We start from the raw sequence: 217669 nt of genomic DNA, 5'->3' as shown, positions 1-217669 counted from the left end.
GTCGGCCGAGGCGCCCGGCTCGGGATGCGGGTCGGCGCCGGGTGCGGCCAGTCCATCGGTACGGGATTGGAGCTTAGAGCCGGGCCCCCCCGGCCGCGCCCGCGATCACCACTCAATCGCCGTAGCAGCGACCGACGTCAGGACTTGGGGATCTCCTGGTCCGGAACGACCTTGCCGCCGACGACCTTGAAGGCCCAGACCTTCACCTGCGCCGGGTCGAGCTCGCCGCCCTCGACGAACTTGTAGCTCGCCGCGACGCCCTCGCCGCTGTAGCCCTTCACGAACTCCAGCAGGCCCTCACGGGTGGTCTTGCCCGCCTTGATGCCGGCGAGCAGGATGTTCGCCGCGTCGTAGGCGGTGTCGCTGTAGGTGCCCGGGTCGGCGCCGTTGAGCGCCTTGTACTCCTGGACGAAGGTGCCGCGCGCCTCGGCGGCCGGCTGGCACGGGCAGGTGAGGATGGTGCCCTCGGCCGCCGCCGCGCCCGCGGAGGTGATGTACGCGGCGTCGTTCACGCCGTCACCGGCGATCAGCGGGGCGGTGATCCCGGCAGCGGTGAGCTGCTTGCGGATCAGGCCGGCCTCCTGGTAGTAGCCACCGTAGAAGATCGCCTTGACGTTGGCGGCCTTGACCTTGGTGACCACGGCCGAGAACTCGACCTGCTTGCCCTCGCCCTGGACCTTGTCGGAGCCGACGACCGCCGGGCCGAGCAGCTTCTTGACCTCGTCGGCCAGGCCGGCGCCGTACGCGGACTGGTCGTCGATGACGTAGACCTTGTCGGCCTTCAGCACGTTCTTGATGTAGTTGCCGGCCGCCGGGCCCTGGCTGAAGTCGTTGCCGACCGCGCGGAAGAACGTCTTCCAGCCCTGCTCCGCCAGGCTCGGGCGGGTCGCGGAGGGGGTGATGGTGACAAGACCGGCCTCGTTGAAGAGCGGACCGGCGGCCTCCGACTCACCCGAGTAGGCCGGGCCGACGATGCCGAGGATCTTGGTGTCGTCGATGGCCTTCTGGGCCAGCTGCGGCGCCTGGTCCGGGCTGCCCTGCGAGTCCAGGGGAACCAGCTCGACCTTGCAGTCGGCGTTCTCCTTGTTGTACTTGTCGACCGCCAGCTTGACGCCGTTGTTCTCGTTGATGCCGAGCGCCGCCGAGCTGCCGGTCAGCGCGCCGAAGAACGCGATCTTGTTGCCACAGGCGTCGCCACCGGACGCCGTGTCGTCGCTACCGCTGGAGCATGCGGTGCCGCCGGCGACGAGCGCCAGCATGGCGACCCCACCGATAACGCGCGCGAGCTTCTGCCTCAAGGCCCGAACCCTCCTCCATCCAATGGTCCGAACCACCCGCTGCCGATTGGCCCTTGCGGGGGCGGACGAACCAGACCGTCGTCGCCGGTCTGGGGCCGGACGCTATCCCACCTTTGAGCTGTGACGAAAGCCCCAGGGGAGCGGGTTGACCGAACCGTTACACGGCGTGGCGGATTCGAAACGATCGCTGTAAGAACCGTCGGCCGCGAAAGCCCCTCACCTTCGTTTCATCGGTAACGGACCGAACCTCGTCCACCCCCTACCGATCGATGGTCGGCAAACCGACTGACCAGGCACGGGACGCCTCCCCGTCGTCGGACACCAACACCAGTCGATCACCCTGCGACGCGACCGCCACGGCCGTGTTCCCGCCGTCGGGCACCGGGGCCGGCATAGCCATCAGTCGCCACGAATCCCCCGCATCGGCGGAAAGCCACAGTCCGTGACCATCGCCGTCCCCCGTCACCGCGACCAGCTCCCGCCCGGCCGGCACCAGGGCGTCGACCGAGGACACCCCCGGACCGGCCGCGCCGAACCCGCCGGCCCGCCGCCACTCGTCGCCCGCCAGCCGCCAGGCGGCGAAGCCGTCGCGCACCGGACCGAGGGCCACCACCGCACCGTCGACCGACGCCACCCGCTGCGCCTGCCCACGCCCGTCCGGCACCGGCAGCGCCACCCGTCGCCAGGCCCGGCCGTCGGCCGAACTCCAGGCCAGGGGCGCCAGCGCCGTCGCGCCGGGCGGCAGCACCGCGCCCACCACCCACCAACCCGACGGCACGGCCACCACGTCGTACGCGACCGTCCGGCCCCGCCCGTCAGCGGCGAGCTCCGCCACGCCCTCCCGGATCGTGAACCGCTCGCCGTCCGGCGACGTCCAGACCGCCGCCCCGTCGACCCGCGCCCCCGCGATCAGCCAACCGGCCGGCCCCGCCGCGAGCCGCGCCACGCTCACCGCGCGCGGGCCGGCGTACAGCTCGAAGGGCGCCGCCGCCTCCCGCAGCCGCCCGTCCGGCGACTGCGACCAGGTGCCCGTGCGCGGGTTGCCGTGCGCGCCGCCGTTCTTCGCCCCGAGCGCCGCCAGCCGGCCGTCGCGGCACGCGGCCGCGTAGAGCACGTGCTGGCGGCCGTAGTGGCTCGACGGGGACACCGGCAGCGCCGTCCACGACACGCCGTCGGCGCTGCGCCAGGCGGCCGGCCGGGTCTCCCCCGCCGCGTCGGCCAGCCCGCCGACCGCGTACCACGTGCCGGCGCAGGCCACGGCGTCGCGCAGCAGCGGCCGGCCGGGGGCGCCCGGCGGCGCCGGCAGGGTCAGCGGCTGCCACCGCGGGCGCAGCGGCTCGTCGACGGGCTCCGCGGGAGCCCGGCCGCAGCCGGCCCCCAGCACCGCGAGGAGACCGAGCACCGCCACCAGCCGCCGGGTCCGCATGGATCAGATGTTATCGATCAACGGGTCCCGCGAGGAGCCCCCGGAGCCGTCTCCGGCGTGTCGCGTCGCCCGGCGGCGCGTCAGGAGGCGGGCTGGGCGACCTCACCGCCGGCGGTCTCGGCGAGGATCCGCTCGGCGACCTCCTTCATGGTCATCCGGTGGTCCATCGCCGTGCGCTGGATCCACTTGAACGCCTGCGGCTCGGTCATCCCGTACGTCGTCATCAGCGCGCCCTTGGCGCGCTCGACCGTCTTGCGGATCTCCAGCCGGTCGGTCAGCCCCGCGACCTCCGCCTCCAGGGCGGCGATCTCCGAGTAGCGCGACAGCGCGATCTCCACCGCCGGCACCAGGTCGCTCTTCTGGAAGGGCTTCACGAGGTACGCCATCGCGCCGGCCGCCCGCGCCCGCTCCACCAGGTCACGCTGGCTGAACGCGGTCAGGATGATCACCGGGGCGATCCGGGCGCCCGCGATCCGCTCGGCGGCGGCCAGCCCGTCCATGATCGGCATCTTGATGTCGAGGATGACCAGATCCGGCTTCAGCTCCTCGGCGAGCCGGACGGCGGTCTCCCCGTCACCGGCCTCGCCGACGACCTCGTACCCCTCCTCGACGAGCATCTCGGCGAGGTCCAGCCGGATCAGCGCCTCGTCCTCGGCGATCAGAACGCGCCTGCGCTCGACGTCCGTCTGCGTCTCGGCCACGAGCCACTCCCACCATCGTTCCCGGCACGGCTACCACCCATGCTCCCGCATGAGCCTAGTCGGGTACAGTGGGCCGGACCCCGCGCAGGGGTTAAGCCGGGATGGAGGAATCGGCAGACTCGGATGCCTCAAAAGCATCTGCCCGAGAGGGCGTGCGGGTTCAAGTCCCGCTCCCGGCACTTCTGTCATACACCTGTTCGACAATTTCCGGGTGCACCCACCTGAGATGCGTGCCCGAGCCCGAGCACTTCGCGCCCGTGGCAACAACATCCGGTCAGTCGCCCGAGCCATGTCCCTGCCCTACAGCACCGTCTGGCACTGGTGCGTCGACCGGCCCGAGCCGGTCGTCGTCGGCACCGCCGCCCGCTGTTTCCGCTGCTCCCCTGATGTCGGCGATCCGACCGATCCTGCGGCCTACTCCTATCTGCTCGGTCTCTACCTCGGGGACGGTCATCTGGTCACCACCGACCGCGTTCCTGTCCTACGCGTCTACTGCGCCAACGCGTGGCCCGACCTCATCGACGCCTGCGACGTCGCGATGAAGGCGGTGCTCGCGAACAGGGTCCAGCGGATCCAGAAGCAGGGCTGCGTGGCGGTGCAGAGCACCGGGAGACACTGGCCCTGTCTGATCCCACAGCACGGGCCCGGCAAGAAGCACGACCGGCCGATCGTCCTCGCCGACTGGCAGGAGCAGATCGTCAGCAGGTTCCCGGGCGACTTCGTGCGCGGCCTGTTCCACTCCGACGGGTGCCGCTTCGCCAACCGGGTCACCGTCCGGGGCAAGGAGTACGTCTACCCGCGCTACATGTTCGTCAACGAGTCGGCCGACATCATGGTCCTCTGCCAGTGGGCGTTGGACCTACTCGGCGTCGCGTGGCGGATGACCCGCCGCAACTGCCTCTCGGTGGCACGGCGGGAGGCGGTCGCCGCCCTCGACCGCCACGTCGGCCCGAAGTCCTGACCCGTCAGACCCGGTAACCCGCTCCCGCCGCGTCGCGCCACCGCCACGTGCCGCGCCACCGCCACCTGATGTGCCCCGCCCGGACGAGTGCCGCCGTGCCGGCCGGTCGGGTCACGAGTGGAACCTCACGGGTGTCACACGACCTCTTTGGCGACCGCGCTGTTCCACCCGTGCGGCACGTCGCCGCACGGCGGCTCGCGGCAGCGGAGGGGCCCGCCGAGCCACCCGTGCGGCACGTCGTCGCCGCACGGCGGCTCGCGGCACCGGGGGCGGCCGACGTCGGCCCGGGTCAGCCGAGTGCGGCGAGTGCCTGGGCCAGGTCGGCGCGCAGGTCCTCCGCGTCCTCCAGGCCCACCGAGATGCGGAGCAGGCCCCCGCACGGCTTGGCCTCCCCCTCGACGGGCCGGTGGGTCAGCGAGGCCGGGTGCTGGATGAGGGTGTCGACGCCGCCCAGGGACACCGCGTGGGTGATCAGCCGGCAGGCGTTCGCGACGGCGGACGCGGCGGGCGCGCCGCCGCGTACCTCGAAGGCGAGGAGGCTGCCGGGGCCGCTCATCTGCCGTCCGACGAGCCCGGCGGGGTCGTGCAGCGACGGGTGGTGCACGCGCGCGACGGCGGGGTGGGCGGCGAGCCAGGCGGCGAGCTTCTCGGCGCCGGCCTGCTGGGCGCGCACCCGCACCGGCAGGGTCTGCAGGCCGCGGTGCAGCAGGTACGCGCCGAGGGGGTGCAGGATCGCGCCGGTGAGCGCGCGGACCTGGCGCAGCCGGGCGGCCCAGTCGGCGTCGCAGGCGACCACGCCGGCGAGGACGTCGCCGTGCCCGCCGATGCTCTTGGTGGCGCTGTGCAGCACGAGCGTGGCGCCGTGCCGGGTGGGCTGCTGGAGCACGGGGGTGGCGACGGTGTTGTCGACGAGCAGCGGCACGTCGCCTGCGGCGCGGGCGAGGGCGGCGATGTCGACCAGGTCGAGGGTGGGGTTGGCCGGGGTCTCGGCGATCACCAGGGCGGTGTCGGGGCGCACGGCGGCGGCGACCTCACCCGCGCGGGCCCAGGTGACGGTGGTGCCGAGCAGGCCGGTGGCGAGCACGTGGTCGGTGCCGCCGTAGAGGGGCCGGACGGCGACGAGGTGCCGCTTCCCGTCCCGGGTGGCGGCGAGCAGGGTGGCGGTGAGGGCGGCCATGCCGCTGGCGAAGGCGACGGAGTCGGTGGTGCCCTCGAGGTCGGCGAGGGCGGTCTCGAAGCGGGCCACGGTGGGGTTCCACAGGCGCTGGTAGACGGCGCTGCCCCCGGCGGGGAGGGTGCCTCCGGTGGCGAGGGCCTCGTACGCGTCGCCGCCGGCGTCGACCGACGGCAGCGGGTTGGTGGTGGAGAAGTCGATCGGCGGCACGTGGACGCCGAGGGCGGCGAGGTCGTCGCGGCCGGCGTGCACGGCTCTGGTGTCCACGGTCGTCATGCCGGAAGGATCGAACATAGCGCCAACCGACGGCAATAGTTCCGAACATGATTCGGTAATTACGCTTGGAAGCGCGGGCATGTTCGATGGATGATGCCTACATGCCCCTTGCGACGAATGATGTGCGGCGCTTCGCCGACCTGGACGACACCGACCGGGCGATCCTGTCGGAGCTGGCCGCCGACGGCCGGCTGCCGAACAACGCCCTCGCCGAACGGGTCGGGGTGGCCCCCTCGACGTGCCTGACCCGCACCCGAGCACTGCGCGAGCGCGGGGCGATCCGCGGGTTCCACGCCGAGGTGGATCCGGCGGCGGTGGGGCTGCCGTTGCAGGCGCTGGTGTCGGTGCGGTTGACCGCGCACGAGCGGGCGGCGGTGGACGCGTTCCGGGCCCGGTCGGTGCGGCTGCCGGGGGTCGTGGCGGTGTTCCACGTGGCGGGCGCGGAGGACTACGTGCTGCACGTGCGGGCGGCCTCGGCGGACGCGCTGCGGGACTTCGTACTGGACCACCTGGCCGTGGACCCGGCGGTGCTGCACACCCAGACGAGTCTGATCTTCGAGCAGGCGCGCGGCATGGGGTGAGACCCGACGGTCGGGGGCGGCGGGCACCGTGAGCCTGGTCGCTCCGGGGAACAATCCCGAGGTGGGCGGGGTTGGCCAAACGTGTGATCAACGTACCGCTGTCTGTTCTCGATCTTGCCCCTGTCGCGGCCGGCGCCACCGCGGGCGCGGCGCTGCGGCACACCACCGAGCTGGCCCGGCGCACGGAGGAACTCGGGTACCGCCGGTTCTGGGTGGCCGAGCACCACAACATGCCGGCCATCGCGAGTTCCGCCCCGGCGGTGCTGCTCGCGCACCTGGCGGCGCACACGTCGACGATCCGGCTGGGCTCGGGCGGGGTGATGCTGCCCAACCACGCGCCGCTGGTGGTGGCCGAGCAGTTCGGCACGCTGGAGGCGCTGCACCCGGGCCGCATCGACCTGGGCATCGGCCGCGCCCCCGGCACCGACCAGGTGACCGCGCTGGCGTTGCGCCGGACGATGGAGGGGCTGTCGGCGGAGGGCTTCCCCCGGGAGCTGGCGGACCTGATGAACTACTTCAGCGGCGAGCGGCCGGGGCCGATCACGGCCACCCCCGGCCTCGGCGAGCAGCCGGCCGTCTGGCTGCTCGGCTCCAGCGGGTTCAGCGCCCAGCTGGCCGGGCTGCTGGGCCTGCCGTTCTCCTTCGCGCACCACTTCAGCGCGCAGAACACGGTGCCCGCGCTGGCGCTGTACCGGCAGCACTTCCGGCCGTCGAAGTGGCTGGAGCAGCCGTACGCGATGGTGGCCGTCAACGCGGTCTGCGCGGACACCGACGAGCGGGCGGAGTGGCTGGCGGGGCCGGCGGCGCTGTCGTTCCTGCGGCTGCGCTCGGGGCGGCCCGAGCCCCTGGCGACGCCGGACGAGGCGGCGGCGTACCCGTACACGGAGGCCGAGCGCGAGTTCGTGCGCCAGCGCCGGGACGGGCAGGCGACGGGCTCCCCGGAGACGGTACGGCGGCAGCTCGGCGAGCTGCTGGCGCGCACGGGCGCGGACGAGCTGATGCTGACCACGCTGGTGTACGACGTGGCCGACCGGGTGCGCTCGTACGAGCTGATCGCCGAGCACGTGGCCGGTGGCCTGCTCCGGAAGGGCTGAAACACGATCTTCACGTCGGCGTCACCGGGGCGACGCGTGGCGCGCCTAGTTTTGTCCTCGGTGGTGGTACGGCATTCCCGGTCGGGACGGGTCGGGGATGCCGCGGTGTGGGGCACCGGGCCGGAGCTGTGCGGATTCCGCGGCTGCGGCCCGGTGCCTGTTTCACCCCCGTGGCCGGCCGGCGGAGCGCCACGAGGCGCCGTCGCCGGCCGGGCGACTGTCAGCGCAGGTGGATGTCGGGCGTGGGCGGGGCGGCCATGCCGTCGCCGAGGAAGAAGCCCGGGTGCGGGGGCTGGTTGTAGGCGGTGTTCTGCCAGGCGACCGCGACCCGGTACTGCGGGTCGTGCATGAGCGTGTGGATCCGGGTGCCGGTGGGCGTGGGCGTGCTGTAGATCCGCAGGGCGCGGCTGTCGCTGGTGCGCCAGACGACCTCCTCCCGCCAGTCGCCGAACAGGTCGGCGGAGAGCGCCGGGTTGGACTTGGTGCCGTTGTTCGCCGCCACGCCGCTGGCGGTGAGCAGGCGGGTGTCGCCGCCCGTGCCGTACTTGTCGATGCGGGTGGCGTCGAGCAGTTCCCGGACGGGGTCGCCGTCCCACCAGACGAGGAAGTTCGCCGAGGACGGCCTGCGCCCGACGACGGCTCCGGTGGCGCCGTAGAGGTCCGTCATGTGGGTGCCGGCGCCCCAGAACTCGGCGCCGGGGCTGCCGGCGTGGACGTCGGCGGCGACGCCCCGGCCGGGGCCCTCGGCTCCCCCGTTGTTCGGCCGCTGCCAGACGACCTGGCCGGTACGGGCGTCGTGCAGGTCGGCCGCCGGCTGGTTGCCGGACTCGTGGATCGTGAAGACCTCCAGGCCGGCGCGGCCGGGGACGAGGTCGCCGACGTGCAGGGCGTCGCCGTGGCCGAACCCGGTGGCGTACATCAGGCGGCCGTCGTCGTTGATGGTGGCCGATCCGTACACGATCTCCTGTCGCCCGTCGGCGTCGACGTCGGCGACGGAGAGGTTGTGGTTGCCCTGGCCGAAGGCGGCGCCGTTGCCCGAGGCGTTGGAGTCGAAGGTCCACCGCTTGCGCAGGGTGCCGTCGCGGAAGTCCCAGGCCGCCACGACCGCCCGGGTGTAGTAGCCGCGGGCCATCACCAGCGAGGGGCGCTGCCCGTCGAGGTAGGCGGTGGCGGCGAGGAAGCGGTCGACGCGGTTGCCGTAGCTGTCGCCCCAGGAGGAGACCGTGCCCCGGGGCGGGTCGTAGGCGACGGTGGAGAGGACCGCGCCGGTGCGGCCGTCGAACATGGTCAGGTACTCGGGGCCGGCGAGGACGTATCCGCTGGAGTTGCGGTGGTCGGCGGTGGCGGAGCCGATCACCTGGCCGGTGCCGGAGCGGGTGCCGTCGGCGGTCTTCATGGCCACCTCGGCGCGGCCGTCGCCGTCGTAGTCGTACACCTGGAACTGGGTGTAGTGGGCCCCGGCGCGGATGTTGCGGCCCAGGTCGACGCGCCACAGCCGGGTGCCGGTGAGGGTGTACGCGTCGACGTACACGTTGCCGGTGTAGCCGGACTGGGAGTTGTCCTTGGCGTTGGACGGCTCCCACTTGACCACGAACTCGTAGTCGCCGTCGCCGTCGAGGTCGCCGACCGAGGCGTCGTTGGCCGAGTACGTGTAGCTCTCGCCGCTCGGCGTGCTCGCGCCCGGCGGCACCTGCAACGGCACGTCGAGGTGACCGGCGGGGAACTGGAGCGCGGCCGGGGAGGCGGCCTGCTCGGCGCCGCCGACCACGGCGCGCACGGTGTAGGTCGCGTCGGCCGCCGCGCCGCTGTCGAGGTAGTTGGTGGCTCCGGTGATCGGGCTGCCGTTGACCCTGGTCGCGCCGCGGTAGAGGTTGAAGGCCACCCCGGCGGTCTCGGTGCCGAGCAGCCGCCAGGAGATCAGGTTGCCGGTGCCGGAGCGGACGCTGACCAACCCCCGGTCGAGGTCCTCCATCTGCACCGCCCCGGCCGGGGGCGGAGTGGTGGGCGGCGGGGTGGTCGGCGGCGGGGTCGTGGGCGGTGGGCTGCTCGGCGGTGGCGTGGTCGGGCCGCCGGTGGGCGCGGCGCCGGTGCAGACGGTGCCATTGAGGGCGAAGCCGGTCGGCGGCGGGTTGCTCCCCTCCCACGAGCCGTTGAAGCCGAAGGTGGTGCCGGCACCGGTGGCGATCACCGCGTTGTGGTCGACGTTGCGGGCGGTCACCTGGGCGCCGGACTGGTCGACGAGGGCGTTCCACGCCTGGGTGACCCGCTGGCCGGCGGCGTACGACCAGGTGAGGGTCCAGCCGTTCACCGGATCACCCAGGTTGGTGACGGTGACGTCGGCGCCGAAGCCGCCCGGCCACTGGTTGGTGATCCGGTGATCGACGCGGCAGCCGGCGGCGGCAGCCGCGGCGGTGAGGGTCGGAAGCGTACCGGCGGCGAGTGCGGCCGCGGCGGCCGCGGCGAGCAGCGCGACGCGGCGGTGGGTGACGGGCATGGGGGTGTCCTCCGGAGAGGTCGGGCGCGCGGGAACCGTCGCCGTCGGCCTGCCCGGGCCGGCGGGAGGACACGCCGCGCTGGCGGCGGTGGTCCGACGCCGCCGATCCGGCGTCGGTGTCGACGCCGCAGGTCCGGTGTCGGCACCCCGACGCCGTCACTGCGGCGTGGGTGTCCCGGCCAGGCGACGTCGAGGGGTGGCTCCGCGCACCTGCGATGCTAGGGCAAGCGCCTTCTACGGACAATCCGCTCATCCCCCCGTCCCGGCCTCCCTCTCCCGGCGTCCTCCGCGTCGGGGACCCTCGGCGCTTCCCTTGCCCCGGGCCCGGATTCTTGATCGACTCAGGGCGTGGCTGAGCACATGACCCCGGACGAGTTCCGCCGCGCCGGGCACGCCGTGGTGGACTGGATCGCCGACTACTGGGCGACGCTGGAGCGGCGCCCGGTGACCTCGCAGGACCCGCCCGGGACGGTGGCCGCCCGGCTGCCGGCCGGCCCGCCGGAGCACGGCGAGCCGGTGGAGGCGGTCCTGGCCGACCTGGACGCCCTGGTCACGCCGGGTCTGACGCACTGGCAGCACCCCGGCTTCTTCGGCTACTTCCCGGCCAACACCTCCGGGCCGAGCGTGCTGGGCGACCTGGTCAGCGCCGGGCTGGGCGTGCAGGGGATGCTCTGGGCGACCGGGCCGGCGTGCACCGAGCTGGAGACGGTGCTGCTGGACTGGCTCGCCGACCTGCTGGACCTGCCGAAGCGGTTCCGCTCCGGCTCCGGGGGCGGCGGGGTGATCCAGGACTCGGCGTCCTCGGCGACGCTGGTGGCCACCCTGGTCGCGCTGCACCGCGCCAGCGGCGGCCGGTGGCGCGAGGTCGGCGTCGACCGCCGCTACCGCGCCTACGCCTCGACCCAGGGCCACTCGTCCATCGAGAAGGCCGCGCGGATCGCCGGGCTGGGCGCCGACGGCGTACGACCGGTCGAGGTCGACCCGGAGACGCAGGCGATGTCCCCGGCGGCGCTGCGCGCGGCCATCGAGGCGGACGTGGCGGCCGGCGTCGTCCCGGCGATCGTGGTGGCCACCGTCGGCACCACCTCCACGACCGCGATCGACCCGCTGCCGGAGATCGGCGCGATCTGCGCCGAGTACGGCGTCTTCCTGCACGTCGACGCCGCGTACGCGGGAGCGGCGGCGGTCTGCCCGGAGCTGCGGTTCGGGCACGTCGGCCTGGAGTACGCCGACTCGTACTGCTTCGACCCGCACAAGTGGCTGCTCACCGGCTTCGACTGCGACGCGTTCTGGGTGGCCGACACGGCGGAGCTGATCGAGGCGCTGAGTGTGCTGCCGGAGTACCTGCGCAACGCCGCCACCGAGTCTGGCGCGGTGATCGACTACCGGGACTGGCAGGTGCCGCTGGGCCGCCGGTTCCGGGCGTTGAAGCTCTGGTTCGTGCTGCGCTGGTACGGCGCCGAGGGGCTGCGCGCGCACATCCGCTCCGGCGTGGCGCTCGCCGCCCGGTTCGCCGACCGGGTCCGCGCCGACGACCGGTTCGCGCTGGTGGGGGCGCACCCGTACTCGCTGGTGTGCTTCCGGCTGGCGGCGGACGACAAGGTCAACGCGGAGCTGCTGGCCCGGGTCAACGCCACCGGCCGGGTGCACCTGACGCACACCCGGGTCAACGGCCGCTACACGCTGCGCCTGGCCGTCGGCTCCCCGCAGACCACCGAGGTCCACGTCGACGAGGCGTGGACCCTCCTCGCCGACGCCGCGACCGCCCTCCTCCCCCACTGACGACCCGACCCACCGACGGTCACGCCGAGAAGCGAGTGTCCGGCAGCACGCCGCCACCCGCCCCAGGACAACCGCCCACGGCGCGCTCGCCACACACGGCGGAGACGCCGCACACGGCGGAGACGCACGCGCGGCGGAGCGCCGCGCACGGCGGAGGCCCCCGGAGATCTTGGTGGGAAACGGCCCCTCCGGGGGCACTTCCCTACCAAGATCTCCGCCGGGAGGTGGGTCAGCGGTGGTCGGGGGCGCCGGCCGTCGCCGGCTGAGGGGTGATCGCGGGTTCCGGGGAGCGCGGCAACGACTCGGCCGCGCCAGGGACCGCGGGCCGGTCGGCCGGCGCGGCGGTCGCCACCGACGGGGCGTCGGTCAGGGTGTCGGCCGCGAGGGCGGCTGCGGCGACGGCCCGCTGACGGCGGGTGCGCAGCAGCGCCCGGACGGCCAGTGCGAGGGCGGTGGCCCAGGCGACGGCCAGCAGGACGTAGACGGCGGGCCGGGCCGGGCCGCCGAGGTCGGCCGAGCGCATCAGCGTGCGGGCGTTGGTCAGCACGATCACGCCGCCGATCGCCGCGCCGAGCAGCTGGGCGGGGACGATGCGCACCAGCCAGGCCGCGATCGGCGCGGCGATCAGGCCGCCCACGAGCAGCGCGGCCACCATGGGCAGCAGGAAGCCCTCGGAGCCGAGGCCGATCAGGAAACCGAGGCTGGCGGCGCCGGCGACCACGAACTCGGACGTGTCCACCGAACCGATCACCTTGCGCGGCTCCATCCGCCCGCTGACCAGCAGGGCCGGCGTGGCCACCGGGCCCCATCCGCCGCCGCCGGTGGCGTCGACGAAGCCGGCGACCAGGCCGAGGGGGCCGAGGAAGCGGCTCCGCAGCCGGCCGCCGCGCCGATCGGTCCGCAGGGGCCGGGAGAAGCGCACCAGCAGGTACGCGCCGAGGGTGAACAGGATGCCGGCCATCCAGGGGGCGGCCGACTCGGTGGAGATCGAACTGAGGAAGGTCGCCCCGGCGAACGCGCCCACGGCGCCGGGGAGGGCGATCCGGCCGACCACCCGCCAGTCGACGTTGCCGAACCGCCAGTGCGACACCCCGGCGGCGAGCGTGGTGCCGATCTCGGCCAGGTGCACCGACGCCGACGCGGCGGCCGGCGCCACCCCGACGAGCAGCAGCAACGTGGAGGAGGTCAGCCCGTACGCCATGCCGAGCGCGCCGTCGACGAGTTGCGCGGCGAGCCCGACCAGCGCGAGGACCAGCAGCTTGCGCACGAGCGCCCCCTGACTTTTCGGCATCTCCTATCGACTTGGTCGACAATGCGGCACGGGGCGTGCCCCGGTCAAGCCTCCAACCGGTCAGTGAGACGACAGCCGCCGACCGGCCGCCGCCACCCGGGCCGGGCGGGGCGGCGACGGGCGCGTGCCCGAGCGGAGAACGAGGGCGACGGGACCGGACACGGACACGGGACCAGGTGCGGCGACCAGCGCGTGCCGAAGCGGGGAACGAGGGCGACGGCAACGGCCCGGACACGGGACCAGGTCAGGTCCCGGGGCCACACCGGGACTGCCGTCCGGTGAGGCGGCGGACCAGACGGGGAGCGGGTCCGGGGCCACAGCCGGGGGCTGCGGGTCAGGTCCAGGCGCGGGGGTCGGCGGCCAGCTCGACGACCCGGCCCGGCAGGGTGCCGCCGGCCACGTCGGCGACGGTGACCAGTTCCAGGATCTCGCGCTCGCTGGCCCGCAGGGCGATCCAGACCTCCTGGAGGGCCCGGGCCGCGCCGTGGTAGCCGAGCTCCTCGGGCCGCTGCCCGCGTACGTGCGCGAGCGGGCCGTCGATCACCCGGATCACCTCGGCCAGCGAGATCTCCCCCGCCGGCCGGGCCAGCCAGTAGCCGCCCTCCGGGCCGCGCTGGGCCTGCACGATGCCGCCCCGGCGCAGTTGCAGCAGGATGCTCTCCAGGAACTTCGGCGGGATCTCCTGGGCGCGGGCGATCTGGTCGGCGGTCACGGGCCGGCTTCGCCCGGGCCCGGCGTCGCCGGTCACCGAGGCGAGCTCGGCGACCGCGCGGAGGGCGTAGTCGACCCGGGCGGAGAGGCGCATGCGGCAAGGTTAGTCGCCTGGCCGCCCCGCCCGGACGATCACCCCTCAGCCGATCGGCCGGTGGCGATGTGTCGCCGAGGTCAGTCGCCGACGCGACGCAGCAGCCCTTCCTGCACGACGCTGGCGATGTGCCGCCCGTCCGTGGTGAACATGCGGCCGGTGGCGAGCCCCCGCGCGCCGGAGGCCGACGGGCTCCAGCAGTCGTAGAGGAACCAGTCGTCGGCGCGGAACGGCCGGTGGAACCAGAGCGCGTGGTCGAGGCTGGCACCGACCACGCCGCCCGGGCCCCAGACCTCGCCGTGGACCGAGAGCACCGAGTCCAGCAGCGTCAGGTCGGAGGCGTAGGCCAGCGCGCAGGCGTGCAGCAGCGGGTCGTCGGGCAGCCTGCCGTCGATCCGCATCCAGACCCGCTGGTGGGGGTCGGGGGGCCGGTCGCCGGGGCGTACCCAGCCGGGCTCGCCGACGTAGCGGACGTCGATCGGGCGCGGGATCTGCGCCCAGATGCCGAGCCGCTCCGGATAGCGGGCGAGCCGGTCGGTCATCGTCGGGACCTCGTCCGGGCCCGGCACGTCGGGCGGGGTGGGGGCCTGGTGGTCCAGGCCCTCCTCCGTCCGCTGGAACGACGCCGACATGAAGAAGATCGGCTTGTCGTGCTGGAGCGCCACCGAGCGGCGCACCGAGAAGGAGCGGCCGTCGCGGACGTTCTCCACCTCGTACACGATCGGCTCGGCCGGGTCGCCCGGGCGGACGAAGTAGCCGTGCAGGGAGTGCACGAAGCGGGCCGGGTCGACGGTGCGTCCGGCGGCGACCAGCGCCTGGCCGGCGACCTGGCCGCCGTACACCCGCTGGGGACCGACCGGGGGGCTCATCCCCCGGAAGGTCATCCCGCCGGTGTGCTCCAGGTCGAGCACCTCCAGGAGCTGGTCGACCGCGGCCTGCCCGACCGCGACGTCCGCGTCGCTCACTGCAAGGCCCGCGCCGACGCCGCGTCGACCAGCGACCCGAGCTGGTGTACGCGCAGCGTGTTGGTCGAGCCGGGAGTGCCGGGCGGGCTGCCGGCGACGATCACCACGTAGTCGCCGGGGTTGGCCCGGTCGAGCCCGAGCAGCGCCTGGTCGACCTGCCGGAACATGTCGTCGGTGTGCTCGACGAACGGCATCAGGAACGTCTCCACGCCCCAGGAGAGGGCGAGCTGGTTGCGCACCTCGGGCACCGGAGTGAAGGCGAGCAGCGGCAGGTCGCAGTGCAGCCGGGACAACCGCCGCACGGTGTCGCCGGTCTGCGAGAAGGCGACCAGGGCCTTGGCGCCGATGGCCCGGGCGATCGAGGAGGCGGCGACGGTGAGCGCGCCACCGTGCGTACGGGGGTCGTGCTGCAGGCGCGGCACGCCGATCGAGCCGGACTCGGTGGTGGTGACGATCTTCGCCATGGTGCTGACGGTGAGCACCGGGTACTTGCCGACGCTGGTCTCGCCGGAGAGCATCACCGCGTCCGCGCCGTCGAGCACGGCGTTGGCCACGTCGGAGGCCTCGGCGCGGGTCGGCCGGGAGTTCTCGATCATGGAGTCGAGCATCTGGGTGGCCACGATGACCGGCTTGGCGTTCTCCCGGCAGAGCTGTACGGCACGCTTCTGCACCAGCGGCACCTGGTCGAGCGGCAGCTCGACGCCGAGGTCGCCGCGGGCGACCATGACGCCGTCGAAGGCCAGCACGATCTGCTCCAGGCAGTCGACCGCCTCGGGCTTCTCCACCTTGGCCAGCACGGGGCGGTGCACACCCTCCTCGGCCATGATGCCGTGCACCAGCTTGATGTCGTCCGCCGACCGGACGAAGGAGAGCGCGATCAGGTCGACGCCCAGCCCGAGGGCGAACCGGAGGTCCTCGGCGTCCTTCTCGGACATCGCCGGCACGCTGACCGCCACGTTCGGCAGCGAGACGCCCTTGTTGTTGGAGACCGGGCCGCCCTCGGTGACCAGGCAGCGGATGTCGTTGCCGGTGACGTCGGTGACCTCGACGGCGACCCGGCCGTCGTCGATCAGCAGCCGGTCGCCGGGCTTCACCTCCTGCGGAAGCTTGCGGTAGGTGCAGGAGACCCGCTCCTTGGTGCCGAGCACGTCGTCACCGGTGATGACGACCGAGTCGCCGGTGCGCCACTCGTGCGGGCCGTCGGCGAACCGGCCGAGCCGGATCTTCGGGCCCTGTAGGTCGGCGAGCACGGCCACCGGCCGGCCGGCGGCTTCCGCGGCCTCGCGGACCAGCCGGTACACCGCCTCGTGATCCTCGTGGCTGCCGTGGCTGAAGTTGAGTCTCGCCACGTTCATGCCGGCCTCGACGAGGCCCCGGATGCGCTCCGGCGACGAGGTGGCAGGGCCAAGAGTGCAGACGATCTTCGCGCGGCGTGTCACGCCCATCAGGCTAGTCTCTCCTCCGGGTCGGGCCGAGGGCCGACCCTCTTGCGGACTGCGGAACATTGTCCAACGACGCGCGTCACGCGCGCAGCCGGCGGGCGGAACCCACGCCGGAACGTTGAGGCGGCGGGCATCGGCGACCGCGCGCCCGGAATCGTACGCCCCCGGCGCGAACGGACAACCGGGTGCTCCCCGGCGCGCGGGCCGACTCCACCGGAAGCGCGGGTCGACGCTGAGGCGGGGTGACGCAGGGCCGCCCGGCCCGCTGCGGATGCGGCCGGCGTCGTTTCCAAGCCGGACGGCGACCGCCTCCGCACGGGGCGTCGTCGCCGTGGCCGGTGGGCGGCTCAGCTCTGCGTCTTGACCAGCGGGAAGTCCAGGGAGCCCTCCGGGCAGAGGAAGGTCAGCACGTCGACCCGGTAGAGCCCCGCCTGGACGGCCGGGTCGGCCTCCATCACGCTGCGCACGTCGTCCACCGAGCCGGTGCGGGCCAGGCCGAAGCCGATCGGCGGGTCGGGCTCGCGGGCCGGGCCGTCCACCGAGCCGGCGACCAGGATGATCCCCCGCCGTTGCAGGGCCTGCATGTGCGCCAGGTGCTCGGCCTGCAACCGCTGCACCGTCTCCGCCGGCAGCGCCCGTCCGGCCGCGCCGGGATACAGCACGATGCACTCGTACGTGTCGAGCGCGAAGTCGACCTGCGGCACTCCCGTCATGGCGCCCCCTCCCGCGTCGCGCCGCACGCGGCGACCCGTGGTCGACGCCGAGCCGGCACGGCCCAGCGTCGCACGGGCGGGCGGCCGGCACGGGCGCTCCGGTCAACTTCGTCCGCGACCCGGCCCGGTTGCGGCCCGGGCGCGTCGTTTTCCCGGCGATGCCGTGGAGGGGCCCGGAGCGCGAGAGCCGGACGCTGTCCCACCCCCGCCCTACGCTGCCGGCGTGGGAACGAGCTACCAGACGATCCTGGCCGTGGGCGGCCTGGCGGAGATCCGCAGGGTGCTGACGGACGTCGGCACCGAGGCGTACGTGACGCAGGTCGGCGAGGGCCGGTGGGCGGTCGTCCCGCGCGAGGAGGAGGAGAGCGGCTACGCCGAGGTCGACGACCTGGCGCAGCTGATCACCCTGCTCACGCGCGAGCCGGCGGTCGCCTTCGACGTCTTCGACTCCAGCGTCATGCGGGCCAGCGTGCACGCCGGCGGTCGGGAGGCACACCGTTACCTCTCCGACCAGGGCTGGGTGACGGAGTACTGGGACGACGACGACAACGAGGTGCTCGCCGGCTTCGACGGCACGATCTACCCGGTCGACGCCCCACCGCCGCCCGGCCCGAGCGGCGACGACCCGGGCGTCTTCGCCCCGCTGGGCGTCGGCGCGGTCGACGTCGGCGCACTCGGCGCGGCGCTGCGCGGGGAGGTCCCGCTCGACGGTGAGCCCCGCCTGTTCGCCGAGTGCCAACATCGGACCATCCTCGAAGCCCTGCGGCTCGACCCGTGCCCGCTGACCCGGCCCTTCCGGGACACCCACCTCGACCACGTGCCGGCCCCGGTGCACGTACGGCCCGACGGCGGGTGATCCCGGTCTCGATCCGCCCCGGCGGTGGTGCGGGCGACGATCGGCGGGAAAGCCCCACCGATGGTGGCTAGATTGGCCGCTGGAGACGAAGAGAGACAGGATGGGGAATCCACGCATGGCGAACGACGCTGGTAAGCAGCCCGCGAAGGCCTCCGGGACGTACCGGATCGGGGGCGACCTCCAGGTCGACCGGCTCGGCTACGGGGCCATGCAGCTCACCGGCCCCGGCGTGTGGGGCGACCCGAAGGACCCGGCCGAGGCCGTGCGGGTGCTGCGCCGGGCGTACGAGCTGGGCGTCACGTTCATCGACACGGCCGACTCCTACGGCCCCTTCGTCAGCGAGATGCTGATCCGCGAGGCCCTGCACCCGTACGCCGACGACCTGGTCATCGCGACCAAGGCCGGCCTGACCCGTTCCGGCCCTGGCGACTGGCGGCCGGTGGGGCGCCCGGAGTACCTGCGCCAGCAGTGCGAGCTGAGCCTGCGGCACCTCGGCCTGGAGGCCATCGGGCTCTACCAGCTGCACCGGATCGACCCGCAGGTGCCGCTCGCCGACCAGCTCGGGGAGCTGGCGCTGCTCAAGCAGGAGGGCAAGATCCGGCACATCGGCCTGTCCGAGGTGACCGTCGAGCAGATCGAGGCGGCCCGCGCCATCACCCCGATCGTCTCGGTGCAGAACCTCTACAACCTGGCGGACCGCAGCGCGGAGTCCGTCCTGGAGCACTGCGAGCGCAACGACCTCGCGTTCATCCCCTGGTTCCCGATCGCCACCGGCAACCTGGCCCGGCCCGGCGGCCCGCTGGACGCGATCAGCACCGGGCACGGCGCGACGCCCGCCCAGCTCGCCCTCGCCTGGCTGCTGCGCCGGTCGCCGGTGATGCTGCCGATCCCGGGCACGTCGTCGGTGGCGCACCTGGAGGAGAACGTGGCCGCCGCCGAGGTGCGGCTGACCGACGACGAGTACGAGGCCCTCGCCAAGGCCGCCTGACGACGCGCGGAGGGCGGGCGGCGCACGGCCGCCCGCCTCCCGCGTGAGCGCTACAGGGCGAGGCAGTTGGGGCGGATCGCCTCCCCGCGCAGCGCCTGCCGGATCACCGTGTACGTGGTGCCGTCGAGCACCAGGCCGAGGTGCCCGACGACCCGCAGGGGGCACGCCGACTGGATCAGCACGTTGGTCGCCCCGTCGGCCAGTGTGGCGTTGTCGACGGGGCGCACCAGCTCGTCCTGGAGGGTGCGCACCGCCGTCCAGCGGACCGCGCCGGGGGTGTCGTCGCCCGCGTTGAGGCCGGCGAGGAACGACGAGCCGATCGACATCTGCTGGCAGGCGACGATGCCGGCGCAGCTGCCCAGGCCGAGGAACTTCACGATGTTGGCCACGTACGTGCCGTACTGCGGGGTGCCGAGGCTGACGTAGCGGTCGATGCTGCTGGCCCCGCCCAGGCTCTTGATGAAGTACCGGGACACCAGGCCGCCCTCGGAGTGGGCGACGACGTCGACCTTCGCCGCGCCGGTCGATGCGCGAACCTGCCCGACGAAGCTGCTGAACGCGCGGGCCGAGGTGGGGATGTCGCCGAGCCCGAGGTTGGGCAGCTGGTAGACCCAGACCCGGTACCCGTCGACGCGCAGCCGGGAGGCCAGCGGCCCGTATGCGGAGGCGATGCCGCTGAGGCCACCGACGACGATGACGGGGTTACCTGCCGCGGCGGCGGCGATCTCGGCGGCGGTGCTGGTGACGCTGTCCCCGGAGGCGGAGGCGGCCGGGTCGGCGGCGCTCCGGTCGGTGCTGGCCGAGGGCCGGTCGGGGGCCGCGACAGCGGCCGTGGCGGGGGCGGCGAGCACGGCGGCGACCATGACGGCGAGGGCGGGGACGATCTTTCGGAGCAGCAAAGCTGCACCTCCCATGGAGGAACCCGGTGCAACCGGGCGGGGCGGGGGTGGGGGCGGTTCCGATCGATCGTGGAGACGATGATGATGGTCCTAATCCACAAACGTCAATCACAAGTTACGGCCCGGTAACCCCTTGTCGCGCCGGAAGCACAAACCGGCAATCCCGGCGGAGTCCGTCCACGGCGGACGGTGCCCCGCGCCGGCCCGGGTGCGGTGGCATGCTGTGACCCGTGCGTCCGACACCGCCCCGCGAAGAGCCGCTGCGGGTGATGCCGTGGTGGCTGGTGGTCGTCGGGCTGCTTCTCGCCGCGCTGCTCGGCTGGCTGGTGCTCGACTGGCTGCTCGGCGAGGCCGACCGCGCCGCCCAGCCGGACACCCGCGCCACACTGCGCATCGACGCCATCCGCACCGGGCTGACCGTGGTCGCCGGCACCGGCGGCGGGCTCGCGCTGCTGCTCGCCGCCCGGCGCCAGTGGATCAGCGAGCGGGCCCAGCGGCACCAGGAGGCCGTCGCCGCACAGGACCAGGCGCACCGGGAACGGGTGCAGGCGCACGCGGAGGCGGCCCGCTTCGCGGACATGGCCCTGTTCCGGTGGACCGAGTTCGGCGACCAGACCTGGTTCGAGGGGGCCCGGTTCGAGGGGGCGGCGAACTTCGGCCGGGCCCGCTTCCTCGGCCCGGTCACCTTCGACGGGGCGACGTTCGCCCGGCGTCCGCTGGTGGACCAGGCGCGGGCGACGGCCGCCGGCCCGCACGTGTGGCCCGAAGGGACCGCCGTCGCCCCGCTCGACGACGACTGGCTGCTGCTCACCGACCCCTGACCATCCCCGGCGCGGGCCTCGCCGTCACGGTGCCACCGCTAGGCTGTGTCGATGGGGGAAACCATTCAGGACAGCCCGGTCGAGTGGGTGGCCAGTCACGTGCGCCGCTACGTGGAGACCGACGGCGCCGACGGCGGGAAGTACCACGGCTACGACGCCCTGCTGGTCACCACCCGGGGGCGCCGGTCGGGCACGCTGCGGCGGACCGCGCTCATCTACGGCCGCGACGGCGACCGCTACCTGCTGGTGGCGTCCAACGGCGGGGCGGCGCGGCACCCGAACTGGTACCTCAACCTCTGCGCCGACCCACAGGTGGAGGTGCAGGTCGGGGCCGAGAAGTTCCGGGGCACGGCGCGCACCGCCACCGCCGAGGAGCGGCCCCGGCTGTGGGAGGCGATGACCGAGGTCTTCCCCACCTACGCCCGCTACCAGAAGGAGACCGACCGGGAGATCCCGGTCGTCATCGTCGAGCGCGCCTGATCGCCTGGCTGGCAGCTACGGCGGAGGCCCGGTTCGGAGATCCGAACCGGGCCTCCGCGTCACGCTCGGAGCTGGACCGACCCGGTCAGGCGCAGACCCACCGGACCGGGGTCGAGGAGACGTTGCCGTACGCGATGTCGTCGTCGGTCAGCGCGGCGACGTCGGTGATCGAATAGGGCGACGACCCGGACGGCAGCGCCCGGTCGACGCCGTCCCGCCGGAGCCACTGCTTGTTCTCGTACGTCTGCTCGTAGGCGACCGAGCCGCGCGCGTTGACCGCGTGCGTCACCGCCCCCTCGGCGAGCAGGGTCGGGGCCGCACCGGGCGCCCACGTCAGAGCCAGCGACGTGTTCCCGGTGTGTTCCTGGCCCACCACCACACCGGCGCTGATCCCGGCCAGCTCCCAGAACGCGTCCGGGTCGCCCGCGTAGCCGGGCAGCTGCTCCGGCTGGGCGTCGGGCGCCCACCGCACCGGCTTGCCGGCCACGAAACCGATGACGGTGCCGTCGGCGTCGACGTCGATCGCCCGGCTGTCGCCGGCACCCGGCAGCGCCCGTACGGTGTCGTCCGGGGCCCAGGTCACCGCCGTCGCTCGCCCGTCGGCGGACCGCACCCACCCGACCACGGTGCCGTCCCCGGCGATGGCGCTCGCGATGGTCTGCACACTGTCGGGCAGGCCCGGCAGCGTGGTCACCTGACCGGCCGAGTATCGCCACGCGGTGCTGCGGTAGAGCCCGTCCTCGGAGTAGCTGTTGCCGACGAAGTCGCCCTGCGCGTTGATCTCCCCGAGCGATCCGGGCGGCGTGCCGAGGTTGGCCGGCACGCCGTTGTCCCACCGGACGACGTGCTCGCGCCAGGAGGTGTCGGTCCCGTACGCGAGCTGGAACCGGCCGCTGGGGTCGGCGTGGACGACGTCGATCCGCTGCCACGACCCGGCGGGCAGCGTCAGGTTCTCCCGCACGCACGGTGGGCCCACGTCGGCCGCCGTCGCGGCCACCTCCGCCGCCGACGCGGCCGACGGCAGGCCGGTCCCGCCGGCCACCACCGACGCCACGGCCACCAGTCCGGCTATTCCTCGTCGAATTCCCATCGAAACCCCCGTGGTCAACGGACATAAACCGCCGTCGATCATACGGGGTGTCCGGTCGACGCATCGTCCACGTACGGCGTCCGGGGTGCTGCCACGCTCTCCACGCGACGGCTCGGGTGGCAGCGGCGCGTCCGCGTCGTCAGGCGACAGCCGCCCGCCTCGGTCAGCCGAGCGTCAGGCGCGGTCGGCGAGCCGGGCGACGAAGGCCCGCCAGGCCGTCGGGGTGAAGACCAGCGCGGGACCGGCCGGGTCCTTCGAATCCCGTACGCCGACGACGCCGGGCAGGTTGTCGGCCACCTCGACGCACACGCCGCCGTTGGTCGACGAGCGGGACGACTTGCGCCAGCGCGCACCGGTCAGCTTGTCCATGTCTTCGCCGCCTCCTTGAGCACGTCGAGGGATTGCCTCAGCGGGAGGGCTTCGCCTCGCACAGCGTCCCACGCCAGCCCTAGGCGGGCAATCGCGTCCGGCTGCCCGGTGGTCTGGGACTCCAACTGATGGTCCACACAGCCCGCACGCGAGCCGTCAGGCAGGTCGGCCAGGATGAACGTTCCGGCCAGTCCTGGGTAGACGCCAGCGGACAGCGGCACGACCTGCACCTGGATATGCGGCTGCTCGGCGCAGGTCAGCAGGTGTTCGAGCTGCTCGGCCATCACGCCGGGACCGCCGAACTCCCGCCGGACGACCATCTCGTCGAGCACCACGAAGAGCTGAGGGCTCGGCAGCCGGGCGAGCACCGCATGCCGCTCCATCCGCGCGGCGACCCGCTGGTCCAACTCGGCGACCGGCGTCCGCGCCGCCCGGAAGGTCGCTCGGGCATACGCCTCGGTCTGGAGAAGTCCCGGCACGAACGCGTGCTCGTACCAGCGCAGCGCGGTCGCCTCGCGTTCGATTTGTATCCACTCGCGCAGCCAGATTGGCGCGGCGTCGCCCTTGACCAGCTCGTTCCAGAGCGTCGCGAAGTATCCGCCGGTGTCCAGCGCCCTGTCGACGGCGGCCAGGTAGGGCGCGGTCGGCGGCTTCGTACCGGTCTCGATCGCGCTCACCTGGGAGTCCGAGCAGAAGACCAGCTCACCGAGCTGCGCCTGGGTCAACCCGGCGGCCGCCCGGCGCCGCCGCAGCTCACGAAGAAGGTACTCCGACGGCGAGATTCCCACGACCTCCACGCCCTTCCACGACTCTCCGCACCGTTCCCCGCCAGCCCCGGACCACCTACTACGTTCCGCGATCGGGCGGTGACTGTTCCGAGCCTAGGGGGCGTTCGTCCAGGGTGGAAGGAGGGCGTCGCGCCCGGCGGAATCGGTCCCCCCGACCTCGCGGGCGCGCACGTCACGGGGGTCGCTGCTGGCGAGCATCCGCAGCGACCCCCGTTCCAACTCACCGACGGAAGGAGGCGTCCGTGCCCGTGCCGAGGCCCGCGAATGCCGTACCGGCGTCGCACTGGGCGACGCGCCCCGCCGCCGCGACGGCCGGCACCCGCGAGGACGGCACGCCCCGGGTGAGCCCCGGCGTGTACCTGCTGACGCGCGAGGCGTCGCCGCAGTTCGCCACGCCGATCACGGTACGGGTGATCCGCGAGCGGACCGACCTGGTCACCTACCACGGCTGGACGTGGATCGAGGCGTACCAGCTCGACGCGCGCGGCCAGGCGACCGACCGCCGCGAGTTGTACGTGCGGCCCGACGGGATGCGTCCCACGCAGACGCCCTCGGCCGCGCGCCGCACTCCGGCCCGGCGAAACGCGAGGACCAGCCGGTGAGCACGTCGCTCCGCGACCACGTGCCGTCCCGCCCGACGTGGCGCTGCCGGGCCTGCGGGATCGCCTGGCCCTGCTCCCCGGCGAAGCTGCTTCTCCTCGCGAGGTACCGGGGCGACATGCCAGGGCTCATGGTGCACCTCGTGACGCTGCGGGAGGAAGCCGCCGAGCAGCTCGCCCAGCAGATCCCCGGCGCGCAGTCGACGGACCTGCACAGGCGCTTCACGGACTGGGTGCCCATCCGATCCCACTGACAGCCGCCGGGCACCCCCACGAACACGTCAGCGGCACGGCGACCTCGCGCACGACACCGGCTGGCGGCGGCCACCGGTGTCCGGCGCGAGGGCGAGCCAGCGGTCGGTGGAACACCATGGTTGCCTCCCGACCCCGGTGACACCCCTGGTGTTCCACCGGTGACATCCCGCGAGCGTCGCGGGCCCGTACTGGAAGGTGGTCTCGTGGGCGGGGCAGCTCGACAGGCCCGGCTGCCCATTACCAGGAGACACCGGTGGCGGTGGCGGGATCTCCGACGCGTCGATGGGCCGGTGTGGAGCCTGCTCAGCGTAGGACGCGGAACAGCAGCAGGAACGCCACGTAGGCGACCGGCACGGCCGCGAAGCAGATCAGGAAGCCCAGGTGCACGTAGCGGGGCGGGGTGCCGGCGACCATGGCCGGTCGCCCCCAGCGGCCGAGCACCAGGTAGCCGGCGAAGAAGGAGAGCGCCGGCAGCCCCGCGCAGATCCACGCGCCGAGGGTGAAGCCGTCGACCAGCCCGACGCCGGAGGCGAACACCATGATCATCATGAGGATCGCGCCGACGGCCGCGCAGCCCGCGTAGACGGCGACCGCCCGGGCCACCGGCGACCAGTCCGGCAGCAGCGCCGGCCGCTGCGCGAGCAGCTCGGTCTGCTGCCCGTGCCGGTCGGACTCGTCGGCGTAGCGTCGGGCCAGCTCCAGCTCGACGGTCGGGTCGACTTCCGCCGGGCGCGGGGCCGGCACCCCGCCCGCCGCCGGGCTCACCGCCGTCGGCAACGCCAGCCTCGTCTCCCCCACCCCCACCTGGGGGTACGCCCCGACGCCCGGCCGCCCCGGCGCGCCGGCTGCGCTGGCGGACTCCCCCTCCCCCGGTCCGGCGCCGGCGAACGGGGCCCCACCGCGACCTCCGTCGCCGCCCGACGCGGCGGGCGCCCCGGAGCCGGGGACGATGGGCGCCTGCGGCGCGCTGCCGTGCGGCCCGACGGACGGCTCGCCGCCGTGTGGCGCGGTCGCGTGCTGGCCGGTTCCGTGCGGCCCCGCCTGCGGTGCGGGTGCGGTCCCCGGCGCGGCGGGCGGCGCGGGGGCGGGGCCGGTGGGGACGCTGGACGCCGGGATGCCGATGGCCTGGCCGAGCTGGTCGAGGCGCTGCCCCTGGGCCGTGAGCCGGTGCTGGAGGTAGTCCGCGGCGGCATGCAGGTTGCGGCGCCGGTCGGCGTCGGCGGCGGCACCGCGCTCGCCGGCCCGCCGCCGCTCGGCGAGTTGCCGGGCCAGCGCCGCGTACTCGTCGAAGGTGGACACGCCTCAGTCCTCCCCGTCCGGGCCGTGCCCGTCGCGGGCGAACGGCACGATGAGTCGGGTGCGCTGGTCGTGCCGGTCGACCAGGAGCGCCCGGTCGGGCCGGGGCGCGTACGCGAGGTCGTGCACGCCGAGGTGCAGCCCCAGCTCGGCGCCGGGCACGTTCAGGGCGACCAGGCAGGCGACGTCGTCGCGGTTGTGGGCGCCGCCGAGGTCGTCGGCGAGGCGGCGCAGCCCGCGCCACCAGCCCAGCAGGTGCGTCCCCTGCCCCGGCCCCTGGCGCAGCACGGCTCGCAGGTCGTCGTGGCCGGAGCGGAACGTGTCCGGGTCGGTGGCGGCGAGCACCCCGCTGGCGGCGTCGACGCCGAAGACGACGAGATAGGTGCGGCCGGCCACCGGGGCGCTGCCGTCCGCCGCGGGGCCGCCCGGCTCGTCGGGAGCGGACGGTGCGGCGGCGAGGGTGCCGAGGTGGCGGCGCAGCCCGGTCGCGTCGAGGCGGTCGACCGGGTGGCCGGCGGCGGCCAGGGTCGCGGCGGTGTCGTCGGCGGCGGGCTCGGCGGCGGTCACCAGCGCGGCGAGCAGGAAACGGGCGTCGCCCGGAGCGTGCTGCCGGGCGAGGCTCAGGGTGGCCGCGCGCAGCACCTCCGCGCCGGTGGCCGAGGTGCCGACCACGGCCAGGTGCCGGCCGGGGGTCGCGTCCATCATGAACAGCGCTGAGGTGCCCTCGACGTCGACCGTACGCCCGACCAGGGCCAGCGGCCGGCGCCCGCCCGGACGCAGCCCGGCGAACGTCGGGTCGTCCTCGACGTGGGCGGCCTCGTAGCCCTTGAAGACCGACGGGGGACGCCCGCCCGCCGGTCGGGCCTGCCACAGCTCGTGGCGCAGCCCGGCCAGCTCCCCGGCGGCGGCGTGCGCGTCGGGGAAGCGGACGACGGTGTCGGCGCCGACCGCGCCGGCCGCGGTGTTGAGCACGGCCGAGCCGACCGGCAGGGTCTGGGCGGCCTCGTTCAGCGGGTCGAGCACCCCGCCGCCACCGGGCAGCGCCACCCGCAGCGCGAACTGGCCGAAGATCGCCTCGGCCCGGCCGTAGAGCGCCTCGACGCCGGTCATGCTCTGGCTGGCCAGCACGAGGTGCACGCCGTACGAGCGGCCCTTGCGGGCCAGCTCCTCCAGCAGGTCGACCGACTCGCGGGCCAGCGCGTCGTTGCCGGCGAGGAGCACGTGGAACTCGTCGATCACCGCCACGATGCGGGGCAGCGGGGTGTCGCGGGGCAGGTCGGCGAGCTTCGTGACGCCGTGCCGCTTGAGGGTGGTGGCCCGCCGCGACAGCTCGCGGCGCAGCTCGCGCAGCACGGCGACGCCGTACTCCCGGTCGGACTCGATGCCGACCGCCCGCGCGTGCGGCAGCCAGGACGGGTCGCGGGGGGTGGGGACGAACTCGGTGAAGCTCACCCCCTCCTTGAAGTCGAGCAGGTAGAGCTGGAGCTCGGCCGGCGAGTAGCGGGCGGCCAGCCCGTAGAGGACGTCGAGCAGGAAGACGGTCTTGCCGGCGCCGGTGCGCCCGCCGACGAGCCAGTGCGGGGTGGCGTCGTCGAAGGCGACGGTGACCCGGTCGCGGCCGGCGCGGCCGACGACGGTGCGCAGCCCGTTGCCAGCCGACTCGACCCAGCGCCGCTCGGGCAGCAGCTCGGCGAAGCCGACGGCGTCGCTGCGTCGGGCGGCGTCGCCGAGGTGCGCGGCGAGGGCGGCCACCGACGCGGCCGGCGGGTCGCCGTCGAGCAGCACGGGGGCGGCCAGGCCGGTGCCGTCGTGGCTGAACGGGGCCCCGGGCGGGTCGCCGACGTGGGCGTACCGCTCGGTTAGCCGGATCGTGGTGGTGGCGCCGAGCTGCGGTGCCGGCTCCGCCGACGCGGCGGTGGGCCGGCCCGCGACCAGCACGCAGACCGCAGCGGCCGGCCCGGCGTGGGTGAGCGCGGCGAGTCGGGCCGCCTCGCGTGGCGGCGGCGCCGACGCGGCGACGACCAGCAGCAGCTCCTGGTCGGGACGGTCGGCGTGCCGGGCGGTGCGGGCGTGCCGCTCGGCGGCGTCGAGCAGGGCGGCCACCTCGGCCTCGCCCGTGGCCGGCGGGTCGAGCACGCCGGCGTCGATGAGCGGGCGCAGCGGCCCGAATGTGGCGCCGAGCGCGGCGGTGTCGATGCCGGCGACCCGCACGCCGCCGGTCGGCGCGGTCGCGAGCAACCGCAGCACGAGCGCCCGCAGCAGGCCGGCCACCCGGGGGTCGCGGGCGTCCGCGTCGACGGCGAGGTGGTGGCCGCCGCCCAGCGGCACGAGGACGGGAAAAGCGCCGTCCGGTGTGGACGCATCGCCGACACGGACGGGCACGGGGGCGGCGGTCACGGGGGTGGCCCCGGGGGTCGGGGTGGCGAGCGCGCCGCCGAGCGCCGCGAGCCGGGTGACCAGTTCGGACGCGCCGGCCGGGGCGGCCTGGGGCGGCTGCCCGGCGAGCGCCCGGCGGGCGGTGTCGAGGTGCGCCCGGGCCGCCCGGTGCGCCGCGACCGCCTGCCCGTACGCCGACGCGAGCCTGCCCACTTTCTGCTCCCGTCGCCGTCGCCCCGCCTGGTCCCCAAGGACCCTAACGGACAGCGGCGACACCCGGACAGTGGCGAGGCGGGCGCGTCGGCGGGCGGACGGTCCACGATGGCGCGCGGACGGGCCCCCTCACTGGTCGGCGACCTGTGGGAAGGGGCCCGTCCGCGGGTGCGGGGTGGGTCGGGGTCGCCGGCGCGGGCCGGTACCCGGCGCGGCGGGTCGTCACCCCGCCCGGCGGTGCGGTCAGCCGGTGACGGCGTTGAGGGCGGGCAGGTAGCCGAGGCGGTAGCCGTCGGCGTCGGGGTGGTACGCCTCGATGACGCCGCTGACGTCGCGGATCCACGGGTCGGCCGCGCAGACGCCGTGCCCGGCGAAGTACGGCCGGGTGTCGGCGAACGTGGCGCCGGCCGCGGCGGCCCGGCCGGAGATGACGGTGGCGAGCACGTCGGCGGCCTCGTTGAGGATGGTCCGCTTGTAGGTGCTCATCGCCAGCAGCCCGCAGGAGCCGGTCTCGAACAGCCGGGGGTAGCCGAGCACGATCAGCCGCGCGTTGGGCGCCCGGTCGCGGATGGCGGCGTACGTGGCGTCCAGCCGGCCCGGCAGCGTCGTGGTGGCGAACGCCTTGGCCTCGTTCACGGCGTTCGTGCAGGTGGACGTGCTGCCGAAGCGGCAACTGGTGATCACGTCGGCGAAGCCGGCGTCGTTGCCGCCGATGGTGATGGTGACCAGGGTGGTGCTGGTGCTCAGCGAGCCGACCTGCTCGTTGATGACGTCGGAGGTGACGGCGCCGCCGCAGGCGGGGAACGTGAAGCTGGTGACCGCGTTGGCGGCGGCCCACAGCGGGGCGTACGACTTCTGGCTGCGCAGGCAGGTGGAGAGGTCGTACGGGCCGGCGCCGACGCCGGAGGAGTAGGAGTCGCCGAGGGCCACGTAGTTGACGGCGGCGGCGGCCTGGGCGGTGCCGGGGGCGAGCACCGCGCCGAGGGCGGCGGTGGCCAGGGCGACCAGCGCGGCGAGGGCGCGGGCCAGCGGACGGTGGGGCATGCGGGACCTCCACGGGGCAGGGGACGGTGGGGCCGGTGACCGCGCGCGTGGCCAGGGACGGGTGCTTGTTACCAGGCGGTAATGCTATCGAAACATTCGAATCAATGGAATGGGTCGGATCGGGCGGCGGGACCAACAAGGTTCACGATCGTCGATTAGGTTGGCCGGTGCGTACACCCCGACGGAGGGAGTCCACCCCGTGCGACGCGCTCTCACGGCGGCCATCGCCGCCCTGACCGTCACCACCGCCGGCGGCCTGGTCGCCGGCGCCCCCGGCCACGCCGCCCCACCGGCCCCGGGCCGGCCCGTCCCCGCCGCCGCACCGCAACCCGGCGGCCCGGGACTTGGCGACAGCTACTTCCCCGACTACGGCAACGGCGGCTACGACGTCGCGCACTACGACGTCCGGCTGCGCTACGACCCGGCCACCGACCTGCTCACCGGCACCACCACGATCCTGGCCCGGGCCACCCGCGACCTGTCCCGGTTCAACCTGGACTTCCTGCTCGACGTCGAGTCGGTACGGGTCAACGGCTGGCAGGCCACGGCCGCCCGGGAGGGCGTGCACGAACTGGCGGTCACCCCGCGCCGCGCGGTCACGGCCGGCCAGCAGCTCACCATCGTGGTGCGCTACTCGGGCGTGCCGTCGGAGACGCTGGTCGGCGGCTACACCGGCTGGACCCGCACCGCCGACGGGGCGATGGTGGTGAACGAGCCGGAGTCGGCCTGGTGGTGGTTCCCCAGCAACGACCACCCGCTGGACAAGGCCACCTTCGACGTCTCCGTCTCGGTGCCGACCGGAGTCGAGGTGATCAGCAACGGCGTCCAGCCGCGCCCGCCGCTGGCCGAGGCGGGCAACCGCACCCGGTGGAGCTGGCGGACCACCTCACCGACCGCCACCTATCTGTCCTTCCTCGCCATCGGCCAGTACGACATCGTCACCGACACGGCGCCGAACGGGCAGCCGGTGGTCAACGCCTACAGCGCCGGCCTCGGCGAGCTGGGTCCGGCCGCGCGGGCCAGCATCGAGCGCACCGCCGAGGTCGTCGAGTGGTGCAGCGGGCTCTTCGGGCCGTACCCGTTCGAGGCGCAGGGCGGCGTGGCCGGGCCCGTCGACGGCATCGGCTTCGCACTGGAGACGCAGACCCGCCCGGTGTACGGGCCGGGCTTCTGGCGCCGGGGCGCCAACACCTACGTGGTGGTGCACGAGCAGGCGCACCAGTGGTTCGGCAACTCGGTCTCGCTGGCCGACTGGAGCGACATCTGGCTGAACGAGGGCTTCGCCTCGTACGCGGAGTGGCTCTGGTCGGAGGAGCAGGGCGAGGGCACCGCGCAGGAGCTGTTCGACTTCACGTACGCCAGCTACCCGGCCGACGACGAGTTCTGGCAGGTGCCGCCGGGCGCGCCCGGACCGGGCAGGATCTTCGACGCGGCGGTCTACGACCGGGGCGCGATGACGGTGCACCAGCTGCGGCTGGCCATCGGCGACGAGGCGTTCTTCGCGCTCCTGCCGGCCTGGACGGCCGCGCACCGGCACGGCAACGCCACCACCGCCCAGTTCCAGGCCCTGGCCGAACGGATCTCCGGCCTGGACCTGGACGACTTCTTCACCACCTGGCTGCTCACCCCCGGTCGTCCGGAGGTGGCCGGCGCGGCCCGCAAGGCCGGCCCGCCGGCCGAACCGAAGTCCTGGGTCAAGCTCCGCGAGTCACACCGGCTCCTGACCCGCTGAGCGGGTGCGGGTGCCCGCCCGGCTCACGGGCGGGCACCCGCACCCGGTGCGCCAGGGGCGGACCGCGCACGCGCCGGACGGGATGCCTGCGTCGACGCTGTCGAGGTGATGTCGTAGACGATTCACCCGCCGTCCTCGTGACGGACGCCGGCCAACCCCGAGCTGCGCCCACCCAGGGTGTGCACGGCGTAGCCGATGCCTGATCCGTCTACGACATCAGCTCGACAGCGCGGACACCGAACAACCGGCAGGGCGTCGAGCGCCAGCAAGGCCGGCGACATGCCCGCCCGGGGCGGGCCCGCCCGGGACAGGCCCGCCCGAGACAGGCCCGCCCGAGACAGGCCCGCCCGAGACAGGCCCGCCCGAGACAGGCCGCTGGAACAGGTCTCTCCGGGACAGGCCCGCCCGGGACAAGCCGGGATCGCCGGTCAGCGCGCGGCCAGGGGTTGGCGGGCCGGGTCCACCGGGGCGGGCAGGGCGCCCGTCCCACCCAGGTGGGCGTGGATGGCGGCGGCAGCGGCGCGGCCCTCGGCGATCGCCCAGACGATCAGCGAGGCGCCCCGGTGCATGTCGCCGGCCACGAAGACGCCGTCGACGCCGGTCTGCCAGTCGGGCCGGGCGTCGATCGCGCCGCGCGCGTTGCGGCCGACCCCGAACTGGTCGAGCAGCGGCTGCTCCTCGGTGCCCTCGAAGCCGATCGCCAGCAGCACCAGGTCGGCCGGCAGCTCCCGCTCCGAGCCGGGCAGCGGGGTGACGATGCGCCGCCCGTCGCGCTTCTCCACCGTGACCTCGGCGATCCGCACCGCCCGCACCTGGCCGGTGCCGTCGTCGACGAACTCCTGCACCGCGACGGCGAAGACCCGCTCGCCGCCCTCCTCGTGCGCCGGGTAGCTGCGCAGCAGCCACGGCCAGGTCGGCCACGGGTCCCGGGCCTCGTCCCGGGCCTGCGGCGGCTGCGGGTAGAGGTCCAACTGGTGTACGCCGGCCGCGCCCTGGCGGTGCGCCACGCCCAGGCAGTCCGCCGCCGTGTCGCCGCCACCGATGATCACGATGTGCTTCCCGGCCGCGTCGATCGGTTTGCCGTCGGGCAGCACCGCCGTGTCGGGCCGGCCGCCCGCCGCCGCGGCGACCACCCGGTTGGCCGCGACGAGGTGGTCCATCGCCTGGTGCACGCCGCGCAGCCCGCGACCCGGGGTCTCCGGGGTGTCCCGGCCCTGGAGCGCGCCGCAGGCGAGCAGCACGGCGTCGTGCTCGGCGCGCAACTGCTCGGCGGTGACGTCGACGCCGACGTTCACCCCGGTACGGAAGCGCACGCCCTCGGCGGAGAGCTGGGCCACGCGCCGGTCGATGTGGACCTTCTCCAGCTTGAAGTCGGGGATGCCGTACCGCAGGAGGCCGCCGATAGCGTCGTCGCGCTCGTACACCGTGACGGCGTGACCGGCGCGGGCGAGCTGCTGCGCGGCGGCGAGGCCGGCGGGCCCCGAGCCGACCACGGCGACCGACCGGCCGGTCGGCGTGGACGCCGGGCGCGGCGACAGCCCGCCGCGCGCGACGGCCGCGTCGGCGATTTCCACCTCGACCTGCTTGATGGTGACCGGCGCGCCGCCGCCGATGCCGAGCACGCAGGCCGCCTCGCAGGGCGCCGGGCAGAGCCGGCCGGTGAACTCGGGGAAGTTGTTGGTGGCGTGCAGCGAGTCCACCGCGGCGTCCCAGCTGCCGGTGCGGACCAGGTCGTTCCAGTCGGGGATGCGGTTGCCCAGCGGGCAGCCGTCGTGGCAGAACGGGATGCCGCAGTCCATGCAGCGCGTCGCCTGCTCGCGGATCAGCTCCTCGCCGGCCGGCGGGTACACCTCGCGCCAGTCGCTGATCCGCACCGGCACCGGGCGGCGCGCGGGCAGCCGCCGGTCGTAGCGCAGGAAACCGTTCGGGTCAGGCACGAGCCACCTCCTGGACCGTCACCCGCGGGGCGGGCATGGTCGGCACGGACTTCGCGGCGGGCGCGGAGAGCGCGCTCATCACCGCGTCGTCGATGTCGCGGCCGGCGGCTTCGGCGGCCCGCATGATCTCCACCACCCGGCGGTAGTCCCGGGGCACCACGGCGGTGAACTCCGCCACCGCTTCCGGCCAGCGCTTGAGCAGCCCCTCGGCGACCGCCGAGTCGGTCTCGGCGAAGTGCCGCTGCACCAGCTCGTGCAGCACCGCCTGCTCCTCCTCGGACAGCGTCGCCAGGTCGACCAGCTCCGTGTTGACCCGGCGGCGGTCCAGCTTGTGCACGAAGGCCGTGCCGCCGGACATGCCGGCGGCGAAGTTGCGGCCGGTCGGGCCCAGCACCACCACGGTCCCGCCGGTCATGTACTCGCAGCCGTGGTCACCGACGCCCTCGACGACGGCCACCGCGCCCGAGTTGCGTACGGCGAACCGCTCCCCCACCCGGCCGCGCAGGAACAGCTCGCCCGCGGTGGCCCCGTAGAGGATGGTGTTGCCGGCGATGGTCTGGTCCTCGGCCCGCTGCCCCGGCGGGGCGTCGCCGTCGAGGAAGGGGGCGGCGGCGTCCGGCCGCACGATGAGCCGACCGCCGGAGAGGCCCTTGCCCACGTAGTCGTTGGCGTCGCCGTGCAGCCGGAGGGTGACCCCGCCCGGAAGGAACGCGCCGAACGACTGGCCGGCGGTGCCGCGCAGCGTGAACTCGATCGTGTCGGCGGGCAGGCCGGCCCCGCCGAAGCGGCGGGTCACCTCGCCGCCGAGCATCGCGCCGACGCTGCGGTGCTCGTTGCGCACCGCCACCGCCACCCGCACCGGCGTACGGTCGCGCAGCGCCGGCCCGGCCAGGGCGATCAGCTCGTTGTCCAGCGCCAGCTCCAGCCCGTGGTCCTGGGCCCGTACGCCCCGGCGCGCGGCCCCGGCCGGCAGCTCCGGCAGGTGCAGTACGGGGGTGAGGTCGAGCCCGCCGGCCTTCCAGTGCGCGATCGCCGGGGCGACGTCGAGCAGCTCGGCCTGCCCGATGGCCTCCTCGATCGACCGCAGGCCCAGCTCGGCCAGGTAGCCGCGGACCTCCTCGGCGAGGAACAGGAAGAAGTTCTCCACGAACTCCGGCCGGCCGGTGAAGCGTTCCCGCAGCACCGGGTTCTGGGTGGCGATGCCGACCGGGCAGGTGTCGAGGTGGCAGACGCGCATCATGACGCAGCCCTCGACGATCAGCGGCGCGGTGGCGAAGCCGAACTCCTCGGCGCCGAGCAGCGCCGCGACCAGCACGTCCCGGCCGGTCTTGAGCTGCCCGTCGACCTGCACGGTGACCCGGTCGCGCAGCTTGTTGAGCAGCAGCGTCTGCTGCGCCTCGGCCAGCCCCAGCTCCCACGGGGTGCCGGCGTGCTTGAGCGAGTTCAGCGGCGACGCGCCGGTGCCGCCGTCGTGGCCGGAGATCAGGATGACGTCGGCCTTGAGCTTCGCCACGCCCGCCGCCACGGTGCCGACGCCGACCTCGCTGACGAGCTTGACGTGCACCCGCGCGGACGGGTTGACGCACTTCAGGTCGTGCACGAGCTGCGCGAGGTCCTCGATGGAGTAGATGTCGTGGTGCGGCGGCGGGGAGATCAGGCCGACGCCCGGGGTGGCGTGCCGGGTACGGGCGATCCACGGCCAGACCTTGTTGCCGGGCAGCTGCCCGCCCTCGCCGGGCTTGGCGCCCTGCGCCATCTTGATCTGGAGGTCGTCGGCGTTGACCAGGTATTCGCTGGTCACCCCGAACCGGCCGCTGGCGATCTGCTTCACGGCGGAACGGCGGGTCGGGTCGTGCAGCCGCTCGACGTCCTCGCCGCCCTCGCCGGTGTTGGACTTGCCGCCGAGCCGGTTCATCGCGATCGCCAGGGTCTCGTGCGCCTCCGCCGAGATCGACCCGTACGACATGGCGCCGGTGGCGAACCGCTTGACGATCTCGGTGGCCGGCTCGACCTCGTCGATCGGCACCGGGGGCCGCACGCCGGTACGCAGGGTGAACAGCCCGCGCAGCGAGCCGGCCTTCGCGGCCAGCTCGTCGACCTTGGCCGTGTACTGGCGGAAGACGTCGTACTGGCGGCTGCGGGTGGCGTGCTGGAGCAGGAAGACCGTCTCCGGGTTGAACAGGTGCAGCTCGCCCTCGCGGCGCCACTGGTACTCGCCACCCACCTCCAGCCGGCCGGTGGCCTCGGCGCCCGGCGGCGGCCAGGCCACGGCGTGCCGGGCGGCGACCTCGGCGTGGATGCCGTCCAGCCCGATCCCACCGATCTTGCTCGGGGTGCCCCGGAAGTAGCGCTGCACCAGCTTGGCGTCCAGCCCGACGGCCTCGAAGACCTGCGCCCCGCAGTACGACGACACCGTCGAGATGCCCATCTTGGACATGATCTTCAGGACGCCCTTGCCGAGGCCCTTGACGTAGTTGCGCACCGCCTTCGCCGGGTCCGTGCCGACGAGCGCTCCGGTGGAGATCATGTCCTCCACCGACTCGAACGCCAGGTACGGGTTCACCGCCGCCGCGCCGTAGCCGATCAGGACCGCCGCGTGGTGCACCTCGCGGCAGTCGCCGGACTCGACGATCAGCGCCACCTGGGTGCGGGTCTGCTCGCGCACGAGGTGCTGGTGCACGGCGGCGGTGAGCAGCAGCGACGGGATGGGGGCGAGGTCGGCGTTGGAGTCGCGGTCCGACAGCACCAGGATGCGTACGCCGTCCTCGATGGCCTCGGAGACGTGCCGGCAGATCTCCGTGAGCCGGGCCTTGATCCCGGCGCCGCCCTCGCGGATCCGGTAGAGCCCGGAGACCCGGACCGCCTTGAACCCGGGCAGGTCGCCGTCCTCGTCGATGGAGAGGATCTTGGCCAGCTCGTCGTTGTCGATCACCGGGTACGGCAGCACGATCTGCCGGCAGCTCGCCGGGCCCGGGTCGAGCAGGTTGCCCTCCGGCCCGATGGTCGACGCCAGGCTGGTCACCAGCTCCTCGCGGATGGCGTCCAGCGGCGGGTTGGTGACCTGCGCGAAGAGCTGGTGGAAGTAGTCGTAGAGCAGCCGCGGCCGGGTGGACAGGGGGGCGATCGGGGTGTCGGTGCCCATCGAGCCGAGCGGCTCGGCGCCCGTGCGCGCCATCGGCGCGAGCAGGATCTTCAGCTCCTCCTCGGTGTAGCCGAAGGTCTGCTGGCGGCGGCGTACCGAGTCGTGGGTGTAGACGGTGTGCTCGCGCGGGGGCAGGTCGGTCAGCTCGATCAGGCCGGCGTGCAGCCAGTCGGCGTACGGCTGCTCGGCCGCCAGCTCCGCCTTGATCTCCTCGTCGTGCACGATCCGGCCGGCGACGGTGTCGACCAGGAACATCTTGCCCGGCTGGAGGCGGCCCTTGGCGACCACCCGGGCCGGGTCGAGGTCGAGCACGCCCGCCTCGCTGCCGAGCACCACGAGCCCGTCGTCCGTACGCCACCAGCGGCCGGGACGCAGCCCGTTGCGGTCCAGCACGGCGCCGACGACGTCGCCGTCGGTGAAGGCGACCGAGGCCGGCCCGTCCCACGGCTCCATCAGGCTCGCGTGGAAGCGGTAGAAGGCGCGCTTGTCGGCGGCCATGTCGGGGTCGTTCTCCCACGCTTCGGGGATCATCATCAGCACCGCGTGGGGCAGGCTCCGCCCGGCCAGGTGCAACAGCTCCAGGACCTCGTCGAAGTTCGCCGAGTCGGAGGCGGCGGGCGTGCAGACGGGGAAGACCCGGCGGATGTTGCCCGGCAGGTTCGGGGTACGCAGCAGCGCCTCGCGCGCCTGCATCCAGTTCCGGTTGCCGCGGATCGTGTTGATCTCGCCGTTGTGCGCGATCAGCCGGTACGGGTGCGCCAGCGGCCAGGACGGGAACGTGTTGGTGGAGAACCGGGAGTGCACCAGCGCGATCGCGCTCTGCACCCGCTCGTCGGCCAGCTCCGGGTAGAACGCCGGGAGCTGGTCGGGGGTGAGCATGCCCTTGAACACCATGGTCCGCGCGGACAGCGACGGGAAGTATGCCGGCACGCCGCGCTCGGCGCTCTCCCGCTCGGCCTGCTTACGCACGCAGAACGCGACCCGCTCCAGCTCGACGCCGCCCAGCGGCGACCCGGCCGGCCCGGCCGCCGAGTCGGTGAGCCGGTGCGCGGCGAGGAAGAGCTGCCGCACCCGGGGCATCGCCGCCAGGGCGGTCTCGCCGAGGCCGCCCGGGTCGACCGGCACGTCCCGCCAGCCGAGCACGTCGGCCCCCTCGACCAGCGCGTACTTCTCCACCACGCGGCGGGCGCGGGCCTCGGCGGCGTCGTCGTCGGGTAGGAAGACCAGGCCGGTGGCGTACTCGCCGGCGGGCGGCAGCGGGAAGTCCACCACCGCGCGCAGGAACGCGTCCGGGATCTGGATCATGATGCCCGCGCCGTCGCCGGTGTTGGGTTCCGCGCCTCGGGCTCCCCGGTGGTCCAGCCGGCAGAGCGCGTCGAGGCCGTTGACCACGACCGCGTGCGAGCGCCGCCCGTGCAGGTCCGCCACGAAGGCCACACCGCAGGCGTCGTGCTCCTGCGCGGGGTCGTAGAGCCCGGCCGCGGGCGCTCCCGGGCCGAGGTGCGGGGCCTGCTTCGGGCTGCTGTGAGGGTACGGAAAGGCCACCGGGCCTCCTGTCGTCGCTCAGGGTGGATCTCGATCGGGACGACGTCGGCCCTCAAGGGTCTATTGAGTCTACGTTAGGGTCCGGAGCGCAAGGCCAGTGCAGATTGATCACACCTTCCAGACTCTGGGACGTGTAGTCTCGCGCGGTGGATTTTCTTGACAGGGACCTGTTCGGTCGGCTGGAGCGCTTCTACGACGCGGTGCCCCGGGACGCGGCCCGTACGGAGGAGCACGGCGCCCTCGTCCTCTTCGTCCGCGAGGGCGCCGGTTGGCCGTTCTACGCCCGGCCCCGGCTCGACGCCGCCGGGGCGCCGTCGCTGGCGGACGTCACGGCGGTACGCGAGCGGCAGCGCGAACTCGGCCTGCCCGAAGCCCTCGAATGGGTGCACGAGACCACTCCCGACCTGCTGGCCGTGGCCCGCTCGGCGGGGCTGTCGGTGCTGGAGGCGCCGCTGATGGTGCTCGACCCGGCCGCCCTGCCCGACCCGGGGACCCTCACGGACGTACCGCTGCGGATGCTCGACGCGGCGGAGCCCGGCTTCGCGGCGGACGTGGCGGCGCGGCGGGCGGTCGCCGCCGTCGGGTTCTCCGCGGCCGGCACCGCACCCGGCGAGGCCGGCGCCGCGCAGCGGGACGCCGCGATGGCTGAACTGGACGAGGCGGCGCTCGACGAGGAGCGGGCCCGCGTCGCCGACGGCCGGCGGCTGTCGGTGCTGGCGGAGACGCCCGTCGAGGGCGCGCTGGCCAGCGGGATGGCGATGCGGGTCGGCGACGTGGCCGAGATCGCCGGGGTGGCCACCCTGCCGGCCGCCCGCCGCCGTGGCCTGGGCGCGGCGGTCACCGCCACGCTGGCCCGCGAGCTGCTGGCCGCCGGCACCGACCTGGTCTTCCTCTCGGCGGGCAGCGAGGACATCGCCCGCGTCTACCTGCGCGTCGGCTTCCGCCGCGTCGGCACCGCCTGCATCGCCGAACCCACCCCCGTCAACCCCTGACCAAGCGCCCACCCCGCCCTCCGGCCGCGTCGATCATGCAGCTGTGGTGCCCGGTTCGACGGGATTTGCGGATCTTGTCCCCCACCACAACTGCATGATCGGCGGCAGCGGGGGTGAGCCCCCGGGAGGCCGGTGGGTCAGGTCGGGGGGCGCCACTGGGCGGCCGTGGTGGCGGCCGTCGAGAGCAGGCGGGGACTCAGGGCGCCCAGGGCGACGTCGCGGGCGCGCAACGCCAGCGGGCCCCGGGCCTTCAGCACCGCCGACATCCGTCGGGTCTGCCGGACCACCGTCGCCGCCCGGGGCCGGCGCACCCGGTCGTACGCCGTCACCGCGTCGGGCAGCCGGGACTCGCGCAGCAGCGAGGCGAGGGTGGCGGCGTCCTCGAAGGCGAGGCAGGCGCCCTGGCCGAGGTGCGGCGGCATGGCGTGCGCGGCGTCGCCGAGCAGCACCACCCCGCCCGGGCCGGTCGGGAAGCCGTACGACCTCGGCAGCGGCCGCAGCTCGCGGATCTCCTGCTGCACCAGGTCGGTCGGGTCGGTGGCGTCGAGCAGCTCGGCGATCGGCGCGGGCCAGCCCGCGTACCAGCGGCGGAGCAGGGCGAGCTGGGTCTCCGGCGGTTCCGGGCGGGGCGCGCCGACGGCGGTGGCCACCCAGTAGATGCCACCCCGGCTGGAGCCGCCGGAGGAGCCGCGCTCGCCCAGCGAGGCGGACACGAAGCGGTAGCCGGCACCGAGCACCTCGCCGCCGACGGGCCGGTCGGCGGGCAGCTTCGGGGCCCGGTACCAGGGGATCACCGCCCGCCAGGCGGCGCAGCCGGAGCTGACCACGCCGGACTCGGGGGCGAGCTGCCGGCGGACCGCGCTGTCGGTGCCGTCGGCGGCGACGACCAGGTCGGCCTCGATGGTGTGCCGGCCGTCGCCGACCGAGGGACGCTCCCCGGGCACGGCGCGGACCGTCCGCACGGTCACCCCGGTACGCAGCTCGACCTCGTCGCCCAGGCCGGCGATCAGCGCGTCGTGCAGGTCCTCCCGGTGCACCACCACCGGCATCCGGTCGGCCGGCGTGGGGCGGGGCTGCACCAGCCAGTGTCCGTCCGGGCGGCGCACCCCGCCGTCGGGGAGCCCCGTGGCGATCGCCTCCAGGCCGGCGCCGAGACCCAGGGCGCGCAGCGCGCGTACGCCGTTGGGCCAGAGCGCCACGGCGGTCGGCTCGGGGCGGACGCGGTCGGCCCGCTCCAGCAGGGTGACCCGCCAGCCGGAGCGGGCCAGCGCGCCGGCGACCGCGAGGCCGCCGATCCCGGCGCCGACCACGACCGCGCTACGCATCAGGTGCTCCTTCTCAGCTGTCGCGCTCGGCGGGCCGGGTGCCCGTGGCCCCGGCCCGGTCCTGCGGGGTCTCCGCACCGGACCCGGGGGCGGCGTCCGCACCGGCCGACCCGTCCGACGGCGCGTCGGCCGACCCGTCCGGCTCGGCCGGCGCCTCGCCGGTCTCCCGCCAGTGCCGGTACTGCTCCTCGCTGACCACGCGGTAGCCCTCCGGGGCGGCCGGCCGGGCGCCGGCCTCCCGCGCGGACAGGTCGACCTGCGAGACGTCGGAGTCGACGACCGGTTCCGGCGTCGCGGCGGCGCCGACCGGGACGACGTACTCCCGGGGGCCGCGCACCCGCACGAAGTAGGCCAGGGCGCCGAGGAAGACCAGGCCTGCGGTCCAGACGTTCAGGCGTACGCCGAGGATGGTGTTCGCCTCGTCGGTGCGCATCAGCTCGATCCAGAACCGCCCGGCCGTGTAGCCCATCACGTAGAGGGCGAACGCCCGTCCCCGGCCGAGACGCAGCTTGCGGTCGAGGACGAGGACGAGCGCGGCCACGCCGAGGTTCCACAGCAGCTCGTAGGCGAACGTCGGGTGGTAGAGGCCCGGTTCGAGGATCGGCTGGCCGGAGTCGTCGCGCAGCGCGTGCCCCGGGTTGTCCGGGTCCATCCGGTGGATCTCCAGCCCCCACGGCAGGCTGGTCCGGCCGCCGTAGAGCTCGTTGTTGAACCAGTTGCCGAGGCGGCCGACCGCCTGCGCCAGCGGCAGGCCGGGCGCCAGCGCGTCGGCGACCACCGCGAACGGGATGCCGAGCTGCCGGGCCGCGAGCCACGCGCCGACGGCCCCGCCGGCCACCGCGCCCCAGATGCCGAGACCGCCCTCCCAGATGGCGAACGCCTTCATCGGGTCGCCGCCGGTGCCGAAGTACTTCTCCGGCGAGGTGATCACGTGGTAGATGCGGGCGCCGATGATGCCGGCCGGCACCGCCCAGACCGCGATGTCGAGCACCGCGCCGGGGGCGACGCCGCGCTGGCGCAGCCGCCGCTCGGTGACCCAGCAGGCCACCACGATGCCGAGGATGATGCACAGCGCGTACGCCCGGATCGGCACCGGTCCGAGCTGCCAGACGGCGGTGCTGGGGCTGGGCAGGGCCGCCTGGGGGGTCAGCGAGGCGAGAGTCACGGATGCACACGCTACCGCCGCGCACCCCTGCGGTGGCACCCCGGTCCACCGTCCGCCGGTACCGGTGACTTCTGGTTTGCGCCGCCGTAGGCTCTTTGTCCATGAGCGCGCTCACCTGGGCGGTCGCCGCGGTCGTCACCGACGACGCCGGCCGGGTGCTGCTGTGCCGGCAGGGGCGGGGCGAGCGCCACGGGCTGCCCGGTGGGCGGCTGCGCCCGGCCGAGAGCCCCGTGCGCGCGGCCACGCGCGACATCCGGATCGAGACCGGGTGGGAGGTCGAGGTCGTCGACCTGGTCGGCCTCTACCACCTCACCGGGCGGCGCGGACCGTCGCCGGCGGCGCACGCGGCTTCGGCGGCCGGGCGGGCCGGGCCGCTGCCCGACGTCCTGGTGCACGTCTTCCGGGCGCGTACGCGGGGGGCGGGGCCGGTCGGCGACCCGGCGGGCGGCTGCCGGCTGTCCTGGCACCACCCCTCAGCCCTGCCCGAGACGCTCACCCCGACAACCCGGGCGGCGCTCACCGACGCCCTGGCGGGCCGCTCCGGCGTGCTGCGTGACGCCGCCCCGGGCGATCCGGCGCCGGCGGCGGGCCACCCACCGGGGCAGCGGAGCACTCCGCCGGCCGACCGGACACCCCAGCACTGACCCCGGGCGGGACCGGAGGGCGCGGTCGGCTCAGCGGGTGGGGTTGCGGACGCCCTCGGCGAGTTCCGCGCTCAGCGCGCGCAGGGCCGCCAGCCCGGACGCCTCGTCCGGCGCGTCGAGCAGGCAGCGGATCAGGGCGCTGCCGACGATGACGCCGTCGGCGTACCCGGCGACGGTGCCGGCCTGCGCACCCGTGCCGACGCCCAGCCCGACGCCGACCGGCAGGTCGGTGGCCTCCCGCACCCGCGACACCAGGACGGGCGCCGCGTCGGACGTCTGCGCCCGGGCGCCCGTCACCCCCATGATCGCGGTGGCGTAGACGAAGCCCCGGCAGTGCCCGACGGTCATCGCCAGCCGCGCGTCGGTCGAGGAGGGCGAGACCAGGAAGGTGCGGTCCAGCCCGTGCGCGTCCGAGGCGGCGAGCCACTCGCCGGCCTCCTCGGGGATCAGGTCGGGGGTGACCAGCCCGGTGCCCCCGGCCGAGGCGAGGTCCCGGGCGAAGGCGTCGACGCCGTAGCGCTCGACGGGGTTCCAGTAGGTCATCGTGACCACGGGCGCCCCGGTGGCCGCGACCGCCTCGATGACGCGCAGCGTGTCCCTGGTGCGTACGCCGCCGGCGAGGGCGATGTCGCTGGCCTTCTGGATCACCGGCCCGTCCATCACCGGGTCGGAGTACGGGATCTCCACCTCGATGACGTCGACGCCGGCCTCGACCATGGCGGTCATCGCGGCGATGCTGCCCTCGACGGTGGGGAACCCGGCCGGCATGCAGCCGACCAGGACGGCCCGCCCGTCGGCGCGGGCCTTGTCGAAGGCCACCCCGATCCGGCTCACGTTCTCACTGCTCCTTGTCGAGGATGCCGAAGTAGTCGCCGGCGGTGTGCACGTCCTTGTCGCCCCGGCCGGAGAGGTTGACCACGATGGTGGGCTCCCGGCCCAGCTCCGCGGCGAGCTTCGGGGCGATCTTGAGGGTGCCGGCGAGCGCGTGGGCGCTCTCGATCGCCGGGATGATGCCCTCGGTGCGGCAGAGCAGCTCGAACGCGGCCATCGCCTCGTCGTCGGTGACCGGCAGGTACGTCGCGCGGCCGCTGTCGTGCAGCCAGGCGTGCTCCGGCCCGACGCCCGGGTAGTCCAGCCCGGCGGAGATCGAGTGCGACTCGCACGTCTGCCCGTCGGCGTCCTGGAGCACGTACGTCCGGGTGCCGTGCAGCACCCCGGCGGAGCCGCCGGTGATGCTGGCGGCGTGCCGGCCGGTCTCCACCCCGTCGCCGCCGGCCTCGAAGCCGTACAGGCGCACGTCGGGGTCGCCGACGAAGGCGTGGAAGATGCCCAGCGCGTTGGAGCCGCCGCCGACGCAGGCGGTGACGGCGTCCGGCAGCGCGCCGGTCAGGTCCAGGCACTGCTGGCGCGCCTCGTCGCCGATGCCCCGGACGAAGTCGCGGACCATCGCCGGGAACGGGTGCGGCCCGGCGGCGGTGCCGATCAGGTAGTGGGTGTCGTCGACGTTGGCGACCCAGTCGCGCATCGCCTCGTTCATCGCGTCCTTGAGGGTGCGCGAGCCGTTGGTGACGGGGACGACGGTGGCGCCGAGCATCCGCATCCGGGCCACGTTGAGCGCCTGCCGCTCGGTGTCGACCTCGCCCATGTAGACCACGCAGTCGAGGTCGAACAGGGCGGCGGCGGTGGCGGTGGCGACGCCGTGCTGGCCGGCGCCGGTCTCCGCGATCACCCGGCGCTTGCCCATCCGCCTGGTCAGCAGGGCCTGACCGAGCACGTTGCGCACCTTGTGCGCCCCGGTGTGGTTGAGGTCCTCGCGCTTGAGCAGCACCCGCGCGCCCACCCTGGCGGAGAACCGCTGCGCCGCGTAGAGCAGCGAGGGGGTGCCGGCGTAGTCGCGCAGCAGGGCGCCGAACTCGGCCCGGAACGACTCGTCGGCCATCGCCGCGCGGTGCGCCGCGTCCAGCTCGTCGAGCGCCGCGACCAGCGCCTCCGGTACGAACCGGCCGCCGAAGCGGCCGAAGTGGCCGGCGGGGTCGGGCAGCGGACCGGCCGGTGCGGCCAACGCGTCGGCGCTCATGAGATGGTCCTCTCGGTGCTGACGAACCGGCGCGGGATCAGCGCACCGGGCGGGGCGTTGCCGGGTGGTTGCCGGCGTTGACCAGCTCGGCCACCGCCTCGCGGGGGCTCTTCTGGGTGACCAGGCCCTCGCCGACCAGGACCGCGTCGGCGCCCGCCGAGGCGTACCGGATGAGGTCGTGCGGGCCGCGCACCCCCGACTCCGCGATCTTGACGACGCTGCTGGGCAGGCCGGGCGCGATCCGCTCGAACACCGAGCGGTCGACCTCCAGGGTACGCAGGTTGCGGGCGTTGACCCCGATCACCTGGGCACCGGCCTCCAGGGCGCGGTCGGCCTCCTCCTCGTCGTGGACCTCGACCAGCGCGGTCATGCCCAGCGACTCGATCCGCTCCAGCAGGCCGACGAGGGCGTTCTGCTCCAGCGCGGCGACGATCAGCAGCACCAGGTCGGCGCCGTGCGCGCGGGCCTCGTGCACCTGGTAGCTGGAGACGACGAAGTCCTTGCGCAGCACCGGGATGCTGACGGCGGCGCGGACGGCGGCCAGGTCGTCGAGCGAGCCGCCGAACCAGCGCCCCTCGGTGAGCACGCTGATCGCCCGCGCTCCCCCGGCGGCGTAGTCGCCGGCCAGGTCGGCCGGGTCGGCGATCTCGGCCAGCCGCCCCTTGGACGGCGACGAGCGCTTCACCTCGGCGATCACGGCGACGCCCGGCTTGCGCAGGGCCGCGTACGCGTCCAGCGGCGGTGGCGCGGCGGCGGCCAGGTCGCGGATCCGCTCCAGCGGAACCTGCTCCTGTCGCCGGGCGACGTCCTCACGCACGCCGGCCAGGATCTCGTCGAGCACGCCTACGGACGCCGCCGGACCGGCCTCGTCCCCCTCCGCGTGCGCATGCTCAGCAGTCACCAACGGACTCCCCTCTCCGGGTGTCATGGGCCGATGCTAGGGGGCGCCACCTGGCGACGGGCGCCGGGGGTATGGCGTGCCTCACGAGATGGGCTGGGGCATAATGGCCGACCTCCGGTGAACGGGATGTCACGCAGGGCGACCACGCCCCACGACGAACGCCACCCGACCATCCCCGCCTCCGCCCCCCAGGTCATCGACGTGATCCTATCTGGTGGCGCGGTCGGCCGCCCGGTCCGGCACCCGCCGCCGACGCCCGTCGATGGTGTGACCTACCTCAAGGTCGAACGGCCCTTTGCCTGGTGGCGGGCCTGCGAGCAGTGTTGACGTGTCGGTCACCACGGCGAAACGTGAACCGGCCAGCATCGTCCTCGGGCAGACTCGATGACGCGCCTGCCCCACCGTCACCAACGATCCTCCGCGGGGTGATCATGAGCACTGTTGAGCCGCACCAGCCCATCGGACTGACGACCGTCTCCCGTACCGTCGCGTCGCTCGCCGTCGGCGTGGTCCACACCCTGGAGCGCGCCGTGGTGGGCGAGGCACGGATGCGTACCGCGCGGGGCAACGCCTGGGAGGCGGTCTGCGCCGACCGGGCCCGGGCGGAGCAGCGGGCCGAGCTCGACCGCCTGGTGGCGGAGCTGGCTGCGGCCCGGGCCGCCGCCCGCGAGCGCCAGCCGGTCAGCTGACCGTCGGGTCCTCGCCCCGGTCCAGCGCGTCCCACGCCTCGGTGGTCTGCCGGCCGGTGACCCGGTCGCCCTCGCCCCGGCCGTTCCCGCCCCGGGCGGCCGGCGCGGCGTCCCCCGCGGGCCGCCGCTCGTAGCGGGCGCCCATCGCCGGCCAGTGGCGCCCCCGCAGCGCCGTCAGCAGGCCGCCCGCCGTGGCGAGCACCCCGCCGAGCAGGCAGAGCGCCGGCCAGTGCCGGGCGACCTCGCCGTCGAACGCGGCGACCAGGCCGTAGCCGCCGCCGGCCGTCACGGCCGCGCCGAGCACGCACAGCAGCCCACCCAGCAGCCGCCGCGCCCGCCCCCGGGTGGCGAGCACCGCCCCGCCGCCGGCCAGCCCGACCAGGGCCAGCGCCGGCAGCCAGGGCAGCAGGCCGGCGCCCGTGCGGGCGTCTCGTACCGGCGGCAGCGGGGTCGGCCGGGCGGTCAACTCGACCGCCCAGGTGCGGGTCGACGCCCACAGCGCCAGGCCCGCGCCGGCCACGCAGAGCAGCACGGCGTACGTCAGTTCGCGCCGCTGCGTGCCCGGCCGCGCGCCCCGGCCCGCGTCGCCCGCCGGAGCGGTCCCCGGCTCGGCGGCCGTCACCGGGCGGGCCGGAGGGTCTCGGCGGCGGCGATGGCGGCGAGCACGGCGGCGGCCTTGTTCCGGGTCTCCTGGTCCTCGGCGGCCGGGTCGGAGTCGGCCACCACCCCCGCCCCGGCCTGCACGTACGCCCTGCCGTCGCGCATCAGCGCGGTGCGGATCGCGATCGCCATGTCCAGGTCGCCGCCGAAACCGAAGTAGCCCACGGTGCCGCCATAGATGCCGCGCCGCACCGGCTCCAGCTCCTCGATGATCTCCATGGCCCGCACCTTGGGCGCGCCGGAGAGGGTGCCGGCGGGGAAGGTCGCGGCCAGCGCGTCGAAGGCCGTGCGGTCCTCGCGCAGCGTGCCGACCACGGTCGAGACGATGTGCATGACGTGGCTGTAGCGCTCGATGGTGGCGAACTCCGGCACCTCGACCGTGCCCGGGCGGCAGACCCGGCCCAGGTCGTTGCGGCCCAGGTCGACCAGCATCACGTGCTCGGCGCGTTCCTTCGGGTCGGCGAGCAGCTCCGCGGCGAGGCGGGCGTCGGCCCCGGGGGTGCCGCCGCGCGGCCGGGTGCCGGCGATCGGGTGCAGCAACGCCCGCCGCCGCCCCTCGGCGTCGCTGGTCACCTTCAGGTGCGCCTCCGGCGAGGACCCGACGATGTCGAAGCCGTCGAAGCGCAGCAGGTACATGTACGGGCTGGGGTTCGTCGTGCGCAGCACGCGGTAGACGTCCAGCGGGTCGGCGTGCGTGTCCCGCTCGAACCGCTGGGCCAGCACGATCTGGAAGCACTCGCCGGCCCGGATCGCCTCCTTGGCCGCCTCGACGGCCTTCGGGTAGCCGCCCTCGGGCGTACGGCTGCGCACCTCGCCCGCCGGGGGTCGCCCGACGGTCGAGACCATCGGCGGGATCGGCCGGGACAGCGCGGTGGTCATCGCGTCGAGCCGTCCGACGGCGTGGTGGTAGGCCGCCGTGACCTCGGCGTCGCGGTCCGGCTCGGACAGCGGCGGCAGGATCGCGTTGGCGACGAGGATCGCCGAGCCGTCGTAGTGGTCCAGCACCACCAGGTCGGTGGCGAGCATCATGCCCAGCTCGGGCACGCCCAGGTCGTCCTCGGTCAGCTCGGGCAGCCGCTCGAACCGCCGGACCAGCTCGTAACCCAGGTAGCCGACCATGCCGCCGGTCAGCGGGGGCATGCCGCTGGCCGCGTCCCACGCCGGGCCGGCGAGCGCCTCGACGGTCTCGCGCAGCACCCGGACCGGGTCGCCGGAGGTGGGCAGGCCGGCCGGTGGGCGCCCCGTCCACACCGCGGCGCCGTCGCGCTCGGTCAGCGTGGCGCTGCTGCGTACGCCGATGAACGAGTAGCGCGACCAGGCCAGGCCGGCCGAGCCGACGCCCTGCTCGGCGGACTCCAGCAGGAACGTCCCCGGGCCGCCGGCGAGCTTGCGGTAGACCCCGACGGGGGTCTCCGCGTCGGCGAGCAGCCGGCGGGTGACCGGCACGACCCGCCAGCGGGCGGCCAGCTCGGTGAAGGTGGCCGGGTCGGGGCTGACCGCGCCGTCGGTGCGGGACCGCCCGCCGTTCGCGGCGGCGGGACCGGACGCGCTCACCGGGCACCCGCCCCGTCCCCGCCGACCGGCAGCTCGGTGAAGAAGCAGGTGCGGTGCCCCGTGTGGCAGGCCGCGCCCACCTGGTCGACGTCGACCAGCAGCGCGTCGCCGTCGCAGTCCAGCGCCACGGCGCGGACGTACTGGTGGTGCCCGGAGGTGGCGCCCTTGACCCAGTACTCCCGGCGGCTGCGCGACCAGTAGGTGGCCCGGCCGGTGGTCAGGGTGCGGTGCAGCGCCTCGTCGTCCATCCAGGCGACCATCAGCACCTCGCCGGAGTCGTGCTGGCGGACCACGGCGGCCACCAGGCCGTCGGGGGTGCGGCGCAGCCGGGCGGCGATGGCCGGGTCGAGCCGGGACGGACGGACCGCGCCGTCGGCCGCGGGCTCCTGCGGACTGGGGTGGGCGCCGGTCACGGGCGCGTCAGGTACGGGCACAGTGACCCATTGTCCCGGACGCGGGGCGGGCACGGTTGACGGCTCCCGCCGGGGCCGCGGCGGCCGGTGGGCGGGCCGGGCCAGCTGGTCGACGTAGCGGTCCAGCCGGCCGTCGGTCAGGGCGTCGGCCAGGTCCGCGCCGGCGGCCCGCGCGACCTCGGCGGCGTACGGGCGGATCAGCGGCAGGACGCCGCCGACCAGGCGGGCCGCGGCGGCGCAGAGCTGGCCGACGGAGCCGGGCCGCAGGCCGAGGCAGAGCAGCAGGTCCTCCCGGTAGTTCGGGGGCGCCACCGGCAGGTCGAGGGCGGCGGCGAAGGCCGCCCGCCGGGACGTCACCCGGACCGTGGGGTTGGCCAACCGCAGCACGGACGGGCAGAGCCGGGCCAGGTCGGCGGCGGCCAGCCGGACGCCGAGGTGGTCGTCGGCGTCCCGCGCGCCGGCCACCTTACCGAGCGTCGCGATCAGCTCCTCCAACTGCGGCTCGCCGGCGGGATGGCAGAGCACCGGCAGGTCGATCCGGGGGCGCCAGTGCGGGTCCGCCCACAGCAGCCGGACCGGCGCCGTCACCGGCAGCCCGAACGCCCATTCGGCGGGCTCGCCGAGGCGGCTCAGCCAGGAGCGGACGTCGCGGGCGGCCACCGAGACGTGGGTCAGCCGGCCCCCGTGCTCGGCCAGGAACGCCCGGCGGGCGGCGTACGGGGCGCCGGCGAGCAGCACGTCGACGTCGACGTCGCTGTGCGCGGTGGCGGCCCGCCGGGCGTGGCTGCCGCGCAGCATGATGCCGACCACGGGCTGCTCGGCGCCGGCCCGCAACCGGGCCGCCCATTCGCCGAGGAACCTCTCGTCCGGTGACGCAGCGTGACCCACGGCGCCATCGTGCCGTACGTCCGATCAGGGCGCAATGCCCTATGCCGCGCCTGATGCCCGTTGGCGGACCCGCTGTCCGGTCCGAAGGCTAATGCCCGACCAATCGCATGGCCGCCTCGGGGTACCGGTCCCCGGCGACCGCACCCGGCGGCACCGCTCCGCCCAACCGGGCCCGCTGCTCGGGCGTGAGTCGGATGTCGGCCGCCGCCGCGTTCTCCTCCAGCCGGTGCACCCGCCGCGTGCCGGGGATCGGGAAGACGTCCTCGCCCTGGGCGAGCAGCCAGGCCAGGGCCGCCTGGGCCGGGGTGCAGCCGATCTCCCCGGCCACCGCGCGGACCTCGTCGACCAGCTTCAGGTTGGCGTCGAGGTTGCCCTCGGCGAAGCGCGGCGCCCGGGCACGCCAGTCGTCGGCGGCGAGCTGTTCCCGGCCCGTGATCGCCCCGGTCAACAGCCCGCGCCCCACCGGCGAGTACGCGACCAGCGCCACGCCCAGTTCCCGGCAGGTGGCCAGCATCTCGCCCTCGACGTCGCGGCTGAACAGCGAGTACTCCATCTGCACCGCGGTCACCGGGTACACCGCGTGCGCCGACCGCAGCGTCGCCGGGCTGACCTCGGACAGGCCGATCAGCCGCACCTTGCCGGCGGCGACCTGCTCGGCCATCGCGCCGACGGTCTCCTCGATCGGCGTGGCCGGGTCGCGCCGGTGCAGGTACCACAGGTCGATGACGTCCACCCCGAGCCGGCGCAGGGAGGCGTCGCACGCCTCGCGCGCCCAGGCGGCGCTGCTGTCCACATACAGGCCGGGGCTGCCGGTGCCGCCAGTCGCGTCGCCGCGCACCCGGTTGCCGAACTTCGTGGCCAGGAAGACCTCGTCGCGGCGGGCCCGCACCACCGGGGAGAGCAGCTCCTCGTTGCGGCCGTGGCCGTACAGGTCGGCGGTGTCCAGGTGGTTCACCCCCAGGTCGAGCGCGCGGTGCAGCGTGCGGGTCGAGGCGGCGTCGTCGCTGGCGCCGTAGGCGAAGCTCATCCCCATGCAGCCCAGCCCGAGCGCGGAGACCTCGGGCCCGGACGCGCCGAGCGGTCGGCGGATCATCTGCGCCCCTCCGCCCGGCGGTAGTTGTCGATCTTGTAGTTGAGCACCTTCAGATCCTCCTCCAGCTCGGCCATCCGGCTCAGCACCCGGGCCCGGTGCGTCTCGAAGAGCGCCCGCCGGGCGCCCAGGGTGGCGTCGCCCTGCCGGGCCAGCTCCGCGTAGCGGCGCATGTCCCGCACCGGCATGCCCGTGCGGCGCAGTCGGGTGAGCAGGAACAGCCAGTCGACGTCGCGTTCGGTGTAGCGACGGCGCCCGGCCGAGTCGCGCCCGACCGGGGCGACCAGACCCTCCTGCTCGTACCAACGCAGCGTGTAGGTGGTCAGGCCGACCCGCCCGGCCGCCTCGCCGACGGTCAGGGTCGCCTCCCGGATGCTGATGTCCACGCCGTCCAGGCTTCCAGTTCGAGTGCACTCGAAGTCAACCGTTGCCGCCCGGCCGACATCTCCGTTAGCGTGGAGTTCAACGGATGATGAGTTTCCCCGGAGGCGCCGGTGGACGAGGCGATCGCCGTACGCGACCTGGTCGTCGAGCGGGGCGGGCGGCGGGTGCTGCACGGCGTCAGCGCGCGAGTGCCGCGCGGTTCGGTCACCGGGCTGCTCGGCCCGAGCGGCAGCGGCAAGACCACGCTGCTGCGGGCGGTGGTCGGCGTGCAGGTGGTCGGCGCCGGCACGGTGACCGTGCTGGGGCGTCCCGCCGGATCGCCGGAGCTGCGCCGCCGCGTCGGCTACCTCACCCAGGCGCCCAGCGTCTACGCCGACCTGACGGTGCGGGAGAACGCGCGCTACTTCGCCGCCCTGCACGGCCGGGGGCGGGCCGAAGCCGACCGGGCGGTCGCCGAGGTCGGGCTCGGGTCGGCCGCCGGCCAGCAGGTCGGCACCCTCTCCGGCGGGCAGCGCAGCCGGGCGTCGCTGGCCTGCGCCCTGGTGGGGGAACCGGAACTGCTCGTCCTCGACGAACCCACCGTCGGTCAGGACCCGGTGCTGCGGGCCGACCTGTGGGCCCGGTTCCACGCCATGGCCGCCGCCGGCACCACCCTGCTGGTCTCCAGCCACGTCATGGACGAGGCGGCCCGCTGCGACCGGCTGCTGCTGATCCGCGAGGGGCGGCTGATCGCCGACGACACCCCCGACGCGGTCCGCGCCGCCGCCGGCACCGACGACCTGGACGAGGCGTTCCTGCGGTTGATCAGGGCGGGCGCCGCCGGACGGGAGACGTCGTGAACCCCCGGATCCTGGCCGCCACCACCGCCCGCATCCTGCGCCAGCTGCGGCACGACCGGCGCACCGTGGCGTTGCTGCTGGTGGTCCCGTCGGCGCTGCTCGCCCTGGTCCACTCCATGTACGTCGACCAGCCGTCGACGTTCGACCGGGTCGCCCTGGTGATGCTCGGCTTCTTCCCCTTCGTGGTCATGTTCCTGGTGACCAGCATCGCGATGCTGCGCGAGCGCACCACGGGCACGCTGGAGCGGCTGCTCACCACCCCGCTGGGCAAGCTCGACCTGCTCTTCGGCTACGGCATCGCGTTCGGGCTGGCCGCGGTGGTGCAGGCGGTCGTCGCCTCCGTGGTCGCGTACGGGGTCCTCGGGCTGGACACCGCCGGCCACAGCGGGCTGGTGGTCCTGGTCGCCGCGCTGAACGCCGTGCTCGCGGTCGCGCTCGGGCTGTTCTGCAGCGCGTTCGCCCGCACCGAGTTCCAGGCCGTGCAGTTCATGCCGGTCGTGGTGGTGCCCCAGTTGCTGCTCTGCGGGCTCTTCGTGCCCCGGGGCGAGATGGCGGGCTGGTTGCAGGCGGTCAGCGACGCGCTGCCCCTGTCGTACGCCGTCGAGGCGCTCCAGGAGGTCGGCGCCCACGCCGAGCCGACCGGCACCATGTGGCGGGACGTGGCGGTGGTCGCCGGCGCGGCGGCGCTGGCGCTGGTGCTCGCCGCGGCCACCCTCCGGCGGCGCAGCGGCTGAGCGGAGGGCGACGATGGCGCGGCGGACCGGACGACGACCCGGCAACCCGGACACCCGGCAGGCCATCCTCGACGCGGCCCGCGCCGCCTTCGCCGAGCGGGGCTTCGACCGGGCCTCGATCCGGGCCGTCGCCGCCGCCGCGCGGGTGGACCCGGCGCTGGTGCACCACTACTTCGGCAGCAAGGACCGGCTCTTCCTGGCCGCCATGCACGCGCCGGCCGACCCGGCAGAGCTGCTGCCGAGGGTGCTCGCGGGCGACCGCGCGGGGCTCGGGGAGCGGCTGGTGCGCGCCTTCCTCGGCGTCTGGGACTCCCCGGCCGGCACCGCCGGCGTGGCCCTGCTGCGCTCGGCGGTGAGCAACGAGTGGACCGCCCGGCTGCTGCGGGAGTTCCTGGTCACCCAGGTGCTGCGCAGGGTCCTCGACCAGCTCGACGTCGACCCGGCCGAGCTGCCGCTGCGCGGCTCGCTGGTGGCCAGCCAGCTGATCGGGCTGGCCATGATGCGGCACGTGGTCCGGCTGGAACCGGTCGCCTCGGCCGCCCCGGAGACGCTCGTCGCGGCGGTCGGCCCCACCGTGCAGCGCTACCTGACCGGCGACCTCGCCGAGGTCTTCGCCGGCTGACCGGACGGCCGGGCGGCACCCGGTCAGGCGTGGTCGGCGTGCCGGGACGACGAGGCGTGGCGGCAGACCAGCGGATGCAGGAGCCGGGTCAGCTCCGCCTGGCAGTCCAGCGGACGCGGGAACGCCAGCCGCACGCGCCGGCGGGCACCGGGTCGGCCGTGGGCGACCAGCAGGCCGTACCGGTCGATCCGGACCACCCGGGGCGCGGTGTCGGGGGCGCCGTCGGCGAGGCCGAGCTGGCGGCGCAGGTATCCGGCCACCTCGGCGGCGTGGTGGTCGGCGAGGTCGGCCAGGAGTTCGGCCTCGACGGCGTGCAGCGGGTCGGGCTCCGCCTCGGCGTACGCCTCGGGGTCGATGCGGCTGACGGTGTCGCCACGTTCCCAGCGGGCCTCGACCACCTCGAAGCGGTGCAGCCGGAACCGGGTGCCGACGTCGAGCAGGTCGCCGGCCGGCTCCACGGCCGCGAAGTCCAGCGCGGCGCGGCGCTCCTCCTCCCCTTCGAGCCGGGCCGCCCAGCCGGAGACCCAGGCCCGGCCGAGGCTCGGCGCGCCGGCGGCGGGTGGCAGGTCCAGCACGTCCAGCACCAGCGCCACCTCGCAATCGCCGTCGGCGGGGCGCAGCGCGGCGGCGAGGTCGCTGACGACCGGCACCAGCAGCAGCACCCGGCCGTCCGGGTCGGTCACGTGCCGGACCTGGTGCGGGCCGGGCCGGTGCGCGACGTGGGCGATGCCGGGCAGCCGGCCCGCGACGAGGGTGCGGACGATCTCCGCCGGGCTGGGCCGCATGGACAACTCCTTCGTAGGTTAGCCTTACCTAACTCGGAGACTAGAGCACCGGATCGGAGACGTCCAGCGTGAACCAACCCAGGCCCAAGGCCCGCCTCTCCCGCGCCCTCGGCATCCCCCTGACTCGCAAGTGCGTGCGGTACTTCGAGCGGCGCCCCTTCCCGCCCGGAGTGCACGGCCGGCAGCGCCGCAAGACCTCGGACTACCAGGTGCGGCTGTTGGAGAAGCAGCGCCTGCGCCACCAGTACAACGTCAGCGAGACCCAGCTCCGGCGCGTCTTCGACGAGGCTGCCCGGAGCTCCGGCAAGACGGGCGAGAGCCTGGTCGCGCTGCTGGAGCGACGGCTCGACGCGGTGGTGCACCGGGCCGGCCTGGCCCGCAGCATCTACCAGGCCCGGCAGCTCGTCGCGCACGGCCACTTCACCGTCGACGGACGCAAGGTCGACCGGCCGTCGTACCGGCTGCGTCCGGGCCAGGTGATGGCCGTCCGCGAACGCAGCCGCGCGTCCGTGCCGTTCCAGCTCGCCGCCGCGGGCGCCAACGCCACCGAGGGACCCGGCCAGCCGTACCTGTCGGTGGAGCTGGGCGAGCTGCGGACGACGTTGCTGCGCGAGCCCGCCCGGCACGAGGTGCCGGTGATCTGCGACGAGCAACTGGTGGTGGAGTTCTACTCCCGCTGACCGCCGCGCGGCCCGGCGCGCAGCCGGGCCGCGCGCCGGACCGGGCCGGCGGAGACGGCCCGCCGCGCACGCACGGCGGGCCGGGTCAGCGGGTCTGCTCCAGCCAGGAGGCGTAGAGCAGGCCGTAGACCGACTCCGGGTCGCGGACCAGCTCGTCGTGCGGACCGCGCTGCACGATCCGGCCCTTGTCCACCACGATCACCTCGTCGGCGGCCTGCGCCGTGGAGAGCCGGTGCGCGATCGCGAGGGTGGTGCGCCCCCGGGTGACCGCGTCCAGGGTGCGTTGCAGCCGCACCTCCGTGGCCGGGTCAACCGCGCTCGTCGCCTCGTCCAGCACCAGCAGGTCCGGGTCGGCCACGTACGCGCGGGCCAGCGCGACCAGCTGCCGCTCCCCCACGCTCAGCGCCTCGCCGCGCTCCCCCACCGGCGTGTGCAGCCCCGACGGGAGCCCGTCCAGCCAGTCCGCCAGCCCCAGCTCGGTGAAGGCCGCCCCGAGCTGCTCGTCGCTCAGCTCCGGGCGGGCGAAGCGGACGTTCTCCGCCACCGTGGCGTCGAAGAGGAAGCCGTCCTGCGGGACCATCACCACCCGCGAGCGCAGCGAGGCGAACCGGACCCGGTCCAGCGGCACGCCGGAGAGCAGCACCTGGCCGGCGGTCGGGTCCATCAGGCGGGTGAGCAGCTTGGCGAAGGTGGTCTTGCCGCTGCCGGTCTCCCCGACCACCGCCACCCGGCTCTTCGCCGGAATCTCCAGGCTGACGTCGTGCAGCACGGGCGGGCCCTCCGGGTACGCGAAGCGCACCCCCGCGAAGCGGATGTCCAGCGGGCCGGACGGCAGCTCGCGTCCCTGCTCGCCCGGGTCGGCGACGTCCGGCTCGACGTCCAGCACGTCCAGCACCCGGCGCCAGCCCGCGATGGCGTTCTGCGCCTCGTTGAGCACCTCGGTGGCGATCTGCACCGGCTGGATGAAGAGCGTGACCAGGAAGAGGAAGGCGGTCACCTCGCCGATGCTCAGGGTGCGGTCGGCGCCGAGGGTCACCCCGAGCACCACCACACCGGCCAGCGCCAGGCCGGCCGCCAACTCCCCGACCGAGCTGCCCATGATGCTGATCCTGATCGCCCGCTGCTGGGCCCGGCGCTGCCCGTCGATCGCCTCGTCGAGCCGGCGGGCCGTCCGGCCGGCGATCCCGTAGGCCCGGATCACCGGCGCGCCGACCACGCTCTCCCCGATCGCGCCGAGCAGCGTCCCCGTGCGCTGCCGGACCACCCCGTACGCCCCGGCGAGGCGGCGCTGGAGCTGCCGGATCACGAACACGGCGGGCAGGAAGGCGGCGAACACCACCAGGGTCAGCTGCCAGGAGTACGCGAACATGACAAGCGTGGTGACCGCCAGCTGGCCGAGGTTGATCACCAGGATCACGCCGCCCCACTGGAGGAACTGGGTGATCTGGTCGACGTCGCTGGTCACCCGGGAGACCAGCGAACCGCGCCGCTCCGACTGCTGGTGCAGCATCGACAGGTCGTGCACGTGCCGGAACGCCCGGATCCGCACGTTGGCCAGCGCGGTCTCGCTGACCGTGAAGAGCCGGCGCATCATCAGGTAGCCGCAGAGCGTGGTCACCACCAGCACCGCGGCGGTGGCGGCGACCACCTTCCAGATCACGTCCAGGTCCAGGCCGCCCACGATGCCGTTGTCGATGCCCTGCTGCACCGCCACCGGGACGGCCGCCCGGCCGACCATGTAGACCAGGGCCAGGCCGAGCGTGCCGGCCAGGCCGACCCGCAGCTCCGGGGAGAGCGCCAGACCCCGGCGCAGCGTCTGCCACGTCGTCTCGGGCGCCTCGGGCGTCTCAGACGCCTCGGCGGTCCCGGTCTTCCGCGCCGTGTCCGTGGTGGTGGTGGTCACCGGTTCCTTCTTTCGTTCGCGACTGCGGGGCTCCGCTGCGCTGCACTCCTCGCGCTCACCGGACCCGCCTTCCGTTCGCGACTGCGGGGCTCCGCTGCGCTGCACTCCTCGCACTCACCGGTCCACCTCGATCTCCAGGCCCGACGGCAGCGGGGCGACCTCGTCGTACGTCTCGTCCTTGGCGTGGTCGACCTCGGCCTGCTCGTAGGCGGTGACCAGGTCGGCGTAGCCCGGCACCGTGGCCAGCAGCTCGGCGTGCGGGCCGCGGGCGAGCACCCGGCCCTGTTCCAGGTAGACCACCTCGTCGGCCAACGCGATGGTGGCCCGCCGGTAGGCGACCACCAGGATCGACGCGGCCGGCACCCCGGCCTGCCCCGCCGAGGAGCGCAGCCCGGCCAGGATGGCCGCCTCCACCCGCGGGTCGACGGCGCTGGTCGCGTCGTCGAGCACCAGCAGGCGTGGCCGGCCGGCGAGCGCGCGGGCCAGGGTGAGCCGCTGCCGCTGACCGCCGGAGAGCGAGGTGCCCCGCTCGCCGACCCTCGTGTCGAGACCGTCGGGCAGGGCCGCGACGAAGCCGTCCGCCTCGGCCAGCCGCAGCGCGGCCCAGACGTCGTCGTCGCCGATGCCCGGCCGGTCCAGCGTGATGTTGGCGCGCACCGTGTCGTCGAAGACGAACGGCACCTGGGCGACCAGCGCGGCGGTGCCCGCCAGCGAGGCGGCGGTGAGCCGGCGGACGTCCACCCCGTCCACGCACACCGTGCCGGCCAGCGGGTCGACCAGCCGCACGGCCAGCGCGGCGATCGTCGACTTGCCGGAGCCGGTCGGCCCGACCAGGGCCACGGTCTTCCCGGCGGGCACGGTGAAGGAGACGTCGCCGAGCACCTCCGTGCCGGGCAGGTGCGCCTCGGCCGGCTCGTAGCCGAACCGCACGCCGTCGAACGCGAGGGTGGCGGGGCGGGGGTCCGTCACGTCGAGCGTCGTGTCGCCGTACGCCATCTCGCCGGTCGCGTCGAGCACCCGGCGGACCCGGTCCCAGCCGGCGACGCTGCGCGGCAGCTCGGCCAGCACCCAGCCGATGGCCCGTACGGGAAACGCCAGCACCGTGAAGAGGAAGGCGACGCTGATCAGCTCGGCGACGCTGATCGCGCCCTGCCGCAGCCGGATCGCGCCGACCACCAGCACGGCGAGGGTGCCGAGGCTGGGCAGGGTCTCCAGCATCGGATCGAAGACGCCGCGCAGCCGCCCGACCGCCACCAGCGAGTCGCGCAGCTCGCCCGCGCGGGCGGCGAACCGGTCGGTCTCCTGCGCCTCCCGGCCCATCGTCTTGACGACCAGGGCGCCGTCGAAGCTCTCGTGCGCGATGCCGCTGACCTCGGCGCGCAGCCGCTGGGCCCGGGCCTGGCGGGGAGCCATCCGGCGGGAGTAGGCGACGTTGAGCGCGAAGAGCGCCGGGAAGACCGCGACGCCGACCAGGGCCAGCGCCCAGTCGGTGACGAAGAGCGACCCCACCGCGCCGACCAGCATCACCAGGGTGCCGACCGCGAACGGCAGCGGGGCGATCGGATACCAGGCGGCCTCGACGTCGGAGTTGGCGTTGGACAGCAGCGTGCCGGTGGCGTTGCGGTGGTGCCAGGCCAGCGGCAGCTCCAGGTAGCGGCGGGTGACCCGGCGCCGGTAGGCGGCCTGGAGGCGGTACTGCATGTAGCCCGCGCCGAGCCGGCGGCCGAAGATGCCTGCCACCCGCAGCACGCTGATGCCGAACAGCGCGACGGCCGCCAGGGCCAGCCCGCCGACCCCGACCGCGCCGCGCTCGATCGCCGGCACCACCACGTCGCCGACCACGGCGCCAACCACGTACGCGCTGGCCACCGTCATGGCGCCGAAGAGCACGCTGCCGCTCACCGCGACCGCGAAGATGCGCGGCTCCTCCCGGATCGCCCGCCCGAGGACGGCCAGCCCCCGCACCAGCACGTCCCGACTTGTCCTGCTCGCCACGCTCTCCCCCGCCGTAAGCCGCACTTATCTTCCTCATCCTTACCGGTCCGGGCCAGCTCCGCCGCCCCGGTCCGCTATGTCCACCGTCACGGCCGCCGGCCCACTCGACGCGCCGAGTGGGCCGCACGCGCCTACGATCGGTGCATGCCGCGGTACGCCCGATCGGAGCGCGAGGCGCTCGCCGACCTGATGCAGACGCTGGGACCGGACGCGCCGACGGTCAACGAGGGGTGGAGCACCCGCGACCTCGCCGCCCACCTGGTGCTGCGCGAACGCCGGCCCGACGCCGCCGGCGGCATCCTGCTCCCGCCGCTGCGCGGCTACTCCGAACGGGTGCGCCTCCGCGTCGCCGCGCGCCCCTGGTCACGCCTTCTCGATCAGGTGCGCCGGCCGCCGGTGTGGAGTCCGGTCAGCAACCCGGTCACCGACGAGCTGGCCAACACGCTGGAGTTCTTCATCCACCACGAGGACGTGCGCCGCGTCCGCCCGGGCTGGCTCCCCCGCGATCTCGCTGCGGGGCTCAACGCGGCGCTCTGGAAGCGGTGCGCCGGGCTGGCCCGGCTGGCGCTGCGCCGGTTCCCGGCGGACGTCTTCGTCCAGGCGCCCGGCTACGGGGAGCTCTCCGTCGGCCGGGGCGGCGAACCCGTGCGGGTGGTGGGCGCGCCGGGCGAGCTGGCCCTGTTCCTCAGCGGCCGGCAGCGGGTATCCCGGGTGCAGATCGACGGGTCGGCGGCACCGGCCGAGCGGCTCCGGGGCGCCAACCTGGGCATGTGACGCGCTGTACGCAATCGGTCACAGCGCAATGCGGAAAATCGGCCACCCAACGACCGCGACCGATTCCTGCTCCCGTACGCTGTCCCGCGCCGTCCCGCCGTGGGGCGGCGCGACAGGGGGCACCATGCGGACCTTCGCGGTCTCGGCGCTACGGGAACCCCCCTTTCCCGCGCGCCAGCACGACGCCACCGCACGGGTGGCACGGGAGAGCACCGAGTGGGCGCTCGGCCACGGGCTGATCGCTAACGGGCACCGGCTGCGCCGGCTGCGCCGGGCCGACGCCGCCGGTCTGGCCGGGCGCGCCTGCCCGGAGGGCCCGGTGGACGGGCTGCGGCTGCTCACCGACCTGATCTCCTGGCTGTTCGTGATGGACGACGCCTGCGACGAGGACGGCCTCGGCGACTCCCCCACCCGGCTGGCGCCGACCGTCGCCGCCCTGCTGGACGTCCTGGACGGCCACGGGGAACGGACCGACGCGCGGGCGACCGCGGCCGGGCCGCTCGGGGAGGCGCTGGGCGACCTGTGCCGGCGGGCCCACGCCGCCGGCGGGCCCGTGACGCTGCTGCGCTTCGTCGGCGAGGTGCGGGAGTACCTGCTGGCGCTGCTCTGGGAGGCGGCGAACCGGGAGCACGGGCGGGCGCCGGGGCTGGCCGAGTACGTCCAGATGCGCCGGCACACCGGAGGGGTCCACCCCAGCTTCACCCTCACCGAGCTGGCCGCCGGGGCGCTGCCGGGGGCGACCCACCGCACCGAGCCGTCGCTGGTCGCCCTCGACCTGCTCGCCGCCGACCTGATCTGCTGGTGCAACGACGTCTTCTCGTACGGCAAGGAGCACCTCGGCCAGCCGGACGTGCACAACCTGGTCGCGGTGATCGCCGCGGGGCGGGCGGACGGCGACGAGTCGTCGGCCCTGCGGGCGGCGGCCGACCGGTTCAACGAGGGCCTGACGGCGTACCTGGCGACGGAGGCGGCGCTGCTCGCCACCGGCGACGACGGCCTGCGGCCGGCCCTCACCGCGCGGCGCAACTGGGTCCGGGCCACCTACGACTGGTCGCTGGGGGCGGCCCGGTACGCCTGAACCGGGTTCCATCCTCCGAGACGTGGCCCAGCCGTGATCCACAGGGCTAGCCGATGCCCGGGCGCAGGCAATACCCTTCGGTAACGAACGCCGACGTGACCACGGTCACGTCTCCACCCCCGAAGGCGGCTACAGCGATGGCTCTCGATGTACCGTACCGTTCCATCCCCGACATGTTCCTCAAGCGCGTGGCGGCGTCCCCCGACCGCGACGCCTTCGCCCATCCGGCCCCCGACGACTCCGGGCCGGTCTGGCTGAGCTGGGAGCAGATGGCCCGTCGCGCCAAGGCGGTCGCCGCCGGGCTGCACGGCCTCGGTGTCGGCCTGGAGGATCCGGTCGCGATCCTGGCGAACACCCGGCTCGACTGGGTGGTCGCCGACCTCGGCATCATGTGCGCCGGCGGCGCTACCACCACCGTCTACCCCACGACGGAGCCCGACGACGCGACCTACATCATCGCCGACTCCGGCTCCCGGGTGCTGTTCGCCGAGAACCCGGCCCAGGCCGCCAAGATCGCGGGCGCCGACCTGCCGGCGCTGACCCACGTCGTGCTCTTCGACGGCGCCGCCGACCCGGCCGCCGCCGTCCCCCAGCTCACCCTCGCCGAGCTGGAGGAGCAGGGCGCCCGCGCGCTGGCCGCCGAGCCCGACCTGATCGACATGCTGGTCGCCGGGATCGGTCCCGAGCACCTGGCCACGCTGATCTACACCTCCGGCACCACCGGGCGCCCGAAGGGCGTCGAGCTGCTGCACGGCGGCTGGTGCTGGGAGGGCGTGGCCCAGGCCGAGCTGGGGCTGCTCCGCGAGAACGACCTGCAGTACCTCTGGCTGCCGCTGTCGCACTCGTTCGGCAAGACCCTGCTCTGCGGGGCGATCCACGTGGGCCTGCCGACGTACGTCGACGGCCGGGTGGACAAGCTGGTCGAGCTGCTCTCGGTGATCCGGCCGACGCTGATGTGCGGCGCGCCCCGGGTGTTCGAGAAGGTCTACAACAAGGCGGTGACCACCGCGCAGGACAGCGGCGGCGCGAAGGCGAAGATCTTCGCCTGGGGCGTCCGGGTCGGCAAGGAGAAGGTCGCCATGGAGCAGGCCGGCAGGCCCCTCCCGACGGGGCTGAAGCTGAAGTACGCGGTGGCCGAGAAGCTGGTGTTCAGCAAGCTCCAGGCCCGCCTCGGCGGCCGGATCCGGGTCCTCGTCTCCGGCGCCGCCCCGCTCAGCCCGGAGATCGCCACCTTCTTCGCCGCGGCGAACCTGCCGATCTCCGAGGGCTACGGCCTCACCGAGACCAGCGCCGGCAACTTCGTCAACCCGCCGAACGGGCTGCGGATCGGCACCGTCGGCAAGGCGATGGGCGACCTGGAGTGCCGGATCGACACCGACGGCGAGATCCTGGTGCGCGGCCGGCCGGTGATGCGCGGCTACCACAACCTGCCCGAGGAGACCGCGGCCTCGTTCACCGAGGACGGCTTCTTCCGCACCGGCGACATCGGCACCCTGGACGCCGACGGCTACCTCAAGATCACCGACCGGAAGAAGGACCTGGTCAAGACCTCGGGCGGCAAGTACATCGCGCCCTCGCACATCGAGGGGATGTTCAAGGCCACCTGCCCGTACACCTCGCAGGCGGTGGTCATCGGCCAGGCCCGCAACTACTGCACGATGCTGGTCACGCTGGACCCGGACGCGATCAAGGGCTGGGCCGCCGGCACCCCGCTGGAGGGCCGCGACTACGCCGACATCGTCGCCTCCCCGGAGGCGAAGGCCATGGTCGAGGGATACGTGGCCGAGCTCAACGCCAAGCTCAACCGCTGGGAGACGATCAAGAAGGTCGCCATCCTGCCGCGCGACCTGACCATCGAGGACGGCGAGATCACCCCGTCGCTCAAGATCAAGCGCCGCGGCGTGGAGAGCAACTTCGCCGGCGAGATCGAGAAGATGTACGCGGGCACGCTGGCCGAGCTCTGAGCACGCGACGTCGGCGGCCCGCGCTGCGGTGCGGGACCGCCGACGTCGGCCCGCGCCTCGTGCTCCGCCTCGGGCCGGGGGCCCGCTCCGCAGGCGGGCCGCCCCGCATCGGGGTCAGAGGTGGTGGCCCCGCCACCGCGTCTGCTCGGCCTCGGAGGCGAGCTGCTCATCCAGCGCCACCTGCCGCACGCGCCGCCGTCGCGGGGCGTCGACGACCGTCTGCACCGCGACGGTCAGCACGGCGGCCACCGCCAGCATGGCCACGGCCACCAGCTCCGGCAGTTGCCCGGCCACCGGGGTCAGCGCGACGATCAGCACCACCCCGCCGATCGACGGCCAGCGCGCCGCACCCAGCATCCGGCTGCCGAGCAGGATCAACGTGAGCAGGTAGAGCGCGACCCCGCCGAAGAGGGCCAGCATGTCGAAGCCGGGCAGCGGCACCCCCCACTGCGGAGTCGCCGGGTCGGCGCCCTCGTAGATCAGCCCCTTGAGGCCCAGGGCGAACAGGATCACGCCCGTGATCAACGGCAGGTGCAGGTACGTGTACACGTCCCGGGCCAGCCCGGCGCGGGTACGCCGCTCCCGGGTGCGGTGCAGCACCTGCTCCATGGCCAGGGCGAGGGTGTCGAAGTACGCCCACCACAGCGCCGCGACCACCGCGATGCCGAGCAACGCCGCGACGATCACGGGCCAGGTCAGCGGCAGGGCGGCGGTGGGGCCGGGCCCGAGCCCCAACGCGATGATCGACTCGCCGAGCGCCACCATGATGATCAGCGCGTGCCGTTCCGCCCAGTGCCCCGCCGAGAGCACCGTCCAGCCCGCGCGGTGCTGGGCCAGGCCGGAGCCGTACTCGACGCCGAGCGCGGCGAGCCACAACACCAGCCGCAGCATCATCTCGGCGCGGCCGTCGAGAAGTCGCTGCGGCACCAGCGCGGCGGTCATGATGAAGCCCGTCGCCAGCAGGAACGGCAGGGCCAGCACGGGCATCCGCCGGCGCACCTCCCGGTCGGAGCGTACGGCCCAGAGGAAGACCGTCACCTGGGTCGCGCGGACCAGGAAGTAGCAGACGGCGAAGACCACCGGGCCGGGCAGCCCACCGGGACGGTCGACGAACGCCTTCGGCAGGCTCAGCGCGAGCACGAAGACGGCGGCGGAGACGGCGAACCCGACCAGCGGCGCGATCCCCTGGTCGGTGCGGACCACGTTGCCCAGCGCGGCGAAGCCGCTCCAGCACCACCAGAGCAGGGCGAGCACCACCAGGAGCTGGACCAGCCCGCGCGGGGTCGGGTTGCTGGCCGTCGCCGTGGTCACGTTGAGGAAGGCGAAGACGAAGACGAGGTCGTAGAAGAGTTCGAGCCGGGTGGTGCGGGAGCCCGGTGCGCTCGGCAGGATCCCGCGCGGCCACCGCACCCCCCGAACGTCCTCCACCTGCGCAGTCTCGCAGCCGCGGCGCCGGGCGCAGACCTGATTGACCGACCCGGCCGGGAACCTCCCGCCCCGGGCCGGCCGGCCGGTGTCAGGCGATGACCGCCGGTTCCCGCCACTGCGACCGGCCGCCCCGGTCCAGGTCGTAGCGCACGGCGGCGATGCGACCGACCGCCTCGACCAGGTCGGCGGCCGGCAGGGTGAACGGCAGCCGCAGGAAGCGCTCCAGCGTGCCGTCCAGGCCGAAGCGGGGACCGGGCGCCAGGCGTACGCCGACCTCCTCGGCGGCCCGGGCCAGCGCGCTGGAGATCGGCCCGTCGAGTTCGGCCCAGAGGGTCACCCCGCCGTGCGGGACGGTGACCCGCCACTCGGGCAGGCGCTGCGCGAGCGCGGCGAGCAGCGCGTCGCGCTGGACGGTCAGCTGGGCCTGCCGGGCGGCGACGATGCCCGGCGCGTCGGCGAGCAGGTGGACCGCGACCAGCTGGTCCAGGACCGGGCTGGCCATGTCGACGCCGACGCGGGCGGCTGCCAGCCGCTGCACCTGCGGGGCGGAGGCGCGGACCCAGCCGATGCGCAGGCCGCCCCAGAAGGGCTTGCTCATCCCGCCGATGGTGATCACCCGGGAGTGCCGGTCGAAGCTGGCGGTGGGCGGGGGCAGCACCGTCCCGTCCAGCGGCAGGTCCACGAACGACTCGTCGACGACCAGGTCGGTGCCGACGGCGTGCGCGGTGGCCACCACCCGCTCGCGCAGCGCGGCCGGCATCAGGTGCCCGGTCGGGTTCTGGAAGTCCGGGATCAGGTACGCCAGCTTGGGCCGGGCCTGCCGGAGGCCGCCGAGCAGCAGGTCGGCGTCCCAACCGGGCTCCTCGACGGCCAGGCCGTGCGTGGTGATCCGGGCCCGGCGGGCGGCCAGCGCGGCCAGCGCGTTCGGATAGCTGGGCGCCTCGACCAGCACGTTGCCGCCGGGGGCGAGGGCCAGCCGGAGCACCAGGTCGAGGGCGTGCTGGGTGCCGTTGGTGACCATGATCTGGTCGGGCGAGGTGGGCAGGCCCCGGTCGGTGTAGGCGCGAGCCACCGCCTCGCGCAGCTCGATGATGCCGGTCGGGTGGTAGCCGGCGCCGCCCAGGTAGCGGGGCAGGTCCTCGGCCGCCGCGCGCGCGGCCGGCAGCAGCTCGGGCGGCGCGGCGAGCGCGGCGACCCCGAGATCGATCATGTCGCGGTCGTCGAGCGGGGTCCAGAGTCCGGTGCTCGCCACCCGGTGGGTGCCCGGGAGCATCGTCCAGCTGCCGGCCCCCCGCCGGCTGGCGAGGTGGCCGCTCTCCCGCAGCTCCCGGTACGCGGCCGTGACCGTGGTCCGGCTGATCTTCAAAGCCTCGGCCAACTCCCGCTCGGCGGGCAGCCGCACGCCCAGCGGCAGCCGGCCGTCGGCGAGCAGGCCGCGTACGGCACCGGCCAGGGCCGCGTAGTCGGGGCTGCGACGGCGGCCGGGCAGCGCATGCCACTGACCGAGGAGCCGGGCCAATTGGACACCCCGAACCTGACTCGTCATGGCCACTCCTCCCGGATTGGCTCTTACGCTGCGCCGATTGGCCTTTAGCGTGGCATGGGTGGCACCGATTGGCAATCTCCGGCATCGCCCCGCGCGGCGGCTCGTCCAGCTCTTCGCGGGCCTCGTCCTCTACGGCGTCAGCATGGCCCTGATGATCAACTCTGGGCTGGGCCTGGACCCGTGGGACGTGTTCCACCAGGGCCTGTCCGAGCTGACCGGCCTCTCCTTCGGCACCGTCACCATCGCGGTGGGCGTGCTGGTGCTGCTGCTCTGGATACCCCTGCGCCAGCGCCCCGGCCTCGGCACGGTCAGCAACGTCCTGGTCGTCGGGCTGGTGGTCGACGCGACGCTCGCGCTGCTGCCGGCCGGCGGGTCGCTGGGCGTACGGGCCGGGATGCTGCTCGCCGGCGTCGTGGCCAACGGGGCGGCGACGGGTCTCTACCTCGGCGCCCGCCTCGGGCCCGGCCCCCGCGACGGCCTGATGACCGGCTACGTCGCCCGCCGGCCCGGCCGCTCGGTCCGGCTCGTCCGCACCGTCATCGAGGTCACGGTGCTGGCGCTGGGCTGGCTGCTCGGCGGGACCGTGGGCGTCGGCACGGTCGTCTACGCGCTGGCCATCGGCCCGCTGACCCAGGTCTTCCTGCCGCTGTTCACGGTCCCCGGGCCGCAGGACCCCGCCCCGGGCCCGGTCGCGCCGCTCCCCGCCGCGTGACGCGACCCGGACGTCGGTGTTCCCTTCGGACGCCACGCCCGGCAGAATCCTCGCATGGGGGAGAACGGATGGCGCTGGAGCGATGCCTGGATCTTCGTCTCGGTGGTGATCGCCAGCGGTGCGGGACGGCACCGCCGCGCGGCGTCCAGCCGCCGCCCCGAGGGCGTACGCCTCGCCGACGTGCTCTCCACCGCCGACCACCTCAACCAGGCGATCCCCGAACGACACGAGGTGGAGGCGGCGGTCCGTCGCCTCGTCGGGGCCGGGCTGGTCAGCGTCACCGACGGCTGGTTCCGGATCACCGCCGACGGTGAGCGTCTCTGGCGCACCAGGCCGAGCGCCGGGCTGGCCACCACGGTGGACACCGTGCAGGGCGTGCTGGTCCGGCGACACGCCCCGGTCAGTGCCGACTGGCACCTGGACGAGGCCGACCACGCCGCCGCCGTGCAGGAGTACGTGGTGCGGTCGATCCCGGCGCCCCGGCGCTCCCCCGAGAACCGGTCCCGCCGCGACTGAGCGGGCGCAGCCGGACCGCGCGGGCGGTCAGCGGACGGGGTGCCCGGCCCCACGCAGCGCGTCCTTGACCTCGGCGACGGTCAGCTCCCCGAAGTGGAAGACGCTGGCGGCGAGCACCGCGTCCGCGCCGGCGCCGATCGCCGGCGCGAAGTGCGCCACCTCGCCCGCGCCGCCGCTGGCCACCACCGGCACGTCCACCACCCGGCGCACCGCGCCGATGAGTTCGAGATCGAAGCCGGCCTTCGTGCCGTCGGCGTCCATCGAGTTCAGCAGGATCTCCCCCGCGCCCAGCTCGGCGCCGCGGCGGGCCCACTCGACCGCGTCCAGCCCGGTGCCGCGCCGACCGCCGTGGGTGGTCACCTCGAAGCCGCTGGGCGTGCCGCCGCCGGGTGCGCGCCGCACGTCGAGCGAGAGCACCAGCACCTGCCGGCCGAACCGGTCGGCGATCTCGGCGATCAGCTCGGGGCGGGCGATCGCGGCGGTGTTCACCCCGACCTTGTCCGCACCGGCGCGCAGCAGCGTGTCGACGTCGGCGACCTGCCGGACGCCACCGCCGACGGTCAGCGGGATGAAGACCGACTCCGCCGTGCGGCGGACCACGTCGAGCATGGTGCCCCGGTCGCTGGAGGAGGCGGTGACGTCGAGGAAGGTCAGCTCGTCCGCGCCGGCCCGGTCGTACGCCGCCGCCAGCTCCACCGGGTCGCCGGCGTCGCGCAGGTCGAGGAAGTTGACCCCCTTGACCACCCGACCGGCGTCCACGTCGAGACACGGGATGACCCGCACCGCCACCGTCATGCCGCGAGCCTATCCTTCCCGGCGCCCGCGGTGACCGGCCGGTGAGGCCGGCCACCGCGTCGAGGGGCCTTGGCGCCCTCGGTCACACCCGGACGAGCATCTTGCCCAGGTTCTCGCCGCGCAGCAGGCCGAGGAACGCCTCCGGGGCGTTCTCGATGCCGTCGACGACCGTCTCGTCGTACGAGACCTTGCCGTCGCGCAGCCAGCCGGCCATCTCGCGCACGAACTCGTCGCGCAGGTGGTTGTGGTCGCCGACCAGGAAGCCGCGCAGGGTGAGCCGCTTGCCGATGAGCAGCGCCAGGTTACGCGGCGCGGCCGGCGGCTCGGTGTCGTTGTACTGCGCGATCATCCCGCAGATCGCGGCCCGGCCGTGCACCTTCATCGCGGAGATCGCCGCCTCCAGGTGGTCGCCGCCGACGTTGTCGAAGTAGACGTCGACGCCGTCGGGGGCGGCGGCCTTCAGCGAGTCGCGCACCGGCCCCTCGTGGTAGTCGAACGCGGCGTCGAAGCCGAGCGCGCGCAGCCGCTCGACCTTGGCCGCCGAGCCCGCGCTGCCGACCACGTGCGCCGCGCCCCGGAGCTTGGCGATCTGGCCGACCAGGCTGCCCACCGCGCCGGCGGCGGCGGAGACGAAGACCGTCTCCCCCGGCTTCATCCCGGCGACCTCCAGCAGCCCGGCGTACGCGGTCAGGCCGGTCATGCCGAGCACGCTCAGGTAGGCGGTGACCGGGGCGAGGTCGGGGTCGACCTTGCGGGCGGCCCGCGCGTCGAGCAGCGCGTACTCGCGCCAGCCGAGGCCGTGCAGGACGGTGTCGCCGGGCTGGACGCCCTCGGCCTCGCTGGCCACGACCTCGCCGACCGCCCCGCCGTCCAGCGGCGCGTCGAGCGCGAACGGCGGCATGTACGACTTGACGTCGTTCATCCGCCCCCGCATGTACGGGTCGACCGACACGTACCGGTTGCGGACCACGATCTGCCCCGGCCCGGGGGTGGGCACGTCGGTCTCGACGAGCCGGAAGTTGTCCGCGGTGGGCCAGCCCTGCGGCCGGGAGGCGAGGTGGATCTCCCGGTTGCGGGTGCTCACAGCGCCTCGCGCACGGTGAGGGTGACCTCGACGTTGCCGCGCGTGGCGTTCGAGTAGGGGCAGACCTGGTGGGCCTGCTCGACGACCTGCTCGGCGGCGGCCCGCTCGACGGCCGGAAGGTCGACCAGGAGGGTGACGGTCAGCCCGAAGCCGCCGCTGCCGTTGGCGCCGATGCCGACCTCGGCCTCGACGACCGAGCCCGAGACGTCGACCTTCGCCTTGCGGGCGACCAGGCGCAGCGCCGAGTGGAAGCAGGCGGCGTAGCCGGCCGCGAAGAGCTGCTCGGGGTTGGCGGCACCGCCGGCGCCACCCATCTCCTTCGGCACGGCCAGGCCCAGGTCGACGGTGCCGTCGGAGGTGCGGACGTGGCCGTCCCGACCGTCCCCGGTGGCCCGGGCGGACGCGGTGTAGAGCACCTGCATGGTGGTCACTGCTCCTTCTGTCGGTGGATCGTCTCGGTGACCCGGGTGAGGGTGTCGCGCAGCTCGACCAGCTCCGCCTCGGTGAGGCCCGTGGCGTGGGCGACCCGCAGCGGCACCTCCTCCATCCGCTGCCGCAGGGCCCGCCCGTCGCCGGTCAGGCCCACCTCCACCCGCCGCTCGTCGCGCGCCGAGCGCGTCCGGACGACCAGCCCCGCCCCCTCCAGCCGCTTGAGCAGCGGGGAGAGCGTGCCGGAGTCCAGCCGCAGGGCGGCGCCCAGCTCGGAGACCGTGGGGGCGTCGTCGCGCTCCCAGAGCACCAGCAGCACCAGGTACTGCGGGTAGGTCAGGCCGAACTCGTCGAGGACGGGCCGGTAGACGTCGGTGAGGGCGCGCGACGCGGCGTAGAGCGCGAAGCACACCTGCCGGCGCAGCACCAGATGGTCGGTCACCCGGAAACGGTAGCGTGCAATTAGATTGTGCGCAACCGATCAGGCCACGGCGCGATCCGCTTGCGGACCGCCTTGATCCAGAGAACGAGCAATTCGGCAGATGACCCGGGTGGCCACCCTGAAACTTGACCACCGGTCAAGGAGCGCTACAGACGGCGCACCTGACCGCGGTGGTCTCCCTGTCGGGACGGCCGGATGCGAACCGACGCCCCCTTGGCCCCCAGTGGGCTAGCCGGCGTACCGGCGCCTGCCAGACTGGACCGGCTCGTGCGGCCACCGACCAGGGCAGGAGAAGGCGGAGGGCGTCCAGCGATCCGGCTACGACGACCCGGCCGCTGGATGCCCTCCGTCTGTCGGCTCCCGTCGACGCCATCGGTGAAGGACGGCGCCGGAGGCGTGGAGGCACGGCGCTCGCTCAACGCACTCGACCACAGCAGCGCGTCACTCAGCCCCGTCCTGCGCGATCCATGCGGCGATGTCGACGTCACGTGGGTGTACGGGTTCGGAGAGCACGATGCCGGTGGTGGTGTCGCCCAGCTGCGCGAGGCGCTCGATGACCTGCTCCAGGTGCTTCGCGTCCCGCACGGCGACGGTCAACTCGTAGCAGTTGTGCCCGGTGACATGGACGCAGGAGAGCACGTGCCCCATGGTGAGCAACTGCTCACGCACGCCCTGGGAGTTGCGGACGGAACGGTGCCGGGGGCGCAGGGACACATGGGCGCGCAGGCCCAGCCCGAGCCGGGCGAGGTCGAGGTCGGCCCCGTAGCCCTTGATGACGCCGGAGTCCTCGAGGCGCCGCATCCGCTCGGCGACCGCCGGGCGGCTCAGCGACACCCGGCGGCCCAGCTCGGCGACGCTGATCCGGCCGTCACGGGAAAGCTCGCGGATGATCGCGAGATCAGCGGCATCCCACGATGACGATCTGACGGTTGTCATGAGGAATCAACTCCTTATCGACGGCCGCCGCCCGCAGATCCCGTCGAAAGGGCATGGGCGAAGGACCTGCCGCAGCCTACTGTCATCCACCATGAAGGCGACGGTGCTGCACGGGACTGGTTGGGTGGACGTCATCGACGTCCCCGACCCGATGATCGAGCAGCGTGGTGACGCGGTGGTGAGAGTGTCCCTCGCGGCCGTGTGCGGTTCCGATCTCTGGCCCTATCGGGGCCAGGAGTCGTTCACTCCCGGTGATCGCATGGGGCACGAGTGGGTCGGGATCGTCGAGGAGGTCGGCGCGGATGTCGCTCGTGTCCGGCCGGGCGATCTCGTCCTGGCCCCGTTCGCCTTCGCCGACGGAACCTGCCCCGCATGCCGCGACGGCTGGTTCACCTCCTGCCCGGCCGGCGGCTTCTGGGGAGGCGGCAACGGCGGTGGTCAGGCTGAGGCGGTCCGCGTGCCGTTCGCCGACGCGACGCTCGTCCCGGTCCCTGCGGACGCCGACGCGGAGCTGCTGCGCCGACTACTGCCGCTGACCGACGTGATGGCGACCGGCACCCACGCCGTCGCGCTGGCCGGAGTCCGGCCGGGCGCGACCGCCGTCGTCCTGGGCGACGGTGCCGTCGGGCTCTGCGCGACGCTCGCCGCGCGCCGCGCGGGAGCAGCACGGATCATCCTCGTCGGCCGTCACCCCGACCGGGGCGCTCTCGCCACACGTATGGGGGCGACTGATGTCCTTCCTGCGGGCGATCCCGCGACCGTCGGCCTCATCCAGGAGGCGACCGAGGGTGGCGTGCCGGGTGTCGCAGAATGCGCGGGAACCCAGTCCGCCCTCGACCTCGCGATCGACCTCGTCCGGCCCGGCGGCACGATCGGCTCCGTCGGCGTGCCCAACGGCGTGGACCGGGTCGACCTCTACCGGCTGTTCCGCCACAACATCACCCTGAGGGCGGGGGTCGCCCCCGCCCGCCGTCACATGGAGCTCCTCCTTGCCGACGTCCTCGCCGAGCGGCTGGACCCGTCACCCGTCTTCTCGGCCGAGGTCCCCCTCGATGCCGTCGCCACCGCCTACCAAGCCATGGACACACGCCAGGCAGTCAAGGTCGCGATCCGGCCTTGACCAGCACGACCAGAGGAGTCCCATGACGCACCAGACCCTTCGGCCCGACTACCCGATCCTGACGCCACGGCTGGCGCTACGGCCGCACCGCGCTGACGACCTCGACGACCTGCTCGAGTTCCACAGCGATCCCGAGGTCGTACGATTCCTTCCGTGGCCCGTCCGCGACCGGGAGGCGACGAACGCCGCGCTCACCGCGAAGCTGGACCAGGCGACCCTCACCGAACCGGGTCGATGGCTGGTGCTCGCCGTCGAGTTGCGCGAGACGAAGACCGTGATCGGAGAGGTCCTCCTGAAGTGGGCCAGCGCCGAGCACAGGCAGGGGGAGCTCGGCTTCGCCTTCGGGCGGGCCCATCAGGGCAGGGGGTACGCCGCCGAAGCCGCCGCCGAGATGCTGCGCCTCGGCATCGAGGACCTGGGCCTCCACCGCATCACCGCGGTGTGCGTCGAGGACAACGGTCCCTCGGCCCGGCTCCTGCGACGCCTCGGATTCACCCAGGAAGCGCGGCTGGTCGACGACATCTGGTTCAAGGGCGGCTGGGCCACCCGGCTTCTCTTCGCGTTGACCGAGGACGCCTGGCGCACGCCGGCGACGCCCCGCAGCGACGAGGAGGAGATCCGCTCCCTCATCCGCTGCTACTTCGACGCCTTCACCTCCGGATCCGGAGTCGACGAACGAATGGCGGCACTGCGCGACGCGATGCTGCCCGGAGCCATCATCGTCCGAACGTGCGGGATGGATCCCGCAGTGTACGACGTCGACGCCTTCATCGAGCCACGGCGAGCCATGCTCGTCGACGGCACGCTCACCGACTTCCAGGAAGAAGCCCGGTCGGGCCGGCTGGACCTGTTCGGCGACATCGCCCAGTGGTTCGGGAGGTACGCCAAGGCGGGCCGCATGAACGGTGCCCCCCACAGCGGTGGCGGGATGAAGTCGATCCAGTTCGTGCGTACCGGGGCCGGCTGGCGCATCAGCGCGGCGACATGGGACGACGACCGCCCGCAGCGATAGGAGGAGTCATGTTCGACAGCAGCGATTCCGGGCCCCGGAACGCGCCGGAGCCGACCCCGCGCGAGTCCCGGAACTGGTCCATCGTGGTTACCTCCGGCTGCCCGGAGTGCGGCTTCCAGGCAGGCAGCATCGCTCCTGACGAAGCAGCGCGACGCCTCCGCACCGCGATGCTCGGCTGGGAAACAGTGCTCGCCGGCCCTGCGGCCTGCCAACGGCCGGCACCGGGGACCTGGTCACCGACGGAGTACGCCTGCCACGTCCGCGACCTCTGCCGGCTGTTGCCGGCACGACTGGCCGTGATGGTCTCGTTCGAGGATCCGCAGTTCGAGAACTGGGACCAGGACGAGGCGGCGGTACGCCACGCGTACTGGGCAGTTCGGGCCGCAGAGGCGGCTGCCGACCTGAGGCGATGGGTCGCCGCCGCGGCGAGCACGCTCGAAGCGGTAGTCGTTGAGCAGATGTCCAGGACCGGCCGCCGAAGCGACGGCACGCGCATGACCATCGGCGAGCTGTGCGCCAACTTCGTCCACGAGGTCGAGCACCACCTCCAGGACGCCGGCGGACCTCGCCCGGGCCAGCACGCAGCCGGGGGCTGATGGCGGCGCCGAGGGGATGACCGGGATTCCGGTCGAGCTGGCGACCGCCGCCATGGTCACGCCGTTCCCGGCCCGCCACCTGCCGCTTCCTGTGGGGCGTGACTACGTGGACAAGACCGTCTCACCCTCGCGGCCCTGCTGGACCTACCGCAGGCTCGCTCGCCGGATCCCAGCCGCGCCTACGTCTCCTGCGCCCCGCTCTGCGGCGGCGCGGGCACCACAGTGCCGGGGCATGTCATCGGAGGCCCAGCCGCGCAGCAGCACGAGATCGCCGTTGTCTCCCCCGGCGCGCTTCCACTCGTGGGCAAAGTTGTGGCGCCATCGGTGCGCGCGCACGTCCGGCACTCCGGCCGCCTCGCGCGCCCCGGGGCAGGTCCGCGCGCGGGACCGCGCGGCCCGGACCGTCCGTCGGGCTCAGCGGTCGCCGAGGTACGCCTCCAACTCCACCTCGACCAGATGGTCCGGGTCGAGCAGACCGGCCACCACCACCATGGTGGCCGCCGGCCGGACCGCGCCGAAGACCACGTTGTGCGCCCGGCCCACCTCGTCGGCGTACGTGCGGTCCGTCACGTACATCCGGGTCCGCACCACGTCCCCGGGCTCCGCGCCCACCTCGGCGAGCGCGTCCAGCCCGATCCGCAGGGCCTGCGCGGTCTGCGCCGCCGCGTCCCCGACGTGGGTGACCATGCCGTCCACCGTCGAGGTGCACCCGGCCGTCCAGGCCAGGTCGCCGGCCCGGACGACCCGGCAGTAGCCGTACACCGGCTCCCACGGGCCGCCCGAGCCGAGCCGCGTGACGGTCACGCCGCCGCCAGGGTTTCCAGCGCCTGCGCCACCGTGAAGGCGCCCGCGTACAGGGCCTTGCCGGCGATCACGCCCTCCACGCCGATCGGCTCCAGGGTGGCCAGCGCCCGCAGGTCGTCCAGGGTGGAGACGCCGCCGGAGGCGATCACCGGGGCGTCGGTGCGGGCGCAGACCTCGCGCAGCAGGTCCAGGTTCGGCCCGCGCATGGTGCCGTCCTTGGTGATGTCGGTGACGACGTAGCGCGCCGCGCCCGCCTTGTCCAGCCGCTCCAGCACCTCGAAGAGGTCGCCGCCGTCGCGCGTCCAGCCCCGGGCGGAGAGGGTACGGCCCCGCACGTCCAGCCCGATCGCCACCCGGTCGCCGTACTCCCCGCACACCCGGTCGCACCAGAGGGGATCCTCCAGGGCGGCGGTGCCGATGTTCACCCGGGCGGCGCCGGTGCCGAGCGCGGCGTGCAACGACTCGTCGTCGCGGATGCCGCCGGACAGCTCCACCTTCACGTCGAGCTGCCGCACCACCTCGGCCAGCAGGTGCGCGTTGGAGCCGCGGCCGAACGCGGCGTCGAGGTCGACCAGGTGGATCCACTCGGCGCCGTCCCGCTGCCAGGCGAGCGCGGCCTCCAACGGGTCGCCGTACGTCGTCTCGCTGCCGGCGGCGCCCTGCACGAGGCGGACGGCCTGGCCGTCGGCGACGTCCACGGCGGGCAACAGGGTGAGGCTCACGGTATTTCTCCTCGAAGTCAGGTGCGACGGTCCAGGGCGATCACCACGATCGCCGGCAGTACGAGCAGCAACAGCACGACCAGCGCGATCCGCAGCGCCAGATCGTCGACGAACGACCAGATCAGGACCATCGCCACCAGGGTCAGCAGCACGATGGCGGCCCGCTCGCCGCGGCTGTGCCGGGGCAGCCGGCCCGTCCGCCCCCGGCGCAGCGACGGCGTCATCCGGCGGACCAGCGCCCGCCGCCGCGACCGCCGGGCCGCCCGCCGCTCGCGGACGACCCTCGCCCGGGCGGCCTCGGCCTCCCGGGCCGCCCGGCGCCGGGCCCGCTCCTTGCTCACGTCGTGCCCCGCCGGCGGCGCGGCCGTCCGGGCGACCGGGGGCGGGTGGGGGCGGTCCGGAGCGGGCCCGCCGCACCGGGCAGGCGCTCAGTCACCGGTGGGAAGCGTGGCGAGCCAGTTGCGCAGCAGCGCGGCACCGGTGTCGGCGGACTTCTCGGGGTGGAACTGGGCGGCGCAGAGCGGACCCCGCTCCACGGCCGCCACGAAGTCCGTCCCGTGGTGGGCGGTGACGACCGTGGCTCCGGCTTCCACCAGCGCGGCCGGGTCCCCGACCGCGTACGAGTGCACGAAGTAGAAGCGGCTGTCGGCGGGCAGGCCGGCGAAGAGCACCGACCCCGCCGGCGCCGCGACGGTGTTCCAGCCCATGTGCGGCAGCCGGGGGGCGGCCAGCCTGGTCACCCCGCCGGGAAGCAGCCCGAGCCCCTTGGTCACCACCCCGTGCTCGTCGCCGTGCTCGAAGAGCACCTGCATGCCCACGCAGATGCCGAGCACGGGACGGCCGGCGGCGACGCGTTCGGCGATCACCGGGCCGGCGCCGAGGTCCTCGATCCCGGCCATGCAGGCGGCGTACGCGCCCACCCCCGGCACCACCAGGCCGTCCGCCTCGGCGGCGGCGGTCAGGTCGTCGGTCACCGTCACGTCCGCGCCGGCGCGGGCCAGGGCCCGCTCGGCCGAGCGCAGGTTGCCCGACCCGTAGTCGAGCACCACCACACGGCTCACGCCGTCACCACCCTCCGGTCGGCGGCACCGCGACGTCGTCGCCCACTTTGCCCGCTCATGCGCCCTCCCCCGGCAGCAGCCAGAGCACGCCGCCGGCCGTGGCCAGGACGGCGAGCAGCGCGGTGACGACCACCGCGCCGCGCGGGGCACCCTGCCGGTGCAGCGACCACGCCCCGCCGACCAGCACACCGGCCAGGATCAGCAGCAACGACGGCAGCACCCCACCCATCAGAGCCGCCCTCCGATCGCGACTGCGGGACTCCGCTGCGCTGCGTTCCTCGCGCTCACGCTCACAGGGCTCCCTTCGTGCTCGGGATGGCGCCCGCCGCGCGCGGGTCGATCGCCGTGGCCTCGCGCAGCGCGCGGGAGACCGCCTTGAACTGGGCCTCCACCACGTGGTGGGCGTCCGGGTGACCGCCGGGGCGGGCCGCCCGCAGCACGTCCACGTGCAGGGTGATCCGGGCCGCCTGGCCGAAGGACTCCCAGATGTGCCGGGTCATGCTGGTCGGGTAGACCGGCCCGATGTACGGCGCCAGCACCGGCTCGTCGTGCACCACGTACGGGCGGCCGGAGAGGTCGACCGCGGCCCGGACGAGTACCTCGTCCATCGGGACGGTGGCCGAGCCGTACCGCCGGATGCCGGCCTTGTCCCCCAGCGCCTGGTCGAACGCGGCGCCCAGGGCGAGCGCGGTGTCCTCCATCGTGTGGTGGGCGTCGATCTCCAGGTCGCCCACGGTGCGCACGGTGAGATCGAAGCCGCCGTGCCGCGCGATCTGGTGCAGCATGTGGTCGTAGAAGCCGACCCCGGTGCCGATCTCGGCCCGGCCGGTGCCGTCGAGGTCGATCTCGACGAGCACCTTCGTCTCCTTGGTGATCCGCTCCACGCGGGCGGTCCGGCTCATTGCCTGCCTTTCGGTCGCGACTGCGGGGCTCGCGGGGTCACTCGTGCTCCCGTCGGAGCTGCTCCATGGCGGTCAGGAACGCGTCGGTCTCGGCGGGGGTGCCGGCGGTGACCCGCAGCCAGCCCGGCAGGCCGACGTCGCGTACCAGCACACCGGCGTCGAGCAGGGTGCGCCACGCGGCGGCCTGGTCGCCCCCGACCTCGAACAGCACGAAGTTGGCGTCGCTGTCGGCCACCCGCAGCCCCCGCTCGCGCAGCCGCGCCACGATCCGGTCCCGCTGCTCGCAGATCGCGGACACCGTGTCGAGGAGGGCGTCGCGGTGCGCCAGCGCCGCCCGGGCCGCGGCCTGGGTGAGCGCCGAGAGGTGGTACGGCAGCCGGACCAGCTGCACCGCCGCCACCACCGCCGGGTCGGCCGCCAGGTAGCCCAGCCGGCCACCGGCGAACCCGAACGCCTTGCTCATCGTCCGGGTCACCACCAGCCGCGGGTGCCCGGGCAGCACCGCCAGGGCGCTGACCGTGCCGGGGCGGGCGAACTCGGCGTACGCCTCGTCGACGACCACCATGCCGGGCGCGGCGTCCAGCACCGCGGCGACCACCGCCGGGTCGAGGGCCGTGCCGGTGGGGTTGTTCGGCGAGCAGAGGAAGACCACGTCCGGGGCTTGCTCGCGGACCTGGGCGACCGCCTCGTCGGCGGTCAGCCCGAAGTCGACGCCGCGGCGGGCCGGCACCCACCGGGTGCCGGTGCCCAGCGCCAGCAGCGGGTGCATCGAGTACGCGGGGGTGAAGCCGAGGGCGCTGCGGCCCGGCCCGCCGAACGCCTGGAGCAGCTGCTGCTGGACCTCGTTGGAGCCGTTGGCGGCCCACACCTGCTCGACGGTGAGCCCGTGGCCCAGGTAGCCGGCCAGGTCGGCGCGCAGCGCCACGGCGTCGCGGTCCGGGTAGCGGTTGAGGTCGCGCAGCTCCGCCGCGAGGGCCTTGCCGATCGCGTCCACCACCGGCTCGGGCACCGGGTAGGAGTTCTCGTTGGTGTTCAGCCGCACGGGCACGTCGAGCTGCGGCGCCCCGTACGGCGACAGCCCGCGCAGGTCGTCGCGGATCGGCAGGTCGTCGAGCCCGCTCATGCCGCCACCCCGCTCCGCCCGGTGACGACCCCGGGCCGTCGGAATCTGTGCCCGCTCATCCCAGCTCCCCCGGGAAGCGCACCTGGACCGCCCGGCCGTGCGCGGGCAGGTCCTCGACGGTGGCCAGGGTGACCACGTGCGGGGCCACCTCGCGCAGCGCCTGCTCGGAGTAGTCGACCAGGTGGATGCCGCGCAGGAAGGACTGCACCGACAGCCCGGAGGAGTGCCGGGCGCAGCCGCCGGTGGGCAGCACGTGGTTGGAGCCGGCGCAGTAGTCGCCGAGCGACACCGGCGACCAGGCGCCGACGAAGATCGCCCCGGCGTTGCGCACCCGCAGCGCCCACTCGCGGGCGTCCCGGGTCTGGATCTCCAGGTGCTCGGCCGCGTACGCGTCGACCACCCGCAGCCCGGCGTCGAGATCGTCGACCAGCACGACACCGCTCTGCTCGCCGGTCAGCGCGGTGGTGACCCGCTCGGCGTGCTTGGTGGCCGGCACCTGCCGGGCCAGTTCCCGCTCCACGGCCTCGACCAGCTCGACCGAGGGGGTCACCAGCACGCTGGCCGCGAGGGGGTCGTGCTCGGCCTGGCTGACCAGGTCGGCCGCGACGTGCGCCGGGTCGGCGGTGTCGTCGGCCAGGATGGCGATCTCGGTCGGCCCGGCCTCGGCGTCGATGCCGACGACGCCGCGCAGCAGCCGCTTGGCCGCGGTGACCCAGATGTTGCCCGGGCCGGTGATCATGTCGACCGGGTCGCAGTACGCGACGCCCTCGGCGTCGACCGCCGCGCCGTACGCCAGCATCGCCACGGCCTGGGCGCCGCCGACGGCGTAGACCTCGTCGACGCCGAGCAGGGCGCAGGCGGCGAGCACCCGGGCGTCGGGCAGGCCGCCGTTGTCCTTCTGCGGCGGGCTCGCCACCACCAGCGCACGCACCCCGGCCGCCTGGGCCGGCACCACGTTCATCACCACGGTCGACGGGTACATCGCCAGGCCGCCGGGGACGTAGAGGCCGACCCGGTCGACCGGCACCCAGCGCTCGGTCACCGTGCCGCCCGGCACCACCTGGGTGGTGTGGTCGGTGCGGCGCTGATCGGCGTGCACCCTGCGGGCCCGGGCGATCGACTCCAGCAGCGCGGCGCGCACCTCGGGGTCGAGGGCGCCCTCCGCCTCGGCGAGGGCCTCGGCGGGCACCCGCAGCACCTCGGGCGAGACCCCGTCGAAGCGCTCGCTGGCCTCCCGGATCGCCGGGTAGCCATGCTCCCGGACCGCCTCCACGAGGGGGCGGATCCGCTCGACGGCCACGGAGACGTCGAGTTGGGCACGGGGCAGCAGGCGGCGCGGGTCGCGGACGCCGCCGCGCAGGTCGATCCGGTTCAACACCCTTGCGAGTCTAGGCGGCCCGTCCGGACGGCGACCGGCGCCGCCCGTACGCCGGGACGGTGAGCCGGGCCACGCCGCCGCGCCGGGATCGGGCTACGCTCGACGCGTGACTGCGCGGCTGCCGGTGTTTCCGCTCGGAATGGTCCTCTTCCCCGGTCTGGTGCTGCCGCTGCACATATTCGAGGAGCGCTACCGCGCCCTGGTCCGGCACCTGGTCGCGCTGCCCGAGGACGCCCCGCGCGAGTTCGGCGTGGTGGCCATCCGGGCCGGCTGGGAGGTCGCCCCCACCGGGCCGGACGGCCAGCCGCTGCCCGGTGGCGGCGACGTCACCCTGCACGAGGTGGGCTGCACCGCCGAGCTGCGGCAGGTCACCGAGCGCCCCGACGGTGGCTTCGACATCGTCACGGTGGGCAAGCGCAGGTTCCGCGTCGCCGAGGTCGACCGGGACACCGAGCCCTACCTCACCGCCGACGTGGAGTGGCTGCCCGAGCCGGGCGGGCCCGACGAGGTCGCCGACCTGCTCGCCGCCCGGGTGATCTCGGTCTTCCGGCAGTACCTGGGCCTTGTCCGCGCCGATCCCGAGGAGCTGTCCGAGCAGCTGCCGGAGGACCCGACGGTGCTGTCGCACCTGGTGGCCGCGACGGCCGTGCTGACCGTGGCCGACCGGCAGCGGCTGCTCGCCATCGACGACACCGCCGCCCGGCTGCGCGCCGAGCTGCGCCTGCTCAACCGTGAGGCGGCGCTGCTGCGCCAGGTGCGGGCGGTTCCGGTGCCGCTGACGGAGCTGGCGTCCCCGCCGACTCCCAACTGAGCCCGGGCACGCCGGGCTCGCGCTCCGGGCGCAGCGACGGCCAGCGGGACCAGCCGGCCAGCAGGGTGTACGTCACGGCCGCGCCGAACGCGGGCAGCAGCAGGTTGCCGTGCGGCACCGGCAGCACGCCGAGCACCCACTCGATCCCGCCGGCCCGCAGGTCGGCCGGCTTCTCGAAGGCCTGCCCGACGGGCGCACCCTGCAGCAGCCGCTCGTAGTCGGCCAGCCCGGTCCGCCGGCCGACCTGCCAGGCGACCAGCGCCGCGCCGAGGGCGCCGAGCACGGCGGCGAGCAGCCCGACCGGTCCCCGTACCCGGCGCAGCAGGAACCACAGCGCGAGCGCGGCGAGCACCCCGAAGCCCAGCCCCAGCAGGCTGAACCAGCCGTCGGCGGCGATCGGCTGCTCCGGCTGCGGCTCGGCGTAGATCGCCCCGTCGGCGACCTTGAGCACCGGCGTGTCGGGCGCGAGCGCGGCCCAGAGCAGCCCGAGCGGCACCCCGAGCACGCTCGACGCGAGCACCGCCAGCAGGGCGAGCCGCACCGCCCGCCCGCGCGGCAGGTCCGGCTCCGCCGGTGGCGCGAGCGGGTAGCCGGCGGCGTACTCCAGGCCGGTCCCGCCGGGGACGTACTCCACCGTCCCGCCGTGCGGCGGAACTCCGGTCGTGGCGTACGGCGGGACGCCGGTCGTGGCGCGCGGCGGGAGGCCAGCCGTGGCGTGCGGCGAGACGCCGGTCGTGGCGCGCGGCGGGAGGCCGGTCGTGGCGTCGTGCGGCGGGGCGGGCTCCCCGGCGGCGTACGGGTCGGCGGGGCCGACGCGCGACGGCGGGTCGGGTGCCGCCCAGGCGGCCGGTGCCCCCGGCTCGTCGGGCCGGCCACCGGGCCGGTCGGGTTCGGGGGTGTCCGCGCTCACCCGGTGATCCTCTCAGGCCCTCGGGCGGCGTGGGCGGTCGGTGGCGGCACACCCGCTCACCGGGCGAACGGCTCCAGCATCACCGAGGCGGCCTTCAGCCACGCCTGCCGGGTCTCCTGCTGGAGCTGGTGGTACTCGATCGAGGAGCCGGTCTCCAGCGCCGGGTCGTACGGCACCACGGCGACGGCCCGGGTGCGGGTGGCGAAGTGCCGCTCCAGGTCGTCCTGCAACGGCGAGCGGCCCGGGGTGGGGCAGGAGATCAGGGTGACCGCGTTGTCGGCCAGCTCCCCCATCCCGACCTCGTGCAGCAGGTCCAGCATCCAGTCGGCGCTGAACGCGGCGTCCTCCCGGGGCACGGTGGTCACCACGAGCTGGTCCGCCGCCTGCATGATGGTCCGCCAGTTGGCGCTCTCCACGTTGTTGCCCGTGTCCACGCAGACCACGTCGTGGGTGCGCCGCAGCAGCTCCAGCACCCGCCGGACGGTGAACTGGTCGAGCCGCTGGGCGAAGCGCGGGCTCTCCTCGCCGGCCAGCACGTCGTACGAGCCGTCGGAGGCGTGCCGCAGGTAGTCGTCCAGGTGCTCCAGCAGCTCGGGGCCCTCCTTGATCTCGACGTGCGCGAGATCGCTGACCAGGTGCCGGATGGTCCGGGCGTGCCGGGCGCTGCCGGCGCGCAGCCCGAGCGTGCCGCGCAGCTCGTTGTCGTCCCAGGCCAGCACGCCCCGTCCGCGTACGCTGCCGACGGTCGCCGCCGCCAGCACCGTGGCGGTGGTCTTGTGCACGCCGCCCTTCGGGTTGGCGAACGCGAGCACCCGAGGGGTGCCCAGGTCGCGGCGGAGCACCCCGGCGGCCCGCTCCAGCTCGATCTCCGTGCCGCGTGGGCGCCACTCGACGCGCGCCGGGTAGCCCCGATCGGCGGCCACCGGCGCGGCGGGCGGCGGCACCACCGGCGGCGGCGCGGCGGGCGGGGCCGGCGGAGGCGGGGCCGGTGCCTGGTGGGCGCGCTGGGAGCGGTAGCCGTTGTCGAGCACCGCGTACCGGGACTCGACCGGAGGCGGCTCGTGCCGGTAGCCGTTGTCCAGCACCGCGTAGCGCGACTCGGTCGGCCCCGGGCCCCGGCGCGGCTCGGTCTCGATGCGCGGCGGCGAGGGCTGGGCCGGCACGCGGTACGCCGGCTCGACCGGATACTCCGGCTCCGCCCGGTAGGACGGCTCGACCGGATCCGAACGATAGGTCGGTCCGACCGGATCAGACCGGTACGACGGCTCGACCGGATCAGACCGGTACGACGGCTCGACCGGATCAGACCGGTACGACGGCTCGACCGGATCAGACCGGTAGGACGGCTCGATCGGGTATTCCGGCTCCACCCGGTAGGCGGGGTCGAGCGGGTCCGCCCGGTAGGCCGGCTCCACCCGGTAGGTGGCCTCGGCCCGGTAGCCCGCGTCGACCGGGCGACCGTACTCCGCGCCGTACGGCGGTGGGCCGGGCTCCGGCGCGTACGGCTCGGGGGCCCGGCCGATGGCCGGCACCCGCGCGGCATAGCCGTTGCCCGACGAGCGGCGGGGCAGCGGCTCCGGCGGGAGGGGCGGCGGATCGGCGTGCCGGTCGGCCTCGGCCTGCTCAGCCGTGCGGCTGCCGTGCCGGGCCCGGTCGAGCAGCGCCCGCCACCGCGGTGCTGGTTCGGCCGGCCGCCCCCAGCCGGTCTCGCTGCCCTCCACGGCTCGCCCTCCCAGCGCCATCGATGCCCGTCTGACAGGCTACGAACGAAACCCTATTCGGACCACACCCGTCTACGCACCTTCGGTTCTTCCTCCCGTCACGGCACGGGCCCCGGTACGCCGCCGACGCCGGTGTCGGAGGAGGTCGACGGGGCCGCCGGCGGCGACCCGCCGCAGGTCGGTCCGGGCGGCCCCGGTGAGGGTTCCGTCACGCCCGGTGCGGGTTCCGACGTTTCGCCCACCGTCGGTTCCGGGGCACCGGGGCGCATTGGCGGGATCCCCTCGTCGGATCGTCACGGGCGGGACGACGCTCAGTCGCGGAGGATCTCGAGCGCGCGGTCCAGGTCGTCAGGGTAGTCGCTGACGAAGCGCACCTCGTCCCCCGTGCGGGGGTGCAGGAAGCTCAGCGACCGGGCGTGCAGCCACTGTCTGCTCAGGCCGAGCCGGGCGGACAGGGTCGGGTCGGCGCCGTACGTGAGGTCGCCCACGCACGGGTGCCGCAGCGTGGAGAAGTGCACCCGGATCTGGTGGGTGCGCCCGGTCTCCAGCCGGACGTCGACCAGGCTCGCCGCCGGGAACGCCTCCACCGTGTCGTAGTGGGTGATGCTCGGCTTGCCGCCGGAGACCACCGCCCAGCGGTAGTCGTGGGTGGGGTGCCGGTCGATCGGGGCGTCGACGGTGCCGCGCAGCGGGTCGAGGTGCCCCTGCACGACCGCGTGGTAGCGCTTCTCCACCTCGCGGTACTTGAACGCCCGCTTCAACGCGGTGTACGCCTGCTCGCTCTTGGCCACCACCATGATGCCCGTGGTGCCCACGTCGAGCCGGTGCACCACGCCCTGCCGCTCGGCGGCGCCGCTGGTCGAGATGCGGTGCCCGATGGCGGCCAGCGCGCCGATCACCGTCGGGCCGGTCCAGCCGGGGCTCGGGTGGGCCGCGACGCCCACCGGCTTGTCCACCACCACGATGTCGTCGTCGGCGTAGACCACCCGCAGCCCGGGCACCGCCTGCGGCACCACGGTGGGCGGGGCGACCGGCGCGGGCAGGGTCACCTCCAGCCAGGAGCCGGCCTTCACCCGGTGGGAGTTCGGCCGGGCGACCCCGTCGACCAGCGCGTCGCCGGCGTCGACCAGGGCCGCGGCGGCGGTGCGGGACAGCCCGAACAGCCGCGACACGGCCTGGTCGAGCCGCGAGCCGTCGAGGCCGTCGGGGACGGGCAGGGAGCGGTGGTCGCCGCCGGCGGCGAAGGCGGCGGTCATGCCCGCTCCCGCTGCCCGGCGTCGGCCTGGGCCGCCGCCTCGTCGGTGGGCTCGCCGTGGCCGATCCGGCTGCCGTCGCGCTGCCGGCCGGTCAGCTCCAGCAGGAGGGCGAGCAGCACGCCGCAGACCAGGGCGCTGTCGGCCAGGTTGAACACCGGGAACACCCGGCCGTACGGTGCGAAGACGCTGACCATGTCCACCACGTGCCCCACGAACCAGCCCGGGGCGCGGAAGACCCGGTCGGTGAAGTTGCCCAGCGCCCCGCCCAGCACCAGGCCCAGCGAGATCGCCCAGGGCAGCGAGCGCAGGCGCAGCGCCATCCAGACGATCCAACCGACCACCCCGAGGGTGATCAGCGGGAAGACCCAGGTGTGGTCGGCGCCGATGCTCCACGCCGCGCCGCTGTTGCGGGTGAGGCTCAGGTAGACCGCGCCGCCGAGCAGCCTGACCGGCTCGCGGTCCTCCAGGGCGCCCAGGGCGAGGTGCTTGGTCGCCGCGTCGGCGGCGAGCACGGTGAGCGCGATGCCGAACAGGATGCCGGCGGCCCGGCGGTGGGGCGTGCCGGCCCTCGGCTCGGCGCTGTCGGCACCCGGCTCAGCGCTGCCGGGACCGGCGGGCGGTGCTTCGGACATCTGCTCCCCATCGACGCTCGCGGCGGCGCTCGCGCGCCGCCTCCCATGGCCGCCGGGGAGCGGGCCTCAGCGCCGCTCCTCCAGCTGCTTGCACGTCACGCAGAGGGTGGCCGACGGGAAGGCGGCGAGCCGCTCCACCGGAATGGGGTTGCCGCACCGCTCGCACCAGCCGTAGCCACCCTCGTCGAGCCGCTCCAGCGCCCGCTCGACCTGCGTGATCCGTTCCAGGATGCTGTTGGCGAGTGAGATCTCCTGCTCACGCTCGAACGTCTTGGTCCCGGTGTCGGCCTGGTCGTCCCCGGCCGAGTCGGTCAGCCGGTCGCGCTGCAGCTCGGTGATCTCGCTCAGCGTCCGATCGTACTCGGCGCGCAACTCGTCACGCCGCGCCGCCAGGGCCGCCCGGATCTTCTCGGTCTCCGCAGCGCTGCGGGTGGCCTTCGCCACCGGCTTCCGGCCGGCGGTCCTGGTGTCGGCTGGCTTCGCCATCGTCGCTCCCTCGGCCGCGGAACCGCGGCGTTCCGCGGCACCTGGACTGGGGCCGCCGGCATCGGCGCCCCCAGGTACAAAAGGGGCGCGCGGCGACGGGGCCGCGCACTCCGGAGATTCGCAAGAATACGGAACGTACAGGCGCACGACAACGTGCCGCTCCGACGCACCGACGTTCGGCCCCTAGTCATCCCTAACTGGGGCAAAAGGAACGCTAGCAGATCACGCGTCGGGACCCCGGCCGTACTCGCCAAACCAGCGGGCCAGCCGACCCCGCCGGCTGACCGCCCGCAGCCGCCGCTCCGTCTCGTCGCGTACCCCGGCCGTCGCCACGATCAACATGCTGTCGCCGGTCTTGAGCCGGAAGTCCGGCCCGGGCACGACGCCCGCCCCGTCGCGCAGCACCAACGTCACCGAGGCGCCCAGCGGCAGCCGCAACTCGTCGACGTGCACCCCGGCCAGCCGGGAACCCGGCGGCACCTCCAGCTGGAGCAGGTCCGCGCCCATCCGCTCCAGCGGCGCCGTCTCCACCCGGATCTCGGTCGCCTCGGCCGGCGCGGTCACCCGCAGCCGGCGGGCCACCGGCCCCAGCGTCCCGGTCTGCAACAGCGTGAAGATCACCACCAGTACGAAGACCGAGTCGAAGAGCCGGTCGGCGCCCGGCACCCGCTCCGACAGCGGGATGGTGGCGAGCACGATCGGCACCGCCCCGCGCAGCCCCGCCCAGGACAGGAACGCCTGCTCGCGCAGGTCGAACCGGAACGGCAGTGCGGACGCCGCCACCGACAGCGGCCGGGCCAGCAGCACGAGCGCCAGCCCGGCGACCACGGCCGGCAGCACCGCCGAGCCCAGCCGGCCCGGCGAGACGAGCAGCCCGAGCAGCACGAAGAGCCCGATCTGGGCCAGCCACGCGAGGCCGTCGGCGAAGCCGAGGATCGCCTGCCGGTGCGGCAGCCGGGCGTTGCCGAGGATCACCCCCGCCACGTAGACGGCGAGGAAGCCCGAGGCGTGCAGCACCGCGCCGGCGGCGTAGGCGAACACGGTCAGCCCGACCGCCGCGATCGGGTAGAGCCCCGCCGACGGCAGCGCCGCCCGGCGCAGCGCCCACCGCCCGCCGACGCCAGCCGCGAAGCCGACCGCCGCACCGGAGCCCAGCTCGTAGCTGACCAGCGAGATCTCGTACCACCACGGGTGGGTGACCCCCTCCCGGGACAGCAGCACCACCAGCAGCACGACCGGGGCGTCGTTCATCCCCGACTCCGCCTCCAGGGTGGCCACCAGGCGGGGCGGCAGGCGCAGCCGGCGCAGCGTGGCGAAGACCGCCGCCGCGTCCGTGGAGGAGAGCACCGCGCCGTAGAGCAGGGCCAGCCGCCAGTCCAGTCCCAGCAGCAGGTGCACGACGAGGCCGACGACCAGGATGCTGACCACCACGCCGACCGTGGAGAGCAGGGCGGCCAGCCCGAGCACCGGACGCAGGTTGCTCCACCGGGCGGTCAGCCCGCCCTCGGCGATGATCACGATGAGCGCGCAGAAGCCCAGGGTCCGGGTCAGCTCGACGTCGTCGAAGCGGATGCCCAGCCCGGCCTCCCCGATCACCACCCCGAGCGCCAGGTAGGCCAGGAGGCTCGGCACGCCGAGCCGGGTGGAGAGCCGGACCGCGCCGACCGCGACCAGCAGGACACCCGCGCCGAGCAGGAGCGCGAGATCCAGCCCCGGCGTCACCGCCGCCCGGCCCCGGGGTCGGTCACCCGGCGGCCCCGTCACGCAGCCGGCGCAACGCCTCCGTCAGCTCCGGGGCGGGCCCCTCGACCAGGAAGAGCTTGTCGCGGCTGGCCGCGCCGGCCCGCAATGACACCACGGCCGGCCGTACGCCCAGCGCGCCGGCCAGCGCCCGCCGGGCCGCCTCGGTGGCCCGCCCGTCCACGGCCGGGGCGTGCACCGCGATCACCAGGGCCGGCCCGTGCGGCCCGTCGAAGCGCCCGCCGACACGGGCCCGGGCGGAGCCGGGCTTCACCCGGACCGCGACGGTCAGCGTGGCATCCATCGGGAAGCGTCCCGCCGCTCAGATCCGGCCGGCGTCGGCGAGCAGGGCGGTGTCGGGTGCGCAGCGGGCGCACGGGGTGAAGCCGAGGTCGACGGCCTCCGCGACCGGAATCGGCTCGTGCTCCCGCCCCACCAGGTACGCGCAGTCGGCCAGGTGGTAGCGGGGCCGCCCGTCGACCACCCGCACCTCGGCGGCGAGGCGGGCCACCCGGGCGGCCTCGACCGGCGTGACGTCCTGCGCAGGCGGCTCGTCGTCGTACGGCACGGCGGGGCCGGCCCCGGGCGCGGCGGCCGGGACGGCGCCGTCGGTCACCGGCGGCTCGGGCGGTTGCCGCCACCCGGTGCCGTCGGCGTCGACCGTGGAAGGAACGTGCTGGACGGGGATGTCCGGCTCCACCGGCGGCCCGCCGGCGAAGGCCGACCCGGCCGGGCGGGTCGCCCGACGGGGCCGCCACACCGGCCGGCCCGGATCCGCCGCCGCCCGGCCCGCGGCCGCCTGGCGGGCGCCCGCGACCAGCGCGACGGCGGCCAGCAGGCTGGCCGCGATGGAGATGGTCAGGAAAACGCTGGAGCCACCGGCCAGGCCGAGCACCAGCAGCACCACCGCGACGAGGATGAGCAGGAGACTGGCGACTATCACGGCTCACCCCCGCCGCGTCGTGCTGATGAGGCGAGGTCGGCGACCGTCATCGTGACGACGGTCGCCGACCGATGGTTCAGCGACCGGTCTCGAGAGCGCCGGAACGGCCGCCGCCGCCGTAGGAGCCGGCGAGCCCGGCGGTGGCCAGCCCGTTGCCGCCGCCGGCGGCCCGGGTGCCCTCGCCACCACGGGTCATCTCGACCTCCAGGCCCTGGCCGCGGCCGTCGAGGTCACGCAGCTGGCTCTCCAGGTAGGCCTTGAGCCGGGTGCGGTACTCGCGCTCGAACTGCTTGAGCTCCTCGATGTGCTTCTGCAGGGCCGTGCGCTTGGCGTCCAGGCCGCCCATGGCCTCCTGGTGCCGCTGGCGGGCGTCGCGCTCCAGGGCGTCGGCCTTGGCGCGGGCCTCGCGGGTGACCTCCTCGGCCTTGGAACGGGCCTCGGAGAGCAGCTGGTCGGCCTCGCGGCGGGCGTCGGAGACGTGGTCGTCGGCGGTCCGCTGGGCCATCATCAGCACCCGCAGCGCCTGCTGCTCACCGTCGGCGCCGCCGACGGCCGGGCCACCGGCGGAACGGACCTGCTCCAGCTCGGCCTGCATCGCGCGGGCGGCCTGCTCGGCCGCCGCCTTGTCGCGCTGCACCCGGTCGAGCTGGGCCTTGACGTCGTTGAGCTCCGCCGCGAGACGGGCGTCGCCACCGGGGCCGGCGGGGGCGCCACCACGGCCGCCGCGCTCCACCTGGGCGCGCAGCTCGTTGTTCTCCTCGATGAGACGGGCAAGCTCGCGCTCGACCTCGTCCAGGAAAGCGTCGACCTCCTCCTCGTCGTAGCCCCGCTTGCCGATCGGCGGCTTTTTGAAGGCGACGTTGTGGACGTCGGCCGGGGTCAGCGGCATCGAAACTCCTCGGGTCAGTTGCGGCCGCGAAAGCGCGTCGGTCATCAGACGGTGCCGATGATCGACCGCCTCAACACGAACTCCATCAGCACGAACAGGATAACCAGGAGCACAAGTGAGGCCAGGTCGATGCTCACGGTACCAATTCGCAACGGAGGGATCACACGCCTCAACGCGTTGAGAGGGGGATCAGTGACGCTCCACACGATTTCCAGCCCCACCGATGCCCCACGGCCCGGCTGCCAGCGCCGGCCGTACTGCAGGACGGCGCTCAGGACGAACCGGGCCAGCAGGACGAGCAGGAAGAAGTAGAGCACCAGATACAGCACTTGCAGCACGATCGACAACACGGCAGGCGACGTCCCTCGGGTCGGGCGGGGCTAGCTCAGGCTGAAGAAGCCGCCCTCGGCGATCTTGGCCTTGTCCTCCGCGGTGACCTGGACATTGGCCGGTGAGAGCAGGAACACCCGATTGGTCACGCGCTCGATCGTACCCCGCAGCCCGAACGCGAGGCCGGCGGCGAAGTCCACAAGTCGGCGCGCGTCGGCCTCGTCCATCTCGGTGAGGTTGATGATCACCGGAACGTTGTCACGGAAGTGCTCACCGATGGTGCGCGCCTCGCGGTACGTGGTGGGGTGCAGCGTGGTGATCTGGTAGCGCTGCTCCTCCTCGGCGACCACCGCGCGCTCCCGGGGCTGTGCCTGCGGCGCCAGGGCCAGGTTGTCGCGGGTGTGGTAGGTCAGCGCGCCCGAGGTGTCACCGGCCGACGGCCGGGTGATGGAGCGGACGCTGGACCGCTCGGCCCGCTCCGCCCGGTCGCTGTCGCCCCGCTCGGCGTCGGCGGCCCGAGCGGCGGCGCGCTCGGAGAGCCGGCCACGGTCGCTCAGCCGGGACCGGGGCGCCGGCGGCTCCTCGGAGTCGTCCTCGTCATCGTCCGCGAACTCCTCCGAGTACCGGCTCTGCCGGTAACGCGAATCGCGGTAGCCACCCTTGTCGTAGCCACCGTCGTCGTAGGCCCGCTCGTCGTCCTCTTCGACCAGACCGAGCCAGACCCCCGCCTTGCGCAGTGCACCCATCCCGCGCCCTTCCCGTCCGCCGTGCGGCACGCGCCCCCGTACCGTGTCGCTTGTCGCGAGTGGACCACTTCTGCCCACCAGAGCGGATCGGCAATCCCCTGGCACGCGATTCGCGTCGCGTGCCACGACCCCCGACAACGGGACGCCGTTCCCTCAAACAACACAGATGTAATTTGCTTCCCGCGGTCAGGCTACCGCAGCGTGGGACGCATTCCGAGCAACGCGCTGCCGACGCGGACATGTGTCGCGCCGTACCGGATCGCGATTTCCAGGTCGCCGCTCATCCCGGCGGAGAGCGCGGCGGCTCCCGGGTGGACCGTCCGGAACCCGGCGGCCACCTCGGCCAGCCGGGCGAACGCCCGCTCCGGCTCCCAGCCCAGCGGCGCCACCGCCATCAGGCCGGCCAGCCGCAGCGCCTCCGCGCCGGCCACCGCCTCGGCCACCGCGCCGAGCCCGGCGCCCGGGTCGGCCGAGTCCGGCAGCGCCCCGCCCCGGGCCGCGTCACCGTCGATGCTCACCTGGACCAGCACGTCCAGCGGCCGGTCCCGCGCCGCCGCCGACGCCGCGTCCAGCGCCCGCGCCAGCCGGACGCTGTCGACCGAGTGCACGACGTCGGCGTAGCGGACCACCGACCGGGCCTTGTTGCGCTGCAACTGCCCGATGAAGTGCCACCGCGCAGTCACCCCCGCCGCGGCCACCTCGGCCGACTTGGCGGACGCCTCCTGGTCGCGGTTCTCCCCCATGTCGACGACGCCGAGCCCGGCCAGGGCCACCACGTCCCCGGCCGGGTAGGTCTTGGTCACCGCGATCATGGTGACCTCGGAGTCGTCCCGTCCCGCGGCGGCACAGGCGTCCGCGATCCGGGACCGTACGCGGCCCAGGCCGGCCGCGATCTCGGCGCGCCGGTCCGGGCGCACCGTGGCTGGGCTGTCGGTCATCGGCGGTACTCAGGAACCGTTCTTGAGGAAGTCGGGCACGTCGACGTCGTCGAAGAGCACCCGGCGGGGCGACTGCTGCGGCGCCGGCATGGTGGCCGGCGGCGCGACCGGGGTGCTCGGCTGCGTCGGCTGGTTCTGGTTGCTCTTGCGGGGCGGCTCGGCCGCCTTATACGCCGGCGCTCCGCCGTCGAAGCCCGCCGCGATGACGGTGACCCGCACCTCGTCGCCGAGGGCGTCGTCGATGACGGCGCCGAAGATGATGTTGGCATCGGGGTGGGCCGCGTCGGTGACGAGCTGGGCCGCGTCGTTGATCTCGAACAGGCCCAGGTCCGACCCGCCGGCGATGGAGAGCAGCACGCCGCGCGCGCCGTCCATGCTCTGCTCCAGCAGCGGGCTGGAGATGGCCGCCTCGGCCGCCTCGACGGCGCGGTTCTCGCCGCGCGCGCTGCCGATGCCCATGAGCGCGCTGCCCGCGCCGCTCATCACGCTCTTCACGTCGGCGAAGTCCAGGTTGATCAGACCCGGGGTGGTGATCAGGTCGGTGATGCCCTGGACACCGGAGAGCAGCACCTGGTCGGCGGTGCGGAACGCGTCCATCATGCTGATGTTGCGGTCGCCGAGCGCCAGCAGCCGGTCGTTGGGGATGACGATCAGCGTGTCGCACTGGTTGCGCAGCTCGTCTATTCCGGACTCCGCCTGCACCTGACGGCGCTTGCCCTCGAACGAGAACGGCCGGGTGACCACGCCGATCGTCAGCGCGCCGAGCTTGCGGGCGATGTTCGCCACCACGGGCGCCCCGCCGGTGCCGGTGCCGCCGCCCTCGCCGCAGGTCACAAAGACCATGTCGGCGCCCTTGAGCACCTCCTCGATCTCGTCGCGGTGGTCCTCGGCGGCGTTCTTGCCGACGTCGGGGTTGGCCCCGGCGCCGAGCCCACGGGTCAGCTCACGGCCGACGTCGAGCTTCACGTCGGCGTCGCTCATGAGCAGCGCCTGCGCGTCGGTGTTGATCGCGATGAACTCGACGCCCTTGAGCCCAACCTCGATCATCCGGTTGACGGCGTTGACGCCGCCGCCACCGATGCCGACGACCTTGATGACCGCCAGGTAGTTGTGCGGAGGTGTCATCTCCGGTCCTTTCCCTTCGAGATTGGCATGGGCCGACCGGGTAAGGCCTGGCCAGACCAGCGGCCGACGAAAGCTGTCACCAGTGAGGATCAGGATTAAACCCTCACCCTCTACTAGAGGCTTACAGTTATGTCAACCACTGATCCCCTTCGGGGCAACGTAAGCGCCCTCACGCGATGAGCCAAGGACCCGCTCGGCGTGTCGCCGCCGGAGCGGGACGGGTCACGTCGCGGGCGGAGCCACCGGTCACCGCAGGGTCACCACGTCCGGGGCGCTGACGTCGATGGTGTCGGCCTTCCGGTCGAGCAGGGCGCTGGCCACCCGGGCCTTGTCCGCGCCCCGGGTCGCGTCCCCCCAGACCACCACCCGGTCGCCGCGCAGTCGCAGCGTGATCCGGGCCAGCCCCTCGACGGTCACGTCCACCAGCTCGGCGCGCAGCTGCGGGGTGAGCGCGCCGAGCACCTCCAGCGCCGCCCGGGTCGGACCGTCGTCCGGGCCCGGCTCGGCGAGCCGGACCACCGGCAGGCCGTCCGGTGGCCGTGGCACGGTCCGGAAGACCACGCCCGCGCCGTCGATCACCACGAACTGCTCCCCGCGCGGCACCGCCGCCGCGCCGGTGCGCTCGGTCACCCGGACCACCAGCGTGTCCGGCCAGTCCCGGGTCACCACCGCCCGCTGGACCGCCGGCAACCCGCCGACCCGCCGCGCGGTGGCGGCCAGGTCCACCCGGGCCAGCGGGGCGCCGTCGGGCACCGCGGCCGCGTCGCGGACCTGCACCGTCGTGACGAGCGCGGCGCCCTCGACGCGGACCTCGCGCACCCCGAACAGGCCGGTGCCGAGCAGGGTCCACGCGACCAGCCCGGCCACCGCGAGCACGCCCGCGGCGACCGCCCACGGCAGCGCCGCGCGCATCCGACGCTGCCGGGCCCGGGCCATGAACCGGCGGGTCGAGGCGGGGACCGCGTCGCTGCCGGCACGGACCAGCTGCCACCGGCGCACCGGCCCGCGCCGGCCGCCGCCGTCCGCGCCGGTGGTGCGCCCCCGCGCCGGGCCGGGACTCATCCGGCCGCGGGCGCCGCGCCGTCCGGGACCGCGCCGCCGGCACCGCCGACGCCGGGGACGGTGCCGCCGATTGTCGTCGTCCCGCCCGCGTCGCCGCCGGGCGTCGTGCCCGCCGGCGCCGCCGGATCGGCCGTACGCGCCGAGAGCGCGGCCAGCAGTTGGTCCCCCATCAGCGAGATCGGTGGGGCGCCCATGGTCACCACGACGTCGCCGGGACGGGCCCGCCGGGCCACCTCCACCGGCGCGGCCTCCCACGAGTCCACGAAGACCTTCCGCTCCGCCGGCAACGACACCGCCTCGATCAGCGCCGCCGACCCCTCCCCCGGCTCGCGCAGCTCGCCCGGGCCGAAGACCTCCAGCAGCACCAGCTCGTCGGCGATGGCCAGCGACTCGGCGATCTCCGCCTGCAGGTCACGGGTGCGGTAGAGCCGGTAGGGCTGGAAGACCACGATCAGCCGGCCGTCCCCGGCCACCTCGCGCAGCGTCTGCAACGCCAGCGTCATCGAGGTCGGGTGGTAGGCGTACTCGTCGTAGACCAGCACGTCGTCCGCGAGGCCCTTGCGCTCGAAGCGCCGCCGCACGCCGGGGAACGCCGCGAGCGCACCCTCCGCCGCCTCCAGCGGCAGGCCCAGCAGATACGTGGTCAGCACGGCCGAGGCGCTGTTGAGCCCCATGTGCCGCCCGGGCACCGGCAGCCGGAACTCGCCGAGCGACCGCCCGTCGATGCTCGCCAGGTAGCGCACCCCCCGGGCCGACGACACGATGTCGGTCAGCCGCAGGTCGGCGTCGGCCGCCTCGCCGTAGGTGTGCACCCGACGGCCCTCCGCGCGCAGCGTCTCGGCCAGCCGCCGCCCACCCGGGTCGTCGGCGCAGGTGATGATGAAGCCGTCCGGGTCGGTGAGCCGGGCGAACTCGGCGAAGGCCGCCTCCAGCGTGGCGAGGTCACCGTAGGTGTTCAGGTGGTCGGCCTCGACGTTGGTGATGATCGACACGTACGGGCGGTAGATCAGGAAGGAGCGGTCGCTCTCGTCCGCCTCGACCACGAAGTGCTCGCCCGTGCCGTGGTGGGCGCCCGAGCCGACCTCGGAGATCTCCCCGCCGATCACGAAGGACGGGTCCTGCCCGGCCTGCTGGAGCACCATGGTGACCATCGAGGTGGTGGTGGTCTTGCCGTGGGTGCCCGCGACCGCCACCGTCCGGCGGCCCGTCATCGCGGCGGCCAGCGCCTCGGAGCGGTGCAGCACGCGCAGGCCGCGCCGGCGCGCCTCCACCATCTCCAGGTGGTCCTGTGGGATCGCCGAGGAGTAGACGACCGTGTCGACGCCGTCGAGGTTGGACGCCTCGTGGCTCATGTGGATCGTGCCGCCGAGAGCGCGCATGCCGGCCAGGCTGGGCCACTCCCGCAGCTCGCTGCCGGAGACCCGGATGCCCCGGGTGAGGAAGAGCCGGGCCAGCCCGCTCATGCCGACCCCGCCGACCCCGATCAGGTGGATCGTGCCCAGGTCCTCGGCGGTGAGCGTGCCGGCCGGGGTGAACTGTGCGGTGTTCATGCCGAGTACCTTCCCGTCGCGGTGCGCCGAGTCATCGGGCCACCGCCTCGTAGACGAAGTTGAGCAGCGCCTCGTCGCCGTCGCGGCGGCCGTACGCGGCGGCGGCGGCGCCCATCGCGTGCAGCCGGTGCGGGTCGCGGATCAGCGGGATGACCGTCCGCTCGACCCAGTCGGGGGTCAGCTCGGCGTCGTCGACGAGCAGCCCGCCGCCGGCCTCCACCACGGGCAGCGCGTTGCGCTTCTGCTCCTGGTTGCTGTGCGGGTACGGCACGTAGATGGTGGGCAGCCCGATGGCGGCCACCTCCGCGCAGGTCATCGCCCCGCCCCGGCCGAGCATCAGGTCCGCCGCGGCGTAGCCGGCCTCCATCTCGGACAGGTACGGCAGCGTCACGTACGGCACCGGCAGGTCGGTGGGGACCGGCACCGGCTCGTTGCGGGCGCCGATCACGTGCAGCACCTGCACCCCGTTGCGGGCGAGTTCCTTGGCCGCGCCGGCCACGGCGAGGTTGATCGAGCGGGCGCCCTGCGAGCCGCCGGCGACGAAGAGCACCGGCAGGTCGGGGCGGAGTCCGAAGTGGGCCCGGGCCGCGTTGCGCATGGCGAACCGGTCCAGCCCGGCGATGCCCCGGCGCAGCGGCACGCCCACCACCCGGGCGTCGCGCAGGGCCTCGGCCTGGGCGGGCTGGTGCGGGAAGCCGACCGCGACGTGGTTGGTGAACCGCATCCCCAGCCGGTTGGCCACCCCCGGCGGCACGTTCACCTCGTGGATCACGATCGGCAGCTCGCGCCGCCAGGCGGCGAGGTAGGCCGGCACGGAGACGTACCCGCCGAAGCCGACCACCACGTCGGCGCGCACCTCGTCGATGACCTTGCCCGCGGCGCGGGCCGCGGTCCACATCCGGCCGGGGGTCTTGACCAGGTTCATGTTCACCGACCGGGGCAGCTGGTAGGCCGGGATCTGGCGCAGGTCGTAGCCCTGGGGCGGGATCAGTTCGTTCTCCAGGCCCCTCGGTGTGCCCAGGCAGGTGATCCGGACGCCGGGGTCGTGTCGGCGCAGGCAGTCGGCGAAGGCGAGCAACGGGTAGATGTGCCCCCCGGTGCCACCTCCCGCGAGCACCACCGAACGCAGCGGACCCATCAACGTCTCCTCTCATCCGCCGACCCGCGGCGCGTCCGGGCCAGCCGGACGCCGCGCGGTGCGGCCACATCGTCCGGCCGCCGCTCCCGCGACCGGGGTACGGACCCTCGGGCAGCCGGGGGCGCCGCCGGACGGCGGCGCCGCCCGGGAAGCGGCGGCAACGGGGCCCAGAGTAGTCGGACCCATCGGGCCGGCGGACGGGCATGCAGCGCTCTGGCGGCGTCGGGTTCGGCACGGGCGAAGGAGGCGAGCATCCCGATGGCGGCGAGCGTGATGACCAGCGCGCTGCCGCCGTCGGAGATGAACGGCAGCGGCAGGCCGGTGATGGGCAGCAGCCCGACCACCCCGCCGATGTTGATCACAGCCTGGCTGACCAGCCAGGTGGTCGCCGCGGCGGCGGCCAGCCGGCGGAACGGGTCGTCCACCCGGCGGGCGATCCGCAGGCCGGTGTAGGCCAACACGGCGAACAGGCTGAGCACCACCGCGCAGCCGACCACGCCCAACTCCTCGGCGAGGATCGCGAAGATGAAGTCGTTGTGCGCCTCGGGCAACCAGCCGAACTTGAAGCTGCTCTTGCCGAGCCCGACGCCGAACCAGCCGCCGTGCTCGATGGCCAGCCGCCCCTGGTAGATCTGGTAGCAGCCCTCGAGCTTGCAGTCCTGCGGGTCGGGTGGGTTGAAGAACGACGTCAGCCGGGCGAAGCGGTAGTTCTCCTCGCCGCGCGCACCCGAGCCCGCGCCGAGCGAGGCCACGGCGATCAGCAGGCCGACGCCGATCAGCCCGAGCACCGAGAGGGTGCCGAAGACGCGCATCCGCACCCCGGCCGCCCAGAGCAGCCCGACCACCACCGCGAGCAGGCAGAGCATGGTGCCGAGGTCGTTGTAGCCGACCAGGACGAAGAGCAGGCCGACCACCGGGAAGAGCGGGGTGGCCAGCTCGCGCCACCAGCCCAGCGCGGCGCCCTTGCGGGCGATCACGTGGGCGCCCCAGAGCACCAGGGCGAACTTCGCCAACTCGGAGGGCTGCACCTGGATGCCGCCGACGAAGAGCCAGAGCAGCCGGGCCTCGACGGGGCCGATCTGGGCCGAGTCCTGCTTGGTCAGCCGGGCGTACGCGAGCAGCAGGTTGAGCACCAGCAGCAGGCCGACGGCGGTGAACAGCAGGGGCCGGCCCAGGGACCGGTAGGTCGTCGCCGGCAGCCGCTGGCACGCCCAGAACGCGACGATGCCGATCACCGCGAAGATCGCCTGCTTGACCAGGGACGTCGAGGCGTTGCCGTTCTCCGCGTAGTCCCGGACGCTGGTCGCGGAAAAGACCATGGTCAGGCCGATCAGCAGCAGCAGGCCGGCGCTGGACAGCAGCAGGTAGTAGGAGGCCAGCGGCCGGTCCAGCAGCCCGCGCAGCGCGGCCAGCCCGCCCGCCGGGTCCAGCCCGCGCGGCACCTGGGCACCGGGATCGTCCGGCCCCCGCGTCGCGGCGGGCGCGTCGCGCGTACGTCTGCCTCCCGCCGACCGCCCGGACGTGCCCTCCGCCGTGACCTCGATGCCTCGTCCCTCCCCCACCCGACCATCATGGCGGTTCCGCGGGGCCGCCACCGGCGCAACCGCCGGGTCGGCGTGTCGGGCTTGCGCCGGGGCGCGCGGAGCGTCCCGGCCGCCGGACGCGCCGCGGGGCCGAGGCGACACGCGCCCGGGCCCCGCGGCGGGAACGGCCGGCCGGCTCAGGTCATGTTGGCGAGGAACTCGCTGTAGAACAGGCCCAGCGCGATGGCCACGCCGATCCCGGCGATGATCCAGAACCGGACCACGATGTTGACCTCGCTCCACCCGGCCAGCTCGAAGTGGTGCTGCAACGGCGACATGCGGAACACCCGCTTGCCGGTGGTGCGGAACGAGATGATCTGGATCACCACGGACATCGTGATGATCACGAAGAGGCCACCGATGATCGGCAGCAGCAGGATCGTCCGGGTGGACATCGCCATGCCGGCGATCAGGCCGCCGAGGCCCAGCGCGCCGGTGTCGCCCATGAAGATCCGCGCCGGCGAGGTGTTCCACCACAGGAAGCCGACGCAGGCCCCGGCCGCGGCGCCGGCGATCAGCGCGATCTCCAGCGGGTCCCGGACCGAGTAGCAGTAGTCCTGGGTGTAGTTCGGGTCGGCGCACCAGTGCCGGTACTGCCAGAAGGCGATCAGCGCGTACGCGGCGAGGACCATCACCGAGGCGCCGGTGGCCAGGCCGTCGAGGCCGTCGGTGAGGTTGACGCCGTTGGTCGCGGCCATCACCACGAAGATGAAGATGACCACCGCGCCGATCTTGGTGATGTCGAGCGCCGGGATGTCCCGGATGAAGCTGAGCGTCGTGCTGCCCACGGTCTCGGTGTTGGTCTCCGCGCCCGAGGCGTCGGTCATGGTGCTCGGGAAGTAGAGCGCCACCACACCGAAGACCGCGCCGACCAGGATCTGGCCGAGCAGCTTGCCCCGCTTGTTGAGCCCGCCGCTGTGCCGCTTGCGCACCTTGAGGAAGTCGTCGATGAAGCCGACGGCGCCGGAGAAGACCATCAGCCCCAGCAGCACCAGCGCGGTGATCGTCGGCTCGACCTGGGCGATCTGCGCGTCCGGCAGGGTCGTCAGGGCCAGGTGACCGGCCACGTACGCGATGACCGTGGCCAGGATGAACACCACGCCGCCCATCGTCGGCGTGCCCTTCTTGCCCTCGTTGCTCGCGAGCCCGAGGTTCGATCGGATCGGCTGGCCGGCCTTCAGCCGGGCGAACACCTTGATCGCGATCGGGGTGCAGAGCAGCGAGACCAGGAAGGCCACCCCGATGGCGACGATGACCGCCCTCATGCGGTGCCGCCCTCCGTCGCCTGCCCGTTCGCCCCGCCACCGGCGGCCTCCGCGCGCAGCGCGTCGGCCACCTCCCAGGTGCGGTACCGCGAGCCCTTCACCAGGACGACGTCGCCCGGCCGTAACTCGCTCCGCAGCACCTCGACGGCCGCCGCCTGATCGGTGAGCAGCACCGACTCTCCTCCCCAGTCACCTACGGATGTCGCGCCTTCGTGGATCGGCGCGGCCGGCTCGCCCACCACGAGCAGCCGGTCGACGCCCAGTTCGGCCGCGAGCCGGCCGACCTCGGCGTGCCCGTCGCGTTCGAACGGGCCCAGCTCGGCCATGTAGCCGAGCACCGCGACGGTGCGCCGCTCCCGCCCGATGCCGGCCAGCGCGCGCAGCGCGACCGCCATGGAGGCGGGATTGGCGTTGTACGAGTCGTCGATCACGGTCACCCCGTCGGCGCGTTCGAAGACGTCCATCCGACGGGTGGAGACCAGTCCCAGGGCGCCCAGCGCGGTGGCCAGCTCGGCCAGCGGCATGCCCAGTTCGCGGGCCACCGCGGCGGCGGCCAGCGAGTTGGACACCTGGTGCCGGCCGGTCAACCCGAGCCGCACCGGCGCGGTGCCCTCCGGGGTGACGAGGGTGTACGCGGGCCGTCCCCGGTCGTCCAGCGTCACGTCCTCGGCCCGCACGTCGGCGTGCGCCGCCTCGCCGTAGCGGACCACCCGGGCGACCGTACGCGAGGCCATCGCGTCGACCAGCGGGTCGTCGGCGTTCAGCACGGCCAGGCCGTCGGCGGGCAACGCCTCGACCAGCTCGCCCTTCGCCAGCGCGATCGTCTCCACCGAGCCGAACTCGCCGATGTGCGCCACCCCGACGTTGAGCACCACGGAGATCCGGGGCGGCACCACGTCGCAGAGGTAGCGCACATGCCCCACCCCCCGGGCGCCCTTCTCCATCACCAGGTAGCGGGTCTCGGGCCCGGCCTGCAACGCCGTGTACGGGTGCCCCAGCTCGTTGTTGAACGACCCGGGCGGGGCGACGGTCGGGCCGAGCCGCGCGGTGAGCTGCGCGATCAGGTCCTTGGTGGTGGTCTTGCCCGACGAGCCGGTCAACCCGACGACGGTGAGCCCGGGCAGCCGGTCGACCACCGCGCGGGCCAGCCGGCCCATCGCGGCCAGCGCGTCGTCGACCAGCACCATCGGCACGCCGGGCACCGCGCGGGTGCCGAGCACCGCCACCGCGCCGGCCGCCACCGCGCCGGCGGCGTAGTCGTGCCCGTCCACCTTCTCGCCCGGGAAGGCGACGAAGAGCGCCCCCGGGCGCACCTTGCGCGAGTCGAACTCGACCGGACCGGTGACCCGGGCCTGCGGGTCGGCGCCGGCCAGCCGCCCGTCGACCGCCGAGGCGACCTCGGCCAGGCTGAGCGGGATCACCGCTGACCCGCCGGGTCGGCGAAGCGGGCGCGCAGCGCGTCGGCCAGCTCGGTGCGGTCGTCGAACGGGAGCACCTCGCCACCGATCTCCTGCCCGCGTTCGTGGCCCTTGCCGAGCACCGCGACCACGTCGCCCGGCTCGGCCAGCCGGACCGCCGCGTCGATCGCCGTCCGGCGGTCGGCCACCTCCTCGACGCGGGCCGCCGTGCCGGCCCCCCGGGCGCCGGCGAGCACCTCGGCCCGGATCGCCGCCGGATCCTCGGTGCGTGGGTTGTCGTCGGTCACCAGTACCACGTCGGCTCCCTCCGCCGCGGCGGCGCCCATCACCGGCCGCTTGCCCCGGTCCCGGTCCCCGCCGGCACCGATCACGCAGATCAGCCGGCCGGCGCCGTACTCCCGCAACGCCGCCAGCGCGGCGACGATCGCGTCCGCCTTGTGCGCGTAGTCGACCACCCCCCGGACCGGCCCGGGGGCGTCCACCAGCTCCAGCCGGCCCGGGACCCCGCCGCACGCGGCGACCCCGGCGGCGGCGGTCCGCGGGTCCACCCCGGCGGCGACCAGCGCGGCGATGGCCAGCAGGGCGTTGGCCACGTTGTGCCGGCCCGGCAGCGCCACGCCGGCCGGCAGGGTCAGCCCGTCCGGGCCGTGCGCGGTGAACCGCTGCGCGTACCCCTCGCCGCCGATCCCGTCGGCCCACCAGGTGGCCGTCGGGTCACCGGCCGCCGAGTAGGTGACCGTCGCCGGGCCGTACAGCGACTTCAGCGCCGGGTCGTCGTGGTTGAGCACCTCGACCGCGCAGCGCCCGTCGAACAGCTGCGCCTTGGCGGCGAAGTAGTCCGCCGTGTCGGCGTGGAAGTCCAGGTGGTCGGAGCCGAAGTTGGTGTAGCCGCCGACCGTGAACCGGACCCCGCCGACCCGGCCCATCGCCAGGGCGTGGCTGGAGACCTCCATGACCACGGCGGTGACGCCGCGCTCGCGGGCGGCGGCCAGCATGGCGTGCAGGTCGGTGGCCTCGGGGGTGGTGCGCACGCTGTCGATCGCCAGGTCGCCGAGGCGGGTCTCGACGGTGCCGATCAGGCCGGTGGTGTGGCCGGCGGCGCGCAGGCCGGACTCGACCAGGTAGGCCGTCGAGGTCTTGCCGGCCGTGCCGGTCACCCCGATCACCGTCAAGCCCTCGGTCGGGTCGCCGTAGACGGCCGCGGCGAGGGTGCCCAGCGCCGCGCGCGGGTCGGACACCACCAGCGCCGGCAGGCCCGCCTCGGCCACCGCGGCGGCGCCGGCCGGATCGGTCAGCACGGCCACCGCGCCGGCGGCCGCCGCGCCGGCGGCGAACTCCGCCCCGTGGCGGCGGGCGCCCGGCAGGGCCGCGTACAGGTCGCCGGGGCGGACCTCCTGGCTGGCGTGGGTCACCCCGGCCACCACCAGCTCGGCGGCGCCCTCCGGGGGCTCGACGGCGAGCCGGGCGGCGAGGTCGCCGAGCCGGACACCGATCACGGTACGGGGACGAGGATTGCCGGGCACGGCGTCAGACCCTACCCGGTCGTCCGGTTCCGGCCGCACTGCCGCCCCGGTGGTTCGTCCGCACTCACCGATGATGTCGCGGCGTGGCCGCTCAACGCGGATAGACCGTGAACTTCGGGGCCTTCTCCCCACTGGGTGGCACCCCGTAGTGACGCAGAGTGAACTGCATCATGTCCCGGAACGCGGGGGCCGCGATGTCCCCGCCCCCGCCGGAGGGGGTGTGCGCGAAGACCGCGATCACGTAGCGCGGCTTCTCGGCGGGGGCCATCCCGATGAACGAGGCCACCTCGCCGAGCTGCTTGCGCCCGTCGACCAGCCGCCAGCCGGTGCCGGTCTTGCCGGCGACCCGCCACTCGGGGATCGCCGCGGCCCTGCCGGTCGCGTCCTCGACCGTGGTGACCGCCTCCAGGATGTGCCGCAGCGCGGCGGCGTTCTCCGGGCTGAGCACCGACCGGGTGACCGGAGGGTCGGTCGGCGTACGCTTCCCGTCCGGCCCGATCACCTCCTTGACCAGGCGCGGCTGCACGTACGTGCCGTTGTTGGCGATCGTCGCGTAGACGGCGGCCATCTGCAGCGGCGTGGCGTCCACGCTGTGCCCGATCGGCACCGACCCGGCCGACGACCCGCTCCACTCGTCGGCCGGCAGCAGCCGCCCGCTGGCCTCGCCGGGCATGCCCACCCGCGTCGGCTCGCCGAGGCCGAAGCGCTTCTGGTAGTCGATGAGCCGCTCCGGGCCGAGCTTGTCGGCGATCTGGATGGTGCCGACGTTCGACGAGTACGCCATCATGCCGGGCAGGCTCATCCGCTGTCCGTGCGCCTTGTGCGTGTCGGTGAACCAGACGCCGCCCTTCTTGATGCCGTTGGCGACCGGCAGCGTGGTGTCGGGCGTGATCACGCGTTCCTGGAGCGCGGCGCCGAAGGTGATCGCCTTGTGCACCGAGCCGGGGTCGACCACGAAGCTGGTGGCCGCGTCCTCCCGGTCGGTCGGGTCGCTCGGCACGGGCTTCGCCGCGTTGTAGGTGGGGTGGCTGGCCTGGGCCAGCACCTCGCCGGAGGGGATCTCGATCACCACGGCGGCGCCGGTGCTGCCCTTGCTCTGCGCCATGTGCCGGCTCAGCATCCGCTGCACCATGAACTGCAGGTCGCGGTCGATGGTGAGCTGGAGCGAGCTGCCCGGCTTGGCCTTCGTCGTCTCGCTGTAGCCGCCGGGGATCGGGGCGGCCAGGTCGCCGAGGCCGACCTCGTAGACCCGCTTGCCGTCCGTGCCGCGCAGCACGTCGTCGTAGCGGGCCTCCAGCCCCTCCAGCCCGACCATGTCCTGGCTGGTGAAGCCGAGCAGGTTGGCCGCGAGGTCCCCGCCGGGCACCTCGCGCCGCTCGTCGCGGTGGGTGTAGATGCCGGGCAGCTCCAGCGCCGTGATCTGCCGGGCCCGGTCGATGTCCACCCCCCGGGCGAGGTACTCGAACTGCGAGTCGTCGCCGTTGACCCGCTTGCGGGGCTTCATCTTCTCGGCCAGCTCCGACGCCGGCATGCCGAGCAGCGGGGACAGCGCTTTGGCGGTGGCCTGCTGGTCCTCGATCTGGGTGGGGTCGGCGTAGACGTAGCGCGCCTCGACGCTGTGCGCCAGCGGGGCGCCGGACCGGTCGTAGATGGCGCCGCGCGCCGCCGGCAGCGTGACGGTGCGCAGCCGGTCGGCGAGGCCACCGCCTGCGTACGCCGGAGTCTCCACGGCCTGGAGGACGACCAGCCGGATGCCGATGACGGCGAAGAGCGTCAGGGTGAGCACGGTGCCGAGCCGCAGCCGGCGGCGGGGGTCGGCCAGCCGGGGCGGCTTCGGCGGCTTGCGCGACGGCCGCCGGGCGGCGGGACGGTCCGGCCGGCGCGCGGGGCGCGGCGCGGCGCGGCGGCGCGGCGCCGGCGGCTCGTCGTCGTGACGCGGGGTGCGCGGCGTGACGGTGCGGACGACGCCGGAGCGGCCCGCCGCCTCCCGGCGGCCGGTCCGGCCGGCGCCCGCGCGCCCGCCGTCGAGGACCTGGAGGGCGGGGCGGAACGGGTCGCCGGAGCGGGTGCTGCGCGGCGTCCGGCGCTGCTCGGCGGGGCCGGCGTCGGCGTCCCGCTCGGCGCGACCGCCGGCGCGCTGCTCGCGCACGGTGCGCCCGCGCGGGGTGTACGCCCGGGCGTCGGAGATGCCACCGACCCCCGGCTCGCCGGAGCGCGGCTCGCCGCCCCGGCCACCGGCGTTACGCGACGAACCGCGCCGGGAGCCTGTGGCGTCCCGGCGCGGTTCCTCCGATCTCGGCGGCACGGTCGTCAGCCTCCCGCGCCCTGCTGGCTGGTGATCGAGGGCTGGCCCCCGGCCGGCTGCGGCACGCCGATGACCTTGCCGTCGGGCAGCCGGATGTAGGCCGGCTCGCCCGCCTCCACCAGACCCAGCTTGCGGGCCCGGGCCTCCAGGTTGCCCGGGGCCTCCGCGTCGGCGATCTGCTTGTTCAGCTGCTGCTGCTCCACGTCGAGCTTGGCCTGCTGCTCCTGGAGCTTCTCCAGCCGGAAGGCGTTCTCGTTGATCTTCGTGTTGACCAGCAGGATACCGAGCACCCCGCCGACCACCAGCACCAGCACCAGGGCGGCGAAGGGCGCCCGCGGCACCTTCACCGGCGGCGGCGGCGCCACCCGCAGCCGGGGCGTACGCGCCGTGACGGCGACGTCCCGCTCGGCCGGTCGCAGCGCGGCGCTGCCCTGGGTCGGGAACTCGCGCGCCCCCCGGGCGCGAGTCTCCCCCTGCCGGTTCGCGCGGTCCGCCCGCGGCGTGCCGGTCCCGATGCGCGTGGCCCGCTCCGCCGCGGTCCGGCCCCCCGACCGCGGTGCGCGCTGCCCGCCGCCGGCGATGTCCCGGCGGTCGCGCTTGTCAATAGTCATGTCCCTCCCCCTCTTCGTCCGTCCCTGTCCCGTCCCCCGGGGTCCGTCGGATCCGTGTCGGATCCGGGGGACCCCGCCCCTGGTTGGTGCATCGCCTTGACCCGCCGGCGGTACCGTTCGCGGTCGGTACCCCCCTGCTGCGCCGCGTCCGGGTCGAGTCGCTCCGCGGCCCGCAGCCGCACGGACGCGGCCCGCGGGTTCGCGGCGACCTCCGCCTCCCCGGGCAGTTCGGCGCCCCGGCTGAGCAGCCGGAACGTCGGACCGGACCCGGGCAGTTCGACCGGGAGGTCGACCGGGCCCTTGCTGCGGACCCGGTCGCTGAGCGCCGCCTTGGTGAGCCGGTCCTCCAGCGAGTGGTAGGACAGGACCACCATGCGGCCGCCCACGTTGAGCTTGTCGAGCGCGGCCGGCAGCGCCGTCTCCAGCGCTGCCAGCTCCTTGTTTACCTCGATCCGTAAAGCCTGAAACGTTCTCTTGGCCGGGTGTCCCCCGGTTCGTCGGGCCGGTGCCGGGATGGACTCCCTGACCAGTTCGGCCAGCCGCGCCGACGAGGTGATCCGGCTCCGCTCGCGCTCGCGGATGATCGCCGAGGCGATCCGGCCCGCGAACTTCTCCTCGCCGTAGACCCGCAGCACGCGGGCCAGGTCCGGATGGGCGTACGTGTTGACCACCTCCTCGGCGGTCACCCCCCGGGTCTGGTCCATCCGCATGTCCAGCGGGGCGTCCTGCGCGTAGGCGAACCCGCGGTCGGGTGCGTCGAGTTGCAGGGAGGAGACGCCCAGGTCGAACAGGATCCCGTCGATCGCCGGGTAGCCCAGCCGGCCGAGCACCTCCGGCAGCTCGTCGTAGACGGCGTGCTCCAGGTGGACGCGGTCGGCGAAGCGGGCCAGCCGGACGCGCGCGTGGGCGAGCGCCTCGGTGTCCCGGTCCAGCCCGATCAGCACCGTCTCCGGATGCGCCTCGAGCACCGCCTCGGCGTGCCCGGCCAGGCCCAGCGTCGCGTCGACGTGGACCGTCCGCCCGCCCCGGCCCAGCGCGGGGGCCAGCAACTCGAGACACCGCTCGAGCAGCACCGGCACGTGCGTGCCGCGTAGCTCCCCCATGTCGACCCCCACTGGTGTGAAACCTTCGTCCTTCACGCGTCTGTCGTCGGACGACGCCGTGCCGTCGTACCGCCAGATCCCCATCCGCTCCCGCCCGTCGGAGGCCGCGGCCCTCCGATCGGATCGTGCGCCTGGCACCGGGGAAGGGGTGCCAGGAACTCGAAAGCGGGTGGAGATCTCGCAGTACGTCGGGCGCCGTCACGCCCTACAGACCGCCGGGCAGCACCCCCTCCTCGATGTCGGCGAAGTCGTCTTCGCTCTCCGCGAGGTAGGTCTCCCAGGCAGCCTTGTCCCAGATCTCCACCCGGGTGCTCGCGCCGATCACGACCAGATCCCGGTCGAGGGCGGCGTAGGCCCGCAGGTGGGCCGGGATCGTCACCCGGCCCTGCTTGTCGGGCACCTCGTCGTGCGCGCTGGCGAAGAAGACCCGGCTGTAGGCTCGGGCCGCCTTGTTCGTCATCGGTTGCGCGCGCAACTGCTCCGCGATCCGCTGGAACTCGGGCATCGGGAAGGCGTAGAGGCAGCGATCCTGCCCTTTGGTGATCACGACACCCCCCGCCAACTCGTCCCGGAACTTCGCCGGGAGGATCAACCGGCCTTTGTCGTCCAGGCGTGGGGTGTGGGTGCCGAGAAACATCGGCCCAACCCCCTCGCCCTTGAGCGGCGTTCGCGGCGCCGCTGACCCCCCGGGCCGGTGGGCCCTCCCGGCCTCACCACTGCGCCCCACTCTACTCCACTTCCCTCCACCCGCAACCAGAATCGCCCGCGTGGCGCGGCCTTTTGGCGCGCAAAACCGCACGTCAACGGGGGTGGAGCGGAGTGGAGGGCCGCGGGGCCCGCCGGGCCGGTCCGCTTTCCGACATAGATCGACTCCGTCCGGCTGAGCGCGTTCCGACCACCCCGTCGGGTCACCCCGGCCGAACGGTTCGCCGTCGGCGGCGATCTGACGGGGTCGCCGGTCCGGTAACCTCGCTCGGGTGACGGACGCGAAGATGCCCCTGCGGGCAAAGGTGGCCAGCTCGGTGTCGCGGACCGCCGCGGCGCTGTCGCGGGCCGCGGGGCGCGGTGACGGCTCCGTGATCGGCGGCTGGATCGGCCTGAAGATCGACCCGGACCTGCTGGCCCACCTGTCGGCCGGGCGTGCCATCGCCCTGATCTCCGGCACCAACGGCAAGACCACCACCACCCGGCTCACCGCGGCGGCGGTCGGCGTGCTCGGCCGCGTCGCCACCAACTCGTTCGGCGCCAACATGCCGACCGGGCACACCTCGGCGCTCGCCAAGGCCGGCAGCACGCCCTACGCGGTGCTGGAGGTGGACGAGCACTACCTCGCCCAGGTGCTGGACGCCACCGAGCCGCACGTGGTGGCGCTGCTCAACCTCTCCCGCGACCAGCTCGACCGGGCCAAGGAGGTCGCCATGATGGCGCAGCTCTGGCGCGCCGCGCTGGTCCGGCACACCAACGTGCGGGTCGTCGCCAACGCCGACGACCCGATGGTGGTGTGGGCCGCCACCCCGCCGCCCAACCACGACCACCGCATCGCCCCGCCGCACGTCACCTGGTTCAGCGCCGGGCAGCGCTGGCACGACGACTCCTGGGTCTGCCCCGAGTGCGGCTCCACCATCCAGCGCTCCGGCGACCAGTGGTGGTGCAGCGGCTGCCCGCTGCGCCGGCCCGAGCCGCAGTGGACGGTGGAGGACGACGGCGTGCTCGACCCGACGGGCGCCTGGCACAAGGTCAAGCTCCAGCTCCCCGGCAAGGTCAACGTCGGCAACGCCGCGACCGCGCTGGCCGTCGCCGCCGAGTTCGGCGTCCGGCCCGTGGACGCCGTGCTCCAGCTCGGCACCGTCACCTCCGTGGCGGGCCGCTACGCGCAGGTCGACCGGGACGGGCGCAACATCCGGCTGCTGCTGGCGAAGAACCCGGCCAGCTGGCTGGAGGCCTTCGACATGGCCGACGTCGCCCCGACACTGCTCTCCATCAACGCCCGGGACCCCGACGGGCTGGACACCTCGTGGCTCTTCGACGTCGACTTCGCCCCGCTACGGGGCCGGCAGGTGCTGATCACCGGCGACCGCGCGTACGACCTCGCGGTCCGGCTGGAGGTCAACGACGTGCCCTTCCAGCATGTGCGGACATTCGCCGACGCCGTCCGGTCGGTGCCCCCGGGGCGCCTGGAGGTCATCGCGAACTACACCGCGTTCCAGGACATCCGAGCGGAGTTGGACCGTGTCAACTGAGAGCCTGCGCATCGTCTGGATCTACCCCGACCTGCTCTCCACCTACGGCGACCGGGGCAACGCCCTGATCCTCGCCCGCCGGGCGCGGCAGCGCGGCTTCCCGGTCGAGGTGCTGGAGGTGCGCTCCGACCAGCGCCTGCCCTCCACCGCCGACATCTACCTCATCGGCGGCGGCGAGGACGGCCCGCAGGCGCTCGGCGCGCAGCGGCTGCTCGCCGACGGCGGCCTGCACCGGGCGGTCGCCCAGGGCTCGGTCGTGTTCGGGGTCTGCGCCGGCTACCAGCTCCTCGGCACCTCGTTCTTCGCCAAGGGCACCCTCTGCGCCGGGCTGGAGCTGCTCGACCTCTCCTCCGACCGGGGGCCGACCCGCGCCGTCGGCGAGCTGGCCGGCGAGATCGACCCGCGGCTGGGCGTGCCGGCGCTGACCGGGTTCGAGAACCACGGTGGGCGCACCCACCTCGGCCCGGGGGTCTCCCCGCTGGCCCGGGTCACCGCCGGGGTCGGCAACGACGGCGCCACCGAGGGGGCGTGGCGGGGCAAGCTGCTCGGCACGTATTCGCACGGCCCGGCCCTGGCCCGCAATCCCGCCCTCGCGGATTTGCTGCTGCGCTGGGCCACGGGTGCGCACCAGCTCCCGCCGCTGGACGACACCTGGCCGGATCGGCTGCGCACCGAGCGCCGCGCCGCGGTGGCCGCCGCCGCCCGGGCATGATCCCCGCCGTCCGGCGGCTGCTGCGGCAGCCGTCGGCCGTCCGGTTCGCCCTGCTGCTGCTCCTGCTCGTCACCTTCGGAGCGGTGCTGCTCGTCGTCGACCTGCCCGACGCGCAGCAGCTGCCCCGGCTGGCGGACCGGCTGGGCGATCTCGCTCCCGTGGCGGCGGTCCTCGGCGGGGCGCTGCTGCTGGTCGCGCTGGTCCCCCGGACCTTCATCACGCTCGCCTCGGGGGCGATCTTCGGTGCGCTGGAGGGCGCCGCGTACGCGCTGGGCGCCGCGCTGCTCGCCGCGGCGCTGGGCTTCACGGTCGGCCGCCTGCTCGGGCGGGAGTTCGTCGCCGCCCGGGTACGCGGCCGGCTGGCCCGGCTGGACGGCTGGTTCGCCCGGCAGAGCGTCCTCGGCGTGATCACCGTACGGCTGCTGCCGATCGCCGGCTTCGGGCTGGTCAGCTACGGCTACGGCACCACCGGCGCCCGGGTGCTGCCGTTCCTCGCCGGCAGCGTGATCGCCTCCGCGCCCACCGCGTTCGGCTACGCGGCGGTGGGCGCGGCGGTCACCTCCCCGGGCGACGTCAACTGGTTCGGCGCCGCTCCGGCCGCGCTCGGCCTCGTCGCCAGCGTGGTGCTGATCCGCCGCTGGTGGCGCGCCGAGCGGCAGCGCCGGCTCGGGCCGAGCTGAGGCCGGCGTGCGCAGCGGGTCGCCCGGAGCGGGCGAGGGCACCGGGCCGGAACACCAAGGGCGGCAGCCGAGCGGCGCCACCGGCCGCGTCGACCCGACCGTCGCCGAGGAGCGGCTGCGCGGCGGCTTCATCGCCGAGGTGGTCCGGGTCGGCGACACCGTCCGGCGTACGCCGCCGGAGAACGCCGAGTTCGTCGCCGCGCTGCTGCGGCACCTGGAGCGGGTGGGCGCGGACGTCGCGCCCCGCCACCTCGGCACGGACGAGCAGGGTCGGCAGGTGCTCAGCCACGTCGACGGCCGGGTGCCGTGGCGGGACAGGGAGGATCCGGCGTACTTCGCCGACCCGGCGCTGACCCGGCTGGCCGAGCTGGTCCGGCGGCTGCACGACGCCTGCGCGGGCAGCCCGCTGGCCGGGGACGCCGAGACGGTCTGCCACCGCGACCTGTCCCCGAAGAACACGGTGTACCGGGACTCCCCCGCCGGCCCGCTGCCCGTGGCGCTGATCGACTGGGACCTCGCCGCGCCCGGCCGGCGGGTCGAGGACGTCGCCTTCGCCGCCTGGCACTGGGCGGCGCCGGGGCCGGGAGCCGACCCGGTGGAGCTGGGCCGGCGCGCCCGGCTGCTCTGCGACGCCTACGAGGCGGCCGGCACGGGGTCGCTCGCGCTGCCCCGCGCCGAACTGGTCGACGTGATGCTCGCCCAGATCGACGGGACCTGGCGCGGGATCGCGGCCGGCGCGGAGCGGGGCGACCCGGCCATGCGCCAGCTCCGCGAGGCGGGGGTCGCCGACATGGTGCACGGCTGGTACGACTGGCTGGCCGAGCACCGCCGGGTGGTCACGGCCGCGCTGCGCTGACCCGCTCCGCGCCGCGCGGCGGCCACGGCGTGCTGACCGGCTCCGCGCCCGCACGGCGGCCACGCTGCGCTGACCGGCTCCGCGGCGCACCGACCGACGGCCACGCTGCGCTGACCGCCCGGAGCGCGCCCGCCCCACCCGGTCGCGCGCCTCATCCCGCCGGGGAGACCAGCCCCGCCTCGTAGGCGGCGATGACGAGGTGCACCCGGTCGCGGGCGCCCAGCTTGCTGAACAGCCGGGCCACGTGCGCCTTGGCGGTGGCCGCGCTGATCACCAGCTCGGCGGCGATCTCGCCGTTGGACAGGCCCCGGCCGACGAGCGTCAGCACCTCGCGCTCCCGCTCGGTGACGCCGTCGAGGGCCCGGGTCGGGGCGGCGGGGGCCGGCCGGCGGGCGAACTCGGCGATGAGCCGGCGGGTGACCCCGGGGGCGATCAGCGCGTCCCCGGCGGCGACCACCCGGACCGCGCCCAGGATGTCGTCCAGCGCCATGTCCTTGACCAGGAACCCGCTCGCGCCGGCGCGCAGCGCGGCGTGCACGTGTTCGTCGTCGTCGAAGGTGGTGAGCACGAGAACGCGGGTGACGCCGCCGTGCGCGGTGATCGCGCGGGTGGCCTGGATGCCGTCCATGCCGGGCATCCGCAGGTCCATCAGCACCACGTCCGGCACGACCTCGCGGGCCAGCCGCACCGCCTCGGCCCCCGTGCCCGCCTCGCCGACGACGTCGATGTCGGGGGCGTCGGCGATGAGCACCCGCAGGCCGGCGCGGACCAGTGGCTGGTCGTCGACGAGCAGCACCCGGACGCTCACCGCTCCCCCGCCCCGGTCCGCGACCCGGCCGGCTCCACCGCCGCCGGCGGGACCGGTGACACCGCCGTCGACGGTGGCACCGGCAGCGACGCCGCCACCCGGAAGCCGCCCTCCGGGCCCGGTCCGGCGTGGAACCGGCCGCCAGCCAGGGCGACGCGTTCCCGCATACCCACGATGCCGTGCCCCTCGCCGCCGACCGCGCCGCCCCGACCGTCGTCGACGACCTCCACGGCGACCTCGTCGGGGAGGTGCGTGACGGTGACCCGGCACCGGCCGCTGCCCGCGTGTCGTACCACGTTGGTGAGCGCCTCCTGCACGATCCGGAACGCGGCGAGGTCGACCTCGGCCGGGACCGGCCGTCGTTCGCCGTCGCGCCGCAGGTCCACCCGCACCCCGGCGTCGGCCGCGGCGGCGACCAGCCGGTCGAGGTCGTCCAGCCCGGGCGTCGGATCCAGCGACGCCGACTCCGACTGCGGGCGGCGCAGCGCGCCGAGCGTACGCCGCAGGCCGGCCAGGGTGTCGCGGCTGGTCGCCTCGATGGTGGCCAGCGCGGCGCGCGCCTGCGCCGGCTGGGTGTCGATGACCCGGGCCCCCACGCCGGCCTGGATGGCGATCACCCCGATGCTGTGCGCGACCATGTCGTGCAGCTCGCGGGCGATGCGCAGCCGCTCGGCGGTGACCGCCTCGGCGGCGGCGTGCGACCGCAGCGCCTCGGCGTAGCCGCGCCGGGCCCGCACCGAGTTGCCGACCGTCCACGCGGTGACGACCGCAAGCACGGAGATCATGGCGCGGCTCACCGGGTCGGTCGAGGGGTTCACGAAGCTCGCGGTGATCTGCACGGCGAGCACCACGACGGCCACCGGCACCGAGACGCGGCGCGACCTCCTCGCCGCGATCAGCCCCACCACCGTGTCCACCGCCAGGAACTGCGCGTACCAGATGTCGGCCAGGTAGCCGTCCTCCGGGACGTTGACGACCACGGTGACCACGCACGCCGCGACGAGCATCAGCGCCAGGACCAGCACCGGCCGGCGGCGCAGCAGGCCGGCGGGCGGGGCCAGGGCCAGCAGCGGCACCAGGTAACGCTCGGAGAGCCACCAGTCGCCGAACCCCACGCCGTCGCGGCTCGACGCCACGACCGGGGCCATGAGCACGGCGACCGGCAGCACCGCGACGCCGATCCAGGGCAGCACCGCCCGCACCAGCGCCGGGGCGCGGCGCGGCGGCGGTGCGGTCGCATCCATGCCGCACACGGTAGCCAGCCCGCCGCCGCCCGGGCATCGGCCCACGGGCGTACGCCCCGGGGCGGGTCGCCGGCCGCCGGGTGTGGCCGCCGGGGCGACGCCCCGCCGCCCGCCGCCCGGCAGCGTGGGTGGAGTGATCGAACTGAACGCCCTGACGAGACGGTACGGCCGCACGACGGCCGTCGACGACCTCACCCTGACCGTGCGCCCCGGCCACGTGACCGGGTTCCTGGGCCCCAACGGGGCCGGCAAGTCCACCACGCTACGGATGATCATCGGGCTCACCGCGCCGACCAGCGGCACCGTCACCGTGGACGGGATCCGGTTCGCCGACCGGCCGCGCGGGCTGCGCCACGCCGGCGCGCTGCTCGACGCCGGGGACGTGCACGGCGGGCGCAGCGCCGTCGCCCACCTGTCGGCCCTGGCCCGCAGCAACGGCATCGGGCGCGCCCGGGTCGACGAGGTGCTGCGGGAGGTGGGCCTGTCCGCCGTCGCGCGGCGGCGCATCGGCGGCTTCTCGCTCGGCATGCGGCAGCGGCTCGGGATCGCCGCCGCGCTGCTCGGGGACCCGCCCGTCCTGCTCTTCGACGAGCCGTTCAACGGCCTCGACCCGGAGGGGGTGCGGTGGGTACGGGACCTGTTCCGGCGGCTGGCGGCCGAGGGGCGCACGGTCTTCGTCTCCAGCCACCTGATGAGCGAGATGCAGAACTGCGTCGACCGGCTCGTGGTGATCGGCCGGGGCCGGCTGATCGCCGAGCAGAGCCTCGCCGAGTTCGCCGCCGGGAGCACCCGCGCCGCCGTGACCGTCCGTACGCCCGACGGGGCGACGCTGTCCGAGGTGCTCACGGCCGAGGGCGCGCACGTCCGACCGGACGACGCCGGGGCGCTCGTCGTGACCGGCCTGACGGCCGCGCGGATCGGCGACCTCGCGCTCGCCCACGGCGTCGGGCTGCACGAGCTGACCACCCGTACCGCCTCGCTGGAGGAGGCCTTCATGGCACTCACCGCCGACAGCGTCGAGTACCTCGCCGGGGAGGGGACCCGATGACCGCCGTGACCGGGCCGACCCGCCGACCGGCCGTGACCGGGGCGCCGGTCCGCTTCCGCGACCTGCTGGCCGCCGAGTGGATCAAACTCTGGTCGCTGCGCTCGACCCGCTGGACGCTGCCGCTGGTCCACCTGTTCGTGGTCGGGGTCAGCGTCAACGCCAGCCTCGCCGACCACCGGAACTGGCCGGCGTACCCCGAGGGGCGCCGGGAGATGTTCCGCCTGTACGGGCCGGTGCGCGACGCCTTCCCCGAGGCCGGCTACCTGCTGCTGATCCTCGCCTCGGCCACCATCGGCGCGCTGACGATCGTCGGCGAGCAGCAGAGCGGGCTGATCCGGGCCACGTTCGCCGCCGTCCCGGCCCGCCGCGCGGTGGTCGCGGCGAAGGCCGCCGTACTGGCCGGGGTCATGCTCGTGTTCGGCACGGTCACCGCGGCGACCTCGTTCTGGGTGTCCCAGGCGATCCTCGCCGACCGGGGCGCCGGCTGGTCGATCGGCGAACCGGGGGTGCCGCGCGCCGTCGCGGCGAGCGCCGTGCTGGTGCCCGTGTGCGCGCTGGTCGGGATGGGTCTGGGCGCGCTCGCCCGACACGCCGCCGGGGCCGTGGCCGCGGCCACGGCGGTACTCGTGCTGGTGCCGATGGCGGTGGACAGCGACGAGCACCGGTGGATCGCCGAGCTGTACAACGCCCTGCCGCTGACGGCCTGGCTGCGCCTGATCGAGGTGCACCCCGACGTCCTCAACCCGGATCCGTACCCGGCCACCGTCACCGGCTCCTGGCTGACCCTGGCCGCCTGGTCCCTCACGGCCACCCTCACGGCGATCACCCTCACCCACCGCCGCGACCCCTGACACACCCGGCCCCCCGCGCCCCACCCCGCCCCGGCGCGTCGATCATGCAGTTCCGGTGGCCGGTTCATCCCGGCCCGGGGACTTCGTCCCCACCACAACTGCATGATCGACGCGAGGGGTCGGGGCGGGGTCAGGCCACCACGGAGACCATGCGGCCCTTGATGACGATGACCTTGCGGGGTTCCTTGCCGGCCAGGGGACCGGCCACCGCCTCCAGGGCCGCCGCGCGGACGGTCTCCTCGGACGCGTCGGCGGGGACCTCGACACGGCCCCGCACCTTGCCGTTGATCTGCACCGGGTAGGTCACCGTCTCCGCCACCAGCAGCGCCGGGTCGGCCGTCGGGAAGTCCGCGTACGTCAGGGAGGTGTCGTGCCCCAGCCGGCGCCACAGCTCCTCGGCGACGTGCGGGGCGAACGGCGCCAGCATCAGCACCAGCGGCTCGGCCACCTCGCGCGGGGTCTCCGTCAGCCGGGTCAGCCCGTTGGTCAGCTCGATCAGCTTGGCGATCGCGGTGTTGAACCGGATCGCCTCCATGTCGCCGCGGACCCCGTCGACCACCTTGTGCAGCAGCCGCCGGGTCGCCTCGTCCGCGGGCGCGTCGGTGACCCGCAGCGCGCCGGTCTGCTCGTCGACGACCGCCCGCCAGACCCGCTGCAGGAACCGGTACGACCCGACCACCGCCCGGGTCTCCCACGGACGGGACACCTCCAGCGGACCCATCGACATCTCGTAGACGCGGAACGTGTCCGCCCCGTACGCGGCGCACATCTCGTCCGGCGTGACCACGTTCTTCAGGGACTTGCCCATCTTGCCGTACTCGCGGTTGACCTGGGTGTCGCCCAGGTAGAAGCCGCCGTCGCGCTCGGTCACCTCCTCGGCCGGCACGTAGGCGCCCCGGGCGTCGGTGTACGCGTACGCCTGGATGTAGCCCTGGTTGAACAGCTTGCGGAACGGCTCGAACGACGAGACGTGCCCCAGGTCGTACAGCACCTTGTGCCAGAACCGCGCGTACAGCAGGTGCAGCACGGCGTGCTCGGCGCCGCCGACGTACAGGTCGGTGCCACCGCAGTCGCCCTCGCCGCGCGGCCCCATCCAGTACGCCTCGTTCTCCGCGTCGACGAAGCGCTGCGAGTTGGTCGGGTCCAGGTAGCGCAGCTCGTACCAGCACGAGCCGGCCCACTGCGGCATCACGTTGGTCTCGCGGGTGTAGCGCTTCGGGCCGTCGCCCAGGTCCAGCTCCACCTCGACCCAGTCGCGGCGGCGCGACAGCGGGGTCTCCGGGTTGCTGTCGGCGTCCTCCGGGTCGAACGTGCGCGGCGAGAAGTCGTCCACCTCGGGCAGCTCGACCGGCAGCATCTCCTCCGGCAGGGCGATGGCCGCTCCGGTCTCGTCGTACACGATGGGGAACGGCTCGCCCCAGTAACGCTGCCGGGAGAACAGCCAGTCGCGCAGCCGGTAGGTCACCGCGCCGGTGCCGTGCCCGTTGGCCTCCAGCCACTCGATGATCCGGGCCTTCGCCTCGGCCACCCCCAGGCCGTTCAGGTCCAGGCCGCGCTCGGGCGCGGCGCTGTTGATCGCCGGACCGTCCCCGGTGTACGCCTTGCCGTCGAAGCCCTCCGCCGGCTGCACGGTACGCACGATCGGCAGCTCGAAGACCTCGGCGAACGCCCAGTCCCGCTCGTCCTGGCCGGGCACCGCCATGATCGCGCCGGTGCCGTAGCCGGCCAGCACGTAGTCGGCGACGAAGACCGGGATCCGCCCACCGGTGACCGGGTTGGTGGCGTACGCCCCGACGAAGACGCCGGTCTTCTCCTTCGTGTCGGCCTGCCGCTCGACGTCGGTCTTGGCCGCCGCCGCCTTGCGGTACGCCTCCACGGCCGCGCGCGGGTTGGCGTGCCCGCCGGTCCACGCGTCCTTCGTCCCCTCGGGCCAGGCGGCCGGCGTCAGCGCGTCGACCAGCTCGTGCTCGGGGGCCAGCACCATGTAGGTGGCGCCGAAGACGGTGTCCGGCCGGGTCGTGAACACCCGGATCGGCGCGACAGTGGTCGGGAAGTCGACGTGCGCGCCGGTGGAGCGGCCGATCCAGTTGCGCTGCATCAGCTTGATCGGCTCGGGCCAGTCCAGCGTGTCCAGGTCGTCCAGCAGCCGGTCGCCGTACGCGGTGATGCGCATCATCCACTGCTTCAGGTTGCGCTTGAAGACCGGGAAGTTGCCGCGCTCGGAGCGGCCGTCGGCGGTGACCTCCTCGTTGGCCAGCACGGTGCCCAGCCCCGGGCACCAGTTGACGGGCGCCTGCGAGACGTACGCCAGCCGGTGCTCGTCGACGACGGCCCGGCGCTCGGCCACGGACAGCTCCGCCCACGGCCGCCCGTCGGGCGTGGGCCGGTTGCCGCCCTCGAACTCGGCGATCAGCTCGGCGATCGGGCGGGCCCGCTTCGCCCCGGTGTCGTACCAGGAGTTGAAGACCTGCAGGAAGATCCACTGCGTCCAGCGGTAGAAGTCGGTGTCGATGGTGGCCACCGAGCGGCGCTCGTCGTGGGCCAGGCCCAGCCGGCGCAGCTGCGCCTTGTAGCGCTCGATGTTGGCCACGGTCGTGGTCCGCGGGTGGGTGCCGGTCTGCACCGCGTACTGCTCGGCGGGCAGGCCGAACGCGTCGAAGCCCATCGCGTGCAGCACGTTGCGCCCCGCCATCCGCTGGTAGCGGGCGAAACAGTCGGTGCCGATGTAGCCCAGCGGGTGCCCGACGTGCAGGCCGGCGCCCGACGGGTAGGGGAACATGTCCAGGACGTACAGCTTCTCCGCCCCGGCGCGGGGGTGACCGGGGTCGGCCAGCGGGCCGGTCGGGTTCGGGGCGTGGAACGTCCCCTCCCGCGCCCAGGCGTCCTGCCAGCGCTGTTCGATCTCCTCGGCCAGGGCCGCGGTGTACCGGAACGGGGGAATGTCGGCCGGTGCTGCCTCACTCATGGCGTCTCCTCGCTTCGCTCGTCGCCGCCGGCCACGCCGCGGCCGGGCTGGGTGCTGACCTCGCTCGGCGCGGTCATGTCGGTCTGGCTCGGGTCTGTCCGCCGCCGGCGCCGCGCCGCCCGAGGGCCGGCGCCGGTGCCGGGTGCCGACCACCGGGGCGTCCGGCGGAGGGCACAAAAAAGCCCCTCGCGCAGGAGGGGCCGCCGTGCTGTCGCGCGTCAGCGCATCAGCACGGCCCGGTAAGAAGCAGGAAGAATCCGGCCATGACCGGGAGTGTACCCCGCCGCCCGGTCCCGCACGTCGCCCGCCGCCACGGGTCGGGACGGCGACCCCGGACGGACGCGGGCCGCGGCACCCCTTCGTGATCATCACCGGCACCGAGCGCGACGGCCCGATCCCCCGACCCGGCGAATATTCGGTGCGTAACCGACCGTCTACCTGCGGGGGTCGGCGACAGCGACAAACATGGTTAGCCTGAGAGACCAGTGAGATTTCTGCGGCAGACGAGGCTCGACGTCGCGAACCCTACGGCGGGTCCAGCTGCTCTATACAGAGCTGCCGTCCGGCGACGAGGAGGAGGCCCGTGACACAACAGACCTGGGACGAGGTGGGCGGCGCGTTGCCGCACGACGAGTTCCGTGCCGCCAGCGAAGCCATCGTGTCGAACATCGAGCAGGTCATCGAGGGCAAGACAGCCACCGTGCGGCTCGCCCTGGCCGTCCTGCTCGCCGAGGGCCACCTGCTCATCGAGGACGTGCCCGGGGTCGGCAAGACCAAGCTCGCCAAGGCCATGGCCCGGTCGATCGACTGCTCCGTGCGCCGCATCCAGTTCACCCCCGACCTGCTGCCCAGCGACGTCACGGGGGTCAGCGTCTACAACCAGGAGACGCACGACTTCGAGTTCCGCCCGGGTGCGGTCTTCGCCAACCTGGTCGTCGGCGACGAGATCAACCGCGCCTCGCCGAAGACGCAGTCGGCGCTGCTCGAGTGCATGGAGGAGCGCCAGGTCACCGTCGACGGCGTCACCTACCACCTCCAGACGCCGTTCATGGTCATCGCGACCCAGAACCCGATCGAGATGGAGGGCACCTATCCCCTCCCCGAGGCGCAGCGCGACCGGTTCACCGCCCGCATCGCGATGGGCTACCCGGACCCGAGCGCCGAGCTGGCGATGCTCGACGGGCACGGCGCGACGGACCCGCTGGACGAGCTGCGTCCGGTCTCCGACGCCAACACCGTGCGGCAGCTGATCAGCCACGTCCGGCAGGTGCACGTCGCCGACGCCGTCAAGCAGTACGCGATCGACCTGGTGACCGCCACCCGCGAATCCGCCGACCTGCGCCTGGGCGCCTCCCCCCGGGCGACCCTCCAACTCCTGCGCACCGCCCGCGCGGTGGCCGCCCTGGAGGGGCGCGACTACGTCCTCCCCGACGACCTCCAGGTGCTGGCCGTGCCGGTGCTCGCGCACCGGATCATCCCGACCGCCGACGCCCAGCTCGCCCGGCGGACGACCGACGCGATCGTCTCCGAGCTGGTGCACCGGCTGCCGCTGCCGCACGACCGCGGACGCTCCCCGTACGACACCCGCCCCACGGGCGAGGGCAACGGCCGAGCCACGTACGAGCCGCGGAGGCGGTGACGTGCGCGACGGGCTGCGCGGGCTGACCACCCGCGGCCGTTCGTTCCTGGCGGCCGCGGTCGCGGCGGCGGTCTCGGCCGGCATCCTCGGCGAGAAGGACCTGCTCCGGGTGGCCGTGCTGCTGGCCGTCCTGCCGCTGCTCGCCGCCGCCTACGTCGGGCGCAGCCGCTACAAGCTGGCCTGCAACCGGTCGCTGGACCCGCACCGGGTGCCCGTCGGGGCCAGCTCCCGGGTGGTGCTGCGGTTGCAGAACATGTCCCGCCTGCCCACCGGCACCCTGCTGCTGGAGGACCGGCTGCCGTACGCGCTGGGCAGCCGGCCCCGGGTGGTGCTGGAGCGGCTCGGCGCCCACCAGGCCAGCTCGGTGGCCTACACGGTGCGCGCCGACGTGCGTGGCCGCTACGAGGTGGGCCCGCTGGTGGTCCGGATGACCGACCCGTTCGGGTTGTGCGAGCTGAGCCGCGCCTTCCCGAGCACCGATCATCTGACCGTCATCCCGCAGGTCACCCCGCTGCCCTCGGTGCGCCTGCCCGGCGAGTACGCCGGCAGCGGCGACAGCCGGGCGCGCTCGGTGGCGGTGCACGGCGAGGACGATGCCGCCACCCGGGAGTACCGGGTGGGCGACGACCTGCGCCGGGTGCACTGGAAGTCCACCGCGCGCACCGGCGAGCTGATGGTGCGCCGGGAGGAGCAGCCCTGGGAGAGCCGCGCCACCGTCGTGCTGGACACCCGCGCGTACGGCCACCGCGGCGACGGGCCGACGGCCTCCTTCGAGTGGGCGGTCTCCGCCGCCGCCAGCATCGCGGTGCACCTGCGGCAGGCCGGCTACAAGCTGCGTCTGGTCACCGGTTCCGGCGCGGACGTGGACGCGTCCGAGGCGGCCGGCGACGGGGTGCTCCTCGACCACCTCGCCGAGGTCCGGCTCGACAAGAATGGCGAGCTGACCACGCTGGTGCAACGGGTCCGGCAACGGGCGGACGGCGGCCTGATCATCGGCCTGTTCGGCTCCGTGAGCACGGCCGAGGCCGAACTGCTGGCCGGGCTGCGGGGCAACGGCGCCACCTGCGTCGGTTTCCTGCTCGACAGCTCCACCTGGCTCAACCTGCCCACCAGGGCCCGGGCCGAGGCCGACCACGCCCACGGCGCCGCCGCGCTGGCCATGTTGCAGAGCGGCTGGCGGGTCATCGGCGTCGACCACGGCACGCAGTTGCCCGCGCTGTGGCCGCAGGCGGCCCGCGGCTCGCAGGGCTTCGCGCTGCGGGCGGCCATGGCCGAGACGGTGGCCGGCGGCATGCGATGAACGGAAGGGTCCCCTCATGATCGCCCACCGGAACCTGGGCTTCGTGGCCGCCGCGGCGACGCTGCTCGCCGCCGCGCCGCTGTCGGCCATCTTCGAACGCTGGACGTGGCTGATCCAGGCGACGATCGCGGTGGCCGTGGTCGCCGCCGTGGCCGCGCTCGCCCGGCTGGCGCGGGTCCCGCTCTGGGGCCAGGCGCTGGGCATGCTGGCCGGCCTGACGCTGGCCCTGACCTGGCTCTTCCCCGGCGGCACCGAACTGCTGGGCATCGTGCCCACCCCGTCGACCTTCACGCACTTCGGCGAACTGCTCGACGGCTCGCTGGAGGACATGCGCTCGTACGGCGTCAAGGTTCCCGACACCGACCCGCTGCTGTTCGTCACGGTGCTCGGGATCGGCGGGGTGGCCGTGGTGGTCGACGTGCTCGCCGTCGGGCTGCGCCGGCCGGCGCTGGCCGGACTGCCGATGCTGGCCATCTACTCGGTGCCCGTCGCGGTCTACGTGGACAGCGTCCCGGCGGTGCCGTTCGTCGTCGGCGCCGCCGGGTTCCTCTGGCTGCTGGTGACCGACAACGTCGACCGGGTCCGCCGGTTCGGCCGGCGGTTCACCGGCGACGGGCGCGACGTCGACGTCTGGGAGGCCTCGCCGCTGGCCGCCGCCGGCCGGCGGCTGGCGGCGGTGGGCGTGGCACTTGCCGTGGTGCTGCCGCTGGCCGTGCCGGGGATGACGGGCGGGCTGCTGGACACGCTGGGCGGTTCGGGCAACGGCAGCGGCAACGGGCGCCCCGGGCAGGGCGGCACCGGCCGGATCGACCTGTTCGCGGCGTTGAGCGGGCAGCTCAACCAGTCGGAGGTCGCCGACCTGGTCAAGGTCACCACGAACGAGCCCAGCCCGTTCTACCTGCGCTTCGGCGTGGCCGACAAGCTCACGTCGACCGGCTTCCGGGAGGGCATCCCCACGGGCCGCCCCGTCTCGGACCTGCCGGCGCCGTCCGCGAGGGGCGTCGAGCAGCGGACGTACCGGGCCACGGTCGAGGTGACGAAGAACCTCACCATGCCGCTGCTGCCGGTCTACACCGAACCGGTGCGCGCCGAGGACCTCAACGGCAACTGGGCGTACGACCCCAGCCTCCAGGTGGTCTTCTCCCACCGGGACAACTCGCGCGAGAAGCGCTACGCCTTCGACTACGTGCGCTCGACGTACACGCCGGCCGCCCTGCGCCGGTCCGAGCCGCTGCCGGCCGACCACGCCGTACGGCGCCTGCATCCCGCCCCGCCGCCGGTGCCCGAGGTCGAGGAACTGGTCTCCACCCTGGTGCGGGGCAAGGACACTGAGTACGACAAGGTCCGCGCGATCTACGACCACTTCTCCGCGGACAACGGCTTCACCTACTCGCTGAGCACCAAGGGCGGCACCAGCGGGCAGGAGATCGTCGACTTCCTCGACAACAAGGTCGGCTTCTGCCAGCAGTACGCCGCCGCGATGACGTGGCTGGTCCGGGCCGCCGGCGTCCCGGCCCGGGTGGCGTTCGGCTTCGCCAACGGCAGCAACTCCGGCGACGGCACGTACACCCTGACCAACCGGAACCTGCACGCCTGGACGGAGGTCTACTTCAACGAGGTCGGTTGGGTGCCATTCGACCCGACCCCGGCGTACGGCGTGCAGGGCTCGACCCGGTCGGCCTGGGCGCCGGACATCGACGCCCCGGAGGAGGAGACGCCGACTTCCGGCCCGTCGAGCGCCCCCGGTGGCGTCGACCCGTCGGCCGGCCCGACGGGGCCGGAGGGCCCCGAGGAGGACATCGACTCCGGCCTGGCCATCAACGGCGCGGCCCCGACCGACCAGGGCCCGGTCTGGCCCTGGTACGCCGCCGCGGCGGTGCTGGCCCTGCTCGCTCTGCTCGCCCTGCCGGCGCTGCGCCGCACGGCCCTGCGCCGCAAGCGCAGCGGCCCGGCGAAGCCGGCCGCTGCGCTTGCGGCGCGTCCCGGGGCCGCCGGCGACGCGCCCGCGGACGGACGACGCATGGTGGTGGTGGCGGACGCGGAGCAGGCGCGGGCGGACGCGCACGCCGCCTGGGACGAACTGCTGGACACGCTGGTGGACTACCGGGTCCGGGTGGACCGGACGGAGACCCCCCGGGCGACCGCCGACCGGCTGGCCCGGGATTCGCTCACCGCCGACGCGGGGGCGACCACGGCGGTACGCCTGCTCGGCCGCGCCGAGGAACGCGCCCGCTACGCCCGCGATCCGCTGACCGGCGAGCAACTCCTGCCGGCCCTGCGCGCCGTACGCGCCGCGCTCGCCGCACAGACCGACCGGCGTACCCGCCTGGTGGCGGCGGTGCTGCCGCCGTCGGTGCTGCTGCGCTGGCGCACCGGCACGGCCGAGGCGTCGTCCCGGCTGGTGGCGGCGGGCGGTCGGGCCCGGCACCGGTTGCTGCGCTGGAGCCCGCGTCGCCTGATGGCCGGCCGCATGGCCCGCTGACCGACGGACGAAGACCGACAGACGAACGGGCCGGTAGGGGCATCGCCCCCACCGGCCCGTCGTGTTCGCGGGACTGGCGTCGTGGACCCGGACGCCCGGGTGCCGGCCCGTCGGTGCCGACGAGGCCGTCAGCCGACGGGTCGCCGGGGCCGACAACCGTCGGAGCCACCGGGGCCGACCGGCCGACAACCGTCGGGGCCGTCAGGGCCGACCGGGCTCAGGGGGGCGGACGGTGGCCGGACGACGCCGGACATCGGGACATGCGAGGACGCACGCCCGGAGGGCGTGCGGAATCGTCGGTTGCCGCCGGGGCGTCCCGGCGGCCGACTGGTAGTCGCGCGGCCCGCCTCAGGGGCGGGTCGGGCTCAGCGGTGCCCCTCCGGGCGCTGCCGCCACCGGTCCTCCATCCGATCCAGGACCGAGGGCCGACGACCCGACCGACCGCGGGGGCGACGACGACTCGTCGTCCCGCCCACGACGTGCAGGTCCGGTGACTGCGCCCGACGGTGCGACTGCACCGCGAACGCGGCCGAGGCCAGCATGACGACGAAACCCGCCACTGCCAGCGGCGGAAGCTTGATCACCGCGCCGTAGACCAACAGGGCCAGCCCGGCGATCATCAAGCCGGCAGCGACGAGCAGGCGACGCCGCGCGTGGAAGCGCGGATCGCTGGCGCGCACGGCCGAGGCGAATTTGGGGTCCTCGGCAAGCGACCGCTCGATCTGCTCGAACAGCCGCTGCTCGTGCTCCGAGAGCGGCACGGCACTCCTCCCCGGTCACGTTGGTCGGCCCGGTCGGGCCGACAGACCGTGGCAGCCAACCGGCTGCTTACCCGCAAGTCTACGAGGGCCCTCGCGCGTCGGAAAGCGGGACGACCTACGGCCGGGGTGGATTTTCATTTCGTCGCCCCTCGCGGGTCCCGAGCAGACTGGCCGGACCTATGACGGACCGCCCGAAACGGGCAGCCGCGGCGTCGGCTGCGGCCTCCGCCTCCCGCCAGCCCCGCTCGGGCGCGCCGAGGGCGAGCTGTCGCGGGGCCTCCCGCGCGGCGGCGAGCCCCTCGACCCGTACGCCGACCAGACGGACGGGCTCACCCGGGTCGAGCACGGTGTAGAGCGCCCAGACGGTGTCGAAGATCTCCCTGGCGACGTCGGTCGGCACGCCCGCCGTGCGGGAGCGGCTGACGGTGCGGAAGTCGGCCAGTCGCACCTTGAGCGACACGGTGCGCCCGACCTGCCCGGCCCGGCGCAGCCGGATGCCGACCTTCTCGGCGAGGGCGAGCAGCGCCCGGCGGATCTCCAGCGGGTCGGTGACGTCGACGTCGAAGGTCACCTCGGCGCCGATCGACTTCTCCACCTGCTCGGGACTGACCCGGCGCGGGTCGCGCCCCCAGGCCAGCTCGTGCAGGTGGACGGCGGACGCCTCGCCGAGCGCCTTGCGCAGCATGCCGACCGGCGCCTCGGCGAGATCGCCGATCGTGGCCAGGCCCAGCCGCCGCAGCGTCTCGGTGGAACGCTCCCCCACCCCCCACAGCGCCGACACCGGCAGCGGGTGCAGGAAGTCGAGCACCCGGGCGGCCGGGACGACGAGCAGGCCGTCGGGCTTGGCGCGGGTCGAGCCGAGCTTGGCCACGAACTTGCTCGGGGCGACGCCGACCGAACAGGTCAGCCCCTGCTCGGCGGCGACCCGCTCGCGGATGCGGCGGGCGATGGCGGCGGGCGGGCCGAAGAGCCGCCGGGCGCCGGCCACGTCGAGGAACGCCTCGTCCAGGGAGAGCGGCTCGACCAGCGGGGTCACGTCCCGGAAGATCTGCATGACGGCGGTGGAGGCCGCCGAGTACTGCGGGAAGTCGGGCGACAGGTAGACCGCCTGCGGGCAGAGCGCCCGGGCCCGCGCGGTGGGCATCGCGCTGCGCACGCCGTAGCGGCGGGCCTCGTAGCTGGCGGAGCTCACCACCCCGCGCGGGCCGGTCCCGCCGACCACGACGGGCCGACCGCGCAGCTCCGGCCGGCGGCGGACCTCGACCGAGGCGAAGAAGGCGTCCATGTCGACGTGCAGGATCGGGCAGCCGGAGTCGTCGGCGTCCGGCCCGAACCGGGGATCGCCGCCCCCGGGCAACGACTGGCTGCGGCCCATCCCCGCAGGCTAGCCCCGACCTGCGACATCCCGCCCGGACGGGACCCCCCGGACCGGTGACCCGCCACGGTCGGGCCGGCGCGGTCAGCCGCGTACGACCAGCAGCGGGATCGTCATCTCGGCCGCCGTGTCCGCCCCGTGGTACGCCACCAGCCGGGAGACCGCCGGCGGCTCGGAGCGGGAGGCGGTCACCGCGTACGTGCCGTTGCAGATCACCACCACGTCGCCGATGCGCGCCAGGTGTTCCTCCGCCACCGGGCCGAACCAGCCGGCGGCCACCACCTCGTCGCGGGTACGCACCCGGGCCGCGTCTGCGAGCACCGCCGACCAGGCGGCCACGACGTCGTCCAGGGCGCCGGGGGTGACGTGCAGGTAGCGGACCCTGGGTTCCCCGGCGACCACCTCCAGCCCGGCGCGCAGCCGGGGGTCGGTGTCCAGGTCGAAGCGGTGTCCGGCCGGGATGTCGAGCTGGCCGTGGTCGGCGGTGACCAGCAACGCGGCGTCGGGCGGCAGCCCGTCGACGAGCCGGGCCAGCAGCCGGTCCACCTCGGCCGCGGCGATCCGCCAGGGCGCCGAGTCGACACCCGTGAGGTGGCCGTGCCGGTCCAGGTCGGGGTGGTAGCCGGAGACCAGCGTGGGCCCCGACCCGGCGGTCAGGGCGGCGAGCATCCGTTCCGCGAGCGCGTCGACGCCGGCCGCGCCGCGGTAGTCGCCGCCCCGGTTGGCGGCCAGCGTCAACCCGCTGCCGCCGAACTCCGGCCGGCTCACCGCGGTCACCGCGACCCCGGCGGCGCGGGCGCGTTCCAGCTGGGTACGGACCGGCTGCCAGCGCAGCGGCGCCGGGTCGGCCGCCCACTCGATGTGGTTGAGCACCCGGTCGGTCCCCGGTACCCGCACGGTGAAGCCGAGTACGCCGTGCGCGCCGGGCGCGGCGCCGGTGCCCAGGGTCACCAGGCTGGTCGGCGTGGTCGAGGGGAAGCCCGAGGTCAGCGGCCGGCCGGCGGCCGCGGCCAGCCCCGCCAGGGTCGGCGCGTACGGCGCGGCGGTCGGGATCTGGTGCCAGCCGAGGCCGTCGACGAGCAGCACCGCGATCCGGCGCACCCCGGGCAGCGCGGTGACCAGCCCGAGCGGGTCGGTGGCGCCGGGCACGCCGAGCACGGCGAGCGCGCCGGGCAGGATGTCGGCGAGACTGGCGTCGCCGTAGCGCGGCCCGACGATCTCCAGCGGGTCGGTCACGGGCGGCGGGCGAACAGGTGCAGCTGGGCGGCGAGGTCCCGCCAGGGCGCCCGGGCGGCGAGCGCCCGCTCCAACTCGACCAGGGCGGCGGGCTGGCCGTCGGCGACGGCGGCGGGGAGCAGGTCGGCGAGCACGCGTACGCCGTGGATCTCCTCGACCACGAGCCCGGCGGCGGCGAGCAGCGCGGCGGCGCCGTCGGCGTCGTAGCGCCGGCTCAGGGTGTCCCGGGTGCCGGCGGCGCCGGCCGGATCGGCGGCCAGCGCGGCGGCGACGTCCAGGTGCCCGTTGATGGCCCGGCCGAGCACGGCGGCGGCCCGGCCGGCGACCAGCACGCTCGCGGCGCCGCCCGGCCGCAGCGCGGCGGCCAACGCCGCCACCACCGCCGCCGGGTCGTCGACGACCTCCAGCACGGCGTGGCAGAGCACCAGGTCGGCGCTGCCCGGCTCGACCAGGCCGGCGAGCGCGTCGCCGTCGCCCTGCACGGCGCGGACCCGCTCGGCCACGCCGGCCTCGGAGGCCCGGCGGGTCAGTGCGGCGAGCGCGTCGGGACTGGCGTCGACCACGGTGACCCGGTGCCCGGCCTGGGCAAGCGGCACGGCGAAGCCGCCCGTGCCGCCGCCGACGTCGAGCACGGTCAACGCGCTGCCGGCGCGACGCTCCAACTCGGCGCGCAGCACCGACCAGATCACGGCGGTACGGGGGGTCAGCGGCGGCCCGGCGAGCCGGCCTGGGGTCTGCTCCACCCGGTCGAGCCTAGTCACCCGGTCCAGCCCCACCGAGCCGCACCTGTGGCGGCCCGGCCGGCTCCGGGGTGGGAGATCAGGACTCGCCGGAGGCGGCGTCGTCCTCGGCCCGCGACCGCAGGGCGTTGGCCACCGGGCCCTCGACGATCTCGTACTCGCGCGGCTCCGTGTGGTGACTCGGGGTCCAACCGGCGCCGAGCCGGGTCCGCCGGGAGTTCGCCACCCCACCGCTACGCTCGTTGTTTCCCATGATCGTTGTCCCCCTCGTGCTCGCGCGGGCCACTCTGCCCACGCGAGCTGGAGTGTCCCTCCATCGGGCGCGGAAAACCGTAATGTGGATCACTGCCGTCAGCGGAAGTCGCGTGAGGGCGGGCTGACCGGCGGTTCGATGGCGTCCAGCCGGTCGGCGGTGAGGTTGATCACTCCCTCGTGCCGCTGCAGCCGGCCCCGCACCACCAGCGCGGCGCTCGTGCGGGCCACCCGCCGGTAGCGCTGCCACAGGCCCGGGGAGCAGGTGACGTTGAGCATTCCCGTCTCGTCCTCCAGGTTGAGGAAGGTGACCCCGCCGGCGGTCGCGGGCCGCTGCCGGTGGGTGACGATCCCGCCGACCCGGATGCGCCGCCCCGGCTCCACCTGGCCGAGCCGGGCGATCGGCACCGCGCCGAGCGCGTCGAGCCGGGGGCGGATGAAGCGGGCCGGGTGGCTCTCCGGTGACAGCCCGGTCGCCCACACGTCGGCGACCAGCCGCTCCACCGCCTCCATCCCGGGCAGGGTGGGCGCGGTCGCGCCGGTCACGGTGCCCGGCAGCCGGCCCGGCCGGTCCTGGGCCGCCGCGCCGGCGGCCCAGAGGGCCTGCCGCCGGGACAGCCCGAAACAGGCGAAGGCGTCCGCGGTGGCCAGCGCCTCCAGCTGCGCGGCGGTGAGACCCACGCGCCGGGCCAGGTCCGGCATGTCGCGGTACGGCCCGCCCGCCGCCCGCTCCGCCTCGATCCGCTCGGCCACCCCGTCGCCGAGGGTACGCACGCCGGAGAGCCCGAGCCGGACGGCGGGCCCGTTCAGCCCCCAGGCGTGCGGCGGCTCCCCCGGTGCGCTGCCCCACCGGGTCTGCGGGGTGGACTCCAGCACCGCCAGGGCGCCACTGGCGTTGATGTCCGGCCGGCGCACCTCCACCCCGTGCCGGCGGGCGTCGTCGACCAGCGTCTGCGGCGAGTAGAAGCCCATCGGCTGGGCGTTGAGCAGCGCGGCCAGGAACGGGCCCGGGTGGTAGCGCTTGAGCCAGGAGCTGGCGTAGACCAGGTAGGCGAAGCTCATCGCGTGGCTCTCCGGGAAGCCGTAGCTGGCGAACGCGGAGAGCTTGCGGTAGACGTCGTCGGCCAGTTCGCCGGTGATGCCCCGCGCGGCCATCCCCGCGTAGAGCCGGTCGGCGATGCGGGCCATCCGCTCGGCGGAACGCTTCGCGCCCATCGCCCGGCGCAGCTGGTCGGCCCCCGCCGCGTCGAAGCCGGCCAGGTCGATGGCGAGCTGCATCAGCTGCTCCTGGAACAGCGGCACGCCGAGGGTCTTCTCCAGCGCGTTGCGCATCAGCGGGTGCGGGTAGGTCACCGGCTCCTGGCCGTTCTTGCGCCGGATGTACGGGTGCACCGAGCCGCCCTGGATCGGGCCGGGCCGGATCAGCGCCACCTCGACCACCAGGTCGTAGAACTCGCGGGGCTTCAGCCGGGGCAGGGTGGCCATCTGGGCGCGGCTCTCCACCTGGAACACCCCGACCGAGTCGGCCCGGCAGAGCATGTCGTAGACCTCGGGATCGTCCAGCGTCATGTCGCCGAGGTCCAGGCTCATGCCGATCATGTCGTAGCCGTAGTGCAGCGCGGAGAGCATGCCGAGCCCGAGCAGGTCGAACTTGACCAGGCCGACGGCGGCGCAGTCGTCCTTGTCCCACTGGAGCACGCTGCGGCCCGGCATCCGCCCCCACTCCACCGGGCACACCTCGATCACCGGCCGGTCGCAGATCACCATGCCGCCGGAGTGGATGCCCAGGTGCCGGGGGAACGTCTGCAACTCGTTGGCGTACGCGACCACCTGCTCGGGGATGTCCGCCACGTCGACGGACGCCACGGAGCCCCAGCGGTCGATCTGCTTGCTCCAGGCGTCCTGCTGGCCGGGCGAGAACCCGAACGCCTTGGCCACGTCGCGCACCGCCGAGCGGGGCCGGTAGGAGATGACGTTGGCGACCTGCGCGGTGTGCTCCCGGCCGTAGCGGGCGTAGACGTGCTGGATCACCTCCTCGCGGCGGTCGGACTCGATGTCCACGTCGATGTCCGGCGGGCCGTCGCGCTCCGGGGCGAGGAAGCGCTCGAAGAGCAGCCGGTGCCGGACGGCGTCCACGTTGGTGATGCGCAGCGCGTAGCAGACCGCCGAGTTGGCCGCCGAGCCCCGACCCTGGCAGTAGATGTCCTGCTCGCGGCAGAACGTGACGATGTCGTAGACCACCAGGAAGTAGCCGGGGAAGCCCAGCTCCTCGATCATGTTCAGCTCGTGTTCGAGCTGCGCGTACGCCCTCGGGTGCGCCTCGGGCGGGCCGTAGCGCTCGCGGGCGCCGGCGTGGGTCAGGTGGCGCAGCCAGCTCATCTCGGTGTGCCCGGGCGGCACCGGGTACGCCGGCAGCCGCGGCGCGACGAGCTGGAGGTCGAACGCGAGCTCGGCGCCGAACTCGGCGGCCCGCGCCACCGCGCCGGGGTAGGCGGCGAACCGGGCCGCCATCTCGGCGCCGCCGCGCAGGTGGGCGGTGCCGGCCGCGGGCAGCCAGCCGTCGATCTCGTCCAGGCTGCGCCGGGCCCGTACGGCGGCCACGGTGGTGGCCAGCCGACGCCGGCCCGGGGTGGCGTAGTGCACGTTGTTGGTGGCCACCGTGGGCAGCCCGGCCGTCGCCGCCAGCTCGGCGAGCGCGTCGTTGCGGTCGGCGTCCACCGGGTGCCCGTGGTCGGTCAGCTCCACCGCCACCGTCTCCGCGCCGAACAGGGCGGTCAGCCGGTCCAGCTCGCGGGCCGCCGCGTCCACCCCCTCGGTGAGCAGCGCCGACGGCACGTGCCCCTTGCGGCAGCCGGTGAGCACCAGCACGTGGTCCCGCAGTTCGGCGGCGATCTCCTCCAGCCCGCCGTAGACCGGGCGGCCCTTCTCCCCGCCGCGCAGCTGGGCGCGGGCGATGGTCGAGGCCAGCCGGGCGTACCCCTCGTGGCCGTGGGCGAGCAGCAGCAGGTGCCGCCCGAGCGGATCCGGCTCACCGTTCTGCGGGCCGGGCAGGTCCAGGGAGAGCTCCGCGCCGAAGATCGTCGGCAGGTGCAGCGCGCGGGCCGCCTCGGCGAAGCGCACCACCCCGTAGAAGCCGTCGTGGTCGGTGACGGCGAGCGCGGTGAGGCCCAGCCGGGCCGCCTCCTCGGCCAGCTCCTCCGGGTGGCTGGCGCCGTCGAGGAAGCTGAAGTTGGTGTGCGCGTGCAGCTCGGCGTACGGCACCGCGTCGTCGGGGCGGGCCACCTCGGGCGGCTGGTACTGCTCCCGCCTGCGGCTCCAGGCGGGAGAGTCGCCGCCGTCGGCGTCCGCGGCCAACGGGTCGACCACGTGCAGGTGCCGCTCGTCGCGCACCCGGCCGCCCTCCCCGCCGGCCCGCCCCTCCCCCGGCCCGGCCGCACCCGGTCGGCCCCCATCCGGCCGGTCCACGCCCGGCCGCCCCGCCCCCGCGCCCGGTCGGTCCGCGCCCGCACCAGGTCCCGCACCCACGCCCGCACGCGACCGGTCCTCGCCCGGCCGACCCGCGCCCGATCGGCCGGTGCCGGATTCCCGGCCGGAGAGCACGCGCTCCAACTCCGACCAGGGCAGCTTCGGGTTGTGAAAGCTCATCAGAGCCCCTCCGTGCGGGCAGCCGGAGAGATCTTGGAGAGCTTCGGCCCGTGGAGGGGCCGAAACTCCCCAAGATCCGAAAGCCGACGTCCGACGGTCCCGTCAACGGGGCAGCCCGACAGCGTCGGCAGGCAGACCGGCAGGGCTTCACCCCGCGCGAGCCGACCCGCCGGCAGGGCGTCGCGTCGAGCGGGGCGGCGGGGGCGGGGCGGGGGTCGGTCGGTGCCCGTGGGCGGGCGCTCAGTCATAGATCGCCTCCACCAGCCACCGCCCGGCCTCGACGGCGAGCAGCAGGGCCGTACCGTCGGCCAGGCAGACCTGGAACCGGGCCCGGCGACGGGCCTCGGCCGGCGCCCACCAGCGCTCGTCGACCGGCCACGGACCCGCCCAGCCGACGATCTCGGCCGGCCGGGCGGCGCCCACGGTCAGCCGGGCCGGCTCGGCGCTGACCTGGAGTCGCGCGCTGACCTCGACCGGCTCGCCGGCGGCGTCGTGCACGACCGCGGCGAGCGGGTCGGGCAGCACCACGGCCGGCGCGGGTGGCGGCAGCCGGCCCGGCCACGGCGGCGGGACGGGCCGGGCCGGCAGGCGCTCGTCGCCCCACGGCACCAGGCGCACCTGGTCCGCCGGCGAGCGCCCGCCGCCGAGCACCGCGGTGACCACCGCCTCGGGACCGAGGATGCCCTGCACCCGGCTCAACGCCCGGTGCGCCCGCTCCCGCTCCTCGCCGGTCTCCCCCCACAGCCCGGGTTGCAGGCCGGCCTGCGCGACCACCCCGTCCGGGACCAGCCGCAGCCGGATGATGCCCGCCGTCGGGCGGGTCGGGCGGGTGCCGGCCCGGCCGGTGCTGCCGGACAGCCACCCGTCGAGCTGCCAGCGCACCCGGTCGGCGATGGCCGCGGCGGTGAGCAGCCCGTCGTGCCGCCAGACCCGGTGCAGTTCCTGGCCGTGCGCGGTGACCGCCTCGATGCCGAGACGGGTGCAGGCCAGCCCGTGTGCGGCGAGCCGGTCGTGCAGCCGTTCGGCCAGCGCCCGGGCGGCGAAGGCCGCCGCGTCGACCCGGTCGAGCGGCTCGTCGTGGTCGGCGGTGACCGCGAGGTCGACCGGGGGTCGCCGGACCGCGAGCTGACGGTGGTCCCGCCCGGCCGCCAACCGGTGGGCCAGCGCACCGTCGAAGCCGAACCGGGCCAGCACGTCGCCGGCGGGCAGCGCGGCGAAGTCGCCCAGGGTGCGTACGCCGAGCCGGCGCAGCAGGTCGGCCAGGGCCGGGCGGCCGAGTGCCTCGACCGGCAGGTCGGCGAGGAACCCCGGTGTCCCGCCGGGCGGCACGACCCGTCCGTCGCGGGCGGCCAGCCCGGCGGCGAACACCCCGTCGGCGATGCCGACCTGGCTCTCCACCGCGCAGGCCTGGGCGACGTGCTCGACGATCCGCTCGGCGGCCGCCTCCTCGCCCCCGAGGTAGCGGCTCGGCCCACGGGCCGCCACCGCGCACGCGCCGGGGCGAACCACCTCGACGCCGGCGACCAGTTCCTCGACGGCGGCGACCACCGGTTCGAACGCCCGGGCGTCCCGCCCGGGGTCGTAGTCGACGGCGGTGAGCTGCGGGCACCGGCCCTGGGCCTCCCGTCTGCGCAACCCCCGACGCACCCCCTCGGCGCGGGCCCGCTCGGAGCAGGCGACCACCCGGTTGGCGTGCAGCACGGCGACCGGGTCGGTGGCCGGCACCCCGTCGACGATCTCCGCGGCGAGCACCGGCCAGTCCGGGCACCAGAGCAGCAGGGTCCGCACGGGCGCGGCGGTCACGTCGGGCCCAGGGCGAACGCGGCGGTCACGTCGGACCGACCAGGGTGAGCGCGGCACGACGCGACGGGCCGGTGGGCGCGGAGGCGACGGCCAGGCCGACCTGGCGGAGCCGGCCGGCGGTCGACCGGCCGGTGGCGGAGACGGCGGCGGCGGCGGGAGCGGAGCGGGGAATGACCCGGGTGAGCCCGTCCCCGGGCAGCCAGACCTTGATCTCCTTGGGGCGGGCGGCGGCCCCGCGGCCCCGCGCGGAGACGGTGACCTCGCGGCGACGCAGCCGGCCCCGCCCCTGCCCGAGCCCCTCCCAGGCGCCCCGGACCACCTGGAGGGTCACGTCCGCGCCGTCCCACCGCCCGTACGGGACGAGGACGCTGCCGCGCTGCCGGGCCCGGGCGGCCAGCCGGTTGGCGACCGAGGCGGAGACCGCCGTCGGCACGGCGGTGACCACGACGTCCACCCCGTCGATCAGCGCGGCGATGACGGTGGCCCACTCCGGGCCCGGGTGGGGCACCAGGGCGAGCCGGTCCAGGGAGATGCCCAACTCGGCGGCGGCGCCCGCCCCGAACGTCGGGACCCCGACCACGGCACACCACGAGCCGGCCCGGGAGGCCTCGGCGAGCAGCGCCAGGACCAGCGAGGTGCCGCCGCTGCGCCGGGGCTGGCCGGTGGCGACCGCGACCGTGCTGCCCCGTCGCAGCCCCCGGTTGGGCAGCAGCCCGGTCAGCTCGGGGGCCACCGGCAACAGCCGGTGACCGGCCGCCGGATCCGGCGCGCTCGCCGGGCGCACCAGACCGGCCAGTGCGGCGGAACCGACCACCATCCGGCCCGCCATCGGACCTACCCCCCGTCGTGCTGTCGGATCAGACGTGCGCGTGGCGCACCGGTCGTCGCCGGACGGCCGGACGACCGTCCGGCCGGGTGCCCGGTGCCGGGTCAGGCCGCGAGGCCGTCGAGCGCCGGTTGGTGGGCCACGCCGAGCGCGGCCTCCACGACCGTGACGAACTGCTCGGCGGAGCGCAGCAGGTCGTCGGCCTCCCGGGCGGTCACGACCCGTGGGATGCCGGCCTCGGCGGCGGCCCGCTTGCCGGCGCCGAGGGCGAAGAACCGGGCCCACTCGTCGAGCTCGGGGGCGACACCGGAGAGCAGGACCCAGACGCTGGTGACCCGGTGGCGTCGGGCGGGGGCGGGACGCGCCCGGGCGGCGAGCACCGCCGCGGCCGCCCGGAGCGCGGCCAGGTGGGCGGCGGCGTAACGGAGGCCGTCGGGACGGGTCTGGGCGGCCTCGGCCAGCCCGCGCCGGGCCACCGCGAGAAGCTGGGCGGGGGTGCGGTGCGGCAGCACGTGCGCCGGCACCGTCGGTGCCTGAGCCGGGTTGGTCGGCATGGGACTGTCTCCTCCACGTGGCCGAGGCGCCGCCCCGGAGACGGCCCTGGGCCGCCGGCGGGACGCCGGGTCGAGTGGTGCGGAGGAAGACGCACCGGTGGGTGGCCGGCCGGGTGTGGACGCTTCCCCACACCACACCCGGCCGGCGTTACCGGCGGGTTCGTCGCCCGCCGCCCGGGGGTCGTGGGCGGCGGGCGACGCTCCTGCCTGACGGGCCCGGACTCGCGACTGCCCGGGACCCAGGTGCGGCCCGCGGAGCCGCACCGCCCGGAGCCGCGCCGCGAAACACCGCCCCGGGTCTGTTGGAACGGGCGTTCGAGGCAATCGAACACTCGTTCTAACTGCTGCTGACAGTACACCCTCCCACCGACGAAAACGCAACGTGTGGCGCGCGGGCGTCGGTCGACGTCCCGGCAGGTGCCGGCCCCGGTGCCCGCCACCGCGGTCGTCGCGGGCGCCGGCAAGGGACCACGGCGGTAGCCTCCGCTCGTGACAACCCCCCGCCCCGTCCTCGGGGTAGCCATGGTGCTCGCCTCGGCCGGGCTCTTCGCCGTCAACGGCACCGTCTCCAAGCTGGTGCTCCGCGCCGGCCTGGACGCTCCGCAGCTCACCCTGCTGCGCGCCGCCGGGGCCGTCACCGGGCTGCTGGTCCTGAGCGTGCTGCTGCGTCCGGGGGTCCGCCGGCTCCGGGTCACCCCCGGCCAGCTGCCGCTGCTGATCGGGTACGGGCTGGCCGGGTTCTTCGCCGTACCGATGCTCTACTTCGTCGCCATCTCCCGGCTGCCGGTCGGGATCGGGCTGCTGTTCGAGTACACCGCCCCGCTGCTGGTCGCCCTCTGGGCCCGGTTCGGCCAGCGCCACCGGGTGCGCCCGCGGCTCTGGGCCGGCCTGGCGTTGAGCCTGGTCGGCCTCGGCTGCGTGGCCGAGGTGTGGGGCGAGCTGAAGCTGGACGGCCTCGGCGTGCTCGCCGGTTTCGGCGCCGCGGTCTTCCTCGCCGTGTACTACGTGCTCGGCGCCCACGGCACGGCGCGTCGGGACACCCTGTCGCTGTGCACCTGGGCGTTCGGCGCCGCCGCCGTGGCGGGCCTGCTCACCCGCGCGGTCACCGTCGGCACCGGCGGCTGGGAGCCGCTGGCCGCAGACACCGAGGGGGGCGTGCCCGTGGCGCTGCTCTGCGCGTACATGGTGGTGCTCGGCTCGATCGCGCCGTACCTGCTGGTGGCCGGGGCGATGCGGCACCTCCCCGCGACCAGCGTCGGGATCATCGGCATGGCCGAGCCGGTGCTCGCCTCGACGGTCGCCTGGGTCGTGATCGGCCCCGGTGAGGCGCTCAACACCGCCCAGCTCACCGGCGGGCTCCTGGTGCTGGTCGGCGTCGCGCTGGCCGAGACGGCCCGGGTCGCCCCGGTCCGGACCGCCGCGCCGCCCGCCCCGGACGCCGTCACCGTCCCGCCCGGAGCCGGCCGGACGGCGCCCCGCCCCGCCCGGTCGGGGCCCGGCACGGCCGGCTGAGCCGCCGACCGGCGTACCGGGAAGAATGGTCGACATGCAGCCACACCCGAACGTGCGGGCGGTGCAGGACGTGCTCGACGCCGCGGGCGCCCGGGACGGGTCCGGCGCCCCGAGCCTCGTCCGCCTGCTGCCCGACGCGGTCCACACCGCCGCTGCCGCCGCCGAGTCGCTCGGCGTCGCGGTCGGCCAGATCGCCAACTCGCTCGTCTTCGAGGCGGACGGCGCGCCGCTGCTGGTGCTCACCTCCGGCGCGCACCGGGTGGACACCGCCGGCCTGGCCGCGTCCATCGGGGTCGGCCGGCTGCGCCGGGCCACCCCGGAGTTCGTCCGCGCGCACACCGGGCAGGTGATCGGCGGGGTCGCCCCGGTCGGCCACCCCCGCCCGCTGCGCACCCTGGTCGACACCGCCCTGGAGTCGTACGACGAGATCTGGGCGGCCGGCGGCGTGCCGCGGGCGGTCTTCCCCACCACGTACCCGGAGCTGCTGCGGGTCACCGGCGGCGTCCCGACCGGGGTGGCGTGAGCGAGCGGAGCGAGCGAACCATGGGGCTCAGCAGCGTGGCGCCTCGCGCCGCCGTCGAGCGGAGCGAGGCGGTGGCGTGAGCGAGCGGAGCATGGGGAACGACGTCCCGGGGCTGGTCACGCTGCACGTGTGGCGCACCTCCCGCGCCGCGCTGCCCCGGGCGTTGACCCGGATGGCGGTCGACTCCCGCCGGCTGCGCGCCGTGCCCGGCGTGCGGTTCGGCAAGCTGCTCGGCACCGGGACCGGCACCGGCTTCGGGCCGGGCGACGCCGACCTCACCCGGTGGGCGGCGCTGACCGTGTGGGACTCCCCCGCCGCCGCGGCCGGCTTCGACGGCTCGCCGGTGGGGCGCGCCTGGGCACGGATCGCCCGCGCGTCCGTCCGGGTCGACCTGCGCCCGCTGAGCAGCCGGGGCGAGTGGTCGGGGCGCCGGCCGTTCGGGGAGCCGCCCGGCGGCCGGGTCACCGGCCCGGTGCTGGCGCTGACCCGGGCCCGGCTGCGGCCACGGCGGGCGGCCACCTTCTGGCGGGCGATCCCCCCGGTGGCCGCCGCGCTGCACGCCGCCCCCGGCCTGCTGGCCCGCTTCGGCGTCGGCGAGGCCCCGCTGGGCTGGCAGGGCACGGTGAGCGTGTGGCGCGAGCCGGCGGACCTCGTGGCGTTCGCGTACCGTCACCCGGAGCACCGGGCGGCGATCATGCGGACCCCCACCCAGGGGTGGTACGCGGAGGAGCTCTTCGCGCGGTTCGAGGTGCGCGACGTGGTGGGTGACCGGGCGGTGCTGGGGTGGGTCGCGGACGGCGATCCGGGAGCGGCGGAGGGTGTACGGGCATGAGGTTGGTGCGGTGGACGCCGGACGATCTCGTCCGACGGCTGGACGACGTGGTGGCCGTCTACGGCGAGGCGATGGGGTACCGCCCGGAGCTGCTGGAGTCCCGGCGCGGCTACATCGCCACCCACGTACGCCGACCCGGCTTCCGCGCCGTCGCCAGCCTGACCAGCGAGGGCCACCTGGCCGGCTTCGGCTACGGCTACCTGGGCGGCTCCGGGCAGTGGTGGCACGACCAGGTCTGGCGGGCGCTGGACGCCCCGACCCGGCAGCGCTGGCTGACCCACTGCTTCGAGGTGGTCGAGCTGCACGTCCGCCCGCCCGCGCAGGGGCACGGCCTGGGCGCGCGGCAGCTGCGGGCCCTGCTCAGCCTGGCGGAGGGCACGACCACCCTGCTCTCCACCCCCGAGGCCGACGAACAGCGGTCCCGGGCCTGGCGGCTGTACCGCCGGTTCGGCTTCGTCGACGTCCTGCGCGACTTCCACTTCCCCGGTGACGAGCGCCCGTTCGGTGTGCTCGGCCGGGACCTGCCGCTGGAGCCGCCGGCACCCACTCCGCCCGGCCGGGGCGCCGCGTGACCCGACGGCTGTCCTGGGCGCTGCTGGCCGTGCTGGTGCTGGCGCAGATCTGCTACCCGCTGACCACCGGGGAGACCCGGGCCCGGCTGACCGTCGCCACCGTCGTGCTCGGCTACCTGCTCTCGGTCGGCCACGCGCTGCTCAGCCGGGGCCCGCGTACGGCGGCGGCGCTGGTCGCGGTGGCCACGGTCGGCGGGTTCGCCATCGAGGCGCTCGGCGTGGCCACCGGCTTCCCGTTCGGCAGCTACGACTACTCCGGCGAGCTGGGGCCGAAGCTGGCCGGGGTGCCGCTGATCATCCCGCTGGCCTGGACCTGGATGGCCTGGCCGGCCTGGCTGGCCGCCACCCGGCTGACCAGCGGCGACAGCGGGGGCCGGGGCGGGCGGTTCCCCGTCCCGCGGATCGCGCTGGCCGCCGTCGGGCTGGCCGCCTGGGACCTCTTCCTCGACCCGCAGATGGTGGCCGAGGGCTACTGGAGCTGGCGGGACGCCACCCCCGCGCTGCCCGGCCTGCCCGGCATCCCGGTGAGCAACTACCTGGGCTGGCTGCTCTTCGCCGTGCTGATGATGAGCGCGCTGCGCCCGCTGGCCGGGCCCGCCGTGGCCACCACCGACGGGCGGGACGGCCCGATGTTCGCGCTCTGGCTGTGGACGTACATCTCCAGTGTGCTGGCCCACGCGGTCTTCCTCGACCTGCCCGCCTCGGCGCTCTGGGGCGCGGTCGGCATGTCGGTGGCCGCCGTGCCGCTGGCGGTCACGCTGCTGCGTTCCCGCCGCGACGACCGGCACCGGTCCCGTCAGCCGCAGCGCCCCGGCGTCGACGCGACGGCATGACCGCCGTCCTGGCGCTGCTGCTCGGCGTGGCCGCGCTGACCGCGCACACCCTGGTCAACGCCGGCCGCTGGCTGCGCCGCCCGGCCGAGCGGCCGGCGCCGGTCACCGAGCCCGTGGCGGTGCTGCTGCCGCTGCGCGACGAGGCCACGCGGGTCACCCCGTGCCTGCGCGCGCTGCTCGCCCAGCGGGGCGTGCCGCGGCTGCGCGTGGTGGTGCTCGACGACGGGTCGACCGACGGCACCGCGGACGTGGTCCGCGCGGTGGCGGGCGACGACCCCCGGGTCACCCTGCTCGACGGGGTCGCCCCGCCGCCGGGCTGGCTGGGCAAGCCGCACGCCTGCTGGCAGCTGGCCACCCGGGCCGACCCCGCGGCGACCGCGCTGGTCTTCGTCGACGCCGACGTGGTGCTCGCCCCGGACGCGGTCGCGGCGGCCGTCACCGAGCTGCGCGCCGCGCGGGTGACGCTGCTGTCGCCGTACCCCCGGATCCTGGTGGCGACGGTGGCCGACCGGCTGGTCCAGCCGCTGTTGCAGTGGCTGTGGCTCACCTTCCTGCCGCTGCGGGCGATGGAACGCTCGCGGCGGCCGTCGCTGGCCGCCGCCGGCGGGCAGTTCCTGGTGGTGGACCGGGCCGGCTACGAGGCCGCCGGCGGGCACGCCGTGGTGGCCGGGAAGATCCTGGAGGACGTCGAGCTGGCCCGCGCGGTCAAGCGGGCCGGCGGCCGGATCGCCCTCGCCGACGGCTCGCGGCTGGCCGCCTGCCGGATGTACGAGGACTGGCCGCAGCTGCGCGACGGCTACTCGAAGTCACTCTGGGCGACCTTCGGCCACCCGGGGGCGGCGGCCGTCGTGGTGGCCCTGCTGCTCCTGCTCTACACCGCTCCCCCGCTGCTGGCGGTCGTCGCCCTGGCCGCCGGCGCGCCGACGGTGGCCGCCGCGGCGCTCGCCGCCTACCTGCTCGGGGTGGCCGGGCGGGCGGTCAGCGCCCGGGCGACCGGCGGCCGGTGGTGGCCCGACGCGCTGGCACACCCCGTGTCGGTCGTGGTCCTCGGTTGGCTGACCCTGCGGTCGTACCATCTGCGGAAGCGGCGTCGCCTGTCCTGGCGCGGCCGCCCCGTCACCTAGGGAGGCGCGGCATGGCGCGGATCGTGGTCGTCGGCGCCGGGGTGGGAGGGCTGGCCACCGCCGCCCGGCTGGCCGCCACCGGGCACCAGGTCACCGTGCTCGAACGCGCGGGCACCGTCGGTGGCAAGCTCGGCCGGCACGTGCGCGACACCCCGGCGGGCCCGTTCCACTTCGACACCGGGCCGAGCCTGCTCACCCTGCCCGACGTCTTCCACGACCTGTTCGAGGCGACCGGCGCGAAGCTCGACGAGTACCTGGACCTGGCGCCGGTGGACCCGATCGTGCGGCACGTCTTCCCCGGCGGCGGCCCGGCCCTCGACTCCTGCGCCGACCCGGCGGAGTTCGCCGCCCGGATCGGCGCGGCCTTCGGCGACCGGGCCGCCACGGACTGGCAGCGGCTGTGGCGCCGGGCCGCGCGGGTGTGGCAGGCGTCGCACCGCGACATCCTGCGCCGCCCGATCGACTCCCCGCTGGACCTGGCCGCGCTGGCCTGGCGGCTGGGCGACCTGGCCGCCATCGGCCCGGGCCGGACGCTGCGCGGACTGGGCCGACGGCACCTGTCCGACCCCCGGCTGCGGATGCTGCTGGACCGGTACGCCACCTACACCGGCGCCGACCCGCGCCGGGCGCCGGCCGCGCTGGTCGCCGTGCCCTACGCCGAGCTGACCTTCGGCGGCTGGTACCTGCGCGGCGGGCTGGGCACGCTCGCCGACGCGCTGCTCACCCGCTGCCTGGACCTCGGCGTGGTCGTGCAGACCGGCGCCACCGTCACCCGGATCGACGCCGCGGGCGGACGGGTGCACGGCGTACGCCTGCGTGGCGTCACCGCCCCGGTCCCCGCCGACGTGGTGGTGGCCAACGTCGACGCGCTCACCCTCTACCGGGACCTGCTGCCCAGCCCGCGCCGGCTGGCCGGGCTGACCGACCGCAGCCTGGCCGGTTTCGTGCTGCTGCTCGGCGTCGCCGGCGACTCCGGGCTGGCCCACCACAACGTGTTCTTCCCCCGCGACTACGACGCCGAGTTCGACGCGGTCTTCGGCCGCCCGGGGCGCGGCGTGCGGGCCCGGCCGGCGGCCGATCCCACCGTCTTCGTCACCGTGGCCGACGACCCGATGGTCCGGCCCGCCGGTCACGAGGCGTGGTTCGTGCTGGTCAACGCGCCCCGGCACGGCACCGCCGCCGGTGCCGTCGACTGGCGCCGGCCCGGCCTCGCCGAGGCGTACGCCGACCGGGTCCTCGGCGTGCTGGCCGGGCGCGGCGTCGACGTGCGGGACCGGCTGGTGTTCCGGGAGGTCCGCACCCCGGCCGACCTGGACGACGCGACCGGCGCGCCCGGCGGGTCGATCTACGGCACCGCCGGCGGCCTGCTGCGCCCGGCCAACCGGGGCCCGGCGCACGGGCTGTGGCTGGTCGGCGGCTCCAGCCACCCGGGCGGCGGCCTGCCGATGGTGACCCTCTCCGCCCAGATCGTCGCCGACGACATCGGCCCCGCCTGGTAGCCGCCGACGGGCGGGGGCAGCACGTCGACGCCGGGCCTTCCCGGGAGCCCGGGCCGGCGCGGTCAGCCGGCGTCGATCAGGGCGCGGCGGACGGCGGAGAGCAACTGGCCGAGGCCGAACCCGGCCAGCAGCACCCACACGGCGGTCGCCATGGTGATCGTGCCGGCGGCCAGGTCCGGCTCGATCAGCCCGGTCAGCCCGGCCAGCAGCAGCCCGGCCAGGGCCACCGAGACCCGGGTGGGGCGCTCCCCCACGGTCACCGCGCCGAGTTCCCGCATGCCGGCGGAGACCGCCCGGGCGCGGACGTACTCGTGCAGCCAGGAGAGCGCACCGGCGGTCACGACGAGCGCCCCCGGCGCGCCGATCAGCCAGAACGCGGCCAGCCAGGCGACCTCGCCGAGCCGGTCCGCCAGCGAGTCGTAGACGTAGCCGAGCCGGGTGGTCCGGTTCGTGGACACCGCCACCGCGCCGTCGACGCTGTCCGCCACCGCGGCGAGCAGCACGAACAGCGCCGCGAGGAAGGGCCCGTCCTGCGGCCGTACGGCGAACAGCGGCACGCAGGCGCAGAGCAGCACGCCGACCACGGTGACCGGGGTCGGGCCGACCCGCAGCCGGCCCAGCACGAACCCGACGTGGTAGGCGAACCGCAGCCAGGCGCGGACGACCGGGGCCGCCGCCCGGGGGTCGAAGCCCCCGTGCAGCCGTGCCCAGGCCGTGGCGTACTCGTCCCAGTTCAGCTGTGTGCCCACCACGGAACAACCGTCGCACCGCCGCTCAGGTGTCGCGGCAGCGGGGTCACATCCGTGCGCCCACCTGGAGGTTCTGCCACACCTCGCGGGTGGCGGTGGAACGGTTGAGGGTGATGAAGTGGATCCCCGGCACGCCCTCGTCGAGCAGCCGCCGGCACATCTCGCTGGCCTGCTCGACGCCGAGCCGGCGTACCGCCTCCGGGTCGTCGGCGACCTTCGCGAACTGGTCGGCCAGGGCCGGCGGGAAGGGCGCCCCCGAGAGCTGCGTGGAGCGCTCGATGGTGCCGATCTGGGTCACCGGCATCACGCCGGCCAGGATCGGGGTGTCGCAGCCGGTGGCGGCGACCCGGTCGCGCAGCCGCAGGTAGTCGTCGGCGTCGAAGAACATCTGGGTGATCGCGAAGTCGGCGCCGGCCCGGCACTTGCGCACGAAGTGCTCCGTGTCGCTGGCCACGTCGGGTGAACGCGGGTGCTTGTAGGGGAAGGCCGCCACCCCGACGCTGAAGTCACCGGCGTCGCGCACCAGGCGGACCAGGTCCTCGGCGTAGAGCACCCCCTCGGGGTGGCGCACCCAGTCGCCGCCCGGGTCGCCCGGCGGGTCGCCCCGCACGGCGAGCACGTTGCGCACCCCGACCCCGGCGAGCCGGCCGATGACGTGGCGCAGCTCGGCCACGGAGTGGTTGACCGCGGTCAGGTGGGCCATCGGCAGCAGGGTGGTCTCGGTGGCGATCCGCTCGGTGACCGCGACGGTGGTGTCGCGGGTCGACCCGCCCGCGCCGTAGGTGATCGAGACGAACGACGGGCGCAGCGACTCCAGCTCGCGGATCGCCTGCCACAGCAGCCGCTCGCCCTGCGCGGTCTTGGGCGGGAAGAACTCGAAGGAGAAGGTCGGCTGGCGGTCACGGATCAGCTCCCCGATCGCCGGCTGCGGATTGGGGAGGACCGATGGAAGACCGAGCGCCACGTCCCGACTCTAGCGGGCCGGGCCCCCCGGGCCGAGACCTTCCCACACTGGTGGACACCGGACCGCCCGGCCGCCGGGCCGGCCGGGGCCGGAAAGCGTCGTACCCACGGAGTAGTCATGGGGTTGCGCGGGGTGGGCCCGGCCGGAGGCCGACCCGCCGGGGGCACGCGCGGGGGTCAGCATCCACCGGTGGCGCAACCGGTCCCGTTCCGGGGTCCGCGCCGCCGCCGCGCCGACACCCGTCCGGAGGACCGATGACGCCGCCCCCGCCGCCCGGCCCGCAACTGCTCGGGCCGCTGCTCGCCCAGCTCCGGCTGGCCCGGGGCTGGAGCCAGCTCCGGGTCGCGGCCGAACTCTGCGCCGCGTCCGGAGTGCCGACCCTCAGCCGGCACGAGGTCTCCCGGTGGGAGCGGCAGCTGCGCGTCCCCGGCGAGTTCTGGCTCGGCTGGCTCGCCGTCGTCCTCGCGGTGCCGGTCGACCTGCTGGTCACCGCCGCGGCCCGCACCCGCAGCCTCGGTCCGCCGCCGGCCTTCGGCGGGTCCCGGCCCCGGGCGGCGCTGCTCGCCCTGGCCCAGCGCTGGCTCGCCGACCCGCGCGCCGTGCTGCTGCCCGGCGCGCCCATCCGGCACGCCGACCGGGACGACGGCGCGGGGCCGGTACGGCTGGCGGAGCTGCGCCGGCTCGACGACCTCGTCGGCGGGGCCGACCTGGCCGGGCTCGGGGCGTACCGGCTGGGACGGGCGGTGCGGGCGCTGTCCGGGTGCGCCCCCTCCGCACGCCCTCGGCTGCTGCCCGAGCTGGCCGAATCCGCCCAGCTCGCCGGCTGGCTCGCCGCGGACGCGGGGGACGCCGCGGGCGCCCTGCACGCGTACCGGCTGGCGCTGCGCGCCGCCGCGACGGCCGGCGACCCGGCGCTCGGCGGGCACGTGCTCGGCTCGGCCAGCCACCTGCTCACCGGCGTCGGCGACCCGGAGGGCGCGCTGGTGCTGGCCCGCACCGCGTACGCCGGGGCACGGCGGTCGGCCAGCCCCGGGCTGCGCGCCCTGCTGCTGCACCGGGTGGCCCTGGCCGCGGCGCTCGGCGGCCGGGCGGGGGCGGCCCGGCAGGCGCTCGACGCGGCCCGCCGGGTGACCGGCGCGCCGGAGCCGGGCCGGGAGCCGCCGTGGCTCTACTGGCTCGACGGGCCGGAGTTGGCGGCGATGACGGGGCGCGCGCTGGTCGCACTGGGCCGACCGCTCCCGGCCGAGGCGCCGCTGCACGCCGTCCGGCGGCGCGGCCCCCGCACCGCCGCGATCTACGGCGGCTGGCTGGCCCGGGGCTACCTGCAACTCGGCGAGGTGGAGCGGGCCTGCGCGGTGGCCGGCGAGGCGCTGCTCGACGCGGTCCGCGCCGGGTCGCCGCGCGCACTGGGCCAACTGGCGGAGGTACGCCGGCGGCTGGCCGGGCACGGCGACGAGCCGGTTGTGCGGCGGTACCGGGCGCTCGCCGCCGCGGCGGCTCCGTACCTGCCCCGTCCGGGGCCGTCACCTGGGCCGGCCGGCCGGCGGGCTCGCACGGGGCGTGCGGCGCGTCGGCCCCCCGGTGGCGCGACGGGGTCCGCCCCGACCGGCTAGCGTCGTGGGGTGACCCACGCTGCTCCTGTTTCCCCCGTCGACCGCGCCGGGCTGCGTCAACGGATCGACAAGGCCCTGACCGAGTTCCTGGCCAGCCAGCGCGCCTGGATGGCCGGGGTCGACGACGCCCTGGCCCCGCTCGCCGAGGCGATCGAGGCGTTCGTCCTCGGCGGCGGCAAGCGACTGCGGCCGGCGTTCGCCTACTGGGGGTTCCGGGGAGCCGGCGGGGTGGACACCGACCAGGTGGTCACCGCCCTGGCCGCGTTGGAGTTCGTGCAGGCCAGCGCGCTGATCCACGACGACCTGATGGACCGGTCCGACACCCGGCGCGGCGAGCCGGCGGTGCACCGGCGGTTCGCCGCGCGGCACCGGGCGTCCGGCTGGGGTGGCGACGCGGACGGCTTCGGCGACGCCGCGGCGATCCTGCTGGGCGACCTGTCCCTGGTCTGGTCGGACGAGCTGCTGCACTCCGCCGGGCTGGACCCGCACACGGTGGCCCGGGCCCGGCCGGTCTTCGACGCCATGCGCACCGAGGTCACCGTCGGCCAGTACCTGGACGTGCTGACCCAGGTGACCGGGGACACCTCGGTGGAGCGGGCCGGCAAGGTCGCCCGCTACAAGTCGGCGAAGTACACGGTCGAACGGCCGCTGCTGCTCGGGGCCGCGCTGGCCGACGCGTCGGCGGAGGTCCGGGCGGCGTACTCCGCGTACGGGCTGCCGCTGGGCGAGGCGTTCCAGCTCCGCGACGACGTGCTGGGGGTCTTCGGCGATCCCGCCCAGACCGGCAAGCCGGCCGGTGACGACCTGCGTGAGGGCAAGCGGACCTACCTGGTGGCGGCGACCCTGGAGACGACCGACGGGGCGGGCCGGGAACTGCTGCTCGGCGGGCTCGGCGACCCCGGGCTGGACGAGGCCGGGGTCACCCGCCTGCGCGAGCTGATCGACGGCAGCGGGGCGCTGGCGCGTACGGAGCAGCGGATCGGCGCGCTGACCGACACCGCGCTGGCCGCGCTGGCCGCCGTCGACCTGGAGACCGAGGCCCGGCAGGCCCTGGTCGACCTGGCCATCGCCGCCACCCGCCGCACCGACTGACCCGCCCGCCCCGCGCGGGGCGGGCGGTGGGGGCGGGTCAGAAGCCCAGGGCCTGCGCCCGGCGCTTCACCTCGCGCGCCTGGTCGCCGGCGAGCGCCTTCGCGGGGCTGCCGCCGGGCAGGGTGTCGTCCGGCTCGTAGAGCCAGCGCAGCGCGCCCTCGTCGTCGTAGCCCCCGTCGGCCAGCAGGTTGAGCACGCCGGGCAGGTGCTTCAGCACCGTCTGGTTGGCCACCAGGTCGGCCGGCGTCCGGCGGACGCCGTCGCGGCGTACCGCGATCAGCTCCCGGTCCCGGATCATCTGGTGGACCTTGCTGATCGACACGTCGAGGCGCTCGGCCACGTCCGGCAGGGTCAGCCAGTCGGCGGCATCGGCGGGGCCGGCGGATTCGGCGCCGGGCACGGCCCGGTCGGCGGGTACTGAGTCGGTCACCGGACCACCCTGCCATGTCCCGCCCGGTCGGGGCCAACGGCACCCCCACGAGCCGGCTGAGCAGGGCCGGCGGGGCGATCGAGCGCGGCGGCGCGGCCCTTGTCGCACCCCATCTGTAGCATCCTGTTCAACCTTCACCTCCTGGACACATAGACTCCCTGCCGATGGACACACAGGTCGCCGACACGTTGCTGGGCTCGCTGATCGACGGGCGCTACCGCATCCGCGGTCGCGTGGCCCGTGGCGGCATGGCGACCGTGTACACCGCCACCGACGAGCGCCTCGAGCGCACCGTCGCACTCAAGATCATTCATCCGTCCCAGGCCCCGGAACCGCGGGCGCGGGCGGCGGGCTTCGTGGAGCGGTTCACCGACGAGGCGAAGACCATCGCCCGGTTGACCCATCCCAACGTCGTCGCGGTCTACGACCAGGGCACCCACTCCGGCCTGCCCTACCTCGTGATGGAGTACGTCCGCGGTCGCACCCTGCGGGACGTGCTCGCCGAGCGGCGCCGGCTCAACCCCGACGAGGCGCTGGCCATCGCCGAGCAGATGCTCGCCGCGATCGCCGCCGCGCACCGGGCGGGGCTGGTGCACCGCGACGTGAAGCCGGAGAACGTGCTGGTCGCCGAGGCCCCCACCGGCGGCGCGGCCAACCTGGTCGACAGCGTGGTCAAGGTCGCCGACTTCGGGCTGGCCCAGGCGGTCGAGGCGAGCGCCGACGACGAGAACGGCAACCAGTTGATGGCCACGGTCGCGTACGTGGCCCCGGAACTGGTCACCGAGGGCCACGCCGACCCCCGCACCGACGTCTACTCCGCCGGCATCGTGCTGTTCGAAATGCTCACCGGTCGGGTGCCCTACGACGGGGACCGCCCGGTCGACGTCGCCTGGCAGCACGTCGACAACGACGTACCGGCGCCGTCGACCCTGGTGCCCGGCCTGCCCAAGGCGCTCGACGAACTGGTCGCCCGGGCCACCCGGCGTGATCCGGGCGCCCGACCGACCGACGCCGGCGCGTTGCTGGCCGAGGTGCAGGCGGTCCGGGACGACCTGGGCGACGCGAACACGCGTACCGCCGTGCTGCGCCGGGTGTCCGACGAGCCGGTGGCCGGGCCGACCATGATGGTCGCGGCGGTCCGGCCGGCCGAGCGGCCCGCCTGGGCCCGGCTGCCCGAGGGCGGCGGCCCCCGGACGGGCCGTCGCCGGGCCGAGCCCGAGGAGGACGAGACCCTGGGGTCGCGGCTGTCCGCGCTGCGCACCCGGGTGATGGGCGACCCGCGGGGCCGCATGGCGGCCATCGCCGCCGCGGTGGTGCTGGTCCTGCTGGTCGCCGGCGGCGGCTGGTGGTTCGCGGCCGGGCGCTACACGGAGGCCCCGCAGCTGCTGGCGATGACCAAGGCCGACGCGGAGGCGCAGGCCGCCCGCGCCGGGATCGTCCTCAGCTACGCCGAACCGCGCTACGACGAGAAGGTTCCGAAGGACGCCGTGCTGGCGCAGGATCCCGTCTCGGCCACGCGGATCGTCAAGGGCGGCACGGTCACGCTGACCCTCTCGCTCGGGCCGGAGCGTTTCCCGGTGCCCGACGTGGTGGGCAAGGAGTTCGAGCTCGCCGAGGCGGACCTGCTCGACGCGAAGCTGGTCGTGGCCAAGGGCACCGCCCGCTACGACGACAACCTGCCCGCGGGCGTCGTGCTGGAGACCAACCCGAAGGTCGGCGCCGAGGTGAAGCCGGGCGACAAGGTCACGGTCGTGCTGAGCAAGGGCAAGGCCCCGATCTCCGTGCCCAACCTGGTCGGCAAGAGCCTGGGTGAGGCCCGGACGATCCTCGCCCAACTGGGCCTGGAGCTGGTGGAGCCCACCTACAAGGACTCCGACAAGCCCAGGGACGAGATCCTCGGGCAGAGCCCGGCCGACGGCACCGGAGTGGAGCGGGGAGCGAAGGTCAAGCTGGAACTCAGCAAGGGCCCGCCGCTGGTCGCCGTGCCCCGGGTCATCGACCTGCCCTGCCAGCAGGCCAAGCAGCTGCTGGAGAGCCAGGGCTTCCCGGTGGCGATCCAGTTCAACCCGAACGGCATCACCCGGTTCCAGAACCCGCCGGAGAACACGCAGGTGCCGCCGGCCACCCCGGTCACCCTCGGATGCATGTAGCGATGCCGGCACCGCAGCGGCTGGTCGGCTCGCACACGCCCACCTCCGGCGGCCTGGCGCGGGCCGCCCTGCCGTACGTCGACGCGGCCGGCTCGCAGGTCGTGCAGGTCTACGTGTCCAACTCGCGGGGCTGGGCGCTGCCGGCGGGCGATCCGGCCCAGGACACGTTGTTCCGCGACGGCTGCGGCGAGCGGGGCGTGCCCGTCTTCATCCACGCGTCGCTGCTGGTCAACCTCGGCTCCCCCACCGCGAACACGGTCGAGCGTTCGGCGGAGACGCTCGCGCACGCGCTGCGCCGGGGCCGGGCGATCGGCGCCGAGGGTGTCGTCTTCCACGCCGGCAGCGCGGTCGACGAGGGGTACGCCGAGGCCGCCATGCGGCAGGTACGCGAGACGTTGCTGCCGCTGCTCGACGAGGCGGCGGCAGCGGAGGGCCCTCGGCTGCTGGTCGAGCCGAGCGCGGGCGGCGGTCGCTCGCTCGCCTCCCGGGTGGAGCAGCTCGGGCCCTACCTCGACGCGGTGGAACGGCACCCCTGGCTCGGGGTCTGCTTCGACACGTGCCACGCCTGGGCCGCCGGGCACGACCTGGCCGTCGAGGGCGGCATGACCGCGACGCTCGACACGCTCGTGGCGACGGTCGGGGCCGACCGGCTGCGGCTGGTGCACGCGAACGACTCGAAGGACCTCTGCGGCTCCACCCGGGACCGGCACGAGAACATCGGCAAGGGCACCATCGGCGAGCCGGCGTTCGCCGAGCTGATGGCGCATCCGGCCACCGCCGGCGTCCCGGTCGTGGTGGAGACGCCGACGGAGAAGCACGTCGGCCACGCCGCCGACATCGCCACCCTCAGGCGCCTGCACCCCTGACGCGGGCCGGCGGGGCGGTCAGCCCCGCAGGATGCGGGTGAGGACATCCACGGCGCGGTCGATGCCGGCGTCGTCGACGTCCATGTGGGTGACCAGGCGGGCCGTGCGGGGGCCGAGCACCGAGACCAGGACGCCCTCGGCGCGGGCGGCGGCGGCCAGGGCGTGCGCGTCCAGCGGCGCCTTGGTCAGGTCCAGCGGCACCAGGTTGGTCCGGACGGTCGTCGCCAGCACCCCGAACGGGGCGATCGCCTCGGCGAGCCGGGCCGCCCGGGCGTGGTCGGCGGCGAGCCGGTCGACGTGGTGCGCCAGCGCGTACCGGCCGGCGGCGGCCAGGATGCCGGCCTGCCGCATCCCACCGCCCATCCGCTTGCGGACGAACCGGGCCCGCTCGATCTTGTCGGCGCTGCCGACGACCAGCGAGCCGACCGGCGCGCCGAGGCCCTTGGAGAGGCAGACCGACAGGGTGTCGAAGAGGGCGCCGTAGCCGGCCAGCGGCACACCGTCGGCGACGTGCGCGTGCCAGATCCGGGCGCCGTCGCAGTGCAGCGCGACCTGCGCGTCGTCGGCGACCCGGCGCAGCTCGCGCAGGGTCGCCAGCGGAATCACCCCGCCGCCGCCCCGGTTGTGGGTCTGCTCGACGGCGATCGCCCGGGTGGGCACCGCCCAGTAGCCGTCCGGACGGACCATGGCGGCGACCGCGTCCGGGTCGATGTCCGCGCCGACCGCCGGCCAGGTCCGCGAGGAGATCCCGCCGTACGCCGCGGCGGCCCCGATCTCGTACGTCACCACGTGCGCGTCGGCGTCGCAGAGCAGTTCGTTGCCCGGCGGCACCACCAGTTGCAGGGCGATCTGGTTGGCCATCGACCCGGTCGGGGCGAACAGCGCCGCCTCGTGCCCGAACAGCGCGGCGACCTCGGTCTCCAGCGCGTTGACGGTCGGGTCCTCGCCGTAGACGTCGTCGCCGACGTCGGCGGTGGCCATCGCCTCCCGCATCCCCGGCGTCGGCCGGGTCACGGTGTCCGAACGCAGGTCCACGAACTGATCAGGCACGGTCATCCCTCCGGCCGCCGACTGCGGGGCTCGCAAGCTCACTCCTCGCGTCAGCCACTGTCATCCCTCCGGCCGCCGACTGCGGGGCTCGCAAGCTCACTCCTCGCGTCAGCCACGGAGCATCTCCGCCACGAGGAAGGCCAGCTCCAGCGACTGCTGGGTGTTCAGTCGCGGGTCGCAGGCGGTCTCGTACCGGCCGGGCAGGTCGAGGTCCTCGATGCCCTGGGCGCCGCCGAGGCACTCGGTGACGTCCTCGCCCGTCAGCTCCACGTGCAGCCCGCCCGGGTGGGTCTCCAGGCCCCGGTGCACCTCGAAGTAGCCGAGCACCTCGTCGACGATGCGGTCGAAGTGCCGGGTCTTGTAGCCGTTGGACGACTCGTGGGTGTTGCCGTGCATCGGGTCGCACTGCCAGACCACCTTGGCGCCGGCGGCGGTCACCTTCGCCACGATCGGCGGCAGGGCGTCGCGGACCCGGTGGTTGCCCATCCGGCTGATCAGGGTGAGCCGGCCCGGGACGTTCTCCGGGTTGAGCTTCTCGCACAGCTCGATCGCCTCGTCCGGGGTCGTCGTCGGGCCGAGCTTCACGCCGATCGGGTTGGCGATGCGGGAGATGAAGTCGATGTGCGCCCCGTCGATCTGCCGGGTGCGCTCGCCGATCCAGAGGAAGTGCCCGGACAGGCCGTACGCCCGGCGGTCGGAGACCCGGGTCAACGCCCGGTCGTACTCCAGGGCGAGGGCCTCGTGCGAGCAGTAGAGGGTGACGGTGCGCAGCGCCTCGTCGTCGGTCATCCCGCAGGCCCGGATGAAGGCCAGCGCCCGGTCGATCTCCCGGGCGATCGCCTCGTAGCGCTCGCCGGCCGGGGAGTTCTTGACGAAGCCCTTGTTCCAGTCGTGCACGGCGTGCAGGTCGGCCAGCCCGCCGGCCAGGTACGCGCGGAGCATGTTCATCGCGGCGGCCGAGTTCGCGTACGCCCGGATCATGCGCTGCGGGTCGGCGGCCCGCGCCTCCGGCGTCGCCTCCAGCGAGTTGATCATGTCGCCGCGGTAGGCGGGCAGGCCGCGCGCGTCGGTCGGCAGCGACCGGGGCTTCGTGTACTGCCCGGCGACCCGGGCCACCTTGACCACCGGCAGCGAGGCGCCGTAGGTGAGCACGATCGCCATCTGGAGCAGGGTGCGGGCGTTGGCCAGCAGGTGGCTCTCGGTGTTGTCGACGAAGGTCTCCGCGCAGTCGCCGCCCTGGAGCAGGAACGCCTTGCCCTCGCACACCAGAGCCAGCCGCTGCCGCAGCTGGTCGACCTCGTAGGGCGCCACCACCGAGGGCACGGTGTCGAGCACCTTGCAGACCTCGGCGACGCCCGCCGGGTCCGGCCAGGGCGGGGTCTGCGCACGCGGCAGCTCCCGCCAGCGGTCGAGGCCGAGGGCCGCGTCCTCGGCGGAGTCGACGGTCGGACGGCTGGTCTGCAGCCCAGGGCTGCCCACCGCGGGATGGCTCAGCTGATGCCACTCATGGCGCATGACGAAAGCCTACGGCGAGCGGCCCGGCGACCGACCGGCGAGGGGGATGGTTCCGGCAGGTGAGAGCGGGCTCACCCGGAGGCAGGTCAGCCGGTGGCGGCGGGGGCCGGGGTGTTGCCGCCCGGCGCCTCGGCGGCGATGCACCAGTCGGCGCCGTCGCGGGTGACCGTGAACAGCAGCGGCCGGGTGAGCGTGCGGGAACCGGCGGCGACCGAGATCGACGTGCTCACCTCCTGGCCCCGGGGCCCGGAGCGGATGTCGGTGATCTCGGCCCGCGGCACCGTGAAGTGGTCGGCGAAGTCGCCGTTGGGCCCGGTCGCGGCGGTGTCGAAGCTCTCCTGGAGGGCGGCGCAGAGCTGGCTGCGCCCGGCCGCGACGTCCTTGGCGGTCATCGCGTCGAGGTAGGCCTGCACCCGCTCCCGCGACTTCGTGGTGGCCTCCTCGGCCGGGGCCCGCCCGGGCTTGGTCGCCGGATCCTCCTCGCCGATGCCGCAGCCGAGCAGGACGAGGGGAAGGGTCCCGAGCAGCACGGCGCCCGCCGCGAGCCTCCCGCGCGTCGCGCGCATCGCCACCTCCGTCGCCGTGGACATCGAACCGTCGAGCGGCGAGTCTGTCACATCGACACCTGTGCCCGGACGCCGCCGCGCCCGAACTGTCCGGTCCCCGCCCGCGACGCGCCCGTCATCGAATGCCACCGGCCGCCCGACCGGGTCGACGTGGGACGCTCCCCACGTCGACCCGGGCACAGCGGGCGGGGAGGGACCGGTGCGCGGTCCCTCCCCGCCGTGTGGGTGGTGCGTCGGCCCTCGGCTCAGCCGAGACCGCCCTTGATGGCGCCGATCAGCTCGCCGTTACCGGTGTCACCGGAGAGCTCCCAGAAGAAGGCGCCACCGAGGCCCTGGTTCTTCGCGTACGTCATCTTGCCGTTGATCGTGGAGGGGGTGTCGTAGCTCCACCAGTTGCTGCCGCACTTGGCGTACGCCGTGCCGGCGATCGTGCTGGTGGCCGGGCAGGTGTTCTTGAGGACCTTGTAGTCCTCGATGCCCTGCTCGTAGGTGCCCGGGGCGGGCCCGGTGGCGGTGCCACCCGGGGCGGTCTGGGTCACCCCGGTCCAACCCCGGCCGTAGAAGCCGATGCCGAGCAGCAGCTTGTCCGACGGGATGCCCTTGCTCTTGAGCTTCTGGATCGCCGCGTCGGACCAGAAGCCCTGCTGCGGGATGCCGGCGTACGAGGTGAGCGGGGAGTGCGGGGCGGTGGGGCCCTGCGCGTTGAAGGCGCCGAAGTAGTCGTACGTCATCGGCATGATCCAGTTGAGGTGCGTCGCGGCGCCGGCGTAGTCGGTGGCGTCGATCTTGCCGCCGTTGCTGCCGTCCGCCGTGATCGCGGCGGTGACCAGCGCGGACGAGCCGAACTTCGACCGCAGCGCGCTGACCACGTTCTTGAAGGCGTTCGGGCCGCTGCTGTCGCAGGTGAGCCCGCAGGCGTTCGGGTACTCCCAGTCGACGTCGATGCCGTCGAAGACGTCCGCCCAGCGCGGGTCCTCGACCAGGTTGTGGCAGCTCTCGGCGAACGCGGCCGGGTTCTGCGCGGCCTGGGTGAAGCCGCCCGACCAGGTCCATCCGCCGAAGGACCAGATCACCTTCAGGTTCGGGTACATCTTCTTGAGCTTGCGCAGCTGGTTGAAGCTGCCGCGCAGCGGCTGGTCCCAGGTGTCGGCGACGCCGTCGACGCTGTCCGCCGCGGTGTAGGCCTTCTCGTAGTCGGCGTAGCTGTCACCGATGGTGCAGCGGCCGCCGGTGGTGTTGCCGAAGGCGTACAGGATGTGGGTCAGCTTGGCGGCCGAGCCGCTGGTGTGGATGTTCTTCACGTGGTAGTTGCGGGCGTAGACGCCCCACTGCGCGAAGTAGCCGACGACCTTCTTGCCACCCGGGCCCGGCGGCGGGGTGGTGGGCGGAGGCGTGGTCGGCGGCGCGGTCGTGGGCGGCGCCGTGGTCGGCGGGGTGGTCGTGGGCGGCGCCGTGGTGGGGGGCGGGGTGCCGCCGCCGCACGGCGCGCCGTTGATCGTGCAGTTCAGCGGCGCCTTGTACGCGCCGGTGCCGTTGTAGCCCCAGCTGAACGAGGCGCCCGCCGCGATCGGGGCGGCCCAGCTCTTCTTGACCGCGACGTAGTGGTCGCCGGTGCGCGTGACGTCGGCGTCCCAGGAACTGCTGATGCTGGTGCCCGACGGCAGGTCGAACTCGATGCGCCAGGTGCTCACCGGGGCGCTCGTCCCGTTGGTGACGGTCACCCGCGTCTCGTGACCGGTCCCCCAGTCCTGCGCCTTGGCGAACCCGGCGGTCACACTGCCGGCGCCGAACGCACTGGCCATCGGGACCGTGGCGGCGGTCACCGCCATCACGGCGCCGACCCAGAGGGCCCGGCGGAGCGATCTCTTCATGCGGCGTCTCCCTAAACAGTTAGGAAACTTTCCAGATTGATGGTGAGACGCTACTCACGCCGTCATCCGTTCGTCAAGATGTGCATGTATCGATTTCCGTTTGGGAGCGCGACCAGCACGCCGTCCGCTCCCCTCGGCGACGGCCCGGCGGCGCCGCGTAGCCTCGGCCCATGACCGTCTTCGACACCCGGATCGACGCCCTGGCCGGAGGCCCGGCCGACCTCGCGCGGTACCGCGGACGCGCCCTGCTGGTGGTCAACGTCGCCTCGCGCTGCGGCCTCACCCCGCAGTACGCCGGCCTCCAGGCGCTGCACGACGAGTACGCCGACCGCGGCCTCGTGGTGCTCGGCGTGCCCTGCAACCAGTTCGCCGGCCAGGAGCCGGGCACCGCCGCCGAGATCAGCGACTTCTGCCAGGTCAACTACGGGGTGACCTTCCCGCTGACCGAGAAGGTCGACGTGAACGGCCCCGGCCGCCACCCGCTCTACGCGGCGCTGGTGGGCACGGCCGACGCCGACGGCCACGCCGGCGACGTGCGGTGGAACTTCGAGAAGTTCCTCGTCGCCCCGGACGGCACGGTGGCGGCCCGGTTCGCGCCCACCGTCGAGCCCGGCTCGGCCGACCTGCGCGCCGCGATCGAGAAGGTGCTACCCCCGGCGGCCTGACGCCACCCGCCTCGCACGTGCCGCTGTGTGTCGAGCAAACTACGATCGGCGACACCCGGGGCGGTCCGGGCGGAGGGGGTCGGGATGTTCTTCGCGGTGCAGGAAATGCTCGCGCCGGGCCAGGTCCCGCCCGACCACCACGTCAGCATCCAGCGCCCGCTCGACGCCGGCCGGGTCGTGCTCGACGCCGCCGTGCCGGACGACGTGCTGCGCGACCAGGGCAGCCTGCGCCACGTCCCGCCGGCTCCCGAGCACCTCGACGGCTCGGCGCGGCACCGCTTCACGTTGGAACACCTGCTCGGTCGGGTCGACGGCGCGACGTCCTACATCCGGATGCCGCCCGAGGACCTGCCGCCGTTCGTCTGGGCACTCTTCGCGGCGGCCAGGCCGGTGGTGTTCGTCTGGACCGACCCGACGACCGGCGCACCCGTCGAGCGGGTGGTGGCGGCGGTCCGGCGCGACGGCGATCAGGGCGGTCGGTCGGGGCGCACCCCGCCCGGCCCCCGCCGGCCGTGACCTCGCCTCAGCCCTCGACGGCGGCCCCGGTCGGGTCGGCCAGCGCGGCCCGGATCGGGGCGAGCGCGGCGGCGAACTCGTCGAGCTCCCCGGCCTCGTCCCAGAGCTCGGCCAGCTCGGACCCGTCGGCGAGCACCCGCTCCAGCGCCCGCAGGGCCAGCGCCGGCAGCTCCGCGGAGAGCGTGAGGCGCCCGCCGGCGGTGAGGAAGTCCGGCGCGTACGCCGAGTCGACCGCCGGGCCGCCGGGAAGGTGCGCGGCGACCACCGCCGACGCCGCGACCGCCCTGGCGCCGGGCCACGAGTCCAGGAAGTCGTCCTCCCCCGCCGCCTCGCGCAGCGCCTGCTCCACCAGCAGGGGCCGCCGCTCCGGCGACGCCTCGTCGAGGCCGGCGCACCAGTCCGCCGCCACGTCGTTGTCGAACGGCCCCGCCGCCCACGTGCCCATCGCACTCCCCGTTCCGTGTTCGCAAGTGGAGGCAGGCTAGCCGCCAGGGCCGACATCGGTCCCGCCGCGACGGCGCTGCTGCCGCCGGCAGGCGTTGTCCCGAAGCCGGCCCCCCGCACCCGGGCCGGCAGTACGTTGGGCGGACGGGCGCGCGGACCGCCCCCACCGGCCGGCGCCCCGCACCCGGGCCGCCGCCGGCCGGTCGACCGGCCCACCGAGCACCCGGGCACCCGGGCACCCGGGCACCCGGGCGGAATTGTCGACCGCACCGGTGGGGAATACCGTCACCGCGAACGAGGTTGGGAAGCGACATGACAACTGTGGGACTGATCGGCAGTGGACACATCGGTGGCACGGTGGCGCGGCTGGCGGTGGCCGCCGGCTACGACGTCGTGCTGAGCAACTCGCGCGGCCCGGAGACCCTCAAGGATCTCGTCGAGGAGCTGGGCCCGCGCGCCCGGGCGGCCACGGTCCGGGAGGCCGCGGAGGCCGGCGACCTGGTGGTCGTCACCATCCCGCTGAAGGCGTACCGGGACGTGCCGGTCGAGCCGCTCGCCGGCAAGCTCGTGCTGGACACCAACAACTACTACCCCGAGCGGGACGGCCGGTTCCCCGAGCTGGACTCGGGCTCCACCACCAGCAGCGAACTGCTCCAGCGGCACCTGCCGCAGTCGCGGGTGGTCAAGGTGTTCAACAACATCTTCTTCAAGCACCTGCACGCGCTGGCCCGGGCGGCCGGCGCCGACGACCGCAGCGCGCTGCCCGTCGCCGGCGACGACGCGGGCGCCAAGGCCGAGGCCACGGCCTTCCTCGACCGGATCGGCTACGACGCCGTGGACGCCGGGACGCTCGCCGAGAGCTGGCGCTACCAGCCGGACACCCCGGCGTACGGGACCATCTACTCGGCCGACCCGGCGGACTGGGAGCGCGAGGCGCCGGCCGACGCCGCCACGGTGCGCGCCGCGCTGGCCGAAGCCACCCGCTGAGCGGTCGCACCACCGCCCCGCCGGTCGCACCGTTCGACCGGGTCCTGCGTCGCCGTCACCACGGGCGGTGCGACCGGCCGGGGCCGGGCTAGGCTGCGACCGTGCAGCTCACCACCGTGGACGACATCATCACGGCCGAGAGGCGCATCGAGGGTCGGGTCGCCCGCACGCCGCTGCTGCCCTGCCCCCGCCTCGGCGACCCGCTCCGGCTCGACCTCGCGGTCAAGGCGGAGAACCTCCAGCACACCGGCAGCTTCAAGGTGCGGGGCGCGCTGAACGCGCTGCTCGCGCGCGTCGAACGGGAGGGGGCGCCCGCCGGGCTGACCGCCTTCTCCGCCGGCAACCACGCGGCGGCCGTGGCCTTCGCCGGTCGCGCCTTCGGCCTGCCGACGGTCGTCTGCATGCCACCGCACGCGGTGCCGACCAAGATCGAGGCGGTCCGGCGGTACGGCGGCGAGGTCGTCCTCACCGACGACCTGCTGGGCACCTGCCAGGCCCTCGCGGCGGAGCGCGGCTACCACCTCCTGCACCCGTTCGACGAGCCGGACGTCATCGCCGGCCAGGCCACCGTCGGCAGGGAGATCCTGGCCGACGGCCCGCCGCCGGAGCTGGTCCTCGTCCCGATGGGCGGTGGCGGGCTGATCAGCGGGGTGGCGTCGGCGGTCCGGGCGGCCGTCCCCACCGCCCGAATCGTCGGGGTCGAGCCGGCCACCGCCAACGCGGTCGCCCACGCGCTGCGCACCGACGGCGACGCCCTCCCGGCACGGCCGACCTCCATCGCCGACGGGCTGGCGGCGCCGTTCGCCGGGCGGCACACCCTGGCGCACGTCCGCGCGCTCGTGGACGAGGTGGTCGAGGTGTCCGAGGAGGACATCCGGGCCGCCTGGTGGGAGCTGCTGGACGCGACGAAGCTCCTGGTCGAGCCGTCCGCCGCCGTCACCCTCGCCGCGCTGCGGGCCGGCCTGGTCGACGCCGCGCCGGGCACCCGTACCGTGCTGGTCCTGAGCGGTGGGAACGTCTCCCCGGCCATGCTCGCGGCCCTGGCCTGAGCGCCACCGGCGCGGGCGACGGGCCCGGCCCGCGCCACCGACCCGGGCGGGGCGACCCCGCCGCGGCGGATCAGACCGGGCGGCGGCCGGCGAAGCCGCACTCCACCCGGTGGTACCAACGCACGTCCGTGTCCCCCTCCAGCCAGCACCAGAGCACCGGTCGGCCGTCGCGCTCGCCGGGGAAGTCGAGCAGCACCGGCGCGATGCCCTTGACCTGGATGTCGTGGGAGTGCAGCTCCTCGACGAGGGCGTGCAGCCGCGCCTCCAGCCCCTTGACCTCGGCCAGCCCGCCGAGCGGGCTGACGCCCCGGTCGGCCAGGTCGACGCGCAGCTCGGCCAGGTCGGCCCGCAGCCGGATCAGCTCGTCGACGCGCGGGCGCAGGGTGGCGATCAGGTGGCGGGCCTGGGCGAGGGTGAACACCGGGCCAGTATGGAGCACCGCCCGACGGTGGGTCCGCACCACGCGCCGCCGGATCGGCGGTTGGCGAAAGCGCCGCCGGCCGGCCCCGTCCACCCCGGCTTTGTAGCTAACCTTCCTTGACGGGGCATCAACGTGTAGCTAAGTTTCGACCAAACCGAGGGAGGGTCGACATGGAGCGAAGGAAGTTCCTGGCCGGAGCGGGTGCGGTGACCGCGGGCGCGGTCGCGGCGACGGCACCCGGCGCGGCCGGTCACGCCGCGCCCGGCATCCGCCGCGTGGAGACCGGACTCGACGTGCTCGTCCGGTCCGACTTCGCCGAACTCGCCGGCCAGCGGGTCGGGGTGATCTCGAACCCCACCGGCGTGGACTCGGCCTACCGGCATTTGGTCGACCTGATGCACGCCTCCGGCACGGTGCGGCTGGCCGCCGCGTTCGGCCCCGAGCACGGCTTCCGCGGCTCGGCGCAGGCCGGAGGGAGCGAGGGCACCGGCATCGACGCCCGCACCGGGATCACCGTCTACGACGCGTACGGCGCCTCGCTGGCCAAGTGGGAGACCATGTTCACCCAGGCCGGCGTCGACACCGTCGTCTTCGACATCCAGGACGTCGGCGCCCGCTTCTACACGTACATCTGGACCATGTACACCTCAATGATGGCCGCGGCCCGGACCGGCAAGCGGTACGTGGTGCTGGACCGGCCGAACCCCGTTGGCGGCCGGGCCTACGGGCCGATGATGACCGCCGGCTACACCTCCGGGGTGGGCCTGAAGGAGATCGTCCAGCAGCACGGGATGACCGTCGGCGAGCTGGCCCGGTTCTTCAACGCCGAGTTCCTGCCCGCCGAGGCCGGTCGCCAGGTCGACCTGCACGTCGTGAAGTGCCGGCACTGGAAGCGCGACAAGCTCGCCGCCGACACCGACCTGCCCTGGGTGCTGCCCAGCCCGAACATGCCCACCACGGACACCGCGCTGGTCTACCCCGGCACCGGCCTGTTCGAGGGCGTCGCCTCGCTCACCGAGGGCCGGGGCACCTGCAAGCCGTTCGAGCTCATCGGCGGGCTGGCCGAGGACTTCGACTACCACTGGTCCGACCGGCTCAACGCCCGCGAGCTGCCCGGCGTCGAGTTCCGCGAGGCGTACTTCACGCCCACGTCCGCCGGGCAGAAGCCCGCGCTGCTCAACAAGCTCTGCGCGGGGGTCGAGGTCAAGGTCGTCGACCGGGCGAAGTACGACCCGATCCGCACGGCGGTCGCGATGCTGGTGGAGGCGCACAAGTACGAGGCGTTCGCGTGGCGGCGCGACTCGTGGGACGCCGTGCGGCCGTACTGGATCGACAAGCTGACCGGGTCGCCGCGACTGCGCACGATGATCGACGCGGGCGCCGACGTGGACGACGTGGTCGGCGCCTGGGCCGACGAGCTGGCGGACTTCGACCGCCGCCGCAAGCCCCACCTGCTCTACTGACCGCTCGATCAGGCGCGGGCGCGAACCGATCGGCTGGATTCGGTCTCGTGTCCGCGCCTGGCTCGTCACTCCGACTACGCCGGCGTGGACGTCGTCATCCCGGATCGTCTCAGCCGTCGCACCATCCCACGTCGGACACCGGACCGTCCCCGAGGTGCAGGGCTGGCACGCCAGCCGCTCGGTAGGAGCAGTCGGTGCCGTACCACCAGATGGCGGATGACCGGGTCAGTCGGCCTGGGCGGCCAGTTCGCGGGCGCGGTCGCGGGCCGCTTCCAGCGCGGCGAGCAGCGCCGCGCGTACGCCGTGCTTTTCCAGCTCGCGCACGGCGGAGATGGTGGTGCCGGCCGGCGAGGTGACCGCCTCGCGCAGCTTCACCGGGTGCTCGCCGGAGTCGCGCAGCATCACGGCCGAGCCGATCGCGGTCTGCACGATCAGCTCGTGCGCGATCTGCCGGGGCAGGCCGAGCAGGATGCCGGCGTCGATCATCGCCTCGACGAGCAGGTAGAAGTACGCCGGCCCGGAGCCGGAGAGCGCGGTCACCGCGTCCTGCTGGGACTCGGGCACCCGGACGGTCGAGCCCAGCGGCTTGAACATCTCCTCGGCCAGCGCCAGGTGCGTGCCGGTGGCGTGGGCGCCGGCGGAGATCGCCGTCATCGCCTGGTCGACCAGGGCCGGGGTGTTGGTCATCACCCGCACCACGGGCGTGCCCTCGGGCAGCCGGCGGTTGAAGAAGCTGGTCGGCAGGCCGGCGCAGAGCGAGATGACCAGCTTGTCGGCGGGCACCTTCGGCCCGATCTCCTCCAGCAGCGTCGCCGCGTCCTGCGGCTTGACCGAGACGGCGAGCACCTCCGCCTCGGCCACGGCGGTGAGGTTGTCGACCACCCGTACCCCGTAACGGGCGGTCAACTCCTCGGCGCGGGCGGGTCGGCGGGCGGTGGCCAGCAGCCGGTCCACCGGCCAGCCCGAGCGCAGCAGCCCGGAGAGCATCAGCTCGCCGATCTTGCCGGCCCCGATCACCGCGACCGTGTGCACCGAACCCGCCATCGCCGTCGTACCCCCTCGCCGTGAGCCGGCGTCGCGACGGGCCGGACGGCCCGCCGCGACGCCGGATGGATCAGCTGCCGAAGAAGACCTCGGCCTCGGCGTACCGCTCCAGCGGCACGGTCTTCAGCTCGCGGGTGGCGTCGGCCAGCGGAACGCGGACGATGTCCGTGCTCTGCATGGCGACCATCTTGCCCCAGTCGCCCTCGTGGACGGCGTCGATCGCCTGGAGGCCGAGCCGGGTGGCGAGCACCCGGTCGAAGGCGCTCGGGGTGCCGCCGCGCTGGATGTGCCCGAGCACGACCGTGCGGGCCTCCTTGCCGGTCTTGGCCTCCAGCTGCTCGGCGAGCCACTGGCCGATGCCACCGAGGCGGACGTGGCCGAACGCGTCGAGCTCCTGGTTGTGCAGGACCATCTGGCCGTCCAGCGGCTGGGCGCCCTCGGCGACCACGACGATCGGGGCGTACTGGTGCTGGAAGCGCTTCTCGACGTAGCCGGCGACCTGCTCGACGTCGAACTGCCGCTCCGGCAGCAGGATCACGTTGGCGCCGCCGGCCAGGCCGGCGTGCAGGGCGATCCAGCCGGCGTGCCGGCCCATCACCTCGACCACCAGGGTGCGGTGGTGGCTCTCGGCGGTGGTGTGCAGCCGGTCGATCGCCTCCATCGCGATGTTGACGGCGGTGTCGAAGCCGAAGGTGTAGTCGGTCGCGCCGAGGTCGTTGTCGATCGTCTTCGGCACGCCGATCACGTGGACGCCGAGCTCGTGCAGCTTCGTGGCCACGCCGAGGGTGTCCTCGCCGCCGATCGCGATGAGCGCGTCCACGCCCTGCGCGGCGAGGTTCTCCTTGATCCGCTCGACGCCGTTCTCGATCTTGAAGGGGTTCGTCCGGGACGAACCGAGGATGGTGCCGCCGCGCGGCAGGATGCCGCGGACCTCCGCGATGCCCAGGGGGCGGGACAGGCCCTCCAACGGGCCCTTCCAGCCGTCCCGGAAACCCACGAACTCGTGGCCGTAGCTGGCGACGCCCTTGCGGACCACCGCCCGGATGACCGCGTTGAGACCTGGGCAGTCGCCGCCGCCGGTGAGCACGCCGATACGCATGATCTGCTCATCCTCCTGGAGCATCAGGTGTAGCCCGATTTGCCCCAGGATATGTGTCGAATCAGACCATCGGCGCCGTTGCCGGCCCGGGGCGGGCCGTCAGTGCGCACTGTAGTCGTCGCTGGCGCACGTCGACACCGCGCCCCGGGCCGGTCCCACCGGCCGGTCGGCCTACCGGTCAGTAGCTGACCTCGTGGTTCTCCCCCGCCTTCGGCGGCTTGCCGGTCACCGCCGCCTTGGCGTAGCCGAACAGGTTGACCACGGTGCTCGACGGCGAGTCCCAGTACTCCGCGGAGCTGGCGTGCACCTTGACCAGGGTGAGCCCGGGAGTCTCCAGCCCGTCCGGGAACCACGCCTTGAGCACCGGGTTCCACAGCTCCTCAGCCTTCGCCCGGTCGTACCCCTCCCGGGCGGTGCCCGCGACCGACACCCAGGCGTTGCGCCGGGAGTCGGAGAAGGAGACGTTGACCTCCGGATTCACCCGGATCTGCCGGACCTTGGCGGAGTCGGCGTACGCGAAGAACCACAGGTCGCCGTCGAACTCCGCCTCCTGCAACCCCATCGGACGGCTCACCATCCGGCCGTCCACGCCGATCGTGGTCAGCATGCAGATGCGCGCCTCCCGGACCAGCTCGGTCACCCGGCGCCGGGCCTCGGCGGCGTTGGTCGGTTCGTTGCTCATGGGGATCTCCCTCACATCGGCTCGACGTCGCACCGGTGCCCGGGACAGAACCGACCAAACCTACGAACCGGTCATCGCCCGCCACCGGGCCAGGTTGTGCCGGGCGTCGACCAGCGCGTCGTGGCGCGCCGCGTCGGCGTCCGGCAGCGGCGGCCGGCCCCGGTCGTCCCAGAGCTGGCGCAGGTCCTTGGTGAACCGGGGGATCTCCCGGGGCAGCGCCGGCATGGCGCCCCACAGCTGGGCCAGGGCGACGTGGTCGTACGCGGCGTACCAGGCCCAGAGCTCCAGCTGCTCGCCCGGGCGGTCACGGACCGGCTCGACGAGGAAGTCGTACAGCTCGTCGCGGATGCGCTCGCGGGAGCGCCAGGCGCGGTTCGCCGGGGAGGGCAGCTTGTCGAGCACGTTGCGGCGCACCCAGGGCACGGCCCGCGAGTCGTCGAACTCGGTCGAGACGGCGTAGAACTCGCGGCCGTACTCGTCGACGACGCCGATCGACACCAGGTCGACGAGCCGGCCGTCCTCGATGAACTCGCAGTCGTAGAAATAGCGGTAGACCATCACCGGTCATCCTCGCCCACGCCCGCCGCACCCGGGCCACCGGGGCGGCCGGACCGCCTCCCACCACGCCGGTTGCCGCAGCTCGGGAGTGTCACGGAAGTGATTTGAGGGGTGTACAGCAAGCGACTGGAGCGTCATGATCTGATGTGTACCGCTACCGGACGCCGAACCGGTGTCAGTTCACCTCGTCGAGGGCCTTCAGGTTCACCCGGTGAGCGAGTTGTGGTCCTTGACCGGGGAGGGGTTGGGCCGTGGAGATGCGCCTTCCGGAGCCGGGTGACGCGCTCACGGGTGTGGAGATGTTCGCCGGGCTGGAGCCGGAGGTCCGGCAGCGGGTGATCGCCGCGGCGGTCCCCCGCACGTACCGCAAGGGTCAGCTGCTCTTCGTCGAGAACGACCCCGGCGAGTCCCTCATCGTCCTGCGTCGGGGCGCGGTCGCGGTCTTCCGCACCGCGCCGACCGGCGAGCGCGCGGTGCTGCACGTCATCCGTCCGCCCGACGTGCTGGGCGAGGTCTCCCTGCTCGACGCCTCCACCCGCTCCGCCTCGGCCGAGGCGATCGAGGACTGCGCCGCGCTCGCGCTGTCCCGGGGCGCGTTCATGGAGCTGGTGCACTCCAACCCGCGCATCCTCGACGCGGTGATGCGCTCGCTCGGCGGGCTGATCCGCCGATTGACCGAGCAGAACGCCGACCACGTCTTCCTCGACCTGCCCGGCCGGGTGGCCAAGACCCTGGTCCGGCTGGCCGGCGAGAGCCAGGCCCCGATGATCACCATCGAGCTCAACCAGAGCCAGCTCGCGGAGATGGCCGGCGGCTCGCGGCAGAGCGTCAACCAGGCGATCGGTTCGTTCGCCAACCGGGGTTGGCTGCGCACCGAGGGCCGGCGGATAGTGGTCACCGACGTGGCGGCGCTGCGCCGCCGCGCCGGCATGAGCGAGCGCTGAGGCGTACGCGAAAAAGGGCCGGAGCAGCCGCTCCGGCCCTTTCGTGCGGGGTGTCAGGGAGTGTTGCTGCCCGGCCCGACCCAGTTGGTGCTGCCCGGCCCGACCCACTCCGTGCCGTCCTTGCCGCCACCGGACTGCTCGCTGACGATCCCCTGCGCCTGGAGCGCGGCCAGCGTGGCGGCGTCCACGTCGACGGAGTCGCCCGCGAGGTGGCTCACCCCGTTGCCGTCGGTCCAGTCGCTCTGCAACATCACGTACACCATCGGGAATCCCCCTGTGGTCAATGGTCGACATTCAGCCGCCTGACTGTAACCGCAGGACCGGCCGGTGGACTGTCCACAAGCCAACAGCCCGGTACCCGACAGCTGGACAGACGGCGATACTGACACCGGAACGGTGCCGCCTCCGGCACCGGCGGGATCGCGAGTGGAGGGTGTCATCGCCACGCAGTGTGACCGCTGTGGACGCACGGCCGCCGCGGGCGACCGCTTCTGCGGCGGCTGCGGCAACGAGCTGGGCGCCGTCTGTCCGCACTGCCTGCGCCCGCTCGCCCAGGACGTGGCGTTCTGCACCTCCTGCGGCGCCGCCCGGCCGGGCAGCGAGCGGCAGCCGGCCCCGCAGGAGGACCGCCGCCGGGTCAGCGTGCTCTTCGTCGACCTCATCGACTTCACCCCGTACGTCGAGCGGGCGGACCCGGAGCTGGTCCGCGGCATGCAGACCGGGTTCTTCTCGGCCGCCCGCCGCGTCGTGGGGCAGTACGGCGGGGTGGTGGAGAAGTACATCGGCGACGCGGTGATGGCCCTGTTCGGCGCGCCCGTGGCGACCGAGACCGACGCGCTGCGCTGCGTGCGGGCCGGCCTGGAGCTGCAACGGGTGCTGACCCGCTTCGCCCCCACCGGCGCGGACGCGCTGCGCTTCCGGGTCGGGGTGGCCACCGGCGAGGCGCTTGTCGACGTGGCCGCCGCCCGCGACGGCGGCCAGGCGATCGTGGCCGGCGACGTGGTCAACACGGCCTCCCGGATGCAGTCCGTCGCGCCGCCCGGCGGGGTGCTGGTCTGCGGCGTGACGCACGCCCTCACCCGCGACGCGATCCGCTATTCGGAGCAGCCGCCGGTCACCCTGCGCGGGCGGTCGACGACGACCGAGGTGTGGCTGGCCCTGTCCCCGGTGCGCCGGCAGCCGACCGACCGGCAGCCGGACGTCACGCCGCTGATCGACCGGGAGCACGAGCTGGGGATGCTGGTCAACGCCCTGCACCGGTCGTTGCGCGACCGGCGCCCGCAGGTGGTGACCGTCTTCGGCCGGGCCGGGCTGGGCAAGAGCCGGCTGGTCCGGGAGCTGTACCGGCACGTGGACCAGCTGGTCGACGAGCCGCTGACCTGGCGGATCGGGCGGTGCCCGCCGTTCGGCGAGAACGTCACGTTCGCGGCGCTGGCCGACATCGTCAAGGCCGAGGCCGGCATCCTGGACACCGACCCGGCGTCGAGCGCCGCGCAGCGGCTCGCCTCGGCCGTCGGCGAGCTGGTCGGCCCGGGCGAGCGGCAGCGCCTCGTCGACGCCCTGCGGCCGCTGGTGGGCCTGCCGGGGACCGCGCTGCCGGCCGAGGAGACCGAGTCGGCGTGGCGACGTTTCCTGCTCGCCCTGGCCGCCCGCCGGCCGACCGTGCTGGTCTTCGAGGACCTGCACTGGGCCGACGACGCGATGCTGCGTTTCGTGGAGCTGCTCGGCACCGCCGCCCGGGAGGTGCCGCTGCTGCTGCTCTGCACCGCCCGCCCGGAACTCGTCGACCGGGACCCGAGCTGGGCGGGGACGATCACCGGCTCGGTGACCATCACCCTGCCCCCGCTGCGGGACACGGGCATCGCCGCGCTCTACGCCCACATGTTCGGCCGGGCGGCCTTCTCCGCCGACATGCTCACCCCGCTGATCGAGGTGGCCGGTGGCAACCCGCTCTACGCCCACGAGTACGTCCGGATGCTCATCGAGCAGGGCGCGCTGCGCCAGTCCGTGCGGGGCTGGTCGCTGGAGAAGCACCTCGACCTGCCGATGCCGGAGAGCGTGCACGCCGTCATCGCCAACCGCATCGACCTGCTCGACGCCAAGGAGCGCACGGTGCTGCTGGCCGCCGCCGTGGTCGGCGTGCAGTTCTGGCCGGGGGCCGTGGCCGCCGCGCTCGGGCAGCCCGTCGAGTCGGTGGAGCGCGCGCTGCGCCGGCTGGAACAGCGCGACTTCGTGCACGAGCAGGCCGCCTCCACGATGGCCGGGCAGCCGGAGTACCGGTTCCGGCACGTCCTGGTGCGCGACGTCTGCTACCAGCGGCTACCCCGCACCGAGCGGGTGGCGCGACACGAGCGGACGGCACAGTGGCTGGACATGCTCTCGCAGAGCCGGGACACCGACCTGGCCGAGGTGCTGGCCCACCACCGGTGGGCGGCCCACGAGATCGCCCGGTCGCTGGGCATGGAGATCGGCCGGTTCGCCGGCCCCGCCCGCGCGGCGCTGCACCGGGCGGCACGCCGGGCGTACGCGCTGCACAGTCTCGACGTCGCGGCGAGCCACGCGGGCCGGGCGCTCGGGCTGGCCGACGACTCCGACCCGGTCGCGCGGCTCCAACTGGAGCTGCTCAGCACGGAGATCTCCTTCTACCGGGACGGCAACGGCTTCCTCTCCGGGGGCGGCCCCGAGCAGGTGCAGGCGCTCGCCGAACGGCTGCTGGCGCACGGCGACGACGCCTGCGCGGCGCGCGCCTGGACGCTGCTCGGTCAGGCCGCGTGGCTGCGCGCCGACCGGGCCGCCGCCCTGGCCTGCCTGGACCGCGCCGTGCAGCTCTTCGCCCCGCTGCCGGACAGCCCCCAGAAGGCGGACGCCTACGCCGAGCTGGGCCGGCTGCACATGCTGAACTACGAGCGCGATCCGGCGGTCGCCGCGGCCGAACGGGCGGCGGAGATCGGCGAGCGGCTGGGGCTGACCGAGACCCGCACCAACGCCCAGATCACCTCGGCCATCGCCCGCTACCAGGCGGGCGACCGGTCCGGCCTGGACGAGCTGCACGCGATCGTCGAGGTCAGCCGCGCCAACCAGCTGATCGCCCTGCCCCGGGCCATCCAGAACCTCGTCTACGCCGTCTGCGAGGAGGGCGACTGGCTGCGCTCCGACGCCCTGCTCTCGTCGCTGCCGACGCGCAAGGCCAGCGGGCAGACGCTGACCACGAGCTACTCGGCGGAGGCGATGCGCGCCTGGTTCGAGGGCGACTTCGACCGGCTGCTGGCCGCCGCCGAGGCCTTCGTGGACACCCCGACCGGCAGCTGGGACATGCAGGTGCGTGGCCTGCGCTCCTGCCTGCTGGTGCTGCGGGGCGGGCGGGTGCCGCCGGCGCGCTCCCAGGACGGCGCCACCGCGTTGCGCGACGACGTGGCGGCCGCGCTCGACGCCGCGCGGCGCAGCGGCTTCCACCGGCTGCACTGGACGATGCTGGGGATGGGCGCGCTGTGCCGCGCGTTGCAGGGGCACCGGGAGGAGGCGGCGACGCTGATCGACGAGCTGGCCGAGTCCTGGTCGGCGGTGCCGGCCCTGGCCAGCGGCGAGTGGATCGCGGCGGCCGGGTACGCGGCCAGCCTCGCCGGGCGGGACTCGGCGGCCCGGGTGCGCGCGATGCTGGACCGGGTGGGTCACCGCACGCCCTGGTCGGAGGCGGCGCGGCGGACGGTGACCGGCGCGCTGGCCGCCGCGGACGGCGACCACCGGCGGGCCGCGGAGCTGCACCTGGCCGGCGCCGAGATCTACGCCGGCATCCCGGACGTGACCGACCGGATGCTGGCGCTGACCTTCGCGACGGTGGAGCTGGAGCGGGCCGGCGAGTCGACGGCGGGCCGCCCGGAGCTGGCCGAGCTGCGCGCCTTCGCGCTGCGCAACGACGCCCCCGTCCTGCTGGACCTGGCTCGTCCCCCGACGACCACCGCCGACACCGCGTTGGCCTGCTGACCGGGTTACGCGGGCGGGCGGCCCGTCAGGCGGGAACCGGCTCGCGGGGGGCCGGGCCGGCGGGCGGGTTCTTGGCCTTCTGGGCGTACATGTCGACGTACTCGCGACCGGAGAGCTCCATCAGCTCGTACATGATCTCGTCGGTCACCGCGCGCTCGACGTACCGGTCACCGGCCAGCCCGGCGTAGCGCGAGAAGTCCAGCGGCGGGCCGAACCGGATCCGGACCCGGGCGATCTTGGGGATCAGCTTGCCGGGCGGCTGGATCTCGTCGGCGTTGAGCATCGCCGTCGGGATCACCAGGGCGCCGCTCTCCAGGGCCAGCCGGGCCACGCCGGTCTTGCCCCGGTAGAGCCGCCCGTCCGGGGAGCGGGTGCCCTCGGGATAGATGCCGGCGATGCCACCGGCGCGCAGCACCCGCAGCTGGGTGTCCAGGGCCGCCCTGGCCGCCCGGCCGCCCGAGCGGTCGACCGGGATGGTGCCGGAGCCGACGAAGAACATCTTCGTGAGCCAGCCCTTGAGCCCCTTGCCGGTGAAGTACTCGGCCTTGGCGATGAACGTCACCCGCCGCTTCACCACCAGCGGCGTGAAGATCGAGTCGGAGAACGACAGGTGGTTGCTGGCGAGGATCACCGGCCCGGTGTCGGGCACGTGGTGCAGCCCCTCGACCTGCGGGCGGAAGACCAGCCTCAGCAGCGGGCCGAGGAGTACGTACTTCATCAGCCAGTACAGCACCGGCGTCCTTTCCGGAGGTGGTCGCGACGCCGCCGCGTCGCCCGCGGGTCGTCGTGGGCATGAGCCTACGAACCCGATGCCGGCCGCCACAACGTGATCCGGCCCGCGCGGCGTGAGCGTCCATCCCGGACGGCGGCGGATGGCGGGCGGCGGGCGGCCATGCCGGCAGGCGGGCGGGCGGTGTCGCCTGTCGACGTACCGCCGGCCGTCCCGGATACCGCGCAGGGCGACGGTCGGTCGGGACACCCGTCGGCCCCGCGGGAAGGCCGGTGGACCTACGCTCGGGGGCGTGCGGGTGGCCGAGGCGCAGCGGGGGGCGGGCCGGGCGGCGGGCAGGCTGCTCCGGCTGCCCCGGGCCACCGTGCTGGATCTGCTCATCGGCGTCGCCGTCTCGGCCGTCGTGGCGATGGCGATCACCGCGAACGTGGGCGGCGACCGGGGACGCGACGTCCCCGCCTACCTGTTCGCCGTCGGGCTCGGCGCGCTCGTGCTCCTGCGCCGCCGGGCGCCGACCGCCGTGCTGGTGGTCAGCGCCGCCGGCCTGGTCGCCTACTACGTGGCCGGCTACCCGCCGGTCGGGTTGGCCCTCCCCCTCGCCGCGGCGCTCTACTCGGCGGCCGAGGCCGGGCAGCTGCGCTGGGCGGTGCTCGTGGGCCTCGGCCTGCTCGTCGTCTCCACCGCGTTCCGCGCGGCGGATGGCGCGAGCGTCGCGTACCTCATCGGCTTCGAGCTGGCCTCCAGCGTCGCCATCATGGCCGCCGCGGTCGCCCTCGGCGACGGGGTCCGCTCCCGGCGGCTGCGGCGCCGGGAGCAACGGTGGCGGCTGCGGCAGCTGGAACGCGACCACGCCCGGGAGGCGGCGCGCCGGGTCGAGGAGGAACGGCTCCGGATCGCCCGGGACCTGCACGACGTGATCGCCCACCACATCTCCGTCATCTCGCTGCACGCCGGCGTGGCCGACGAGGCCCTCGACGACGACCCGGCGGCCGCCCGGGCCGCCCTGGGGCACGTCCGCTCGGCCACCACGCAGGTCGCCCGGGAGCTGCGCACCACCCTCGGTCTCCTGCGCGACCCGGCCGTGGCCGAGCCCCGGCAACCGGTGGCGGGACTGGCCGGACTGGACGCCCTGGCCGCCGGCGCGCGGGCCACCGGGCTGCGGGTCGCCGTCCACCGGCAGGGCGAGCTCACCGGTCTGCCCGCCGCGGTCGACTCGACCGCCCACCGGCTGATCCAGGAGGCGCTGACCAACACCCTGCGCCACGCCGGCGCGCGCACCGTCGAGATCGACGTCGTCCGCGGCCCCCGCACCCTCGCCGTCACCGTCCGCGACGACGGCCGTGGGCAGGGCGAGGACGCCCCGCGCGGGTACGGGCTCGGCGGCATGCGGGAGCGCACCGCCCTGCTCGGGGGCACCGTCACCGCCGGCAACCGACCCGGCGGTGGCTTCGAGGTACGCGCCGAACTACCCCTGGGAGGGGCCACGTGATCCGGGTGGGACTCGTCGACGACCAGCACCTGGTCCGCGCGGGGCTGCGCGCGCTGCTGAACCGGGCGCCGGACATCGAGGTCGTCGGCGAGGCGGGCGACGGCGACGCGGCGTACCGGCTGGCGGTCACCGAGCGACCGGACGTCCTGCTGATGGACGTCCGGATGCCGGGCACGGACGGCATCGAGGCCACCCGCCGCATCGTCGCCGACGAGCGGCTCACCGGCGTACGGGTCGTCGTGCTCACCACGTTCGACACCGACGAGTACGTCTTCGAGGCGATCCGGGCCGGCGCGTCCGGCTTCCTGCTCAAGGACACCGGCCCCGACGAGTTGCGGGGGGCGGTGCGGATCGTCCGGGCCGGAGAGGCCCTGCTCTCCCCCGCGGTCACGCGGCGGGTCATGGCGGCGGTGCGCGCCGGCGGGCGGGAGCCGGACCCGACCCGGCTGGGCTCGTTGACCGCCCGGGAGCGGGAGGTGCTGGCCGAGGTCGCCGCCGGCCGGTCGAACGACGAGATCGGCGCGGTCCTGCACATCAGCCCGGCGACCGCCCGGACGTACGTGAGCCGGCTGCTGGCCAAGCTGCACGCCCGCGACCGGTCACAGCTCGTCGTGGCGGCGTACGAGAGCGGCCTGGTGCGGCCCGGCTCACCGCCCGACGCGGGCTGACCGGCGCTCGGCGCGTCCGCCGGCACCGGCGACTCCGGGCGGCACCGCCGGCGGGCTCCGTTGAAAAACATTCAGCAAGAACGGACATAAATCCCCGGGCGCGACCTGCGACAGGGCCTCTGACTTCGTACGCCGCGCCACAAGGCACTCCCGGAACCGGGTCCGGACGTGTCACGATTCAAGGCACGGCGTGCGGGTCGGCGCCGAGGGGGCTCAGGCGGCCGCGCCGCGGGCGCGTGATGAGGAGGATGTCCGGTGTCAGCGGGTGGTGCCCGCCGGGGACGGCGGGACAACGGGCTCGACGCGAGCGAGTACGCCATCGCCGGCGACGTGGATCCGCGCGTCGGCGAGCACCTGCTCGACGTCCTGGCCGCCGGCGGGATCGCCGCCTACCTCCAGCCCTCGGCCGACCTGAACCCGGTCACCCGCACCACCACCGTCCCGTCCCGCCCCGTCGACCGGCTCTACGTCGACCGGTCTCACCTGAGGACCGCGCGGGACTACCTGACCCAGCTCGCGGACGAGACGGCCCCCGAGAAGCCCCGCGACGACGAGCCGGACATCGAGGCCGAGTGGGCCCGCATCGTCGCCGGCTTCCACACCACCGCCCCGCCCGGTGGCGACAACCCGTGGCCCGCCGCCGAGGACGTGGACGACGCGCCCGGGCCCGCCGGCGGACCGGTGGCCCTCGGCACGCCCGACGAGCCCGCCGGGCCGACCGCCACCGACGTGCGCCGGCTGCCGTACGCGGCCGACATCTCGGGCGTCTCCCTCTCCCGTGGCCGGCAGGACGAGCCGTCGCTGCTCGACGGGCTGGACACCTTCGGCGCGGACCTGCCCGACGACGAGGCGGAGGACGAGCGCTACACCCCGCCGCCGCCCCCGCCCCTGCCGCGCTTCTCGAAGTACGCGGTGGTCGGTGTGCTCGCCATCGTGCTCGGCTTCGTGCTCTTCCTCTTCCCGTCGGTCTTCCCCGTGGCCGACCCCTCGGTGGTCAACCTGTTCGGCTTCACCGGCATCCTCGCCGGCTTCGTCGCGCTGATCTGGCGGCTGCGGCCCGGTGACGACGAGGACCACGACCCGGACGACGGCGCGGTCGTCTGACCGCCGGCACTCCTGCCCGCATCCCGGGACGACGGACGCCCCGCGCCGAGGGCGCAACACTGGTGTAACTTACTGTCAGTAGGAATACCGCTGTCCGTCACATCCCTCGCTGACTGCCCGGTTGTTCCTCCGCTGCGGCGGTCGCTCCCCTGCTGATCGGAATGCCCGAGATGCGACAGAGTTCCCTCGTGGTGGTGGCCAACCGCCTGCCCATCGACGACAGTGTGGCGCCCGACGGGGCCTGCGAATGGCGCCGCAGCCCCGGCGGCCTGGTCAGCGCCCTCCATCCCCTCCTGCGGCACACCCCGGCGACGTGGGTCGGGTGGGCCGGCGGCACCGGCCCGGCCCCGGCGCTGCCCGACGTGGACGGCGTCCGCATGCACTCCGTTGCGCTGAGCGCCGAAGACCTGCGCGACCACTACGAGGGCTTCGCCAACGCCACCCTCTGGCCGCTCTACCACGACTCCGTGGAACAACCGGAGTACCACCGCAGCTGGTGGGAGGCGTACCAGCGGGTCAACCAGCGGTTCGCCGAGGCCACGGCCGACATGGCCGAGCCCGGTGCGGTGGTGTGGGTGCAGGACTACCACCTGCAACTGGTACCCGGCCTGCTCCGGCAGCTGCGGCCGGACCTGCGGATCGGCTTCTTCCTGCACGTGCCGTTCCCGCCACCCGAGCTGTTCATGCAGCTCCCACGCCGGGCCGAGTTGCTGCGCGGGATGCTCGGCGCCGACCTGATCGGCTTCCAGCGCTCCCAGGCCGCGCACAACTTCGCCCAACTGGTGGCGAAGGTGCTGGACGTCCCCGCCACCGACCGGCGGATCGCCGTCGACGACCGGGTGGTCCGGATCGGCGCCTTCCCCGTCTCCATCGACACCGTCGAGATGGCCGCGCTGGCCACCCGGCCCGACGTGGCCGACCGGGCCGCCCGGCTGCGCCGCGACCTCGGCAGTCCCGAGCAGGTGATCCTCAGCGTCGACCGGATGGACTACACCAAGGGCATCGAGCAGCGGCTCAAGGCGTACAGCGAGCTGCTCGCCGACGGGCACGTCAAGGTGCGCGACACGGTGCTCGTGCAGGTGGCGGTGCCCAGCCGGGAACGGGTCGGGCAGTACCAGATCCTCCGCGAACGGGTGGAACGCGAGGTCGGGCGGATCAACGGCGAGTACGGCCGGGTCGGCGAGCCGGCGATCCACTACCTGACCCAGCCGTTCGACCGGGCCGAACTGGCCGCGCTCTACCGGGTCGCCGACGTGATGGCGGTGACCCCGCTGCGCGACGGGATGAACCTCGTCGCCAAGGAGTACGTGGCCGCCCGCGTCGACGACACCGGCGCGCTGCTGCTCAGCGAGTTCGCCGGCGCCGCCGCCGAGCTGCCGCAGGCGTACCTGGTCAACCCCCACGACCTGGAGGGGCTCAAGCAGGGCCTGCTCGCGGCGCTGCGGGCGGGCCCGGACGACCTCGGCGCGCGGATGCGGGCCATGCGGGCGCACCTGCACCGGCACGACATCCGGGCGTGGGCCCGCTCCTACCTCTCCGCCCTCGACGACAACGGCTCGCTGCTTACCCGGCTGGGCGCCGCCGGCTGAGGCCGGCGGCGCGGCCCGCGTCGGTCAGGGCCGGCCGGTCGGCGCGGGGTCCTTCTCCAGCCAGTCCAGGATCGCGTCGACCGGCTCCCGCCACCGCGCGTCGAGCATCATGTCGTGCCCCATGCCGGGAAAGAGCAACGGGGCGGAGCCGTACCGCCGGGCCGCCCGGGTCAGCGCCGTCGCCGGGACGACCCGGTCGTCGGGGCTGCCCAGCACGAGCACCGGCGGGTCGCCCACCGCCGGCTCGGCGGCCCGCCCGGTCAGCAGCTGCCACTGGGCGCGCCGACCGGCCCGCCCCAGCCGGCCCACGTAGCTGCGGGCCTCCGCCTCGGGCAGCTCCCGGCTGAACAACTGGCGGCGACTCAGCCGCAGCGGCCCGCCGAACACCGCCGGCAGCGTGCCGACCGGGTTGCGGCGCAGCGCCGCCCCGAACGTCGCCCAGCCGCCGAACACCGGCGCGACCAGCACCGCGGCCCGGGCCGGGTAGCGGGCCAACGCGTGGGCCACCACGAGCGCCCCGGCGCCGTGCCCCACCAGCACCGCCTGGCGCGGCAGGCCCGCCGCCACCTGGGTCACGTCGTGGGCGTACGCCCGCAGCGTCGCCTCCGGCGCCGGCCCGCTGTCGCCGTGCCCGCGCAGGCTCAGCGCGTACGCCGGGAAGCCCCGGGACGCGGCGTGGCCGAGCCAGTGCTCGGCGAACGCCCAGGCGCCGTGCCCGAAGCCCGGTACGAAGAGCAGCGGCGGGCGTCCCTGTTCCACCTCGGGGGCCGCGCCGAGCACCTCACGCCGGACCGGGCGGACCGGGCGGGCCCACTCCCGCCCCCGCATGATCCGCACCTGACTCACTGTTCCTCCAGGTCGTGCAGCGCGCGCTGGACCGCGCGCAGGTAGTCGGCGTGGCCCACCTCGAACCAGTGCCGGCTGCTGTCCTTGACGGGCCCGGCGTACCGCTCCCCCGCCTTCGCCGTCACGCGGGCGGCGAAGGCGGCCGCCCGGTCGGGACGGGTCACGCGCAGCCGCAGCAGCCGGGCGAAGAGCACCGACTGCCAGTGCGACAGGGGGAAGATGCCCGAGTCCGGCTGCACCAGCCCGGTCACGGCCAGCGTGGGGCGACCGGGGACGAAGGCGTTCAGCCAGAGCTTCGGGCGGCCCTCCCCCGCGTCGTCGCCGAGCACCTTCGGGTCGAGGAACTCGAAGCGCGGCAGGTACCCGGTGGCGAAGACGACCAGGTCCGGGTCGATCTCCCGGCCGTCGGAGAGCTCGACGGCGTACGGGTGGAAGCGGGCGACGTCCGGCACCGGCGCGATCCCGCCGTGGCCCACGTAGTAGACGAGCTGGCTGTTGGCGATCGGGTGCGTCTCGTAGACCCGGTGGTCGGGCTTCGGCAGGCCGAAGCGGGTCAGGTCGCCGACGGTCAGCCGCAGCGTCCAGTGGTAGAGCCACTGCCGCACCCGCAGCGGCACGCGCAGCGCCAGCAGCGCGTCGTTGACCTGGTCGGCGGGGCGGCCGAGGACGTACTTCGGGGCGTACCAGTAGCCCCGGCGGGTCGAGTGCCAGCAGCGCGACGCCTGCTGGGCAGCCTCGACGGCGATGTCGCAGCCGGTGTTGCCGGCGCCCACCACCAGCACCCGCTTGCCGCGCAGCTGCGCCGGGTCCTTGTAGGACGAGGCGTGCATGACCTCGCCCCGGAACTCCTCCAGCCCCTCGTAGCGGGGCAGCTTCGGCGACCAGTTGTGGCCGTTGGCGACCACGACGGCCGCGTAGCGGGAGGTGCGTTCCGGGCCGTAGCCGCCGGTGCTGCGGGTGGTCACGTCCCAGCGGTCGCCGGCCACGGGCTCCACCCGGACGACCTCGGTGCCGAACCAGATGTGCCCACGCAGGTCGAAGTGGTCGGCGTACCGCTCGAAGTACGACAGCAGCCGGCTGTGGTGCGGGTAGTCCGGCCAGTCGTCCGGCATCGGGAAGTCGGGGAACTGGGTGAACGGGCGCGACGAGATCAGGTGCGTGCTCGCGTACACCGGGCTGCGGTCGTGCCGCCAGTTCCAGGCGCCGCCGACGCCGGTCTCCCGCTCGTAGCAGTCGACGCCGAAGCCGTGTTCCTTCAGGTTCTTGATGGCCGTGAGACCGCTGGCCCCCGCGCCGACGACGCAGACGGTGTCGCCCCGGTCGGAGACCGGCCGGCCGTCGCGGGTCAGGGCGAGAGTGGTCGCCTCCGGGTCGGGCCGGCCGTGGTCGGTGGAGGTGGACACCGGGGATCTCCTTTTGTGCGGCACGAGTGCCGGGTCGCGCAGCATCCTCTCCACTACGGAGCGGGTTGTCCAGCCCCGGCCGCGCCGGACGGTCAGTCGGCGGCCGGCAGCAGCAGGTCGACCAGGACCGGGAAGTGGTCGCTGGCGCGGCGGGTCTGCGGGGTGTCCACCACGTCGTAGTCGACCACCGTGATCCGGGGATCGACGAAGAGGGCGTCGATGCGCCGCCGCGGGTCCGCGCAGGAGTAGGTGAGCCGGTCGGCCCGGTCCATCGCCACGGCGGCGTCGGTCAGCCCGCGCGCCACGGTGGCCCAGGCCGGCCCGTCCGGCCCCTCGTTCAGGTCGGCCGCGGCGACCACCGGCGTGGTGGCGGCGTCCAGCTCGCGCTTGAACAGCGCGGCCTGCGCGGGCCGCTCGGCCGGGTCGGTGGACAGGTGCGACCCGGCCAGGGTGAACCGGGCCGCGCCGGCGACCAAGCACTCGGCGTACGCGGCGCCGCGCAGGTGCCGGCCGGGGGTGAGCGGGAAGCGCTGGCAGCGGTCGGCCACCACCCGCACCCGCAGCCTGGTCAGCAGCAGGTTGCCCAGCGCGGGCAGCCCGCCGGCGGCCACCACCAGGCCGAAGGACTCCGCCAGCGCCGCGGACTTCTGCCGCCACCGGAACCGGCGCGGCCCCTCCTGCACGATCACCACGTCCGGCCTGGCGTCGCGGACCACCGCCGCCAGCGCGGCCGTGTCGTCGCGCTGGCTGTGGATGTTGTACGACACGACGCGCAGCGGCACGCCCGGGCTCTGCGTCACGGCCACCGCCTCAGATCCGGCGGGCCAGGTCGGCGGCGCCGATGACGCCGGCGGTGTTGCCCAGCTCGGCCGGGCGGATCTCGGCGACCGGAAGGCGGCTGCGCTGGGCCAGGGCGTCGGCGAACGACCGGCGGGTCGGGCCGAGCAGCAGGTCCCCGGCGTCGATCACGCCGCCGCCGACGACGAGCACCTGCGGGTCGAGGATCTGCGCCATGTCGGCGAGGCTGGTGCCCAGCCACCGGCCGACCTGCGCGAACGCCTCGGTGGAGACCGGGTCGCCGGCCTGCGCGGCTGCGGTGACCATGGGTCCGGTGACCGCCTCGGCCTCGCCGTCGGCCAGTTCCAGCAGGCCGGTGGCGCGGTGCGGCTCCTGCCGGGCGGCGGCGCGGGCGAAGCGCACCAGGGCGCTGCCGCTGGCGTACTGCTCGATGCAGCCGAGCCGGCCGCAGCCGCACTGGTGGCCGTCCGGCACCGTCAGCATGTGGCCCAGCTCGGCGGCGATGCCGTTGGCGCCCCGCAGCAGTTCCCCGTTGAGCACGATGCCGCCGCCGACGCCGGTGCCGATGGTGAACATGACCATCGAGTCGTCGGCGTCGCGGGCCGCGCCGTGGCGGAACTCCGCCCAGGCCGCCACGTTGCCGTCGTTCTCCACGATCACCGGCAGGCCGGTGGCGGCGCTGACGTAGTCGCGCAGCGGCTCGTCCCGCCACGCCAGGTTCGGGGCGAACAGCACGGTCGAGCGGCTGGCGTCGATCCAGCCGGCCGCGCCGATGCCGACCGCCTCGATCGCGTGCCCGGCGGCCAGTTCGCGGACCAGTTCGGTGATGACGTCACGGGTCTTGGCGACGTCGTCGGCGGGGGTGTCCCGTCGGGCCTGCACGAGGACCGTGCCGGCGGCGTCCACGACACCACCGGCCACCTTCGTGCCACCGACGTCGACTCCGATGGTCAGCGTCACCGCTGCCACTCCCCTCTGCTGTGCTGCCCGCACCGGCGCCGGCGGACGGCCGGCGCGTGGTCGGGATGTGCGTTGGTCAGGCCCCGTCGCCCGGGGGTTGCTCGCCCTCGTCCCCCGGTGCCCGGGACGTGGGGACCACGGGCCCGTCGGCGGACGTCCGGACGGTCACCGCGGCGGCCTGCCCGGCGACGTCGACGGGCGGTACGGCGGCCGGGGCGGTCTCGTCCTCCGCCCGCGTGGCGGCGGACCAGACGTCCCGCTCCGGTGCCGGCTGAGAATCATGCCCGCTACGGGTGGCCTCGCGCCACACGTGGTCGTCCGCGCCACCCGGCCCCGGGGTGGCCGCCGGCCCGGCGGGGGCGTCGGCGGGCGCGTCGGCGGAGGGCTCGGGCGGGGTGAAGGCGCGCAGCAGGCTGGCCACACCGGCGGCCAGGTCGCCCGCGCCGGTGGCGAGGCGCTCGGCGAATTCGGGGCTCGGGTCGCGCAGGGCCGCGATGCCCCGACAGACCGGGCAGACGCAGCATTCGGCCGCGCCGGTGGCGAAACCACCCGTGGGCTGCCCGGCCGAGTCACCCGGGCCGCCGCTGTGACCGAGGACACTCGACACGATCCCACCGAGCGGACCCCACTGCCCACCCTTCGCACCGGCCGCGGCCAGCCGGGCGGCGGCCAGCGCCGTGGCGACCAGACGTTCGGCCTCTTCCCGGGCCGAACCCGGATCCGTTGCACCCATGGTCGGCTCCCCTACCGTGCCGCCGGACGCGTCACTGCGCCGCACCGGATGCTTCTACCCGGCGCTTGAGCTGCTTCAACGCGGTATCCATGATCATTTTTTCGGCCTTGCGGCGGAACATGCCGAGCATCCCCACGGAGAGCTCGACCTCCAGGGTGTAGGTCACCGTCGTGCTGCCGTCCGGGTTGCCGTCCAGGTCGTACGAGCCGCGCTGGAACTTCTGCATCTTCGAGGGCGCCACCAGGTGCCACTCGATCCGGGAGAGGTCCTCGGCGTACTCGTAGGCCAGCACGTACTCGTCGGCCAGCACACCGGCGTCGATGGTGAAGCGGACCTGGCTGGCGTAGCCGTCCTCGTACTCCTCAATCACCTCCACCCGCCGCATCGCCTCGGTCCACTCGGGGTAGCTCGGGAAGTCGCAGATGACCGCCGCCACCCGATCCGGTGACGCGCCGATGATGATCGACTGGGTGGAGGTGTCCGCCATGGGGGGAGGCTACCCGGCACCGGCGGCGCCCACGCCGCGCCGCCCCCGGCACGCCGGATCGCAGCGTCCGGCGGCGACCCGCGGGCAGCCTGGGCGACCTGCCTTTTCGCCCCGCTCACCCGGGCGGGTAGGTTTCGACAGAGCCGACCCGTGGTGGCGGCCGGCCCGGCCAGTGAGCACGAGGGAGTGCAGGTGCGCGAGTTCTCCGTCCCGCCGATCGTCACCGTCGGCGACGCGGCCAACCTCACCGACCCGGTCTGGGACAACGCCGAGGTCGCCCCGGACACGGTCCAGTTCGTCCGCCCGACCGGCGCGGGGGGCACCTGGTCCGACGTCACCTGCCGGCAGTTCCGCGACGAGGTCGTCGCGGCGGCCAGGGGCCTGGTCGCGGCCGGCGTCCAGCCCGGCGACCGGGTCGGCCTGATGAGCCGCACCCGCTACGAGTGGACCCTGCTGGACTACGCGATCTGGGCGGCCGGCGCGGTGACCGTGCCGATCTACGAGACCTCCAGTGCCGACCAGGCCGCCTGGATCCTGTCCGACTCCGGCGCGGTGGCCTGCGTGGTGGAGAGCAACGCCCACGCCACCCTGGTCGCCGGCGTCCGGGACCGGCTGCCCGACCTGCGTCACGTCTGGCAGATCGACCTCGACGCCGTGGACGAGCTGGTCCGGGCCGGCGGGGCGGTCGACCCGACGGAGATCGACCGGCGGCGGGCCGCCGTCCGCGCCGACGACCTCGCCACCATCATCTACACCAGCGGCACCACCGGCCGCCCCAAGGGCTGCGTGCTGACCCACCGGAACATGTACGCCGACATCGCCAACGCGGTGCCGGTGCTGCCGAACCTGTTCCGGCCGGGCGCCTCGACCCTGCTCTTCCTCCCGCTGGCGCACGCCTTCGCCCGGCTCATCCAGATCGGCGTGGTGCAGGCGCGGGCCACCATGCGGCACTGCGCCGACCCCAAGAACCTGGTCGCCGAGCTCCAGGAGTTCCAGCCCACGTTCGTCCTCTCGGTCCCCCGGGTGTTCGAGAAGGTCTACAACGGGGCCAAGCAGAAGGCCGAGGCCGACGGCAAGGGCAAGATCTTCGCCCGGGCGGAGCGGGTCGCCATCGCGTACAGCGAGGCGCTGGAGACCTCCGGCGGGCCCGGCCTGGCGCTGCGCGCCCAGCACGCGCTCTTCGACAAGCTGGTCTACCGCAAGCTGCGGGCGGCGCTCGGCGGCCGGTGCCGGGACGCCATCTCCGGCGGCGCCCCGCTCGGCGCGCGGCTGGGCCACTTCTTCCGCGGCATCGGCGTGAACGTGTGCGAGGGCTACGGCCTGACCGAGACGTCCCCCGCCGCCGCCGCGAACCTGCCCGACGCCACCCGGATCGGCTCGGTCGGCCGGCCGCTGCCGGGGGTCACCATCCGGATCGACGACGACGGCGAGATCCTGATCGCGGGCGATCTGATCTTCCAGGGCTACTGGCGCAACGACGAGGCGACCGCCGAGGCGCTCAGCGCGGACGGCTGGTTCCGCACCGGCGACCTGGGCCAGCTCGACGACGACGGCTTCCTGAGCATCACCGGCCGCAAGAAGGAGATCATCGTGACGGCGGGCGGCAAGAACGTCGCCCCGGCCGTGCTGGAGGACCAGGTCCGGGCCCACCCCCTGGTCAGCCAGTGCGTGGTGGTCGGTGACCGCGCGCCGTTCATCGCCGCGCTGGTCACCCTCGACGAGGAGGCGCTGCCGCGCTGGCTCGCCTCGGCCGGCCTGCCCGAGGACACCCCCGTCGAGAAGCTGCGCGACCACGAGGGACTGCGCGCCGAGATCCAGGGCGCCGTCGACGCCGCGAACCAGGCGGTCTCCAAGGCCGAGGCGATCAAGGTGTTCCGGATTCTGCCCCGCGACTTCACCGAGGCGACGGGCGAGCTGACCCCGTCGCTGAAGGTCAAGCGGCAGGTGGTGCACAAGTCGTACGCGGCGGAGATCGCCGACATCTACCGGGGCTGACTACCATCCGTCACGTGCCCGCCTCGACGCCCTCCCGGCCCCAGCCGCATCCCCTCGCCGCCGCCGCGCGCGTGGTCATGCTGGCGCTCGTCGCCGTCCTGACCCTGTACGCCACGGACGACCCTGGCCAGCTCTGGTGGATCGCCTTGCTGGCGGTCGCCGGGCTGCCCGCCCTGCTGGCGCCCGAGCACCGGCCGGTCGGCCCGCTCAGCCGGTTGGCCGAGGTGCTGGTGCTGGGGCTGGCCGCGAGCCAGGTCGCCGCCGTGGCCACCCTCGGCGGGGACGCCGGCGGGCTGGGCGCCTCGGCGGTGCTGCCCTACCTGGCGGTGCCGGTGACCGTCACCGCGCTGCGCCGCCGGTTCCGCGAGGGCGTCGCCCTGCTGGCCGTCGCCGCGGCCACCCTGCTGGTGGCGGGTGCCCTCACCGAGGCCGACGGCGAGCGGCAGATCGGCCAGCTCGGCTACCTGGTGGTCTGCGCCCAGTGGCTGATCCTGGCCGGGCTCGGCCTCGCCGCCGCCAGCGGCCTGCACCGGGTCATGCAGGTCCGCAACGAGGGCAAGCCCCAGCCGTACGCCGAGGCGACCCGGCTGCTCACCCAGCTGCGCACCGTGGCCCGGCAGCTGCCCGGGGCCACCCTGGACCCGGGCGGCATCTCCGAGCACCTGCTGGAGGAGCTGCGCACGGTGGCCCGGGCGGACCGGGCGGCCGTGCTGTCGGCCAGCGGCGGCGGCCGGCTGGTGGTGCTCGCCCAGGTGGGCGTGGAACGGGTCGACTGGGAGACGACGCTGGACGCGGACTCGGCCATCGCCGACGCGTGGGCCAGCCAGCAGCCGCACACCGCGGCCCGGTCGCAGGCCCGGTCGCACCGCGGCGGCGACGTGTCCGCCCTGATCGTGCCGCTGGTGGCCGGGGTGCGCACCGTCGGGCTGGTGGTGCTGGAGGCGGACGCGGCGCAGGCGTACCCGCCCGGCGTGGTGTCCCGGGTGACCGGGCTGACCCGCCCGGCCGCGCTGCGGCTGGAGGCGGCGCTGCTCTTCGACGAGGTCCGCTCGCTGGCCACCAACGAGGAACGGCAGCGGCTGGCCCGGGAGATCCACGACGGGGTGGCACAGGAACTGGTGATGGTCGGCTACGGGATCGACAACGCCCTGGCGTACGTCGACGAGGACCCGCAGGAGACCGCCGAGGCGCTGCGCACGCTACGCGGCGAGGTGACCCGGGTCATCACCGAGCTGCGGCTGAGCCTATTCGAGCTGCGCAGCGAGGTGGACCGGCACGGCGGCCTGGCCGCCGCGATCGCCGAGTACGCCCGCACGGTCGGCGCCTCCGGCGGGCTGCGGGTGCACCTGTCCCTGGACGAGTCCACCGCGCGGCTGCCCGCCGCCACCGAGGCCGAGTTGCTGCGCATCGCCCAGGAGGCGGTCACCAACGCGCGCAAGCACGCGGGCGCGTCGAATCTCTGGGTCACCTGCGAGGTCGACCCGCCGTACGCGCAGATCGAAGTGTCGGATGACGGTCAGGGGATCGCTGACCAGCGGTCCGACGGGCACTACGGTCTTGCGATCATGGCCGAGAGGGCGGAACGTATCCGGGGCCGGTTGGAGATCAGGCCGCGGCAACCGAGCGGCACGACCGTGGCGGTGGTGCTCGGCTCCTCGCCCCGGCGCGATAACGTGCGCGGTAGCGCAGCGGCAGTAGAAGGGGAGTAACCCGAGGATGACCACAAGTCCGACACCGGCCACCCGTACCAAGGTCCTCCTTGTCGACGATCACGACCTGATCCGCAAGGGCCTGCGGCACGCGTTCGAGCGCGACCGGCAGTTCGAGGTCGTCGGGGAGGCCGCCACGGCGGCGGAGGGGGTACGCCAGGCGGGTGCGCTGCAGCCGGACGTGGTGATCATGGACCTGCGGCTGCCCGACGGCAGCGGCCTGGAGGCCACCCGGGCGCTGCGCAAGTCGAGCGCCTCGATGGGCATCGTCGTGCTCACCATGTACGCCGGCGACGACCAGCTCTTCGGCGCCCTGGAGGCCGGGGCCAGCGCCTTCGTGCCAAAGACCGCGCCCGCCGACGAGGTGGTCGCCGCCGCCCGGCACGCCGCCTCCTCCCCCAGCGCCTTCACGGCCGCCGACCTGGCCGAGGCGATGAAGCGCCGGCTGGCCCCGTCCGGGCCGCAGCTCTCCCCCCGCGAGGGGCAGGTGCTGCGGCTGCTCGCCGACGGGATGAGCGTGGCGGGCATCGCGAAGCAGCTCTTCGTCAGCGAGTCCACCGCCAAGACCCACATCTCGAAGCTCTACGAGAAGCTGGGCGCGGCCAACCGGGCCCAGGCGCTGATGACCGCGCTGCGGCTCGGTCTGCTCGAGGCGCCGGACGCCCCGAAGTTCTGATCCGCTCCCGCCGGGAGCCCGACGACGTACCACCGACGGGTCCGCGACCGCCGACGGGCGGCGCGGACCCGTCGTCGTCGCCTCGCACGGCGGCGTCGAAGGGTTCCCGGCGCGCTATGGTCTCCCGGGCGGCCAACCGGCAGAATACCGGCGCGGGCAACGGTGTCCCGCACGCCGACAGGAGGGGTGAGCGCATGCAGCGGCCGGACTGGGCACCCGACGAGATCGACATCGAACGCCCCAGCGTGGCCCGCATGTACGACTACTACCTCGGCGGCTCGCACAACTTCGCGGTCGACCGGGCGGCGGCCCAGGCGATGGTGGCGGCGGTGCCGGAGGCCCCGCTGATGGCACAGGCGAACCGGGCGTTCCTCCGCCGGGCGGTGCAGTTCCTCCTCGACGCCGGCGTCCGGCAGTTCCTGGACATCGGCTCGGGCATCCCGACCGTCGGCAACGTGCACGAGATCGCCCAGCGCGACGCCCCCGACGCCCGCGTGGTCTACGTCGACGTGGACCCGGTGGCGGTGGCCCACAGCCGGGAGATCCTGGAGGGCAACGACCGCGCCGTCGTGGTGCAGGAGGACCTGCGCCATCCCGAGCGCATCGTCGCCCACCCCGACGTCCGCCGGCTGCTCGACTTCGACCAGCCGATCGCCGTGATGATCGTGGCGGTGCTGCACTTCGTGCCGGACGACGACCGGCCGGCCGAGCTGCTGCGGACGCTGCGCGAGGCGCTGGCGCCGGGCAGCTACCTGGTGCTCTCGCAGGCCAGCGCCGACGGCCGTGGCGACGACGAGCGAGCCGACGCCGAGCGGGTCTACCGGCGGACCGACAATCCGCTGTGGATTCGCAGCCGTGGCGAGCTGACCGGCCTTTTCGACGGCTTCGAGCTGGTCGACCCCGGCGTGGTCTGGGTGCCGCAGTGGCGCCCGGAGTCCCCCGACAGCGCCGAGGACGCCGAGCGGGCGGCCTTCATCGGCGGCGTCGGGCGACTCGGTGGGTGAGCCGCCCGGGGCGACCGCGGTCGCCCCGACCGGCACCACCGTGGGGCACCCGTCCCGCCCGGGGACCTTCGCCCGGGCGTGGGCCAAGGCCGTCTCCGGCACCAGCTACCTGCCGATGACCCAGGCACAGCTCGAGGCGCTGCTGCAACGCCTCACCGAGGAACTCGCGGCGGCGCTGCTGGCCGAGCCGATCGACCTGCGGGTGGGGCACCGGGTGGGCACCGAACTGGTGGCCGCCCACATCGCCTCGGCCGAGGCACTGGGCCGCACGGTCGAGGTCGTCCAGCTCCGGCTGGCCCGCGACCTCGGGCTGGTCGAGGAGGAGGTCGAGGACCGGCTGGCCCGGCTGCTGGCCGCCGTGACCACCGGGTACGCCCGCGCGCTGCGGGACCGGACGCTGGACGAGCAGGAGACGATCCGCCGGGCCGCGATGACCGCCCGGGCGGAGGCCGAGCGGGCGCTGCGCAGCAGCGAGGCGCGCTTCCGCCACCAGGCCACCCACGACCCGCTGACCGACCTGCCCAACCGCACGCTGTTGACGGAGCGCCTCCGCGCGGCCATCGACTCACCCACCGGGGGCGCGGCGCGCCTCGGCGTCTGCTTCCTCGACCTCGACCGGTTCAAGGTGGTCAACGACTCGCACGGGCACCAGGTCGGCGACGGGCTGCTGGTGGCCGTGGCGGACCGGCTCCGCCGGGCGCTCGACGGGCACCTGGTCGCCCGGCTCGGCGGGGACGAGTTCGTCGTCCTGGTCGAGGGCACCACCGGCACCGACGACGCCGTGGCCGTGGCCGAAGCCGCACTCGCGGCGGTACGCGAGCCGGTGCTGGTGGACGGGCACGAGCTGGGCGTCTCGGCGAGCATCGGCATCGTCGAGCGGGCGGTCGCCGGCACCTCCCCCGGTGACCTGATGCGGGCGGCCGACAGCACGCTGCACTGGGCGAAGGCCGCCGGCGGCGACCGCTGGGCGCTCTACGACGCGGACCGGGACCGCCAGGACCTGGCCCGCTACGCGCTCTCGGCGGCCATCCCCGCGGCCCTGGAGCGGGGCGAGTTCTACCTCGACTTCCAGCCGCTGACGTCGCTGCGCGACGGCCGGGTGCTCGGCATGGAGGCCCTGGTGCGCTGGCGGCACCCGCAGCTGGGTGTCCTGCGGCCCGACAGCTTCATCGGGCTGGCCGAGGAGACCGGGCTGATCGTCCCGCTCGGCGGCTGGGTGCTGGCCGAGGCGTGCCGGCAGGCCGAGAGCTGGGCCGTCGGCACCGGGCCCGCCCCGTTCGTCAGCGTCAACCTGGCCGTACGGCAGGTGCGCCGCGCCGGTCTCGTCCAGGAGGTGCGCGCGCTGCTGCGGCACACCGGGCTGTCGCCGGAGCGGCTCCAGCTGGAGATCACCGAGAGCACCATGATGAGCACCGCCGAGGAGCCGGTCCGGGCGCTGCGGGTGCTCGCCGACCTGGGCGTCCGGATCGCCATCGACGACTTCGGCACCGGCTACTGCAACCTGGCGTACCTGCGGGACCTGCCGGTGACCGAGCTGAAGGTGGCCGGGCAGTTCGTGGCCGGGCTGCGGGCACCGGAGGCCCGGGCCGACGAGCGGATCCTCGCCTCGCTCGTCTCGCTGGCCCACGCGCTGGACCTCACCGTCACCGCCGAGGGCGTGGAGACCGCCGGGCAGGCCGAGCGGCTGCGGGCCATCGGCTGCGACGCCGGCCAGGGCTGGCACTTCGGCCGCCCGGACTCCGCCGAGCGCGTCCTGGCCCGCCTGCGCTGACGGGCCACCCCACCGCGGAAACCACCACGGCCGCGCGCGGGCGTCAGCCGGCGAGCAGGGCGGCCATCCGCTGCGCCTGCGCCTCCCAGCGCCACTCCCGCTCCACCCACGCGCGACCGGCCGCGCCGAACTGGCGGGCCAGGTCCCGGTCGGCGAGCAGCGTGGCCACCCGGTCGGCGAGCTGGGCGACGTCCCGGCCACGGACCACGAAACCGGTCTCGCCCTCGCGGACCGCGTCCGGCGCGCCGCCGGAGTCGCCGGCGACCACCGGCAGGCCGGTCGCGGAGGCCTCCAGGTAGACGATCCCGAGCCCCTCGACGTCGAGACCCCGGTTGCGGGTGCGGCAGGGCATGGCGTAGACGTCGCCGGCGGCGTAGTGGGCCGGCAGTTCCGCCGACGGCACCGAGCCGGTGAAGACCACGTCGCGATCGACGCCCGTCTGGCGGGCCAGCTTCTCCAACGTGGCCCGGTAGGGCCCGCCCCCGACCACGAGGAGCGCGGCGTCGGGCACCCGGCGACGGATCTCGGGCATCGCCCGGATCAGCATGTCCTGTCCCTTGCGCGGCACCAGCCGGGACACGCAGACCACCACCGGACGGTCGGCCAGCCCGAGCCGGAGTCGGACCGGTTCGCCGTCGACCGACGGGTGGTAGGCGTCCACGTCGACCCCGGGGGCGAGCCGGTGCAGCTCGGTCACCCCGTGCAGCGCACGCTCCAGCCGCACCCGGGTGTACTCGCCCAGGTAGGTCGTCACGTCGACGCCGCGCCCGATCCGCCGCAACGCGGCCCGGGCGGCCGGCAGCGCGGCCCAGCCGACCTCGTGCCCGTGGGTCTGCGCCACCGCCCGACGGATGCCCGTCCGGCGGCGCAGGCCCGCGGCGAGCAGCCCGAGGGGGGCCGCCGCGCCGAACCACACCGTGTCGCAGTCGTACGCGCGCGCCAGGCGGGCGGCCCGGCGGGCCACGAGCGGCGTGGGCAGCAGCACCCGGGTGCGGTCCCGGACCACCTCGAACGGCTGGTCGGCGTCGAACTTCTCCGCGCCCCGCCACGTCGAGGCGTAGACGACCACCGACCCGGCGGGCTGGCGCACCGCGAGGTTGTGCACGAAGGACTGGATCCCGCCGGGACGGGGCGGGAAGTCGTTGGTGATCAACAGCGTACGGCTCATCGGCCGGCCTCCCTGGCGTGGGCGCGGGCGGCGGCCATCCGCTCGACCGTGGACGGGTGCGTGGCGGAGTAGAGGTACTCCCAGCGTGGCGGATCGGGGTCGGCGAGGTTGATGCCGGCGAGCCGCCGCTGCATCGCCTCGAACGCGGCCGGGTCGCCGGTCAGGGCGAGCGCGTGCGCGTCGGCGCGCGCCTCCACCCGCCGCGACATCAGCGCCTGCGCCGGCGCGGAGACCAGCCCGGCCACCGTCACCAGGGCGACCAGCAGGGGGAACGCGCGCGGCTGGGCGACCGAGTCGACGCCGGCCAGCCGCAGCAGGGGGCCGGAGGAGCCGAGCAGGTAGAGCGCGACCACCGCGGCGGCGGCGCCCAGCGCCCCGGTCAGCGTGCCGACGGCGACGTCGCGGTCCTTGGCGTGCCCCAGCTCGTGGGCCACGACGGCGGTCACCTCGGCCGGCGTCGCCTCGCGCAGCAGCGTGTCGTAGACCACCACCCGCCGCGTCGGCCCGAGCCCGGAGACGTACGCGTTGACCGCCCGGGTGCGGCGGGAGGCGTCGGCGACCAGCACGTCGCGCACCGGGACGCCGTCGCGGTCCGCCATCTGCATCAGCTGGGTGCGCAGCGGGCCCTGTTCCATCGGGGTGAACCGGTTGAAGACCGGCTCCACGAGCACCGGCAGCACGAAGGAGAGCAGCACCACCAGGGTCGCCGCACCGGCCGCACCGAACGCCCACCACCAGCGCGGCGACAGCCGGATGACGGTGTAGAAGCCGAGCAGCGCCACCGCGCCGATCACCGCGCTGACCGCGTACGACTTGAGCAGGTCGACGGTCCAGCCGCTCCAGCCGTTGGTGCTCAGTCCGTAGCGGGTGAGCACGGCCTGCCGCCAGGCGGCGAACGGGAGGGTCACCAGGTCGGCGACGAGCACCACGGCGAGCCCGCCGAGGACGGCCTGGGCGGCCCAGTGGTCGCCGAACGGGCGCCCGGCCAGTTCGACGAGCCGGCTGCCGAGCGGGGTCAGGCCGAGCAGCAGGGCCACCAGCAGGCCGATCGCGATCGCGGCCCAGCCGGCGGGGCGCAGCGCGGACCGGAACTCCCGGCTGCGGGCCACCTGCTCGGCGGGGAGGTCGCCCAGCGCGGCGAGCTGGTCGGCCCGGGGGGCCGGCGGCCGGTGCCAGGGGATCAGCAGCGCCGCCGCGACGAGGAGGGCGAGGGTCAGCCCGGCGAGGGTCAGCAGGGCCCAGCCGCGCGGGGTCACCGCGGCCGTCCTGGCGCCGCGCCGCCGCGAGCAGTACGCATCCGTACGCGCGTCATGCCCCCGCTCCCTCCGCCGTGACCGCCCATCCTATTGCCCGCCGCGACGGCCGCCGCGCCCCCGCCCGGGCGGCCCGGCACGCGGCGGCCCCGGCGGCCGGCCCACCCCTCCTGGCGTCACAGATCGCCATAATGACGCCATCCGAAGTCAATATGGTTTGCGATGACGTCACGCTGATGCCATAGTGGCGTCATGGACCTGACGTCGTATGTCGACAACCTCCGGCAGGAACTCGCCGGCGTCGCCGAACTCGGCGGCGACGAGGCCCGCGCACTCGCCGAGCGACTGGCGGGGCCGCTCGACTCGGCGCTCCGGCTGGCGCTCCTGGACGCGCTGACCGCGGCGGCGGCCGAGATCACCCGCGACCTGGCGCCCGGCTCGGTCGAGCTGCGCCTGCGCGGACGGGAGCCGAGCTTCGTCGTGACGCCCCCGCCGGCCGCCCCCGAGTTCCAGGGCGAGGCCGGGGGCCCCGAGCCGGCCGTCCCGCCGCCGGCGGACGCCGAGGAGGGAGCCACCTCGCGGATCAGCTTCCGCCTCTCCGAAAACCTCAAGAGCCGCATCGAGGAGGCGGCCGCCCGCGACGGCCTCTCGGTCAACGCCTGGCTGGTCCGGGCGGCCACGGCCGCCGTGTCGTCCGGCGGGACGGACCGGCACCCGCAGCGACGCGCCCCGTTCAGCGGGCAGCGCTACACCGGCTGGGCCCGCTGAGCCGCCCGCCGGTCCGCGTCGCCCCTCCCACCACCCGTCCCGGTCCGGGACGTCCACCCGTCAGAAGGGAACTGCGTCGTGCCCACATTCGACACCCCCGCTCCGATCTCGGCCACCGTCGACCTCGTCGTCGGTGACGTCCGGGTCACCGCCACCGACCGCACCGACACGAGCGTCGAGATCCGCCCGAGCAACGCCGCCGTCGAGGCCGACGTCCGGGCGGCCGAACAGACCCGGGTGGAGTACGCCGACGGCCGGCTCGTGGTCAGGTCGCCCCGGCAGCGCGGGTTCGGGCTGTTCGGCAAGCCCGGCTCGGTCGACGTGACGATCGGGTTGCCCACCGGCTCGCACCTGCACGGCGAGGCCTCCGTGGCGGCGTTCCACAGCAGCGGCCGGCTCGGCAGCTGCCGGGTCCGGATCGCGACCGGCGACATCCGACTGGAACACACCGCCGACGTGGACCTCGACACCTCCGCCGGCGGCGTCCGCATCGAGCACGTGGCCGGTCCGGCCCGGATCAGCACCGGGTCAGGCCGGATCCGTGTGCAGCAGGTCGACGGCGACGCGGTGGTCAGGAACTCCAACGGCGACAGCTGGCTCGGCACGGTCACCGGCGAGGTGCGGGTGAAGACCGCCAACGGCGAGACCACCGTGGACCGCGCGCACGGCCCGGTCACCGTCACGGCCGCCAACGGCGACATCCGGATCGGCGAGGTCTCGGCGGGCACGGTGTCGGTCCGCACCGCGACCGGCGGGCTCGACATCGGCGTCCGCTCCGGCACCGCCGCCCTGCTCGACCTGCACACCCAGTTCGGCCGCGTGGACAACCACCTGGAGGCTTACGAACCACCCGTCGAGCCCGAGGGCGCCGTGCGGGTGACCGCCCGGACCTCCTTCGGCGACATCGTGATCCGCCGTTGCTGACCGCCCCCGTCCCCCATCCCGTCCCGCTGACCGTCATCCCCCGCTGACCGTCATCCCCCGACGCCCGTCCCCGCGCCATCGGCCCCGGGGAGCGGGCGTCGCCGTGGCCCGTCACGCGACGCGCCGGCGTCTCGTGGGCCGCCCGGCCGGCCGGGGCGCGGGCAGCACCTCCACCTCGAACCCGGCTCGGGCGAACACCTCGATCGCCCGGGCCTCCGCGCCGTCCAGCCCGGCGGCCGGGGACGAATCGTCGAGCAGGGCGGTCACCAGGCAGTCGGCGCAGCCGTTGCCCCGGATACCGCACCCCGCGCAGTCGATGAGCATCTCGCCTCCTGATGCGCTGCGGCGACCGGGCGCGGCGTCACCGTCGCCACCCGAGCACCGTCGGTCACCACGACGGTAGGCGCGGGGTTCGACAGAAAAGGGACAAGCAGTCGCGGACGGCCCGAAAGCGATCAAGCACCCCGGATCAGGAGCGGGCCAGGCGGCGCAGCAGGGAGTCGGCGCCGAGCGGGTACGCCCCGTGCCGGCGTACACCGTCGGCGACCTCGCGGTCGGAGGAGACCACCACCACCGGCCGTCCCGGCGGCTCGGCGCGGACCAGGCGCCGGATCAGCTCGTCGGCGGTCTCCCCCTTGCGGGAGAAGAGCACCCGTACGCCACGCGGCGCCGGCGGCAGCCCGTGCATCCGTTCGGCGCCGTCGAAGACCACCGTGACCTCGTCGCCGGTCTGCGCGGCGATCCCGCCCAGGCCGGTGATCAACCGCTTGCGCTGCTGTTCCAGGGACATCTCGCCGAAGCCGCGCTTGGTCACGTTGTAGCCGTCGACGACGAGGTGCGCCCTCGGCAGGGCGAGCAGCTGGTCGAGGCGGGCCGGGTCGTCGGTGTCCCGGGCGCGCGTCGCGGCACCGGCCGCCGGGGCGGCGGTCTGGTCGGCGAAGGCGTCGGCGACGAAATCCGCGGGCAGCTTGTCGACCGGGTCGAGCGCCAGCTCCCGGCGCAGCCCGACCGCGGCCTGCCCGATGGTCTCCAGCAGCAGCCAGAGCCGGGCGTCGTCGACCGAGCGGGCCTCCTTGGCGCTGGCCCGGGCGACCCCCGCCGCCGCCTCGGCCTCGGCCAGCCGGGCCCGGACCCGCCGCAGCTCGGCGTCGGCGTCCGCCGCCGCGCGGGTGGCCCGACCCCGCTCGGTGGCGAGCAGCTCGGTGGCCTTGCGCTCGCGGGCCTGCGTCTCGCGCAGCGACCGGGTCAGCTGCCGGCTCTCCTCGCGCAGCTGGCCGAGCTCCTCGCGGACCCGGGCCAGCTCGTCGCGGAGCTTCTCCGCCTCGACCCGGGCCACCGCCCGGTCGTGCTCGGCGCGGGTGGCCCGCTGCTCGGCCTCGCGGACCAGCTCGGCGACCACCGCGCTGTCGGCCTCGGCGCGGACCGCCGCGCCGCTGGCCTCGATCAGCTCCCGCCAGCCCCGGGGGCGGGCCAGGTAGGCCAGCGCGGCCACCTCGACCGGGTCGGCGGCGGCCGGCGCGGTGCCCTCCAGCACGGCGGCGCCCAGGTCGCCGGTGTCGGCGAGGACCCGGGCGGTGATCCGCTGGCGGAACAGCGGGTCCGCGGTGAGCTGGGCGGCGATGGCCGGGGCGCCGAGCCGCGCCCGCCGGTTGGGGGCGAACTTGGCGACCCGGCGCAGCGGCACCGGCACCTCGTCGGCGGGCAGCCCGGGCAGCACCGTCGCGGTGAGCGCCACGATGCGCTGCCGGACCGGCTCGGGCAGCACGGGCTCCGGCTCGGGCGCCGACGCCTCGGCCTCGGACACCTCAGGCCCGGAAGCGGCAGGCTCGGACACCTCGGGCCCGAACTCCTCAGGCCCGGAGGCCTCAGCCTCGGACGCGGACCCCTCAGGCCCGTACGCCTCAGGCCCGTACGCCTCCGGCCCGGCGGCCGCGGCCCCGGGCGGGGCGGTCTCGTCGGGGGCGCCCCCACCGGCGTCGCGCGCAGCGTCGACCGGATCCTCCTGCCGGAGGTGGTCGTCGTGCGGCTCGGTGAGGGGCATGTGGCAAGTCTCCCACCGCTACCGGGCCCACCGCCCGGTGAGTGAGCCGATCTCTCATCCTAGACCGGTGGTGACGTCTGATGCCGTTGGGACGGGAGTGTCGGACCGGACCGTTAGCGTGCCGCCGATGGCACAGACCGAGTACGTCCAGGAGCCGCTGGCCGGTTTCGACCCCGGCGCGGGCGGGATCGACCCGGCGCTGCCGCTGTACGCGACGACGTTCGTGGTGGTCGACCTGGAGACCACCGGCGGCGCGCCGGACGGCGGCGGGATCACCGAGATCGGCGCGGTCAAGGTGCGCGGCGGCGAGGAACTGGGCGTGCTGGCCACCCTGGTCAACCCCGGCGTGCCCATCCCCCCGTTCATCACCGTGCTCACCGGCATCACCCAGGCCATGCTGGTGCCGGCCCCGCCGATCGAGCAGGTGCTGCCGAGCTTCCTGGAGTTCATCACCGACGCCGTGCTGGTCGCCCACAACGCCCCCTACGACGTGGGCTTCCTCAAGGCCGCGTGCGCGAAGCACGGCTACCGCTGGCCCAACCCGCGGGTGCTCGACACCGCCGCGCTGGCCCGCCGGGTGCTCACCCGCGACGAGGTGCCCAACCGCAAGCTCGGCACCCTCGCGGCCTACTTCCGCACCACCACCCAGCCGACCCACCGGGCCCTCGACGACGCCAAGGCCACCGTCGACGTGCTGCACGGGCTGATCGCCCGCCTGGGCGGGCACCGGGTCGACACCGTCGGCGACGCCATCGAGTTCGCCCGGGCGGTCACCCCCACCCAGCGGCGCAAGCGGCACCTGGCCGAGGGGCTGCCGAAGGCGCCGGGGGTCTACATCTTCCGGGCCGCCGACGACCGGCCGCTCTACGTCGGTACCTCCGGCGACATCGCCACCCGGGTGCGCAGCTACTTCACGGCAGCGGAGAAGCGGGCCCGCATCTCCGAGATGCTCGCCGCGGCGGAGCGGGTGGAGGCGGTGGAGTGCGCCCACTCGCTGGAGGCGGAGGTCCGCGAGCTGCGGCTGATCGGGGCGCACGCCCCGCCCTACAACCGGCGGTCGAAGTTCCCGGAGCGGGTGCTCTGGCTGAAGCTGACCGACGGGCCGTACCCCCGGCTGTCGGTGGTCCGGGCCATCTCCCCCGGCGACGCCGCCTACCTCGGGCCGTTCAGCTCCCGGCGGGCGGCGGAGCTGGCCGCCGCCGGCTTCTACGACGCCGTGCCGCTGCGCCAGTGCACCCACCGGCTCTCGCTGCGCACGGTCACGCCGGCCTGCGCGCTGGCCGAGCTGGGTCGCTGCCCGGCGCCCTGCGAGCACCGGATCTCCCCCGAGGAGTACGACGCCCGCGCGGTCGCGCCGTTCCGCACCGCCACCGCGAGCGACCCCGGGCCGGTGGTCGACGCCCTGCTCGCCCGGATCGACACGCTCTCCGACGCCCGGCGCTACGAGGAGGCGGCGGTGGCCCGGTCCCGGCTGGCGGCGGTGCTGCGGGCGACCGTGCGGATGCAACGGCTGACGGCGCTGACCGGGATCGCCGAGCTGGCCGCCGCGCGTCCGGCGGCCAACGGCGGCTGGGAGCTGGCGCTGGTGCGGCACGGCCGGCTGGCCGGGGCGGGGGTCTCACCTCCCGGTGTCCATCCCCGACCGACGATCGCCGCGATCCGGGCGACCGCCGAGACCGTCATGCCCGGCCACGGCCCGGTCCCGCGCGCCTCTGCCGAGGAGACCGAACGCATCCTGTCCTGGTTGGAGCGGCCGGAGACCAGGCTGGTGGAGATGTCGTCCGGTTGGGCGTCCCCGGTGGGCGGCGCGGCCCGCTTCCGCGACCTGCTACGCAAGGCCGAGAACGCCGCGTCCCACCAAAGCTCGACCGAACGCCCATGACCAAGTGACCGATCGGACTACCTCCACTCCCTTAGGCTGTTAGAGAAGTGCAGTCCTGCCCGTTTCGTGGGCCTGCTCCCGGTTGCCGGGTGTCGGCGGCCGTGGAGCCGGGGTGAGGAGGTGTCCCACGTGGACGTCGACGCCGGACGCGGCGCCGCCCTGGGGGGCGCCCTTCCGACCCAACCGGGCGAGCTGCCGCTGGCCCGCCGGCTGCGCGCGCTGCTGAGCTGGCCCACCGCCGACACCGACCCGGTCAGCCAACTCGTCCGGACCCACCGGACGATCCACCCCGGCACCGAGCCCTCCGTGCTGCGCCGGGCCTACACCATCGCGGAGAACATGCACCGCGGGCAGTTCCGCAAGAGCGGCGAGCCCTACATCACGCACCCGCTGGCCGTGGCCCAGATCTGCGCCGAGATCGGCATGGACGCCATCACGCTGGTCGCCGCGCTGCTGCACGACACCGTGGAGGACACCCGCTACACCCTCCAGGCGCTCGCCGAGGACTTCGGGCCGGAGGTGGCGCACCTGGTCGACGGGGTGACCAAGTTCGACAAGGCCTTCTACGGCAAGGCCGCCGAGGCCGAGACGATCCGCAAGATGATCATCGCGGCCGGCAAGGACGTCCGGGTCCTGATCATCAAGTTGGCCGACCGGCTGCACAACATGCGCACCCTGGGCGTCCGGTCCGCGGCGTCCCGGGAGCGGATCGCCCGCAAGACGCAGGAGGTGCTGGTCCCGCTCTGCGACCGGCTCGGCATCCAGACGCTCAAGCGCGAACTCGACGACGTGGTGCTGCTGCACCTGGAGCCCGACGAGCACGCCCGGATCGCCCGGCACGTGCACGACCGGCCGGGCTGGGACGCGTACCTCGACGAGGTGGTCGCCCGGGCGAAGTCGGCCCTGCGCCGCAGCCGGGTGGACGCGGCGGTGACCCCCCGCCCCCGGCACCTCTACTCGATCTGGAAGGACACCGTGGCCGGTGGCCACAGCGCCCCCTTCGACCTGCCCCGCATCGCGATCGTGGTGGACGGCCCGGCGACCGACTGCTACGCGGCGCTCGGCGCGATCCACGGCCTGTGGCGGCCGGTTCCCGGCCGGTTCAAGGACTTCATCGCCTCCCCCAAGAACAACCTCTACCGCTCCCTGCACACCAGCGTCTGCGGGCCCAGGAACCGCACCGTGGAGGTGCTGATCCGCACCGAGGAGATGCACCGCTCGGCGGAGTACGGCGTCGCCGCCGACTTCCGCTTCCCGCGCTCCGGCGGGGGCACGGCCACGGCCCGGGCGGAGCAGCTGGACTGGCTGCGCCGGGTGCTCGACTGGGAGCAGGACACGGCCGACCCGGCCCAGTTCCTCGAATCGCTGCGCTGCGACCTCGCCGAGGCGCAGGTCCAGGTCTTCGCCGACGGGCGGCAGGTCGTCCTGCCCGCCGGGTCGACCCCGGTGGACCTCGCGTACGAGTTGGGCACCGAGCGGGGCGACCACTGCCTCGCGGCGCGGATCAACGGCCGGCTGGCCCCCCTCTCCTCCGAGCTGGACGAGGGCGACGTGGTGGAGATCTTCACCGAGACCGACGCGGCGAACGGCTTCGACGCCGACGTCGCCCCGCGTGGCCCCCGCCGGGAGTGGCTCGGCTTCGTCAAGTCGCCGCAGGCGCAGATGCAGATCAGCCGCTGGTTCGCCGAGCACACCGAGCCCGGCATCTCCATCACCGACAAGGTCCGTCTCGGCCGGGCCACCATCGGGCTGGCCCTGCGCAAGCACGACCGGGGCCTCGCCAGCGACCTGCCGCTGCTGCGGCTGTCGGAGGAACTGGGCTATCCCGACCTGGAGACGCTGCTGGTCGCGGTGTTCGACCGGGTGATCGAACCGGACACGGTCGTACGCCAGCTCATCGACCTGGTGGACCACCGGCAGTGACCGCTCCGGCCCGGGTGGTCCGAACGTTCCTCGCGGCCACTAGCCTGGACCCATGATCCCCCGCTCGCGCGCCACCGGCCGGGCCATCGCCTACCAGGTCTTCTACCGGCTGCCGTTGCCGGTACGCCGCCGCCTGGTCCGGCTGGCCGTGCCGAAGTACATCGTCGGCGCGGTCACCCTGGTCCGGGACAGCGAGGCCGAGGGCGCGGGCCGGCTGCTGCTGCTGCGCCAGCCGCCCGGCAAGGGCTGGGGCCTGCCCGCCGGCCTGTTGCAGAAGGGCGAGGCGCCGGTGGTGGGCGCCGCCCGGGAGCTGCACGAGGAGTCCGGCATCCGGCTCTCGCCCCGGCAGCTGAGCCCCGCCGTCCCGAACGCCGTGGTGCACGCCAAGGGCTGGGTGGACGTCGTGTTCACCGCCGAGGTGCCGGCGTCGACCACCGAGCTGAAGGTCGACGGCGCCGAGGTCTACGAGGCCGCCTGGCACCCGTTGGACGACCTGCCCAAGCTGACCTGGCCGACGGCCCGGCTGCTCGCGTACTACGACATCGGGCCGCTGGCCGGGCAGTTCCCGCCACCGGTGTCCGACACGAAGCCGTGAGCCCCGGCCGCGCCGCCGGCGGCGGGGCCGGTGCCGCCCACTCCGGCCGCGGCACGACGCCGGGCGCTGACGGGGCCGGGCTCTGCGCGGTGGTGCTCGCCGCCGGCGAGGGCACCCGGCTGCGACCGCTGACCGAGCGGCTGCCCAAGGCGCTCTGCCCGGTGGGCAACGTGCCGCTGCTCGACCGGACGCTGGACCGGCTGGCCGGGCTCGGCCTGGTCGGGCCCGACCGGGTCGCCGTCAACGCCTGCTACCTCGGCGATCAGGTCGTCGCGCACGTCGGGGACCGCGCCCACCTCTCGGTGGAGCCGGGCGACCCGCTCGGCACCGCCGGCGGGGTGGCGAACCTGCGGGAGTGGATCGCCGGGCGCGGGGTCCTCGTCGGCAACGCCGACGCCTACCTCGCCGACCCGGCACGCCCCCCGGGCCCCGACATCGCCGCGCTGCTGCGCGACTGGGACGGCGACTCCGTACGCCTGCTCGGCCAGCCCGCCGCCGACCCGGCGGCGCCCGGCACCTTCGACGGCCACGTGTTCACCGGCTTCTCGCTGCTGCCGTGGCGGCTGGTGCGGGAGCTGCCGGTCGGCTTCGGCGACCTCGTCCGGGCGCTCTGGCGCCCGGCGGAGGCGGCCGGCGCGCTGACCGTCGTGCCGTACCCCGGCACGTTCTACGACACCGGCACGCCGGCCGACTACCTGGCGGCCAACCTGCACGCGGCGGGCGGCGGCAACCTGGTGGACCCCACGGCCACGGTGACCGGCCGCTGCCGCTCGGCGGTGGTCGGCGCGGGCGCCGTCGTCCACGGTGAGGTGGAGCGGGCGGTCGTCTGGCCCGGCGCCACCGTCGGCCCCGGCGAGCAGTTGCGCGACGCCGTACGCGCCGGCACCGCCCTCACCGTCCCCGGCACACCGCCGTCCCCGGGCCGGGGAAACATCTAGCATGGGCGACGACGCCGACGAACGGAGAAATGCCCCGTGATCACCGCGATCGTGCTGATCGACTGCGCCACCGACTCGATCCCCGAGGTGGCCGAGAACCTGGCCAACCTGCCCGGCGTCAGCGAGGTCTACTCGGTGGCCGGCCACGTCGACCTGATCGCGATGGTCCGGGTCCGGGAGTTCGAGCAGATCGCCCAGGTGATCGCCGGCAGCATCTCCAAGGTGCCGGGGGTGCTCAACACCGAGTCGCACATCGCCTTCCGGGCGTACTCGCAGCACGACCTGGAGGAGGCGTTCGCGATCGGCCTCGCGAACGCCGACTGACGCGGGCGCCGGGGCCGCCACCGGCGCGGCGGGTGCGGGCGGCGGCCGGGCGGCGCGGCCCGCCGGGGACGCCGAACGGCCGGCCCACCCCTGGGGATGGACCGGCCGTCGTGGCGCGGACGTCAGCTCTGCGTGGGAGCGGGCGTCTCGAAGGTGCCACCCGGAGCCGGCGACTCGGTGGTGCCGCCCGGAGCCGGGGTCTCGGTGGTGCCACCCGGGGCCGGCGTCGTGCCGCCCGGGCTCGGGGTGCCGCTGGCGCTGGCCTGCGGCACCGGGATGCCCAGCTGCTCCGCCAGCTGCACCAGCGCGTCGTAGTGCGCCTGCAGGGTCGGCAGGGCGGTCTGGGCCAGCTGGACCACCGACTGTTCGGAGCCCTGCGAGATCTCCGTCTGGGTGGCCTGGATGGCCTGGACGTGACCGGCCAGCTCGCTGGTCACCCAGAGCCGGTCGAACTCCTCGCCGCTGGCGTTGTTCAGCTGGTCGATGACAGACTGCTGATCCGCCGTGGGCTCGCTCGGCAGCTCCACGCCCAGCTGGGACGCGGTCTGCTGCACCGTCTGGTCCAGCTGCGTGTGGTCCGTCTTGAACCGGGCGCCCAGGTCCTTGACCCCCTGGTTCTGGCCCTTCTGCTGGGCGAGGTCACCCGCGGTGATCTCGAACAGATTGACCTGGTGCACGGCCTGCAGGTACTGGGTGTCCTGCTGTGACGGCTGCACCGCGGCCTGTGCCGCCGCGGCGGGCGCGATCCCCACCAGCACCAGCGCGGCCAGCAGGCCGAGGCGTTTGATACCCAACATGCTTCCCCCCCCTTGAGACGTTGGATCGCACGGATACCCGGCTGACCGGGGTTATTCCTGCGATCCCCCGTCGGGGAGGCGACCGACCGACACGCCCGTGTCGGACCGTCGGAGGACGGAAACGGACGTGGCGCCCGCCGGAGGACTCCGGCGGGCGCCACGTCGAGGTGTCGCGGGTCAGCGGCGGCTCTCGCCGCTGCCGATCTCCTCCCGCTCCGGTCGGGGTTCGACCGGCGGGTGCCCCGGCGAGACCGGCGCCTCGGCCGGCTTCTCGATCGGGTAGAAGAAGCCCCGGATGGCCGGGCCGAGGGCGCCGAGCCGGTTCATCTTCTTCGGCACGACCCAGCCGGCGTACGGCAGCGCGCCGTGGCCGTCGCCGTGCCCGTCGGCCGCCGAGAGCGGCTGGTGCACCTCTTCGAACCGGCCGTCCGGCAGGCGCCGGATGATGCCGGTCTCGACGCCGTGGGCGAGCACCTCCCGGTCGTGCTGCTGGAGACCCAGGCAGATCCGGTAGGTGACGTAGTACGCCAGCGGCGGCAGGACGAGCAGGCCGATCCGGCCGGCCCAGGTCATCGCGTTCAGGCTGATCTGGAACTTGTCGGCGATGACGTCGTTGGCGCCGGAGAGGGTCAGCACGACGAAGAACGCCAGCGCCATGGCGCCCAGGGCGGTCCGGGCCGGCACGTCCCGGGGACGCTGGAGCAGGTTGTGGCTCCTGGTGTCCTTGAGGCGCCGGGCCTCCAGGAACGGGTAGAGCGTCGACAGGCCGACCAGGATGCCCGGCAGCACGACCGTCGGCCAGAACAGCGGCGGGATCACGTACCCGTCGCCGATCGGGATGTTGATCTCCCAGGCGGGCATCAGGCGGGTCGAGCCGTCGAGGAACATGACGTACCAGTCGGGCTGGCTGGCGGCCGAGACCACCCACGCCTCGTACGGGCCGAACAGCCAGATCGGGTTGATCTGGAACAGGCCGCCCATCAGCGCGATCACGCCGAAGACGACCATGAAGAAGCCGCCCTGCTTGATCGCGTAGCGGGGGAACATCCGCTCGCCGACCACGTTGCCGTTGGTCCGGCCGGGGCCGGGCCACTGGGTGTGCTTCTGCTTGAAGACCAGGCCCAGGTGGGCGCCGATCAGCGCGAGCAGCAGGCCCGGGACGAGCAGCACGTGGGCGATGTAGAACCGGCTGATGATGATGGTGCCCGGGAACTCCCCGCCGAAGATCGACGAGGTCACCCAGGAGCCGATCACCGGGATGGAGAGCATGATCGCCGAGGCGATCCGCAGGCCGGTGCCGGAGAGGCCGTCGTCCGGCAGCGAGTAGCCGGTGAAGCCGGCGAGGAAGCCGACCCAGAACAGCAGCGAACCGATGATCCAGTTGGTCTCACGCGGCTTGCGGAACGCGCCGGTGAAGAAGACCCGGAGCATGTGCACCACGATGGCGGCCATGAACAGCAGCGCCGACCAGTGGTGCATCTGCCGCATGATCAGGCCACCGCGGACGTCGAACGAGATGTCCAGGCTGGAGGCGTACGCGGCCGACATCGGCGTGCCCCGCAGCGGGGCGTAGCTGCCGTTGTAGACCACCTCGGTCATCGCCGGCTCGTAGAAGAACGTCAGGAAGACGCCGGTCAGCAGCAGGATGACGAACGAGAACAGCGCGATCTCGCCGAGCAGGAAGGACCAGTGGTCCGGGAAGACCTTGTTCAGCAGCCGGCGCAGCGGGGTGGCCACCTGGAAGCGGTCGTCCACTCCCCGGGCGACGTTCCCCGGCACTGCTGCCTTGTCAAACTTGCGCCGCTTCACGGCCGCTCCCAGAAGTCGGGCCCGACGGTCTCGGTGTAGTCGGACTTGGCCACGAAGTAGCCCTCGGAGTCCACCTCGATCGGCAGCTGCGGCAGCCGTCGGCTGGCCGGACCGAAGATGGGCCGGGCGTTGTCGGTGATCAGGAACTGCGACTGGTGGCACGGGCAGAGCAGGCGGTTGGTCTGCTGCTCGTACAGGCTCGCCGGGCAGCCGGCGTGCGTGCAGATCTTCGAGTAGGCGGCGTAGTTGCCCCACATGTAGTCGCCGTGCCCGACCCGCTCGTTGGCCCGGCGCGACTCCTGCGCGTCGGAGTCCCGCAGGTGGATCAGCAGGGTCGGCGAGTCCGCGTGCAGGTTGCTCACGCCGTGGTCGATGCCGGGGAAGACGGTGATCTGGCCACCCGTGCTGACGTCCGCCGGACGCACCGGCCGGCCGTCCTCGCGAACCAGCCGGACCTTCTGGCCACCCTCGGCCGGGGCGAACCCGGTCGTGAACATCTGGTTGTTCTTGTGCGGCTGGGAGATCAGGCCGCCGACCAGGGGCGCCGCGGCGACCGCGCCGACCGGCGCGAGACCGGCCAGCAGCGAGATGCCGAGCAGCGGCCGGCGCTTCACGCCCAGCTCGTCGGCCATGTAGAGCATGGTCTGGCCGGTGATGATCCGGTCGTCGGAGGCGACGGCGCCCTCGTGCCGGTCCTGGATCGACACCTCCTTCGGCAGCAGCTTCTTGCCCCAGGTCAGGATGCCGAAGCCGATGCCGAGCAGGGCCACGCCGAGGGTGACGCCGAGCAGCGGGGTGTACCACTTGTCGCCGCCGCTACCGGCGTGGTATTCCCACGGCCACCAGATGTAGATGACCAGGAAGGCGGTCGCCGCCAGGCCGGTCAGCAGGAAGAACGACGCGACGGTACGGGTCAGCCGGCGCTCGGCCTTGCTGCCCGGCGCCACCTGCGGCTCGTAGTGGACGATCTCGATGTCGTCCCGGCGCGCGCCCTCGCGGACGATGTCGAACTGGCTGAGCCCGGGGGTGTTCACGTCGAGCGGCTCCCGGCCCTGCTGGGCCTGGTGCTCGGTGTGCGTGGTCATGCCGTCACCTCGCTACGGGCGGTGCCGCGCTGCGGCACCACGGCACTGAATCGGATGAGCCGCCCGGTCACGACTTGCCCGCAATCCACAGGCTCGCGAAGACGAGCGCGACGATGCCCACCAGGAAGATCGCCAGGCCCTCGGTGGACGGCCCGTACCGACCGAGGTTGAAGCCGCCCGGGTCCTGGTCGTGCTTCAGGGTCTCCTGGATGTAGGCGATGAGGTCCGCCTTCTGGTCCGGGGAGATCTGGTTGTCGCCGAAGACCGGCATGTTCTGCGGGCCACTCAGCATCGCGGCGTAGATCTGCCGGTCGGTGGCCGGGCGCAGGCTCGGCGCGTACTTGCCGGAGGACAGGGCGCCGCCGCCGCCGCCGAAGGCGTGGCACTGCGCGCAGTTGATCCGGAACAGCTCGCCACCGGCGGCGATGTTGCCGTCGGCGTGCAGGTTGTCACCGTCGGGCACCACCGGACCGCCGCCGAGCTCCTGGACGTACTGCGCGAGCTGGCGGGTCTCCTCGTCGGTGAAGAGCTCCGGCTTGCGCTGGGCCTGGGCCTCCTGCCGGGCCATCGGCATGCGGCCGGAGCCGACCTGGAACTCGACCGAGGCCGCGCCGACGCCGATCAGGCTCGGCCCGCGCCCCTCGACGCCCTGCGCGTTGCGACCGTGACAGGTCACACAGCTCACGTCGAACAGCGCCTTGCCCTCCGCGGCGGCACCGGTGAGCGGGGTGTCCTGCGCCTGCGCGCCGGGGGCGAAGACGGTGTAGGCGCCGCCGGCCAGCATCAGCGCGGCGAACAGCCGGACCGCGGCACCCAGCCGGCGGCGGCCCCTGCTGCGCGCCGCGGGCCGCTCGCGCAGCCGCGCGAGCAGACCGCGTCGGCGGTCGTTGTCAGAAGTCATGACCTGTGTCCTTAACCGGTTGGACCTTGTCTCAGGGGACGGAGCAGCGGCGCGGTTCGTGACGCGCCAAGATCACTGAAGCCAGTAGATCATGGCGTAGAGCCCGATCCACACGACGTCGACGAAGTGCCAGTAGTAGGACACGACGATCGCCGACGTGGCCTGCGCCGGTGTGAACCGGCCCATGGTGGTGCGGATCATGAAGATGACGAAGGCGACCAGACCGCCGGCCACGTGCAGGCCGTGGAAGCCGGTGGTCAGGTAGAACATCGACCCGTAACCGTCTTTGTTGATCTTGATGCCCTCGTGCACCAGCTCGCGGTACTCGTTGAGCTGGCCGAGGACGAAGATCAGGCCCATCACGAAGGTGATCGTGAACCAGCGCCGCAGCGCGTGCACGTCACCCTTCTCGGCGGCGAACACACCGAGCTGGCAGGTCACCGACGACAACACCAGGATCACCGTGAAGGTGGTCGCGTAGGGGATGTTGAGGTGCACGGTGTGTTCCGCCCACTGCTCCGGTGCCGCCGCGCGGATGGAGAAGTACATCGCGAACAGCGCCGCGAAGAACATGAGTTCGCTGGAGAGCCACACGATCGTCCCGACGCTGACCATGTTGGGTCGGGTCAGGGAGTGGATCCGGCTCTTGTCAATGGCTGGGGCCGCAGTCACGCGGTCATTATTGCCCTTGACCGGGGCCGGCGATCAGCGGGGGGCCAAACCCGTGGCATCCACAGCCCGATCGGGGCAGTCCGGTTCGCCTGACCTAGGCTGAAAAGCGTGCTGCACGCCGATCCGATCTCCGCCGCAGCCGCCGTCGCCGCGCCGGCGGCGACCGCGGCCACCCCGCCGCCGTTCACCGTGACCTCGGTGTTCACCGAGACGAAGCTGGACAGCTGGCTCGCCGTCGGCCTGGTGCTGGCCGCCGGCGTCTACCTCTACGGGGTGCACCGGCTGCGGGTCCGGGGCGACCGGTGGCCGGTCGCCAGGACGGTCTTCTTCCTCGGCCCCGGCCTCGGCGGCATCGCGGCGGTCACCGTCAGCGGCCTGCACGCGTACGACACGGCGCTGCTGTCGGTGCACATGGTCCAGCACATGGTGCTCTCCATGATCTCGCCGATCTTCCTCGCGCTGGGCGCGCCGGTGACGCTGGCCCTGCGCACCCTGCCGCCGCGACCGCGCAGGCGGCTGCTGGCGGTCGTGCACAGCCGGATCGCCCGGATCTACAGCTTCCCCCTGGTGGCGTTCGCCATCTTCGTGGTGAACCCGTTCGCGCTCTACTTCACCGACCTGTACCGCTACACGCTGGAGCACGTGTGGGCGCACGAGGTCGTGCACGCGCACTTCATCATGACCGGCTGCGTGTTCTTCTGGCCGCTGCTCGGCCTCGACCCGCTGCCGGGCCGCTGGCCGTACCCGGCGCGGGCGCTGCTGATGCTGCTCTCCGTGCCGTTCCACACCGTGCTCGGGCTCACCATCATGCAGAGCAGCACGCTGTTCGGCGGCGACTGGTACCCCTCGCTCGGGCTGACCTGGTCGGACCCCTGGCAGGACCAGGTGGTCGCGGGCGGCATCCTCTGGGCCGGCGGCGAGTTCGTCAGCGTGACCATGCTGGCCGTGCTGGTCGTGCAGTGGATGCGCCACGCCGAGCGGGAGGCCCGCCGCGTCGACCGCGACCTGGACCGCCAGGAGGCCCGTCAGCGTGCCGTGGAGCCCACCGCCTGAGCCGGACCGGCCGGTACGCCCCGCGCACCGCCACCGGCCGGACGTCGCCCACCTCACACCGACCGGTACGATCAGCGGGCGGCTGCGAGGTGGGCGCCAGTCCGACCGACCAGCCGCAGCGAACGAGTCAACAAGCTCAGTGTGATGGTGCCGCACGACGGCACGGAGCGAAGCGGAGTGCCGGCATGAGCGATCGTCTTTGCACCGTCCTGCTCTACAGCGACGACCCGCAGGTCCGCGACCGGATGCGGCTCGCCGTCGGCCCGCGCCCCGCGCCCGGCCTGCGGATCGAGTTCGTCGAGGCGTCCGACTACGCCGAGTGCGTCCGGCTCGTCGACGACTACGAGATCGACCTGCTGGTGCTCGACGGCGAGGCGAGCCCGGGCGGCGGCATCGGCATCGCCCGGCAGATCAAGGACGACCGGGCCGACGCCCCCCCGACCTGCGTGGTGATCGCCCGCGCCGCCGACCGGTGGCTCGCGGCCTACGCCGAGGTCGACGCCACCCTGGTGCACCCGCTCGACCCGGTGACCACCGGCACCACGGTGGCCGAGCTGCTGCGGACGCACGCGCCCGCCTGACGTCCCCCGCTCCGGCCCGCCGCGGCGCCGGGCCGACCGGTGCCGGTTCCCATCCCACCCGCATCTCGCACGCTCGGGAGGCCCGCCATGGGCGATCGGACCTGGCCGCACCTGCTCAACGCGCTGCTGCGCGGCGAGGAACTCGCCACCGCCGACACCGCCTGGGCGATGGGCGAGATCATGGCCGGCTCGGCCGCCCCGGCGCAGATGGCGGGCTTCGTCGTCGCGCTGCGCGCCAAGGGCGAGACCTCGGCCGAGCTGGCCGGGCTGGTGGAGGCGATGCTCGGCCGGGCGGTCCCGGTCGAGCTGCCCGACGAGCTGCGCGCCACCGCCCTCGACGTGGTCGGCACCGGCGGTGACCTCGCGCACACGGTCAACATCTCCACCATGGCCTCGCTGGTGGTGGCCGGCGCCGGCGTCCGGGTGGTCAAGCACGGCAACCGGGCGGCCTCCTCCTCCTGCGGCACCGCCGACGTGCTGGAATTCCTCGGCGTGCCGCTCGACCTGGGCCCCGAGGGGGTGGCCCGGTGCGTCGCCGAGGCCGGCATGGGCTTCTGCTTCGCGGCCCGGTTCCACCCCGGGATGCGGCACACCGGCCCGGTACGCCGGGAGCTGGGCGTGCCCACGGTGTTCAACTTCCTCGGCCCGCTGACCAACCCGGCACGGCCCCGCGCCGGAGCGGTCGGCTGCTTCGACGCCCGGATGGCTCCGGTGATGGCCGGCGTCTTCGCCGCCCGGGGCGACTCGGTGCTGGTGATGCGCGGCGAGGACGGGCTGGACGAGTTCACCACCGCCGCGCCGACCCGGGTCTGGGCGGCCCAGGGCGGCGTCGTCAGGGAGTCGCTGCTGGACGCGGCCGACCTCGGCGTACCCCGGGCCACCCTGGCCGACCTGCGCGGCGGTGACGCCGCCTTCAACGCGGACGTGGTTCGTCGGCTGCTGGCCGGCGAGACCGGCCCGGTGCGCGACGCGGTCCTGGTCAACGCGGCGGCGGCGCTGGCCACGCAGGGTCCGCTCGACGGCGACCTCACCGAGGCCCTGCGGACCGGGATCGACCGGGCCGCCGAGTCCGTCGACTCCGGGGCCGCCGCCCGCGTCCTCGACCGCTGGATCGAGGTCGCGCGCTCCCAGTGAGCACCGGTCGCCACCGGGTGCCGCCCGAAGGTTGTCGGACCCCCGTGGGAAACTACAGCTGAGTAGTTCCCACATCCGTCCTGCGCCGTCGAGCGCGGCGATCCCCGTCGGGCGTGTGCGACACCCACGGGACCGGAGCGAGAGGAGACGCCCGTGTCGGAGCGCGAGCTCTACTGCGACACCTGTGAGGGCGTCGAGCCGTTCGAGGCGCCGCCGTGCGCCGACGGCCACGGCGCCGACTGCCCCGAACTGGTCTGCACGGGTTGCGGCGCGGCCGTGCTCGTCACCACCTTCGCGTTCCACCTGAAGCGCGCGAACGCCCGGCGCCGCCCGGCGGCCCGCCGCCGGGCCGCCTGACAGCACCGCCACCGCCTGACACCGCCGCGGCGGCCGGCACGCGGTGTCCGAGCACCGCCGCCGCCTGACACCGCCGCGGCGGCCGGCACGCGGTGTCCGAGCAGCGCCGCCGAGCACGTCTCCCGCGCCCGCACAGCCCGTCCCACGCCGAAGGCCCGCCTCCCCGGGGAGGCGGGCCTTCGGGACGTTCGCGGGGTGACCGGCCGATCAGTGCTCGGCGGTGCGCCGGGTGCCGCTGTAGTACTCGAACAGCAGGCCGCAGACGGAGAACGTGACCGCCACCATGCCCAGGCCGAGCAGCCAGAACTGCCAGAACGCGAGGCCGAAGCCGGCGATCCCGACGGCGATGGCCAGGCCCAGCGGCCAGTAGCTGCCGGGGCTGAAGAAGCCGATCTCGCCCGCGCCGTCGGCGATCTCGCCGTCCGGCCGGTCCTCCGGCCGGAGGTCGATGCGGCGGGAGACGAACCAGAAGAAGCCGCCGCACATCGAGCAGAGCAGGAAGCTCAGCAGCAGGGCGACCGTACCGACCCACTCGACCTGGCCACCGGAGTCGGCGGCGGTCCACCCGCCGTAGAGGAAGGTGGCGAAGAGCAGGAACCCGGCGATGACCAGGAAGATGCGCCACTCGGTCTTCATGCCCGATCCCTCAGCTTCCCGCGCCGGCCGGCGCGTCGTCCGGGTTGAAGTTGGCCTCGGTGCGACGGGTCTCGAACGGCTTCGTCGTCTTCGCGTACGGGTCCTCGCCGATGGCCGTCAGCGCCTCCTGCGTGGACCTGCCGTCCCGCTTGGCCGCAAGGAACTGCTCGTACTTCTCCGGGGAGACGACCCGCAGCTCGAAGTTCATGAAGGCGTGGTAGCTGCCGCAGAGCTCCGCGCAGCGGCCGACGTAGGCGCCCTCGGACTCCAGCTTCGAGACCTCGAAGACGTTGCGGATCTTGCCCGGCATGACGTCGCGCTTGAACAGCAGCTCCGGCACCCAGAACGAGTGGATGACGTCGCGGCTGGTCTCCTCGAACCGGATGGACCGGTCGGTCGGCAGCACCAGGATCGGGATGACCTCGCTGGTGCCGAGCACGGAGGCGACCGTGTTGGCGTCCTGGCCCTGGCCGTCGCGGTAGTTGAACTGCCAGTTCCACTTGAACGCGACCACCTCGACCGTGACGTCGGGGTTCTTGGTCGTCCGCACCACGTCGGTCTGCACGATCGCCGTGTAGTAGAAGAGCACGGAGACGATCAGGATCGGCGCGATGGTGTAGAGGAACTCCATCGGCATGTTGTAACGGGTCTGCACCGGCAGCTCGTTGCCCCGCTTGCGGTAGCGCACGACGCACCAGAAGATCAGGCCCCACACGAAGACGCCGACCGCGAGCGCCGCGATGCACGAGGCGATCCACAGGTCGTACATCCGGTGCGACTCGGGCGTGATGCCGCCCTGCGGCCAGCCGAAGCCGCCGAACGCCGCGCCGACGTCGCAGCCCGTGAGCAGGACCAGCAGCGCCGCTCCGCCGAGACCGAGCCCGGCGATCCGACCGGCACCACGTCCCCGGCGCCCACCGGCTCCTGGGGAAGCGCTGTGCCGTACGGCCGACGGCCGTACCTCCGAACTCCTTGCGACCACCTGGTCCTGCCTCCCTAGCGCGCCGCGGTGTCTTGTCCCTGCCCTCCGCCTGCGGAGCGACAGCACCAGCGGCAAAGGCGTCACCGACGGTCGCAGATTACTCGACCATGACGGGCTGGACCGTGTTGGGGTCGCTGTCGGCCCCCATCGGGGGGATCTTGGGCATACCGGCGCGATACGTTGGCTGGCGTGAGCGCATCCCCGGTCTACCTGGACGCGGCCACCGCCGCGCCGCTGCATCCGGTCGCCCGACAGGCGCTGCTGGCCGCCCTCGACGACGGCTGGGCCGACCCCGGCCGGCTCTACGCACAGGCCCGCCGCGCCCGTCAACTGCTCGACGCCGCCCGCGAGGCCACCGCGCAGACCCTCGGCGTCCGCGCCGACGAGCTGTCCTTCACCCCCAGCGGTACGGCGGCCGCGCACTCCGCCGTGCTGGGCGGGCTGGCCGGCCGGCGGCGGGTCGGTCCCACGCTGGTGCACTCCGCGATCGAACACTCGGCGGTGCTGCACGCCGCCGAGCGGCACGTGGCGGCGGGCGGCACGGCGACCTCCGTGCCGGTGGACCGGCTGGGCCGGCTCGACCTGGCCGGCTGGGCGGCGGCGGTCCGGACGCCGGGCGTGGCGCTGGCCGCGCTGATCGCCGCCAGCCACGAGGTCGGCACGCTACAGCCGGTGACCGAGGCCGCGCGCGAGTGCGCCGAGGCCGGGGTGCCGCTGTACGTGGACGCCGCCCAGGTGGTGGGCAGGGCGCCCGTGCCCACGGGCTGGTCGATGCTGAGCGCCAGCGCGCACAAGTGGGGCGGGCCACCCGGCGTGGGGGTGCTGGTGGTGCGCAAGGGCACCCGGTGGGAGTCGCCCTGGCCGGCCGACGAGCGGGAGGCCGGGCGTACCCCCGGAACGCTCAACCTGCCGGCGGTGGTCGCGGCGGCGGCGAGCCTGCGCGCGGCGGCGGCCGACGCCGCGGCCGAGGCGGCCCGGCTGACGCCGCTGGTGGCCCGGATCCGGGCCCGGGTGGCGGCGGAGGTGCCGGACGTGGAGGTGGTGGGTGATCCCGACCACCGCCTGCCGCACCTGGTGACCTTCTCCTGCCTCTACGTCGACGGCGAGGCCCTGCTGCACGCGCTCGACCGGCGCGGCTTCGCCGTCTCCTCGGGCTCCTCGTGCACGTCGTCGACGCTGCGGCCGTCGCACGTGCTGGAGGCGATGGGGGTGCTCTCGCACGGCAACGTGCGGGTCTCGCTGCACCGGGAGACGACGGAGGCCGACGTCGAGAGGTTCCTCGCCGAACTGCCCGGCGTCGTGGCGGAACTGCGCGCCGAGGCCGGGGTGGTGGGGCTGTGACGGCGCCGGCGGAGATCCTCGACTGCCGCGGTCAGCGCTGCCCGCTGCCGGTGATCGCGGCGGCCCGGCGGCTGCCCGAGCTGCCGGTCGGCACGGTGGTGCGGGTGCTCGCCGACGACCCGGCCGCGGCGGTGGACATCCCGGCCTGGTGCCGGATGCGCGGCCACGAGTTCCTCGGCACGGTCACCGGCCCCGACGGCCCCGCCTTCGACGTCCGCCGCCGCCACTGACCACGGTGCGCGGGGCCGGCGGGTCCGGGGCGGACAGGCCGCGCCGCCCCGGACCGCCAGGGGTGTTCCTGCCCACTCCCGGCGGCCCGGCGGACAAGACCGGTGCCGGTGTTACGGCACGAGGTGCGGGCGGACGTCCTCGGCGGCGGCGTCGCCGTACGACTCGGCCAGGCGCTTGACGAACAGGTCGCGGCGGACCTCGTACTCCTGCGTGCCGACGGTCTCCAGCACCAGCGTGGCGAGCAGCGAGCCGACCTGGGCGGCGCGCTCCAGCCCGAGGCCCCAGGAGAGCGCGGTGAAGAAGCCGGCCCGGAACCCGTCGCCGACGCCGGTCGGGTCGACCGCCTCGGTCTCCCGCGCGATCGGCACGTGGATCGGGTCGAAGTCCCGCCCGGCGATCTCCACCCCGTGCTTGCCCAGCGTGGTGACCCGCACCCTGACCCGGTCGAGCAGCTGCGCGTCGGTCAGCCCGGCCTTGCTCTGCAGCAGCGACTTCTCGTAGTCGTTGGTCATCAGGTACTCGGCGCCCTCGATCAGCGCGACGACGTCCGCGCCCTCCATGCGGGCGAGCTGCTGGGACGGGTCGGCGGCGAACCGGTAGCCGCGCTCCCGGCACTCGGCGGAGTGCCGCAGCATCGCCTCCGGGTCGTTCGCGCCGACCAGGACCAAGTCCAGCCCGTCGAGACGGCGGGCCACCGGCGCCAGCTCGATGTTGCGGGCCTCGCTCATCGCCCCGGCGTAGAACGAGGCGATCTGGCACATGTCGATGTCCGTGGTGCAGACGAACCGGGCGGTGTGCGCCACCTCGCTGACGTGCACCGAGTCGCAGTCGACGCCGTGCCGCTCCAGCCAGGAGCGGTAGTCGGCGAAGTCCGCGCCGACCGCGCCGACCAGCACCGGGCGCAGGCCGAGCTGCCCCATGCCGAAGGCGATGTTGGCCGCCACCCCGCCGCGCCGCAGCACCAGGTCGTCCACCAGGAAGGAGAGCGAGACCTTGTGCAGCTGGTCGGCGAGGAACTGGTCGGCGAAGCGACCGGGGAAGCTCATCAGATGGTCGGTGGCGATCGAGCCGGTCACGGCGATCTTCATGTCAACCTCGGGGTCGGGAGCAGGGCGCCGGTCAGCCTACCGGCCCGGCCCCCTCAGGATGACCTGTCGGTCGGCCCCGGGTCACCTTCCCGACGGCCCGTTCCCGACCGGAAGACGACGGCGGGGCCGCCCCGTGGGACGGCCCCGCCGTGGTCAGCGGAGGTCTGGCTCAGCTGAACGAGTCACCGCAGGCGCAGGAGTTGCCCGCGTTGGGGTTGTCGATGGTGAAGCCCTGGGCGTCGATCCGGTCGGCGAAGTCGATGGTGGCGCCGGCCAGGTAGGGGGCGCTCATCCGGTCGACGACGACCTCGACCCCGTCGTAGTCGGTCACGACGTCACCGTCGAGCGACCGCTCGTCGAAGAAGAGCTGGTACCGCAGGCCGGAGCAGCCACCCGGCTGCACGGCGACCCGGAGCCGCAGGTCGTCGCGGCCTTCCTGCTCGATCAGGGCCTTGACCTTCTGCGCCGCGACGTCGGTGAGGACGACGGACGTGGGGGCCTTGGCCTCGGTCGACTCGGTCTGCGCTGGCGTGGTCACGTGAAATCTCCCTGCGCGGTTGGGTCCGGACGCACTGGCCAACATCTCCTGTCGCCCAGTCATTCCCGGTGTGGTCCAGATCCGATGGTACGCCGCCACGGCCGACCCCACCCGTTCGGCGTGACCAGGGCCGCCGCCCGGTGCGTCCGGACAGGGGGCGTGGTCAGCGGCTCCACTGCCGGGCGAGCCGGGTGCCGAGCGCCCGCAGCCCCTCGGCCGGGCGTTCCATCGCGGCGGCCAGCCCGCCGCGTTCCTCGCCCCCGAAGTGCTCCACCAGGCTGTACGCGTCGGTCACCCCGGCCGCCCCGGCCTCCCGCCGACCGGTGCTCACCCGGCCCGCGACCACCACGCACGGCACGCCCCGGTCCCGGGCGGCGCCGGCCACCCCGGCCACCACCTTGCCGCGCAGCGACTGGTGGTCGAACGAGCCCTCCCCGGTGATCACCAGGTCGACCGCGTCGAGCGTGACGTCCAGCCCGATCGCCCGGGTGACCAGGCCGATGCCCGACTCGCAGTGCCCGCCCAGCGCCAGGACGGCCGCGCCCAGCCCGCCGGCCGCGCCACCGCCGGGCAGCGCGCCCAGCCGTTCGGGGCAGCCGGGCAGGTCCCGCTCCAGCACGGCGGCGAAGCGCTCCAGCGCGGCGTCGAGAAGCAGCACGTCGGCGCGGTCGGCGCCCTTCTGCGGGCCGAACACGTTGCTGGCCCCGTGCAGCCCGAGCAGCGGGTTGTCCACGTCGGTGGCGGCCACCAGGCGGGCGTCGCGCAGCCGGGGCGCGCCGTCGAGGGCGTCCACCGCGCCGAGCGCGGCCCCGCCGTACGGCAGTGCCTGGCCGGTGGCGTCCAGCGGGGTCACGCCGAGCGCGGTGAGCATGCCCGCGCCGCCGTCGTTGGTGCCGGAGCCGCCCAGCCCGATCACGACCGTCCGGGCGCCGGCCTCCACGGCGGCGGCCACCAGCACCCCCAGCCCGTACGAGGACGTGGTCTTCGGGTCCCGCTCATCCGCGTCGAGCAGGTGCAGCCCGCACGCCTGGGCGCTCTCCAGCCAGGCGGTCGCACCGCCGTCGGTGAGCAGGATCTCACCGGCCGTCGGGCGGCCCAGCGGGTCGACGGTCGGCACCGGGATCCGGCGCCCGCCGAGGGCGTCGGAGAGCACGTCGAGGAAGCCCGGCCCACCGTCCGACAGGGGCCGGACGAGCAGGTCGTCGGCGGGCGCCACCTCCCGCCAGCCGGTGGCCACGGCCTCGGCGACCTGCGGGGCCGGCAGGGTACCGGCGAACTTGTCCGGACAGAGCAGCACGCGCATGTCGAGCAGTGTGGCAGCACACACCGGTGGAGGCTGCGCCGAGGCCGCACTGTGGGACCATGGGGCACGTGACTTCGACCTGGGTGGAACCCTCCAACACCGCGACGGCACTGCTGCTGCTCGGCCGGGGCAGCGACCCCGCCACGGAGCGCGGCGTCGAGTGTCCGGGTGACCTGCCGGCGCCCAGCGACCCGGACCTGGTGGCCCGGGCGACGGCGGCGAAGGCGGCGCTGGGCAGCAAGGTCTTCGTGCTGGGGCACCACTACCAGCGCGACGAGGTGATCCAGTTCGCCGACGTGACCGGCGACTCGTTCAAGCTGGCCCGCGAGGCGGCGGCCCGGCCCGACGCCGAGTACATCGTCTTCTGCGGCGTGCACTTCATGGCCGAGAGCGCCGACATCCTCACCTCGGACGCGCAGAAGGTCATCCTGCCCGACCTGGCCGCCGGCTGCTCGATGGCGGACATGGCGGTGCTGTCGCAGGTCGAGACCGCCTGGGACGTGCTCACCGAACTGGGCATCGCGGCGGAGACCGTCCCGGTGACCTACATGAACTCCTCGGCGGACATCAAGGGCTTCGTCGGGCGCAACGGCGGCGTGGTCTGCACCTCGTCGAACGCGAAGCGGGCGTTGGAGTGGGCGTACCAGCAGGGGTCGAAGGTCTTCTTCTTCCCCGACCAGCACCTGGGCCGCAACACGGCGGTGCTGGAGATGGGCTTCTCGCTGGACGACTGCGTCCTCTACGACCCGCACAAGCCGAACGGCGGGCTCACCCCGGAGCAGCTGCGCGACGCGCGGATGATCCTGTGGCGCGGGCACTGCTCGGTGCACGGCCGCTTCACGCTGGACAGCGTCCACGACGTGCGGGAGCGGGTGCCGGGGGTGAACGTGCTGGTCCACCCGGAGTGCCGGCACGAGGTGGTCACCGCCGCCGACTTCGTCGGTTCGACGGAATACATCATCAAGGCCATCGAGGCGGCCCCGGCCGGCTCGGCCTGGGCGGTCGGCACCGAGCTGAACCTGGTCCGCCGGCTCGCGCTGGCCCACCCGGACAAGCAGATCATGTTCCTGGACAAGGCCGTCTGCTACTGCTCGACCATGAACCGGATCGACCTGCCCCACCTGGTCTGGGCGCTGGAGGAGCTGGCGGCCGGCCGGCTGGTCAACCAGATCACCGTCGACCCCGACACCGCGCACCACGCCCGGGTCGCGCTGGAGAAGATGCTGGCCCTGCCCGGTGCCGACACCCCGCCGCCGGCAGCGGGCTGATCACCGTCCGTAGCGGACTTGGCACGGAAAAGGGTCGGATCGCCGATAAGTACCCTCAGGGGCGATGTGACCGGGTCCATGATCGTCACCGAGGGCTATGCTGCCGGTGCGACGACTCACGCGGGCCGTTTCGACATGGCCGCATTCCGGGTAGCGATGACAATCGCGAGCCCACCATCAACACGGCAGCACCGACGCGCTGGAGGTTGCGTTGACCGACGACGTCCTGGTCGTACACGGAGGTACTCCGCTCGAAGGGCGGATCCGCGTGCGCGGCGCGAAGAACCTGGTCTCGAAGGCGATGGTCGCCGCGCTGCTGGGTGACAGCCCGAGCCGACTGTTCGACGTGCCGAAGATCCGCGACGTCGAGGTGGTCCGGGGCCTGCTCGGCCTGCACGGCGTCAAGGTCACCGACGGCGGGGAGGACGGCGAGCTCGTCTTCGACCCGGCGAACGTGGAGAGCGCCAGCACGGACCAGATCAACGTGCACGCGGGCTCCAGCCGGATCCCGATCCTGTTCTGCGGGCCGCTGCTGCACCGCCTCGGCCACGCGTTCATCCCCGACCTGGGGGGCTGCCACATCGGGCCGCGCCCGATCGACTTCCACCTCCAGGCGCTGCGGGAGTTCGGCGCGACGGTCGAGAAGACCCCGGAGGGGCTGCACCTGTCGGCGCCGAACGGGCTGCACGGCACCAAGTTCGCCCTGCCGTACCCGAGCGTCGGCGCGACCGAGCAGGTGCTGCTCACGGCCGTGATGGCCGAGGGCGTCACCGAGCTGCGCAACGCCGCGGTGGAGCCGGAGATCATCGACCTGATCTGCATCCTGCAGAAGATGGGCGCGATCATCAAGGTGCACACCGACCGGGTCATCGAGATCCAGGGTGTGCCGAAGCTGCACGGCTACACGCACCGGCCGATCCCGGACCGGATCGAGGCCGCGAGCTGGGCGGCGGCGGCGCTGGCCACCCGCGGCCACGTCGAGGTGCTCGGCGCGCAGCAGGCCGACATGATGACCTTCCTGAACATCTTCCGCTCCGTCGGCGGCGAGTACGAGGTCACCGACGCCCGGCCGCCGAAGCTGGGCGACCCGGGCCAGGAGGGCGGGATCCGGTTCTGGCACCCGGGCGGCGAGCTGCGCTCGGTGGCGCTGGAGACCGACGTGCACCCCGGCTTCATGACCGACTGGCAGCAGCCGCTGGTGGTGGCGCTCACCCAGGCCCGGGGCCTGTCCATCGTCCACGAGACGGTCTACGAGCAGCGGCTGGGCTACACCGAGGCGCTCAACTCGATGGGCGCCAACATCCAGGTCTACCGGGACTGCCTGGGCGGCACGCCGTGCCGCTTCGGCCGGCGCAACTTCAAGCACTCGGCGGTGATCGCGGGGCCGAGCAAGCTGCACGCCGCCGACCTGGTCATCCCCGACCTGCGGGCCGGTTTCAGCCACCTGATCGCCGCGCTGGCCGCCGAGGGCACCTCCCGGGTCTACGGCGTGGACCTGATCAACCGGGGCTACGAGGACTTCGAGGCGAAGCTGGCGGACCTGGGCGCGCACGTCGAGCGTCCGTAACGTCGACCACTCCCGTACGCGCCCGGTGCACCGCGATGTGCACCGGGCGCCGTCGTTTGGCTACCCTTTCCGCGTGCCGTCGCTGTTTCGCCGCAAGTCCTCCGACCTCGTCGACGAGGCCGTCACCCCGGTGACCCCCGACGAGGAGTCCACGCCCGCCCAGCCCCGGGGCTACACCCCGAGCAAGAAGGAGCTGGGCAAGGCCACCCCGAAGCGGCCGACCGCCGGCCGCCGGCCGGCCGCGGCCACCAAGCCGCTGACCAAGGAGGAGCAGCGGGAGCGCAAGCGCCAGCTGCGCGCCGAGGCGGCGGAGGAGTTCCGCCGTGAGGGCGGCCCCCGCGACCGTGGCCCGGAGCGGCTGCTGGCCCGCAACGTGGTCGACTCCCGGCGTACGGTCGGCACCTGGTTCTTCGGTGGGGCGCTGATCGTGCTGATCGGCTCGAACGCCGCGATGCCGCCGGTCGTCCGCCTGGTCTCCAACATCCTCTGGGGCGCGCTCGCCCTGGGCGTGGTGGTCGACTCGGTCCTGATCTCGCGCAAGATCCGCAAGCTGGTCCGGGAGCGTTTCCCGAACACCGGGCAGCGGATGGGCTCGCTCTACCTCTACGCCATCATGCGGTCGATCACGTTCCGCCGGATGCGCGCCCCCGCGCCCCGGGTGAACATCGGCGACCCGGTCTGAGCCCACCGCGCCGACGGCCCCTCCCGCACCGCGGGGCGGGGCCGTCGCCGTCACGGCGTCAGCGGCTGCGGTAGAGCCGGGCCACCACGTCCTCGATGTCCGGCTCGACGATCGAGACGTCCCGCAGCGCGCCCAGCCCGGCCAGGGCCGCCACCACCTCGGCCACCCCCGCCGACTCCAGCGCGAAGACGAGCCGGTGCCCGTCCGCCTCCTGCCGCTGCAGCGGCGCGCCGGGCAGCGCCGGCGGCTCGGGCAGCGGGGCGTCGAGGTCGGCGACGAGCAGCCGGCGCGACCCGTACCGCTCGTGCAGCGCGGCGATCGACCCGTCGTGCACCACCCGCCCGTGGTCGACCACCACCAGGCGCCGGCAGAGCCGCTCGATGTCGGCCAGGTCGTGCGTGGTGAGCACCAGCGTCGTGTCCCCGGCCCGGCCCAGCTCGGCGAGGAAGCCGCGGACCGCCTGCTTGCTGACCACGTCGAGGCCGATGGTGGGCTCGTCGAGGAAGAGCACCTCCGGGCCGTGCAGCAGGGCGGCGGTCAGCTCGCCGCGCATGCGTTGCCCGAGGGAGAGCTGCCGGACCGGGGTGTCCAGGAACGGATCCAGGTCGAGCAGGCTCCGGCAGCGGCGCAGCCGGGCGGCGTGCGCGGCGGCCGGCACCCGGTAGACGTGCCGAAGCAGCGCGAACGAGTCGCCCAGCGGCAGGTCCCACCAGAGCTGGGAGCGCTGGCCGAAGACCACGCCGACGCGCAGCGCGAGCCGGGTCCGCTGGGCCACCGGACGCAGCCCGCACACGCGTACCTCGCCGGCGGAGGGCGTCAGCACGCCGGTGAACATCTTGAGCGTCGTCGACTTGCCGGCGCCGTTGGGACCGATGTAGCCGAGCATCTCGCCGCGGGGCACCCGCAGGTCGATCCCGTCGACGGCGGTGACCCGCCGCTTCTCCCGCCGCAGCCGGCCGGCCCGCACCCGGACGGTGAACTCCTTGCGCAGCCCGTCGGCCACGATGACGTCGTCGCTCATGACCCCGTACTCCGGTAGTGGCGGACCCCGGTGCGCCAGGCCGCCGCCGCCCCGGCGGCCGCGACCAGCGCGACGGCCGGCGCGGCCCAGCCGACCCACGCCGGCAGGCCGAGCGGGTCGGCGCGGCCGAGCAGCGTCAGCGCCGGGTGGTAACTGACGAAGGCGAAGCCCAGGCCGTACGCGAACACCGCGCGGAACCAGCCCTCGAAGACGGTGACCGGGTACGAGGTGAAGTCCCGCCCGCCGTAGGTCACCGAGTTGGCCAGCTCCCCCGAGTCGACCCACCAGAACGAGACGGTGGCGGTGGCCACGAAGACCGACCCGAAGAAGACCACGCCGGCCAGCGGGGCGAGGACCACCAGCAGCGCCCGCGCCGGGGTCCACTCGACACCGGCCGAGCCGACGGCGACGACCAGCACGGCCAGGCCGAAGAGCGCGCGCGACACCTTGCGCAGCGGCAGGTCCATCAGCAGCAGCTGGGGCAGGGCGCCGAGCGGGCGGACCAGCACGGCGTCGAAGAGCCCGGTGCGCACGTACCGGGGCAGCCGCTCGATGTTGCCCACCAGCAGGTCGGCGACGGCGAAGGCGCAGGTCGAGAGGCCGACCATCACCATCGTCTCGCGCAGCGTGAAGCCGCCCAGCTCCCGCGTCACCCCGAAGATCACCAGCACGGTGAGCACGTCGAAGACGGTGGACCCGACGTTGCCGACCAGGTCGATCGCGAACGAGGTCCGGTACGCCGTCTGCGCCCGCGCCTGCGCGCCGAGCAGCGCCCGGTACGCGGCCAGCGTCCCGCCCGACGCGTCAGCCACCCTGGACCACCAGGCGGCGTTCCGCGCGGCGCTGCACCAGCCGGCAGGCGGCCAGGATCAGCACCGCCCAGGCGACCTGGAGGCCGACCAGCCCGACCTGGTCGCCGGTCGGGTCGCGCTCGACCAGCACGTCGAGCGGGGTCTGGAGCAGGCTCGGGAAGGGGGTGCCCCACCAGAGGACGAGTTGGAGCCACTCCGGCAGGAAGCGCAGCGGGAAGTAGAGCCCCGCGAGCACCCCCGAGGCGAGGGTCCAGAGGATCACCGGCCCCCGGACGTCCTGCAACCAGTACGCGGTCGCGTTGACCAGGAAGCGGCAGCCGAAGCAGAGGACCACGGCGACGACGGCGGAGAACGCGAAGATCGGCAGGGTGGACCAGCGGCGGGGCACGTGGACCTCGAAGAAGAGCGGCCCGACCAGCACCGGCGGCAGGAACCGGACCAGCGCGGCGTGGCCGGCGCGGCCCAGGTCGGCGGCGAGATGGCTGGTCACGGGGTGCACGGGCCGGAGCAGGTCGCTGGCGATGTCGCCGGTGCGGATCCGGTCGGCCAGCTCGGTCCAGCCCCAGAGGAGGACCACCGCCAGCAGGCCCTGGCCCACCCAGACGAAGGTGGCGAGTTGCCCCCGGTCGTACCCGGCCACCGTGCCGGTCGTGCCGACCGCCGCGAGCAGGACGTAGCACCGCAGGAAGCCGAAGACCGTGTTGGTGACGACGCCCGCCACGGACGCCTGCCGGTACGTGGCGTAACGTCGGAAGCCTGATCCGGTTATAGCCTTAAATGTCCGGAACCATAGGATAACGTTTGGGGCGGTGGGCGGTGCCACAGTGGCGGTGAGCGAGCCCACGCCGCTACCCTCCTTCCGCAGCCACGCCGTACCGGAGGGGGCGACTCTACCGGCACGTGGAGCGCCCAGCGCGACAATTTTGCAACGAGGTGACATCGCCGTGAGCGAGCGGACGCGGGCCGGCCACCGGGGCGCCGCCGTGAGCGGACGGACGCCAGCCGGGCACCCGGGCGCGCCCGCCCGCCGACGGCGGTCCCAGGGCGCTCCGCCTACCCTCCGTGGCGGCGGGGCGACCGGATGAGCCGCTACTCCGACCACTGGCACGACTCCGCCGAACCGGCCTGGATGATCGAGCCCACCACCGAGTGGCACCCGCAGTTCCCCGGCCAGCGCTACGCGGGCGACATGGGCGTCGAACACGCACCGTCCGCGCCCCGGGGCCGCTCCGCCGTGGGTCGGGCCGAGGTGCCGCCGCTCGCGCCCACCAAACCGGACGGGACCTACATCGGCCGGTCGTGGGACGACCTGCCCGACGGGCGGCCCGGTCGGCAGGACGCGTGGAACGGCCGGCCGGACGGCCTCGACGCGCGGCGGTACGGCGACGAGTCGTACCGCCACCCGCACGCCGAGCCGCGCCGGCCGGACGACCGGCAGTGGCCGCCCCGGCAGGAGCCGCCGCACCGCAACGACCGGGGCGGGTACGACGCCCCCGGCCGGCCCGTCGACTCCCCCCGGCAGCGCGACCACGCCGGTCCCGACCGCTACGACACCCGCACCCCCCGGTACGAGCCGGCAGGGCGGGACCGACCCGTCTCCCCCGCCGGCCGGTCCGAGCCGGGCTGGCTCCCGGAGCCCGACGAGGACGCGCCGCCCCGCCGCCCCCCGGCGTACGAGCGCCCGGACGCCGGCTACGACCGCCGCCCGGATCCGGGCCACGACCACCGGACCGGGCGCGCTCACGACCGTCCGGCCGCCTCCGGCCACGACCGTCGCCCGGAGACCGTCGACGACCGCCAGTCGGACGGCGACGGGCGCCGGCCCCGCTACCAGTGGGCGGCCCCGGCCCCGGAGCCCCGCCCCTCCGACGGCCAACGGGAGCGCCCTTCCGGCGGCCAACGGGAGCACTCCTCCGGCGGGCAGTGGGAGCGCCCTTCCGGCCCGCAGTGGGAGCGTTCGGCCGACTCCCAGTGGGGGCGTCCGGCCGCCCCGCAGTCGGAGCGCTCCGCCGACCCGCAGTGGGACCGCGGCTCCGGCGGACGGGGTCGCGAGGCCGGCGTACCCACCGACGGGTGGCCGCGCCCCGACCGGGCTCCCGCCGGGCAGCAGCCGCCTCCGGAC

General features: G+C 74.6%; 198 protein-coding genes, 1 tRNA gene and 4 pseudogenes. 81 read left to right on the top strand and 122 right to left on the bottom strand.

Annotated elements, in window-relative coordinates:
* Positions 1-137 precede the first annotated feature (137 nt).
* The 3 genes from AB0883_RS17315 to AB0883_RS17305 all read right to left on the bottom strand — a co-directional run bounded on the left by AB0883_RS17315 (position 138) and on the right by AB0883_RS17305 (position 3425).
* Positions 138-1298: a branched-chain amino acid ABC transporter substrate-binding protein gene (locus AB0883_RS17315; protein WP_358092977.1), complete on the bottom strand. Its 1161-nt coding sequence runs from the start codon at positions 1296-1298 to the stop codon at positions 138-140.
* A gap of 259 nt (positions 1299-1557) precedes the next feature.
* On the bottom strand, positions 1558-2724 hold the full coding sequence (locus AB0883_RS17310; RefSeq protein ID WP_366642124.1) for a hypothetical protein: 1167 nt from the start codon (positions 2722-2724) through the stop codon (positions 1558-1560).
* Positions 2725-2804: 80 nt separating this feature from the next.
* Complete coding sequence (locus AB0883_RS17305; protein ID WP_089003337.1) at positions 2805-3425, bottom strand: response regulator; 621 nt, start codon at positions 3423-3425, stop codon at positions 2805-2807.
* A 95-nt stretch (positions 3426-3520) separates the two neighbouring features.
* Between AB0883_RS17305 and AB0883_RS17300 the strand changes: the two genes are divergently transcribed.
* Positions 3521-3604, top strand: a tRNA-Leu gene (locus tag AB0883_RS17300).
* 110 nt (positions 3605-3714) lie between these two features.
* On the top strand, positions 3715-4386 hold the full coding sequence (locus AB0883_RS17295) for a transcriptional regulator (protein ID WP_366642123.1): 672 nt from the start codon (positions 3715-3717) through the stop codon (positions 4384-4386).
* Between the two features lie 289 nt (positions 4387-4675).
* Here the strand turns inward: AB0883_RS17295 and AB0883_RS17290 are convergent, their stop codons facing one another.
* Positions 4676-5854, bottom strand: coding sequence for a PLP-dependent aspartate aminotransferase family protein (locus tag AB0883_RS17290; RefSeq protein WP_366642122.1), 1179 nt, complete (start codon positions 5852-5854; stop codon positions 4676-4678).
* A gap of 83 nt (positions 5855-5937) precedes the next feature.
* On the opposite strand from AB0883_RS17290, the gene AB0883_RS17285 reads away from it, so the two are divergent.
* Positions 5938-6417 (top strand): Lrp/AsnC family transcriptional regulator, encoded by a 480-nt coding sequence (locus tag AB0883_RS17285; RefSeq protein ID WP_088999305.1) that lies wholly within the window; start codon positions 5938-5940, stop codon positions 6415-6417.
* Between the two features lie 71 nt (positions 6418-6488).
* Positions 6489-7511 (top strand): LLM class flavin-dependent oxidoreductase, encoded by a 1023-nt coding sequence (locus tag AB0883_RS17280; RefSeq protein WP_366642121.1) that lies wholly within the window; start codon positions 6489-6491, stop codon positions 7509-7511.
* 220 nt (positions 7512-7731) lie between these two features.
* On the opposite strand, the gene AB0883_RS17275 is transcribed toward AB0883_RS17280, so the two are convergent.
* Positions 7732-10005, bottom strand: a complete 2274-nt coding sequence (locus tag AB0883_RS17275; protein WP_366642120.1) for a cellulose binding domain-containing protein — start codon at positions 10003-10005, stop codon at positions 7732-7734.
* 348 nt (positions 10006-10353) lie between these two features.
* Here AB0883_RS17275 and AB0883_RS17270 point away from each other — a divergent pair, with 348 nt between their 5' ends.
* On the top strand, positions 10354-11787 hold the full coding sequence (locus tag AB0883_RS17270; RefSeq protein WP_366642119.1) for a pyridoxal-dependent decarboxylase: 1434 nt from the start codon (positions 10354-10356) through the stop codon (positions 11785-11787).
* A 229-nt stretch (positions 11788-12016) separates the two neighbouring features.
* Here AB0883_RS17270 and AB0883_RS17265 read toward each other — a convergent pair whose 3' ends face one another.
* The 5 genes from AB0883_RS17265 to AB0883_RS17245 form a co-directional block, all read right to left on the bottom strand.
* Entirely contained in the window at positions 12017-13054 is a 1038-nt protein-coding gene (locus AB0883_RS17265) for a sulfite exporter TauE/SafE family protein (RefSeq protein ID WP_366642257.1), read from the bottom strand.
* Between the two features lie 358 nt (positions 13055-13412).
* Positions 13413-13883, bottom strand: a complete 471-nt coding sequence (locus AB0883_RS17260) for an Rrf2 family transcriptional regulator (protein WP_121400618.1) — start codon at positions 13881-13883, stop codon at positions 13413-13415.
* 80 nt (positions 13884-13963) lie between these two features.
* Positions 13964-14848: an acyl-CoA thioesterase II gene (locus AB0883_RS17255; protein WP_366642118.1), complete on the bottom strand. Its 885-nt coding sequence runs from the start codon at positions 14846-14848 to the stop codon at positions 13964-13966.
* On the bottom strand, positions 14845-16293 hold the full coding sequence (gene pyk, locus AB0883_RS17250) for a pyruvate kinase (protein ID WP_366642117.1): 1449 nt from the start codon (positions 16291-16293) through the stop codon (positions 14845-14847). Before pyk ends, AB0883_RS17255 begins: the two co-directional genes overlap by 4 nt.
* A gap of 344 nt (positions 16294-16637) precedes the next feature.
* Entirely contained in the window at positions 16638-17003 is a 366-nt protein-coding gene (locus tag AB0883_RS17245) for a YciI family protein (protein ID WP_121400615.1), read from the bottom strand.
* A gap of 223 nt (positions 17004-17226) precedes the next feature.
* Between AB0883_RS17245 and AB0883_RS17240 the strand changes: the two genes are divergently transcribed.
* On the top strand, positions 17227-17859 hold the full coding sequence (locus AB0883_RS17240) for a hypothetical protein (RefSeq protein WP_366642116.1): 633 nt from the start codon (positions 17227-17229) through the stop codon (positions 17857-17859).
* A 115-nt stretch (positions 17860-17974) separates the two neighbouring features.
* Positions 17975-18847, top strand: a complete 873-nt coding sequence (locus AB0883_RS17235; RefSeq protein ID WP_366642115.1) for an aldo/keto reductase — start codon at positions 17975-17977, stop codon at positions 18845-18847.
* Positions 18848-18897: 50 nt separating this feature from the next.
* On the opposite strand, the gene AB0883_RS17230 is transcribed toward AB0883_RS17235, so the two are convergent.
* A complete protein-coding gene (locus AB0883_RS17230; protein WP_366642113.1) occupies positions 18898-19746 on the bottom strand; it encodes an alpha/beta fold hydrolase in 849 nt (282 codons plus the stop codon).
* Between the two features lie 230 nt (positions 19747-19976).
* Between AB0883_RS17230 and AB0883_RS17225 the strand changes: the two genes are divergently transcribed.
* Both AB0883_RS17225 and AB0883_RS17220 read left to right on the top strand, forming a co-directional pair.
* Positions 19977-20567 (top strand): pentapeptide repeat-containing protein, encoded by a 591-nt coding sequence (locus AB0883_RS17225; protein ID WP_366642112.1) that lies wholly within the window; start codon positions 19977-19979, stop codon positions 20565-20567.
* A gap of 51 nt (positions 20568-20618) precedes the next feature.
* Positions 20619-21047, top strand: a complete 429-nt coding sequence (locus AB0883_RS17220; protein WP_366642111.1) for a nitroreductase family deazaflavin-dependent oxidoreductase — start codon at positions 20619-20621, stop codon at positions 21045-21047.
* An 85-nt stretch (positions 21048-21132) separates the two neighbouring features.
* Here the strand turns inward: AB0883_RS17220 and AB0883_RS17215 are convergent, their stop codons facing one another.
* From AB0883_RS17215 to AB0883_RS17205, 3 genes are all read right to left on the bottom strand, one after another.
* Positions 21133-22137 carry a hypothetical protein gene (locus AB0883_RS17215; RefSeq protein WP_366642110.1) on the bottom strand — a complete coding sequence of 335 codons (1005 nt, stop codon included), beginning with the start codon at positions 22135-22137 and terminating at the stop codon, positions 21133-21135.
* Between the two features lie 174 nt (positions 22138-22311).
* On the bottom strand, positions 22312-22506 hold the full coding sequence (locus AB0883_RS17210; RefSeq protein ID WP_366642109.1) for a DUF397 domain-containing protein: 195 nt from the start codon (positions 22504-22506) through the stop codon (positions 22312-22314).
* Positions 22494-23294: a helix-turn-helix transcriptional regulator gene (locus AB0883_RS17205; RefSeq protein WP_366642256.1), complete on the bottom strand. Its 801-nt coding sequence runs from the start codon at positions 23292-23294 to the stop codon at positions 22494-22496. Before AB0883_RS17205 ends, AB0883_RS17210 begins: the two co-directional genes overlap by 13 nt.
* A 242-nt stretch (positions 23295-23536) precedes the next feature.
* On the opposite strand from AB0883_RS17205, the gene AB0883_RS17200 reads away from it, so the two are divergent.
* Both AB0883_RS17200 and AB0883_RS17195 read left to right on the top strand, forming a co-directional pair.
* Positions 23537-23896 (top strand): hypothetical protein, encoded by a 360-nt coding sequence (locus AB0883_RS17200; RefSeq protein WP_366642108.1) that lies wholly within the window; start codon positions 23537-23539, stop codon positions 23894-23896.
* Positions 23893-24147, top strand: a complete 255-nt coding sequence (locus tag AB0883_RS17195; RefSeq protein ID WP_366642107.1) for a flavin reductase — start codon at positions 23893-23895, stop codon at positions 24145-24147. Before AB0883_RS17200 ends, AB0883_RS17195 begins: the two co-directional genes overlap by 4 nt.
* Positions 24148-24451: 304 nt before the next feature.
* On the opposite strand, the gene AB0883_RS17190 is transcribed toward AB0883_RS17195, so the two are convergent.
* The 3 genes from AB0883_RS17190 to AB0883_RS17180 form a co-directional block, all read right to left on the bottom strand.
* A complete protein-coding gene (locus AB0883_RS17190) occupies positions 24452-25447 on the bottom strand; it encodes a hypothetical protein (protein WP_366642106.1) in 996 nt (331 codons plus the stop codon).
* A gap of 3 nt (positions 25448-25450) precedes the next feature.
* On the bottom strand, positions 25451-28033 hold the full coding sequence (locus AB0883_RS17185; protein ID WP_366642105.1) for an FtsK/SpoIIIE domain-containing protein: 2583 nt from the start codon (positions 28031-28033) through the stop codon (positions 25451-25453).
* Positions 28034-28276: 243 nt separating this feature from the next.
* Complete coding sequence (locus AB0883_RS17180) at positions 28277-29077, bottom strand: SGNH/GDSL hydrolase family protein (protein WP_366642104.1); 801 nt, start codon at positions 29075-29077, stop codon at positions 28277-28279.
* A 199-nt stretch (positions 29078-29276) separates the two neighbouring features.
* On the opposite strand from AB0883_RS17180, the gene AB0883_RS17175 reads away from it, so the two are divergent.
* The gene (locus tag AB0883_RS17175) at positions 29277-30809 is read left to right on the top strand and encodes a M1 family metallopeptidase (protein ID WP_366642103.1); all 1533 of its coding nucleotides are present in this window, start codon (positions 29277-29279) and stop codon (positions 30807-30809) included.
* Positions 30810-31237: 428 nt separating this feature from the next.
* Here AB0883_RS17175 and AB0883_RS17170 read toward each other — a convergent pair whose 3' ends face one another.
* Both AB0883_RS17170 and gltB read right to left on the bottom strand, forming a co-directional pair.
* Positions 31238-32746, bottom strand: coding sequence for a glutamate synthase subunit beta (locus AB0883_RS17170; protein WP_366642102.1), 1509 nt, complete (start codon positions 32744-32746; stop codon positions 31238-31240).
* Positions 32739-37433 (bottom strand): glutamate synthase large subunit, encoded by a 4695-nt coding sequence (gene gltB, locus AB0883_RS17165; protein WP_366642101.1) that lies wholly within the window; start codon positions 37431-37433, stop codon positions 32739-32741. Before gltB ends, AB0883_RS17170 begins: the two co-directional genes overlap by 8 nt.
* 146 nt (positions 37434-37579) lie before the next feature.
* On the opposite strand from gltB, the gene AB0883_RS17160 reads away from it, so the two are divergent.
* Entirely contained in the window at positions 37580-38425 is an 846-nt protein-coding gene (locus AB0883_RS17160) for a GNAT family N-acetyltransferase (RefSeq protein ID WP_366642100.1), read from the top strand.
* A 137-nt stretch (positions 38426-38562) separates the two neighbouring features.
* On the opposite strand, the gene AB0883_RS17155 is transcribed toward AB0883_RS17160, so the two are convergent.
* Together AB0883_RS17155 and lgt are read right to left on the bottom strand one after the other, a co-directional pair.
* Entirely contained in the window at positions 38563-39750 is a 1188-nt protein-coding gene (locus tag AB0883_RS17155) for an NAD(P)/FAD-dependent oxidoreductase (protein ID WP_366642099.1), read from the bottom strand.
* A gap of 13 nt (positions 39751-39763) precedes the next feature.
* The gene (lgt, locus tag AB0883_RS17150) at positions 39764-40915 is read right to left on the bottom strand and encodes a prolipoprotein diacylglyceryl transferase (RefSeq protein ID WP_366642098.1); all 1152 of its coding nucleotides are present in this window, start codon (positions 40913-40915) and stop codon (positions 39764-39766) included.
* A 101-nt stretch (positions 40916-41016) separates the two neighbouring features.
* Here lgt and AB0883_RS17145 point away from each other — a divergent pair, with 101 nt between their 5' ends.
* Positions 41017-41559 (top strand): NUDIX domain-containing protein, encoded by a 543-nt coding sequence (locus tag AB0883_RS17145; protein WP_366642097.1) that lies wholly within the window; start codon positions 41017-41019, stop codon positions 41557-41559.
* Positions 41560-41589: 30 nt separating this feature from the next.
* Here AB0883_RS17145 and trpA read toward each other — a convergent pair whose 3' ends face one another.
* The 3 genes from trpA to trpC are packed head-to-tail and all read right to left on the bottom strand — an operon-like array spanning position 41590 to position 44477.
* Entirely contained in the window at positions 41590-42393 is an 804-nt protein-coding gene (gene trpA / locus AB0883_RS17140) for a tryptophan synthase subunit alpha (RefSeq protein ID WP_366642096.1), read from the bottom strand.
* Between the two features lie 4 nt (positions 42394-42397).
* Positions 42398-43636 carry a tryptophan synthase subunit beta gene (gene trpB, locus AB0883_RS17135; RefSeq protein WP_366642095.1) on the bottom strand — a complete coding sequence of 413 codons (1239 nt, stop codon included), beginning with the start codon at positions 43634-43636 and terminating at the stop codon, positions 42398-42400.
* 37 nt (positions 43637-43673) lie between these two features.
* Positions 43674-44477, bottom strand: coding sequence for an indole-3-glycerol phosphate synthase TrpC (gene trpC / locus AB0883_RS17130; RefSeq protein ID WP_366642255.1), 804 nt, complete (start codon positions 44475-44477; stop codon positions 43674-43676).
* Positions 44478-44968: 491 nt separating this feature from the next.
* Here trpC and AB0883_RS17125 point away from each other — a divergent pair, with 491 nt between their 5' ends.
* On the top strand, positions 44969-45226 hold the full coding sequence (locus tag AB0883_RS17125; RefSeq protein WP_101415126.1) for a hypothetical protein: 258 nt from the start codon (positions 44969-44971) through the stop codon (positions 45224-45226).
* Here the strand turns inward: AB0883_RS17125 and AB0883_RS17120 are convergent.
* The 6 genes and pseudogenes from AB0883_RS17120 to AB0883_RS17095 form a co-directional block, all read right to left on the bottom strand.
* The gene (locus tag AB0883_RS17120) at positions 45219-45770 is read right to left on the bottom strand and encodes a Trp biosynthesis-associated membrane protein (RefSeq protein ID WP_366642254.1); all 552 of its coding nucleotides are present in this window, start codon (positions 45768-45770) and stop codon (positions 45219-45221) included. The two genes, AB0883_RS17125 and AB0883_RS17120, sit on opposite strands and share 8 nt — an antisense overlap.
* 74 nt (positions 45771-45844) lie before the next feature.
* On the bottom strand, positions 45845-47440 hold the full coding sequence (locus AB0883_RS17115; protein ID WP_366642094.1) for an anthranilate synthase component I: 1596 nt from the start codon (positions 47438-47440) through the stop codon (positions 45845-45847).
* On the bottom strand, positions 47437-47874 hold the full coding sequence (hisI, locus tag AB0883_RS17110) for a phosphoribosyl-AMP cyclohydrolase (RefSeq protein ID WP_311411668.1): 438 nt from the start codon (positions 47872-47874) through the stop codon (positions 47437-47439). Before hisI ends, AB0883_RS17115 begins: the two co-directional genes overlap by 4 nt.
* Before the next feature lie 180 nt (positions 47875-48054).
* Positions 48055-48651: pseudogene (locus AB0883_RS17105) on the bottom strand (phosphoribosyl-AMP cyclohydrolase); the annotation flags it as partial.
* A 178-nt stretch (positions 48652-48829) separates the two neighbouring features.
* Positions 48830-49834, bottom strand: a complete 1005-nt coding sequence (locus AB0883_RS17100; RefSeq protein WP_366642093.1) for an aldo/keto reductase — start codon at positions 49832-49834, stop codon at positions 48830-48832.
* The gene (locus AB0883_RS17095) at positions 49831-50217 is read right to left on the bottom strand and encodes a MerR family transcriptional regulator (protein WP_366642092.1); all 387 of its coding nucleotides are present in this window, start codon (positions 50215-50217) and stop codon (positions 49831-49833) included. The genes AB0883_RS17100 and AB0883_RS17095 overlap by 4 nt, the downstream gene beginning before the upstream one ends.
* Positions 50218-50325: 108 nt before the next feature.
* Between AB0883_RS17095 and AB0883_RS17090 the strand changes: the two genes are divergently transcribed.
* Genes AB0883_RS17090 through AB0883_RS17080 form a run of 3 tightly spaced genes read left to right on the top strand, consistent with a single transcriptional unit; the run spans position 50326 to position 52410 of the window.
* Positions 50326-51054: an ABC transporter ATP-binding protein gene (locus AB0883_RS17090; RefSeq protein WP_366642091.1), complete on the top strand. Its 729-nt coding sequence runs from the start codon at positions 50326-50328 to the stop codon at positions 51052-51054.
* On the top strand, positions 51051-51788 hold the full coding sequence (locus AB0883_RS17085) for an ABC transporter permease (protein ID WP_366642090.1): 738 nt from the start codon (positions 51051-51053) through the stop codon (positions 51786-51788). Before AB0883_RS17090 ends, AB0883_RS17085 begins: the two co-directional genes overlap by 4 nt.
* 13 nt (positions 51789-51801) lie before the next feature.
* Positions 51802-52410 (top strand): TetR family transcriptional regulator, encoded by a 609-nt coding sequence (locus tag AB0883_RS17080; RefSeq protein WP_366642089.1) that lies wholly within the window; start codon positions 51802-51804, stop codon positions 52408-52410.
* A 23-nt stretch (positions 52411-52433) separates the two neighbouring features.
* Here the strand turns inward: AB0883_RS17080 and AB0883_RS17075 are convergent, their stop codons facing one another.
* Positions 52434-53195, bottom strand: a complete 762-nt coding sequence (locus AB0883_RS17075; RefSeq protein ID WP_366642088.1) for a DUF2470 domain-containing protein — start codon at positions 53193-53195, stop codon at positions 52434-52436.
* 68 nt (positions 53196-53263) lie between these two features.
* On the opposite strand from AB0883_RS17075, the gene rpsD reads away from it, so the two are divergent.
* Entirely contained in the window at positions 53264-53875 is a 612-nt protein-coding gene (gene rpsD, locus AB0883_RS17070) for a 30S ribosomal protein S4 (protein ID WP_366642087.1), read from the top strand.
* Positions 53876-53960: 85 nt separating this feature from the next.
* Here the strand turns inward: rpsD and AB0883_RS17065 are convergent, their stop codons facing one another.
* The gene (locus AB0883_RS17065; protein ID WP_366642253.1) at positions 53961-55688 is read right to left on the bottom strand and encodes an ABC transporter ATP-binding protein; all 1728 of its coding nucleotides are present in this window, start codon (positions 55686-55688) and stop codon (positions 53961-53963) included.
* 204 nt (positions 55689-55892) lie between these two features.
* Entirely contained in the window at positions 55893-57773 is a 1881-nt protein-coding gene (locus AB0883_RS17060; protein WP_366642252.1) for an ABC transporter ATP-binding protein, read from the bottom strand.
* 144 nt (positions 57774-57917) lie between these two features.
* On the opposite strand from AB0883_RS17060, the gene AB0883_RS17055 reads away from it, so the two are divergent.
* The 3 genes from AB0883_RS17055 to AB0883_RS17045 all read left to right on the top strand — a co-directional run bounded on the left by AB0883_RS17055 (position 57918) and on the right by AB0883_RS17045 (position 61589).
* The gene (locus tag AB0883_RS17055; RefSeq protein WP_366642086.1) at positions 57918-58547 is read left to right on the top strand and encodes a TIGR03085 family metal-binding protein; all 630 of its coding nucleotides are present in this window, start codon (positions 57918-57920) and stop codon (positions 58545-58547) included.
* 124 nt (positions 58548-58671) lie between these two features.
* A complete protein-coding gene (locus tag AB0883_RS17050) occupies positions 58672-59625 on the top strand; it encodes a terpene synthase (protein WP_366642085.1) in 954 nt (317 codons plus the stop codon).
* 137 nt (positions 59626-59762) lie between these two features.
* A complete protein-coding gene (locus tag AB0883_RS17045) occupies positions 59763-61589 on the top strand; it encodes a long-chain fatty acid--CoA ligase (protein ID WP_366642084.1) in 1827 nt (608 codons plus the stop codon).
* 114 nt (positions 61590-61703) lie between these two features.
* On the opposite strand, the gene AB0883_RS17040 is transcribed toward AB0883_RS17045, so the two are convergent.
* Together AB0883_RS17040 and AB0883_RS17035 are read right to left on the bottom strand one after the other, a co-directional pair.
* Complete coding sequence (locus tag AB0883_RS17040; RefSeq protein WP_366642083.1) at positions 61704-63017, bottom strand: low temperature requirement protein A; 1314 nt, start codon at positions 63015-63017, stop codon at positions 61704-61706.
* A gap of 88 nt (positions 63018-63105) precedes the next feature.
* Positions 63106-64563 carry a PLP-dependent aminotransferase family protein gene (locus AB0883_RS17035; protein ID WP_366642082.1) on the bottom strand — a complete coding sequence of 486 codons (1458 nt, stop codon included), beginning with the start codon at positions 64561-64563 and terminating at the stop codon, positions 63106-63108.
* 58 nt (positions 64564-64621) lie between these two features.
* On the opposite strand from AB0883_RS17035, the gene AB0883_RS17030 reads away from it, so the two are divergent.
* Entirely contained in the window at positions 64622-65275 is a 654-nt protein-coding gene (locus tag AB0883_RS17030) for a hypothetical protein (RefSeq protein ID WP_366642081.1), read from the top strand.
* A 54-nt stretch (positions 65276-65329) separates the two neighbouring features.
* A complete protein-coding gene (locus AB0883_RS17025; RefSeq protein ID WP_121400579.1) occupies positions 65330-65791 on the top strand; it encodes a hypothetical protein in 462 nt (153 codons plus the stop codon).
* Positions 65792-65818: 27 nt separating this feature from the next.
* On the opposite strand, the gene hisF is transcribed toward AB0883_RS17025, so the two are convergent.
* The 5 genes from hisF to AB0883_RS17000 form a co-directional block, all read right to left on the bottom strand.
* Complete coding sequence (hisF, locus tag AB0883_RS17020; protein ID WP_101411832.1) at positions 65819-66586, bottom strand: imidazole glycerol phosphate synthase subunit HisF; 768 nt, start codon at positions 66584-66586, stop codon at positions 65819-65821.
* Positions 66587-66668: 82 nt separating this feature from the next.
* A complete protein-coding gene (locus AB0883_RS17015; RefSeq protein ID WP_366642080.1) occupies positions 66669-67670 on the bottom strand; it encodes an NADP-dependent oxidoreductase in 1002 nt (333 codons plus the stop codon).
* A complete protein-coding gene (locus AB0883_RS17010; protein WP_366642251.1) occupies positions 67667-68092 on the bottom strand; it encodes an organic hydroperoxide resistance protein in 426 nt (141 codons plus the stop codon). Before AB0883_RS17010 ends, AB0883_RS17015 begins: the two co-directional genes overlap by 4 nt.
* Before the next feature lie 5 nt (positions 68093-68097).
* Positions 68098-68541, bottom strand: a complete 444-nt coding sequence (locus AB0883_RS17005; protein WP_366642079.1) for a MarR family transcriptional regulator — start codon at positions 68539-68541, stop codon at positions 68098-68100.
* Between the two features lie 441 nt (positions 68542-68982).
* Positions 68983-69477 carry an Lrp/AsnC family transcriptional regulator gene (locus AB0883_RS17000; protein WP_366642078.1) on the bottom strand — a complete coding sequence of 165 codons (495 nt, stop codon included), beginning with the start codon at positions 69475-69477 and terminating at the stop codon, positions 68983-68985.
* 91 nt (positions 69478-69568) lie between these two features.
* Between AB0883_RS17000 and AB0883_RS16995 the strand changes: the two genes are divergently transcribed.
* The 3 genes from AB0883_RS16995 to AB0883_RS16985 are packed head-to-tail and all read left to right on the top strand — an operon-like array spanning position 69569 to position 72205.
* Positions 69569-70597 carry an alcohol dehydrogenase catalytic domain-containing protein gene (locus AB0883_RS16995; RefSeq protein ID WP_366642077.1) on the top strand — a complete coding sequence of 343 codons (1029 nt, stop codon included), beginning with the start codon at positions 69569-69571 and terminating at the stop codon, positions 70595-70597.
* Between the two features lie 22 nt (positions 70598-70619).
* The gene (locus AB0883_RS16990; RefSeq protein WP_366642076.1) at positions 70620-71609 is read left to right on the top strand and encodes a GNAT family N-acetyltransferase; all 990 of its coding nucleotides are present in this window, start codon (positions 70620-70622) and stop codon (positions 71607-71609) included.
* 8 nt (positions 71610-71617) lie between these two features.
* Entirely contained in the window at positions 71618-72205 is a 588-nt protein-coding gene (locus AB0883_RS16985; RefSeq protein WP_366642075.1) for a DinB family protein, read from the top strand.
* A gap of 414 nt (positions 72206-72619) precedes the next feature.
* Here the strand turns inward: AB0883_RS16985 and AB0883_RS16980 are convergent, their stop codons facing one another.
* The 8 genes from AB0883_RS16980 to hisD form a co-directional block, all read right to left on the bottom strand.
* Positions 72620-73009 carry a RidA family protein gene (locus AB0883_RS16980; protein WP_366642074.1) on the bottom strand — a complete coding sequence of 130 codons (390 nt, stop codon included), beginning with the start codon at positions 73007-73009 and terminating at the stop codon, positions 72620-72622.
* Positions 73006-73731: a bifunctional 1-(5-phosphoribosyl)-5-((5-phosphoribosylamino)methylideneamino)imidazole-4-carboxamide isomerase/phosphoribosylanthranilate isomerase PriA gene (gene priA / locus AB0883_RS16975; RefSeq protein WP_121400575.1), complete on the bottom strand. Its 726-nt coding sequence runs from the start codon at positions 73729-73731 to the stop codon at positions 73006-73008. Before priA ends, AB0883_RS16980 begins: the two co-directional genes overlap by 4 nt.
* A gap of 17 nt (positions 73732-73748) precedes the next feature.
* Positions 73749-74072, bottom strand: coding sequence for a hypothetical protein (locus AB0883_RS16970; RefSeq protein ID WP_358091241.1), 324 nt, complete (start codon positions 74070-74072; stop codon positions 73749-73751).
* 87 nt (positions 74073-74159) lie between these two features.
* Positions 74160-74792 carry an imidazole glycerol phosphate synthase subunit HisH gene (gene hisH / locus AB0883_RS16965; protein WP_366642073.1) on the bottom strand — a complete coding sequence of 211 codons (633 nt, stop codon included), beginning with the start codon at positions 74790-74792 and terminating at the stop codon, positions 74160-74162.
* Positions 74793-74847: 55 nt separating this feature from the next.
* Positions 74848-75021 (bottom strand): hypothetical protein, encoded by a 174-nt coding sequence (locus AB0883_RS16960; RefSeq protein ID WP_366642072.1) that lies wholly within the window; start codon positions 75019-75021, stop codon positions 74848-74850.
* Positions 75022-75082: 61 nt separating this feature from the next.
* Positions 75083-75694 (bottom strand): imidazoleglycerol-phosphate dehydratase HisB, encoded by a 612-nt coding sequence (gene hisB, locus AB0883_RS16955; RefSeq protein WP_091104907.1) that lies wholly within the window; start codon positions 75692-75694, stop codon positions 75083-75085.
* A gap of 37 nt (positions 75695-75731) precedes the next feature.
* Entirely contained in the window at positions 75732-76817 is a 1086-nt protein-coding gene (locus AB0883_RS16950) for a histidinol-phosphate transaminase (RefSeq protein WP_366642071.1), read from the bottom strand.
* Positions 76818-76872: 55 nt separating this feature from the next.
* Positions 76873-78195, bottom strand: coding sequence for a histidinol dehydrogenase (hisD, locus tag AB0883_RS16945; RefSeq protein WP_366642070.1), 1323 nt, complete (start codon positions 78193-78195; stop codon positions 76873-76875).
* A gap of 106 nt (positions 78196-78301) precedes the next feature.
* On the opposite strand from hisD, the gene AB0883_RS16940 reads away from it, so the two are divergent.
* Positions 78302-79006, top strand: a complete 705-nt coding sequence (locus AB0883_RS16940; protein WP_366642069.1) for an LON peptidase substrate-binding domain-containing protein — start codon at positions 78302-78304, stop codon at positions 79004-79006.
* On the opposite strand, the gene AB0883_RS16935 is transcribed toward AB0883_RS16940, so the two are convergent.
* The 24 genes and pseudogenes from AB0883_RS16935 to mraZ form a co-directional block, all read right to left on the bottom strand.
* Complete coding sequence (locus AB0883_RS16935) at positions 78921-79613, bottom strand: DUF2567 domain-containing protein (RefSeq protein WP_366642250.1); 693 nt, start codon at positions 79611-79613, stop codon at positions 78921-78923. The two genes, AB0883_RS16940 and AB0883_RS16935, sit on opposite strands and share 86 nt — an antisense overlap.
* Positions 79614-79972: 359 nt before the next feature.
* Entirely contained in the window at positions 79973-81658 is a 1686-nt protein-coding gene (locus AB0883_RS16930) for an AAA family ATPase (RefSeq protein ID WP_366642068.1), read from the bottom strand.
* A gap of 290 nt (positions 81659-81948) precedes the next feature.
* On the bottom strand, positions 81949-82893 hold the full coding sequence (locus tag AB0883_RS16925) for an RluA family pseudouridine synthase (RefSeq protein ID WP_366642067.1): 945 nt from the start codon (positions 82891-82893) through the stop codon (positions 81949-81951).
* Complete coding sequence (gene lspA / locus AB0883_RS16920; RefSeq protein ID WP_366642066.1) at positions 82890-83525, bottom strand: signal peptidase II; 636 nt, start codon at positions 83523-83525, stop codon at positions 82890-82892. Before lspA ends, AB0883_RS16925 begins: the two co-directional genes overlap by 4 nt.
* A 66-nt stretch (positions 83526-83591) precedes the next feature.
* Positions 83592-84011 carry a TraR/DksA C4-type zinc finger protein gene (locus AB0883_RS16915; RefSeq protein ID WP_121400566.1) on the bottom strand — a complete coding sequence of 140 codons (420 nt, stop codon included), beginning with the start codon at positions 84009-84011 and terminating at the stop codon, positions 83592-83594.
* Positions 84012-84233: 222 nt separating this feature from the next.
* The gene (locus tag AB0883_RS16910) at positions 84234-85733 is read right to left on the bottom strand and encodes a potassium/proton antiporter (protein WP_366642065.1); all 1500 of its coding nucleotides are present in this window, start codon (positions 85731-85733) and stop codon (positions 84234-84236) included.
* Positions 85734-85755: 22 nt separating this feature from the next.
* Positions 85756-86055 carry a DUF167 domain-containing protein gene (locus tag AB0883_RS16905; protein WP_151455895.1) on the bottom strand — a complete coding sequence of 100 codons (300 nt, stop codon included), beginning with the start codon at positions 86053-86055 and terminating at the stop codon, positions 85756-85758.
* Between the two features lie 18 nt (positions 86056-86073).
* Entirely contained in the window at positions 86074-86694 is a 621-nt protein-coding gene (locus AB0883_RS16900) for a hypothetical protein (protein ID WP_366642064.1), read from the bottom strand.
* A gap of 76 nt (positions 86695-86770) precedes the next feature.
* Positions 86771-87583 (bottom strand): DivIVA domain-containing protein, encoded by an 813-nt coding sequence (locus tag AB0883_RS16895; RefSeq protein ID WP_311411629.1) that lies wholly within the window; start codon positions 87581-87583, stop codon positions 86771-86773.
* Between the two features lie 44 nt (positions 87584-87627).
* On the bottom strand, positions 87628-87933 hold the full coding sequence (locus tag AB0883_RS16890; RefSeq protein ID WP_088999245.1) for a YggT family protein: 306 nt from the start codon (positions 87931-87933) through the stop codon (positions 87628-87630).
* 30 nt (positions 87934-87963) lie between these two features.
* On the bottom strand, positions 87964-88659 hold the full coding sequence (sepF, locus tag AB0883_RS16885) for a cell division protein SepF (RefSeq protein ID WP_366642063.1): 696 nt from the start codon (positions 88657-88659) through the stop codon (positions 87964-87966).
* Positions 88660-88850: 191 nt separating this feature from the next.
* A complete protein-coding gene (locus tag AB0883_RS16880) occupies positions 88851-89597 on the bottom strand; it encodes a YggS family pyridoxal phosphate-dependent enzyme (RefSeq protein WP_366642062.1) in 747 nt (248 codons plus the stop codon).
* Positions 89598-89606: 9 nt separating this feature from the next.
* Positions 89607-90722 (bottom strand): cell division protein FtsZ, encoded by a 1116-nt coding sequence (gene ftsZ, locus AB0883_RS16875; protein WP_121400560.1) that lies wholly within the window; start codon positions 90720-90722, stop codon positions 89607-89609.
* A 246-nt stretch (positions 90723-90968) separates the two neighbouring features.
* Positions 90969-91784 carry an FtsQ-type POTRA domain-containing protein gene (locus tag AB0883_RS16870; protein WP_366642061.1) on the bottom strand — a complete coding sequence of 272 codons (816 nt, stop codon included), beginning with the start codon at positions 91782-91784 and terminating at the stop codon, positions 90969-90971.
* Positions 91781-93334 (bottom strand): UDP-N-acetylmuramate--L-alanine ligase, encoded by a 1554-nt coding sequence (gene murC / locus AB0883_RS16865; RefSeq protein WP_366642060.1) that lies wholly within the window; start codon positions 93332-93334, stop codon positions 91781-91783. Before murC ends, AB0883_RS16870 begins: the two co-directional genes overlap by 4 nt.
* Positions 93335-93365: 31 nt before the next feature.
* Positions 93366-94472, bottom strand: a complete 1107-nt coding sequence (murG, locus tag AB0883_RS16860; RefSeq protein ID WP_366642059.1) for an undecaprenyldiphospho-muramoylpentapeptide beta-N-acetylglucosaminyltransferase — start codon at positions 94470-94472, stop codon at positions 93366-93368.
* Positions 94472-95884, bottom strand: coding sequence for a putative peptidoglycan glycosyltransferase FtsW (locus tag AB0883_RS16855; RefSeq protein ID WP_366642249.1), 1413 nt, complete (start codon positions 95882-95884; stop codon positions 94472-94474). The genes murG and AB0883_RS16855 overlap by 1 nt, the downstream gene beginning before the upstream one ends.
* A 308-nt stretch (positions 95885-96192) precedes the next feature.
* Positions 96193-97320 carry a phospho-N-acetylmuramoyl-pentapeptide-transferase gene (gene mraY / locus AB0883_RS16850; protein ID WP_366642057.1) on the bottom strand — a complete coding sequence of 376 codons (1128 nt, stop codon included), beginning with the start codon at positions 97318-97320 and terminating at the stop codon, positions 96193-96195.
* On the bottom strand, positions 97317-98741 hold the full coding sequence (gene murF, locus AB0883_RS16845; RefSeq protein ID WP_366642056.1) for a UDP-N-acetylmuramoyl-tripeptide--D-alanyl-D-alanine ligase: 1425 nt from the start codon (positions 98739-98741) through the stop codon (positions 97317-97319). The genes mraY and murF overlap by 4 nt, the downstream gene beginning before the upstream one ends.
* The gene (locus tag AB0883_RS16840) at positions 98738-100300 is read right to left on the bottom strand and encodes a UDP-N-acetylmuramoyl-L-alanyl-D-glutamate--2,6-diaminopimelate ligase (RefSeq protein WP_366642055.1); all 1563 of its coding nucleotides are present in this window, start codon (positions 100298-100300) and stop codon (positions 98738-98740) included. The genes murF and AB0883_RS16840 overlap by 4 nt, the downstream gene beginning before the upstream one ends.
* A 52-nt stretch (positions 100301-100352) precedes the next feature.
* A complete protein-coding gene (locus AB0883_RS16835; protein WP_366642054.1) occupies positions 100353-102566 on the bottom strand; it encodes a penicillin-binding protein 2 in 2214 nt (737 codons plus the stop codon).
* Positions 102567-102571: 5 nt separating this feature from the next.
* Positions 102572-103177, bottom strand: a complete 606-nt coding sequence (locus AB0883_RS16830) for a septum formation initiator family protein (protein WP_366642053.1) — start codon at positions 103175-103177, stop codon at positions 102572-102574.
* A pseudogene (rsmH, locus tag AB0883_RS16825) lies at positions 103167-104280 on the bottom strand (16S rRNA (cytosine(1402)-N(4))-methyltransferase RsmH). The gene AB0883_RS16830 and the pseudogene rsmH overlap by 11 nt, the downstream one beginning before the upstream one ends.
* A 205-nt stretch (positions 104281-104485) precedes the next feature.
* Positions 104486-104917 carry a division/cell wall cluster transcriptional repressor MraZ gene (mraZ, locus tag AB0883_RS16820; protein WP_121400551.1) on the bottom strand — a complete coding sequence of 144 codons (432 nt, stop codon included), beginning with the start codon at positions 104915-104917 and terminating at the stop codon, positions 104486-104488.
* 355 nt (positions 104918-105272) lie between these two features.
* Between mraZ and AB0883_RS16815 the strand changes: the two genes are divergently transcribed.
* Genes AB0883_RS16815 through AB0883_RS16800 form a run of 4 tightly spaced genes read left to right on the top strand, consistent with a single transcriptional unit; the run spans position 105273 to position 108768 of the window.
* On the top strand, positions 105273-106520 hold the full coding sequence (locus AB0883_RS16815; protein WP_121400920.1) for a MurT ligase domain-containing protein: 1248 nt from the start codon (positions 105273-105275) through the stop codon (positions 106518-106520).
* Positions 106510-107232 carry a glutamine amidotransferase gene (locus tag AB0883_RS16810; RefSeq protein ID WP_366642052.1) on the top strand — a complete coding sequence of 241 codons (723 nt, stop codon included), beginning with the start codon at positions 106510-106512 and terminating at the stop codon, positions 107230-107232. Before AB0883_RS16815 ends, AB0883_RS16810 begins: the two co-directional genes overlap by 11 nt.
* The gene (locus AB0883_RS16805; RefSeq protein ID WP_366642051.1) at positions 107229-107912 is read left to right on the top strand and encodes a VTT domain-containing protein; all 684 of its coding nucleotides are present in this window, start codon (positions 107229-107231) and stop codon (positions 107910-107912) included. Before AB0883_RS16810 ends, AB0883_RS16805 begins: the two co-directional genes overlap by 4 nt.
* A 7-nt stretch (positions 107913-107919) precedes the next feature.
* The gene (locus tag AB0883_RS16800; protein WP_366642050.1) at positions 107920-108768 is read left to right on the top strand and encodes a phosphotransferase; all 849 of its coding nucleotides are present in this window, start codon (positions 107920-107922) and stop codon (positions 108766-108768) included.
* Positions 108769-108919: 151 nt separating this feature from the next.
* On the opposite strand, the gene AB0883_RS16795 is transcribed toward AB0883_RS16800, so the two are convergent.
* On the bottom strand, positions 108920-109576 hold the full coding sequence (locus AB0883_RS16795; protein WP_366642049.1) for a response regulator transcription factor: 657 nt from the start codon (positions 109574-109576) through the stop codon (positions 108920-108922).
* Complete coding sequence (locus AB0883_RS16790) at positions 109573-110820, bottom strand: histidine kinase (RefSeq protein ID WP_366642048.1); 1248 nt, start codon at positions 110818-110820, stop codon at positions 109573-109575. The genes AB0883_RS16795 and AB0883_RS16790 overlap by 4 nt, the downstream gene beginning before the upstream one ends.
* Positions 110821-110944: 124 nt before the next feature.
* Here AB0883_RS16790 and AB0883_RS16785 point away from each other — a divergent pair, with 124 nt between their 5' ends.
* Both AB0883_RS16785 and AB0883_RS16780 read left to right on the top strand, forming a co-directional pair.
* On the top strand, positions 110945-111868 hold the full coding sequence (locus tag AB0883_RS16785; RefSeq protein WP_366642248.1) for an ABC transporter ATP-binding protein: 924 nt from the start codon (positions 110945-110947) through the stop codon (positions 111866-111868).
* Positions 111865-112719 (top strand): hypothetical protein, encoded by an 855-nt coding sequence (locus tag AB0883_RS16780; protein ID WP_366642047.1) that lies wholly within the window; start codon positions 111865-111867, stop codon positions 112717-112719. The genes AB0883_RS16785 and AB0883_RS16780 overlap by 4 nt, the downstream gene beginning before the upstream one ends.
* 130 nt (positions 112720-112849) lie before the next feature.
* Here the strand turns inward: AB0883_RS16780 and leuS are convergent, their stop codons facing one another.
* Positions 112850-115684: a leucine--tRNA ligase gene (leuS, locus tag AB0883_RS16775; protein WP_366642046.1), complete on the bottom strand. Its 2835-nt coding sequence runs from the start codon at positions 115682-115684 to the stop codon at positions 112850-112852.
* A 583-nt stretch (positions 115685-116267) separates the two neighbouring features.
* Here leuS and AB0883_RS16770 point away from each other — a divergent pair.
* The 3 genes from AB0883_RS16770 to AB0883_RS16760 are packed head-to-tail and all read left to right on the top strand — an operon-like array spanning position 116268 to position 121105.
* On the top strand, positions 116268-117323 hold the full coding sequence (locus AB0883_RS16770) for a MoxR family ATPase (RefSeq protein WP_366642045.1): 1056 nt from the start codon (positions 116268-116270) through the stop codon (positions 117321-117323).
* Position 117324: 1 nt separating this feature from the next.
* Positions 117325-118623 carry a DUF58 domain-containing protein gene (locus tag AB0883_RS16765; protein ID WP_366642044.1) on the top strand — a complete coding sequence of 433 codons (1299 nt, stop codon included), beginning with the start codon at positions 117325-117327 and terminating at the stop codon, positions 118621-118623.
* A gap of 16 nt (positions 118624-118639) precedes the next feature.
* Positions 118640-121105, top strand: coding sequence for a transglutaminaseTgpA domain-containing protein (locus AB0883_RS16760; protein ID WP_366642043.1), 2466 nt, complete (start codon positions 118640-118642; stop codon positions 121103-121105).
* Positions 121106-121470: 365 nt separating this feature from the next.
* Here the strand turns inward: AB0883_RS16760 and AB0883_RS16755 are convergent, their stop codons facing one another.
* The 9 genes from AB0883_RS16755 to AB0883_RS16715 form a co-directional block, all read right to left on the bottom strand.
* Positions 121471-121866 carry a DUF3040 domain-containing protein gene (locus tag AB0883_RS16755; RefSeq protein WP_366642041.1) on the bottom strand — a complete coding sequence of 132 codons (396 nt, stop codon included), beginning with the start codon at positions 121864-121866 and terminating at the stop codon, positions 121471-121473.
* A 115-nt stretch (positions 121867-121981) separates the two neighbouring features.
* Positions 121982-123241 carry a DNA polymerase IV gene (locus tag AB0883_RS16750; RefSeq protein ID WP_366642040.1) on the bottom strand — a complete coding sequence of 420 codons (1260 nt, stop codon included), beginning with the start codon at positions 123239-123241 and terminating at the stop codon, positions 121982-121984.
* An 84-nt stretch (positions 123242-123325) separates the two neighbouring features.
* Entirely contained in the window at positions 123326-124477 is a 1152-nt protein-coding gene (locus AB0883_RS16745; RefSeq protein WP_366642039.1) for a nucleotide pyrophosphatase/phosphodiesterase family protein, read from the bottom strand.
* Positions 124474-125238, bottom strand: a complete 765-nt coding sequence (locus tag AB0883_RS16740; protein WP_366642038.1) for a methyltransferase domain-containing protein — start codon at positions 125236-125238, stop codon at positions 124474-124476. The genes AB0883_RS16745 and AB0883_RS16740 overlap by 4 nt, the downstream gene beginning before the upstream one ends.
* 58 nt (positions 125239-125296) lie before the next feature.
* Positions 125297-125470 (bottom strand): hypothetical protein, encoded by a 174-nt coding sequence (locus AB0883_RS16735; RefSeq protein WP_366642037.1) that lies wholly within the window; start codon positions 125468-125470, stop codon positions 125297-125299.
* Positions 125471-125568: 98 nt separating this feature from the next.
* A complete protein-coding gene (locus tag AB0883_RS16730; protein WP_366642036.1) occupies positions 125569-129114 on the bottom strand; it encodes an error-prone DNA polymerase in 3546 nt (1181 codons plus the stop codon).
* A gap of 240 nt (positions 129115-129354) precedes the next feature.
* Positions 129355-130917 (bottom strand): DNA polymerase Y family protein, encoded by a 1563-nt coding sequence (locus AB0883_RS16725; RefSeq protein ID WP_366642035.1) that lies wholly within the window; start codon positions 130915-130917, stop codon positions 129355-129357.
* Between the two features lie 25 nt (positions 130918-130942).
* Positions 130943-131746 (bottom strand): hypothetical protein, encoded by an 804-nt coding sequence (locus AB0883_RS16720; RefSeq protein ID WP_366642034.1) that lies wholly within the window; start codon positions 131744-131746, stop codon positions 130943-130945.
* 101 nt (positions 131747-131847) lie between these two features.
* Positions 131848-132297: an SAV_6107 family HEPN domain-containing protein gene (locus AB0883_RS16715; RefSeq protein ID WP_121400525.1), complete on the bottom strand. Its 450-nt coding sequence runs from the start codon at positions 132295-132297 to the stop codon at positions 131848-131850.
* 489 nt (positions 132298-132786) lie between these two features.
* Here AB0883_RS16715 and AB0883_RS16710 point away from each other — a divergent pair, with 489 nt between their 5' ends.
* The 7 genes from AB0883_RS16710 (at position 132787) to crtI (ending at position 139192) form a co-directional block, all read left to right on the top strand.
* On the top strand, positions 132787-133809 hold the full coding sequence (locus AB0883_RS16710; RefSeq protein WP_366642033.1) for an EamA family transporter: 1023 nt from the start codon (positions 132787-132789) through the stop codon (positions 133807-133809).
* A 34-nt stretch (positions 133810-133843) separates the two neighbouring features.
* Positions 133844-134332 (top strand): YbaK/EbsC family protein, encoded by a 489-nt coding sequence (locus AB0883_RS16705; protein ID WP_366642032.1) that lies wholly within the window; start codon positions 133844-133846, stop codon positions 134330-134332.
* A 91-nt stretch (positions 134333-134423) separates the two neighbouring features.
* Complete coding sequence (locus tag AB0883_RS16700; protein ID WP_366642031.1) at positions 134424-135164, top strand: monooxygenase; 741 nt, start codon at positions 134424-134426, stop codon at positions 135162-135164.
* Positions 135161-135736: a GNAT family N-acetyltransferase gene (locus AB0883_RS16695; RefSeq protein ID WP_366642030.1), complete on the top strand. Its 576-nt coding sequence runs from the start codon at positions 135161-135163 to the stop codon at positions 135734-135736. Before AB0883_RS16700 ends, AB0883_RS16695 begins: the two co-directional genes overlap by 4 nt.
* Positions 135733-136569: a carotenoid biosynthesis protein gene (locus AB0883_RS16690; protein WP_366642029.1), complete on the top strand. Its 837-nt coding sequence runs from the start codon at positions 135733-135735 to the stop codon at positions 136567-136569. Before AB0883_RS16695 ends, AB0883_RS16690 begins: the two co-directional genes overlap by 4 nt.
* Positions 136566-137693 carry a glycosyltransferase family 2 protein gene (locus AB0883_RS16685; protein WP_366642028.1) on the top strand — a complete coding sequence of 376 codons (1128 nt, stop codon included), beginning with the start codon at positions 136566-136568 and terminating at the stop codon, positions 137691-137693. The genes AB0883_RS16690 and AB0883_RS16685 overlap by 4 nt, the downstream gene beginning before the upstream one ends.
* A gap of 11 nt (positions 137694-137704) precedes the next feature.
* The gene (crtI, locus tag AB0883_RS16680) at positions 137705-139192 is read left to right on the top strand and encodes a phytoene desaturase family protein (protein ID WP_366642027.1); all 1488 of its coding nucleotides are present in this window, start codon (positions 137705-137707) and stop codon (positions 139190-139192) included.
* Positions 139193-139254: 62 nt separating this feature from the next.
* Here crtI and AB0883_RS16675 read toward each other — a convergent pair whose 3' ends face one another.
* Together AB0883_RS16675 and metF are read right to left on the bottom strand one after the other, a co-directional pair.
* Positions 139255-139944: a CDP-alcohol phosphatidyltransferase family protein gene (locus AB0883_RS16675; RefSeq protein WP_366642026.1), complete on the bottom strand. Its 690-nt coding sequence runs from the start codon at positions 139942-139944 to the stop codon at positions 139255-139257.
* Positions 139945-139987: 43 nt separating this feature from the next.
* Positions 139988-140905, bottom strand: coding sequence for a methylenetetrahydrofolate reductase [NAD(P)H] (gene metF / locus AB0883_RS16670; protein ID WP_366642025.1), 918 nt, complete (start codon positions 140903-140905; stop codon positions 139988-139990).
* A gap of 254 nt (positions 140906-141159) precedes the next feature.
* Between metF and AB0883_RS16665 the strand changes: the two genes are divergently transcribed.
* Together AB0883_RS16665 and AB0883_RS16660 are read left to right on the top strand one after the other, a co-directional pair.
* Positions 141160-142518, top strand: a complete 1359-nt coding sequence (locus AB0883_RS16665; protein WP_366642024.1) for a transcriptional regulator — start codon at positions 141160-141162, stop codon at positions 142516-142518.
* 9 nt (positions 142519-142527) lie between these two features.
* Positions 142528-143610: a polyprenyl synthetase family protein gene (locus tag AB0883_RS16660; protein WP_366642023.1), complete on the top strand. Its 1083-nt coding sequence runs from the start codon at positions 142528-142530 to the stop codon at positions 143608-143610.
* A 37-nt stretch (positions 143611-143647) separates the two neighbouring features.
* On the opposite strand, the gene AB0883_RS16655 is transcribed toward AB0883_RS16660, so the two are convergent.
* Complete coding sequence (locus AB0883_RS16655; protein WP_233600225.1) at positions 143648-144010, bottom strand: Rv2175c family DNA-binding protein; 363 nt, start codon at positions 144008-144010, stop codon at positions 143648-143650.
* A gap of 194 nt (positions 144011-144204) precedes the next feature.
* On the opposite strand from AB0883_RS16655, the gene pknB reads away from it, so the two are divergent.
* Both pknB and AB0883_RS16645 read left to right on the top strand, forming a co-directional pair.
* Positions 144205-146190, top strand: coding sequence for a Stk1 family PASTA domain-containing Ser/Thr kinase (gene pknB / locus AB0883_RS16650; RefSeq protein ID WP_366642022.1), 1986 nt, complete (start codon positions 144205-144207; stop codon positions 146188-146190).
* Between the two features lie 2 nt (positions 146191-146192).
* Entirely contained in the window at positions 146193-147056 is an 864-nt protein-coding gene (locus tag AB0883_RS16645; RefSeq protein ID WP_121400512.1) for a deoxyribonuclease IV, read from the top strand.
* An 18-nt stretch (positions 147057-147074) separates the two neighbouring features.
* On the opposite strand, the gene AB0883_RS16640 is transcribed toward AB0883_RS16645, so the two are convergent.
* The 4 genes from AB0883_RS16640 to AB0883_RS16625 form a co-directional block, all read right to left on the bottom strand.
* Entirely contained in the window at positions 147075-148106 is a 1032-nt protein-coding gene (locus AB0883_RS16640; RefSeq protein ID WP_366642021.1) for a GntG family PLP-dependent aldolase, read from the bottom strand.
* 108 nt (positions 148107-148214) lie between these two features.
* Positions 148215-149621 carry a class II 3-deoxy-7-phosphoheptulonate synthase gene (locus tag AB0883_RS16635; RefSeq protein ID WP_121400510.1) on the bottom strand — a complete coding sequence of 469 codons (1407 nt, stop codon included), beginning with the start codon at positions 149619-149621 and terminating at the stop codon, positions 148215-148217.
* Between the two features lie 86 nt (positions 149622-149707).
* A complete protein-coding gene (locus AB0883_RS16630; protein ID WP_366642247.1) occupies positions 149708-150187 on the bottom strand; it encodes a hypothetical protein in 480 nt (159 codons plus the stop codon).
* Positions 150188-150432: 245 nt separating this feature from the next.
* A complete protein-coding gene (locus AB0883_RS16625; RefSeq protein ID WP_366642020.1) occupies positions 150433-152058 on the bottom strand; it encodes a glycosyl hydrolase family 18 protein in 1626 nt (541 codons plus the stop codon).
* Positions 152059-152228: 170 nt separating this feature from the next.
* Between AB0883_RS16625 and AB0883_RS16620 the strand changes: the two genes are divergently transcribed.
* Positions 152229-152723, top strand: a complete 495-nt coding sequence (locus AB0883_RS16620) for a glutathione peroxidase (RefSeq protein WP_366642019.1) — start codon at positions 152229-152231, stop codon at positions 152721-152723.
* Positions 152724-152807: 84 nt separating this feature from the next.
* The gene (locus tag AB0883_RS16615; RefSeq protein ID WP_366642017.1) at positions 152808-153239 is read left to right on the top strand and encodes a hypothetical protein; all 432 of its coding nucleotides are present in this window, start codon (positions 152808-152810) and stop codon (positions 153237-153239) included.
* A 7-nt stretch (positions 153240-153246) separates the two neighbouring features.
* On the opposite strand, the gene AB0883_RS16610 is transcribed toward AB0883_RS16615, so the two are convergent.
* Complete coding sequence (locus tag AB0883_RS16610) at positions 153247-153684, bottom strand: DUF4259 domain-containing protein (RefSeq protein WP_366642016.1); 438 nt, start codon at positions 153682-153684, stop codon at positions 153247-153249.
* 266 nt (positions 153685-153950) lie between these two features.
* On the opposite strand from AB0883_RS16610, the pseudogene AB0883_RS16605 reads away from it, so the two are divergent.
* Together AB0883_RS16605 and AB0883_RS16600 are read left to right on the top strand one after the other, a co-directional pair.
* Positions 153951-154670 (top strand): annotated as a pseudogene (locus AB0883_RS16605) (NADPH-dependent F420 reductase); the annotation flags it as partial.
* 101 nt (positions 154671-154771) lie between these two features.
* Positions 154772-155719, top strand: a complete 948-nt coding sequence (locus AB0883_RS16600) for a threonine/serine dehydratase (RefSeq protein WP_366642015.1) — start codon at positions 154772-154774, stop codon at positions 155717-155719.
* Positions 155720-155789: 70 nt separating this feature from the next.
* Here the strand turns inward: AB0883_RS16600 and AB0883_RS16595 are convergent, their stop codons facing one another.
* Positions 155790-156140 carry a DUF2203 domain-containing protein gene (locus AB0883_RS16595; RefSeq protein ID WP_366642014.1) on the bottom strand — a complete coding sequence of 117 codons (351 nt, stop codon included), beginning with the start codon at positions 156138-156140 and terminating at the stop codon, positions 155790-155792.
* Positions 156141-156310: 170 nt separating this feature from the next.
* Between AB0883_RS16595 and AB0883_RS16590 the strand changes: the two genes are divergently transcribed.
* Positions 156311-157603, top strand: a complete 1293-nt coding sequence (locus tag AB0883_RS16590; protein ID WP_366642012.1) for a DUF1343 domain-containing protein — start codon at positions 156311-156313, stop codon at positions 157601-157603.
* A 225-nt stretch (positions 157604-157828) separates the two neighbouring features.
* On the opposite strand, the gene proC is transcribed toward AB0883_RS16590, so the two are convergent.
* From proC to AB0883_RS16570, 4 genes are all read right to left on the bottom strand, one after another.
* Positions 157829-158647 (bottom strand): pyrroline-5-carboxylate reductase, encoded by an 819-nt coding sequence (gene proC / locus AB0883_RS16585; RefSeq protein ID WP_366642011.1) that lies wholly within the window; start codon positions 158645-158647, stop codon positions 157829-157831.
* Between the two features lie 70 nt (positions 158648-158717).
* Positions 158718-159746, bottom strand: a complete 1029-nt coding sequence (locus AB0883_RS16580) for a 6-phosphofructokinase (RefSeq protein ID WP_121400914.1) — start codon at positions 159744-159746, stop codon at positions 158718-158720.
* Between the two features lie 178 nt (positions 159747-159924).
* Positions 159925-160428: a pyridoxamine 5'-phosphate oxidase family protein gene (locus AB0883_RS16575; protein WP_366642010.1), complete on the bottom strand. Its 504-nt coding sequence runs from the start codon at positions 160426-160428 to the stop codon at positions 159925-159927.
* A gap of 60 nt (positions 160429-160488) precedes the next feature.
* Entirely contained in the window at positions 160489-160986 is a 498-nt protein-coding gene (locus AB0883_RS16570) for a polyadenylate-specific 3'-exoribonuclease AS (RefSeq protein WP_089003323.1), read from the bottom strand.
* A 251-nt stretch (positions 160987-161237) separates the two neighbouring features.
* Between AB0883_RS16570 and AB0883_RS16565 the strand changes: the two genes are divergently transcribed.
* Positions 161238-161930: a Crp/Fnr family transcriptional regulator gene (locus tag AB0883_RS16565; protein ID WP_151454542.1), complete on the top strand. Its 693-nt coding sequence runs from the start codon at positions 161238-161240 to the stop codon at positions 161928-161930.
* A 53-nt stretch (positions 161931-161983) separates the two neighbouring features.
* Here AB0883_RS16565 and AB0883_RS16560 read toward each other — a convergent pair whose 3' ends face one another.
* A complete protein-coding gene (locus AB0883_RS16560) occupies positions 161984-162193 on the bottom strand; it encodes a hypothetical protein (RefSeq protein WP_088999193.1) in 210 nt (69 codons plus the stop codon).
* Between the two features lie 163 nt (positions 162194-162356).
* On the opposite strand from AB0883_RS16560, the gene AB0883_RS16555 reads away from it, so the two are divergent.
* The gene (locus tag AB0883_RS16555) at positions 162357-165911 is read left to right on the top strand and encodes an adenylate/guanylate cyclase domain-containing protein (RefSeq protein WP_366642009.1); all 3555 of its coding nucleotides are present in this window, start codon (positions 162357-162359) and stop codon (positions 165909-165911) included.
* 25 nt (positions 165912-165936) lie between these two features.
* On the opposite strand, the gene AB0883_RS16550 is transcribed toward AB0883_RS16555, so the two are convergent.
* Entirely contained in the window at positions 165937-166644 is a 708-nt protein-coding gene (locus AB0883_RS16550; protein WP_366642008.1) for a lysophospholipid acyltransferase family protein, read from the bottom strand.
* A 289-nt stretch (positions 166645-166933) separates the two neighbouring features.
* On the opposite strand from AB0883_RS16550, the gene AB0883_RS16545 reads away from it, so the two are divergent.
* The 4 genes from AB0883_RS16545 (at position 166934) to AB0883_RS16530 (ending at position 171491) form a co-directional block, all read left to right on the top strand.
* On the top strand, positions 166934-168130 hold the full coding sequence (locus tag AB0883_RS16545) for a histidine kinase (RefSeq protein ID WP_366642007.1): 1197 nt from the start codon (positions 166934-166936) through the stop codon (positions 168128-168130).
* Positions 168127-168798 (top strand): response regulator transcription factor, encoded by a 672-nt coding sequence (locus AB0883_RS16540; RefSeq protein WP_366642006.1) that lies wholly within the window; start codon positions 168127-168129, stop codon positions 168796-168798. Before AB0883_RS16545 ends, AB0883_RS16540 begins: the two co-directional genes overlap by 4 nt.
* 255 nt (positions 168799-169053) lie before the next feature.
* Positions 169054-169902 (top strand): DUF308 domain-containing protein, encoded by an 849-nt coding sequence (locus AB0883_RS16535; protein WP_366642005.1) that lies wholly within the window; start codon positions 169054-169056, stop codon positions 169900-169902.
* A gap of 170 nt (positions 169903-170072) precedes the next feature.
* Positions 170073-171491, top strand: a complete 1419-nt coding sequence (locus AB0883_RS16530; protein ID WP_366642004.1) for a trehalose-6-phosphate synthase — start codon at positions 170073-170075, stop codon at positions 171489-171491.
* A 24-nt stretch (positions 171492-171515) separates the two neighbouring features.
* On the opposite strand, the gene AB0883_RS16525 is transcribed toward AB0883_RS16530, so the two are convergent.
* The 6 genes from AB0883_RS16525 to AB0883_RS16500 all read right to left on the bottom strand — a co-directional run bounded on the left by AB0883_RS16525 (position 171516) and on the right by AB0883_RS16500 (position 176718).
* Positions 171516-172319, bottom strand: a complete 804-nt coding sequence (locus AB0883_RS16525) for an alpha/beta fold hydrolase (RefSeq protein ID WP_366642246.1) — start codon at positions 172317-172319, stop codon at positions 171516-171518.
* Positions 172320-172333: 14 nt separating this feature from the next.
* On the bottom strand, positions 172334-173740 hold the full coding sequence (locus AB0883_RS16520; protein ID WP_366642003.1) for an NAD(P)-binding domain-containing protein: 1407 nt from the start codon (positions 173738-173740) through the stop codon (positions 172334-172336).
* A 92-nt stretch (positions 173741-173832) separates the two neighbouring features.
* Positions 173833-174540 (bottom strand): endonuclease/exonuclease/phosphatase family protein, encoded by a 708-nt coding sequence (locus tag AB0883_RS16515; RefSeq protein WP_366642002.1) that lies wholly within the window; start codon positions 174538-174540, stop codon positions 173833-173835.
* Positions 174541-174550: 10 nt separating this feature from the next.
* A complete protein-coding gene (locus AB0883_RS16510) occupies positions 174551-175498 on the bottom strand; it encodes an ROK family glucokinase (protein WP_366642000.1) in 948 nt (315 codons plus the stop codon).
* A 76-nt stretch (positions 175499-175574) separates the two neighbouring features.
* Complete coding sequence (locus AB0883_RS16505; RefSeq protein WP_366641999.1) at positions 175575-176231, bottom strand: hypothetical protein; 657 nt, start codon at positions 176229-176231, stop codon at positions 175575-175577.
* 31 nt (positions 176232-176262) lie between these two features.
* Positions 176263-176718 carry an SRPBCC family protein gene (locus tag AB0883_RS16500; protein WP_366641998.1) on the bottom strand — a complete coding sequence of 152 codons (456 nt, stop codon included), beginning with the start codon at positions 176716-176718 and terminating at the stop codon, positions 176263-176265.
* 192 nt (positions 176719-176910) lie between these two features.
* Here AB0883_RS16500 and AB0883_RS16495 point away from each other — a divergent pair, with 192 nt between their 5' ends.
* The 5 genes from AB0883_RS16495 (at position 176911) to AB0883_RS16475 (ending at position 183873) form a co-directional block, all read left to right on the top strand.
* Positions 176911-178713, top strand: a complete 1803-nt coding sequence (locus AB0883_RS16495) for an AMP-dependent synthetase/ligase (RefSeq protein ID WP_366641997.1) — start codon at positions 176911-176913, stop codon at positions 178711-178713.
* Positions 178714-178727: 14 nt separating this feature from the next.
* A complete protein-coding gene (locus tag AB0883_RS16490) occupies positions 178728-180422 on the top strand; it encodes a GAF domain-containing sensor histidine kinase (protein WP_366641996.1) in 1695 nt (564 codons plus the stop codon).
* Between the two features lie 7 nt (positions 180423-180429).
* Positions 180430-181098 carry a response regulator transcription factor gene (locus tag AB0883_RS16485; RefSeq protein WP_007072219.1) on the top strand — a complete coding sequence of 223 codons (669 nt, stop codon included), beginning with the start codon at positions 180430-180432 and terminating at the stop codon, positions 181096-181098.
* 194 nt (positions 181099-181292) lie between these two features.
* Complete coding sequence (locus AB0883_RS16480) at positions 181293-182102, top strand: SAM-dependent methyltransferase (RefSeq protein ID WP_366641995.1); 810 nt, start codon at positions 181293-181295, stop codon at positions 182100-182102.
* Positions 182103-182217: 115 nt separating this feature from the next.
* Positions 182218-183873: a bifunctional diguanylate cyclase/phosphodiesterase gene (locus AB0883_RS16475; protein ID WP_366642245.1), complete on the top strand. Its 1656-nt coding sequence runs from the start codon at positions 182218-182220 to the stop codon at positions 183871-183873.
* 43 nt (positions 183874-183916) lie between these two features.
* Here AB0883_RS16475 and AB0883_RS16470 read toward each other — a convergent pair whose 3' ends face one another.
* Both AB0883_RS16470 and AB0883_RS16465 read right to left on the bottom strand, forming a co-directional pair.
* A complete protein-coding gene (locus AB0883_RS16470; RefSeq protein WP_121400486.1) occupies positions 183917-185041 on the bottom strand; it encodes a glycosyltransferase family 4 protein in 1125 nt (374 codons plus the stop codon).
* Complete coding sequence (locus AB0883_RS16465; protein ID WP_366641994.1) at positions 185038-186297, bottom strand: M48 family metallopeptidase; 1260 nt, start codon at positions 186295-186297, stop codon at positions 185038-185040. Before AB0883_RS16465 ends, AB0883_RS16470 begins: the two co-directional genes overlap by 4 nt.
* A gap of 249 nt (positions 186298-186546) precedes the next feature.
* Here AB0883_RS16465 and AB0883_RS16460 point away from each other — a divergent pair, with 249 nt between their 5' ends.
* Complete coding sequence (locus tag AB0883_RS16460; protein ID WP_366641993.1) at positions 186547-187062, top strand: hypothetical protein; 516 nt, start codon at positions 186547-186549, stop codon at positions 187060-187062.
* 78 nt (positions 187063-187140) lie between these two features.
* The gene (locus AB0883_RS16455) at positions 187141-187986 is read left to right on the top strand and encodes a DUF4097 family beta strand repeat-containing protein (RefSeq protein ID WP_366641992.1); all 846 of its coding nucleotides are present in this window, start codon (positions 187141-187143) and stop codon (positions 187984-187986) included.
* A 111-nt stretch (positions 187987-188097) separates the two neighbouring features.
* Here AB0883_RS16455 and AB0883_RS16450 read toward each other — a convergent pair whose 3' ends face one another.
* Positions 188098-188310: a hypothetical protein gene (locus AB0883_RS16450; protein ID WP_366641991.1), complete on the bottom strand. Its 213-nt coding sequence runs from the start codon at positions 188308-188310 to the stop codon at positions 188098-188100.
* A 145-nt stretch (positions 188311-188455) separates the two neighbouring features.
* Positions 188456-190027, bottom strand: a complete 1572-nt coding sequence (locus AB0883_RS16445; RefSeq protein ID WP_366641990.1) for an NYN domain-containing protein — start codon at positions 190025-190027, stop codon at positions 188456-188458.
* Between the two features lie 127 nt (positions 190028-190154).
* Between AB0883_RS16445 and AB0883_RS16440 the strand changes: the two genes are divergently transcribed.
* The 5 genes from AB0883_RS16440 (at position 190155) to AB0883_RS16420 (ending at position 195689) form a co-directional block, all read left to right on the top strand.
* Entirely contained in the window at positions 190155-191909 is a 1755-nt protein-coding gene (locus AB0883_RS16440; RefSeq protein WP_366641989.1) for a DEDD exonuclease domain-containing protein, read from the top strand.
* 129 nt (positions 191910-192038) lie between these two features.
* Positions 192039-193832 carry a RelA/SpoT family protein gene (locus AB0883_RS16435; RefSeq protein ID WP_366642244.1) on the top strand — a complete coding sequence of 598 codons (1794 nt, stop codon included), beginning with the start codon at positions 192039-192041 and terminating at the stop codon, positions 193830-193832.
* Between the two features lie 52 nt (positions 193833-193884).
* The gene (locus AB0883_RS16430) at positions 193885-194427 is read left to right on the top strand and encodes an NUDIX domain-containing protein (protein WP_366641988.1); all 543 of its coding nucleotides are present in this window, start codon (positions 193885-193887) and stop codon (positions 194425-194427) included.
* Positions 194428-194516: 89 nt separating this feature from the next.
* The gene (locus tag AB0883_RS16425) at positions 194517-195365 is read left to right on the top strand and encodes a sugar phosphate nucleotidyltransferase (RefSeq protein WP_366642243.1); all 849 of its coding nucleotides are present in this window, start codon (positions 194517-194519) and stop codon (positions 195363-195365) included.
* A gap of 36 nt (positions 195366-195401) precedes the next feature.
* Complete coding sequence (locus AB0883_RS16420; RefSeq protein ID WP_088999172.1) at positions 195402-195689, top strand: Lrp/AsnC ligand binding domain-containing protein; 288 nt, start codon at positions 195402-195404, stop codon at positions 195687-195689.
* 122 nt (positions 195690-195811) lie between these two features.
* Here AB0883_RS16420 and AB0883_RS16415 read toward each other — a convergent pair whose 3' ends face one another.
* The 5 genes from AB0883_RS16415 to AB0883_RS16395 form a co-directional block, all read right to left on the bottom strand.
* Entirely contained in the window at positions 195812-196486 is a 675-nt protein-coding gene (locus tag AB0883_RS16415; protein ID WP_366641987.1) for a DUF4142 domain-containing protein, read from the bottom strand.
* Positions 196487-196663: 177 nt separating this feature from the next.
* The gene (locus AB0883_RS16410) at positions 196664-198295 is read right to left on the bottom strand and encodes a cytochrome bc complex cytochrome b subunit (protein ID WP_366641985.1); all 1632 of its coding nucleotides are present in this window, start codon (positions 198293-198295) and stop codon (positions 196664-196666) included.
* Positions 198292-199380, bottom strand: a complete 1089-nt coding sequence (locus AB0883_RS16405; RefSeq protein WP_366641984.1) for a Rieske 2Fe-2S domain-containing protein — start codon at positions 199378-199380, stop codon at positions 198292-198294. Before AB0883_RS16405 ends, AB0883_RS16410 begins: the two co-directional genes overlap by 4 nt.
* A gap of 67 nt (positions 199381-199447) precedes the next feature.
* Positions 199448-200281, bottom strand: a complete 834-nt coding sequence (locus AB0883_RS16400) for a cytochrome c (protein WP_121400472.1) — start codon at positions 200279-200281, stop codon at positions 199448-199450.
* A 72-nt stretch (positions 200282-200353) separates the two neighbouring features.
* Positions 200354-200953, bottom strand: a complete 600-nt coding sequence (locus AB0883_RS16395) for a heme-copper oxidase subunit III (RefSeq protein WP_088999167.1) — start codon at positions 200951-200953, stop codon at positions 200354-200356.
* A 108-nt stretch (positions 200954-201061) separates the two neighbouring features.
* On the opposite strand from AB0883_RS16395, the gene AB0883_RS16390 reads away from it, so the two are divergent.
* From AB0883_RS16390 to AB0883_RS16375, 4 genes are all read left to right on the top strand, one after another.
* Positions 201062-202006 carry a cytochrome c oxidase assembly protein gene (locus AB0883_RS16390; protein WP_366641982.1) on the top strand — a complete coding sequence of 315 codons (945 nt, stop codon included), beginning with the start codon at positions 201062-201064 and terminating at the stop codon, positions 202004-202006.
* A 185-nt stretch (positions 202007-202191) separates the two neighbouring features.
* Positions 202192-202587 carry a hypothetical protein gene (locus AB0883_RS16385; protein ID WP_121400469.1) on the top strand — a complete coding sequence of 132 codons (396 nt, stop codon included), beginning with the start codon at positions 202192-202194 and terminating at the stop codon, positions 202585-202587.
* Positions 202588-202674: 87 nt separating this feature from the next.
* The gene (gene trpD, locus AB0883_RS16380; RefSeq protein ID WP_366641981.1) at positions 202675-203721 is read left to right on the top strand and encodes an anthranilate phosphoribosyltransferase; all 1047 of its coding nucleotides are present in this window, start codon (positions 202675-202677) and stop codon (positions 203719-203721) included.
* Between the two features lie 153 nt (positions 203722-203874).
* Positions 203875-204078, top strand: coding sequence for a hypothetical protein (locus AB0883_RS16375; RefSeq protein ID WP_366641980.1), 204 nt, complete (start codon positions 203875-203877; stop codon positions 204076-204078).
* 207 nt (positions 204079-204285) lie between these two features.
* Here the strand turns inward: AB0883_RS16375 and AB0883_RS16370 are convergent, their stop codons facing one another.
* Together AB0883_RS16370 and coxB are read right to left on the bottom strand one after the other, a co-directional pair.
* Positions 204286-204714 carry a cytochrome c oxidase subunit 4 gene (locus AB0883_RS16370; RefSeq protein WP_121400466.1) on the bottom strand — a complete coding sequence of 143 codons (429 nt, stop codon included), beginning with the start codon at positions 204712-204714 and terminating at the stop codon, positions 204286-204288.
* Positions 204715-204724: 10 nt separating this feature from the next.
* Positions 204725-205696, bottom strand: coding sequence for a cytochrome c oxidase subunit II (gene coxB / locus AB0883_RS16365; protein WP_121400465.1), 972 nt, complete (start codon positions 205694-205696; stop codon positions 204725-204727).
* A gap of 189 nt (positions 205697-205885) precedes the next feature.
* On the opposite strand from coxB, the gene AB0883_RS16360 reads away from it, so the two are divergent.
* Together AB0883_RS16360 and AB0883_RS16355 are read left to right on the top strand one after the other, a co-directional pair.
* A complete protein-coding gene (locus AB0883_RS16360) occupies positions 205886-207037 on the top strand; it encodes an aminotransferase class V-fold PLP-dependent enzyme (RefSeq protein WP_366641979.1) in 1152 nt (383 codons plus the stop codon).
* A complete protein-coding gene (locus tag AB0883_RS16355) occupies positions 207034-207267 on the top strand; it encodes a sulfurtransferase TusA family protein (protein WP_151456658.1) in 234 nt (77 codons plus the stop codon). The genes AB0883_RS16360 and AB0883_RS16355 overlap by 4 nt, the downstream gene beginning before the upstream one ends.
* Positions 207268-207378: 111 nt before the next feature.
* Here AB0883_RS16355 and AB0883_RS16350 read toward each other — a convergent pair whose 3' ends face one another.
* The 3 genes from AB0883_RS16350 to AB0883_RS16340 form a co-directional block, all read right to left on the bottom strand.
* Positions 207379-208356, bottom strand: a complete 978-nt coding sequence (locus tag AB0883_RS16350; protein ID WP_366641978.1) for a carbohydrate kinase family protein — start codon at positions 208354-208356, stop codon at positions 207379-207381.
* 169 nt (positions 208357-208525) lie between these two features.
* Complete coding sequence (gene erpA / locus AB0883_RS16345) at positions 208526-208894, bottom strand: iron-sulfur cluster insertion protein ErpA (RefSeq protein WP_013735179.1); 369 nt, start codon at positions 208892-208894, stop codon at positions 208526-208528.
* A gap of 163 nt (positions 208895-209057) precedes the next feature.
* The gene (locus AB0883_RS16340) at positions 209058-210197 is read right to left on the bottom strand and encodes a glycerate kinase (protein WP_366642242.1); all 1140 of its coding nucleotides are present in this window, start codon (positions 210195-210197) and stop codon (positions 209058-209060) included.
* Positions 210198-210265: 68 nt separating this feature from the next.
* Here AB0883_RS16340 and nadA point away from each other — a divergent pair, with 68 nt between their 5' ends.
* From nadA to AB0883_RS16325, 3 genes are all read left to right on the top strand, one after another.
* Entirely contained in the window at positions 210266-211465 is a 1200-nt protein-coding gene (gene nadA, locus AB0883_RS16335; protein ID WP_366641977.1) for a quinolinate synthase NadA, read from the top strand.
* 211 nt (positions 211466-211676) lie between these two features.
* The gene (gene murA / locus AB0883_RS16330; RefSeq protein WP_121400460.1) at positions 211677-213032 is read left to right on the top strand and encodes a UDP-N-acetylglucosamine 1-carboxyvinyltransferase; all 1356 of its coding nucleotides are present in this window, start codon (positions 211677-211679) and stop codon (positions 213030-213032) included.
* 73 nt (positions 213033-213105) lie between these two features.
* Positions 213106-213714, top strand: coding sequence for a DUF3043 domain-containing protein (locus AB0883_RS16325; protein ID WP_366641976.1), 609 nt, complete (start codon positions 213106-213108; stop codon positions 213712-213714).
* A gap of 58 nt (positions 213715-213772) precedes the next feature.
* Here the strand turns inward: AB0883_RS16325 and AB0883_RS16320 are convergent, their stop codons facing one another.
* From AB0883_RS16320 to AB0883_RS16310, 3 genes are read right to left on the bottom strand one after another with little or no spacing between them, the layout of a single operon-like run.
* On the bottom strand, positions 213773-214735 hold the full coding sequence (locus AB0883_RS16320) for an ATP-binding cassette domain-containing protein (protein ID WP_121400458.1): 963 nt from the start codon (positions 214733-214735) through the stop codon (positions 213773-213775).
* The gene (locus tag AB0883_RS16315) at positions 214732-215547 is read right to left on the bottom strand and encodes an ABC-2 family transporter protein (protein WP_366641975.1); all 816 of its coding nucleotides are present in this window, start codon (positions 215545-215547) and stop codon (positions 214732-214734) included. The genes AB0883_RS16320 and AB0883_RS16315 overlap by 4 nt, the downstream gene beginning before the upstream one ends.
* The gene (locus AB0883_RS16310; RefSeq protein WP_366641974.1) at positions 215540-216391 is read right to left on the bottom strand and encodes an ABC-2 family transporter protein; all 852 of its coding nucleotides are present in this window, start codon (positions 216389-216391) and stop codon (positions 215540-215542) included. The genes AB0883_RS16315 and AB0883_RS16310 overlap by 8 nt, the downstream gene beginning before the upstream one ends.
* 237 nt (positions 216392-216628) lie before the next feature.
* Here AB0883_RS16310 and AB0883_RS16305 point away from each other — a divergent pair.
* Positions 216629-217669: pseudogene (locus AB0883_RS16305) on the top strand (hypothetical protein); the annotation flags it as partial.

Source organism: Micromonospora sp. NPDC047812, from assembly GCF_040704175.1.
Lineage (GTDB): Bacteria > Actinomycetota > Actinomycetes > Mycobacteriales > Micromonosporaceae > Micromonospora.
The sequence above is the reverse complement of the archived record's forward strand: the minus strand, read 5'-3'. Positions and strand labels throughout refer to the sequence as shown.

Bases quoted from the DNA above. Each gene is read 5' to 3' on its own strand.
- AB0883_RS17310 (WP_366642124.1), bottom strand. From the start codon at position 2,724: ATGCGGACCCGGCGGCTGGTGGCGGTGCTCGGTCTCCTCGCGGTGCTG.
- AB0883_RS17295 (WP_366642123.1), top strand. From the start codon at position 3,715: ATGTCCCTGCCCTACAGCACCGTCTGGCACTGGTGCGTCGACCGGCCC.
- AB0883_RS17290 (WP_366642122.1), bottom strand. From the start codon at position 5,854: ATGTTCGATCCTTCCGGCATGACGACCGTGGACACCAGAGCCGTGCAC.
- AB0883_RS17285 (WP_088999305.1), top strand. From the start codon at position 5,938: ATGCCCCTTGCGACGAATGATGTGCGGCGCTTCGCCGACCTGGACGAC.
- AB0883_RS17275 (WP_366642120.1), bottom strand. From the start codon at position 10,005: ATGCCCGTCACCCACCGCCGCGTCGCGCTGCTCGCCGCGGCCGCCGCG.
- AB0883_RS17260 (WP_121400618.1), bottom strand. From the start codon at position 13,883: ATGCGCCTCTCCGCCCGGGTCGACTACGCCCTCCGCGCGGTCGCCGAG.
- pyk (WP_366642117.1), bottom strand. From the start codon at position 16,293: ATGGGCGTGACACGCCGCGCGAAGATCGTCTGCACTCTTGGCCCTGCC.
- AB0883_RS17245 (WP_121400615.1), bottom strand. From the start codon at position 17,003: ATGACGGGAGTGCCGCAGGTCGACTTCGCGCTCGACACGTACGAGTGC.
- AB0883_RS17235 (WP_366642115.1), top strand. From the start codon at position 17,975: ATGGCGAACGACGCTGGTAAGCAGCCCGCGAAGGCCTCCGGGACGTAC.
- AB0883_RS17220 (WP_366642111.1), top strand. From the start codon at position 20,619: ATGGGGGAAACCATTCAGGACAGCCCGGTCGAGTGGGTGGCCAGTCAC.
- AB0883_RS17215 (WP_366642110.1), bottom strand. From the start codon at position 22,137: ATGGGAATTCGACGAGGAATAGCCGGACTGGTGGCCGTGGCGTCGGTG.
- AB0883_RS17210 (WP_366642109.1), bottom strand. From the start codon at position 22,506: ATGGACAAGCTGACCGGTGCGCGCTGGCGCAAGTCGTCCCGCTCGTCG.
- AB0883_RS17180 (WP_366642104.1), bottom strand. From the start codon at position 29,077: ATGCCCCACCGTCCGCTGGCCCGCGCCCTCGCCGCGCTGGTCGCCCTG.
- AB0883_RS17155 (WP_366642099.1), bottom strand. From the start codon at position 39,750: ATGCGTAGCGCGGTCGTGGTCGGCGCCGGGATCGGCGGCCTCGCGGTC.
- AB0883_RS17145 (WP_366642097.1), top strand. From the start codon at position 41,017: ATGAGCGCGCTCACCTGGGCGGTCGCCGCGGTCGTCACCGACGACGCC.
- trpB (WP_366642095.1), bottom strand. From the start codon at position 43,636: ATGAGCGCCGACGCGTTGGCCGCACCGGCCGGTCCGCTGCCCGACCCC.
- AB0883_RS17125 (WP_101415126.1), top strand. From the start codon at position 44,969: ATGAGCACTGTTGAGCCGCACCAGCCCATCGGACTGACGACCGTCTCC.
- AB0883_RS17100 (WP_366642093.1), bottom strand. From the start codon at position 49,834: ATGATCCGCCGACCGCTCGGCGCGTCCGGGCCCGAGGTCTCCGCGCTC.
- AB0883_RS17080 (WP_366642089.1), top strand. From the start codon at position 51,802: ATGGCGCGGCGGACCGGACGACGACCCGGCAACCCGGACACCCGGCAG.
- AB0883_RS17075 (WP_366642088.1), bottom strand. From the start codon at position 53,195: ATGCGGCCCAGCCCGGCGGAGATCGTCCGCACCCTCGTCGCGGGCCGG.
- AB0883_RS17055 (WP_366642086.1), top strand. From the start codon at position 57,918: ATGCCGCGGTACGCCCGATCGGAGCGCGAGGCGCTCGCCGACCTGATG.
- AB0883_RS17050 (WP_366642085.1), top strand. From the start codon at position 58,672: ATGCGGACCTTCGCGGTCTCGGCGCTACGGGAACCCCCCTTTCCCGCG.
- AB0883_RS17045 (WP_366642084.1), top strand. From the start codon at position 59,763: ATGGCTCTCGATGTACCGTACCGTTCCATCCCCGACATGTTCCTCAAG.
- AB0883_RS17035 (WP_366642082.1), bottom strand. From the start codon at position 64,563: ATGACGAGTCAGGTTCGGGGTGTCCAATTGGCCCGGCTCCTCGGTCAG.
- AB0883_RS17025 (WP_121400579.1), top strand. From the start codon at position 65,330: ATGGGGGAGAACGGATGGCGCTGGAGCGATGCCTGGATCTTCGTCTCG.
- hisF (WP_101411832.1), bottom strand. From the start codon at position 66,586: ATGACGGTGGCGGTGCGGGTCATCCCGTGTCTCGACGTGGACGCCGGT.
- AB0883_RS17010 (WP_366642251.1), bottom strand. From the start codon at position 68,092: ATGCAGGTGCTCTACACCGCGTCCGCCCGGGCCACCGGGGACGGTCGG.
- AB0883_RS17000 (WP_366642078.1), bottom strand. From the start codon at position 69,477: ATGACAACCGTCAGATCGTCATCGTGGGATGCCGCTGATCTCGCGATC.
- AB0883_RS16995 (WP_366642077.1), top strand. From the start codon at position 69,569: ATGAAGGCGACGGTGCTGCACGGGACTGGTTGGGTGGACGTCATCGAC.
- AB0883_RS16990 (WP_366642076.1), top strand. From the start codon at position 70,620: ATGACGCACCAGACCCTTCGGCCCGACTACCCGATCCTGACGCCACGG.
- AB0883_RS16985 (WP_366642075.1), top strand. From the start codon at position 71,618: ATGTTCGACAGCAGCGATTCCGGGCCCCGGAACGCGCCGGAGCCGACC.
- AB0883_RS16960 (WP_366642072.1), bottom strand. From the start codon at position 75,021: ATGGGTGGGGTGCTGCCGTCGTTGCTGCTGATCCTGGCCGGTGTGCTG.
- hisB (WP_091104907.1), bottom strand. From the start codon at position 75,694: ATGAGCCGGACCGCCCGCGTGGAGCGGATCACCAAGGAGACGAAGGTG.
- AB0883_RS16950 (WP_366642071.1), bottom strand. From the start codon at position 76,817: ATGAGCGGGCTCGACGACCTGCCGATCCGCGACGACCTGCGCGGGCTG.
- AB0883_RS16930 (WP_366642068.1), bottom strand. From the start codon at position 81,658: ATGGCGCTGGGAGGGCGAGCCGTGGAGGGCAGCGAGACCGGCTGGGGG.
- AB0883_RS16925 (WP_366642067.1), bottom strand. From the start codon at position 82,893: ATGACCGCCGCCTTCGCCGCCGGCGGCGACCACCGCTCCCTGCCCGTC.
- lspA (WP_366642066.1), bottom strand. From the start codon at position 83,525: ATGTCCGAAGCACCGCCCGCCGGTCCCGGCAGCGCTGAGCCGGGTGCC.
- AB0883_RS16915 (WP_121400566.1), bottom strand. From the start codon at position 84,011: ATGGCGAAGCCAGCCGACACCAGGACCGCCGGCCGGAAGCCGGTGGCG.
- AB0883_RS16905 (WP_151455895.1), bottom strand. From the start codon at position 86,055: ATGGATGCCACGCTGACCGTCGCGGTCCGGGTGAAGCCCGGCTCCGCC.
- AB0883_RS16895 (WP_311411629.1), bottom strand. From the start codon at position 87,583: ATGCCGCTGACCCCGGCCGACGTCCACAACGTCGCCTTCAAAAAGCCG.
- sepF (WP_366642063.1), bottom strand. From the start codon at position 88,659: ATGGGTGCACTGCGCAAGGCGGGGGTCTGGCTCGGTCTGGTCGAAGAG.
- AB0883_RS16880 (WP_366642062.1), bottom strand. From the start codon at position 89,597: ATGACCGACAGCCCAGCCACGGTGCGCCCGGACCGGCGCGCCGAGATC.
- ftsZ (WP_121400560.1), bottom strand. From the start codon at position 90,722: ATGACACCTCCGCACAACTACCTGGCGGTCATCAAGGTCGTCGGCATC.
- AB0883_RS16870 (WP_366642061.1), bottom strand. From the start codon at position 91,784: ATGAGTCCCGGCCCGGCGCGGGGGCGCACCACCGGCGCGGACGGCGGC.
- murC (WP_366642060.1), bottom strand. From the start codon at position 93,334: ATGAACACCGCACAGTTCACCCCGGCCGGCACGCTCACCGCCGAGGAC.
- murG (WP_366642059.1), bottom strand. From the start codon at position 94,472: ATGGGTCCGCTGCGTTCGGTGGTGCTCGCGGGAGGTGGCACCGGGGGG.
- mraY (WP_366642057.1), bottom strand. From the start codon at position 97,320: ATGAGGGCGGTCATCGTCGCCATCGGGGTGGCCTTCCTGGTCTCGCTG.
- AB0883_RS16830 (WP_366642053.1), bottom strand. From the start codon at position 103,177: ATGACTATTGACAAGCGCGACCGCCGGGACATCGCCGGCGGCGGGCAG.
- mraZ (WP_121400551.1), bottom strand. From the start codon at position 104,917: ATGTTTCTCGGCACCCACACCCCACGCCTGGACGACAAAGGCCGGTTG.
- AB0883_RS16815 (WP_121400920.1), top strand. From the start codon at position 105,273: ATGCCCCTGCGGGCAAAGGTGGCCAGCTCGGTGTCGCGGACCGCCGCG.
- AB0883_RS16805 (WP_366642051.1), top strand. From the start codon at position 107,229: ATGATCCCCGCCGTCCGGCGGCTGCTGCGGCAGCCGTCGGCCGTCCGG.
- AB0883_RS16790 (WP_366642048.1), bottom strand. From the start codon at position 110,820: ATGGATGCGACCGCACCGCCGCCGCGCCGCGCCCCGGCGCTGGTGCGG.
- AB0883_RS16780 (WP_366642047.1), top strand. From the start codon at position 111,865: ATGACCGCCGTGACCGGGCCGACCCGCCGACCGGCCGTGACCGGGGCG.
- leuS (WP_366642046.1), bottom strand. From the start codon at position 115,684: ATGAGTGAGGCAGCACCGGCCGACATTCCCCCGTTCCGGTACACCGCG.
- AB0883_RS16760 (WP_366642043.1), top strand. From the start codon at position 118,640: ATGATCGCCCACCGGAACCTGGGCTTCGTGGCCGCCGCGGCGACGCTG.
- AB0883_RS16750 (WP_366642040.1), bottom strand. From the start codon at position 123,241: ATGGGCCGCAGCCAGTCGTTGCCCGGGGGCGGCGATCCCCGGTTCGGG.
- AB0883_RS16735 (WP_366642037.1), bottom strand. From the start codon at position 125,470: ATGGGAAACAACGAGCGTAGCGGTGGGGTGGCGAACTCCCGGCGGACC.
- AB0883_RS16730 (WP_366642036.1), bottom strand. From the start codon at position 129,114: ATGAGCTTTCACAACCCGAAGCTGCCCTGGTCGGAGTTGGAGCGCGTG.
- AB0883_RS16720 (WP_366642034.1), bottom strand. From the start codon at position 131,746: ATGGCGGGCCGGATGGTGGTCGGTTCCGCCGCACTGGCCGGTCTGGTG.
- AB0883_RS16715 (WP_121400525.1), bottom strand. From the start codon at position 132,297: ATGCCGACCAACCCGGCTCAGGCACCGACGGTGCCGGCGCACGTGCTG.
- AB0883_RS16705 (WP_366642032.1), top strand. From the start codon at position 133,844: ATGCAGCCACACCCGAACGTGCGGGCGGTGCAGGACGTGCTCGACGCC.
- AB0883_RS16700 (WP_366642031.1), top strand. From the start codon at position 134,424: ATGGGGAACGACGTCCCGGGGCTGGTCACGCTGCACGTGTGGCGCACC.
- AB0883_RS16695 (WP_366642030.1), top strand. From the start codon at position 135,161: ATGAGGTTGGTGCGGTGGACGCCGGACGATCTCGTCCGACGGCTGGAC.
- AB0883_RS16685 (WP_366642028.1), top strand. From the start codon at position 136,566: ATGACCGCCGTCCTGGCGCTGCTGCTCGGCGTGGCCGCGCTGACCGCG.
- crtI (WP_366642027.1), top strand. From the start codon at position 137,705: ATGGCGCGGATCGTGGTCGTCGGCGCCGGGGTGGGAGGGCTGGCCACC.
- AB0883_RS16665 (WP_366642024.1), top strand. From the start codon at position 141,160: ATGACGCCGCCCCCGCCGCCCGGCCCGCAACTGCTCGGGCCGCTGCTC.
- pknB (WP_366642022.1), top strand. From the start codon at position 144,205: ATGGACACACAGGTCGCCGACACGTTGCTGGGCTCGCTGATCGACGGG.
- AB0883_RS16645 (WP_121400512.1), top strand. From the start codon at position 146,193: ATGCCGGCACCGCAGCGGCTGGTCGGCTCGCACACGCCCACCTCCGGC.
- AB0883_RS16635 (WP_121400510.1), bottom strand. From the start codon at position 149,621: ATGCGCCATGAGTGGCATCAGCTGAGCCATCCCGCGGTGGGCAGCCCT.
- AB0883_RS16630 (WP_366642247.1), bottom strand. From the start codon at position 150,187: ATGCGCGCGACGCGCGGGAGGCTCGCGGCGGGCGCCGTGCTGCTCGGG.
- AB0883_RS16625 (WP_366642020.1), bottom strand. From the start codon at position 152,058: ATGAAGAGATCGCTCCGCCGGGCCCTCTGGGTCGGCGCCGTGATGGCG.
- AB0883_RS16620 (WP_366642019.1), top strand. From the start codon at position 152,229: ATGACCGTCTTCGACACCCGGATCGACGCCCTGGCCGGAGGCCCGGCC.
- AB0883_RS16615 (WP_366642017.1), top strand. From the start codon at position 152,808: ATGTTCTTCGCGGTGCAGGAAATGCTCGCGCCGGGCCAGGTCCCGCCC.
- AB0883_RS16610 (WP_366642016.1), bottom strand. From the start codon at position 153,684: ATGGGCACGTGGGCGGCGGGGCCGTTCGACAACGACGTGGCGGCGGAC.
- AB0883_RS16590 (WP_366642012.1), top strand. From the start codon at position 156,311: ATGGAGCGAAGGAAGTTCCTGGCCGGAGCGGGTGCGGTGACCGCGGGC.
- proC (WP_366642011.1), bottom strand. From the start codon at position 158,647: ATGGCGGGTTCGGTGCACACGGTCGCGGTGATCGGGGCCGGCAAGATC.
- AB0883_RS16580 (WP_121400914.1), bottom strand. From the start codon at position 159,746: ATGCGTATCGGCGTGCTCACCGGCGGCGGCGACTGCCCAGGTCTCAAC.
- AB0883_RS16575 (WP_366642010.1), bottom strand. From the start codon at position 160,428: ATGAGCAACGAACCGACCAACGCCGCCGAGGCCCGGCGCCGGGTGACC.
- AB0883_RS16570 (WP_089003323.1), bottom strand. From the start codon at position 160,986: ATGGTCTACCGCTATTTCTACGACTGCGAGTTCATCGAGGACGGCCGG.
- AB0883_RS16560 (WP_088999193.1), bottom strand. From the start codon at position 162,193: ATGGTGTACGTGATGTTGCAGAGCGACTGGACCGACGGCAACGGGGTG.
- AB0883_RS16530 (WP_366642004.1), top strand. From the start codon at position 170,073: ATGCGACAGAGTTCCCTCGTGGTGGTGGCCAACCGCCTGCCCATCGAC.
- AB0883_RS16525 (WP_366642246.1), bottom strand. From the start codon at position 172,319: ATGCGGGGGCGGGAGTGGGCCCGCCCGGTCCGCCCGGTCCGGCGTGAG.
- AB0883_RS16505 (WP_366641999.1), bottom strand. From the start codon at position 176,231: ATGGGTGCAACGGATCCGGGTTCGGCCCGGGAAGAGGCCGAACGTCTG.
- AB0883_RS16500 (WP_366641998.1), bottom strand. From the start codon at position 176,718: ATGGCGGACACCTCCACCCAGTCGATCATCATCGGCGCGTCACCGGAT.
- AB0883_RS16485 (WP_007072219.1), top strand. From the start codon at position 180,430: ATGACCACAAGTCCGACACCGGCCACCCGTACCAAGGTCCTCCTTGTC.
- AB0883_RS16480 (WP_366641995.1), top strand. From the start codon at position 181,293: ATGCAGCGGCCGGACTGGGCACCCGACGAGATCGACATCGAACGCCCC.
- AB0883_RS16475 (WP_366642245.1), top strand. From the start codon at position 182,218: ATGACCCAGGCACAGCTCGAGGCGCTGCTGCAACGCCTCACCGAGGAA.
- AB0883_RS16470 (WP_121400486.1), bottom strand. From the start codon at position 185,041: ATGAGCCGTACGCTGTTGATCACCAACGACTTCCCGCCCCGTCCCGGC.
- AB0883_RS16460 (WP_366641993.1), top strand. From the start codon at position 186,547: ATGGACCTGACGTCGTATGTCGACAACCTCCGGCAGGAACTCGCCGGC.
- AB0883_RS16450 (WP_366641991.1), bottom strand. From the start codon at position 188,310: ATGCTCATCGACTGCGCGGGGTGCGGTATCCGGGGCAACGGCTGCGCC.
- AB0883_RS16445 (WP_366641990.1), bottom strand. From the start codon at position 190,027: ATGCCCCTCACCGAGCCGCACGACGACCACCTCCGGCAGGAGGATCCG.
- AB0883_RS16440 (WP_366641989.1), top strand. From the start codon at position 190,155: ATGGCACAGACCGAGTACGTCCAGGAGCCGCTGGCCGGTTTCGACCCC.
- AB0883_RS16430 (WP_366641988.1), top strand. From the start codon at position 193,885: ATGATCCCCCGCTCGCGCGCCACCGGCCGGGCCATCGCCTACCAGGTC.
- AB0883_RS16415 (WP_366641987.1), bottom strand. From the start codon at position 196,486: ATGTTGGGTATCAAACGCCTCGGCCTGCTGGCCGCGCTGGTGCTGGTG.
- AB0883_RS16405 (WP_366641984.1), bottom strand. From the start codon at position 199,380: ATGACCACGCACACCGAGCACCAGGCCCAGCAGGGCCGGGAGCCGCTC.
- AB0883_RS16400 (WP_121400472.1), bottom strand. From the start codon at position 200,281: ATGACTTCTGACAACGACCGCCGACGCGGTCTGCTCGCGCGGCTGCGC.
- AB0883_RS16385 (WP_121400469.1), top strand. From the start codon at position 202,192: ATGAGCGATCGTCTTTGCACCGTCCTGCTCTACAGCGACGACCCGCAG.
- trpD (WP_366641981.1), top strand. From the start codon at position 202,675: ATGGGCGATCGGACCTGGCCGCACCTGCTCAACGCGCTGCTGCGCGGC.
- AB0883_RS16370 (WP_121400466.1), bottom strand. From the start codon at position 204,714: ATGAAGACCGAGTGGCGCATCTTCCTGGTCATCGCCGGGTTCCTGCTC.
- AB0883_RS16350 (WP_366641978.1), bottom strand. From the start codon at position 208,356: ATGAAGATCGCCGTGACCGGCTCGATCGCCACCGACCATCTGATGAGC.
- AB0883_RS16340 (WP_366642242.1), bottom strand. From the start codon at position 210,197: ATGCGCGTGCTGCTCTGTCCGGACAAGTTCGCCGGTACCCTGCCGGCC.
- AB0883_RS16320 (WP_121400458.1), bottom strand. From the start codon at position 214,735: ATGAGCGACGACGTCATCGTGGCCGACGGGCTGCGCAAGGAGTTCACC.